This is a genomic window from Lachnospira intestinalis, assembly GCF_040095895.1.
GTDB classification, from domain to species: Bacteria; Bacillota; Clostridia; order Lachnospirales; family Lachnospiraceae; genus Lachnospira; species Lachnospira intestinalis.
In genome coordinates this window covers 1-227,399 of the sequence record NZ_JBBMFS010000005.1, presented here as the reverse complement: position 1 = coordinate 227,399, position 227,399 = coordinate 1, and the positions used below count along the sequence as shown (strand labels likewise).

Annotated in this window: 210 protein-coding genes, 4 tRNA genes, 4 pseudogenes, 1 CRISPR repeat array and 2 riboswitches; of the genes and pseudogenes, 22 read left to right on the top strand and 196 right to left on the bottom strand. The window is 42.0% G+C overall.

The features are described from left to right. Positions 1-333 precede the first annotated feature (333 nt). Positions 334-3,021 carry a calcium-translocating P-type ATPase, PMCA-type gene (locus WMO37_RS07990; RefSeq protein WP_349154757.1) on the bottom strand — a complete coding sequence of 896 codons (2,688 nt, stop codon included), beginning with the start codon at positions 3,019-3,021 and terminating at the stop codon, positions 334-336. Positions 3,022-3,343: 322 nt separating this feature from the next. Here WMO37_RS07990 and WMO37_RS07985 point away from each other — a divergent pair, with 322 nt between their 5' ends. Next, on the top strand, positions 3,344-5,020 hold the full coding sequence (locus WMO37_RS07985) for a bifunctional diguanylate cyclase/phosphodiesterase (RefSeq protein WP_022431709.1): 1,677 nt from the start codon (positions 3,344-3,346) through the stop codon (positions 5,018-5,020). A 63-nt stretch (positions 5,021-5,083) separates the two neighbouring features. After that, positions 5,084-6,232, top strand: coding sequence for a lactaldehyde reductase (gene fucO, locus WMO37_RS07980; protein ID WP_022431708.1), 1,149 nt, complete (start codon positions 5,084-5,086; stop codon positions 6,230-6,232). 93 nt (positions 6,233-6,325) lie between these two features. On the opposite strand, the gene WMO37_RS07975 is transcribed toward fucO, so the two are convergent. From WMO37_RS07975 to WMO37_RS07840, 28 genes and pseudogenes are all read right to left on the bottom strand, one after another. Next, positions 6,326-8,020, bottom strand: a complete 1,695-nt coding sequence (locus WMO37_RS07975) for a S8 family peptidase (protein WP_349154756.1) — start codon at positions 8,018-8,020, stop codon at positions 6,326-6,328. A 107-nt stretch (positions 8,021-8,127) separates the two neighbouring features. Further along, positions 8,128-8,532 (bottom strand): hypothetical protein, encoded by a 405-nt coding sequence (locus WMO37_RS07970; protein WP_349154755.1) that lies wholly within the window; start codon positions 8,530-8,532, stop codon positions 8,128-8,130. A gap of 108 nt (positions 8,533-8,640) precedes the next feature. Then, complete coding sequence (gene yfcE / locus WMO37_RS07965) at positions 8,641-9,180, bottom strand: phosphodiesterase (RefSeq protein WP_022431705.1); 540 nt, start codon at positions 9,178-9,180, stop codon at positions 8,641-8,643. Between the two features lie 169 nt (positions 9,181-9,349). Next, entirely contained in the window at positions 9,350-9,922 is a 573-nt protein-coding gene (locus WMO37_RS07960) for a folate family ECF transporter S component (protein WP_022431704.1), read from the bottom strand. A 72-nt stretch (positions 9,923-9,994) separates the two neighbouring features. Then, positions 9,995-10,093: riboswitch (THF riboswitch) on the bottom strand. A gap of 120 nt (positions 10,094-10,213) precedes the next feature. Further along, the gene (locus WMO37_RS07955) at positions 10,214-10,894 is read right to left on the bottom strand and encodes a hypothetical protein (RefSeq protein WP_022431703.1); all 681 of its coding nucleotides are present in this window, start codon (positions 10,892-10,894) and stop codon (positions 10,214-10,216) included. 3 nt (positions 10,895-10,897) lie between these two features. Then, positions 10,898-11,509 carry a hypothetical protein gene (locus tag WMO37_RS07950; protein ID WP_349154754.1) on the bottom strand — a complete coding sequence of 204 codons (612 nt, stop codon included), beginning with the start codon at positions 11,507-11,509 and terminating at the stop codon, positions 10,898-10,900. Positions 11,510-11,602: 93 nt separating this feature from the next. Next, positions 11,603-12,217 (bottom strand): epoxyqueuosine reductase QueH, encoded by a 615-nt coding sequence (locus WMO37_RS07945; protein WP_349154753.1) that lies wholly within the window; start codon positions 12,215-12,217, stop codon positions 11,603-11,605. Positions 12,218-12,245: 28 nt separating this feature from the next. Continuing rightward, positions 12,246-13,304, bottom strand: a complete 1,059-nt coding sequence (hisC, locus tag WMO37_RS07940; RefSeq protein WP_349154761.1) for a histidinol-phosphate transaminase — start codon at positions 13,302-13,304, stop codon at positions 12,246-12,248. 22 nt (positions 13,305-13,326) lie between these two features. Beyond that, positions 13,327-15,198 (bottom strand): DUF2079 domain-containing protein, encoded by a 1,872-nt coding sequence (locus tag WMO37_RS07935; protein WP_349154752.1) that lies wholly within the window; start codon positions 15,196-15,198, stop codon positions 13,327-13,329. Between the two features lie 34 nt (positions 15,199-15,232). After that, complete coding sequence (locus WMO37_RS07930; protein ID WP_349154751.1) at positions 15,233-16,423, bottom strand: ROK family protein; 1,191 nt, start codon at positions 16,421-16,423, stop codon at positions 15,233-15,235. Positions 16,424-16,512: 89 nt separating this feature from the next. Further along, positions 16,513-17,166 carry a fructose-6-phosphate aldolase gene (gene fsa / locus WMO37_RS07925; RefSeq protein WP_022431697.1) on the bottom strand — a complete coding sequence of 218 codons (654 nt, stop codon included), beginning with the start codon at positions 17,164-17,166 and terminating at the stop codon, positions 16,513-16,515. Positions 17,167-17,184: 18 nt separating this feature from the next. After that, positions 17,185-18,672 carry a xylulokinase gene (xylB, locus tag WMO37_RS07920; protein WP_349154750.1) on the bottom strand — a complete coding sequence of 496 codons (1,488 nt, stop codon included), beginning with the start codon at positions 18,670-18,672 and terminating at the stop codon, positions 17,185-17,187. Positions 18,673-18,759: 87 nt separating this feature from the next. Next, entirely contained in the window at positions 18,760-20,244 is a 1,485-nt protein-coding gene (locus WMO37_RS07915) for an L-fucose/L-arabinose isomerase family protein (protein WP_349154749.1), read from the bottom strand. 123 nt (positions 20,245-20,367) lie between these two features. Further along, the gene (locus WMO37_RS07910) at positions 20,368-20,988 is read right to left on the bottom strand and encodes a DUF4867 family protein (protein ID WP_022431694.1); all 621 of its coding nucleotides are present in this window, start codon (positions 20,986-20,988) and stop codon (positions 20,368-20,370) included. A gap of 177 nt (positions 20,989-21,165) precedes the next feature. Further along, positions 21,166-23,559: a phosphoketolase family protein gene (locus tag WMO37_RS07905; RefSeq protein WP_022431693.1), complete on the bottom strand. Its 2,394-nt coding sequence runs from the start codon at positions 23,557-23,559 to the stop codon at positions 21,166-21,168. 174 nt (positions 23,560-23,733) lie between these two features. Continuing rightward, positions 23,734-23,886, bottom strand: a pseudogene (locus WMO37_RS07900) (ATP-binding cassette domain-containing protein); the annotation flags it as partial. Then, positions 23,887-24,249 (bottom strand): GntR family transcriptional regulator, encoded by a 363-nt coding sequence (locus tag WMO37_RS07895; protein ID WP_227090793.1) that lies wholly within the window; start codon positions 24,247-24,249, stop codon positions 23,887-23,889. A gap of 179 nt (positions 24,250-24,428) precedes the next feature. Beyond that, on the bottom strand, positions 24,429-25,013 hold the full coding sequence (locus WMO37_RS07890; protein ID WP_022431690.1) for a phosphatase PAP2 family protein: 585 nt from the start codon (positions 25,011-25,013) through the stop codon (positions 24,429-24,431). Between the two features lie 18 nt (positions 25,014-25,031). Next, positions 25,032-25,559, bottom strand: a complete 528-nt coding sequence (locus WMO37_RS07885) for a nitroreductase family protein (protein WP_349154747.1) — start codon at positions 25,557-25,559, stop codon at positions 25,032-25,034. Continuing rightward, positions 25,552-27,033, bottom strand: a complete 1,482-nt coding sequence (locus WMO37_RS07880) for an alanine/glycine:cation symporter family protein (RefSeq protein ID WP_022431688.1) — start codon at positions 27,031-27,033, stop codon at positions 25,552-25,554. Before WMO37_RS07880 ends, WMO37_RS07885 begins: the two co-directional genes overlap by 8 nt. A 48-nt stretch (positions 27,034-27,081) precedes the next feature. Next, the gene (locus WMO37_RS07875) at positions 27,082-28,407 is read right to left on the bottom strand and encodes an MATE family efflux transporter (RefSeq protein ID WP_349154746.1); all 1,326 of its coding nucleotides are present in this window, start codon (positions 28,405-28,407) and stop codon (positions 27,082-27,084) included. 34 nt (positions 28,408-28,441) lie between these two features. Further along, positions 28,442-29,038, bottom strand: coding sequence for a ribonuclease H1 domain-containing protein (locus tag WMO37_RS07870; protein ID WP_227090787.1), 597 nt, complete (start codon positions 29,036-29,038; stop codon positions 28,442-28,444). A gap of 9 nt (positions 29,039-29,047) precedes the next feature. Continuing rightward, positions 29,048-30,343, bottom strand: coding sequence for a homoserine dehydrogenase (locus WMO37_RS07865; RefSeq protein WP_022431685.1), 1,296 nt, complete (start codon positions 30,341-30,343; stop codon positions 29,048-29,050). 828 nt (positions 30,344-31,171) lie between these two features. Then, positions 31,172-32,920 carry a PspC-like choline-binding domain-containing protein gene (locus WMO37_RS07860; RefSeq protein WP_349154745.1) on the bottom strand — a complete coding sequence of 583 codons (1,749 nt, stop codon included), beginning with the start codon at positions 32,918-32,920 and terminating at the stop codon, positions 31,172-31,174. A gap of 112 nt (positions 32,921-33,032) precedes the next feature. Further along, the gene (locus WMO37_RS07855) at positions 33,033-34,721 is read right to left on the bottom strand and encodes an ABC-ATPase domain-containing protein (protein WP_349154744.1); all 1,689 of its coding nucleotides are present in this window, start codon (positions 34,719-34,721) and stop codon (positions 33,033-33,035) included. 35 nt (positions 34,722-34,756) lie between these two features. Then, the gene (locus tag WMO37_RS07850; RefSeq protein ID WP_349154743.1) at positions 34,757-35,311 is read right to left on the bottom strand and encodes an HdeD family acid-resistance protein; all 555 of its coding nucleotides are present in this window, start codon (positions 35,309-35,311) and stop codon (positions 34,757-34,759) included. A 191-nt stretch (positions 35,312-35,502) separates the two neighbouring features. Beyond that, complete coding sequence (locus tag WMO37_RS07845; RefSeq protein WP_022431680.1) at positions 35,503-35,772, bottom strand: spore coat protein; 270 nt, start codon at positions 35,770-35,772, stop codon at positions 35,503-35,505. 30 nt (positions 35,773-35,802) lie between these two features. After that, complete coding sequence (locus WMO37_RS07840; RefSeq protein WP_022431679.1) at positions 35,803-35,988, bottom strand: ferritin family protein; 186 nt, start codon at positions 35,986-35,988, stop codon at positions 35,803-35,805. A gap of 182 nt (positions 35,989-36,170) precedes the next feature. Between WMO37_RS07840 and WMO37_RS07835 the strand changes: the two genes are divergently transcribed. Both WMO37_RS07835 and WMO37_RS07830 read left to right on the top strand, forming a co-directional pair. Beyond that, positions 36,171-37,604: a putative DNA modification/repair radical SAM protein gene (locus WMO37_RS07835; protein ID WP_349154742.1), complete on the top strand. Its 1,434-nt coding sequence runs from the start codon at positions 36,171-36,173 to the stop codon at positions 37,602-37,604. 36 nt (positions 37,605-37,640) lie between these two features. Further along, the gene (locus WMO37_RS07830) at positions 37,641-38,429 is read left to right on the top strand and encodes a TIGR03915 family putative DNA repair protein (protein WP_349154741.1); all 789 of its coding nucleotides are present in this window, start codon (positions 37,641-37,643) and stop codon (positions 38,427-38,429) included. 27 nt (positions 38,430-38,456) lie between these two features. On the opposite strand, the gene WMO37_RS07825 is transcribed toward WMO37_RS07830, so the two are convergent. The 28 genes from WMO37_RS07825 to WMO37_RS07690 form a co-directional block, all read right to left on the bottom strand. Continuing rightward, a complete protein-coding gene (locus WMO37_RS07825) occupies positions 38,457-39,227 on the bottom strand; it encodes an alpha/beta hydrolase-fold protein (RefSeq protein WP_349154740.1) in 771 nt (256 codons plus the stop codon). Positions 39,228-39,235: 8 nt separating this feature from the next. Beyond that, positions 39,236-40,675 (bottom strand): TrkH family potassium uptake protein, encoded by a 1,440-nt coding sequence (locus tag WMO37_RS07820; protein ID WP_349154739.1) that lies wholly within the window; start codon positions 40,673-40,675, stop codon positions 39,236-39,238. Positions 40,676-40,749: 74 nt separating this feature from the next. Then, complete coding sequence (trkA, locus tag WMO37_RS07815) at positions 40,750-42,108, bottom strand: Trk system potassium transporter TrkA (protein ID WP_349154738.1); 1,359 nt, start codon at positions 42,106-42,108, stop codon at positions 40,750-40,752. A 206-nt stretch (positions 42,109-42,314) separates the two neighbouring features. Beyond that, the gene (locus WMO37_RS07810) at positions 42,315-43,079 is read right to left on the bottom strand and encodes an NYN domain-containing protein (protein WP_227090770.1); all 765 of its coding nucleotides are present in this window, start codon (positions 43,077-43,079) and stop codon (positions 42,315-42,317) included. A 182-nt stretch (positions 43,080-43,261) separates the two neighbouring features. Continuing rightward, the gene (purD, locus tag WMO37_RS07805; RefSeq protein ID WP_227090768.1) at positions 43,262-44,536 is read right to left on the bottom strand and encodes a phosphoribosylamine--glycine ligase; all 1,275 of its coding nucleotides are present in this window, start codon (positions 44,534-44,536) and stop codon (positions 43,262-43,264) included. A gap of 20 nt (positions 44,537-44,556) precedes the next feature. Continuing rightward, positions 44,557-45,147: a phosphoribosylglycinamide formyltransferase gene (purN, locus tag WMO37_RS07800; protein ID WP_022431671.1), complete on the bottom strand. Its 591-nt coding sequence runs from the start codon at positions 45,145-45,147 to the stop codon at positions 44,557-44,559. Next, positions 45,141-46,166, bottom strand: coding sequence for a phosphoribosylformylglycinamidine cyclo-ligase (gene purM, locus WMO37_RS07795; RefSeq protein ID WP_022431670.1), 1,026 nt, complete (start codon positions 46,164-46,166; stop codon positions 45,141-45,143). The genes purN and purM overlap by 7 nt, the downstream gene beginning before the upstream one ends. 57 nt (positions 46,167-46,223) lie before the next feature. Next, on the bottom strand, positions 46,224-46,730 hold the full coding sequence (gene purE / locus WMO37_RS07790; protein ID WP_022431669.1) for a 5-(carboxyamino)imidazole ribonucleotide mutase: 507 nt from the start codon (positions 46,728-46,730) through the stop codon (positions 46,224-46,226). Between the two features lie 111 nt (positions 46,731-46,841). Then, a complete protein-coding gene (locus WMO37_RS07785) occupies positions 46,842-48,902 on the bottom strand; it encodes an aminopeptidase (protein WP_349154737.1) in 2,061 nt (686 codons plus the stop codon). A 161-nt stretch (positions 48,903-49,063) separates the two neighbouring features. After that, entirely contained in the window at positions 49,064-49,381 is a 318-nt protein-coding gene (locus tag WMO37_RS07780) for a DUF6142 family protein (protein WP_349154736.1), read from the bottom strand. Beyond that, the gene (locus WMO37_RS07775; protein WP_331464654.1) at positions 49,378-49,845 is read right to left on the bottom strand and encodes a VanZ family protein; all 468 of its coding nucleotides are present in this window, start codon (positions 49,843-49,845) and stop codon (positions 49,378-49,380) included. The genes WMO37_RS07780 and WMO37_RS07775 overlap by 4 nt, the downstream gene beginning before the upstream one ends. A gap of 26 nt (positions 49,846-49,871) precedes the next feature. Beyond that, positions 49,872-50,024 (bottom strand): hypothetical protein, encoded by a 153-nt coding sequence (locus WMO37_RS07770; RefSeq protein WP_022431665.1) that lies wholly within the window; start codon positions 50,022-50,024, stop codon positions 49,872-49,874. 129 nt (positions 50,025-50,153) lie between these two features. Continuing rightward, positions 50,154-50,834 (bottom strand): orotate phosphoribosyltransferase, encoded by a 681-nt coding sequence (gene pyrE, locus WMO37_RS07765; protein WP_227090764.1) that lies wholly within the window; start codon positions 50,832-50,834, stop codon positions 50,154-50,156. 269 nt (positions 50,835-51,103) lie between these two features. Next, positions 51,104-52,903: a methyl-accepting chemotaxis protein gene (locus tag WMO37_RS07760; RefSeq protein WP_022431663.1), complete on the bottom strand. Its 1,800-nt coding sequence runs from the start codon at positions 52,901-52,903 to the stop codon at positions 51,104-51,106. A gap of 183 nt (positions 52,904-53,086) precedes the next feature. Then, positions 53,087-54,196, bottom strand: coding sequence for an MGDG synthase family glycosyltransferase (locus WMO37_RS07755; protein ID WP_349154735.1), 1,110 nt, complete (start codon positions 54,194-54,196; stop codon positions 53,087-53,089). Between the two features lie 5 nt (positions 54,197-54,201). Then, positions 54,202-54,828, bottom strand: a complete 627-nt coding sequence (locus WMO37_RS07750) for a glycerol-3-phosphate acyltransferase (RefSeq protein WP_227090758.1) — start codon at positions 54,826-54,828, stop codon at positions 54,202-54,204. Positions 54,829-54,990: 162 nt separating this feature from the next. Next, positions 54,991-56,487: an FMN-binding protein gene (locus WMO37_RS07745; RefSeq protein ID WP_349154734.1), complete on the bottom strand. Its 1,497-nt coding sequence runs from the start codon at positions 56,485-56,487 to the stop codon at positions 54,991-54,993. A 134-nt stretch (positions 56,488-56,621) separates the two neighbouring features. Further along, on the bottom strand, positions 56,622-57,713 hold the full coding sequence (locus WMO37_RS07740; protein ID WP_349154733.1) for an FAD:protein FMN transferase: 1,092 nt from the start codon (positions 57,711-57,713) through the stop codon (positions 56,622-56,624). A gap of 325 nt (positions 57,714-58,038) precedes the next feature. Next, positions 58,039-59,010, bottom strand: coding sequence for a hypothetical protein (locus tag WMO37_RS07735; protein ID WP_349154732.1), 972 nt, complete (start codon positions 59,008-59,010; stop codon positions 58,039-58,041). Positions 59,011-59,238: 228 nt separating this feature from the next. After that, a complete protein-coding gene (locus tag WMO37_RS07730; protein WP_227090754.1) occupies positions 59,239-60,264 on the bottom strand; it encodes an NAD(P)H-dependent amine dehydrogenase family protein in 1,026 nt (341 codons plus the stop codon). Between the two features lie 186 nt (positions 60,265-60,450). Beyond that, the gene (locus tag WMO37_RS07725) at positions 60,451-61,311 is read right to left on the bottom strand and encodes a MerR family transcriptional regulator (protein ID WP_227090751.1); all 861 of its coding nucleotides are present in this window, start codon (positions 61,309-61,311) and stop codon (positions 60,451-60,453) included. A gap of 213 nt (positions 61,312-61,524) precedes the next feature. After that, entirely contained in the window at positions 61,525-62,643 is a 1,119-nt protein-coding gene (locus tag WMO37_RS07720; protein WP_349154731.1) for a 5-methyltetrahydropteroyltriglutamate--homocysteine S-methyltransferase, read from the bottom strand. A 171-nt stretch (positions 62,644-62,814) separates the two neighbouring features. After that, the gene (locus tag WMO37_RS07715) at positions 62,815-64,914 is read right to left on the bottom strand and encodes an ATP-dependent helicase (protein WP_349154730.1); all 2,100 of its coding nucleotides are present in this window, start codon (positions 64,912-64,914) and stop codon (positions 62,815-62,817) included. Between the two features lie 44 nt (positions 64,915-64,958). Then, on the bottom strand, positions 64,959-65,861 hold the full coding sequence (locus WMO37_RS07710) for a dihydroorotate dehydrogenase (protein ID WP_022431652.1): 903 nt from the start codon (positions 65,859-65,861) through the stop codon (positions 64,959-64,961). Further along, positions 65,861-66,628 carry a dihydroorotate dehydrogenase electron transfer subunit gene (locus WMO37_RS07705; RefSeq protein ID WP_022431651.1) on the bottom strand — a complete coding sequence of 256 codons (768 nt, stop codon included), beginning with the start codon at positions 66,626-66,628 and terminating at the stop codon, positions 65,861-65,863. The genes WMO37_RS07710 and WMO37_RS07705 overlap by 1 nt, the downstream gene beginning before the upstream one ends. Positions 66,629-66,647: 19 nt before the next feature. Continuing rightward, positions 66,648-67,571, bottom strand: coding sequence for an orotidine-5'-phosphate decarboxylase (gene pyrF / locus WMO37_RS07700; protein WP_227090746.1), 924 nt, complete (start codon positions 67,569-67,571; stop codon positions 66,648-66,650). Positions 67,572-67,608: 37 nt separating this feature from the next. Further along, the gene (locus WMO37_RS07695) at positions 67,609-68,931 is read right to left on the bottom strand and encodes a dihydroorotase (protein WP_022431649.1); all 1,323 of its coding nucleotides are present in this window, start codon (positions 68,929-68,931) and stop codon (positions 67,609-67,611) included. A gap of 76 nt (positions 68,932-69,007) precedes the next feature. After that, entirely contained in the window at positions 69,008-71,170 is a 2,163-nt protein-coding gene (locus WMO37_RS07690; RefSeq protein ID WP_227090742.1) for a sensor domain-containing phosphodiesterase, read from the bottom strand. Between the two features lie 173 nt (positions 71,171-71,343). On the opposite strand from WMO37_RS07690, the gene WMO37_RS07685 reads away from it, so the two are divergent. Beyond that, positions 71,344-71,865 carry a hypothetical protein gene (locus WMO37_RS07685; RefSeq protein ID WP_022431647.1) on the top strand — a complete coding sequence of 174 codons (522 nt, stop codon included), beginning with the start codon at positions 71,344-71,346 and terminating at the stop codon, positions 71,863-71,865. A gap of 131 nt (positions 71,866-71,996) precedes the next feature. Here WMO37_RS07685 and kduD read toward each other — a convergent pair whose 3' ends face one another. The 50 genes from kduD to WMO37_RS07435 all read right to left on the bottom strand — a co-directional run bounded on the left by kduD (position 71,997) and on the right by WMO37_RS07435 (position 111,280). Then, positions 71,997-72,758, bottom strand: coding sequence for a 2-dehydro-3-deoxy-D-gluconate 5-dehydrogenase KduD (gene kduD, locus WMO37_RS07680; protein ID WP_022431646.1), 762 nt, complete (start codon positions 72,756-72,758; stop codon positions 71,997-71,999). A gap of 11 nt (positions 72,759-72,769) precedes the next feature. After that, complete coding sequence (locus WMO37_RS07675; protein ID WP_022431645.1) at positions 72,770-73,786, bottom strand: glycosyltransferase family 2 protein; 1,017 nt, start codon at positions 73,784-73,786, stop codon at positions 72,770-72,772. A 136-nt stretch (positions 73,787-73,922) separates the two neighbouring features. Further along, a complete protein-coding gene (gene argS / locus WMO37_RS07670) occupies positions 73,923-75,689 on the bottom strand; it encodes an arginine--tRNA ligase (RefSeq protein WP_349154729.1) in 1,767 nt (588 codons plus the stop codon). 85 nt (positions 75,690-75,774) lie between these two features. Continuing rightward, positions 75,775-76,515: a tRNA pseudouridine(38-40) synthase TruA gene (gene truA / locus WMO37_RS07665; protein WP_349154728.1), complete on the bottom strand. Its 741-nt coding sequence runs from the start codon at positions 76,513-76,515 to the stop codon at positions 75,775-75,777. A gap of 31 nt (positions 76,516-76,546) precedes the next feature. Beyond that, the gene (locus WMO37_RS07660; RefSeq protein WP_022431642.1) at positions 76,547-76,909 is read right to left on the bottom strand and encodes a response regulator; all 363 of its coding nucleotides are present in this window, start codon (positions 76,907-76,909) and stop codon (positions 76,547-76,549) included. A gap of 42 nt (positions 76,910-76,951) precedes the next feature. Beyond that, the gene (locus tag WMO37_RS07655) at positions 76,952-77,551 is read right to left on the bottom strand and encodes a chemotaxis protein CheX (RefSeq protein ID WP_022431641.1); all 600 of its coding nucleotides are present in this window, start codon (positions 77,549-77,551) and stop codon (positions 76,952-76,954) included. A gap of 269 nt (positions 77,552-77,820) precedes the next feature. After that, positions 77,821-79,281: an IMP dehydrogenase gene (guaB, locus tag WMO37_RS07650; protein WP_022431640.1), complete on the bottom strand. Its 1,461-nt coding sequence runs from the start codon at positions 79,279-79,281 to the stop codon at positions 77,821-77,823. 109 nt (positions 79,282-79,390) lie between these two features. Next, positions 79,391-79,900 (bottom strand): DUF6106 family protein, encoded by a 510-nt coding sequence (locus WMO37_RS07645; protein ID WP_022431639.1) that lies wholly within the window; start codon positions 79,898-79,900, stop codon positions 79,391-79,393. A 183-nt stretch (positions 79,901-80,083) separates the two neighbouring features. Then, the gene (groL, locus tag WMO37_RS07640) at positions 80,084-81,709 is read right to left on the bottom strand and encodes a chaperonin GroEL (RefSeq protein WP_022431638.1); all 1,626 of its coding nucleotides are present in this window, start codon (positions 81,707-81,709) and stop codon (positions 80,084-80,086) included. A gap of 59 nt (positions 81,710-81,768) precedes the next feature. Further along, on the bottom strand, positions 81,769-82,053 hold the full coding sequence (gene groES, locus WMO37_RS07635) for a co-chaperone GroES (protein WP_022431637.1): 285 nt from the start codon (positions 82,051-82,053) through the stop codon (positions 81,769-81,771). Between the two features lie 188 nt (positions 82,054-82,241). After that, a complete protein-coding gene (locus WMO37_RS07630; RefSeq protein ID WP_349154727.1) occupies positions 82,242-83,144 on the bottom strand; it encodes a DNA-3-methyladenine glycosylase family protein in 903 nt (300 codons plus the stop codon). Positions 83,145-83,159: 15 nt separating this feature from the next. Next, on the bottom strand, positions 83,160-83,867 hold the full coding sequence (locus tag WMO37_RS07625) for a DUF6062 family protein (RefSeq protein WP_022431635.1): 708 nt from the start codon (positions 83,865-83,867) through the stop codon (positions 83,160-83,162). 110 nt (positions 83,868-83,977) lie between these two features. Then, entirely contained in the window at positions 83,978-84,445 is a 468-nt protein-coding gene (locus WMO37_RS07620) for a manganese catalase family protein (RefSeq protein ID WP_349154760.1), read from the bottom strand. A 41-nt stretch (positions 84,446-84,486) separates the two neighbouring features. After that, positions 84,487-85,422 (bottom strand): N-acetylmuramoyl-L-alanine amidase, encoded by a 936-nt coding sequence (locus tag WMO37_RS07615; protein WP_349154726.1) that lies wholly within the window; start codon positions 85,420-85,422, stop codon positions 84,487-84,489. 1 nt (position 85,423) lies between these two features. Further along, positions 85,424-85,870: a phage holin family protein gene (locus tag WMO37_RS07610; protein WP_349154725.1), complete on the bottom strand. Its 447-nt coding sequence runs from the start codon at positions 85,868-85,870 to the stop codon at positions 85,424-85,426. Positions 85,871-85,973: 103 nt separating this feature from the next. Further along, entirely contained in the window at positions 85,974-89,882 is a 3,909-nt protein-coding gene (locus WMO37_RS07605; RefSeq protein ID WP_349154724.1) for a phage tail spike protein, read from the bottom strand. 21 nt (positions 89,883-89,903) lie between these two features. Beyond that, a complete protein-coding gene (locus WMO37_RS07600) occupies positions 89,904-90,350 on the bottom strand; it encodes a hypothetical protein (RefSeq protein ID WP_349154723.1) in 447 nt (148 codons plus the stop codon). Positions 90,351-90,353: 3 nt separating this feature from the next. Then, positions 90,354-90,632 (bottom strand): hypothetical protein, encoded by a 279-nt coding sequence (locus WMO37_RS07595; RefSeq protein ID WP_349154722.1) that lies wholly within the window; start codon positions 90,630-90,632, stop codon positions 90,354-90,356. Between the two features lie 17 nt (positions 90,633-90,649). Further along, the gene (locus tag WMO37_RS07590; RefSeq protein ID WP_349154721.1) at positions 90,650-91,351 is read right to left on the bottom strand and encodes a phage distal tail protein; all 702 of its coding nucleotides are present in this window, start codon (positions 91,349-91,351) and stop codon (positions 90,650-90,652) included. Next, positions 91,348-94,071 (bottom strand): phage tail tape measure protein, encoded by a 2,724-nt coding sequence (locus WMO37_RS07585; protein WP_349154720.1) that lies wholly within the window; start codon positions 94,069-94,071, stop codon positions 91,348-91,350. The genes WMO37_RS07590 and WMO37_RS07585 overlap by 4 nt, the downstream gene beginning before the upstream one ends. A 44-nt stretch (positions 94,072-94,115) precedes the next feature. Next, positions 94,116-94,280 (bottom strand): hypothetical protein, encoded by a 165-nt coding sequence (locus WMO37_RS07580; protein WP_349154719.1) that lies wholly within the window; start codon positions 94,278-94,280, stop codon positions 94,116-94,118. Then, positions 94,277-94,648, bottom strand: coding sequence for a hypothetical protein (locus tag WMO37_RS07575; protein WP_349154718.1), 372 nt, complete (start codon positions 94,646-94,648; stop codon positions 94,277-94,279). The genes WMO37_RS07580 and WMO37_RS07575 overlap by 4 nt, the downstream gene beginning before the upstream one ends. A 1-nt stretch (position 94,649) precedes the next feature. Beyond that, positions 94,650-95,219 (bottom strand): major tail protein, encoded by a 570-nt coding sequence (locus WMO37_RS07570; protein ID WP_349154717.1) that lies wholly within the window; start codon positions 95,217-95,219, stop codon positions 94,650-94,652. A 2-nt stretch (positions 95,220-95,221) separates the two neighbouring features. Next, entirely contained in the window at positions 95,222-95,539 is a 318-nt protein-coding gene (locus WMO37_RS07565) for a hypothetical protein (RefSeq protein ID WP_349154716.1), read from the bottom strand. After that, complete coding sequence (locus WMO37_RS07560) at positions 95,529-95,924, bottom strand: HK97 gp10 family phage protein (protein WP_349154715.1); 396 nt, start codon at positions 95,922-95,924, stop codon at positions 95,529-95,531. The genes WMO37_RS07565 and WMO37_RS07560 overlap by 11 nt, the downstream gene beginning before the upstream one ends. Positions 95,925-95,952: 28 nt before the next feature. Next, positions 95,953-96,111 carry a hypothetical protein gene (locus WMO37_RS07555; RefSeq protein WP_349154714.1) on the bottom strand — a complete coding sequence of 53 codons (159 nt, stop codon included), beginning with the start codon at positions 96,109-96,111 and terminating at the stop codon, positions 95,953-95,955. Then, on the bottom strand, positions 96,098-96,454 hold the full coding sequence (locus WMO37_RS07550) for a hypothetical protein (protein WP_349154713.1): 357 nt from the start codon (positions 96,452-96,454) through the stop codon (positions 96,098-96,100). The genes WMO37_RS07555 and WMO37_RS07550 overlap by 14 nt, the downstream gene beginning before the upstream one ends. Continuing rightward, a complete protein-coding gene (locus tag WMO37_RS07545) occupies positions 96,417-96,746 on the bottom strand; it encodes a hypothetical protein (protein WP_349154712.1) in 330 nt (109 codons plus the stop codon). The genes WMO37_RS07550 and WMO37_RS07545 overlap by 38 nt, the downstream gene beginning before the upstream one ends. 2 nt (positions 96,747-96,748) lie before the next feature. Then, entirely contained in the window at positions 96,749-97,951 is a 1,203-nt protein-coding gene (locus WMO37_RS07540; protein WP_349154711.1) for a phage major capsid protein, read from the bottom strand. Between the two features lie 2 nt (positions 97,952-97,953). Next, a complete protein-coding gene (locus tag WMO37_RS07535; RefSeq protein ID WP_349154710.1) occupies positions 97,954-98,748 on the bottom strand; it encodes a head maturation protease, ClpP-related in 795 nt (264 codons plus the stop codon). Further along, positions 98,717-99,928, bottom strand: coding sequence for a phage portal protein (locus tag WMO37_RS07530; RefSeq protein ID WP_349154709.1), 1,212 nt, complete (start codon positions 99,926-99,928; stop codon positions 98,717-98,719). Before WMO37_RS07530 ends, WMO37_RS07535 begins: the two co-directional genes overlap by 32 nt. A gap of 16 nt (positions 99,929-99,944) precedes the next feature. Next, complete coding sequence (locus WMO37_RS07525) at positions 99,945-101,600, bottom strand: terminase TerL endonuclease subunit (RefSeq protein WP_349154708.1); 1,656 nt, start codon at positions 101,598-101,600, stop codon at positions 99,945-99,947. After that, the gene (locus WMO37_RS07520) at positions 101,584-101,907 is read right to left on the bottom strand and encodes a P27 family phage terminase small subunit (protein ID WP_349154707.1); all 324 of its coding nucleotides are present in this window, start codon (positions 101,905-101,907) and stop codon (positions 101,584-101,586) included. The genes WMO37_RS07525 and WMO37_RS07520 overlap by 17 nt, the downstream gene beginning before the upstream one ends. Before the next feature lie 213 nt (positions 101,908-102,120). Beyond that, positions 102,121-102,462 carry an HNH endonuclease gene (locus WMO37_RS07515; RefSeq protein ID WP_349154706.1) on the bottom strand — a complete coding sequence of 114 codons (342 nt, stop codon included), beginning with the start codon at positions 102,460-102,462 and terminating at the stop codon, positions 102,121-102,123. Between the two features lie 192 nt (positions 102,463-102,654). Beyond that, complete coding sequence (locus tag WMO37_RS07510; RefSeq protein WP_349154705.1) at positions 102,655-103,092, bottom strand: hypothetical protein; 438 nt, start codon at positions 103,090-103,092, stop codon at positions 102,655-102,657. Between the two features lie 176 nt (positions 103,093-103,268). Next, positions 103,269-103,928, bottom strand: coding sequence for a tyrosine-type recombinase/integrase (locus tag WMO37_RS07505; RefSeq protein ID WP_349154704.1), 660 nt, complete (start codon positions 103,926-103,928; stop codon positions 103,269-103,271). A gap of 61 nt (positions 103,929-103,989) precedes the next feature. After that, positions 103,990-104,148, bottom strand: a complete 159-nt coding sequence (locus WMO37_RS07500) for a hypothetical protein (RefSeq protein ID WP_349154703.1) — start codon at positions 104,146-104,148, stop codon at positions 103,990-103,992. 26 nt (positions 104,149-104,174) lie between these two features. After that, positions 104,175-104,684, bottom strand: coding sequence for a hypothetical protein (locus WMO37_RS07495; RefSeq protein WP_349154702.1), 510 nt, complete (start codon positions 104,682-104,684; stop codon positions 104,175-104,177). Positions 104,685-105,001: 317 nt separating this feature from the next. Beyond that, a complete protein-coding gene (locus tag WMO37_RS07490) occupies positions 105,002-105,514 on the bottom strand; it encodes a hypothetical protein (protein WP_349154701.1) in 513 nt (170 codons plus the stop codon). A gap of 49 nt (positions 105,515-105,563) precedes the next feature. Further along, positions 105,564-106,577 (bottom strand): hypothetical protein, encoded by a 1,014-nt coding sequence (locus WMO37_RS07485; RefSeq protein ID WP_349154700.1) that lies wholly within the window; start codon positions 106,575-106,577, stop codon positions 105,564-105,566. Positions 106,578-106,616: 39 nt separating this feature from the next. Further along, entirely contained in the window at positions 106,617-107,663 is a 1,047-nt protein-coding gene (locus tag WMO37_RS07480; RefSeq protein ID WP_349154699.1) for an FtsZ/tubulin family protein, read from the bottom strand. Then, complete coding sequence (locus WMO37_RS07475) at positions 107,660-107,908, bottom strand: hypothetical protein (protein WP_349154698.1); 249 nt, start codon at positions 107,906-107,908, stop codon at positions 107,660-107,662. The genes WMO37_RS07480 and WMO37_RS07475 overlap by 4 nt, the downstream gene beginning before the upstream one ends. Before the next feature lie 99 nt (positions 107,909-108,007). Continuing rightward, positions 108,008-108,205: a hypothetical protein gene (locus WMO37_RS07470; RefSeq protein ID WP_349154697.1), complete on the bottom strand. Its 198-nt coding sequence runs from the start codon at positions 108,203-108,205 to the stop codon at positions 108,008-108,010. Then, a complete protein-coding gene (locus tag WMO37_RS07465) occupies positions 108,198-108,428 on the bottom strand; it encodes a hypothetical protein (protein WP_349154696.1) in 231 nt (76 codons plus the stop codon). The genes WMO37_RS07470 and WMO37_RS07465 overlap by 8 nt, the downstream gene beginning before the upstream one ends. Before the next feature lie 56 nt (positions 108,429-108,484). Further along, positions 108,485-109,213: a hypothetical protein gene (locus WMO37_RS07460; RefSeq protein ID WP_349154695.1), complete on the bottom strand. Its 729-nt coding sequence runs from the start codon at positions 109,211-109,213 to the stop codon at positions 108,485-108,487. A gap of 9 nt (positions 109,214-109,222) precedes the next feature. Beyond that, entirely contained in the window at positions 109,223-109,573 is a 351-nt protein-coding gene (locus tag WMO37_RS07455) for a hypothetical protein (RefSeq protein ID WP_349154694.1), read from the bottom strand. A gap of 269 nt (positions 109,574-109,842) precedes the next feature. Then, positions 109,843-110,004, bottom strand: coding sequence for a hypothetical protein (locus WMO37_RS07450; RefSeq protein WP_349154693.1), 162 nt, complete (start codon positions 110,002-110,004; stop codon positions 109,843-109,845). Between the two features lie 383 nt (positions 110,005-110,387). Further along, complete coding sequence (locus tag WMO37_RS07445; protein ID WP_349154692.1) at positions 110,388-110,753, bottom strand: DUF7768 domain-containing protein; 366 nt, start codon at positions 110,751-110,753, stop codon at positions 110,388-110,390. 138 nt (positions 110,754-110,891) lie between these two features. Continuing rightward, positions 110,892-111,095, bottom strand: a complete 204-nt coding sequence (locus WMO37_RS07440; RefSeq protein ID WP_349154691.1) for a hypothetical protein — start codon at positions 111,093-111,095, stop codon at positions 110,892-110,894. 32 nt (positions 111,096-111,127) lie between these two features. Continuing rightward, complete coding sequence (locus tag WMO37_RS07435) at positions 111,128-111,280, bottom strand: hypothetical protein (RefSeq protein ID WP_349154690.1); 153 nt, start codon at positions 111,278-111,280, stop codon at positions 111,128-111,130. 338 nt (positions 111,281-111,618) lie between these two features. On the opposite strand from WMO37_RS07435, the gene WMO37_RS07430 reads away from it, so the two are divergent. Beyond that, positions 111,619-112,095 (top strand): helix-turn-helix domain-containing protein, encoded by a 477-nt coding sequence (locus WMO37_RS07430; RefSeq protein WP_349154689.1) that lies wholly within the window; start codon positions 111,619-111,621, stop codon positions 112,093-112,095. A gap of 197 nt (positions 112,096-112,292) precedes the next feature. Then, positions 112,293-112,904, top strand: a complete 612-nt coding sequence (locus WMO37_RS07425; RefSeq protein WP_349154688.1) for a YqaE/Pmp3 family membrane protein — start codon at positions 112,293-112,295, stop codon at positions 112,902-112,904. 293 nt (positions 112,905-113,197) lie between these two features. Here WMO37_RS07425 and WMO37_RS07420 read toward each other — a convergent pair whose 3' ends face one another. The 3 genes from WMO37_RS07420 to WMO37_RS07410 all read right to left on the bottom strand — a co-directional run bounded on the left by WMO37_RS07420 (position 113,198) and on the right by WMO37_RS07410 (position 114,998). Then, positions 113,198-113,677: a hypothetical protein gene (locus tag WMO37_RS07420; protein ID WP_349154687.1), complete on the bottom strand. Its 480-nt coding sequence runs from the start codon at positions 113,675-113,677 to the stop codon at positions 113,198-113,200. Positions 113,678-113,780: 103 nt separating this feature from the next. Next, entirely contained in the window at positions 113,781-114,134 is a 354-nt protein-coding gene (locus tag WMO37_RS07415; protein ID WP_349154686.1) for an STAS-like domain-containing protein, read from the bottom strand. Beyond that, positions 114,135-114,998 carry an ATP-binding protein gene (locus WMO37_RS07410; protein WP_349154685.1) on the bottom strand — a complete coding sequence of 288 codons (864 nt, stop codon included), beginning with the start codon at positions 114,996-114,998 and terminating at the stop codon, positions 114,135-114,137. Positions 114,999-115,738: 740 nt separating this feature from the next. Here WMO37_RS07410 and WMO37_RS07405 point away from each other — a divergent pair. After that, the gene (locus WMO37_RS07405; protein WP_349154684.1) at positions 115,739-116,584 is read left to right on the top strand and encodes a DUF4236 domain-containing protein; all 846 of its coding nucleotides are present in this window, start codon (positions 115,739-115,741) and stop codon (positions 116,582-116,584) included. A gap of 481 nt (positions 116,585-117,065) precedes the next feature. Further along, entirely contained in the window at positions 117,066-118,622 is a 1,557-nt protein-coding gene (locus tag WMO37_RS07400; protein WP_349154683.1) for a recombinase family protein, read from the top strand. Positions 118,623-118,676: 54 nt separating this feature from the next. On the opposite strand, the pseudogene WMO37_RS07395 reads toward WMO37_RS07400, so the two are convergent. The 7 genes and pseudogenes from WMO37_RS07395 to WMO37_RS07365 form a co-directional block, all read right to left on the bottom strand. After that, positions 118,677-118,871, bottom strand: a pseudogene (locus WMO37_RS07395) (manganese catalase family protein); the annotation flags it as partial. A 3-nt stretch (positions 118,872-118,874) separates the two neighbouring features. Then, the gene (locus tag WMO37_RS07390) at positions 118,875-119,399 is read right to left on the bottom strand and encodes a spore coat protein CotJB (protein ID WP_227090728.1); all 525 of its coding nucleotides are present in this window, start codon (positions 119,397-119,399) and stop codon (positions 118,875-118,877) included. Positions 119,400-119,489: 90 nt separating this feature from the next. After that, the gene (locus WMO37_RS07385) at positions 119,490-119,648 is read right to left on the bottom strand and encodes a spore coat associated protein CotJA (protein WP_227090726.1); all 159 of its coding nucleotides are present in this window, start codon (positions 119,646-119,648) and stop codon (positions 119,490-119,492) included. 298 nt (positions 119,649-119,946) lie between these two features. Next, positions 119,947-120,819, bottom strand: a complete 873-nt coding sequence (locus WMO37_RS07380) for a methionyl aminopeptidase (RefSeq protein WP_022431631.1) — start codon at positions 120,817-120,819, stop codon at positions 119,947-119,949. Positions 120,820-120,869: 50 nt separating this feature from the next. After that, on the bottom strand, positions 120,870-122,516 hold the full coding sequence (locus WMO37_RS07375; protein ID WP_022431630.1) for a putative manganese-dependent inorganic diphosphatase: 1,647 nt from the start codon (positions 122,514-122,516) through the stop codon (positions 120,870-120,872). 133 nt (positions 122,517-122,649) lie between these two features. Further along, positions 122,650-124,059, bottom strand: coding sequence for a methyl-accepting chemotaxis protein (locus WMO37_RS07370; protein ID WP_349154682.1), 1,410 nt, complete (start codon positions 124,057-124,059; stop codon positions 122,650-122,652). A 93-nt stretch (positions 124,060-124,152) separates the two neighbouring features. Next, on the bottom strand, positions 124,153-124,929 hold the full coding sequence (locus WMO37_RS07365) for a PHP-associated domain-containing protein (protein ID WP_349154681.1): 777 nt from the start codon (positions 124,927-124,929) through the stop codon (positions 124,153-124,155). 200 nt (positions 124,930-125,129) lie between these two features. Between WMO37_RS07365 and WMO37_RS07360 the strand changes: the two genes are divergently transcribed. Next, positions 125,130-126,149, top strand: coding sequence for an ABC transporter substrate-binding protein (locus tag WMO37_RS07360; RefSeq protein ID WP_436970271.1), 1,020 nt, complete (start codon positions 125,130-125,132; stop codon positions 126,147-126,149). Positions 126,150-126,185: 36 nt separating this feature from the next. Here the strand turns inward: WMO37_RS07360 and WMO37_RS07355 are convergent, their stop codons facing one another. From WMO37_RS07355 to feoB, 8 genes are all read right to left on the bottom strand, one after another. Continuing rightward, the gene (locus tag WMO37_RS07355) at positions 126,186-128,540 is read right to left on the bottom strand and encodes an HAD-IC family P-type ATPase (protein WP_022431626.1); all 2,355 of its coding nucleotides are present in this window, start codon (positions 128,538-128,540) and stop codon (positions 126,186-126,188) included. Continuing rightward, positions 128,533-129,354: a YhfC family glutamic-type intramembrane protease gene (locus tag WMO37_RS07350; RefSeq protein WP_022431625.1), complete on the bottom strand. Its 822-nt coding sequence runs from the start codon at positions 129,352-129,354 to the stop codon at positions 128,533-128,535. Before WMO37_RS07350 ends, WMO37_RS07355 begins: the two co-directional genes overlap by 8 nt. Before the next feature lie 227 nt (positions 129,355-129,581). Continuing rightward, complete coding sequence (locus WMO37_RS07345) at positions 129,582-129,779, bottom strand: cold-shock protein (RefSeq protein WP_022431624.1); 198 nt, start codon at positions 129,777-129,779, stop codon at positions 129,582-129,584. An 83-nt stretch (positions 129,780-129,862) separates the two neighbouring features. After that, entirely contained in the window at positions 129,863-131,842 is a 1,980-nt protein-coding gene (locus tag WMO37_RS07340) for an LTA synthase family protein (RefSeq protein ID WP_349154680.1), read from the bottom strand. A gap of 31 nt (positions 131,843-131,873) precedes the next feature. After that, positions 131,874-132,632 carry a DUF2225 domain-containing protein gene (locus tag WMO37_RS07335; protein WP_022431622.1) on the bottom strand — a complete coding sequence of 253 codons (759 nt, stop codon included), beginning with the start codon at positions 132,630-132,632 and terminating at the stop codon, positions 131,874-131,876. 182 nt (positions 132,633-132,814) lie between these two features. Beyond that, entirely contained in the window at positions 132,815-134,482 is a 1,668-nt protein-coding gene (locus WMO37_RS07330; protein ID WP_227090717.1) for a glutamine--tRNA ligase/YqeY domain fusion protein, read from the bottom strand. 73 nt (positions 134,483-134,555) lie between these two features. Beyond that, entirely contained in the window at positions 134,556-134,726 is a 171-nt protein-coding gene (locus WMO37_RS07325) for a FeoB-associated Cys-rich membrane protein (RefSeq protein ID WP_022431620.1), read from the bottom strand. A gap of 24 nt (positions 134,727-134,750) precedes the next feature. Next, a complete protein-coding gene (gene feoB / locus WMO37_RS07320; protein WP_227090715.1) occupies positions 134,751-137,111 on the bottom strand; it encodes a ferrous iron transport protein B in 2,361 nt (786 codons plus the stop codon). 372 nt (positions 137,112-137,483) lie between these two features. On the opposite strand from feoB, the gene WMO37_RS07315 reads away from it, so the two are divergent. Next, positions 137,484-138,854 (top strand): Na+/H+ antiporter NhaC family protein, encoded by a 1,371-nt coding sequence (locus WMO37_RS07315; protein ID WP_436970274.1) that lies wholly within the window; start codon positions 137,484-137,486, stop codon positions 138,852-138,854. Positions 138,855-138,917: 63 nt separating this feature from the next. Here WMO37_RS07315 and WMO37_RS07310 read toward each other — a convergent pair whose 3' ends face one another. From WMO37_RS07310 to WMO37_RS07300, 3 genes are all read right to left on the bottom strand, one after another. Next, the gene (locus WMO37_RS07310) at positions 138,918-140,021 is read right to left on the bottom strand and encodes a DUF2974 domain-containing protein (protein WP_227090711.1); all 1,104 of its coding nucleotides are present in this window, start codon (positions 140,019-140,021) and stop codon (positions 138,918-138,920) included. Between the two features lie 2 nt (positions 140,022-140,023). Beyond that, entirely contained in the window at positions 140,024-140,650 is a 627-nt protein-coding gene (locus tag WMO37_RS07305; RefSeq protein WP_022431616.1) for a response regulator, read from the bottom strand. A gap of 64 nt (positions 140,651-140,714) precedes the next feature. After that, complete coding sequence (locus tag WMO37_RS07300) at positions 140,715-141,851, bottom strand: sensor histidine kinase (protein WP_022431615.1); 1,137 nt, start codon at positions 141,849-141,851, stop codon at positions 140,715-140,717. A 195-nt stretch (positions 141,852-142,046) separates the two neighbouring features. On the opposite strand from WMO37_RS07300, the gene WMO37_RS07295 reads away from it, so the two are divergent. Genes WMO37_RS07295 through WMO37_RS07285 form a run of 3 tightly spaced genes read left to right on the top strand, consistent with a single transcriptional unit; the run spans position 142,047 to position 145,286 of the window. Further along, positions 142,047-142,988, top strand: a complete 942-nt coding sequence (locus WMO37_RS07295; protein ID WP_227090708.1) for an ABC transporter ATP-binding protein — start codon at positions 142,047-142,049, stop codon at positions 142,986-142,988. A 23-nt stretch (positions 142,989-143,011) separates the two neighbouring features. Continuing rightward, positions 143,012-144,148 (top strand): ABC transporter permease, encoded by a 1,137-nt coding sequence (locus WMO37_RS07290; protein WP_022431614.1) that lies wholly within the window; start codon positions 143,012-143,014, stop codon positions 144,146-144,148. After that, complete coding sequence (locus WMO37_RS07285; protein WP_349154678.1) at positions 144,135-145,286, top strand: ABC transporter permease; 1,152 nt, start codon at positions 144,135-144,137, stop codon at positions 145,284-145,286. Before WMO37_RS07290 ends, WMO37_RS07285 begins: the two co-directional genes overlap by 14 nt. Before the next feature lie 66 nt (positions 145,287-145,352). Here WMO37_RS07285 and WMO37_RS07280 read toward each other — a convergent pair whose 3' ends face one another. The 3 genes from WMO37_RS07280 to WMO37_RS07270 all read right to left on the bottom strand — a co-directional run bounded on the left by WMO37_RS07280 (position 145,353) and on the right by WMO37_RS07270 (position 147,288). Continuing rightward, the gene (locus tag WMO37_RS07280) at positions 145,353-146,225 is read right to left on the bottom strand and encodes a DUF4097 family beta strand repeat-containing protein (RefSeq protein ID WP_227090704.1); all 873 of its coding nucleotides are present in this window, start codon (positions 146,223-146,225) and stop codon (positions 145,353-145,355) included. A 104-nt stretch (positions 146,226-146,329) separates the two neighbouring features. Continuing rightward, positions 146,330-146,974, bottom strand: coding sequence for a DUF1700 domain-containing protein (locus WMO37_RS07275; protein WP_349154677.1), 645 nt, complete (start codon positions 146,972-146,974; stop codon positions 146,330-146,332). Beyond that, the gene (locus WMO37_RS07270) at positions 146,971-147,288 is read right to left on the bottom strand and encodes a PadR family transcriptional regulator (RefSeq protein ID WP_022431610.1); all 318 of its coding nucleotides are present in this window, start codon (positions 147,286-147,288) and stop codon (positions 146,971-146,973) included. The genes WMO37_RS07275 and WMO37_RS07270 overlap by 4 nt, the downstream gene beginning before the upstream one ends. 423 nt (positions 147,289-147,711) lie before the next feature. Between WMO37_RS07270 and WMO37_RS07265 the strand changes: the two genes are divergently transcribed. Then, positions 147,712-147,782, top strand: a tRNA-Gly gene (locus tag WMO37_RS07265). Between the two features lie 18 nt (positions 147,783-147,800). Here the strand turns inward: WMO37_RS07265 and WMO37_RS07260 are convergent. The 10 genes from WMO37_RS07260 to WMO37_RS07215 form a co-directional block, all read right to left on the bottom strand. Then, positions 147,801-149,336 (bottom strand): extracellular solute-binding protein, encoded by a 1,536-nt coding sequence (locus WMO37_RS07260; protein WP_349154676.1) that lies wholly within the window; start codon positions 149,334-149,336, stop codon positions 147,801-147,803. After that, positions 149,329-150,138 carry an ABC transporter permease gene (locus tag WMO37_RS07255; protein WP_022431608.1) on the bottom strand — a complete coding sequence of 270 codons (810 nt, stop codon included), beginning with the start codon at positions 150,136-150,138 and terminating at the stop codon, positions 149,329-149,331. Before WMO37_RS07255 ends, WMO37_RS07260 begins: the two co-directional genes overlap by 8 nt. A gap of 157 nt (positions 150,139-150,295) precedes the next feature. Continuing rightward, positions 150,296-151,084, bottom strand: a complete 789-nt coding sequence (locus WMO37_RS07250) for an ABC transporter permease (RefSeq protein WP_022431607.1) — start codon at positions 151,082-151,084, stop codon at positions 150,296-150,298. A gap of 19 nt (positions 151,085-151,103) precedes the next feature. Further along, entirely contained in the window at positions 151,104-152,546 is a 1,443-nt protein-coding gene (locus WMO37_RS07245) for a polyamine ABC transporter ATP-binding protein (protein WP_227090696.1), read from the bottom strand. Between the two features lie 213 nt (positions 152,547-152,759). After that, positions 152,760-152,831 (bottom strand) — tRNA-Gly (locus WMO37_RS07240). 471 nt (positions 152,832-153,302) lie between these two features. Further along, positions 153,303-153,374: transfer RNA gene (locus WMO37_RS07235), tRNA-Gly, on the bottom strand. A gap of 110 nt (positions 153,375-153,484) precedes the next feature. Continuing rightward, a complete protein-coding gene (locus tag WMO37_RS07230) occupies positions 153,485-154,738 on the bottom strand; it encodes a metallophosphoesterase family protein (protein ID WP_349154675.1) in 1,254 nt (417 codons plus the stop codon). A 304-nt stretch (positions 154,739-155,042) separates the two neighbouring features. Next, positions 155,043-155,114, bottom strand: a tRNA-Gly gene (locus tag WMO37_RS07225). Between the two features lie 250 nt (positions 155,115-155,364). After that, entirely contained in the window at positions 155,365-157,146 is a 1,782-nt protein-coding gene (pepF, locus tag WMO37_RS07220; protein WP_349154674.1) for an oligoendopeptidase F, read from the bottom strand. Between the two features lie 25 nt (positions 157,147-157,171). Further along, positions 157,172-158,053 carry a DegV family protein gene (locus WMO37_RS07215; RefSeq protein ID WP_022431149.1) on the bottom strand — a complete coding sequence of 294 codons (882 nt, stop codon included), beginning with the start codon at positions 158,051-158,053 and terminating at the stop codon, positions 157,172-157,174. Between the two features lie 113 nt (positions 158,054-158,166). Here WMO37_RS07215 and WMO37_RS07210 point away from each other — a divergent pair, with 113 nt between their 5' ends. Next, complete coding sequence (locus tag WMO37_RS07210; RefSeq protein ID WP_349154673.1) at positions 158,167-159,027, top strand: GNAT family N-acetyltransferase; 861 nt, start codon at positions 158,167-158,169, stop codon at positions 159,025-159,027. On the opposite strand, the gene dapB is transcribed toward WMO37_RS07210, so the two are convergent. The 3 genes from dapB to WMO37_RS07195 form a co-directional block, all read right to left on the bottom strand. Next, positions 159,008-159,772, bottom strand: coding sequence for a 4-hydroxy-tetrahydrodipicolinate reductase (gene dapB, locus WMO37_RS07205; RefSeq protein ID WP_022431151.1), 765 nt, complete (start codon positions 159,770-159,772; stop codon positions 159,008-159,010). The two genes, WMO37_RS07210 and dapB, sit on opposite strands and share 20 nt — an antisense overlap. A 13-nt stretch (positions 159,773-159,785) precedes the next feature. Further along, a complete protein-coding gene (dapA, locus tag WMO37_RS07200) occupies positions 159,786-160,676 on the bottom strand; it encodes a 4-hydroxy-tetrahydrodipicolinate synthase (protein WP_022431152.1) in 891 nt (296 codons plus the stop codon). A gap of 96 nt (positions 160,677-160,772) precedes the next feature. Further along, a riboswitch (Lysine riboswitch) is annotated at positions 160,773-160,944 on the bottom strand. Positions 160,945-161,042: 98 nt separating this feature from the next. After that, positions 161,043-161,690, bottom strand: coding sequence for a single-stranded DNA-binding protein (locus WMO37_RS07195; RefSeq protein WP_022431153.1), 648 nt, complete (start codon positions 161,688-161,690; stop codon positions 161,043-161,045). 350 nt (positions 161,691-162,040) lie between these two features. Here WMO37_RS07195 and typA point away from each other — a divergent pair, with 350 nt between their 5' ends. Both typA and WMO37_RS07185 read left to right on the top strand, forming a co-directional pair. Further along, positions 162,041-163,870 carry a translational GTPase TypA gene (typA, locus tag WMO37_RS07190; protein ID WP_022431154.1) on the top strand — a complete coding sequence of 610 codons (1,830 nt, stop codon included), beginning with the start codon at positions 162,041-162,043 and terminating at the stop codon, positions 163,868-163,870. A 41-nt stretch (positions 163,871-163,911) separates the two neighbouring features. Continuing rightward, the gene (locus WMO37_RS07185; protein ID WP_022431155.1) at positions 163,912-164,235 is read left to right on the top strand and encodes a helix-turn-helix domain-containing protein; all 324 of its coding nucleotides are present in this window, start codon (positions 163,912-163,914) and stop codon (positions 164,233-164,235) included. 122 nt (positions 164,236-164,357) lie between these two features. On the opposite strand, the gene WMO37_RS07180 is transcribed toward WMO37_RS07185, so the two are convergent. The 8 genes from WMO37_RS07180 to WMO37_RS07145 form a co-directional block, all read right to left on the bottom strand. After that, entirely contained in the window at positions 164,358-166,148 is a 1,791-nt protein-coding gene (locus WMO37_RS07180) for an ABC transporter ATP-binding protein (RefSeq protein ID WP_022431156.1), read from the bottom strand. Positions 166,149-166,156: 8 nt separating this feature from the next. Next, on the bottom strand, positions 166,157-167,713 hold the full coding sequence (locus WMO37_RS07175) for a glycoside hydrolase family 28 protein (RefSeq protein ID WP_349154672.1): 1,557 nt from the start codon (positions 167,711-167,713) through the stop codon (positions 166,157-166,159). After that, complete coding sequence (locus tag WMO37_RS07170) at positions 167,704-168,657, bottom strand: glycoside hydrolase family 88 protein (RefSeq protein ID WP_227090678.1); 954 nt, start codon at positions 168,655-168,657, stop codon at positions 167,704-167,706. Before WMO37_RS07170 ends, WMO37_RS07175 begins: the two co-directional genes overlap by 10 nt. A gap of 13 nt (positions 168,658-168,670) precedes the next feature. Then, positions 168,671-170,629: a family 43 glycosylhydrolase gene (locus tag WMO37_RS07165; protein WP_227090676.1), complete on the bottom strand. Its 1,959-nt coding sequence runs from the start codon at positions 170,627-170,629 to the stop codon at positions 168,671-168,673. A 202-nt stretch (positions 170,630-170,831) separates the two neighbouring features. Then, positions 170,832-171,698: a carbohydrate ABC transporter permease gene (locus WMO37_RS07160; protein ID WP_022431160.1), complete on the bottom strand. Its 867-nt coding sequence runs from the start codon at positions 171,696-171,698 to the stop codon at positions 170,832-170,834. A 12-nt stretch (positions 171,699-171,710) separates the two neighbouring features. After that, positions 171,711-173,186: an ABC transporter permease subunit gene (locus WMO37_RS07155; RefSeq protein WP_349154671.1), complete on the bottom strand. Its 1,476-nt coding sequence runs from the start codon at positions 173,184-173,186 to the stop codon at positions 171,711-171,713. Between the two features lie 151 nt (positions 173,187-173,337). Continuing rightward, the gene (locus tag WMO37_RS07150) at positions 173,338-174,930 is read right to left on the bottom strand and encodes an ABC transporter substrate-binding protein (protein WP_349154670.1); all 1,593 of its coding nucleotides are present in this window, start codon (positions 174,928-174,930) and stop codon (positions 173,338-173,340) included. Positions 174,931-175,313: 383 nt separating this feature from the next. Continuing rightward, the gene (locus WMO37_RS07145) at positions 175,314-175,958 is read right to left on the bottom strand and encodes a YigZ family protein (protein ID WP_227090672.1); all 645 of its coding nucleotides are present in this window, start codon (positions 175,956-175,958) and stop codon (positions 175,314-175,316) included. 168 nt (positions 175,959-176,126) lie between these two features. On the opposite strand from WMO37_RS07145, the gene WMO37_RS07140 reads away from it, so the two are divergent. Further along, positions 176,127-178,895 (top strand): transglycosylase domain-containing protein, encoded by a 2,769-nt coding sequence (locus WMO37_RS07140; RefSeq protein ID WP_349154669.1) that lies wholly within the window; start codon positions 176,127-176,129, stop codon positions 178,893-178,895. A gap of 373 nt (positions 178,896-179,268) precedes the next feature. Here WMO37_RS07140 and WMO37_RS07135 read toward each other — a convergent pair whose 3' ends face one another. The 13 genes from WMO37_RS07135 to gdhA form a co-directional block, all read right to left on the bottom strand. Continuing rightward, positions 179,269-179,628, bottom strand: a complete 360-nt coding sequence (locus WMO37_RS07135) for a SpoVA/SpoVAEb family sporulation membrane protein (RefSeq protein ID WP_349154758.1) — start codon at positions 179,626-179,628, stop codon at positions 179,269-179,271. Continuing rightward, entirely contained in the window at positions 179,628-180,644 is a 1,017-nt protein-coding gene (gene spoVAD, locus WMO37_RS07130; RefSeq protein ID WP_349154668.1) for a stage V sporulation protein AD, read from the bottom strand. The genes WMO37_RS07135 and spoVAD overlap by 1 nt, the downstream gene beginning before the upstream one ends. A 31-nt stretch (positions 180,645-180,675) precedes the next feature. Then, the gene (locus tag WMO37_RS07125) at positions 180,676-181,227 is read right to left on the bottom strand and encodes a SpoVA/SpoVAEb family sporulation membrane protein (RefSeq protein ID WP_349154667.1); all 552 of its coding nucleotides are present in this window, start codon (positions 181,225-181,227) and stop codon (positions 180,676-180,678) included. 91 nt (positions 181,228-181,318) lie between these two features. Continuing rightward, complete coding sequence (locus WMO37_RS07120) at positions 181,319-181,750, bottom strand: stage V sporulation protein AB (RefSeq protein WP_227090669.1); 432 nt, start codon at positions 181,748-181,750, stop codon at positions 181,319-181,321. Further along, positions 181,750-182,367: a stage V sporulation protein AA gene (locus tag WMO37_RS07115; RefSeq protein ID WP_349154666.1), complete on the bottom strand. Its 618-nt coding sequence runs from the start codon at positions 182,365-182,367 to the stop codon at positions 181,750-181,752. Before WMO37_RS07115 ends, WMO37_RS07120 begins: the two co-directional genes overlap by 1 nt. Positions 182,368-182,434: 67 nt before the next feature. Further along, complete coding sequence (locus tag WMO37_RS07110) at positions 182,435-183,151, bottom strand: SigF/SigG family RNA polymerase sporulation sigma factor (protein WP_022431170.1); 717 nt, start codon at positions 183,149-183,151, stop codon at positions 182,435-182,437. Positions 183,152-183,169: 18 nt separating this feature from the next. Beyond that, positions 183,170-183,601 carry an anti-sigma F factor gene (spoIIAB, locus tag WMO37_RS07105; RefSeq protein ID WP_227090827.1) on the bottom strand — a complete coding sequence of 144 codons (432 nt, stop codon included), beginning with the start codon at positions 183,599-183,601 and terminating at the stop codon, positions 183,170-183,172. A 14-nt stretch (positions 183,602-183,615) separates the two neighbouring features. Next, on the bottom strand, positions 183,616-184,005 hold the full coding sequence (locus tag WMO37_RS07100; RefSeq protein ID WP_022431172.1) for an STAS domain-containing protein: 390 nt from the start codon (positions 184,003-184,005) through the stop codon (positions 183,616-183,618). Positions 184,006-184,195: 190 nt separating this feature from the next. Continuing rightward, positions 184,196-185,611: a tetratricopeptide repeat protein gene (locus WMO37_RS07095; RefSeq protein WP_349154665.1), complete on the bottom strand. Its 1,416-nt coding sequence runs from the start codon at positions 185,609-185,611 to the stop codon at positions 184,196-184,198. Between the two features lie 24 nt (positions 185,612-185,635). Then, positions 185,636-185,812, bottom strand: a complete 177-nt coding sequence (locus WMO37_RS07090) for a hypothetical protein (protein WP_022431174.1) — start codon at positions 185,810-185,812, stop codon at positions 185,636-185,638. After that, positions 185,802-187,118 (bottom strand): bifunctional folylpolyglutamate synthase/dihydrofolate synthase, encoded by a 1,317-nt coding sequence (locus tag WMO37_RS07085; protein ID WP_349154664.1) that lies wholly within the window; start codon positions 187,116-187,118, stop codon positions 185,802-185,804. Before WMO37_RS07085 ends, WMO37_RS07090 begins: the two co-directional genes overlap by 11 nt. Positions 187,119-187,133: 15 nt before the next feature. Beyond that, a complete protein-coding gene (locus tag WMO37_RS07080) occupies positions 187,134-188,681 on the bottom strand; it encodes a hypothetical protein (protein WP_349154663.1) in 1,548 nt (515 codons plus the stop codon). Positions 188,682-188,854: 173 nt separating this feature from the next. Beyond that, positions 188,855-190,201: an NADP-specific glutamate dehydrogenase gene (gene gdhA, locus WMO37_RS07075; RefSeq protein ID WP_227090662.1), complete on the bottom strand. Its 1,347-nt coding sequence runs from the start codon at positions 190,199-190,201 to the stop codon at positions 188,855-188,857. Between the two features lie 581 nt (positions 190,202-190,782). On the opposite strand from gdhA, the gene WMO37_RS07070 reads away from it, so the two are divergent. Continuing rightward, positions 190,783-192,342, top strand: a complete 1,560-nt coding sequence (locus WMO37_RS07070; protein WP_227090660.1) for an LCP family protein — start codon at positions 190,783-190,785, stop codon at positions 192,340-192,342. A gap of 99 nt (positions 192,343-192,441) precedes the next feature. On the opposite strand, the gene WMO37_RS07065 is transcribed toward WMO37_RS07070, so the two are convergent. The 16 genes from WMO37_RS07065 to WMO37_RS06990 form a co-directional block, all read right to left on the bottom strand. Then, on the bottom strand, positions 192,442-192,708 hold the full coding sequence (locus WMO37_RS07065; protein ID WP_349154662.1) for a hypothetical protein: 267 nt from the start codon (positions 192,706-192,708) through the stop codon (positions 192,442-192,444). Between the two features lie 127 nt (positions 192,709-192,835). Then, positions 192,836-193,639: a Cof-type HAD-IIB family hydrolase gene (locus WMO37_RS07060; protein ID WP_349154661.1), complete on the bottom strand. Its 804-nt coding sequence runs from the start codon at positions 193,637-193,639 to the stop codon at positions 192,836-192,838. Between the two features lie 146 nt (positions 193,640-193,785). Then, a complete protein-coding gene (locus WMO37_RS07055) occupies positions 193,786-195,540 on the bottom strand; it encodes a S8 family peptidase (RefSeq protein WP_349154660.1) in 1,755 nt (584 codons plus the stop codon). A 103-nt stretch (positions 195,541-195,643) separates the two neighbouring features. After that, a complete protein-coding gene (gene clpX, locus WMO37_RS07050; RefSeq protein WP_349154659.1) occupies positions 195,644-197,044 on the bottom strand; it encodes an ATP-dependent Clp protease ATP-binding subunit ClpX in 1,401 nt (466 codons plus the stop codon). A gap of 244 nt (positions 197,045-197,288) precedes the next feature. Further along, positions 197,289-198,785 carry a S1C family serine protease gene (locus WMO37_RS07045; RefSeq protein ID WP_349154658.1) on the bottom strand — a complete coding sequence of 499 codons (1,497 nt, stop codon included), beginning with the start codon at positions 198,783-198,785 and terminating at the stop codon, positions 197,289-197,291. 209 nt (positions 198,786-198,994) lie between these two features. Next, positions 198,995-200,722 carry a phospho-sugar mutase gene (locus WMO37_RS07040; RefSeq protein ID WP_349154657.1) on the bottom strand — a complete coding sequence of 576 codons (1,728 nt, stop codon included), beginning with the start codon at positions 200,720-200,722 and terminating at the stop codon, positions 198,995-198,997. A gap of 73 nt (positions 200,723-200,795) precedes the next feature. Continuing rightward, on the bottom strand, positions 200,796-201,062 hold the full coding sequence (locus WMO37_RS07035; protein ID WP_022431288.1) for an HPr family phosphocarrier protein: 267 nt from the start codon (positions 201,060-201,062) through the stop codon (positions 200,796-200,798). A 36-nt stretch (positions 201,063-201,098) separates the two neighbouring features. Continuing rightward, positions 201,099-202,421, bottom strand: a complete 1,323-nt coding sequence (locus WMO37_RS07030) for a CdaR family protein (protein WP_022431289.1) — start codon at positions 202,419-202,421, stop codon at positions 201,099-201,101. After that, positions 202,402-203,280, bottom strand: a complete 879-nt coding sequence (gene cdaA, locus WMO37_RS07025; RefSeq protein ID WP_022431290.1) for a diadenylate cyclase CdaA — start codon at positions 203,278-203,280, stop codon at positions 202,402-202,404. Before cdaA ends, WMO37_RS07030 begins: the two co-directional genes overlap by 20 nt. Before the next feature lie 58 nt (positions 203,281-203,338). Further along, complete coding sequence (locus tag WMO37_RS07020; protein ID WP_022431291.1) at positions 203,339-204,328, bottom strand: hypothetical protein; 990 nt, start codon at positions 204,326-204,328, stop codon at positions 203,339-203,341. Positions 204,329-204,343: 15 nt separating this feature from the next. Beyond that, entirely contained in the window at positions 204,344-204,745 is a 402-nt protein-coding gene (locus tag WMO37_RS07015) for a hypothetical protein (RefSeq protein WP_022431292.1), read from the bottom strand. 51 nt (positions 204,746-204,796) lie between these two features. After that, positions 204,797-205,984 (bottom strand): Ig-like domain-containing protein, encoded by a 1,188-nt coding sequence (locus WMO37_RS07010; protein WP_349154656.1) that lies wholly within the window; start codon positions 205,982-205,984, stop codon positions 204,797-204,799. A gap of 185 nt (positions 205,985-206,169) precedes the next feature. Beyond that, entirely contained in the window at positions 206,170-207,570 is a 1,401-nt protein-coding gene (locus tag WMO37_RS07005) for a hypothetical protein (RefSeq protein ID WP_349154655.1), read from the bottom strand. Positions 207,571-207,620: 50 nt separating this feature from the next. Then, positions 207,621-208,007, bottom strand: coding sequence for a GntR family transcriptional regulator (locus WMO37_RS07000; protein ID WP_349154654.1), 387 nt, complete (start codon positions 208,005-208,007; stop codon positions 207,621-207,623). Positions 208,008-208,305: 298 nt separating this feature from the next. Next, positions 208,306-209,337 (bottom strand): FUSC family protein, encoded by a 1,032-nt coding sequence (locus WMO37_RS06995; protein WP_349154653.1) that lies wholly within the window; start codon positions 209,335-209,337, stop codon positions 208,306-208,308. A 110-nt stretch (positions 209,338-209,447) separates the two neighbouring features. Further along, positions 209,448-209,912, bottom strand: coding sequence for an NUDIX hydrolase (locus WMO37_RS06990; protein ID WP_349154652.1), 465 nt, complete (start codon positions 209,910-209,912; stop codon positions 209,448-209,450). A gap of 100 nt (positions 209,913-210,012) precedes the next feature. On the opposite strand from WMO37_RS06990, the gene WMO37_RS06985 reads away from it, so the two are divergent. Next, the gene (locus tag WMO37_RS06985; protein ID WP_349154651.1) at positions 210,013-210,948 is read left to right on the top strand and encodes a DMT family transporter; all 936 of its coding nucleotides are present in this window, start codon (positions 210,013-210,015) and stop codon (positions 210,946-210,948) included. Between the two features lie 37 nt (positions 210,949-210,985). Here WMO37_RS06985 and WMO37_RS06980 read toward each other — a convergent pair whose 3' ends face one another. The 5 genes from WMO37_RS06980 to WMO37_RS06960 form a co-directional block, all read right to left on the bottom strand. After that, on the bottom strand, positions 210,986-211,537 hold the full coding sequence (locus WMO37_RS06980) for a hypothetical protein (protein ID WP_349154650.1): 552 nt from the start codon (positions 211,535-211,537) through the stop codon (positions 210,986-210,988). Further along, positions 211,525-212,226, bottom strand: coding sequence for an ATP-binding cassette domain-containing protein (locus WMO37_RS06975; RefSeq protein WP_349154649.1), 702 nt, complete (start codon positions 212,224-212,226; stop codon positions 211,525-211,527). The genes WMO37_RS06980 and WMO37_RS06975 overlap by 13 nt, the downstream gene beginning before the upstream one ends. Positions 212,227-212,325: 99 nt before the next feature. Next, positions 212,326-212,697 carry a GntR family transcriptional regulator gene (locus WMO37_RS06970; protein ID WP_349154648.1) on the bottom strand — a complete coding sequence of 124 codons (372 nt, stop codon included), beginning with the start codon at positions 212,695-212,697 and terminating at the stop codon, positions 212,326-212,328. 152 nt (positions 212,698-212,849) lie between these two features. Beyond that, positions 212,850-213,548, bottom strand: a complete 699-nt coding sequence (locus WMO37_RS06965; protein ID WP_349154647.1) for a hypothetical protein — start codon at positions 213,546-213,548, stop codon at positions 212,850-212,852. After that, positions 213,529-214,407, bottom strand: coding sequence for an ABC transporter ATP-binding protein (locus WMO37_RS06960; RefSeq protein ID WP_349154646.1), 879 nt, complete (start codon positions 214,405-214,407; stop codon positions 213,529-213,531). The genes WMO37_RS06965 and WMO37_RS06960 overlap by 20 nt, the downstream gene beginning before the upstream one ends. Positions 214,408-214,605: 198 nt before the next feature. Here WMO37_RS06960 and WMO37_RS06955 point away from each other — a divergent pair, with 198 nt between their 5' ends. Continuing rightward, entirely contained in the window at positions 214,606-216,090 is a 1,485-nt protein-coding gene (locus WMO37_RS06955) for an AAA family ATPase (RefSeq protein WP_349154645.1), read from the top strand. Positions 216,091-216,250: 160 nt separating this feature from the next. Here the strand turns inward: WMO37_RS06955 and WMO37_RS06950 are convergent, their stop codons facing one another. The 10 genes and pseudogenes from WMO37_RS06950 to WMO37_RS06905 all read right to left on the bottom strand — a co-directional run. Continuing rightward, positions 216,251-217,213 (bottom strand): ion transporter, encoded by a 963-nt coding sequence (locus WMO37_RS06950; protein ID WP_349154644.1) that lies wholly within the window; start codon positions 217,211-217,213, stop codon positions 216,251-216,253. Then, complete coding sequence (locus WMO37_RS06945) at positions 217,206-218,489, bottom strand: galactokinase (RefSeq protein ID WP_349154643.1); 1,284 nt, start codon at positions 218,487-218,489, stop codon at positions 217,206-217,208. Before WMO37_RS06945 ends, WMO37_RS06950 begins: the two co-directional genes overlap by 8 nt. Before the next feature lie 69 nt (positions 218,490-218,558). Then, complete coding sequence (locus WMO37_RS06940; protein WP_349154642.1) at positions 218,559-219,581, bottom strand: transglutaminase domain-containing protein; 1,023 nt, start codon at positions 219,579-219,581, stop codon at positions 218,559-218,561. Positions 219,582-219,805: 224 nt separating this feature from the next. Further along, positions 219,806-220,564, bottom strand: coding sequence for an SDR family NAD(P)-dependent oxidoreductase (locus WMO37_RS06935; protein WP_227090623.1), 759 nt, complete (start codon positions 220,562-220,564; stop codon positions 219,806-219,808). A gap of 152 nt (positions 220,565-220,716) precedes the next feature. Continuing rightward, positions 220,717-221,259, bottom strand: a complete 543-nt coding sequence (locus WMO37_RS06930; RefSeq protein WP_227090825.1) for a prolyl-tRNA synthetase associated domain-containing protein — start codon at positions 221,257-221,259, stop codon at positions 220,717-220,719. 138 nt (positions 221,260-221,397) lie between these two features. Continuing rightward, a pseudogene (locus WMO37_RS06925) lies at positions 221,398-221,808 on the bottom strand (YolD-like family protein); the annotation flags it as partial. An 85-nt stretch (positions 221,809-221,893) separates the two neighbouring features. Continuing rightward, positions 221,894-223,420: a Y-family DNA polymerase gene (locus tag WMO37_RS06920; RefSeq protein WP_227090621.1), complete on the bottom strand. Its 1,527-nt coding sequence runs from the start codon at positions 223,418-223,420 to the stop codon at positions 221,894-221,896. Positions 223,421-223,490: 70 nt separating this feature from the next. After that, the gene (locus WMO37_RS06915) at positions 223,491-224,012 is read right to left on the bottom strand and encodes a flavodoxin (protein ID WP_022431130.1); all 522 of its coding nucleotides are present in this window, start codon (positions 224,010-224,012) and stop codon (positions 223,491-223,493) included. A 300-nt stretch (positions 224,013-224,312) separates the two neighbouring features. After that, a CRISPR array of direct repeats spans positions 224,313-225,249; the repeat unit is 30 nt; unit sequence GTTTCAATACATCCTATGTTAATGTTTATC. A gap of 504 nt (positions 225,250-225,753) precedes the next feature. Then, positions 225,754-226,302 (bottom strand): annotated as a pseudogene (locus WMO37_RS06910) (helix-turn-helix domain-containing protein); the annotation flags it as partial. Between the two features lie 482 nt (positions 226,303-226,784). Next, a partial coding sequence (locus WMO37_RS06905) for an LPXTG cell wall anchor domain-containing protein (protein ID WP_349154641.1) occupies positions 226,785-227,399 on the bottom strand: 615 nt, incomplete at its 5' end.

Below are 227,399 nucleotides of genomic sequence, written 5' to 3'. Positions count from 1 at the left end.
TACTTCCTGTCAGTTCGTAAATTGAAAATTTCAAAGAATTTTCAGGGTTGTTTTACTGTTCAGTTATCAATGTTCATTTATCAATACCGGCTTAAAAGTCGTTGTTGATTTGTTTTATTTCGTTACCGCTGTGGGCTGTTTTTGTTGCCCTCGCTCGCGGCGACTTGATTATAATAGCACCCGGTCTGGTATTTGTCAACACCATTTTTCAACTTTTTTTGATTTTTTTCTTTTTTTATTTCCTCTTATTGTAAAAAAAACGGCGGGAAGCCGCATAAACAGTGTGTTTTCACTATTTTTATTTTCCGGACTTTCCGCCATTTTTTCTTAATTTTATCTGTTCTTTGTATTCTGAATACATTTCCGGAGCAAATCTACCGGTATCATGGTCATTGCAAGCAGAACAACCACAATCCAGCCTTTCATGCTAAACGGTACACAGCTAAACATACTGCCAATCCAGTCAAATACCACAAATGGTACTCTTTTTGCATTGACGATGCATGCCTGAACCGCAATAATGATAAAGAAAACCTTTAAGAAATCCGGATTTTCCTTTAATCGTTTAAATATTCCAAAACCGTCATCACGGACATTAAATCCATTAAATAACGCACTAAGTATAAACAATACAAAATATCCTGTTAAATGCTGCTGCTGTGCCAACACATTATACTGTCCGTCTACTGCAAATAACTGCTTAAAAAACGGCAGTTTTAAATATAAGAAACTGATAACAACCAGCCACACTCCCATTACTCCGATTTGTATCATCATCTGTGGGCTGACAATACTTTCATCGCGGCGGCGCGGTTTTTCCTTTAAATATTTTTCAAGCGCCGGTTCATTTCCGAGCATCATCGCCCCCAGTCCGTCCATAACAAGGTTGACAAACAAAAGATGTGTCACCTTTAACGGCTCTTCTACTCCAAAAAATGGAGCAACGGCACTGATAATCACCGCCGCCATATTAATCACAAGCTGAAAACGGCAGAACTTTAAAATATTGTGATAAATTGTTCTTCCATACCAGATGGCATCCTTAATAGATTTGAAATTGTCATCTAATATTACAATTTTTCCGGCTTCTTTGGCAGCTTCTGTACCACTTCCCATGGCAAAGCCGACATCTGCCCGCTTTAACGCCGGAGAGTCATTGACACCGTCCCCCGTCATGCCGACAACAAGATTCATTTCCTGACACAGCCGCACCATTCTGGATTTATCTGTTGGCAGTGCACGGGCAATTACGCGGATATGCGGTATCATACGCTTCACTTCTTCGTCAGACATTTTATTTAACTGGGCAGATGAAATTGCCTTATCTTCCGGATTTTGTAAAAGTCCCGCATCTTTTGCAATGGCGACTGCCGTTTCCAGTCTGTCGCCTGTAATCATGACAACCTGTATACCGGCTTCCTGTACTTCCCGGATAGCCTCTTTTGCCTCACTTCTTACATCATCGCGGATTCCCACCAGGCCAATCAGAACAACATCATCCTGAATTTCATTTTCTTTGAGTTCACGCCCGGAATACCCAAATGCCAGTACACGCATTGCTTTTGCTGCCAATTCATCGATTTTTGCATTTAATGCGGCATGATCTAACGGACAAACCGTGCCTTCTGCATCCAGATACTTTTCTGCCTTTGCAAGCAGACGCTCCGGTGCACCCTTATAAAAAGTCTTGCCGAAGCTTTCCACTCTTGCCTGGCTGAATTTATTTTTGGAATTAAAGCCCTGAAATGCCGTTACCTGACAATCCTTATCTTCCTGAAATGCGCGGAATGTATTTTCACCGATAAATTTCATCAGCGCCTGATCGGTCGCATTACCGCCGATAACCTGATGACGGCTGTCAAACATTGCCTGTGTATTTTTGCCGATTGCAAGGTCTACGTAGCCTTTTACCTTACTGTGACGGCTCAATTCATCTATTGGAATGGTTTTTCCGTCCGCCGTGAAAAATTCCACGACTTCAAGACTTCCCTTTGTAATTGTCCCTGTCTTATCACTAAACAGAATATTTAAAGACCCTGCTGTTTCAATCCCTTCAGCTTTTCTTACCAATACATTATGGTCTAACATTTTACTGGTATTCTGCATCAGTACCAGTGAAATCATCAATGGCAGACCTTCCGGCACGGCACATACAATAATAACAACTGCCAGCGAAACGGCTTCTACAATTTTTGTAAACACCGCTTCAAATCCCATTGCAAAAAATGCAGACGCCCCGCCTGCAAGAATTATAAAATGTACCAGATAAAGCACTGCAATGACAACTGCGCCAATATAACCGAAGCGCGAAATCTGATTTGCCAGCTTTCCAAGCTTGACCTTTAACGGAGAATCCGGTTCATCCTCCTGCATTTCCTCTGCCATTTTCCCCATCATTGTCTTTAAGCCGACTTTGCGGACATCCAACACTCCTTCGCCATCAAATACGACCGCACCGCGAAACAGTGAATGTTCATCGACAAATGTATCGCCTGTAATGTCCTCCGGAAATGCAGTGCTGCCATCTGCTGCCTCTTTTTTACATTCCTCCGCTTCTCCGTTTAATGCAGAATTATCTACACGCAGACTGCCGGACAGCAACACCCCGTCTGCAGGAATCTTATCCCCGGACTGCAAAAGAATCTTGTCACCCACAACCACGTCTTCGACATCAAATACTGTAATGACACCATTTCTGTAGACCTTACACTGATCCTTTTTTGTACTGCCTTTTAATTCCCTGTACTTTGTATCACTTGCCACACTGGTCTTTGCCGAAACAAATGCTACAATTAATACTGCCACAATCGTTCCCGCAGGCTCATAAATATCTGCATATCCAAGTACCCACATAACAATCATCAATCCTGCGATAATCAGCAGAATCCGAATCATCGGGTCGCCAAAAGTCTCTTTAAACGCTTCCCAAAATGTCGTTGGTTGTGAATCCGGTATTGCATTTGACCCATACTGCTGTCTGGAATGTTCAACTTCCCGATCTGTCAGTCCACTGAATTTCATAAATAATGTTCCTCCTGATTTTGTATGCCTGTTAATAACTTCTTATTTATAGTAAGATACTAGATTTCGTTTTAAACTTCAACCCATTATTCCATTTTTTATTTGTTTTAATGTATTTTTAATTTTTTAAATTCACACACTTTTTACTTATGTGTGCTTTATGTAAAAGTGATGTAAATTTCTATTTATTCAACATTTTTCAGTCTATTTTAACAAAAAGTCCCTTTTTCTCATTGCATTGTCTAACAATATGGCATATAATCATCTTTAGTAAAGACATTTATAAAACTATACTAGCTTAGCTATAGGGAGGCCGCTTATTATGGAACATTCATCGCCTGATATGACTGTTGAACAAATTTGTACAGTCATTGATTTATTAAACCCCTGCATTGATGATCATTTATATGTATATGATTTTACAAATGACTATTATTATATTTCCCCTCACGCAGCGGAACGTTTTCCGATTCCGGGAACTGCTTTTCACAATGTCATTGAAAATCACCGGCATTTTGTCTATGCCCCTGACCTTGCGGCATTACAGACCGATTTGAATGATTTGATTGCAGGCAGAAAAGATTTTCACAATATGCAGTACCGCTGGATTGATAAAAAAGGGCAGCCTGTATGGATTAACTGCCGTGGATATATTGTACATGAAAAGAATGTTCCGCACTATATGATTGGCTGTATTAATGAAATCGGAGGCAGACAAAAAGCCGATGATGTCAGCGGTCTTTTAGGCGAATCCAGTCTCCGCTCTTATCTGGAGGATTATTATGCAGCCTTTCCATCCGGATATCTGCTGCGGCTCGGTCTTGATGATTTTAAGGAAATTAATGAAAAATTCGGTACAGAATACGGCGATATGGTCTTAAAAAAGACCGCACAGTGTATTTCTTCCTGTATCAAACCCGGTCAGATGCTCTACCGGATTGTCGCAGATGAATTTGTCATTGTGGATTTTATGGGTGGCACTGTCGATGAAGCCTGCGCTTTGTATGTACGGATCCGCCAGCAGCTCCAGCAGTTTGTGGAAGATAACCACTATGAAGTTGTATTTACAATTTCCGGCGGCATTTTAAATTGTGCAGATGTCTGGGAAAAGTCTTATTCCAATATTATGAAGATTTCAGAATTTGCCTTAAATGAAGCAAAACGCAACGGCAAAAACCGTTACAAAATTTTCACTTCAAAGGATTATGAAAATTTTCTGCGTAAAAAACAGATTACAAAAATTCTGCGCCAGTCTATTTTAAATCACTTTGAAGGTTTTGAAGCTTACTTTCAGCCACTGTTTCACGCTGAAGACAACACTTTGTACGGTGCTGAAACCTTAATGCGTTTCCACTGTGCAGAACTTGGCATGATTTCCCCTGCCGAATTTATTCCGATTCTGGAAGAAACCGGGCTGATTATTCCGGCAGGACGATGGATTATGCGTCAGGCACTTGCCTGCGGTAAAAAAATCCAGCGGGTAATTCCAAATTTTCAGATCAGCATTAATGTTTCTTATATTCAAATTATGAAAAGTGACATTATCAGTGAAATTGCTGCTGCCATTGAAGAATTTGAAGTCAACCCGGCTAATGTCGTAATTGAATTAACAGAAAGCGGACTGCTGGAATCCGACCCGCGCTTTACAAGCCTGTGGGGTTCTTTAAAATCCGAAGGCATCCGTCTTGCATTAGATGATTTTGGTACCGGTTATTCTAATTTTCACTATCTGTATGAATTAAAACCGGACATTATTAAAATTGACCGTTCCTTTACTGCAAAGGCACTGTCAAATGAATATGATTACAACCTCTTGTCTTTAATGAGCGACATGGTACATCATCTGGATTTGAAACTTTGTGTAGAGGGCATTGAAACAGAAGAAGAACGTATCCGCCTCCAACAGGTCGGTCCCGACTACAGTCAGGGCTTCTTCTTCGGACGTCCTTGTCCTTACAAACAGTTTCACGATGACTTTGTTGCAAAATGCAGTGCCTGAAACTGCATTTCTTAAAAGCAAAAGGATGTTATATAAGTTTTAACAGAAAGAGAGGACTTTATTATGGCAAACAGATTTATTCTCAACGAAACTTCTTATCATGGTGCAGGTGCAATCAAAAGCATTGCAGATGAAGCAAAAGGACGTTCTTTTAAAAAAGCTTTTGTATGCTCTGACCCGGATTTGGTAAAATTCGGTGTTACAAAAAAGGTATTGGACGTATTAGACGGCGCCGGACTTCCTTATGAATTGTACTCTAACATTAAACCGAATCCAACGATTGAAAATGTACAGACCGGTGTAGAAGCATTCAAAGCTTCCGGCGCTGATTATATCGTAGCAATCGGCGGCGGTTCTTCTATGGATACAGCTAAAGCCATCGGTATTATCATTAAAAACCCTGAATTTGCTGATGTACGCAGCTTAGAGGGCGTTGCTGATACAAAAAATAAGGCTGTTCCTATTTTTGCAGTTCCTACGACTGCCGGTACTGCTGCCGAAGTTACGATTAACTATGTTATTACTGATGCAGAAAAGAACCGTAAAATGGTGTGCGTAGACCCACATGACATTCCGGTTGTTGCCTTTATTGATCCGGATATGATGTCTTCTATGCCAAAGGGCTTAACTGCCGCAACCGGTATGGATGCCCTCACACATGCCATTGAAGGTTATATTACTGCCGGTGCATGGGAATTATCCGATATGTTCCACTTAAAGGCTATCGAAATCATTTCCCGCTCTCTGCGCGGTGCCGTTGATAACACACCGGAAGGCAGGGAAGGCATGGCACTCGGTCAGTATGTCGCAGGCATGGGCTTCTCAAACGTCGGTCTTGGTATTGTACATTCCATGGCACACCCACTCGGTGCATTATATGATACACCGCACGGTATCGCAAATGCAATTATTCTTCCGACTGTTATGGAATATAACGCAGAAGCAACCGGTGATAAGTATAAATATATCGCACAGGCTATGGGTGTAGAAGGAACTGAATCCATGACTCAGGAAGAATACCGCAAAGCTGCTGTTGATGCTGTTAAGAAGCTCGCAAAGGATGTTGGTATCCCTGAAAACTTAAAAGATATTGTAAAGAAAGAGGATATTCCTTTCCTTGCACAGTCTGCTTATGATGATGCATGCCGTCCGGGCAACCCAAAGGAAACCAGTGTTGCTGATATTACAGAACTGTATGAATCCTTAATTTAAAAGCACATATTAAAAAAGTGGCGCACTACAGCTTCTTACTGTGGTACGCCACTTTTTTAGTTCCCGGATATTATATCTTGATTATTATGTCTTTTATGCCTGGGGAAGACTGTTTTTCAGACACAGTCTTCCCCAGCCTGTCTGTGTATCAGGCACTGCTGCTCCCGCCAGCGGTTCTGCCCCTTTAATCAGATATGCCTTTAATTTTTCACCATAAAGAAATGCATCATTGCCACGCACAATGCCCCATTCCATTAAAAGTGCCGCACTGCCTGTTACAAAAGGTGTGGCATAGGACGTTCCACTCACACGTGCCATGCCGGATACCGACGGTACAAGCACATTAACACCGGGTGCTGCAAGCTCCGGCTTTACCATCAGGCTTCCACCGATTTCCACGATATAACCCCGCCCCGAAAACGGAGCCGCACTGCCCGTTCCCGCATCATACGCCCCCACTGTCACTGCTTTTGCCGCCGCAGACGGAATGGTAAATGTCGATGCACTGTCAGGGCTTGTAAATCCCGTCCCAAAGTTTAGCGCGCCCTGTGCCGGCAGCCACATATCATATCGTCCGTTCCGGATAGAACGCGGAATCAGCCTGAGTTTCCACAATCCGGATTGTATATATACTGTCTGTGGAATCATATCAATATAAATTTCCTGACGAATCCTAAACGGCGAAGGTTCTCCAAAATATGTAAGCAGTTCCATATCTTTATAACGGATCCGGCTGACACGGCTGTTCTCCTGAATCCGCCCCAGATTTCTGCCGGACGGCGCAATGATTTCCACGGCAATATCGTCCCAGTAATCTTTCCATATCTGGATACTAAGTCCCGTTTCATAACTGCTGACAGCAAGCTCAACCGTTTCTTCCATATCTTCTGTCAGCGTTCCGCCTGTATGGACTGCTCCCAGCCCCTCATTGCCGCTCCCGATGCAGATAGAACATTTCCAGCTGTCTGCAATATCATTAATAAAATTTTCTAACAGAGAACTACCGGTATGGTCCCCGTAATTGTTGCCAAAACTGATGTTGACCGCAAGCGGTTTCCCGTAATCTATCGCTTTCCTGACTACATAATCCAGTGCTTCCATTAACTGTGTCGTACGTGGAAATCCGTTCTTAGCCGCAAGTCCCAGTTTTACTACCAGAATGTCCGCCTGAGCTGCCACACCGCTGCTGCCGCAGGCAATCGCAGCAACCTGTGTACCGTGTCCTAATACATCCGCTCCGGGAATACCTGCTGTATCTTTTGTTTCATTTTGCAAAGCTTCATCAATCTGGCTTCTGTCATACTCGGTTCCGGTTGTCTGGTCCCATATATTTAAAATGCGTGTACTGCCGTCCGCATTGCGGAATTCCATGCTTTCTGCGCGGATACCGGTATCAATCACGGCAACAATCGTTCCTTTTCCGAAAAGTCCAAACGGATTATTCATCCCCTGCTGTACTGCATTGATACAGGATGCAGCTTTGCCTGCCTGTAATTCAAAATACAGCTGTTTGGGTTTTTCGACATACTCTATGACCGTTTCCTGCGAAACTGCATCTACCAGCGTTTCCGGCACAATAAGCACTGCATATTGGTTTAACAGTTCCCGTATCCGAATCTGCGGATAGCGTATTCTCAGCCCGTCTAAGCTGCCCGTATAGCGCACAATCAGCTCCCATGTATTTTGCTCCGGGTCATATCCGATGCCGAGTTCTTCTGACTTTTCCCGTTCCTCCTTCGTCGCCTGCAGGCTGATATTTAACAGGTTTTCAAGTTTCTGGTCTGCCATTTTGCTCCTAAAAAAGCTGCTATGCACCTATGCACAGCAGCTTTCTTGCTTTTCTTTTATTATATGCTTTTTGTCACAGACTGTTCTGGCAATTTTATTGTTTCAATCTATGATTTTCTTGTAAATTCAATCCGGCATTTCGGACACTTAATCAGAATTTTGCCTTTGCCGCGCGGCACTCTGATTTTCTGGGAACAGCTTGGGCATTTAAAAATGCGGTGGGTCTTGCTGTCCTTTATACGCATCTTCCACTGATTGAACCGTTTTAACACATCGTATTTCACCTTTAAATACGCCTGATTTTCACTGTAACGTTTTGAAATATTTCTTGAAAATGCACGGTAGTAGGAATATACAATTCCTCCCACAGCCAGGATATACAGCAGCATACTATGTGTAAATAAAGTAAGAATCAATAAAGCAAAGCTGATATAATTTACCATCTTAGACAGCTGGTCCATGCCGTAACGGCCAATCATAAACCGTGCCATCCGTTCTTTCCATCTTTCCATTGCAGTACACGCGCCGGTAAACAGCGCCCTTTCTTTATCATTTCACTATATCTACTGTATCATACTTATCCACAAAATCAATTAATAAAGTATAAATTATTGTGTAGATTATCTTTCAGTCATATAAACATTTCCGTCAAGGTCTTTCCAGTAAAATTGATCTTCTAAAATAACATAGCTGTGTGCGCTTCCTTCTTTTGGAATAGACACAGAACCCGGATTAATATAGGTGTAATCACCGCGCTTTTCGCACTTTGGAATGTGTGTATGACCGCATACCAGATAATCTCCTTCTTTTAACGCCGGAATATTTTTCTCGTCCAGCTTGTGTCCGTGTGCCAGTACCAGTGTTTTTCCATTCACATCGACAAATGCCTGTTCACATAATACATTAAAATCGAGTACCATCTGATCAACTTCCGTATCACAGTTACCACGGACACAAAGGATTTCATTGCGCAGCGGATTAAGCATTGCAATCACTTCCTTTGGTGCATATTCCTTTGGCAGGTCATTTCTCGGACCATGATATAAAATATCTCCTAAAAGAATCAGGCGTTCTGCTTTTTCTTCCTTATAACGCTCAAGCAGCTGTCTGCAATAATATGCTGAGCCGTGAATATCCGATGCAATCATAATTTTTTTCATAATAATCCTCATTTCTGAGCGACTTTGTCGTGAAGTTGCGATGAGAAATTCGCGCAGGCGATTTCTCATCTGCAATCATGGCTATTTGTTTTCGCTCAGAAACAAATAGCCGTGTGAAAAATAAGCGCATCAGCGTTATTTTTCACACTAATCTCTTTTCCGCTTTTGACTATTCTATTTTTTCTTTAATAACCCTTACAAAATACAGGACATAGTAGGTGAGGATAATATTTACCGGCAGCTGAATGATATTTTTCATAAAGCGTGTCGTCAGATAAAATGCAAATCCTTTTCCGTACATCACATGAACCCAGTATGTTCCCAAAAGGACATTGACAAGCAGTGTGTCAATTACCAGCACCAGTACGACACGGATAAAAAAGGCAATGTCAAATACTTTCCCTTTTCTTGGGAACTTCTTGTATAAAAATGCGCCATAAATCAGTCCCGCAAGTGCTGCATTGATTGTCCAGCCCCAGAAATACGGTCCTGTCGGTTTAATGACAAACTGCACAATGTCACCCACACCGCCGCAGATAAAGCCCACAACCGGTCCGAACATTGCACCCGTTACGACATTTGCCAGAAACGAAACGGAAATACGCAGGGACGGTGTCACCTGAAACGATACAAAGTACGCTAAAACCGTATGCAGTGCAATCAGCAGTGCGGCTGTTACCAGTGACCTGACGTTTTTGAATTCCTGTGAAGAATCCTTGAAGTTTTGTAAAAATGTTGTCATAAAAAATACCTCCTTTGCAGTAGCCTTCGCTCTACATAAAGAGGTACACGATATATATATGTATATTTATGTAGCAGCGGGATGCGGATTGTGCACCGCAAGATCTTTCTTTTCGTCCGGATGACAACTCCCTGTTCATCCGGCACTTAACGCGCACAGTCCTACTCTGCTTCTTATGTTTTATTTTTATTGCTCTCGCAATAACACGTATTATATACACATATTTTACTGTTGTAAAGCCCTAAATTCATTTTTTTACAGAATACCACGGCAAAGCTGCCATCATGCCGACTATAACTTTGCAACCCGCTGTACTGCCGGAAGCCGGTAACGCGTGGCAAAACTGATAAACTGTCCCAGTGAATTTTCCATTTTATACATATCCAGAATCTTCTTCATAAACGCAACCGTGCGCTTTTTATACTTCATATTCTCAATGACGTAGACTGCCGCCGCATCCTGATAACCGGTTGCAAACTGTCTGGCATACCGTGCAAATTTGTGTTTGTTTAAGCCTTCGATTTCATCAAAATGTTCTAAAATCTCCAGTGCTTCCACCACTCTTGTATTCTCATAGTTTAATACAATCGTTGTTCTTTTCACATGAATATTGCCGATATTTGCCGTCTGCTTTGTCATTTTATTGGAATAGAGTTCGACAACATCACTTTTTTCTTCCGTGATTCCATACTTGTGATACAAATGATACCCGATGTACATTCCATTGTCGTTATTCTCTCCGAAGTAGTAATTTAACACGGCTTCCTGTGCTTCCTTTGGCGAGCCGGCTTTGACATACATGCCCTTTGCGGCACGCAGTAAAATCCCGTCTGTCACCAGCCGCTCCATTGCCTTAAAGAATGCCGCCTGCGACATCTTATAAAACTGCTTCTCATACAGTCCGTTGAGGTTTAAAACTGTCCCCGGCTCTATCGTATCTAAATATGCAATGATTTTATCCCTGTACTTCATCGGTTATTCAACTTCTTCAATATCCAGCTTGTCGTCTGCTTCGCCATCTTCTGATGGCTGTAACGCTTCTTTCTCTGCTGCAGCTTCCTGTTTGTCTTCATCTACAAAAATATCTTCATCAGTATCTTCAAAATCATCGTCATCATCCATATAGAAGTTCACAGGAATAATCTCGATACTGCTGCCAACCGCCTTACCGATGACATATACCGTATGGATTCCTTCCTCGTCGACGTTATCCACAAGATTTTTCACACTGCTGACGCTCTTTTCAATATCACATGCCACATTCACACCTTCCGGCAGAATAATTGTGAGTGTACTTGCCGTACTGTTAAAGTTAATATAAACGTCTTTTTCAAAAACTGCCAGACCTAAATCAAGCACTGCCTTTGCACCGACGGTCTTAATTTCACAGCCTGAAAATTCTTCATCTTCTACTTCTACAACTTTCTTTTCAAAAATAGCATTGTACTTTTTAACTTCTGCATCTACGCTTTCATTTTCCTCTTTTGTAAAAGCTTCCTTTACGGTCTTGTACTTATCGTAAGCAACTTTTCCGGCAACTGCTGCCGCACCGATTCCCACTAATGTCTTTGCAAATTTTTTTGCCATAATCATACCTCATTTCTGCCGTTTTCCGGCGGTTTTCCATGATGAATATCCGGTTTTTCTACTCTTTAGTATATAACATTTTCCGGTGAAAAATCAACGGGAATACGCACATCCGCAATAATTCTGACGGTACAGACCATACTCTTTTGACAGCTCAATGGAGCGCTTATAGCCCTCTTTCTTTTTAAAGTCCGACAGCAGATACGGCACGCCGTATTCTTCTCCGAGCCGCAGTCCGATTTCATTGAGTTTCACACTGTTTTTTAACGGACTGATAGTAAGCGTGGTTGTAAAATAGTCATATCCTTTTTCTGCCGCCAGCTGCGCCGTCTTTTTTAGGCGCAGCTCATAGCACAAAAAGCACCGCTCGCCGCCCTCCTTACACTGTTCGTATCCTTTCACCGTATCAAAAAAGACCCTTGGCTCATAATCACCTTCGACAAAATCAACCGGATACTTTGCCGGAAATTCTTTGATAAAACGCTGCTGTTCGAGAACACGCTTGCGATATTCTTCTTCCGCAGAGATATTCGGATTGTAATAAAACACCGTAATCTGAAAATATCGTGAAAGATATTCAATCACATAACTGCTGCACGGTGCACAACAGCTGTGCAGTAAAAGATGTTTTACGTCCTGTTGCTGTAATTCCTGTAACTTTTTTTCCAGTTCTTTCTGAAAATTTCTGTTTTCAAATGGGACTGCCATTTCTTACTCCGTTCTTTTCCCCTCTGCCCTATGCATTTACGATTTCTTTTAATGCGGCATACAGTGCCTGCATCTGCGCATCGGTTCCGATGGAAATTCTTAAATAATTGTCAATCCGCGGCTTGTTAAAATAGCGCACATAAATATTTCTTTTCTTTAATTCTTCAAAAATCGTCTTTGCCGGTACGCGCTGATGTGTCGCAAAAATAAAGTTTGCCGTAGAATCGGGGAAAGTAAAACCAAGTGCCATAAGCTGCTTTTTCGCTTCTTCTCTTGTATTTTTAATTTTTTCCACACATTCTTTAAAATAAGCATCATCTTCCACTGCCGCCACGCCGTATGCCAATGTCGGTGCATTCATTGTATAAGAATTAAATGAAAACTTCACATTGTTTAATGCCTTGATTAAATCCTTATTACCAAATGCATAGCCGATTCGCATACCTGCCATGGAGCGGGATTTTGAAAATGTCTGTACAACCAGCAGGTTGTCGTATTTATGAACCAGTTCTCTTGCAGACCTGCCGTCAAAATCAATATACGCTTCATCCACAATGACAACTACATCCTGATTGTGACGGATAATTTCTTCGACTTTTTCCAAATCCATATGCAGGGCTGTCGGTGCATTCGGATTCGGGAAAATCACACCGCCGTTTTCCTTAAAATAATCCTCCGGCACAATCTCAAACTTGTCGTTTAACGCCGGTGTTTCATACGGAATCCGGTATAAATCCGCCCATACACTGTAAAATGAATACGAAATATCCGGGAATAATACCGGCTTTTCGGAGTTAAAAAAGGTCAGGAAGCACATGGCAAGCACATCATCCGAACCGACACCGGTAAACACCTCATTATCATCCATGCCGTAATACTGTGCAATTGAATGAACCAGTGCAGAACACTCCGGGTCCGGGTATAATCTTAACTTATCCATATCAAATGCTTTTGCTGCCTCATATGCCTTTGGTGCAGGCGGATACGGATTCTCATTCGTATTTAACTTAATGACATTATCCACCTTTGGCTGTTCGCCCGGTACATATGGTTCTACTCTCCTAATGTTCTTTTCCCATGCTCTCATCACTGATACTTTCCTCCAATGCTCATTTTTCATCATTATACTGCAAATCCCTAAACACTGCAATCTGAAATGCCTTATAATAAATGGTTTCATAACGGTCGTTATTTAAATAATCATCCACATTAAAATCCGTACTGCCTGTGCGCAGATCCAGCGCAATGTACTCTGTGGTTTTATCAGTGTAATACAATTCATAAAGAATATCCCTGTCGGAAAGTGCCGGACACAAAAAGGTGGTTGCCGTCACGCCGGCATCTTTTGGAATCAGGGACAGTGCTTCGTTAAAATTGGCATAAACTTCCTGATTATATGCCGAATTGTAGCGCTCTATAACCGAGCTTCTCTGATATACCGTTGCCCCGAAAAACAGCAGACATGCCGCTGCAAGCATCGGAACGGCACGCACGCGCAGCTCCCGTCTTAATTCCGAAAGATTGACTACTGCCAGATAAAACAGCAGTGTACCCGAACCGAATGCATACTGAAAATAAATGCTGTGAAAATACGTGTAATCCGACATTAAATTAAACAAAATGTAGGGTACTGTTAAAATATAGCGGGACCATTTTTTTGACACCAGCGGTAAAAACAGCAGTGCGCCCATTGTCTGCATGATAAATTCAAGCTTTTCCTGTGTAAGTACCTGTGTCACCAGATACGCTGGGTCTGCAAGCACGGTGCGGATCATGCCAGACATACTGCCGCTGTCCCCGTACACCATATTGTCAAAACGGTATGTCATGACACCGTCCCCGATGACCGACAAAAGCACCGTTGTAAAAATAAAATACAGCAGACTTGCCGCAAGCATGATACTGTGGCGCTTCCAGCCTGTCTTTTTCTTGACAAACAGCATGTAAACAAGAATACACACCGCATACACCGCCGCATCTTCTTTTACCCCCAGCAGTAAGATTAGACTGATGATACTGCCCTTTAAATTTTCCTTTTCCAGAAAATACAAAAACAACAATATAAACAGCGGCAGGAACAGATTCTCATGGATATCGTAAAAACAACCGCCGCTCATTACCGGATAGAGGCAGTATGCACTCACTGTCAATGCGGATTCCATGCGGGTTAAGCCGTGATTTTTACAAATGCCGAGCAAGGGCACAATCCCAAGTGCAATCACCACTGCCTGCATGACCTGTAATGTCACTGCCTTTGAATACAGTGCATAAAACGGCAGAAGCAGATAAAAATCCGGCGAGATATGCACACACAGATGCGATAACAGGTGGTCACGCTCACTGGTTGTATTCATCGTAAATGTTGTCTTCATATAGTGAAACATCTGTGAGAACAGCCCGCAGTCAAAATTCGGTGCTTCATAGGCAAGCACCCGCAATGCTGTACAGCCACCCGTAAACAACACAAAAAGGACACCGGATACAATACAAATGATGTGCAGACCCCTTCTGCCGGACAGTTCGCCTTTTTTCTGCGTATTGACTTGCGATGTTCCCGCCTGAGTCGCCGTTCCGGCTGTATTATCCATATCGATATCTGTACAGGCTTCCGACTCAAACGCATAAGAAAACGTAAATGTCAGCAACAGCACCATCCCGGTACAAAACCAGACATCCGGTGTCTGAATAACTGCGGTGAATGCATACAGCACCGTTACCAGTACCAGCAGCATTTTTTCTGTCCGGATATTTTTTATTTTTTCAAACAAGATATACAATACAGCAAACAAAACGGCAATCGTCAGTATATGTAAAGCAACCGGCACTTCACCTACATACGATAAAGTACTCATCTTCTTTTTTGCCGTCACCGCAATCCATACTGCCTCTATAAGACAGACAAAACACCACGCCATAATAAATCTTATGACGCAGTGTTTTAAATTAAAATTCTTTCTGAAATTCTTCATGGTATTCATCATTTTTTACACCGTGGCATATCTGCCCCGCTACTCCTTAGATATTACTGATAAACTCTCCAAGAAACATCAGTGCCGCCCCGGTATCTGCCTGTTCTGCCGTACACTGTGCAAAACTGAAATACGAACCGTCCGTATCAAATGAATACTTTTCAACCAGCATTCTGCGGATTTTATCCTGATACGGTACCAGATATTTTGCAACCGGACCGCCGACAACAACATTTCCATCACACATAATATACAGGTTGTTAATGCCTGTTGTCAAATCATCTAAATATTCCTCGAACACCTTGATAAAACGGGGATTTTCCTGCTGTAACTGGCTGAAAAATTCATCCAGCGTACAATCCTGCTCCGTCGAAAGCCGTCTTGCTGACACATACGCTTCAAAACAGCCTTCTTTTCCACAAAAACACTTTCTGCCATGTGGATGAATCGTCATATGTCCAAACTCGCCATAACGGTTATGCACACCGGTCTGTAATTTTTCTTTATCGATATATGCCCCGCCGACACCTGTATTTAACATGACGTACAGCTTTGCATCAGACTGACCCGATGCCGCAGAACGGTTAAAATCCTCCACATTATTCATAGTCAGATTCTCAAATTTTCTGTCAAACCAGAATTCCGCATACGCATTTGCCCTTGTAATATTGGTTGCACGGCAGGTATAAGGAATTGCTTTGGTAAGCTCCGCTATCGGATAATTGCGGATTCCCATGGTCGGGGAGAACACCAGTGTCTTATTGTCATTATCAAAAATACCGGGAATTGTGATTCCCACACCCAAAACATCTTCGTCTGCGACATTGTTGCGGGAAATCACATCTTTTACAAGCTGCGCAATACTCTCACTGTAAACGGCATCTTCCGTAAAAGAAATGCTCTTTTTTTCCGAAAAGACAATCTCCCCTTTTAAATCGACAAGGGACACTTTAATGCCGGCATCTGAAAGATTGACACTGACCGCACACTTTGACATCCCGTTTACCGTAATTGCCTGTGCCTTTCTACCGCCTGTTGATTCAAAATTCCCCACAAAGTCAATCAGATTTTTCTCTAATAAAAGCTTTAAATTCTGATTAACCGTAGGCAGGGATAACTGTAAAATATCCGCTATCTCCTGTCTTGAAATCTTATCCGCATAATGAATCAGCCGGAATATTCGGTTTTTATTGAAACGTTTTACGTCCGTTGTTGTGATTTTTTCCGTTGTAATCATACTTCCTCCATGCCGCAGACGGCGTTTATCTGTATCTTCTAATCTCCATTCCGCAGGCATTTTAATGCCTAAGGAATCGCGAACTGAATTTATTCACCAAAAACTGCTTTATAATCATTCTGGAATTTTACAATGCCCGCATCGGTCAGCGGATGGTGAATCATCTGTTCAATAACCTTGTACGGTACGGTCGCAATGTCCGCACCTGCGAGTGCACAGTCTGTAATATGGATTGGATTTCTGACACTTGCACAGATGATTTCTGTCTGAATGTCATAATTGCTGAAAATGTCTACAATCGTCTGAATTAAGTCAATCCCCGGCTGTGAAATATCGTCTAATCTGCCAAGAAACGGCGATACGTAAGCCGCACCCGCTCTTGCTGCAAGCAGTGCCTGATTGGCTGAAAAGATTAAAGTGACATTGACCTTGATGCCTTCGCCTGATAATACTTTGGTTGCCTTTAAGCCCTCTGCCGTCATCGGAATTTTAACAACCATATTCGGATGGATTGCGGCAATCTCCCTGCCCTCTGCAATCATGCCTTCGGCATCGGTTGTCGTGGCTTTGACTTCCCCGCTGATTGGTCCGTCTACGATAGATGCAATCTCCTGAATGACTTCTTTAAAATCCCGTCCTTCTTTTGCAATCAGTGACGGATTCGTCGTCACCCCGCAAATCACCCCTAAATCATTCGCCTTTTTAATATCCTCTACATTCGCTGTATCAATAAAAAACTTCATACTCTCCTCGATTCTAAACTAAAATGAACTCTGTGCTATACTATCAAACACCGGTTTTAATGCCGGGTATATCTGCTGAAACTGACGATACTTTTCTTCGTAGCGTGCCGCAATTTCTGCATCGGGTTCAATCGTATCCACAACGTGGACAATCTGTCCTGCCGCCGCTTCTACCGTTTCATAAGCACCCGTGCCGACTGCCGCAAGCATTGCCGCACCAAGGGACGGTCCTTCTTCTTTATCCAGTACACATACCCTTATATTTAAAATATTGGCAATCATCTTGCGCCACAGCGGACTTTTTGCACCGCCGCCGCAGATTTTGGTTTCGGTAATCTTCATACCTAAGCTTTTTGCCACTTCAAAGGAATCCCGGATTGCAAATGCAACCCCCTCTAAAACAGCCTGTGTCATATCGGTTCTTGTCGTGTCCATCGTCATGCCTGTAAACGTTGCCCGTGCCAGCGGATTGTTGTGCGGAGAACGTTCACCCATCAGATATGGCAGATAAAAAACATGATTGCTGCCAAGCATCTCATCGGTAATGCCTTCCTGCTCCTTTGCATAGTCACCTGTACCTATTATATCATCAAGCCACCATTTATTACAAGAGGCAGCACTCAACATACATCCCATTAAATGATAATGACCGTCTGCATGGGCAAATGCATGAAGGGCATTATTTGCATCAACACCAAATGTCATGCTTGAAATAAAAATTGTACCGCTTGTACCCAGTGAAATGTTACAGCTTCCGTCACCGACCGTTCCCGTGCCGACTGCTGCCGCCGCATTGTCCCCGGCTCCCGCAATGACTGCCGTATCTGTTGTAAGCCCCAGTTTTTCTGCTGCTTCCTCTGTCAGATGTCCGATACATTCATAGCTTTCAAAAACTCTTGCCATACAGTCTTTTGAAATACCGCATATTTCTAACATTTCCTCAGACCAGCAGCGGTTTTTGACATCAAATAAAAGCATCCCGGATGCATCCGATACATCGGTTGCGTGTACACCGGAAAAACGGTATGCCAGATAATCCTTTGGCAGCATGATTTTACGGATTTTTTGGAAATTTTCCGGTTCATTTTCCCGTACCCACAAAATCTTCGGTGCCGTAAATCCCGCAAATGCGATGTTTGCCGTGTACTCTGTCAGCTTTCCTTTGCCGATTGTATTGTTTAAATATTCACATTCTTTTGTCGTTCTGCCGTCATTCCAAAGGATTGCCGGGCGAATCACCTTATCATTTTCATCTAAAATTACCAGTCCGTGCATCTGTCCGCCAAAACTGATACCTGCCACTTCTTCTTTCTTTATGCCCACTGTCAGTTCACGGATTCCCGCAACCGACTGTTCATACCAGTCATACGGATTCTGTTCTGACCAGCCGGGCTTTGGAAACGAAATCGGATATTCTTTTGAAACCGTTTTTACAACCGTCCCCTGTTTATCCATAAGCAGAAGCTTTACAGAAGAAGTCCCTAAGTCCACACCAATATAATACATATTTTTCTCCATTCCACAGGCATTTTTATCTGCGCCGGTTCATGCGCCTGCGGTATAAACCGGCCGTATATTTTTATCTATGGTATCTTAGCCAAACGGATTTTCCGTCTTATAAAGCATGCCCTTTGGCTGGTTAAATCCGATATCCTCGATACCAATATACTTAAATACTTCAAAAATGGCTTTTCCGAAATGTCCGAATGCAACCGCACCGTGATGCGGGAAGTTCTTTTCGATTAATACGTGTCTGTAGAATCTGCCCATTTCAGGAATTGCAAAAATACCGATTGCACCAAAAGACCTTGTTGCTACCGGAAGGACTTCGCCCTGTGCGATGTAAGCACGGATACCGCCTTCTGCCGTTCCCTGTAATCTGTAGAATGTAATGTCACCCGGAACAATATCCCCTTCTAATGTACCGTTTGTTACTTCTTCCGGCAGGGAGCGTGCCATAATCATCTGATTGCGCATTTCATGGAAGGACAGCTTGCATGCCGCCGTATTGCCGCAGTGGAAGCCCATAAACGTATCCTTTTGTGTATAGTCAAACTTTCCTTTGATATCTTCGTTATAAATGTCTGCCGGTACGGAATTGTTAATATCTAACAGTGTTACAACGTCTTTGCTTACCGTGTAGCCGATAAATTCGCTTAATGCACCGTAAATATCGACTTCACACGAAACCGGGATTCCCATGGCAGTCAGCCTTGAATTGACATAACACGGTACAAAACCAAACTGTGTCTGGAATGCCGGCCAGCATTTTCCTGCAATTGCCACAAATTCCCTGGAGCCTTTATGTGCTTCTACCCAGTCAAGCAGTGTCAGTTCATACTGTGCAAGCTTGTTTAATATTTCCGGCTTTTTGTTGCCTGTGCCGAGTTCTTCTTCCATGCTCTTTACAACTGCCGGGATTCTCTCATCGCCTGCGTGCTTGTGAAAGCTTTCAAATAAATCCAGTTCTGAATTTTCTTCGATTTCAACACCTAAGTTGTAGAGCTGCTGAATCGGTGCGTTGCAGGCGAGGAAATTCGTCGGACGCGGACCGAAAGTAATAATCTTTAAGTGATTGAGTCCATATACTGCACGTGCCACCGGCAAAAATTCATGAATCATGTCTGCACATTCTTCTGCGGTTCCGACCGGATATTCCGGTATGTAAGCGCCGACATTACGCAGTTTTAAGTTGTAGCTTGCATTTAACATACCGCAGTATGCATCACCTCTGCCCTGTACAAGTCCGCCGTCTGCGGAGGTTTCCTCGGCCGCCGCAACAAACATTTTCGGTCCGTCAAAATACTTTGCAAGCATGGTTTCTGAAATTTCCGGTCCGAAGTTGCCAAGGTATACGCAGAGCGCATTACAGCCTGCCTTTTTAATATCTTCTAATGCCTGCTGCATATGGATTTCACTCTCAACAATACAGATTGGACATTCGTAAATGTCGTCTTTTCCATACTTTTGTGTATATGCATTTACTAAATTTTCCCTTCTGTTTACGGAAAGAGATTCCGGGAAACAATCTCTGCTGACTGCGACGATTCCGACCTTCATTTCTGGCATATTATTCATTTTGTCCTCCATTCTGCCGACACTGCGGCACCCTTATATTTTCTGATTTTCCTGATGTTTTTTATTTTTAACATTTGTTTTTTGTATTTACTTTTTAAACCGGCTGTTTTGCCGTCTGTGCTGTTACAGATTTCCGATGGAAATGTTCTCACCTTTCAGCCCGTTAAATGCGCCTGCTATCTTTGCTTCTTCATGCGCCAGCAGCCATTTGTTGGACGCAGCTAAAAGCTTATCTTCTTTTAATAAATGCGGCTGTTCTATCGGATAATTTGTTCCTTTCGGAAGCACTACCACACAGCGGAAACCCTTCTTATCTACACCGCACGGTGCATAATGCAGGGTTGTCGCATAAACTTCTATCACCGTTCCCGCCGGTACGAAAAAGGCTTTAACCTTTGCGGTGTCATACGTGTCATCTGACTCTATATCCTGCTGTTTTCCAAGCAGTAAAATCATATCAGTCACAGCGATATTGATTTCTGAGCTTCTGTGATACTCTAAACCGTTCAACTTTTCGTTGTGTCCGTTACAGTATCCAATCTGTACCGGCAGTCCGCCGTATACGCTTCTCCTTAAAACTTCACACACCTCAAGCGCTTCAAGGGATGCATCAGATGGTTCGTAAATGACATCGTCCGGCAACGGTGTCTTTTGCATTTTCTGTAAAAGCTGCGCTACGTCCAGCCCCTCAATAACCTTTCCGTACTCCTTAAATTCCTTTTCTTTCACACTGATAATTTCCATCGTTTCTCCATTTCAGATAAATATTTCTGTCAAATACAACATTGACATAGGTTGTTAAACTTTAGAGCTTTTAGAAAAGTGTTTTTTAAAAGCTTTTATTATTTTAACACCTATGTCAATGTTTTTCAATCATTTTCTATTGTTTTTTTATGAATAAAGTATGAATTTTTATTCATTTTAATCGTTGTTTTCCGGTGTATGCCACTTCCAGTCGCGTACCTCCGGTAAATCCATGCCGTATTCGCTGATGTACTGCTTATGTGCTACAAGTGTGTCACGCATTTTCTGAAGCAGGTACGCGCCCTTGTTTCCAAGCTGCGGCAGCGCATTGACAGCGGCTTCTACCAGATGGAAACGGTCGATTTCATTCTGGACACGCATATCAAACGGTGTTGTAATCGTTCCTTCTTCCTGATAGCCGAATACGTGCAGATTTCTGTTGTGTCTGTAGTATGTCAGTTCATGAATCAGTGTCGGATAGCCGTGGAATGCAAAGATAATCGGCTTATCCTTTGTAAACAGTGCATCGTAGTCCGTATCGGACAATCCATGCGGATGCTGTGTATTGGACTGCAATTTAAACAAATCGACAACATTGATGAAACGAATCTTTAATTCCGGCAGATTGTCGCGCAGAATGGTGACTGCCGCAAGGGCTTCCATGGTCGGTGTTTCACCGCAGCCGACTAAAACTACGTCCGGTTCCTGTCCCTGGTCATTGCTTGCCCACTCCCAGATACCGACACCCTGTGTACAGTGCTTTACAGCCTGTTCCATGGTCAGCCACTGTGGTCTTGGGTGCTTTGAAGTTACCAGTACATTGACATAATCACGGCTTCTGATACAGTGGTCAAAGCAAGATAACAGGCAGTTTGTATCCGGTGGCAGATACATTCTGACAACGTCTGCTTTCTTATTGGCAATGTGGTCTAAGAAGCCCGGGTCCTGATGTGTAAATCCGTTGTGGTCCTGCTGCCATACATTAGAAGACAAAATGAGGTTTAATGAGGCAATAGACTGGCGCCACGGAAGCTGTGAACATACCTTTAACCATTTTGCATGCTGTGCCGCCATGGAATCCACGATTCGGATAAATGCTTCGTAGCTTGCAAAGAAACCGTGACGTCCTGTTAAAAGATAACCTTCCAGCCAGCCCTCGCACATATGCTCTGACAGCATAGAGTCCATAACACGTCCGTCTTTTGCAAGGAATTCATCATTGTCCTTTAATGCATTGTTCCAATCCCTATTGGTTGCTTCAAAAATTTTACCCAGTCTGTTAGACATCGTTTCGTCCGGTCCAAAGATACGGAAGTTTCTGGTCTTTTCATTGAGCTTAAAAATATCTCTGATAAATCCGCCCAGCTCAATCATATCCTGACCTTCTTTAGCACCCGGTGACGGAACATCTACTGCATACTCCCTGAAATCAGGCAGGCGTAAATCCCGTAACAGTTTACCGCCGTTTGCATGCGGATTGGCACTGATTCTTGAATCCCCTTCCGGTGCAAGTGCCTTTAATTCTGGAATCAATCTTCCTTCTTTATCAAACAGTTCTTCCGGCTTGTAGCTTCTTAACCATTCGTCTAACATCTGTAAATGTTCCGGTCTATCCATCATAATCGGAACCTGATGCGCACGGAATGTTCCTTCGATTTCCTTTCCGTCTACAACCTTCGGTCCTGTCCAGCCCTTTGGTGTACGAAGTACAATCATCGGCCAGAACGGTCTTTCAGTCTTGCCGTTTTCCCTTGCCTCCTTCTGAATCTGATGGATTTCTTCAATAACCGTATCCACGGTTTCTGCCATTTTGCGGTGCATAGTCATCGGGTCATCGCCTTCTACAAAATAAGGCTTCCAGCCGCAGCCGTGGAAAAAGCTTTCAATCTCATCATGTGAAATTCGTGAGAAAATTGTCGGGTTGCTGATTTTATATCCATTTAAGTGAAGAATCGGAAGCACTGCACCATCTGTTACCGGATTTAAAAACTTATTGGAATGCCATGCTGTTGCAAGCGGACCTGTTTCTGCTTCACCGTCACCGACAATACAGGTTGTAATCAGATCCGGATTATCAAATACAGAACCAAAAGCGTGTGCAATGGAGTAACCCAGCTCACCGCCTTCATTAATAGAACCCGGTGTTTCCGGTGCTACATGGCTTGAAATACCGCCCGGAAATGAGAACTGCTTACACAGCTTTTTTAATCCATCCATATCTTCGCTGACATTCGGATAAACCTCACTGTATGTACCCTCTAAGTAAGAGTTGGATACAAAGAAGTTGCCGCCGTGTCCCGGACCTGAAATCAATACCATATCCAGGTCGTACTTTTTAATCGCACGGTTCATGTGGCAGTATACAAAATTCTGTCCCGGAACGGTTCCCCAGTGTCCGACAATCTTTTTCTTGATATGCTCCGGCTTTAACGGTTCGCGAAGCAGTGGATTATCCAGCAGATACAGCTGGGCTGCTGATAAATAGTTTGCCGCTCTCCAGTACGCATTCATTTTTTCAAGGTAAGCATCTGTCAAAGGCTGTTTTTCAACGCATGTCGTTTCTGTGTTCATGTAAATCTTCCTTTCTTCCTGTTGATTTCATTTCAACGTTTTGTAAAATGTTTTTACAAAAGCCATTTACATAATATCACACAACCGCCCAATGTCAATATCTTCTTTTATGAAACTTTTCCGATAAATTTTAGAATTGTGTCACCTGCTGCCTGCACCCGATACGGGATTCTAGGCGGACATCAGGGATAACAGTGTCGTCTTTCCCGCACCATTTCTTCCTATCAGTCCGTATATCTTACCCGGTTCAAGCTCCAGATTCACATTTTTTAAAACTGTCTTTTCTTTATAGCTTTTTCCTGCATTTTTACAAATCAGATTCTCCATTTACTTTCCCTCCATAATCATCTGCACCAGTTCCTGTTTCGTGATGCCAAGGCTCTGCGCCTCAGCAAGCATGGACGCAATATAGTCCTGATAAAATGCATCTTTTCGTTTTTTTTGAATCACTTCCTTTGCTCCCTTCGCCACAAACATACCAATCCCTCTTTTCTTGTATACAATCCCTGCTTCAACCAGAATGTTAATTCCTTTTGCGGCAGTTGCCGGATTAATGGCATACAGCTTCGCCAGTTCATTCGTACTCGGCACCCGTTCTTCTTCGCAGAGTATATCCCGTAAAATGTCGTTTTCAATCATTTCACTAATCTGGATATATATTGACTTTTCCTGTGTTAAAATCTCATTCATTCTGCTCCTCATTCCTTATGCTATTTAACCGCACACCGGCGGATATAAAAATTTGCTCCTACTTACATCAATCGCATGAATGTTATTTTATCTTGCGCAGTTACATAGTTAATTAGTTAAGTAACTAACCTATGAACTAAAAATAGCACTTGAGGTCTTTACCGTCAAGTGCTATTTCTTTATTTTTTCCACAATGTTTTATACGATGCGCCTTCCACCAGCACTTTCCGCAGTCTGCCCGGCTTTTCAAGCACCTTTTTCATAAGCAGATAAGCTGCCCCGCCGTATGCCGAACCGAATACGACACTTGCCAGTACATCGGTCGGATAATGAACCGTCAGATACAGTCTTGAAAATGAAATGAGTGCCGCAAGCACCAGTGCGCCGATGCCTTCTTTTTTATTCCACAGGCGGATTGCCACCGCCGCCGCAAAGGAGGCAGAGGTGTGTCCTGACGGAAATGACCAGTCGTAAATCCTGTCAAAGACCCGGTAGAGATTTTCAAAGGTCGGGTCTGCATGAAACGGACGCACCCGCTGGTACAGATTTTTCATGATGCCGTTACAGATGACCAGCGAAATGAGCAGTGCCGCAACCACGGTCGCACCGGTTTTCCGGTAGCGCTTCGGCAGCACAAACAGCATTGCCGCCGCAATCACCAGCCAGATCAATCCGCCGTTTCCAAGACAGGTAATCTGATACATCAGAAAATCCAGCACCGGATTATGCAGTTCTTCAAACCAGTGCAAAATTTTTAATTCCATACGCACCTTTCCGCAGCTTTAATCTGCAAATACAATAACATTTTCATTCTTTTCCTTGCAGACAGGCTCCTGTGCCGCGTAACCTAAGTCTACAATGCCCCACACGATATGGTTATCCGGCACACCGAACTGCTTTAATTCGGCACGTACCTGCGGCTCGTCACAGATTTCCTTTAACTGGTTAATCCAGCAGGAACCAATGCCAAGCTCCTGTGCCATCAGAAACATATTCTCCATTGCACAGGCACAGTCTGCAAGTCCGTTTGTATTGTCTTTTTCATTGGATGCCAGAATAATGACATTCGGATCGTAAAAATTGTAACTTTCCGGGCGGTTTAACGTTTCCCTTACCACCTTTGCCAGTTCCTGTATGTTTTCTTTTTTACGGATTACCGTAAACTGCCATGACTGTCGGCTCATGCCGCTCGGTGCATAAATTGCCGCCTTTAAAATAGTATCTAAGTCTTCTTTGCTGACCGGTCTGTCTGTATATGCCCGGCAGCTTCTTCTTGTTAAAATATTATCTAATACCACATTGTTACTCATTTGACACTACCTCGCTTTCCTGTGCGTTCTCCATGCCCTTTGCCTTCTTTTTGGCTCCGGCACGTTCACCCTGCGCAACCTGTTCCATATATTTCCTGGTTTCCGCAACTACCACACCGCTTAATGCCACAATGGCAATCAGATTCGGAATCGCCATTAAGCCGTTGAAAATATCTGCAATTTTCCAGACCGCAGATACCGTCATAAACGGTCCGATAAATACACATACAATATACAGCCATCTGTAGCCTTTTACAACCTTTTGTCTGCCGCCGACTAAATATTCCAGACATTTTTCACTGTAATAATCCCAACCGAGAATCGTTGTAAATGCAAAGAATACCAAACACATCATGAGGACAAATGCCGATACCTTAGCCGGAACCGGAAGTCCCTGCTGAAATGCCGCCGTTGTAACCGCAACACCCTGTAAGCCGATGTTCCATGTACCTGTAATTGTAATGGCAAGACCTGTCATCGTACAGATAATAATGGTATCAATAACCGTTCCCGTCATGGAAATTAAGCCCTGCTGTGCCGGTGAATCACTATTGGCTGCTGCCGCCGCAATCGGCGCACTACCAAGTCCGGCTTCATTTGAAAAGATACCGCGGGCAACACCCATCTGCATTGCCATAAGCATACCGCCGATTGTTCCGCCCGTTACCGCACGCAGACCGAAGGCACTCTGCACAATTTCAACCAGTGCGCCCGGAATTGCCGTAAAATTAAAAATAAGAATCAAAACAACCGCAACCACATAACAGCCTGCCATAAACGGCACAATTACCTGTGCTACGGAAGAAATACGCTGGATTCCGCCGATAATAACAAGTGCCACACAGACGGTCAGTAAAATACCCGTAATAACAACAGTCCATGAATACGTTCTTCCAAATAAATCAACGGTCCATTCGTTATTGGCATCAAAAAATCCGTTGACTGCACTGGTAATGCCATTAATCTGTGTAAAGGTTCCGATACCTAAAAGACCGACACCTACACCGAAAAACGCAAAAATCTTTGCCAGCCACTTCCACTTGTGTCCCATGCCGTTTTCAATATAATAGAACGGTCCGCCTAAGATATGACCGTCTTCATTGACAACGCGGTATTTCACCGCAAGAAGACATTCTGAATATTTGGTAACTGTTCCGACAATCGCCGCAATCCACATCCAGAACAGCGCGCCCGGACCGCCTGCTACCATAGCCGTTGCAACACCGACGATATTTCCCGTACCGATGGTTGCCGAAAGTGCCGTACACAATGCCGCAAAGCTGGATACTTCTCCGTCTTCGCCGCTTCTCTCATTTGAAAACAGTTCTTTGACCGCCAACGGAAATTTCGTTACCTGAAGTCCTTTTAAACGGAATGTCATAAAAAGTCCGACTGCAAGAATCGCTATAATAAGCGGCAGTCCCCAGATAAAATCATCAATCGTTGTCAATGCGGTATTAATGGTATCTAACATGAATTTTCCCTTATCCTTTCCTGATTAAAACTTTCTTTCGCAATATCATCAAATACGTATTTTGTTCTTATGAAACATATACACCGAAACAAACAGACACACAAACTCTGCCACCGGAATTGCCATCCACACGCCGTTTATTCCAAACAGATATGCCAGTCCGACAATCGCTATCACCTCAACAATCAGTGTACGAAGAATCGACACCACCGCAGAATCCCGTCCGTTGCCGAGTGCCGTAAGATATCCCGATGCAAAAATGTTAATGCCGTTTACTAAAAAACAAACCGCAAACAGCCTGAAACCGGACAGCGACATTTCATATAACGCTGTATTATTTCCGACAAAAATGCGCATTGTCCATCCAGCTGCTAATTGGGATATTGCAAATATTACAACGCCTGCTGCCAGAAGAATCCGGATACACATTGCAAACAGCTTTTTTAAATCCGCATAATTGCCCGCGCCGTAATTATAGCTGAAAATCGGTGCAACACCATTTGTAAAGCCCATATACGCGGACGAAAACAGAAAGTGTGCATATAGAAGCACCGTAATCGCCGCAACACCATTTGCACCCGCAAGGCGCATCAGAATGATATTAAAAATAAATGTCGTCACCGCACTTGCGATATTCGTCACCATTTCCGATACCCCGTTGCTCATCGCCTTTAACAAAAAGGACGTATCCCACCGGAACTTCTCAAAATACAGTTTGAGATTCTTCCGGCTGTATACAATCACCGGTACAGCCGCACCGATACCATAACTGATAACCGTTGCAAATGCCGCACCCATCAGTCCGAAGCCCGCACATTTTACAAACAGGTAATCCAGACAGATATTGCTGAATCCGCAGGTCAGCGACAAAATCAGTCCGTACTTCGGCTTATCATTCGTCGTCCAGAACGGCATGAATAACATCTGTAACATGGAAAACGGCGCGCCAAGTGCCATGATTGTGCCATACTGCACACAGTACGTAACCAGCGGTTCTCCTTTTGCGCCAAGCGCCAGTGAAATCGGACGCATTGTCAGTGCAAAAAGAATTCCCAGCACCACACCCGAAACCACTGTAAAAAATGCAAGCTGTGTAAACCGCTGTCTGGCAAGACTGCCCTTTCCTTCACCGAGCAGCCTTGCCACAATGGCATTGCCGCCCATGGAAAGCATGACACCGATTCCGTTTAACAGATACACCACCGGATACACGATATTGGTCGCCGAAAGCTGTTCACTTCCTGCAAACTGGCTGATAAAAATACCGTCCGTCATGACATAAATCGAAGTGACAATCATCATGGCAACTGCCGGAAAAACAAACTGTAACAGCCGTGCCGTATTAAATTTCGTTGCAATTGTTAATCTACCCATTTTACCTCCACCAAATTTTCATGCGGCTTTTACTCTAAACAATCCCGACTGCCTGTTTTGCAAGCCGGTCTGCCTCTTCGTTTCCGGCAACCCCGGAATGTCCTTTTACTTTGATAAAATGCAGCGTAATCTGATTTTTTACAGACTGCACATAATCGTAGTAGGCAATTGTTCCCTTTTTATTGCGCTTCCACAGTCCCTTTGCCCACATTTCGATTCCCATATAATCATAATAAATGGACAATTCTTCCAGTCCGAGTTCAACGGCTTTTTCAATCGCCGCCATACTGCCAAGCACCTCGCCTGCCACATTTCTCATGGAAGCCATGTCCGCATCTTTGCCGGACCCCTGCAGTACTTCTTTAACGCCGTCATGGACAAGAAATCCACCATAACCGTATACATGTGTCTTCTGGTTAAATGAACCATCGACAAACGCATAAACTTCCGGTTCTTTTCCAGCCTGCGCTGTTTCTGCATCTTCTTTAATATACGCCTCTGCCTCCTGCAGGGTTGTAAAACTTTTATATTGTGCACCGGAAAATCCCGTCACCATTGCTTTGCACGTATTCCAGTCCTTATAAATGCCGGGTTTAATTCCCTTTCTTACTGCATAATATTTTACTGCCATTTTTCCACCTTAATAAACTCTGATTACACCTGAAATTTCTTTTACAACAGACATTCCGCTAAAAATGGTCATTGCATCATTGAAGTTATTTTCCTGTACTTCATCGGTAATAATCACCAGTTCCGCGATACCGCCCTTACGGCTCTTTTGTACAACCTGCGCAATGCTGACACCGTTGTTGCCGAGGACACTTGCGATATTGGCAAGAACGCCCGGCTTGTCCTGTGCATGAATCCGCAGGAAGAATTTGCTCTTTGTTTCACCAATCTGCTTGACCGGAAGCTGCTTGTAACAGCTGCAGCCCACTCTGCCGCAGCAATTATAGACAAGATTTCTCATCACATCCACAACATCACCCATCACTGCACTGGCTGTCGGCATCTGTCCTGCGCCCCTGCCCATAAACATTGCATCATCCATCGCATCGGCATGTACAAACACCGCGTTAAATGCGTCTTTTACGCCTGCAAGCGGATGATTTTCATCAATCAGCATCGGATGTACCTTGACTTCAATGCCCTCCGGTGTGTTTCTTGCCAGTCCGAGCAGCTTAATCACATAGCCGAATTCTTTGGCATAACGGATATCATCAGCTGAAATCTTTGTAATACCTTCTGTATATACCTGTGGAAATGTCACACGCGAATTAAACGCAATCGATGCCATAATCGCCATCTTTCGTCCCGCATCATATCCTTCCACATCGGCTGTCGGGTCTGCTTCCGCATAACCAAGCTCTGTTGCCTGTGCCAATGCTTCTGCATAATCCATGCCTTTTTCGGACATTTTTGTTAAAATGTAGTTGGTCGTTCCGTTTACAATACCCATGACTTCGCTGATACGGTTGCCCGCCATACTCTGCTTTAACGGACGGATAATCGGAATCGCACCGGCAACTGCCGCTTCAAATTCAAGGTCCGCACCGGCTTTTTCTGCTGCAGCCATCACTTCCTGTCCGTGTTCTGCCAACAGATCCTTATTTGCCGTTACAATCTGCTTTCCGGCTTCCAGTGCTTCAATAATATAGGTCTTTGCCGGTTCAATACCACCCATGACTTCAATCACAATGTCAATTTCCGGGTCTTCTATAATTTCTTTCCAGTTATCGGTTAAAACTGCATCCTCAATGCCCTCTCTTTTCTTTGACGCATTTCTTACAAGCACTTTTTTTACGACTAAATCCGCACCTGTCTTTTGTACAAATTCACTTTTCATTTCCTGACACAACTTATAGACGCCGGTACCGACTGTACCCGCGCCTAAAATTGCCGCATATATTGTTTTTTTATGATTTTCGCTCTGCATTTCTTCCTCCCATCTACCGAAAAAACGGTAATTGGTATCTATTATAGCAAATAAAATGCTAAATGACAATTACTTTAACGTGCTAAACAGAAAAAGCAAGGCGTGTTCACCCTGCTTTCCCTGTATAATATGTGTCGTTACTAAAAACCATTCTGCCAAAAGTATGGCCACTGGAATCCATCTGCTGTTCCCGATTTTGACCAGATACAATCCCAGCTGCTCATTTCCCATATGTTGTTTTCATTTTTGGTAAAATATAATATAAGCCCCTGCTCTTTTTCCGGTGTTACATAATATACCTTTGACAGTTTTTTTGAATAAGACAATACCTTACATGATTCCTGTTCACTATTCTCATCAAAAAAACCTGTATCTATATAACGATTATAAAATTCCTTTCCATGCAATACCGTCAGCAATTCATTATGAATAAACGGTACTGCCCAGATAAGAATTATTATTAGTACAATTATACCCAGAATTTTTTGTGTTTGTTTCGATGTTTTTTTCGTTTAGATTCCCCTCCTCATTTTATTTATATACTATATGATTAAGATTTTGTTTATCCAAATCACTCTTTCAACACTCTTAATCATAACACCAATATATTTTAAATCATTTCCTAGCATTTTGCCAGTATTTCGTATAAATATATGTACTTTAATTCAAATTTCATATTATTATAAAATCACCTATCGAATAATAATCGCAGAATTCTTTTGCAATCTTTGAAATAAAATGCAGAATTACAATCACTTTAACGTGCTAAAGAATAAAGTGCAAAAAGACAGGGAGCAATTCGTTCTCCCTGTCTTTCCTGTGTGTACCCTAGACCTCTACATGTCCGTTTACAACATTCCATGTTCCATATTCATTATCTGCTGTTCCGTTATACGTTAAATCCAGTGCGCCATTGGTCATATACCACCAGCCATACTCATTCACTGCAAGTCCGGTGTAATTCCTGTCTAACGCGCCATTGGTCATATACCACCAGCCGTAATCATTCACCGCCATTCCCGTATAGTTCCAGTCTAATGCACCGTTGGTCATGTACCACCAGCCGTAGTCATTCACTGCCATTCCCGTATAATTCCAGTCTAATGCACCGTTGGTCATATACCACCAGCCGTAATCATTCACCGCCATTCCCGTATAGTTCCAGTCTAATGCGCCGTTGGTCATGTACCACCAGCCGTAATCATTCACCGCCATTCCCGTATAATTAAAATCGATTGCTCCGTTGCTTACATACCACCAGCCATAGTCATTAGCTGCCATTCCGGTATAACTAAAATCGATTGTCCCGTTACTTACATACCACCAGCCGTACTCATTGGCTGCAAGTCCCGTATAATCAAAATCAATTGTCCCGTTACTTACATACCACCAGCCATACTCATTGGCTGCAAGTCCTGTATATCCATAATCTGGATTATCATTGCGGTAATACACCCAGTTATCACCATCATATATCAATCCATTGAGGCTTCCCAACGCATTCCCATTACTATCCACACCGTAAAAAGTTACATTTCCATCGCTATCGGATGTATACCACACTACGGTATCATTGATATATACCGGTTCACAATCTGAAAGCATTCCATTCATGGTATATACCGGGCTGATCTGACTGCCGTCCGCATCAATATATGTATAATCTATTGCTCCGACTGACCGTTTTTGATAGGACCACATCACAAGATATTTATTATCATTTATCTTTACCAGATACGGAGTTGTTGCTGATAAATCACCTTCCAGATTCGTCAGCCAATTCACAAATGTATGTCCGTCTCTTTTTGACTTTCCGACAATGCATACGTTACGATAATCATGCCTGCTGCGGTCATCACTTGTATCTTCCTGATTAATGGAATTGGCTGCAACAAGATATGCACTGTCTGTGACCTCAAATCCACCTACGGATGCACCTGTAGCATTATCTCCAATTTCTCCCGTAAATTCAAAAAGGTCTGTCGATTTACAAGGATTTTTCCAATAATTCATATTGGAAATAAACTGACCATTTGTAAAATCTGTCTGGTATTCTGTCAGTACAATGCTTCTCGGATAGGCATCTCCATGATCCACTGCAACAAGATGGTTTCCTTCCGTTTTAATAAACTGGTTAAATGAGTGGCTCACATACCCGTATTTCGAATTCATAACATCCGTATAAGAATCTGTAATCACCAGCTTGTTTTCATCAAACTGAATGGTTACATTGGCCTGATGACGAAGTCCGTCTGACGACAAATACATCTGATGACTGGTTCTTACAAAAAGATAGCCGTCCGCTTCTGTCATCCTTACACATCCTGCCCGAAACGGAAGAAATGTGTTACAATCATACAATCCGGCTGAACCGATTCTGTTCCAGTTCTTGTCATACTTTGTAATTCTGTAACATTCCACCGTATCTGATTCTTCCTCATTTTTCTGTCCTGTTACAATATAGTAAGCATCACTGCCGCTGTAGAAACCGCCATATATAGGAAGTTCCGGGGCAAGCTGTCTGACACCGCTGCCATGGCAAATACGCCTTTTGCAAATTTTTTCAACTTCATACACTATCCTCTTTTCCGGGCTGCTTTTACAAGCCCTGCTGACCCTATTATAGAATAGTCCGGAACAAAAAACAATATTGAAGTTCTGCTTTAAATGCATAAAAGATAAAATGCACTTATCCTCTGTACCGGTTCACTACCGCCATAAATTCCTGCTTCCTTGGCAGCGCCAGTCCTGCCGGGACATACGAAAGCCCACAGATCGATTCAATTCCGTCACGATGAATTTTTTCATAAAGTTCATCTGTTATCTGTAAAAGTGTCTTTTTACCGTCAAACAGGTGTTTCTGTGCATAAGCAAGCATATACCCCAGTGCATTTAACTGTTCTGAATCTACCAGCTGCTCAATATAACGGACATCAATATTTTCCTTATTAATACAGATGGTATCCAGTCCTGTTGTTTTGATTTTTACCCTGTCGTCTGCTCTTTTTGAAGCCTTCGGACAGCGCTTATGACTGCTCTTTTTATATGCCGGATTTTCGGACTGTGCCAGCGGAAATTCCTTTGCCTGTGTTTTTGCATATTCCGTAATATCCACCGGTTCGTAGCGGTTCATCTGAATAATCAGGTCCGCTTTATGAAAATACGAGCCGCAACTTCCCGCTACAAGTATGGTGGAAATGCCTTCTTTTTCATAAAGTTCCCGCACCCTGTCTATAAACGGAATAATCGGCTCCTGACTGCCATGTACAACCCGCTGCATCAGCACATCACGAATCATAAAATTTGTTGCACTGGTATCCTCATCAATCAGCAGCAGCTTTGTCTGTGCTTCCACAGCTTCGGTTACACCTGCTGCCTGTGACGTACTGCCGCTGGCATCCTGCGTAACAAAATGCACCGTGTCTTTTCCGTTTGGCAGATTGCGGATAAACATGGAAATATCCACGTCGTGAATGCTTCTGCCATCTTCCGCCCGTACCTTTACCGCGGTATCATCCGTCACCGTATATTCCCTGCCGTCCCCTGCAATATGATTGTACACACCGGCTTCCAGTGCCCTTAACAGCGTTGACTTACCGTGATACCCGCCGCCGACAATCAATGTCACGCCTTTTGGAATGCCCATGCCGGTTATCACGCCCGCATGCGGCAGGTGCATTTCAACACGCAGGGATTTAGGCGACTGAAAAGGAAACGCATCCCGCATGGGACGGTCAGATACCCCGGACTGTCTTGGAAGCACTGCACCGTCTGCTACAAATGCCGCCAGATTTTTTTCTTTTAACTGTCTGCGCAGACTTGCCGTATCTTCTGCAAGGTGGACTGCTTTTTGTAATTCTTTTGCCGGAACTGCTGAAAAATACAGTGTTTTTTTTACACACTCCGGCAGATATCCGAATAAAATCTTTTCCAGTGCTTTTGCATCAATTGTCCTTCCATGTGCCGGAAAACCAATTTCCAGCCGCACTGTCACACTGCCTGTATGATTATCCATCTGACACGCTGAGCGGGATAAAATTTCCTGTCCGCAGCGGCTTACAGATAATAAACCGCTTTTCCCCGAACCTTTTGCCTGAAAAGAATAGTTTTGAACTTCCCCTGCAAACAGGCGCAGCACAAAATCCTGCACTGCTGTACGCTTATCCTCTGTATCATAATATTCTTTTGGGAAACCGGCTTTCTGTCCCGACACTTCTATATGTACCTTTGACGGTGCTGCAAACGGATCTCCCTGCACATGGTCAATAGAGAGCATATATGCACCAAAGTCATACATTCCCTGCAATTCTTTATATGCCGGATACCCCCTGTGGTCTATTCTTGCCAGCATATTTTTTAAAACTTCCTGCGATTTCAAAATTTACTCCATTCTGACCTTTCTAAGCGTCTTATCTACTTATTAAATTCTTTTGCAATTTTTGAAATGTATAAAATAGAAGCTAAATCCCATGCTCCTTCAAATACAAAGACCACACCGATAAACAGCATAACCGCCGCTACCGTTGCAAACGGATTAAACAGGACAACAATTCCCAAAATAATCATAACTGCCGCACAGACTGCCTCAATCCACCAGCCACCGGCATCCAGCTTTCTAAAATCCAATGCATACTGCAATTTTAAAATACCGTCCACAATAATGATAATTGCAAAAACAGTGGTTAAGAATACTTCAATAATGCCCGGACGAATCAGAATATACAATCCAAAGCCTGCCAGTGCAACGCCCTGAACCAGTCCGAATGAACCAAGAATCTCATTATTTCTAAAATACGCAACCAGACGAACCACACCCCAGATACAAAGAACCGCACCCACACCGCGGCAGATGATATTACCCGAAGTATTCGGGAACAGAATCATAAAAATTCCCGCCAGCATCAGCACAATGGACAATCCTATCATTTCATTTCTAATTCCTTTAATTTTCTTTACCAAGCCTTCCATAAGTCATGCTCCTTCCTTAGGTTTCGCTGTCCTGGACTTTTGTCCCTGACATCTTTTTATCATTATAGCATAAATGCCATCCTTTGTTTGTTAAATTTTTCATAAACTTCAGGACAAAACCTCTGATAAGGAAGAAGCATCACCGCCTGCTGCAAGTTTACCGGAAACGGTGCTTATGGAAATCCCTCTGCTTACAGGGATTTATAGGTGCATGAAAACTTCTGCTTTGCTTCATCGACCTTTTTATCCTCTGCCTCCGGTGTCGGATAAAGTCCTCTTGTATGCATGGCATTAAAAACTTCTTCCTGAATCTTGTGTTCCTCAGACAGACAGTTTAAAATTGCCTCGCGCACAGTATCATGCACACATTCATTTGCATACGTGTTGTAATTATTGGTTGCCGTCTTTTCGGCTGTTAATGCATCCTGTAACACTTCCTTATCCGTATAAAGCTGTTCCATAACAAACCTCCGTTTTTCTTTTATTTTGTTTTAGCCAAGCTGCTTGTAAAGGGAATCAAAATGTTTCTGGTGTCTTTCTGAAATCTGTTCAAATTTATCCTTAATTTCCTCGTCTTCTGCATGGTTTGCAAGCATCTTAAACTTTTTGATGAGTAATTCTTCTTCACCTAAAAGGTCATTTAATGCCAGTAATTCTTTTTCTGAAATTGAATTCATCCCGGTTCTCCTTTTTTGATTGATTTGCAGCGCAAAATACATCTGCACCATAAGAGTATAACCATTCTTTGTTTTTTCACTCCCGAACATATTTTCACCTTTTCAGAATTTACCACTTTACGAACATTTGTTTGTGTGTTATAATAAATCAAACAAATGTTCTAATTAAAAAGGGGAATGTTATGATTATTCAACAAGATATGGATTTGATGAAAAAGCTGACGATTCTTTCTGATGCTGCGAAGTACGATGCCGCCTGTACCTCCAGCGGTGTCGATAAAAAAAATAACGGTGCGGGACTTGGCAATGCGAAAGCTTGCGGCATCTGCCACAGTTTCTCAGCCGATGGCAGATGTATTTCCCTATTAAAGATTCTTTTTACCAACGAATGTATTTACAACTGCCGCTACTGTGTGAACCGCTCCTCCAATGACGTCCTGCGTGCCACATTTACACCGGAAGAAGTCTACCGCCTTACAATTGAATTTTACCGCCGCAATTATATTGAAGGACTGTTTTTAAGTTCCGGCATTATCGTAAGCCCCGATGAAACGATGAAACGGCTTACCGAAACCGTGATGCTGCTGCGCACGAAATATCACTTTGGCGGCTATATCCACCTTAAAGGGATTCCCGGTGCTTCTCAAAGCCTGATTGAAACCGCCGGGTGGTATGCCGACCGCATGAGTGTGAATCTGGAACTTCCGACTGCTGATGGTTTAAAGACCCTTGCGCCGCATAAGAGCCGTAAAAATATTCTGACCCCGATGCGGCAGTTACAGCGTGGTATTCATGCCAGCCAGCTCGCACTGGGAATACAGGAGCCTTCCCATGGTTTACTTTCAGAAAATGCCCCTGTTCAGACCGGCTTATCCCACGGCACAGGTGTCCTGTCTGCTTCGGGATACCAGCCACCGCAGCGTTCTTTACAAAGACAGCAGCCCCGCTTTGTGCCTGCCGGGCAAAGCACGCAGATGATTATCGGTGCCACAAAAGAAACGGACTATCATATTGTGACCGTTGCAGAAGCCCTCTATCACAACTATGATTTAAAACGTGTGTTTTATTCGGCTTTTGTCAATGTCAATCACGATGAAGCCCTGCCGGCGCAGCCTGACGGAAAAGGTGTACCGCTCTTACGCGAACACCGCCTGTACCAGGCAGACTGGCTGATGCGATTTTATGGTTTTCATTCCGGTGAACTGCTATCTGAGGAAAAGCCGAATTTTAATGTTTTATTAGACCCCAAATGTGACTGGGCAATCCGGCACTTAGAGCAGTTCCCGGTTGAAATCAACCGTGCAGACTACTACACACTGCTAAGAGTTCCGGGTATCGGTGTCCGCTCTGCCCAGCGCATTGTAAAAGCCCGCCGCAGTGCCAGACTGGATTTTAAGGATATTAAAAAGATGGGTGTTGTATTAAAGCGGGCGCTTTATTTTATCACCTGCTCCGGCAGAACACTCTACCCAATCCGAATGAATGAAGATTTTATTACCAATAGAATTATCGGTGTTGAAGCCTTAAACCGGTATCAGATTGAACACCATGACAGCTACCGGCAATTGTCGCTCTTTGATGATTTTCACATGGATACACCATCATCTGACAAATAGAATGTTATCAATAAACAATGAAAGGAAGACCGCCTGATGTATACATCCAGACCCAAAGCACCACTATGCCCCGTTACCGTTTATCTTTGCGAAGATACCATTGACGGTATTTTTACTGCCATTTACCGTGCATGGGCAGACGGCACCAGCCATACTGATGTACGTGTGCGCACCAACGATACAATGTCCTTATTTGAAACCTATATCTTTAGTGAAAGCGATGGAACCCTTGCCCGGAAAGTCCAGCGTTCTATCATCCAAAAGTTATCTATTGATATTTATGAAACCTGTTATCAGGCGATGCTTTCCGATGATAATAAAAAAGCTTCCACGCTGTATCGCTTTTTACAAAAAGCCTTCCGCTGCGGCAGTGACATTTTAAACCGTCTTAACGACCCCGACGTTTTCCGGATTTTTGAACTGTCACGCACCGTCGGGCATGAAGCACACAAGTATCTTGGTTTTGTGCGTTTTGAAGAACGCAATGAAAATCTGCTGACAGCACGCATTCAGCCCAAATCAAATGTCCTGCCGGTGCTTGCCGCACATTTTGCCGACCGGCTGCAGCCTGAAAACTGGATTATTTTAGATACCATCCGCCGTTTTGCTGCAATCCACCCGGCTGGAAAACCTTATTTCTTACAATGGGGTGTGACAGAAGAAATGCTTTTATCCGTTCCGGTTTCAGACCATGAAAAAGACTGGGAGCAGCTCTGGTCCTGCTTTTTTAACACCATTGCGATTCAAGAACGTAGAAACACCGACCTGCAGCGCAGTCTTATGCCGTTACACTACCGCACTTATATGCCGGAAATCACAAAATAAGACAAATGGTAATATTTAATTCTGATTTTAGTGCAGGCGCAGACTGCGCTTTCCCGGCAGCTGCTTTTTATCAGACAGCAGCCATATCAGCCCATGTGCCAGTCTGCGCTCCACCTTGCACATATGTCCACCGGGTTCATGGACAAAAGTAGTCTGCGCCACTTTCTGAAATGCTTCATATGTCCATCTGGTATCTTCTTCGATATGGCACATTGATGGATCTGTTGTATTCTTTTCCTTGCCGCCAAGACTGAAATACACACTATCTTTTATCCGCATTTCCTTTTCCTGCAATTTCTTTTCAATCTGTTCCCGGCAGTAGTCCTGAAATCCCGGATACCACAGTGAACTAGAACAGCTGATACAGCCCGCAAATCCCAGTTCAAAGTAATAATACAGTGCTGCAAGCCCACCGAGCGAATACCCCAGTGTATACACCTCTCCCGACAGTGGAAAGCTTTCTTTTAAATACGGCAGTAACCGGTATTGTATAAAATCAAGATACTGCGGTGCATTCCCGGCAAATTCACGCCCCTGCAATGCCGTGGCATACCACGGTGAATAATCCGCATCCCATTCTATCGGACCATATAGTGCCAGCACAAACGGTCTGACTTTGCCCGCTTCTATCTGCGGCATAACTGCTTCTTTTAAGCTGTCATGCAGCTTTTGTGTATATTCTCCCACAAACGCAAAAACAAGCGGGAATTTCTCCCCGCCTGCCTCTGCCATGGAATGTTGCTGCTCCGTGCAAAACACCTCTGCCCTGCACATCTTTTCTTCCAATAAAAAAATCATACTACTCCTTATTTTTTCCACGTTCCCGGCGCAAGCAGTATCAGCATTGGGAATATTTCAAGCCGTCCTGCCAGCATATCAAAAATCAGCACGATTTTTGAAAACATGGAAAATCCTGCAAAATTCCCAGTCGGTCCAACGACATTTAAGCCCGGTCCGATATTGTTAAAGGTCGCCGCAACCGCTGTAAAATTCGTCGTCAGATCAAACTTATCAAAACTGATTAACAACACGGAAAGCATATAAATAAAAATATATGCAATCAGATAAATATTAGCTGAACGGATTGTATCATGATCCACTGCTTTGCCATCACATTGAATTACTTTCACGCTGCGCGGATGAATCAGCGTAGATAATTCTTTTCTCAATGTTTTAAAATAAATAATATATCTCGATACTTTCATACCGCCGCCCGTACTTCCCGCACAGGCACCAATAAACATCAATACAACTAGTATCGACCTTGAAAAATTCGGCCATAAATTGAAATCCACTGTTGCAAAACCGGTTGTTGTCATCACGGACGCAACCTGAAAAGCTGAATGATGCAGGTAATAAAACGGGCTTCCCCCCTGTACAATCGTAAGGTTGGCTGCAATCATCAGCGTTGCGGCTGCAAAAATAATCAGATACCAGCGTACTTCTTCCATTGCAAAAGCTTCTCTTACTTCTTTCACCAGCAGAAAGAAATAAAAATTAAAGTTAATGCCAAAAAGCACCATAAAAATCGTTACGACATTTTGCAGATACGGACTAAAACTGCCCATACTGTCATTGTAAACACCAAAGCCACCGGTACCTGCCGTACCGAATGCCGTACAGATGGAATCAAATAAAGACATTCCGCCTGCCAGCAGTAACAGCATTTCAATCACTGTCATTGTCAGATAAATCCCATAAAGTGTCATTGCACTCTTTTGCAGCTTTGGCAGCAATTTGCCAAACTTCGGTCCCGGACTTTCCGCACTCATCAAATAGACTTCTGAGCTGCCTCCAAGAGGCAGAATTGCCAGAATAAATACCAGTACACCCATACCGCCAATCCAGTGTGAAAAACTCCGCCAAAACAGCATACACTTTGGCAGGCTCTCTACCTCCGGCAGAATACTCGCACCGGTTGTTGTAAAACCGGATACAATTTCAAACATTGCATCAACAGGATTGGGAATCACACCACTTAATACAAATGGCAGTGCGCCGATTACACTTAATACAATCCAGCTTAATGAAACAGACACAAAGCCTTCTTTTGCAAAAAAGGAACGGTTTCCGCTTTTCTTATGGGTCATAAGCGTTCCCACCACCAGACAGGCTGCCCCGCATACCGCAAAATATATGCCGCTGGACTCTCCGTAAATTAATGCTATTATTACCGGAATCAACAGAAATGCCCCCTCAAAACGGATGACATGTCCTAAAATTGTTCTAATAATTGAATAATTCATCTTTCTTCACCATTCTGCTGCAAATGCAGCAAATTTCAGATTCAAACTAATCTTCATTTCAAATCACGTTGCTGTTATTTTAAAATGTCTGACAGACGCTTTAAACCAAGATGGGTCGTTACCACAATCACGGAATCTCCCTCCAGCAGGCAGTCCTGTCCGCTCGGTGTAATAATCTTTCCACCACGGTTAATACAGCAAAGCAGCAGGTTCTTTTTTAACTTTAAGTCCTGAAGCTGCACGCCGGTCAGTCCCGGTGTGTCACAAACAACAAACTCCAGTGCTTCCACACGGTTATCCATCAGTCTGTACAGTGTTTCTATGCTATTATTACTCTTTGAATTTTCCATTGCGCGCACATACTGTAAAATAAATTCTGTCGTAATAAACTTTGGTGAAACGACACTGCCAACATTTAATTCTTCACTGACTTCTTCAACACGGATTCTATTGATTTTAACAATATTTTTAGCATTGGCAACCTTTTTTGCATGCAAAGATAAAAAGAGATTTTCCTCATCAAATCCGGTCAGTGCAACAAAGGCATCTGTTGCCGCAAGATCTTCTTCCTCTAAGAGCTTATTGTCCGTTGCATCTCCATGAATAATCATCGTCTTTGGCAACAGACCGCTTAAAAGTTCACAGCGCTTACGGTTCATTTCAATGATTTTCACCCTTTTATTTGCCTTATTCAAAATCTTTGCAAGATAATAAGACATTGTACCGCCGCCGGCAATCATTACATTTTTAATATTTCTTGTGTGGATTCCAACCTCTTTGCACATCTTATCAACCTCAGCAAGGGGCATAATTACGGAAATATTATCGCCCTTCTTTAAGACAACATCTCCGCTTGGAATGATAATTTCATGATTTCTTTCAATCACACAGATTAAAAAACTTCCTTTAAATGCGCCGCCCACATCAGCAACCTTCATATCTGCAAGCACAGAGCCTTCCGGAATCAGAAAACGAATCATATTCACCCGGTTGTTTGCAAAAGAATCCACTTCCATCGCAGACGGAATCTGAATCAGTCTTGCAATTTCAACTGCCGTTGCCCATTCCGGATTAATTGTCAGCGACAATCCCATTTCCTGCTTAATAAACTGAATATCTTCATTATATTCCGGGTTACGCACTCTTGCCACGGTATGACAGTTTGATGCTTTTTTTGCAATCAGACAGCTGAGCAGATTAATCTCATCACTGTCTGTCACAGCAATAAATAAATCCGCATGCTCAATTCCTGCCTCTTTTAATGTGGAATATACGGTACAGTTTCCTTCAATAACCTGTACATCAATCATTCCCATTACCTTTTTTAATAATTCCGGTGCCGTATCAATAAATGTTACCTCATGTCTTTCTCTGACAAGCTGTTCTCCCAGGGTTGTGCCTACTTTTCCACAACCGGCAATTATAATATTCATTTTAATCCGATACCCTTTCCCTTAACCTCTTCAATATTAGCGCTATGAGTGGCATGCCACTTTTTGTTATATAAAAAATAGCTGTATGCTATGTATTATAACAGATTTCTTAAATAACTCAACAGATTTCTTATTTATAAACTGCAAAAAGTACCCGAAAACACTTCCGGATACTTCTTACTTTATGGTATTTTATTTTTGTTTCCTTACTCTGCTTCTGTCCACAGTCCGTCTGCATTCAGACGATCCCAGTCTACTTCCAGTACGGTTACCATATGCCCCCTGTAACCCATCTGTTCTTTTTCCAGGATATATTTTTGTTTCAAAAGATTATCTAATGCAAGTTTAACCTTCTCATATGGAACATGATTATATTCCGAAACACTCTTTACTGTTTTTCCGTATGTGACCGTCGTTTTCGGTTTATTCCGCAATCTGTTTAAGCTTGTCAGAATTAATTCGTTATAATGATTCTTTTCCTGTGACTGTCTTGGCATCTCCACATAACTGGTTGCCTCTGATTTCAACCTGTTGCTGAATCCGTATTTCACACCATAAATAACTACCTTTTTTTCCAACTCTTTCAAATACTGTACAACTTTTGTAAAATGTGCATCCCCTGTAAATAAAACATAAACTTCTTCGTTTTCTTTATCTGCAACGCTTCTATATATAGCATCCAGCATGATCACATCTGTAAAATCCTTATCTACGCCGTCTTTTTCACTCGCTGTATGAATTACATTTTTAGTCAGGCTTTTCAGACGTTCTAAATCCATGCCGATATTATACTTTGAAAAATCTCCAAATATATACAATCTGCTGATTTCATATTCATCTTCCAGTTCTTTTAACCATTCTTCAATATTGGGTTTCATCTGAAAATTGTTGCGATAGCCATAATACCAATGCTCATAATCTACAAAAATTGCTGCCTTCGGCTTTCCGCCTTTTTTCTTAAACCAAAACACTTCTTCACCCCCTTTAATTTGCTCCCATAAAATACCATACGTATTAATCATACTAAATTTGTATGTAAAAATCAAATAAATTTGCACAAGGCATTTTCACCCCATGCAAATTTATTTTTCATATAAGCCTCATTTCTGAACAGCTTTGCTGCAAAACGATTTCTCATCTGCCCTCAGGGCTATTAAACTTCATCAATCGCCTTGCCGATATCATGACGCATATACTTATTGTCGAAGTTGACCCATTCTGTTGCTTCATAAGCATTGGCACGGGCTTCCTTTAACGTCTTTCCGGTTGCCGTAACACCTAATACACGTCCGCCGTTTGTAACAATTTTTCCGTTTTCGTCAAATTTTGAACCGGCATGGAACAGATAATATCCGTCCTTGTCCTTAAAATTTTCCATTCCCGTAATTTCAAAGCCCTTTTCGTATGCCAGCGGATAACCGTCAGATGCCAGTACAACGCAGACACATGCATTGTCTTCAAACTGTAAGTCAATCTGATCAAGTGTGCCGTCAATGCAGGCTTCAAATACATCAATAATATCATTCTTCATTCTCGGAAGAACAACCTGTGCTTCCGGATCACCGAATCTTGCATTATACTCTAATACTTTCGGTCCTTCCGGTGTCAGCATCAATCCGAAGAAAATAACACCTTTAAACGGTCTTCCCTCCGCTTTCATTGCATCTACCGTTGCCTGATAAACATACTTCTTACAGAACGCATCCACTTCATCTGTATAGAACGGACTTGGTGAAAAATTACCCATACCACCTGTATTTAAGCCCTGATCGCCGTCTTTTGCACGCTTGTGATCCTGCGCAGAAGACATAATCTTAATCGTGTTACCGTCTACAAACGAAAGTACTGACACTTCACGGCCTGTCATAAATTCTTCTACGACAATGGTATTGCCTGCCGAACCAAACTTCTTATCTAACATCAGTTCGTTGACACCAGCCATTGCATCTTCCTTTGTTTCACAAATTAAAACGCCTTTACCGAGTGCCAATCCGTCTGCTTTTAACACAATCGGATACTTTGATGTTTCAAGATATTTTTTGGCTTCTTCCGGTGATGTAAATGTTTCATAAGCCGCTGTCGGAATATGATACTTCTTCATCAAATCCTTTGAAAATGCCTTAGAACCTTCCAGAATCGCTGCATTCTTTCTCGGTCCGAACACTCTTAAACCTTCTGCTTCAAATACATCAACAATACCGCCGACTAACGGATCGTCCATACCGACAACCGTCAGGTCAATCTGATTGTCCTTTGCAAAGGCTGCCAGCTTATCAAATTCCATTGCTTTGATGTTGACACATTCGGCAACTTCTGCAATTCCTGCATTTCCCGGCGCACAGTAAATCTTTGACACCTTACTGCTCTTTGAAATCTTCCAGCAGATTGCATGCTCTCTGCCGCCGCCTCCTACTACAAGTACTTTCATCTTTTACCTCTCCAATATTCTTATTTCTGATTTGCTATCATATTAATGGCAGCAGGAAGCAGTTTCCACTCTGCCTGTTCCATTACACGTTTCTGAAGGATTTCCGGTGTATCGCCTTCTTCTACCATAACAGGCTTCTGCGCGATAATTTCTCCGGTATCCATTCCCTCATCTACATAATGAACGGTTGCACCTGTTACCTTTACACCTTTTTCAAGCACCGCTTCATGCACGTGCAGGCCATAGTAGCCCACACCGCAGAAAGATGGAATCAGAGAAGGATGGATATTAATAATCCGGTGGCTATACTGGTGTACCATTTCTTCCGGAATCTTAACAAGATACCCGGCCAGAACGATTAAATCCACCTTCAGCTCATTGATCTTTTCAAGCAGCGCCTTATGAAAATCTGCTCTGTCTGCATAGTCCTTCGGAGAAATGCAGAGTGCTTCAATCCCGTTTTCCTTTGCTCTTGTCAGCGCATATGCATTGGCATTGTTGCTGATAACTGCTACAAGCTCTGTATTGGTAATTGTACCGTCTTTTACGGCATCAATAATTGCCTGGAGATTTGTTCCGCCTCCGGAAACCAGAACTGCAACTCTTAGCATACAGTTACTCCCTTCTCACCGGCTTCTACACGACCGATTACGTAACCTGTTTCACCTGCTTTTGCAACAGCGGCTAACACCTTGTCTGCATCTGCCGGATCAACAGCAAGTACCATACCGATACCCATGTTAAAGGTATTGTACATCATCTTTTCTTCGATTTCACCGTCATTCTGAAGCATCTTAAAGATTGCAGGTACTTCATAGCTGTTCTTTTCGATGACTGCATGTACACCGTCATGTAACATTCTAGGAACATTTTCATAAAAACCACCGCCTGTAATATGACTGCAGCCCTTAATCTTTACACCGGCATTTTTAATTTCTTTTAATGTCTTTACATAAATCTTTGTCGGAGCAAGTAATGCTTCACCTAAAGTTTTTCCTAATGCATCATAATATGTATTTAATGCTTCTTCTGTAATCTTAAATACACTTCTTACCAGAGAAAATCCATTGCTGTGTACACCGCTTGATGCAATACCGATTAAAGTATCCCCGGCTTTGATGTCTTTTCCTGTAATTAAATCTTTTTCATCTACAACACCGACTGCAAAACCTGCAAGGTCATATTCGTCTACCGGATAAAATCCCGGCATTTCTGCGGTCTCACCACCGATTAATGCACATTCGGACTGAAGACAGCCGTCTGCAACCCCTTTTACAATCTGTGCAATCTTTTCCGGTTCATTCTTACCGCACGCAATATAATCTAAGAAGAATAACGGTTCACCGCCTGCACATGCAATATCATTAACACACATTGCCACGCAGTCAATGCCGACTGTATCATGCTTATCCATTGTGAAAGCAAGCTTTAACTTTGTACCGACACCGTCTGTACCGGATACAAGTGTTGGCTTTTCCATATCCTTAAACTTATCCATTGAAAATGCACCTGAGAATCCTCCCAGACCGCCAAGCACCTCCGGACGCATGGTCTTTGCCACATGCTCCTTCATTAATTCAACTGATTTGTAACCGGCTTCAATATCCACACCTGCTTTTTTGTAATCCATTTTTTTCTCCATTCTGCTGCCTTGCAGCTTAATTTTTCTGTAGCGTTCAATCTATAATTATTTTGTATAATTCTTATAACCGACTTCCTGAAGGTGCGCATCTTTTTTCTGTACGCTTTCCTTTAAGCCCGCAGAATAATCCTTTAACTTTGAAAGAAGTTCTGCATCGGATGTTGCAAGAATCTTCGCTGCAAGAAGTCCTGCGTTGGCACCGCCGTTAATGGCTACGGTTGCAACCGGAATACCGCTTGGCATCTGTACAATCGAATAAAGAGAATCCCTGCCGCCTAAAGAAGTGGTGTGCATTGGAATACCAATGACCGGCATCGGAAAAATTGCCGCACACATACCCGGTAAATGTGCTGCCATTCCTGCACCTGCAATAATAACCTTAAATCCCTTTTCTTCTGCTGTCTTTGCATATTCAAAGAATACATCCGGTTCTCTGTGTGCCGAAATGATCGTCATCTCATAAGAGATTCCCAGCTGTTCAAGAATATCTGCTGCCTTTGCCATAACTGGCATATCAGAATCGCTTCCCATCACAATTCCTACTTTTGCCATAACTTGATTCCTCCATTCTGCCGGTTCATACCTGCATTTTGATTTTATTTGTAGTATTATTTAATTGTACTTTGTTTTATATTTTCCGTCAATATCTTAATCCAAAAACTGTTATTTTAAAAACGGTTTGTTTAATTCTTCACAGCCTGCAAGTACAAATCTGCCGTTTTCAATAATGACGGTTTCGCTGCCATCTTCCGATACTGCCGAAATACTACCGATTTCATCATACGGAATCGTAATGTCCGTATGGCAGTTAAAATATGCTTTTTCCGGCTCGGTCTTTCGCAGTATGGAAATTTCATTATCCCGTGAAATAATTTCCTTACCGTTCGGATTGTATACAATATTGTCCTCCGCTCTGGAATAACATGTATCACCGATTGCAAAATGCGGTCCCATTTTTTCCACAATAAGAATCGGCAGCTTGTATACAATGTCGTATTGATTTGCCATCACATACGCTGTTGTATTCGTTCCGATTGCAAATTCACCGATTGGCAGGGTGTCATGGTTCAATAACACATTTTCTTTAAAATACTGTCTGCCTTTTTTCGCATCTTCAAAATTATCACAGGAATAATCCGTGACCATACCATCTTTAAAAGACACCTTTAAATTAATAAATTTCAAATCATTCAGATAAACACTGCTGACATTTAAAATGCCTTCTGTTCCTTTTAAAACGGGAGAGGTAAAGACTTCTCCCAACGGAATGTTGACATCGGCAAGACAGTTTTCAAAAACCGTTTCCTTCTGCGGATTGGTGATTTTCTGCAGAAACACACGCATATCCGTCTGATTATTACCACATCCTTTGACATGCACGTATTCTGCGCTATCCAGAGCATCAATAATGGTCTGCTGGATTTCCTTATACTGATTGTAGTCGAGGGTATTAATCCGCACGATTTCATGAAAGATTTTTTCATATTCGTCCGCATTTTCACTGATTTCCGGCAGCGGGTATGCAATAATTGTAAAGCTTCTTTCCTCGCCTTTAATATATTTGTTGACAACTGCCGAAGACTCGCTGTCATATTTTACAGAAAGCTTCTGCTGTTTTTCATCTAAATGCAGGGCTTCTTTTTTATCTTCCGGCTCAAACGGATTTTCGCCGAACACTTCCATGACCGCAGGACCGCCAAAAACTGCCGCTGCTTCCTTATGCTGTTCATATGCAAAGCGGAGTGCCCCAAGCTTTCGCTCTGTAAACTGCGCGTCCAGGTAGAGTGCATTGTCAAAACGATGGTCGTAGTCCATCTGCTTGTTCGGGCTGGTTGCGTAATAACCGATTTTGTGGTGCATGCGCTTATTGATAGAATGCTGTGCCGCACGATATATCGTCGTCTTTAAGCCCATCTGTTCAAACTGACGGATTTCCTCTCTTACCAGCCGTTCAAATCCGATGCAGTAACGGATATTAACCAGTTTCTTTTTGCTGATATCTTTATTGCCCAGTTCAAATCCGATGCGGTATCCTTCCGTAAAGGTCGATGCCATTTGTTCAATCTCTGTCTGGGAAAGCGTATTTAAAAATGCTGCGGTACGAAGTTCATTTTCCGTAATATACTCACCATACCGGTATAAATATCTCAAATCCGTCAAATCGCTGTCCATAATAATGCGCACCGCAAAATCCAGCGACGGGTCTAACTGCTCCCGCACCCTGTACTCGATAAAATCATCGCTGTAATCACTCATATACCAGTAAATGGAATCCTTTAACTGTGCCGCAATATTTTCACCGTCCTTGCAAATGCAGTAACATTCAACAAAAAGTTCTAACAATACCGTAAAATCAGCTTTACGCTGTTCTGCTGCAAACACGATACACCCGCGCAGTTCTGTATACAAAAACGATAAAATCCTGCCTATGTCTTCTCCAAGCCGTGCACAGGCATAAGACGGATTGGCAAAGCTGTTATCATATTGTTTCCCGATAATGTCTTCATACAAAACCGTATTCCAGTGCTGCAATTCTTCCAATGGCAGTTTATCATATCCACCGGCTTTTCTTTTCTCATTCCATTTATCCACAAGTAAAAGAAATTCTGCCGTGTACGTAAAATATGCTGCCAGTCCGGCATCTTCTATCTCTGAATTTTCTTTAATTTCCGCAATACGATCAATTGCCAGACCGTATCGTTCCTTCAGATTATCTTCAAACATTTACAAATCCTCACTATTCACACTATACCTCATTTCTGAACGACTGGTCGCAAAGATGCGATGAGAAATTCGCGTAGGCGATTTCTCATCTGCAATCATGGCTATTTGTTTTCGCTCAGAAACAAATAGCCGTGTGAAAAATATGCTATCAAGCATATTTTTCACACTATACCCATCATCAGCACTGCTATCATAAATATTGCAAAAATACCACACATCAGGGAACCTGCTCTTGAAAATGTATAAAACTTATCTTCTTCTTTAAAGCTTAACAGTCCGATAACCAACCCAATAACAGAAAGCATGAAACTGAGCAGTCCAAGGCTTCCTACCTCGAGTCCGGCATTTCCTTTTGCCTGGAATGCAATATAAATGCCATAGCCAAACGACACCAGTGCCGCCAATCCCATGACTGTTGATATCATGCCCCCCAAGGTCTGGCTTTTATCCGAAAATTTATATTTATTAAAAAGTTTCATGATTTTTTCCTTTTCCTATGAAACTGACACATTTTTTTGTAACACAAAAACGTGAGATAGCCCAATACACCACCGAGTGTATTGAGCATTAAATCATCTACATCAAAACTTCCCACTTTAGATACAAGCTGAATCAGTTCGATTGCAAGACTTAACCCGAATGTATACAGCATACACCCAAAAAACTTAATCCGATGATCTGCAATCAGCGGCAGGCAGAACCCGAATGGCATAAATGCTACCACATTTCCCGCAATATTGGCAAGCACCGCCGTCAGACCAAGCTGCCAGAAGTGATTAACAAACCGCTTGATTTCTTTAAATGGTACAAGATTATACCGGTACGTGCGTGATACATCCGTCCTTCCGAGAATTTCCGCAAAGAACATAAAATATACCAGTGCAGCAATATACGCAATAAAAATCAGCCATTTCAATGTCTTTTTCATTTTTCTATTTTTCACACAATGCCCATACCTTCCTGATACGCTTAAAATAATGTGTCGGATTTATGTGCCAGAAGTCTTGCACCATTTACAATCAGCAAAACTCCTGTTGTAACACCACATACGACTGAAATAATGCCAAAAACAATATTCCCGGCGCCAATTGACTTGATTTTTTTATATAACTTTTCGTCCATACTACTCCTCATTTATTCAATTCTTCGATAAAATCAGTATTGTGACACCTGCGGCACAATACTGTTGTATGAACAAGCTTTCGTTTATGGCTTGTTCATACTTCTCCTACTTATTCCGCTACTAATTCCTTATGCTTCCTTCGCACCGTATTCTTCGTAATACTTGTCAATGGCAGCCTTAATTTCATCATCAATAACCACCTTGCCGTTGCAAGGCTTGTTGTATAAATGTTCTACAACGTCTGACATGCTGACAATTGCATTTGCCGGAAAGCCGTACTTTTCCTGAATTTCAACAAGGGCACTCTTTTCGCCTTTGCCACGTTCCATTCTGTTTAAAGACACCATTAAGCCTTTGATTGTCACATCGCCCTGTGCCTGAATAATCGGAAATGTTTCTTCGATGGATTTACCGGAAGTTGTTACGTCTTCAATAATAACTACTTTATCTCCGTCTTTAATCGGGCTGCCCAGTAAGATACCTGCATCGCCGTGGTCTTTTGCTTCTTTTCTGTTAGAGCAGTAACGGATTTCTTTACCGTAAAGTCTGTGATATGCCATGGTTGTTGCCACGCTTAACGGAATACCCTTGTAAGCCGGTCCGAACAGCACATCAAAATCATCACCGTAGTTATCGTGAATTGCCTTCGCGTAATACTCACCCAGCTTTTCAAGCTGTGCACCCGTTACATAAAGTCCTGCATTCATAAAAAACGGGGACTTTCTGCCGCTCTTTAAAGTAAATTCACCAAACCGCAACACATTGCAGTCTACCATAAATTCTATAAATTCCTGTTTGTACTGTTCCATAATCTATAAAGCCTCCTGTTTGTAATACTTTTAACAATTTTTAATATCTTTTTAATGTTGGCGACAAAAGGTCACTCACCCACCTATAAGCAGACTTATGTGGTTTTAGACCTTCTGACCCTGACATTTCTTTTTATTCTAGCATAAATTTCCCGGTGTTTCAATATATGGTTGTTTTTGGAAGAAAAAGGGCAATTTGCAATACAAACTGCCCAATCAATATATGCAGCCGAAAAGAAAGCCTGTTTCTACACCCGGCCGGCATACTCTTATACGATAAATTTTTCAACCTGTGACTTTAATACATCTGCCGATGCATGTGCCTTAGAAGCTTTTTCTTTAATATCTGACGATTTTTCAACCACAACAGTTGTCTTTTGTGCAATATCCGTTGTACCGGAAGCTCCCTCCGATGCCGCCTTACTTACGTCACCAATACCATTCATTACCCCACTGATGGAAGCAAGCAATTCTTCTGAAGAGGCCGAAAAATCCGTAACCAGTTCGTCAACCTTTTGCGCATCATCATTATACGAATCTGCCATTTGTGAAAAGTCATCCAGATTCTGTACAACATCTGTTCCGACAAATTCAAGCAGTCTTGCAGAATCCCCTGCAAGATTATCAACCGCACCCACAACACTTTGTGTTACTTCCTGAATATTAGAAACCGTTTCCTTGGACTGTTCAGCAAGTACACGAATCTGCTCGGCAACAACCGCAAAGCCTTTTCCGGCTTCTCCTGCCCTTGCCGCCTCAATGGATGCATTAAGAGCCAAAAGATTCGTCTGTGCCGTAACCCCCATAATAGATTCTGCCAGTATGCCAATCTGGTCTACGATTTTAATATCTTCCAGTGCCTTTGTCAGATGGTCACTAATGTCTTCATGAATTTCATGTGTATGTTCATATTTTTTCTGCGTTGTATCCTTAATCACAACTGCACGGTCACGGATGCTGTCTGCTTCAAGCGCACCATCCTGTGAACGTGTTGCAATGCTTTTCGCTGCCGTTTCAATTTCATGTGACATTGCATCAATCTGCTGTGAGGATGCCGCTGTTTCTTCCATGGCTGCTGCCAGTTCCTGTGTTGTGGCTGACACCTCTTCAATTTCATGGTCAAGGGACCAGACATTTTCATCAATCTCCTCAACCATACCGCTGATATTCGATGCTTGGTCTTTTACCTCACCAATCAGTGTACCTACTTCACAACGCATATTTTCAAGAAATACCGAAAGCTGCCCGAAATCGTCTTTTCTCTTTAAAAGCGCCGGGGCAGTCGGCTGTGAAAAATCTCCCCGCCCCATTGTCTTTATAGAAACTACCGCTTTCTTTAACGGCACGGTAATACTGCGTGTAATGACAATCAGCAGGATAATCAGTAAAACTTCAACTGCAATGACCAGACCAATAAAAATTCCTTCCCTGCTGAGCACATAAGCCGCATATTCTGACCGTATACCATCTATTTTTTCATCAATATAATCCGTATAATTTCCTGTTCCGATAACCCATTCAAATGGTGCAAATGCTTTGCTGTAAGAACGTTTAGGCTGATTATCGGTTTCACCCTCCTTCGGATAAACATAGTCTGTAAATCCTCCATCAGCCTGCTTTCCTACACGGATAATCTCTTTTACCATTTGGTAACCGTTGCCATCCTTTGTTTCCAGACGATTCGTTCCTTCTGTCTGACTGCCAAGCAGCACAACATTGGTTCCATCATACTGATCAACCCAGAAATAGCCGCCATCCCCATATCGGAGCTGACGTATCTCATCTGCTGCCAGTTTTTTTGCCTCTTCTCTGGTATACACCCCTGCTTCATACTGTGTGTAAATGTTCTGGCACAATGAAATCACATTGTCAACCTGATTCTGAATCATCTCATCATAAGATGCACGCTTATCTGACTCTATCGTTTCCAGTGCCTTTGTCTGCATCGCCTTCATAGATTCTGTCGAAAAAACAACACATGCCGTCATTGCCAAAAATGCGGCCAGCATTACAATAATCAGCTTTGTTCTTACCTTTACATTATTCATACTCTTTACCTCTTTCCCCATAATAATCCTGCTGTCATTGTTTCCCGTTCGTCCTTACTCACATGCATTTTCAATGTACAGACCACACACCGGAATCCAACGTACAAAAATGCATTTGTCCTTCCCAGGTTTCTGTCTCCCATCACGTACAATCTATATTTATTATGTCACTTTTTACACACTTCGTCAATTATTTATCATTATTTATTTTTTCCCTTCTTCCACCAACTGTCCAAGCTGCGCTGCTGCTGTTCCCGGCACATATTTTTCCTGACACTGAATCATTTTTTTGCGGTTTTCCTGTTTTTGTAATGACAGAACTGCCGCGGTCAGCTCCTCTTTGGGATTGGTGACTGCCAGTGCCATGCCTGTCTTTTTAAAAAACTGCATATTCTTTGTTTCACAGCCCGGAATCGGACAGATGTGAATCAGTGGAATCCGTGCAGCGGCGGCTTCCGTGCTTGAAAGCCCACCCGGCTTTGTAATAAAGATACTGCCTGCCTTTAAATACAGCGGCATCTTATCAGTATATCCGACCAGTTCAATTTTGTCCGCATACCGCTTCTGCAGCCGGCTGTACAGCTGCTGATTGTTTCCACAGACCATAATCAGCTTACATTTATGCAGGGAACGCACACGGTAAAGAATTTCCACAACTTCCTCCAACGCACCAGCCCCCATGCTGCCGCCCGCAATTAATAAATACTCTTTTGCAGAATCCAGCCCCAGCTGTCTTTTGGCTTCTTCCGGTGAAATGCGCTCTACACCCGTGTCCGCCGTCGGTATCCCAAGCGGATATAACTTTTCTTTTGGAATTCCGTATTTCCTGAATTCCGGTATCAGCTTTTCTGACGGAATCACAACATCATCGCAGTCGGTTTCTTCCGTAAACGGAATACATGCATAATCGGTAGCCACAAAAATACTTGGCGGCACTTCCATCCCCATTTTTTTCATATTTGTGATAATCTCCGCCGGATATAAATGCGGTGTAATGATGACATCTGCCGGATGTCGTAAAAGATACTCCTGTAAAATATATGCCATTTTACGGTTAATATAATAAACCGGTGACGGAAACGGCAGACGGCGGTATAATTCTCCCAGCCGGTATACGAATCCGAAAAGCGTGCTGTTTTTCTGTACCAGACCGATATACACTTTATCAATCACACCTGCCAGTCTGTTACTTTTTAGCTGGTAAGGATTTATCATTACCACCTGATGTCCCTGTTTTTGGAGCTGTTTTTGGACTGCTGCCCCTGCGGCATTATGTCCACCGCCTGTTCCGCAGGATAAAATTAAAACATTCATCGGTATCACCTCTTTATCCACAATAACTGAAATGTCATTTTTTCACGTTCTTCCTGGCTCATATGCATTTTAAGCAGTATCAGCAGCGATATCAATCCTACACCGATATGCACGGCTTTGGGCAGATTAGTCTCTGAAAATACAATGATGAGCCAGTTTACAATGTATACCGCTACGGTTCGGTAAAAGTTCGGTGAAATCTGTATTACCAGTGAAAAGAATAAAAAACACACCGCAAGAGAAAGTACCGGATACCACATCGGTATCAGTCCGAGCAGACTGCCAAAACTGACTGCAATTCCCTTTCCACCTTTAAAATGATGCCAGACAGGGAAAATGTGTCCCGCTACCGGTGCTGCCAGCACCAGTGCCAGTCCGTTGCTTTCTGCTAAATTCATCTGTGTCATGTGAACATAGGCATAAACCGGGACAAAGCCCTTTGCCATATCAAAAATCAATGTGCAGATTCCGCACCAGAACCCGCCGTATAAAAATGCGTTTGCCGTTCCCGGATTGGCATCCCTGCTCTGCTCAATTGCATTTTTTCTACCAAAAATTCTGCAAAATACTTCCGCATATAATACACTGCCGGATAAATATCCAATCAATGCATATATTACTGCATATGGCATCTTTTTCCCTCCTGATTACGCTCTGATATTTGTATTTTCATTATGGCACTTCCCGCCTTTTTCGTCAATTCTTTGTCAGACTAACAGCTTTAGAAAAGCAGGGTCTGTCCACTTGGACATTCCCTGCTTTTGTTGGTGCCTGATATTTATTTAAAAATATTTTTAATTTTTTGCAGACTGATACGCACTCGTATATGCCGCCTTTATGGCATTGCTGGACTTTGTCGCACCCGATACACCATCCACACCACTGACACCACCGTTTGCAAGAATCGCTCCCGGAACTTTGGCATTTGCCTGTGAGAAAAACATTTCATCTGCGCCGCCTGCCGTTGCGGATGCGGATACGCCTGTAACGGCATCACCTGAAATTGTCACAACAACCGTAACCGTGTATCCGTATGTATCGCATACGGCAGTTCCCGTATAATCGCCGTCCGCCTTAAATGTTCTCGGTGCTTCTGTCGGTTTTGGTGCTGCTTCTGTTCTTTCTTCCGCCGTCTGACCCGCACTGCCGCTGTCCGAACCCGAACTTCCGCCCGCACTGCTGTTTGTATCATTTCCGCTGTCTGATGTCGCGCCTGAACTTCCGGAGTTCTGACTGTCAGCGTCCTGTTTTCCCTGTCCGTTTTCCTCACCGGCTGTATTTTCAACTGCCGCCGCTGCCGCATTTTCACCGTCCTGCGCGTTCTCGTTCTCCTGTACTTCCTGTGATTCACCTGCACTATCACCGGATTCGCCCGAAATCTGCTGTTCCTGTGTCACACCGTCCGCATTTGAAGCTGTTGCCGTTGTGCCTGCTTCTCCGTTCTTTTTTACACCTTTTTCTGTCTGTGTCTGACTCAGTGTTTTATCTGCCGCCGTTTCCTGTGCAGACACTTTATTTCCGTTCCGCATAAAACACATTGAAAATGCCACAGTACACACAAGCACTGCACACACAGATACTGCCACACTGACTTTCTTTATAAAAATGCTGTCGGCATCCGGATTTTTTGTAAGCACCCATTTACGGATACGCATCGCCGCATATCCTGCAAATACGATACTGTATACAAGCACATTTACGGCATACATGTGTAGTCCCATGCGCGCATACGGAATATTAATCAGCATAATATGTACATATAAAAGTCCATAAAATACATAGGCGCTCCGCTGAATCTGCTTCCACTTTTTCGGATTCATCTTTTTGCGGACTGCCGGAAATGAAATCACCGTTAATCCAATCATCAATACAATCAGTATCAGACTGATCACCGCTGCACACCGCTGGGCTGCCGGTAATGCCGCCGGTGCCGAAAATAACATTTTAAAATATGTCATGCCGTAGGTCAGGTTGTGCGAAAGCACCAGAATTGCCGCCATAATGGACAATTCCCCGCGAATCCGCATGAGCGGTCCGATAAGCTTTGAACCTCTCGGCAATGCACCTGTTATCATGACAATGATAAAAAATGCCGTTCCTATCGTTCCCTTTGCAAAAATGCCCACAATATTCTGCCGTACAAACTGCGGCATTGCCACCGTGCGCAGGCTGAATATAACAATCGTTACAACTGCCGCACCGATGTAAAAAATATTGGGATACTGCTTTAGCTTGTCTTTTAAAAAGTATACAAATAAGGAAGCTATCACAAGCGCAATAATCAGTAACATAATTCCTCCTTTTTGAGTTTGTTCTTTATGATTTAAGTTAGAAAGATATACTACCGTTAGTTTCTTCTAACTCTGTTCTATCATAAATATAGAATCCTTTTCTGTCAAGGTCTGTTACTGACAATAATTATCAACTACTTTTTCAGGACATTTACGGTGTAATCCGAAGTGAAATTTTGTGCAATTCCCTCAGAAATATAAATCTGATTGTCTTTTGTAAGTAAAATGACATCAAAATCCAAATCCGTATTTTCATAAAAGCTTTCTGCCTTTTGAAGTCCCATTACAAAAAATGAGGTAGACAGCGCATCTGCCTTTGTTCCGTCTGCGCACACAATCGTAACAGACGTCAAATCGCTGTCTGACGGATACCCGGTCTTTGGGTCGATAATGTGGTGGTAAGTCACTCCGTTTTCTTCAAAATAACGCTCATATCCGCCGGATGTAATGACTGCTTGATCGCTGGTTTCCAGAATGCCAAGATACTGATTGCCTCCCTGCGGACTCTGAATGGCTACGCGCCATGCCGTACCGTCCGTTTTCGTGCCGAGTGTCTGCACATTGCCGCCGAGATTGACCATGCCGTGTTCAATGCCATATTCCTTAAAAATCTGCATGACACGGCTGGACGTATACCCCTTTGCAATACCGCCAAAATCAATCTGCGCATTATTTTTTAAGACCAGTTCGTGGGCCTTTAACGATGCATTTTCATAGGATACTCTTTTTAACGTTTCCTGTAATTCGTCCGCCTGCGGCACTTTGTAATTTTTCGTGGTAAATCCCCACAGCTCCATGACCGGATAGATTGTAATATCAAATGCACCGTCCGTCTTTCTTGAAATTTCAAGGGACTGCTCCACTAAATATGCTGTTTCGTCAGACACTGTAGCGCTTCCCTGCATATTGGCAGTTGTGACGTCACTGTCCGTATTTCCTACCGAAAACATCGCATCCAGTCTTTGAATCTCATGAATTGCTGCCGTCACGGCATCCTCTGCCTTTGCTCCGTATGCCGTCAATGACATGTAGGTATCCATTGCAAAAATATCGGATGAATATTTGTCATTTTCTGAAACACTTTCGCTCTGCACGCTGTCTGCTTTTTTGCCGCATGCCGTCATGCCTGCCGCCAGTATCACGCACATTGCGGCGACGGCTGTCCGTTTTAATATAATCGCTGCTTTTTTTCTTTTTGTATTTCTTTCATTTACGATTCTTCTCATAATAATCCTCACTTCTAAGCAACTTGTTGCGAAGCGGCGATGAGAAATTCGCACAGGCGATTTCTCATCTGCCATCATAACTATTTGTTTTTGCTCAGAAACAAATAGCTGTGTGAAAAATCAGCACATCAGTGTGATATTTCACACTAGTTTCTGTCCATTCTGGCCGTAGTTAGTCACGTAAAACTATATGCCACATAATTGGAATTGTCAAGCTGCTACATCGTGTCCAAAATCCACAAAAAAATACCGCATAAAGAGAATCGTTTTTGCTCTCTTTATGCGGCAGTTTTTCATTTATAATACGTTTACTTTCTCAGACTTCTTATGCCATTACCGGTGCTTTCTTTTGAATCACCGCTTCAACAGCATCTACACTGATTTCTGCAACATCGGCAATCTGTTCTAATGTATAACCTTTTTTATACATATTCAGAATGAACTTTTCACTCGTTTTCTCTGTTGCCCTTTTTGTTGCCCGTTCTTCAGCTCTTTCTTCGATTCCTGCACTCAGATTACACATAACTCTCACGTCCTCTCTTATTTCATTACTGACCGGGATATTATATTCATGTTCAATTATATCCAGTTTTTCCTGCTCTTTCAACCCGCTTGAAAGAAGTGTACCGATTAAACGGTGCAATTCGTACTTTTCATCATGCTCCGGTAATTCATCTGTAATACCAATCAGCACGATGTTGAGTAAATCCATATTTCCTTTCCAATCGTACGGCTCTAACATTTCATCTTTGATAAGGTGGATATGGCTCATGCTGTTTGAAGCCATGTTCATACAAATCCAGATACTGAATACCTGTTTTATATCGTCATAATTCGTATTGACAAAATCCCTCTCTTTCTGCGATGAAACAAGTCTGCTCACATAAAAGGCCGCTCGGTTTAATATCTGATATCCTGCCGGTTCGTCTTTTTGTGCTTCGATATTTACAATAATCTGTGAAAGACCGTTTTTCATGCGGACATAAAAGATAATATCAAATCTGACTAACCCTTCATTAATCTCGGTATTTTCTGTATTCAGCCCTATGATTCTCTGACCGGTCACATCTGTTTTTTCTGCATTAGTCAGACCCGGTTCAACGGGTACAATCCCAATCTTTGGCTCACCCTCAATGTACATTACTGCATCTTCCGGCTTCATTTCCTTAAACTCATCCACCGTCTTAACCAAAATGTGTGCCAAAATATTTTTTTGTGCCAGTATTCTTTTGACACGGGTATCATACTGCACCTTATCTCCCGCCGCACTGACTGCATTTGTTATTTCTGTATTCAAGGCATTCCCCTCCTTTTGTAACATTGTAAATCTGCAAAAGCCCCCTTTGCCTTAATACTATTATAAGCGGATATTTCTGTGGAATCAACTGGAATTTCTATTAAATATTTTGTTAATATCGCAAAAAAATACCGCATAAAGAGAATCTGTTCAGCTCTCTTTATGCGGGGATTTTATTTACAAACCATGTCTGCACAGTATTCTGTTATTCCAGTTTTAATATTTAAACTACAGATAGTATTCCATTGGATATGTCGGATAAGCGATTTCCTCCAGCTGATCCATCGTAACTAACCCTGCCGGAGCGCGCAGCACTGCCGGAATCCGGTTGACAATCGTTGCACAGGTATGCTCAACCGTTGCCGGTTTTACAACATGGAATTCCGTATCCGGTTCACCTGTAATCTTCCAGTCGCACATATCACCATCGTCCGGACCATAAACCTTGCCGATACACTGTGTTTCAATAACCGGTCCCTGGAATGTTTCGGTAGTTACAACTGCCGCCATACCGATACAGTTGCCTTTCGGTATCGTTGCATTCATGGTTGATGAGAACAAATCACTGTCATGGAAATACGGTACACATTTCTGTGTCTGGCTCTTAATCGTCCAGCCCATTTTTGATGCAAGTGCCTCATTGGAATTCCATACATAAGAAGGTTCAATCTCCTCCGGGTGTGCAATCTGTTTTTCAAATTCTTCCGATGTTAAGCCTACGCCGTGAGCTTTTGCAAGTGCCAGTCCGTAATCTTCTACGTTATAGCTGACTGCGCCTTCAATTTTTTCAATCTTGTGACAGCCGCCTGCTACCATGCCGACCATATTCACCCAGAAAATATCTTCCATGCCGCTTCCTACAAAAGTACAACCGTTTTTCTTGGCGGTAACATCTAAGATATTGGCACGAACCGGGTCTGTTGTCCAGCAGTACGTTGCTTCTTCACAGGTTGTAATCACACTGATTCCACGTGTCAGACATTTCATATAATGTGGAAAGCAGTCACTTACCAGACTAAACAGCGTTACAACGGCAATATCCGCATCCGTGTTGTCAAGCACTTCTTCCGCATTGTCGCTGATTAATACGCCGGTCTTTACACCCAGTCCCGCATAATCGCCGATATCCATGCCGACAATAGATGGATTACAGTCGATTGCACCGACAATCTGACAGCCGGTTTCATACAGATACCGCATTGTGTACTTGCTCATCTTGCCACAGCCATACTGAATTACTTTAATCTTCTCCATAACATCCTCCAATTCTACACCGCTTCCTTTTAAAATCTGTGTCCTGCGGTGCAAGGACAGTTTCAGACGAATCCTCATTCACGCTTTCGCTTTTCACTATTCAGCATATATTACGCGAACTGATTGTTAATTATTTAACTTTCCGTTGTATTCAGTATAATGTCTAATCTTAGATGAGCGTCAAGCCTATTTTTCCATTTTTACCGGCACCTGAAGCCGCAGATACATCGAGCGCTTGCGGCTGTCAAAGACGTTCATTTCCATAATTTCTTCGCAAATATAATCACCGCAGATTTGATAGCCGTGTTCGCGGCAGTACGCCAAAAGCTTTTTCGCACAGTCGCGTTCCTCATCAAAATCTTCCGTATAAATACATGCATACATGCCATTCTCGATTGTCTGCACACAGTCTTTCATCGGAAAATCGTCATCTACAAAGATAAAGATTTCTTCCGAATAAAAGGTCAGTTTTTCAAACAGCTCCCGCCGCATAATCGTCCCTGCATTGCAGTAATAAACCTGCGGAATATGAAATTCCATCAGCTTATTTTTTAACTGCTTTAAAATCAATTCGTACATATCAATGTTATAATCGTAAAAATTGGTATCCACACACATCGAGTAAATCGTCCTGTCCGGTATGTATTCCAGTGTAATCGTGCCGCTTTTCGGCGATTTCTTATACCGTTCAATGCTTGCAACCGTCCTGTCAATCGCCTGCATTTTAAATTTTAATTCCTGCATCTGGACAACCGTCTGTTCCTTTTTCTGCCGTAAAATCTGCTCAATCAGATTAATATCCTGTTTATCGAACAATTCTTTAATTTCTTTTAATTCCATGCCCAGTTCTTTCATGTACTGAATCATATCAAACCGGGCATTCTGCTTGATGTCATAATACCGGTAATGTGTTTCCTCGTCTGTGTAATACGGTGTCAGCAGTCCCATTGAATCATACAGCCGCAGTGTCGGTACAGTTGTGCGGTTGATTTTTGCCATTTCACCGATGCTGATATATCTGTCTTTTTTCTCCATATAATTTTTCATTCCTATTTTGCAGACATTTTAATGCCAAAAAATAAACCCTAATGTAACATTAGAGTTTATTTTATCATAAATATTCTTATTTTTCCAATCCGGGACTGCTTTTTATAGTTTTACATTAACCCCGACCATCCTCGTAAATTACACGGGCATATATAAAAATACCCTGTATGTCTGTCTGACATATTCTTTTACATTCTAATATGAATCTGTTATTTATCCCCACACCTTTTCTGCGATTTCCTTTACCAGTGCCAGCTTTGCCCACTGTTCTTCTTCTGTGAGCTTGTTACCGATTTCACAGGAAGCGAATCCGCACTGCGGACTTAAATACAGTCTGTCTAACGGCACATATTTTGCTGCCTCGTGGATTCTGTCAATTACTGCCTGCGCATCTTCCAGCTTCGGGGACTTTGTTGTAACCAGTCCGAGTACAACTTTCTTATCGCCCTCTACATATTTTAACGGTTCAAATCCGCCGGAACGCTCATCATCAAATTCCAGATAATATGCATTGACATTTTCCTTTGCAAATAATGTTGCCGCTACGCTGTCATAAGCACCGCTGCTTGCATAGGTAGAATGGAAATTGCCGCGGCATACGTGTGTATTGACAATTAAATCTTCCGGCTTTCCTTCAAGCGCGCTGTTATTAATCTCTAAAAGCTGTTCCTTAATCTTTTCAAGTCCCTTTGGTGTTACGCCGAATAATTTACAAGCCGCCGGGTCTACCACCATGCCCCATGAGCAGTCGTCCAACTGAAGATTTCTACAGCCTGCTGCATAAACCTCTTTGATAAATTCACGGTATCCTTCGGCAATATCCTTTGCCACTTCTTCCTGCGTATCGTAAAATTTCTTGGTATTGCTCCATGCAAAAGGCATAATCATCTGTTCCAGAAACTGTGCCGGTGCCGGAATGGTCAGCTTTGCAACCGTATTTTCATCTTCCAGTGCCTTTACAAATTTAAAATGTTCTACAAACGGATGATTTTTCTTATAAGAAATCTTTCCTGTCACATATGTATCATCAATCATTGCAGCTTCACCGTGGAACGGAAGTCCTGTTTCGGTTTTGCTGTGTCCGACTCCGTCAAATGCCCACATAAAATCCAGATGCCATGTTGCACGGCGGAATTCTCCGTCTGTAATAACGTGGTAACCTGCTTCTTTCTGCTTTGCAACCAATTCTGTAATTGCCTTATCTTCTGTTTTTTTCAGTTCTTCTGCGTTAATCGTTCCTGCTTCGTAATCCGCTCTTGCCTTCTTTAAATACTCCGGTCTTAAAAAGCTTCCTACAAAATCATATCGGAAAGGTGTATATAACTGGCTCACTTTATGTTTCCTCCTGCTTCCTTTGTTTTGTCGTATTATAACGGACATTTTCCTATCTGTATAATATGAATTCATTAAGGTTGTCCATAGTTTAAAACTATATCTGTAAGCTAAAAAAATGTAAGCCGCACTGACAGCCTACACTTTTTATCACCACTCCTGATAACGAGCTTACACTTTTTTTAACTCTGCACGGAACATAATCTTTCTCGTTCCGGTTAATTTTTCAAAATCAATTTCATACGACTGGGTGGACAGATTGATGTCTACAATCGTTCCGACACCGAAAATTTTATGCTCTACTTTATCGCCCACATCAAAGGTCTTCTTCGGCAGCATCTGCGGTGTGGTCTGACCGTTTTGGACGACATTTCCCACACATTCCAGCAGGTTGTAGTCAATATCCTGTATAAATGCCGACGGACGCACCGGAAAGCCTTCCGACTTTGCCGCATAACTGCTCAGATACAGCCGTGTCTTTGCCCGTGTCACCGCCACGTAAAACAGCCGCCGTTCTTCTTCCAGCTCATCTTCATTGCGCAGGCGCCTGCTTGGAAACTGCCCGTCTACCAGTCCGCAGATAAATACAATGTCAAATTCCAGTCCCTTTGCCGTGTGAATCGTCATGACTTTCACAACATTTTTTTCATCGTCATCATCCTGAGCCGTAAACAATGCAAAATGTGCCAGCAGTTCTTCCAGCGAAAGCTTATCCTGATTTTCCGCTTCCATTGCGGCAATGGCTGTTATCAGTTCCGTCACATTATCCAGCCTTCGCTGTTCCACGTCCTGCTCCAGTTCCTCGCGGTATCCGAAATCCAGTACCCGGTTGACAAGCTCTTTGCATGAATACTTATCATATTCTTTGTGTAATTCCGATATATTTTTATAATAAGTATCAATAACCTCTTTTTTGACAATGCCCTGTTCAATCTGTTCGCCGAGCGCCTGAAACAGCCCAATTTCGTGTTCTGCGGCATATTTTTTCAAATCTTCTATGGATTTCTTGCCGAAACCCTTGCGCGGTCTTTTTATCGTCCATAAGAAATCCAAATCATTCGGTGCATAAACCATGCGCAGATAGGCAAGCACCGTGCGGATTTCCTCCGAATCATAAAATCTTGCGCCGTTTAAAATCTTATACGGAATTTTCTTTGCAAGAAAGGCTTCCTCCAACGCTCTTGTCTGTGAAGCCGCACGCACAAGCACCGTGTTGTCTGCATATTTTTTCCCGGTTGAAACCGCCGCTTCTATCTGTTCTGCAATCCACACCGCCTCGTCTTTTTCATACGGCAGGCAGTTATACACCGGCTTTGCGCCATGCGGATTTTTTGTATACATCTGCTTTTCCAGACGGTTCTGGTTCTTTTCAATTAAAGAATTTGCCGTCGCTACAATCTCCGGCGTACTGCGGAAGTTGCGGCTTAACGAATAATCCACGACATTTTCATACCGCTCATTAAAATGCACCATATATTCCACATCAGACCCGCGCCAGCCGTAAATACACTGGTCATCATCGCCCACAACTGTCAGGTTGTGATATTTTCCGCTTAATAAATAAAGTAAATATTCCTGATTTTTATTTACATCCTGATATTCATCACAAAGCAGATACTGACAGCGGCTCTGCCATTTTTTGAGTGCCTCTTTATACTGCGTGAGAATGTAGATTGCAAACTGTATGATATCTTCAAAATCCAGTACATAATTATCGCGCTGTTTTTTCAGATAAGAATAGTACACCTGATAAAACGGGTCCTCCGTGTGACCGATTTTCTTTTGCAGGGTCTCCCTGCCGGTATCTAACATCAGCGGAATATAGGCTCTGTCCTGCTTTTCCTCACAGATTTTGTCCGCATATTCCTTTGCCGTAAAATCTTTTAACGAAAATCCCAGTTCATCGGCGACTTCACGAATCAAATCCACCTGCGCTTTCTTATCCAGAATCACAAAAGTCTTCGGATAAGAAAGGCGGTAGATTTCTTCTTTTAGAATTAAATTACAATATCCATGAAAGGTTCCCGCATAACACGTTGCAAAGTCCCCTATCATTTTTTTCAGACGGTACTTCATTTCATTCGCCGCCTTATTGGTAAATGTCATGGCAACGATGGACGACGGCTCGACATACAGCTCCAATATCAGATAGACGATTCGTTTCGTCAGTGCAAATGTCTTTCCCGAACCCGGTACCGCACGCACGCGGATATTGCCTTCTGTTGCTTCTATAATCTGCTGTTGTTCCTTTGTTGCCTGTCTTTGTGACATTTTCTACCTCCTGCGCCGCTTCCACTCCGCAGCGTCAGCGGTTATTATTTTACACATCCAATCAGTTCATGAATGTCTTCAATGTTATTTTTCTTCATATAAGCGGCGATGCCGTCTACAATCTCAACGGTTGCTGTCGGATTATGGAAATTTGCCGTGCCGACAGCTACCGCACTCGCGCCTGCCATGATAAATTCAAGGGCATCTTCTGCGGTTGCGATACCACCCATACCTATGATTGGCAGACGGACTGCATTGGCTACCTGATAAACCATGCGTACTGCGACCGGTTTTACTGCCGGACCGGACATACCGCCTGTTTTATTGGCAACTGCAAATGTTCTCCTGTTAATATCAATCTTCATGCCCGTAATCGTATTAATCAGTGAAACCGCATCGGCGCCGCCCGCTTCTACTGCCTTTGCCATTTCCGTAATATCGGTTACATTCGGGCTTAACTTCATAATAACCGGGTGCTTTGCGACCTTTTTCACTGCCGCCGTAATCCGTTCTGCCGAAGCCGGATTCTGACCGAAAGCGATACCGCCTTCCTTGACATTTGGGCAGGAAATATTGATTTCAAGCATGTCCACCGGCTGTTCGCTTAACTTTTCCACCGCATCGACATAATCTTCCTCTGTTTTTCCACAGACATTGACAATAATCTTTGTATCATACTGCTTTAAAAACGGAATATCTCTTGAAATAAACGTATCCAGTCCCGGATTTTGCAGACCGATTGCATTAATCATGCCGCCGTAGGTTTCTGCAATACGCGGTGTCGGATTACCCGGCCACGGTACATTGGCAACGCCCTTTGTCGTTACGGCACCGAGCTTATTCAAATCAACGTATTCTGCATATTCCATACCGGAACCAAACGTGCCGGAAGCGGTTGTAACAGGATTCTTCCATTCAACTCCTGCAATATTTACGGATAAATTCATTACAGTTCTACCTCCTCTGCGTTAAATACCGGTCCTTCTTTGCAGACTCTTTTGTTATGTACCTTCGAATGGTCGTCTACCTGTGTGGACTTGCATACACAGGCAAGGCACGCACCGATTCCGCATGCCATTTTTTCTTCTAAGGACAGGTAACATTCCAGTCCGTTTTCTTTTGCATACTGCTTAATAGCACGAAGCATCGGTGTCGGACCGCATGCAAATAAAATGTCACCTTCAATGCCGCATGCCTTTACGGCATCCAATACATTGCCCTTTGTTCCGGCACTGCCGTCTTCTGTTGCCAGATACACTTTACCGTATGCTTCAAATTCATCATTTAAAAACAATTCATCACGATACCCTAAAACAATGCTCTTTTCACAATCTAACTGCTTTGCCAGCTCCAACATCGGCGGAATCCCGATACCGCCGCCAAACAAGATCGCTTTGCGTTCCTTTGATACCTTTGAAATGTCATAGCCGTTGCCAAGCGGTCCCTGTACTTCAAGGGTCTGTCCTGCGTGCATTGTTGCAAATTCCTGTGTGCCTTTTCCGATTGCCCGGTATACAATGCGCAGGGTATCACCCTCAATGCCGCAGATACTGATTGGGCGCGGAAGAAGCCGCGAACCGTCGTTAGAATAGACGGACACGAACTGTCCCGGCTTTGCTTCCTTTGCAATATTTTTTGTTGAAAAACACATTTCATAAATGTCCGTTGCGATTTCATCTGCACGTACAATCGTTACTTTTTCTCTATATGCCATTTCTGCTCCTCATTTCCGCCTACTTGTGTAATGCACCGTTAATGTCGGCAATCATATCGAGTGCCGCCTGTCTGGAAGCTTCTGCGAAATGCTCCTCACCGAATTTTGCGTACTGTTCCTTTGTATAAGCCGCAATAATGCCTCTTGAGCTGTTGACAATCGCACCTAAACCGTCTTCGTTAAAGAAATGTACCAAATCCTCTGCCTTACCGCCCTGTGCACCGTAACCCGGTACTAAAATATAAGCCTTTGGCATAATCTTACGCAGGGTCTTGCCCATTTCCGGATACGTTGCACCGACAACGGCTCCGACATAACTGTAGTCATCACCCATACATTCACTGCCCCACTCGGCAACCTTTTCACCTACCAGCTCATAGAGCGGTCTGCCGTCAATTAAACGGTCCTGAAATTCGCCACTGGACGGATTGGAAGTCTTAACAAGAATAAAGATACCCTTCTTTTCCTCCTTGCAGACCTTTACAAATGGATTGATGCCATCTGAACCCAGATACGGATTCACCGTTGCAAAATCTTCGTTAAATGCGGAAAGCTTCTTGCTTCCAACCTGCACCTTTCCCAAGTGTGCAACGGCATACGCTTCTGATGTCGAACCGATGTCCCCACGCTTTACGTCACCGATAACGACCATGTCCTTTGACTTACAGTAGTCTACGGTCTTTTGGAATACCTTCATGCCTTCAATGCCGAACTGCTCATACATTGCAACCTGTGGCTTGACTGCCGGTACAATATCATAAATGTTATCTACAATCGCCTTGTTAAACTGCCAGATTGCTTCTGCCGCACCTTCTAATGTTTCACCGTATTCCGCAAATGCGGCTTTCTTTAAATGTTCCGGTATAAACTTCATCATCGGGTCTAATCCGACTACAACCGGTGCGTTCTGCTTTTTAATTTTGTCTACTAACTTGTTAATCATTTTTGTCTTCCTCTTTCTGCCGGTACAGGCGTATTTATTATATGAGTTTTGGAACGTCTTTGTCTACTATAATTTCACAGCCCGGCCTGTATGAATATACAACCTTGCCGTCTGACATTGTATATCTGACTCTGCCCTTAACTGTCTTTCCGTTAAACGGTGTATTTTTTCCCATGGATGCAAACAGGGTGCTGTCAATCACATATTCTTCATTTGGGTCGATAATCGTAATATCTGCCGCACGTCCCGGAAGCAGTGTTCCTTTGTCGCTGTTGATAATCTGCGCAGGCTTATAGCTCATGCGTTCTGCCATCTGAAGCGGTGTTAAAACACCCTTGTCCACCAGCTCCGTAATCGTCAGGCTCACAGAAGTTTCAAGTCCCGTAATGCCAAATGGTGCTTCAGCAAACGGACGCTCTTTTTCTGTTCTGTGGTGCGGTGCATGGTCTGTTGAAATCACATCCATAACCCCTTCCTTTAAGCCTTCCTTTAACGCTTCGCGGTCTGCCTTAGCACGCAGTGGCGGATTCATTTTGTAGTTTGCATCATCACCTGTGATATCATCTTCCGTCAGTGTAAAATGGTGTGGCGTAACCTCTGCTGTTACATCTATTCCTTCTTCCTTTGCAAGCTTTGTCATCTTCACACTGTCCACGGTTGAGCAGTGGCACAGATGCAGTCTTGCGCCTGTGTTTTTTGCAAGCAGGATATCTCTTGCCACAATGACGTCTTCCACCGCATTCATAATGCCGTAAAGTCCGAGTTCTTTGGCTCTGTTGCCGGCATTCATCACACCTCTTGCAACTAAATTTTTATCTTCGCAGTGTGCAAATACAGGGATTCCAACTTCCGCAGCCAGACGCATTGCCTGTCTTGCCACTCTCGCATTCATAACAGACTTGCCGTCTTCGCTGACCGCAACCGCACCGTTTTTGTACAGATTTTCAAAATCTGTGATAAATTCTCCGTCCTGTCCCGCCGTAATTGCTGCAATCGGAAGAACATGGATATCTGTTACTTCCTTTGCCTTGTCAATCACATACTTCACCATTTCCACGCTGTCTACAACCGGCTTGGTATTCGGCATGACACAAACGGTTGTAAATCCGCCTCTTGCCGCTGCTCTGGCTCCGGTACGGATTGTTTCCTTATGTTCAAATCCCGGCTCCCGGAAATGTACATGCAGGTCAATCAGTCCCGGCATGACATAAAGACCTTCTGCCTCAATTACATTTTCCGCATCGGTACTGATATGTTCTGCAACCTCTTTAATAATACCGTCTTCCACAAGAATATCCCTGATGCCGTCTGTGCTGCTTGCTGGATCTAACACCCTGCCACCTCTGATAATTGTTCTCATCTCTACCTCATTTCTGCGGCATGCGCCGCCCTCGCATTTTAATTTCTTTTATTGTTCTTATATTTATGGTTCTTCCTTACTGCTCCGGCTTCCATGATGCTAAGTACTTTTGTTCAAAATCTTTTGCGGCTGCCGGTTTTCCAAAATAGAATCCCTGTATATAATGCACCCCCAGACCTCTGAGCAGCTCGTACTGTTCCTGATGTTCCACGCCTTCAACGACCAGCTTCGTGCCGATTGTTTTTGACAGTTCCACAATCAGCCGTACAAATGCCTGTGCATATTCATCTTCCAGAATATCATCGATAAATGTCTTATCCACTTTGATTAAATCCAGCGGAAGCTGCTTGATATAATTTAACGAAGAATATCCGGTTCCAAAATCGTCCAATGCAATCCGCGGACCTAATTTTTTAAGCCCCTTGATAATCTCAAGGACACGGTTCATATCGTTAATAGCAAAGGACTCCGTGATTTCCAGATTAATATTCTTTGGATTTACACCCGTCTTTAAAAGGATTTTTTCAATATTTTTTACCACATCTTTCTGGAGCAGCTGAACTACCGACAAATTGACATTGACATGAAAGTCGGGATAGCCGTGCTCGTTCCAGTATCTGCACTGATTGCAGGCTTCTTCTAACACATAGTCCCCGATGGAGGTAATCAGTCCAAGATATTCTGCAAGCGGTACAAAGTCGCTCGGTCCCATAAATCCGAGAGATTTGCTGTCCCAGCGCACCAGTGCTTCACAGGATGTGCATTTTTTTGTCACTGCATCTACTACCGGCTGGTAGTATACCAGAAACTCCTGAATCTCTGAGGCCACTGCCTGCCGCATATTATTTTCAATATCCAGCCGCTTGCTGACATTTTCACTCGATGTATTGTCGTAAATGCTGTACTGGTTCTTACCGGCTTTCTTTGCCTCATACATGGCAATGTCCGCCGTCTTTATAATATCGTCCACTTCCGTTCCGTCGTCCGGAAAAAAGGCAACACCCATACTCATCGTACAGAAGTATTCTGTTTCCATCAGATACCACGGTTTACGGAACATCGCAATAATATTTTTAACAATCTTTTCCCAGATATTAAAATACTGCGGCAGAATAATGATGACAAATTCATCACCGCCCATTCTGTAACAGTGTCCGCGGATTCCCGCAATTCCCTGCAGTCCTGCGGCGACCTGCTGTAACAGTACATCGCCGTACTGATGTCCCAGTCCGTCATTGATATGTTTAAAATCGTCCAAATCCATAAACAGCACGGCACCTTTTTCTTTGTCCCGCACCGCTTTACGGACAATGTGGCGCAGATCATTTTCACATTTCATACGGTTATACAAACCGGTCAGGAAATCGTTATGTGCCTGATACTCGATTTTCTGCTGGTTCTTTTTCTTCTGTGTTACATCAACCGCCGTGCAGACTACTGCCGGATTGCCGTTTAACCACCTCAAATCCGAAAAGCGGACCTCGTACCACAGCCCGGACTGGGCATCACAGTATTCCTGGATGCTTTTTGTATTTTCACCTGTAAAATAAAATGTCACACAGGTCTGAATGACCCGTTTAATATCATTGCAGTTTTTCACAATATCATTTTCAAACAGCACTTCTTTCGTCTGTCTGTCATACACCATAATACCCGAATCAATACTTCCAAGAATTCCCTTTAATACCTCATAGGAATAGGATAAGGAATCTTTGCTGATACGTTCCTGCATAATGCTTTGAATTACATTTGCTACATCCGATACAAAACGAAGCTGTTCTGCATCCAGTTCTACATCGTTTGTACTGTCCGATACACACAGATACATCCGGACTTTATCTTCCGCTTTTACCGGAGCCGTCACGCTCGTTTTGATATTTGCATCCGCAAGTGCCATACGCACCGGCTCCTGTGCCGTGTCTGCCCTGTAATAGCACAGTTTCTCACCATAAAGCGGACTATCTGCCGCCGCTTTTACCTGCCGTTCTACAGTTCCCTGCGGCGCAGTCTGTGCCGCTGCCGCCTGCACTTCTGCAGCTTGTATCAGATGGTGTCTGCCGCCATAGGAAAGTACCGGATACAGACAGGTTCTTTCTTCATCATACTGCATAACAGTGACATCCGGCATTTTCAGATACTTTGATACATTTTCCAAAATGACATAAATGACATCTTTAAAAGGTCCTTCATTTTCCAGCATACGAACAATGTTAGACATGACCTGACTTTTCACCTTCATTTTACCTCATACCCCAAAACTTGTGTTTTGTACTATTATACCTTATTTGCACAGGTTTGGAAACCTTCAGTTAGAATTTTATTTATTTTTCATTGTATTCATTTTGCCGGCATGGTATTATTTGATATAGACTTAAAGAACAAAGTGTCCTGCACTTTGGAACGGAGAACATTATGGATTATATTAAATACGAAACCACACTCAAGGCAAGTGGCAGAGAATATTCTAAGATTGTATTCTGGAACCGTTTTATCAGAAATCCCATTGAGCTGATTTTAACATGGCTTCCCGCCGCGATTACAATTGTCTGCATTGCACTCGGCTGCTTTTCTTCTTATCTTGCCGTCATTTATGCAGCATGCTGGTGCTATCCCATTTATATTTTTGGTTTCCAGTTTAAAAGCAGCGTGAATTATCACTTAAAGAACAGAGATGCTTCCGAATCCGCACCATGTACAATTACACTGATGGAAAGCGGCATCCTTGCTGAAATCCCGGAATTTGAACTGACCTATAATTATAGCTGGGACGATTTTACAACCATTTATGATAAGTTTGGTTATTATATGTTTTTTGAAAAAGGGAAAATGACCGTCATGCTGCGTCAGGCAGATATGCCTGAACAGGAACGTCATGCCGCCGCAGATTTTATTAAAAAGAATGTCAATCAAAATATCTGCCGCGTATTATTTTAATGATATCAGGGTCACAAAGTCTTTTAATTTAAAAATAAAACCGCAGGAACATTTTGTATCTGCACCTGTCTTATGACTTGTGCTTACCGGAAGTTCCTGCGGTTTTTATTTACGTTGCTTTTTTACATCGTTTATCGTGCGAGCCAGCCACCGTCTACCGCTACAGTGTAGCCATTTACATAATCCGATGCTTTGGAAGCCAGCCATACAACTGCGCCCTGCATATCTTCCGGTGTTCCCCAGCGGCCTGCCGGAATTCTTGAAAGAATCTCATCACTTCTGTCATCATCACTGCGAAGCTGTGCGGTATTGTTCGTTGCCATATAACCCGGCGCAATCGCATTGACATTAATGTTGTATTTTGCCCATTCATTGGCAAGCGCCTTTGTCAGCCCCATAATGGCACTCTTGCTTGCCGTATAGGAAGGCACGCGGATTCCGCCCTGATAGGAAAGCATGGAAGCCACATTGATAATCTTGCCGCCGTCCTGCTGCTTGATATACTGCTTTGCAAATGCCTGGCTTAAGAAAAAGACGACCTTTTCATTAATATCAATGACCGTATCCCAGTCTGCTTCTGTCACATCGACAGCATCACAGCGCTTAATAATTCCTGCATTATTTACCAGAATATCTACTCTGCCGTATGCGTCCAATGCACCGGAAAGTACGGTATCTACTGCTGCGGTTGTTGACAAATCTGCCAATACCTCTGTAAAGCTTCCGCCAAATGCTTCAATCTTTTCTTTCGTTTCCGCACAGGAACGTCTTCCGACACCGACAACCTTTGCACCTGCCTCGGCAAGTGCGACTGCCATTCCCTGTCCCAGTCCGGTATTGGCACCGGTCACAACTGCAACTTTTCCATCCAGTTTAAACAAATCAAGAATCATTCACATTCCTCCTAGTTAAATCCAATCCACTTATTCATTACTTTGTAACCTGTCTTTGAAATCCATCTGCCGGATTTTCCCGGAAGATTGACTGAAAAACCAAGCATACTATAACGAAGCATTTTATAAACTTCCTTATCCTTTGCCTTGACGTAATTCCACAATTCCTGCTTTTTGGCAAGGTTTTCAGGCGTGCCTGAAAGAATCAGAAAGATCGATGATACTTCCATCATAATACGCAGATAATTGCGCATATACATACGGCATTTCTGATTGCTGATTTTCTGCTCTGTATAAAAATCTACCATTCTGCGTGTAACGCGCAGCTGCTGGTCAATTCTTGAAATCATGACCGTCTCATTGACAGACTGGTCATCCCTGCCGATAAAATAGCGGTAAAAATTCGTATTGATATAATACATTTTCTTAACATACGGCAGCGGTTCAAATACAAAAATGTTATCCACATAAAATGTATGTTTTGGCAGCTGCAATCCACATTTTTTCAGCAATTCCGTCTTATAAATAACCGTATGCATTAAAATGTACTGGTCCATCTTAAAATGGCCGATATCATTCCATGTAAAAAGAGTTTCTTCCGGAAATACATTGTCATAATGGATGACTTTCTTACGCTTTGCACCCACTTTTTCATAGACGTAATTTGCAATGACCATATCCGGTTCTTCTGCCTCGTCAAATTTTTTGAGCGTTGCCAGTACTCTGCGGTAACTTTTTAAATCCACCCAGTCATCACTGTCAACTACTTTAAAATATTTACCCGTTGCATGTGCCAGTCCTGTATTAACTGCCTGTCCATGTCCACCGTTCTCCTGATGAACCGCCTTAACAATCGTCGGATATTTTGCTGCATATTCATCTGCAATTTTTGCTGTTTCATCTTTGGTAGAACCATCATCTACAATGATAACTTCTACGTCCTCACCGCCTGCCAGAACAGACTGAATACATTTTTCCATATATGCCGCCGAATTGTAGCATGGAATAGCAAATGATAATAATTTCATAACTTTATACGGATTCCCGTTTCCTCCTTCTATAAATCCTATCCCTCTAAGCTTCTGACCTGTACAGCATATCGTCCTTTTCTTATCTGCGGCCGCACAAAATCTTAGCTTTTTCTTTTGATATTCTTATATATTCCTACATTCTGTCCGGGCATTCAATTGCCAGCAGTTCTATACACTGCTCTAATACGGCTTTTGTCAGACAAATTAACGCAATATAGCCCTTCTGCTTTGCTTCGTCTGTTTCTGCAAGAATCTTGGTATCGTGATAGAATCCGTTAAATGCGTTAGATACTTCATAAATAAACTGGCACAGCTTATGCGGCGCTTTTTCTGTATAGACTGCCGCCATAATTTCCGAAAACTTTGCCAGAGAAAGCATCAATGCCTTTTCCGTTGCGGAGTCCGCCGGATTAATGCTGAGATTTCCCAGTGTCTTTCCGCTATCGGTATATTTGTTTAAAATAGATTTAATTCTTACAATTGTATATAAAATATATGGACCTGTATTTCCTTCAAATGATGCAAAACGTTCAATATCAAATACATAGTCTTTGGATGCCTGATTGGATAAATCCCCGTACTTTAAGGCTGCAAGTCCAACAATCTTTGCCGTTGCTCTTGCTTCTTCTTCATCCATTGTACGGTTTTCCATCATCTTTTTATAGACTGCTTCATTGATATCAGCAATCAGATGTTCCAGACGCATCACGCCGCCTGAACGTGTCTTAAACGGCTTTCCGTCTTTTCCGTTCATTGTTCCGAAACCTAAAAATGTCATTTCTGCCTGCGGATTTACGATGCCTGCTTTCTTTGCCACACGGAATACCTGTGTAAAATGCAGTTCCTGTCTTTTATCAGCCAGATAAATATAAGCATCCGGCTGATACAGCTTTTCTCTTTCCACCAGCGTTGCCAAATCGGAAGTTGCATACAGTGCGGCACCGTCTGATTTTCTGACAATACATGGCGGCAGTTCTTTGGTATCGCCTTCTTCCTGAATATCCACAACCATAGCACCCTGACTTTCGTAAGCCAGTCCCTTGTCAATCATCTCCTGTACCATAGACGGAATATACGGCTGTGCATCGCTTTCCCCTTTCCACAAATCAAAGGACACATTCAGATTATCATAGTTTTTCTTTAAATCCGCTTTGGAAACTGCCATAATATGTTTCCAGATTGCCGTACATGCCTTATCCCCGCTCTGCAGCTTTAAGGTTGCATTATGCGCTCTTTCCATAAATGCTGCATCTTCTTTGGATTTTGCACTGGCTGCCGGATAGATTTCCTCCAGCTCGGAAATGGTAAACGGTGCTTCTGCCGGATATTCACCTGTAAACTGCTCGTCAAAATACGGAAGTTCCGGCTTTCTGTCGCGCAGTTCTTCAATAATTAATCCCATCTGAAGACCCCAGTCGCCAAGATGTACATCACCGATTACTTTATTGCCCGCAAAACGCTGGATTCTCTTTACACTCTCACCGATTACCGCAGAGCGCAGATGTCCTACGTGAAGCGGTTTTGCCGCATTGGCTCCGCCGTAATCCACGATGACCGTCTTTGGCTTTTCAGGATTTTCATAACCAAACTGCTTTGCCTGTGTCATTTCATTGACATAGTCTGCAACTGCCTGTCCGCTTAAAATAATATTGATAAATCCCGGTTTAACGCTTTCGATACGGTCAAACAGCGGATTTTTGTCCAATTTTGCAACAACTTCATCTGCAATCATAAAAGGTGCTTTTTTGTATTCCTTTGCCGCTGCCATCGCACCGTTGCACTGATATTCGCACAAATCCGGGCGGTTTGATAAAGAAACTTTTGCATACTTTCTATCATAACCACATTCGGCAAATGCATTCTGTAACTGTTCCGTAATCTTTTCAACAATTGTATTCATGACTCTCTCCAATTCTTTTTACTATATAAAAGGGCTGCTTCATTAAGAATCTATGTTCATTAACGAAACAGCACCTCATCATACACTAATATCGGACTTCTTCCAAAAACAGTCCATAACTTTCTGCCGGCAGTGACATCTGAACATCTTTTCCATCCAAAATGTCCCGTACATTTTCCGGCTTTTTTAGACCGGTTCCAACATCCAGCAGAATTCCTATCATCAGCCTTGCCATATTATGCAAAAAATCATTTGCCGTAATACGCAGCTGCGCAATACCGCTTTCATCACAGCTGATAGTAATATTCTTAATTTCCCGTTCGGTAGACTTGCTCTTTCTTGCTGTGGTGAAAGTCTTAAAGTCATGCTTTCCAAGAAAATAAGCGGCTGCTTTATTCATTGCTTCATAATCGAGCGGATGAAATGTGTGGTAACTATACTTTCTTTCAAACACACTGGCAATAGACTTCGTATCAATCCGATACAGATACGTTGTTTCCTTTGCAAGCAGCTGACTGTGAAAACGTTCATCAACTGCTTCCACTTTCAACACGGCAATGTCACGCGGCAGATATCTGTTCAGATAATTCCTTAATTCCATGCAGTTCTGTCTGGAATTCAGCTTGAAATTAGCCACCTGTCCATAAGCGTGAACACCCTTTTCTGTTCTGCACCCGCAGAACAGTTCTGCTTCCTCACCTGTCATCTTTTTTAAAATCTCTTTAATTTTAAATTCCACAGTATTTTCCGAAGCATCTTTGCCAAGACGCTGCCATCCGTCAAAACGTCCGCCGTCATACTGTATCAAAATTCTGTAATTATACATACTGCCTCATTCTGCCGCTTATACGGCTTTATTATTCTCCCATAACCTTTTCGAGTACAGATACGATTGCACTGCTCTCAAACGGCTTCTGGATAAAATCAGCCGCACCTCTCTTTAATGCTTCTACAATATTGGTCTTCTGTCCGGCTGCGGTAACCATTACAATCTTAGCTGCCGGATTAATCTTTAAAATCTCACTGACTGCATCAATCCCATCCAGCTTTGGCATGGTAATATCCATTGTAACAATATCCGGTTTAAATTCCTCATATTTTTTCATGCCATCTTCGCCGTCAACTGCTTCTGCTACAACTTCGTATCCCGCCTCTGTAAGCATATTTCTTAAAAAACGTCTTGATGTTCTTGAGTCATCTACTATTAATACTGTAACCATACTATTTCTCCATTCCTCCGCTTTTGCGGTTTTTTCATTTCTTTACAAATAGGTTTCCTGGCTGGCAAGCTCCACATTCTCATTGATTGCCATAATCAAGTCAAATTGACTGCCTTCGTAACCGATGGTTACGACATAAAATCCTTTTTCACTTGTAATATGCACATTATCATAAAATACCGGTGGATATAATACCACATCTATATCATCATCGCAAAGTCTTGTTGCAAATGCACCATTCGTACAATTAATCAGTTCGCAGACTGCATCGTATGCATCCATATCAAATTCCTGAAAATCTTCCATTGCAAAATCCGATGCAACTTTTAACAATACCTCATCGCTTCCGATAATTCCAAAGAAAATATCCATATCGCCATCCATCATCTGACTGCCGATAAAATCCCCTTCATACTCCTCTTTTATCGTAATCTTTTCCAGTGTCATTTCGTCACCAAGATAATGTTTCAGGCTTTTTAATACACACTTTAACTGTAAAATATACTCCTCCTGACGCATCTTTACAAATGTAGACACCATTGCATCAATATCCCCATCTTTTAATACCCGCAGTTCCCTGTCTGTCAGATTGTTGCCAACGTGGTTGCGGGCGATATACCCGCCAAACATCATATCCTTCATTGCTATACCTCTCTTAACCCATCCATCATTATACTGCTCGTACAATCCCCTATGAATATCAGCACAATTATTTATTACATTATACAACACATAAACTATATTAATCAAGCAGTTTCCCAATAAAATGATATCATACCATATTCGGGCAGCACTGGCATTCTCCGCTCTTTTTCTGTTACTGTGCCTGTAATAATATTTTCCTTGAACATAACAACAGCCGCCCGGTCAACACATTACCGGACGGCTGTCTTGTTATGATTATTTGTTTTTTACTTATCCTCTACACTGTAGTTTGGAGCTTCCTTTGTGATATGAATATCATGTGGATGACTCTCTCTTAATGCTGCAGATGACATCTTGATAAACTGTGCTGTTTCCTGTAATGTCGGAATATCCTGCGCGCCACAGTATCCCATACCGGAACGAAGACCACCCATTAACTGGAAGATGGTATCTTCTACAAGTCCCTTATATGCCACACGTCCTTCAACACCTTCCGGTACCAGCTTCTTAGCGCCGGTCTGGAAGTATCTGTCCTTACTGCCGTTTTCCATGGCAGCGATAGAACCCATGCCTCTGTATACTTTATATTTTCTTCCCTGGAATAATTCAAATGTTCCCGGGCTTTCGTCACAGCCTGCAAGCAGACTTCCGAGCATACATACGTTGCCGCCTGCTGCGATTGCTTTTACGATATCTCCGGAGTACTTGATACCACCATCGGCGATAACCGGAATACCGTACTTCTTCGCTTCTTCGTAAGCACTCATAACTGCTGTTACCTGTGGTACACCGATACCTGCAACAACTCGTGTTGTACAGATAGAACCCGGTCCGATACCAACCTTAACCGCATCTACGCCTGCTTCGCAAAGAGCCTTTGCAGCTGCACCTGTTGCAATGTTTCCGGCAATTACCTGAAGGTCCGGATATGCAGCCTTAATATTTTGTAATGTAGTGATAATGTTCTTTGAATGACCGTGTGCAGAATCGATTACGATACAGTCAACCTTTGCCTTTACAAGGGCTTCCACACGTTCCATAACGTTTGCCGTAATACCGACAGCGGCGCCGCAGAGCAGTCTTCCCTGTGCATCATGGGCAGATAACGGATATTTAATCTGCTTTTCGATATCCTTAATTGTAATCAGACCCTTTAACTTAAATTCGCTGTCTACAATCGGAAGTTTTTCTTTTCTTGCCTTGCCTAAAATCTTCTTTGCTTCGTCTAATGTAATGCCAACCGGTGCTGTAATCAGATTCTCGCTTGTCATACATTCCTTAATCGGTCTTTTATAATCTTCTTCAAACTTCAGATCTCTGTTGGTGATGATACCCACCAGCTTGCCATCATCATCTGTAATCGGCACACCTGAAATTCTGAATTTACCCATCAGATTATTTGCATCTTCGAGTGTATTGTCCGGATGCAGATAAAATGGGTCCGTAATAACGCCATTTTCCGAACGCTTTACCTTATCCACTTCTTCTGCCTGCTGTTCTACAGACATATTCTTATGAATAATACCAATACCGCCCTGTCTTGCCATGGCAATTGCCATTCTGTGCTCTGTAACAGTATCCATTCCCGCGCTCATCAATGGAATGTTTAACTTAATGTTCTTTGTCAACTGTGTTGACAGATTAATCATATTCGGCGTTACTTCTGAATACTGTGGAACTAATAACACGTCATCAAATGTAATGCCTTCGCCAATGATTGTACCCATTTCTACTGTATCCTCTCTTTCTTTCATTTTAATGTGTTTTGTGTATTATTTGACAATATAACAAAATACGCTGATAATGTCAAACACTTTTTTCTGTACATTCACTTTTTTATTCATCCATGCGGTCTGCGGCTTTCGGTACACCCGCCCGAAGTGCCTCAAGCATCTTTTCATCCGGTTCTAAGATGATGCGCACCATTTCATTGCTTGCATCCATTGTATATAAAACAACCGTCTTTTCGGGTGCTGTATTGGAAGTGTATTCTGCGGTCCGCAGTTTTTTGTGTTCCATTCCAAGCGCTGCCTGGCAGGTCGGTTTCGCAAGCATGGATGCTTTTGCAATATTGTATACCCCGCAGCGTTTTCTCATGGACTGTGACATAATTTTATCAATTGTGAGCTCACCGTCCACTAATGAATATTCATACTCTGCATTGTAATATTTAAACAATATTACCGTAAATACCACAAATATCGCTGTGAGCAGAATTCCCAGTGCATAAGTTGACGGAATCGTTGTGACTGCAAGAATACATGCAAGAATCATAACGGTCTTAAATACTGCCGCCTGCTTTGGGGCTTTCGTTTTTAAAATCTGTTCTGTTGTAATATTATACATAAATTCTCCATTCTGCCGGAGTTTAAACCAGCCTGTCTGTTACTATCATAATCCTTTTTGTACTAAAAAGCAATAAAAACCGGCAGATTTGACAAAATCTGTCTCCTCTGCCGGTTTCAATCTACTGCCCGTTTTACCGTCCAGCCAAAAAATATTTATTTTTATGCATTTTAACAGCAGGAATTACATCATTCCCATGCCGCCCGCACCGCCTGCCGGCATTGCCGGAACATCTTCTTTGATTGTTGCAACAACGGATTCTGTTGTAAGCAGTGTAGATGCAACACTTGTAGCATTCTGTAATGCACTTCTTGTAACCTTTGCAGGGTCTAAGATACCGGCATCAATCATGTTGACATATTCGCCGTTTAATGCATCGAAACCTGTTCCTACTTCAGATTCTCTTACCTTATTAATAATAACAGAACCTTCCAGACCTGCATTTGCTGAAATGTGGTATAACGGAGCTTCGAGTGCCTTTAAGATAATCTCTGCGCCTGTCTTTTCATCACCTATCAGTGTTTCTGTCAGTTTCTTCACTTCCTTAGAAGCATGAATATAAGCAGAACCACCGCCAGAAATAACGCCTTCTTCTACGGCTGCTCTTGTTGCATTTAAAGCATCTTCCATACGAAGCTTTGCTTCCTTCATTTCTGTTTCTGTTGCAGCACCGACTCTGATAACAGCTACGCCGCCTGCCAGCTTTGCAAGTCTTTCCTGTAACTTTTCTCTGTCGAAATCAGATGTTGTTTCGTCAATCTGTGCACGGATCTGTGCAACTCTTGCTTCGATTGCAGACTTTTCGCCTTCACCGTCAACAATAACAGTATTTTCCTTCTGAACCTTAACAGACTTTGCACGGCCGAGCATATCCATTGTAGCATCCTTTAATTCAAGTCCTAATTCTTCTGAAATAACCTGACCGCCTGTAAGGATTGCAATATCCTTTAACATTTCTTTTCTTCTGTCGCCGTAGCCCGGAGCCTTGACAGCAACAACATTGAATGTACCTCTTAACTTGTTGACGATTAATGTTGTAAGTGCTTCACCTTCAACATCTTCAGCGATAATTAACAGCTTTGCGCCGCTTTGTACAATCTGTTCTAAGAGCGGAAGGATTTCCTGAATGTTAGAAATCTTCTTGTCTGTGATTAAAATGTATGGATTATCAAGAACTGCTTCCATCTTATCCATATCTGTTGCCATATAAGCTGAAATATATCCTCTGTCAAACTGCATACCTTCTACAAGGTCAAGTTCTGTCTTCATGGTCTTAGATTCTTCGATTGTGATAACACCGTCGTTAGAAACCTTTTCCATTGCATCTGCTACCATCTGTCCGACTTCTGCATCACCTGCTGAAATAGAAGCAACCTTTGCAATCTGATCCTTGCCTGTTACCTTTTCGCTCATCTTTGCAATCGCTTCTACAGCACACTCCGTTGCCTTCTTCATGCCTCGTCTTAACACGATTGGATTAGCGCCTGCTGCAAGATTCTTCATACCTGCATTTACCATTGCCTGTGCAAGAACGGTTGCTGTTGTTGTACCATCACCTGCTACATCATTTGTCTTTGTAGCAACTTCCTTTACAAGCTGTGCGCCCATGTTTTCAAATTTGTCTTCCAGTTCGATGTCCTTTGCAATTGTAACACCGTCGTTTGTGATTAACGGAGCACCGTAAGACTTATCCAGAACAACATTTCTTCCTTTCGGTCCTAATGTTACACGTACTGTATTTGCTAACTTATTTACACCTTCTTCAAGAGCTTTTCTTGCATCAATGCCATATTTAATTTCCTTTGCCATGATATTTGACCTCCGATTTCTATTTTATACTGTATCAAAACTGCTTTTACCAGATTTTTCTATTCCATAATTGCAAGGATATCAGACTGTTTTACGATGATATATTCCTCGCCGTCTAATTCCACTTCTGTTCCTGAATATTTAGAATAAATAACTTTATCGCCTGTCTTAACCTGCATTGTTACTTCCTTGCCGTCTACAACTCCACCAGGACCAACTGCAATAACTTCTGCCTGCTGTGGTTTTTCCTTTGACTGACCCGGTAATACAATGCCTGATTTTGTCGTTTCTTCTGCCTTTAACGCTTTAATTACAACTCTGTCTCCCAATGGTACTAACTTCATATTATCCTCCATTCCGCCGCCGGTAAGGCTGCCTTTGCGCCGCCCCGAACTTGTATACGACAGCTGCTATTATTTTCCTTGTTAGCACTCATTTAATTTGAGTGCTAATTTCAATATCATTAAAATATCACTCTGCCTTTTGTTTGTCAACAGATAATTGGAAATATCTTTTGTTTTTAATAATTAGATTATACTTTTTTAATTTTTTGATTTTGCGCGCCGATACGCACTGTTTTTCCGTAAAAAAACAGATACTGCTGGGCATAGCCGCCGTAGCTTCCGAAACGTGTCTTTGCAAATGCCGCAATTTTTTCTTTGTCCGTTTCCTTTCCCGAAAAATAAAGCTGCTCCATAATCCGCTTAATCCACACATCCACCGGAAATGCATCGCGCTTATCCAGCCCGAACAGCATACAGCAGTTTGCAACCTTACTGCCGACCCCTTTTATCTTTGTCAGCATTTTCTCACATTCTGCGGTATCCGCCGCTTTTAATGCAGCCTCCGATATCTGTCCGTCTGCCGTTTTCTGCACCGCATCTACAATATACGGCGCTCGGAAGCCCGTTTTGCAGTCCCGCAGGTCTTCTTCCGTGACATTGCACATCTGGCTGACCGTTGGGAAGGCAAAGAATCGCATTCCGTTTATTTCACCCAGATCATCCCCGAAACGCTCCGAAAGCGTTTCCACAATCTTCTTAATATGCGGAATCTGCTTATTCTGCGATATAATAAAGGAAATTAAAGTTTCAAAAAATTCCTGCTGTAAAATATGTACGCCCTGCATGGTTTCCACTGCTTCCTTTAACGTATCGTCCGTCTGTAAAAGCGCCGCCTTTATCCTGCCGTAGTCCCTGCCAAAGTCAAAATAATCCCGCCATATCATTTCGTAATCCTGCATCGTCGTATCAAACAAAATTACGCTGTCTTTTTCCTGACGTATACGTAACAGTCTATGAAATGCACAGACTGCATATTCCTGTTCGGCGAGTTTTTTAAAATGAAAACACTGCCCACATTCTAGTGTCTGCGCAAGATCAAAATCCCTCACTTCTGTAAGTACAACATTTCCCTCATCATAAGAAATCTGCATTGCTTGTCCTTTCTGCTATAAAATTGAATTATCCTTTGTCATGGCGCGCGTCAGTGAATCCTTCGCATTTTTCCACGGCTCGTCTGCATATTTATGGTCAAATTTATTGATAAACCATGCCACATCATCACGCACACGCTTCATATTTTCCAGATACAGCCGGTCTGTATCCACACGGAAGTTTTCTGCCGTACTGCCCGAAAACTTCTGTGCACCGCGCTCGATTAACATGCCGTAATGCGCTGTACAAAAACCCTTGCTGTGCAGGTATTTCTCTTTAAATGCTACATCGGACTGATATAAATGCAGCACCGTATCCACATACCGCTCAAATGTATTTTGTATACGGTTACACACAAAGCAGGACTGTTCCAGTTCTTTAATATAATCACATGCTGACGGTGTTTCTGCCTTTTTAAACAGCGTCTTTGCCTTTACCGGCTGTTCATTTCTTTTTTCAATCTCGTTAATCACCTTGTCCATATGTGTCTTCATCACCAGTGCAAATCCCAGACGGTTTTCTACAGCATAAATCTTTTTCAAATGCTTCCGGCAGAATCCCATTTTGTCTGTTTCGGCACGGATATCGTCTTCCATGTAACTTGGTCCCATCGTATATTCTACCGCATTATTTTCCAGTTCCTGATACATTGCGCAGAGTGGACACTCGCAGTCTTTGTCAAATGCATCATTAACGGGAATCGTATATATCTTTTCTTTCATTTTTATACTCCTTTTTATGTATACTGCCTGCATAACAGACAGGGCCGCCGGCACTCTTTGCGGCAGCCCCTTCTAAACTCTTTGATTGTATCATACTGTATGCACAAATGCTATTTACATTTTTTATCAAATTCGGGATTAAAGGCATAGAAATTATTAAAGTCTAAGCGTTGCTGCACTAAAGAAAGTGCCTCACCGAAACGCTGGAAATGCACGATTTCACGCTGACGTAAAAACCGCAGCGGCTCTAATACATCTGCATCGTCCGTAAGCCGGATAAGGTTGTCATAGGTTGAGCGGGCTTTCTGCTCTGCTGCCAGATCTTCAACCAAATCTGTAATCGCATCGCCTTTGGACTGGAACTCGCACGCATTAAACGGAATTCCTCCTGCCGCCTGCGGCCAGATTCCGGTCGTATGGTCTACATAATACGCTTCAAACGGTGTCCCCTTAATCTGGTCAACGCTTAAGTTCCTCGTCAGCTGATGTACCATAACGCTGACCATCTCCAAGTGTGAGAGTTCATATAGACCACCTATATATCGGTTAATATCTTTTACATAATTCCTACCTATTATATAGCACAAATTACGCTTAAATAAAATCCCCTGAATGAGATTTATTCCCCTCTACGTGCTTTCGCTTCATCGGACATGTGAATATCTCTGTAAATGTCCCTGTATCTTCCGTAGCACATGTATGTTTCCATGCCGACTGCATCCGGTTCTCTGCCAAGCTCTGCAAGATAAACTTTACGGATATACTCCTTCTGCTGATACTGGGCATATTCATCTGACTGCTTGATGTTGTCGTCAACATATGCCGTCAGATTGTCATCCCACGCTGCATCGTCCGGAATCTGGTTTCTGTAATTCTCCAGTCCTCCGTCATCTGCCGGTCTTCCCAGCAGTTCAATAAATGTACAGTTAATATACCAGTTCTTTTCTTCGTTTGTCATGTGTTCTCCTTCCTCTGTGTTCTCGGCTTCATCGGTGTCTTCTGTATAGCCCACACCAAAACCTTCACACACGGCGCTTACAATCGTATTTCCAATAGCATCAAAATTTTCTTCATACAGATGCATATCGTCCGCATCATCAATGAAGCACAGCTCCAATAAGGCAGATGATACACCTAAGCTCTTTACCTTGTTAATGGCAAGAAAATTTTCTGACCGGACTCCGCGGTTTCTGAATCCCAAAGCTTCCATATTCCGTAAAATAATCTGCTCCGTATTGGTAGTTTCTTCTCTCGGTGTAACATAAATTTCCGTGCCGCCGATGTCATCATCACCACTCTCATTATTCCTGCCGGAATTAAAATGCACTTCGATTGCATAATTGCACCCGGAAAAATCCGCCTGAAGTCCCAAACCCCTGTTACAATCCTTAAATGCATTACGCTCATAAGGATATGTAACAACTTCAATGCCGCACGCTTCAAATTTCTCCGCAAGCATACGCACGACACGCACGGTTTCATTCGCTTCCTCGTATCCACAGCCAACGGCGCCGGAGTCCCCGGCGCCATGTCCTGAAATAAGTCCCATTCTCATATTATTTGTCCTCGCTTTCTTCTACTAATTCATCATCGTCCGGCAATTCATCTGTGTATCTGCCAAGGAATGTTTTGACCGTTTTCCACAATGCCTTTACCGGCAGTCCACACAACGCCATATTTTTCAAAATGCTTACCGTTTCGTAGGCAATGTATAACAGTCCGAAAAATTCTGTAAGCCCGATACTTTCTCCAAGATAGCCGCGTACCACCTCCGGCAGAAAACCGATCATGTTGAAGCCAACAATCCTGTCCACTAAAATTAATGCCATAATGGACACTACCATGCCAATCTTGCGAATTGCTCCGTTAATTCCGAAGCAACTATTAAATTCCTTATCCTTTACGGCTCTAATACAGCCAAAAAATGTATCTAATACGACTGCAATAATAACAAGCTGTATCACGGGATTATTGCCCGCATTTTTGTAGATTTCAATAATCATCTCAATTCTCCTTTTCCGTTGCACCGGTGCAACTTTAATTTATTTTAGGGTAAAAAAATAAGCGCTTATGCGCCTAACTGCTGTCATAATAATTTTTCATACTTCAACCTCCGTTGATTATCGCCGTAATGTAATCCCTAAGTCTTACCCAGCTGTCGTTATACCAATAGTAAAACTGTTCCCGGACATAGGCATTATTTTTGACAAGAATGTCATTACAGCCAATAGTTGCCCCCACATCAAGATTGCTCGCTGCATAAATACTTCCGCGACTGTGAAAATCATTTGCGTAGGTCGTTGCACATTGAAAGTCTGCACTTCCCTTACTTGTCAAATTCCCGGAACTGTCCACAATAAAATTGTTATTTACGTTTATGCTGCCACCAACAATCATTGCGTTATCACTCCAAAAATTATGACAATAAACATTGCCCTCATGTCCCACACAAAAAACAGTTCTGTCCGTTCCAGCTATAATATTTCCCGCATGAAATGCCCAACCGCTTGTAATATTCATTCCAACCAGTCCATTCGCAGCGTTAATTCCCGTGCTTGTGATTTGAAAGCCTCCAATCGTTCCGCCCGTAAATGCAACCGTTCCATCTAAATTAATCTTCGCATAGGTGCTGTCCAACTGAAATCGGTTGGAACTTAATTTAATTACATCTGCACTTGCATTTATCATGCTTACAATCTGGCTATTATCGTTTTTGCTGACCTTTAACTCCAGACTTGCTGTTGTGGCATAATTATTTAACGTACCATTCACTTCTGTCTTTATGCTGTCCGCGCTCTGTTTTATAGCAGAATTCATCTGTTCCGTCGTGCTGTAGTCTTCCGGAGCCGGGGTCCAGTCGGTGGGTTTATTCCCCTGTTCCAATTTCAGTCCGCAGACCCATATAGTCCCCGCTGCTTTTGGTTCAATTCCAAAGTGCATTGTTCCTGCTTTTGTTATTCTGCATGTTGCGGATACTCTTGTCCATGTATTTACTTCTGTTGGACATACCGTTTCAATTGATTCGGCGGAGCATGAAGCCCCTGACATAAAATAACCAATGCTGAAATTATCCAAATTATCTGTCTTTACATAAGCACTATATGTATACACTTCTCCTTCCTGTACATTTACGCTTTGCCACAAAGCCTGCCATAACTGTCCGCTTCTTTTTTTTACTGTAAATCCTTTATACGTTCCATCTGTTTCCCAATTTATTATATTAGGCCATTCCGTTGTAAAATCCTTTGTCCCGGTATACAGATTCCGTCCTCCAATCTCCAGATTATTAAAATCCGTTTTCGTTGTATAAGTGCTGCTGACCTCACTCTTGAATCCATTTAAATTTGCTTCCAACGACGTCAGATTGTTCTGCAATGTTGTCACCGTGCTTCCGTCCGCCTTCTGGGTAATCGCCGTTGTATTGGCATTAACCGTTGCCGTCAAACCTGAAAGTGTCTGATTTAACGATGTGTATCGATTGCTAAGCGTTGTTGTTGTACCTTCGAGTGCCGATATGGAACTGTCTATATCTTCCGGAGCCGGTGTCCAATCGGTGGGCTTGTTGCCTTTTTCTAATTTCAGTCCGCAGACCCATATATTTTTCGATTTGTCTGACTGTTCAAACCGAAATGCGGCTTCTCCTGATTTGGTAACAACAAATGTATGACTTATTCTCTGCCACTCTGATGATATTTCTATTGATTTATATTTTGTATCAAAACTCGCACCTTCGCTTGTTGCATATATATAACAAACTCCTCCGTTTGCTTTTGCATACCCACTGAATGTATATATTTCTCCTTGTTTTACCTCTACAACTTGATATAAACCGTTCCACCAAGTTGAATTTTTTTTCACTGTAAAACCATTGTATGTTCCATCATTTTTCCAAAGATGTAAGTTTTTCCAACCTGTTCCGTTATAATCCTTTGTGCCTGTATACAGATTCCTCCCACCAATCTCCAGCTCACTAACCGCCGTTGTAATATCCTGCTTCCACACCTTACTGCTTATCTGTCCCTGCACTTCTGTAAGCTGTGTTCCCTGCGTGCTTACTGTTTCTGTTACCGTCTGCACCTGGGCAAGTGCGGAAGCTGCGTTATTGTTTGCGGCCTCTGCAAGAGTGTACACGCCATCTGCTTTTGTAACTGCCGTCTGTACATCGGTTGTCATCTGCTTAAATGCAACATCTAACGTCTGGCTGTCTGCATCCACAAACACCCGCGCGCTGTTAATTGTCTCTTTACTACCGTTAATAACCGTAAAAAGGCTGGTAATATCCAGCTTATTTGCAGAAATGTTGGCATTGTCTGATACCATATCATTTCGGATAATCGGTCTTTTTATGCCGTCTTCCTGTACACCGTACAGCGGGTCAAACATTAAATTTCCATTCTTATCCCAAATGTAAATATTGTAATCACCGGCGGCATCTTTTCCAATCTGCACCCGCGCCGTCTGCGCATCATCGCAAATTTTTATCGTATTATCTGCAATGTCCAGATTCCCGGACTTACTTGCCACTTCTACTAAATTAGTATACAGCCTGCCGCTGGTAATCTTATCCGCAGCGATGTCCTGAATCATTGCCGACTTAATCTGTGCATCACCTATCAAGCCCACAACTGTATTACTGAATTCTGTTGTAAGACTTCCACCGGAAGCTGTTCCAAACATCAGTGTATTAATATTTGCCACGTCCGATGTCAGGCTATGAATCAGCGCACTGCTGGCAGTAAGAGCGTTTGTTTCCAGTATGTCAATGCGGCCGGTTGCCGCACTAAGATTTTGAATCGTGGCATACTTTAAATCCGCGTCCGTTGCCGTCAGTTTAGTTGTTTCCAACGTACCGATTTTCGCATTGGCCGCAGTAAGCGTATCCGATACATTCAAAATCTTCGTATTTACCTCAACAAATTTTGCACTGTTGGCAATGACTTCATCTAAGCGCTGTATCTTTGCGGCATCAATATTGTCGATTGCATCTCCGTCCACCGTTCCGTTATCCGTTGTTATGTTGTCTACCGTATCGCTTGTATCCTCATACTTCTGCGCATACTCCTCAAAACTTAACTTTACATTAGATATTTCACAGGTGTTTTTATCCGGATTATCTGGATATTCAGTCATTTTAACGATTCTTTGCTGTACACGGATTTTAGTATACTTGTCAATAATCAGCACCGTATCACCAAGGGAATACTGTAAAATGCTATATTTCCGGCTTACCTTTGCCAGATCAAGCACATCACAGGTATATGCAACAACCGGATGCGCAAGGTCATACAGCTTCTCTTTTGCATCTTCCATCAGGCTTTCAGGCACCGTGTAGCGCTCATCTTTCCAGTAATACGTCTTGACCTTCGGGCTGTATGTGTGGTCCTCAAGATACTTTATGCCGTTATTAACAGATTCTATGGTAAGTCCGTCTTTTCCAGCCGGAATAATCCGGGTATAAAAATCCGTTGTCTGCGCCTGCTGTCCGACAGATTTTAAATTTAATTGGCTGCTAAAATACACTCCTCTGTCGCTTCCGCGTTTTTCAGTAAATGTCACCACTTTATTTAAGCTGTCAATCATCGGTTCGACACGATACGTCTTTACTGCCTGCTTTAAAATCTCCCATGCGGAAGCATTGGTCTTTTTAATCGTCCGCTTTTTTGTCAGACCGCTCACGCACCGCCAGCCTGTGCCCGCAAATGCAAGGTTCATTGCCTGCACAATCGTCTGTTCCGTGGTTGTAAATGTATCAAAATGTGTGCCTTCCAGCTCCTCCACATTCAACTGCGCCGTAATTTCATAGTTGTTATCTTTCGCATTAATCTGTTTTATAACATATTCGTCGTCTTTAGTCTGGATATAGTTTTCCAGCGTCATTTCTTCTGGCATGGCACATACCGGAACAGAAAAATGGAGCGTGCGGTCATCATAGTCCAGTACACGCTCTATTCTCAAATCATTATAAGTTGTAACCGGCAGCATCATCTTCCGCCGTGCGTTTAACAATCGAAGCATTGCCGCCCTCGCTTTCTTTTTTTATTCAGAAATCATAAACAGCATATCCTGCACGTTGGTTCCGGTTAATCCATCATATGGCTCCTCATCGCAGCGTTCTAATTCTTCAAGCGTAATCTTATTCATTTCCAGTTCTTCCTCAATGCTGTTTAATTCGGCAACTTCCTTTAATGCCTTTTCCCTGTCATCATCACTGCCGTAGGTGTATTCCTGCTGTGTATTCACCACTTCACCGGCGGCATTTTTTGTTACCCGGTCTTTTAATACAGGGTGTCCGTCTGCATCTTTTACGCAATCCTTTTCAAGAATTTCTGTCCGCTGGGCGTTGTATGCCACATATTTCTCTGTCAGTGTCTTAATATTCACTGCAAGCGCATACTGCACCTTAATAGGAAGCTTCTTTGCCTTTACCGCCTGCAAACCCACAATCACGCTCTGTAACTCACCTAATTTTATCTTTGTCTTCATGTCTTATTCCTCCGCTGTTCCGTCAATTATTGAATCCACATAGTCGGCAAATTCCGTGTAATCTGCACGGCACTGTGTCTTATTCTCTTTGTAGAGCTTACTGTTTAATACCGTCTGTGTAATGCTCACGATAGAGCTGTCTGGCAGTTCGCCGTTGACCTTATCAAATCCAGTGCTAAATGTACACACCGTTGCGGTCGTTCCGTCATCCTGTTTAATTGTGCTGCTGCCTCTTACCATAAAGCTCTTTTTTTCTGTTGTTTCGCATGTTTTAGTCAACATTGTCATTTCCTCTCTTTCTATCTGTATCTTGGATAATAGCTTAAATTTGCAGTACATACACTGCTAAGCTTCAATGTCCAGCTTCCCGGTTCTGCCTGCGGGAACTCCCACAGGTCCGTCTTTCCTAAAATATTTTCACCGTTTTCGGTAATCGTGCAATTTTCACCGTCAATGACTATTTTAGAATCTTTCTGTACCTCTGAAATTGTAAATGCCTGCTCTGTCAGTCCTTCAATCGTCAAGCTGTTCAAAGCTATGTTCGATGACACGGTAAGCACCAATGGCGTCTTATCCGTTCCCGGTACCGTAAACGTCTGCTCTGTTCCTGCAAAATCTAAGCTCTGCCGTGTTCCAAGCTTGTTGTATCCGGTTAAGGTAAGCTCGTAATGATATAACCAGCGTTTTACCAGTTCCCTATTTTCAGATTTAAAATCAAAAGTGTATTGAAATTCCATATCATCTAATTTCACAATACCGGAATCAAACTCTGAAAGCATACTACTCATCAACTGTTCACATTCTTCTTTTGAATTGCCTTTGATTAACATATCAATGTATATTTCAAAATCCGTATAACGATTAGGTTTTATCTTAACAGGATCAATGCCTGTATCAAGCCAATCTGTATACGTTATAACATTACGTGGCTGAATCGTCTGACTCAGCCACGTAACATTCTTTTTATATTTTTCATGTAAATCAACACCATTTACTATCATCTGCTCACCGCCAGTCTTAACGCTGCCTGATTCATAAAATAATCAACATCATCACGATTTCTGAAATTGTAATTGCCATTAAAATTAATCTGCGTGTTGTCACCGCCTTTCGGATTATTTCCCGGCAAATCCGCTGAAATGTTCAGACTTTGTGCAAGTCCCATTGCCGCCTGTGCAATCTTGTACTCTTGCTGTTTTATCTGTTCTGCCATTCGTCCTACAAAGTCCGGCATCCATGTTTCATAATCCCTCAATGGGCCTTCATCCGGACGTGAAAAATGCAGAATATTCGTTATTTTATTCGCAATACTCTTTGCTGCATCTCCAACCGAATCAATCATAGATTTTATTCCCTTTGCCAGACCACTAACAAAATCTTTTCCCCACTCAAAACCAAGATTGATTAAATCTTCAAAAGTATTAGTCAAAAATGACACAAGATTTCCTATGATCCCACCAATGGCTTCAACAATTCCCCCAAGCATTTCTTTAATACCAGTCCATACACGTTCCCAGTCACCTGAAATAACTCCTAATACAACATCAATAATACCCTGAATAAAATCCATTGCGCCCGAGACGACTGATTTTATAACACCAAGTACCAGTTCAACTACATTCTGTATTACAATCAGCACAGCTTTAATTGAAGTTACAATATTTAATAAAAACAATTCTATAAAAGCTTTTATCCCTTCAATTGCTAATATTAAAATACCTTTTAAGAATTCAATATGCGGCGATACATACGGTTCAAGCCATTCCCAAAATTCCTGTATAACTGCAATCAATTCAGAGATTATCTGTTGAATAAACGTAAACATCCCTAAAAGCGTGTTATTTACAAAATTTCTGAAATCATCACATTTTGTATACAATCCAACTAATATTGCAATAACTGCCACTATTGCTGCCACAATCATTCCAACAGGTCCCAACATCAATGATATAGACTGCGCTATTCCTTTTGAAGCCGTTATAATTTTCATAAATATTCCCGGAAGCATTGAACATTTATTCATGAAAATCCCTATAAACGGCATTATCTTGGCTGCCACTGCCGATACTGTTGAAATCCCTGCTGATATTTTTCCTATGACAAGCAGCAACGGCCCTATTGCCGCAATTAATAATGCAATATCTACGATTAGTTTCTTTTGATGATCTGACATTCTATTGAGCTTATCAACCACACCCTGCACACTTCCCACAATATTACGTATTTGAGGCATAAGCAGTTCACCAATGCTGATAGCCAGTTCCTGGCATTGGCTTTTCAAAATTGTAAGCTGACCTTTTAAATTGTCATTCATAATATCAGCCATATTTTGTGCCGAATCCTTTGAATTATCAATGGCTGTTGTAAGCTTATCCAAATCGCCTTCCGTTGCATTTACAATTGCCAAAAGCCCCGACATGCCTTCCTTTCCTGCAAGCATCGCCGCAAGCCGGGCTTTTTCCGCTCCTTCTGCACCATATGCCGATTCAATAAGCTTCTTTTGTGCTTCCTCATATTCATCTGCTGTTGTTTCTCCATTTTCATAGGCCGTCTGCAACTGATTCATTGATTCCGTTAATTCTTCAGCAGATATCTCTGATTGTCCAAATCCATCCCGAAGATTTACCATTAAATCCCGCAGACTCAACATTTTTCCTTCTGAATCTGTAAGACTTACTCCCAATTCACTCATTGCTGCTTCAACTGCATCTGTTGGCTTTGCCATATTTGTCAATATTGCTCTCAATGCAGTACCCGCATTTGTAGCCTTAATTCCACAGTTCGCCATTAATCCTAAAGCAATCGAAGTATCTTCAGCAGAGTATCCTAACGCTCCACATACCGGCGCACAATATTTAAAAGATTCTCCCAGCAAAGATACATTGGTGTTGGAATTTGTTGCTGTTGCTGCAAGTGTATCCACAAATTTCTCTGTATCCTGTGCTGTAAGTCCAAACGCTGTCAGTGCATCTGTTACTATATCAGAAGTCGTTGCTAAATCTTCTCCAGAAGCTGCTGCAAGATTCATAATTCCGCTAATACCTGACATCATTTCTTCTGTCTTCCAGCCTGCCATTGCCATATAAGACATTGCCTCGCCCGCTTCTGTTGCAGAGAATTTTGTCTGTGCTCCCATTTCACGTGCTTTTTCTTTCAGGCTGTTCATATCTTCGCCGGTTGCGCCGGAAATGGCCTGTACATTACTCATTGCACTTTCAAAGTCCGCCGTTGTCTTTACTGCCGCTGTTGCAACGCCACCAATACCTGCAGATACAACCGACATGCCTTTTCCGATTTTCGTTGCAGTTTTTCCGATTTTACCTGTCACATCGGAAACTTTCTGTAAAGCCGCATTTGCACTGTTCGCTTCTTTTTGGAGTTTCTTTATTTCCTCTTTTGTCGCTTCAACCTCTCTTTGCAGGGCTCTGTATTGTTCCTGTGTGATTTTTCCATTTTGTCCTACCTCAGAAGCCGCCTGCCTTTGCGCATTTTGAAGCATTTGAAGCTTCTGCTTTGTTTCATCTATTGCTTTATTTAATAAAACCTGCTTCTGCTTTAACAGCTCTGTATTAGTCGGGTCCAGTTTCAGTAATCTTGTTACATCTTTTAATTCGTCCTGCGTTTTCTTAATATTGTCATTTGTACCTTTTAATGCGTTTTGCAGTCCGGTTGTATCCCCACCAATTTCAATAGTGATTCCTGCAATCCTGCTTTTTGCCATTTCCTCACCTCACAATAAAAACCGCCCCTGATGCGCGTATTACATCAGAAACGGTCAAAGTCTTCCTGCTGTGCCATTATTGGATAATCATAATCGTCATTGTTTTTTTCTGTATACATATCATATACAAGACCGATTGTTACTCTGTCACAATCGGAAAGATTCAAGCCCAATTCTAAACACCTAAGGATAAATAATGGTGTCGTCATCGTGCGAACTGTTGGTTGAATTTTTTTTTACTTTCTGCCACTGACATATTATTCAGTCTCCACAACTCAATAATATCAGGAAGTGCCTGATACAGTGATAAGACGTTAAACTGCTCCAGCCATTCTTCCGGCGTGTCCGGCTGTGCCGGGTCTGCATGCTTGGCCATTATATATGCTACATTTTCAAACAGCTCAAGATTTTCAATGTCGCCGCCGTCATCTTTTTTATTCTTATCACTGTTTTTTGTAAGCTGTATCATATCCTTAAAAATATCCCTGCCAAAATATGCTCTGTACAGCCGTGGAATTGTTGCCGAAGCACGAAATTTCACCTTTTTCCCGTCAATTAAAATATTTTTTACAATCATACTACTCTCCTGTCTTAACCGGAACATATACACTTTCATACCACTTCGTATATGTTTCATTTGCTGTTGCTCCTGTTGTTTTTGTCTTCACATTTCCATTTGCAAGCGGACTTGCCTTTAATGATAATTTATCGGTCTGTACCTCTTTTTTATCCTCATTTGTCTTTGAAGCTACGTCCGGACGCGATGCCTTGCAATTATACATTACATGCCTTGTTGCCTTTACATCTCCGTCAAACTCAAACAGCAGTGCAAATGCTTTCGGTTCAACATTACTGTTTTCTACAAGCACTTTATTATCATCTAATGTATTACATAAAACATCTGTTTCAAATGTCTGTGGAATCAATGCCATTTCAAAATCGCCTTCATATCCATTATTGGCCGTTGCCGTGTAATACACCATACCGTCCGCATAAAACTCAGATGTATCTCCCTTTGCCGAAAGCGACAGTGACACCGAACCCGGTATCGCAACCGGTGTTTCAAATGTAACCGTACCGTCTTCATCTACATTCATAACTGCGTAATGTGCATTTTTCAAATTAAATTTCACTTTATTTTCTGCCATTGCTAAACCTCCAACTGATATAGTTCTTCAAATATCTGCTCATCTTCAATATAGTATTCGTCCCTGTTATAAAACAGATTGTACTTATCAAACTGTTCCTCTAACTGCTGTTCCAGTCTTGGCGACTTTTCACCCACATACAATTCAACAAAAAGCCTCTGCTTCTTGTAATATGTCTTTCCGTCCGCAGCCATATTATCGCTTTTAGGCAGTGTAAAAATAATATAAGGAACTGTCGGCACTTCATTATCATCAAAACGCCAATATGCAACCGGAATACCTAATTCTTCAAGCATCTGTTTAATTTCGTTATACCCCACTGCTTATCCTCCTTATAGTTCTTTTCTGCAATTCATTTACCGCCCATTCTTCAGCCGGTTGTATATGCACAATCGGTTCAACTTTTCTTCCCGTTTTCCCCGAAGGTAATACCTCTTTATGCCCTTTTTCCAACAAATGTGTTAATTGATATTGTCCCTTCGAGTAAATCGTTCTTTTTTTACGGTTAAATGTTTCTTCTACTGTTCTGCTGGTCCAACTCTTTTTATATGTTCCTGGCGGGTATTTCTTACCGCTCCTGGTCTTTCTGTCACGATTACTATCTCTTACTGGTGCAGCACTTTTTATTTTTTTGACAGCTTCTTTTGCTACACTGTCAATGTCCTCTTTCATATTGCTTGTAACATCACCTGCATAATCCTGCATTATCTTTACAATTTCACCTGAAAGCTGGTCAATTTTTATCCGTCTTGACATTTACAGCACTCTTTTCATCTTCTTTTAAAATTCCCTTTTTTACCAGAATGTCCGCAACTTTCTTATCCTGAATTGTAATCTCATCACCTTCCGTTGCTCCATACTGCTTATGTATAAATGATTTAAGAACTTTCATTCAAACTCCTCCTGTCTTCATACTGCGGCGCCGCCTTTAAAAGTGTTATATACACTGTTGGCGGCACTGTATCCATTTTTTCCTGCAACTGTTTCACCGTATACTGCTCATCTTCAATTAATATTACAGATTTTGCATTTACAAACTTATTAACCGGCACACTGATTAACTTATCAATGTTACTTCCGGCAATTTTCGCCTGATAAAATCTTGTAACACCTATTGTCCGGATTCCAAAACGCAGCCTTGCAACTTCTTTCACAATAGCTTTGTTTTTGGCTTCACAAATAATCGCAATTCCGTCATTAAACTGTTCCACTCTCCTCTGCCTGCTGTTGAGCATACCGCTTTACCTCCTGTGCAATCTGCAATGCGTTAATATCCGCCTGATAATTTTTCATAAAATCATCAAGTGCACCTGCCCTCGCATATATCACATAATTTAAAAGTAAATCTTTCGCCTGACTGTCACCTGTTTCAGTGCTATAATCAAACTGCGTCCCACATAAATCATTGATTCTGTTCATTCCACGCAGAATACAGCCGGAAAGTTTTTCATCTCCGGCCGCATCTTCCCATGTTATGTCAATATCATTTTTTATTTCTGCAAGCAGCTCTTTACTAACCGCTGTCATTTTTACGCCTTCTGTTTTGTATTAACCGGATTGTCTTCCGTATTAGTAACCTGTACCTTTAAATCAAGCGCTTTCAGCTTTGAAATATCCAAATATACAAAAGCATTATTATCTTTTGGAATACCCATTGCATACATTTTGGTAAGATACACACGGTTATCTTCTAAAAACTGGTATTCATCGGAATACTCAATTTTGCCACTTGCGCCTGCGCCAATTCCCATAAAATATTTTTTAGGCAGTCCCAAAATTGCTTCGCCTTCCTCCATCGCTGACGACTGAATTGCTTTTGTAGGGTATGGAAATACATTATTTTTGTAATTCCCGGAAGAATCTCTTACTGTTGAAGCAGGAATTACCTTTGAAATATAATCAACCGGATTCACAATCAATACAACCTCCGGCACTGTCCGATATCCCCCGTTTGGCTTTTTTGCCAAAGGTGCAACTACAGCACAATATTCTGTTGCATCAAGTGTATTTAATTTTACTTTACTCTTATCTGTGTACACTCCGCTCGTCACTGACCCGTCTAAATCTTTGCACATACCGATTGGCTGATCTTTTCCTGTTCCTTTTAAAATTCCCTTTTCCAATCCGCCGGCAGAAGCTTCTGACAAGATGATTCTTACATAATTGTCTAACCATACAGGTCCTAACTGAAGCATGTCTTTTGCTACCGGTATAAATGCCGACAGCTTTGCAAGTGTCATATCCATTGTCTTAATCTGACCTGCAAGTTCCGTGGTAATTGCACTTGTAAGAGTAGACCATGTTGCCAAATCAATATTATCAGCATTAATAATCATCTTGATAGCACCCTGGCAATTAATAAAATCGACTTCATTCAAAAGTGGATGCGCTTCCTGCATATCATTGATAACTGTATCAATAATTGTCTGCGGAATTGCCTTTGCAATATCTGTAAGTGCCTGCTTAGGATTATCACTCTTTCCCGCTTCCGCCCACTTTTCGTAAAATTCTTTTTCTTCACTTGTAAGCTGTCTGATACCTCTCTGAGCTAAAATTGCCGTATCATTTGTCCCTCTAAGGTCTGCATATTCCTGTAAAATACAGTCCTGTACTCCTTCGGAAAACTGCTGTAAGTATTCTGCCATTTTATCAGAATCGTCTTCCTTTAATGCCTGTGAAAGCTTCTGCATTAAATCTTTGTTCTGCGCCTGCAATAAATCTTTGTTTAACATTTCTAATCCTCCTTTAACTGTACGCTTGTAAAAGCATTAAAAAAATCGCTCATCATTTTGAGCGATTTATTTTCGATATGTTCTTTTGGCTTTGTTTCTGTACTCTGTGGCTTTGCAAATTCCTTTACAAAATCCTGTAAAGTTTTCTGCTGCCGTAATTCCTGCTGTAACTGCCGGTATTTCTTTTCATAGCACTGATTTATCTGCGACTGGTCAACTGCCGCCTGTGAAATTTCATCACAGAAACCATATTCCATACACTGTTCCGGGGTCAGAATCGTTTCTGCCCTCATCATCTCAATCAGTTTTTCTTCCGAAAGATTACATCGTGCCAGGAAAATCTGTCTGTTCGTCTGCATAAGTACATCTAAATCATCAGCCTGCTTCCGCAGTTCTTCTGCATTTCCACGTGCAACTGTCCACATTTCATGAATCATAATGCTTGAACCAAGTCCCATGATAATTTTGTCACATGCCATTGCAATAACATAAGCCACAGAATATGCAAAACAGTCAATATAGCATGTCTTCTTGCAATTTTTCCGCTTTAGCAGGTTATAAATCGCAACACCCTCTTTTACATCTCCACCGTATGAATTAATATGGAGTTCCAAACTTCCTTCATCCGAAATTTCTGCCAGCATTTTGACAAAATAATTTGCCGAAGTTTCAGATTCTTCATACTCCAATGTATTCCAGTTAAACGGTCCCTGCGCTGTAACCTCGTCATAAATGTAAATCTGCGTAGGTTTCTCTGCTTGTTGCTCAAACCTGTACATCATTTTTGAATTGTGCACTTTCTTCACTTCCTTCCATTTTTTCATAATTCTTTGTGATGTAATGCCGTCTGCTCGCCTCCGTTCCGAGTTCGGTATCTCCGCACCGCTTCCGCAGCTCATCAATACTATACATGCCGGAGGAAATCAATTTGTCAATCTTCTCTGCTATAGAGAATAAATCTATATGCAAGATTGATGTTGTATCAATCTTAACACCTGTTCCCTGTAAAATCGCCTTTCCACTTCTTTTTCTGTTAATCTCACCTTCAAGCATACTGCATATCGGGTCAATACAGAATGTCAAAAAATTCTGTGTTATCCGTTCTACATCAGAAACGTCACCTTTTAAAAGCGCCACCGGCATATTTACGGAATTCGCAACTTTCATAACAATTTTGTCATCGATGTTGATGACATCATTCAATTCAGAAGTGGACTTTTTCGTTGATTCAGTTCCGCCCTTGCTTTCATAACTGTAACCGTTAAACAACGGCAGTACAGCATTTTTACTTTTGTAAAATTTTTTAAACCGGTTGTTCATCATATCTTCCATGACTTCATCAAAAGTTTTTCCAACCTGTTTTAATTCGCCTGACAGCTTTTGCGCATCAATACTCAGGATTCCTTTTTCTCCGCCGGACTTCTCAAATTTTTCAATCGCCGTATCCATTAACTGATTGTATCCGTCACATACGCTTTTTAGCAGCCGTCTTATCGAATTATTATTTAACTTAAAATACATCACCTGTGACATCGTTCTGCTTGTCCCCAGGGAAAATGAACCGCGTGAAATATTGTAAAATGTTCTTTCTTTGACAATTTCAGTCCCTTCCGAAAATCCGTCTGCAATTATTAATTGTCCGCCTACCTCTACAACAAGCACCCTGTCTTCATATAACAGCCTGTATACTAATTCATGCAAAAATTCACTTGAACTCTGATTCACATTGGGCTGGTAATTCCACAAATAGTATTCATCACCCATTTTTTCCTGTCCTTGAAAAAACGTCTTAAACTCACACTTACTAATTGCATTTGCAATCATATTAATCGCAACATTAATCATGAATTCCTCTGCAACCAGTGCCGCATACTTTTCTGAATCCACATAATTCTGTGAATCCATTTCAACTTTTTTGGCTACTATTTCTTCTATTTTTCCCGTCATTATATCGTGGAAAAAATTCTTAATTCCCAATGCTCTCACCACCCTTCTAATATGTCCATGCTCCCATACTGGAAGTCATAAACATTTCCTTACTCATTTTATTGTAAGTTATCAGTTCATCTCTCAAAATTTCTGCGGCAACAAATGCTTTAAATCCGTCTGTTTTTCGAGATTTAGGTTCTATCTTGCCATAAGTCATATTTCCCGCACTTGACGTAATTCTATTTGAATTATTACAGTACCAGCGCATAAGAGGGTTATTTCCCCAGCCTATCGCATGATTATTAAATAAGCTTGTAATCGTAGGAATAATCATCATTTCATCTGACGGACGCACTAACATAATATTTCCGTCTTTTCCTGCTGTGAAACCTATATCAACAAGTGCCTTAGATAACAATGTATATCTGTATTTATCAATTCCCAGCTTCATGATATTAAAATACTGTGCCTGCATATCCAGCCATGCCGCCGGAATATCCGGGCTGATTTCCGGTCCTTTGACAAATGTAAGCAGTCCTGCTTCTTCCCAATCCCGAAGCGGTGCTTTTATGCGTGATAAATCTTTACTTTCTTCACACACCCATGTATGCGTTATCCAATAATCAATATTATTTTGTATTACCAGTATGCCTGCCGCCACAAAATCTTCTGTACTGGCATAATCAACACCACCAACCGCATTTGTACCGCGCTCAAATTCAGGAATACTAATACCGGTGGCTTTAATATTCTCCCAATCTGTAACAACAGCTTCCTGCGTTCCCTGCGGGCAGTTGCACCTTTTTGTTGCAAATGATGAATGTCCTATAGGGTCTATTATGTAATCACTGTATTCCAAATCCATTTCATGTTGTAAATGCGGAAAATAAAAATACGAGGGATTTGCCATTGTCCAATTCCTTTTATCAAGTATCATCTTTTTATCAGGAATACGGCAGATAAACGGAATCGTTCCATTATCCGGCAATTCTCCCGCCAATATTTTCCGGCATTTGTCCAGTTCCGTATCAAGCGGACCGTCACGCACATTTCCGTCTGTTGTTATAATCGTCTGGCGCGGATGCGGAACCTTACCAAGTCCGGTAACTGCAACATCAACCAGTTTCATATTCTCATACGCATGATATTCGTCAAAATCAACTTTACCCGGCCTGAAACCGTCCTTTGTTTTAACACTTGATGTATTAAATGCAAATTCCGAACCTGTTTTTAAATTTTTAATTACTTCTTTTGTCCAATAGAAATATTTTTTCATCACAGTTTTATGTTCTTCAAGCACATTATAAACATCAAAAAAAGACATTTTTGCCTGTTTTTCACTCATTGCAAAAATGTCTATGTTATAATTTTTCACACCGTTCACCGGTGTCAGCAGACAAAAATCTTCAAATGACAGATATCCGTTCTTCCCGCTTCCGCGCCCCACATAAATATCCAGCTTAGGAAAACGCAGCTGCCCGTCAGGAAGATACACACAGTTATGCAACGCAAAACAAAATTTTTCCCACTCAAGCAGCTCAAATGGAAAATACTTTTGAAATGCCATATACCTGTCCAGTTGTTGTGAATCAACCGTCAAATCTTCTGCTTCAAAGATTCTTTCAATCATATTGCATAACTGCTTTTGTTCATCACAAATTTTGTATGGTTCTTTCCTGACAAGATTTATATAGTCTGTAATTCTACAATCCTGTATCATCTGCACCTCCAACATCTGCAATGTTATCATCTGCATTAATGCCCAATGTATCAAGAATTTTAAGCATTGTTGTTGTAACCCTTGTAACTTCTGCGATTGCCGGGTTTGTTTTATGAACTTCAAAGCCCTTTGTATTTATCTCTGTAAGCGTAACACCTTCATCGTCAATATCTTTTTGCAGCTTAACTTTTATGTCATACAATTTGCAGTAGTCTTCTACCAGTTTTTCAAGATGGTATTCGTTTGCACCTTTTCTTTCAAGCTGTTTTCTCAAAGATGCTTCAATTTTCTGCGCTTTGGTTGCCATACTACTCCCCCTTTCTCAAAAATAAAGTTTCAAAAAGTTAAAATTAAAACACAGTTTCCCGCTCCAAATGAGCATATAATATAAATAAGTCCAGACAATTACAATATCCGCAAAAAAACAAATTCATATCATGTGCAAGAATTTTCGGATTGTCGAGTTTCGCACCGGTCACCGCAGGTGCAAAAATTTTTTGAATTTTTTTACCCGGGGGGATTACCAGCGTTCTTCTGTAATCGGCGCATGATAATTATGCTTTCTATATCCATGCCGCTTTTCATGACAATTAAAACACAGGCTCACTAAATTTCTTTTTTCATTTCCTTCTACATCTATGTAATTAATTTCTAATGCAAGTTCTGGATGAGCTTTAACGTGATTCACATGATGTACCGTTGTTGCTCTTGTATATCTCCCCTGTTTTTTACAGTCCTGACACTCATACTTATCTGTAAGTAACACAGCAGTTCTTATCTTTATCCATTTTTTCCATGTATAAAATCTGTGCATGTCATTTTTTATGCACCATGCAACATACATAATATCATCTTGTGTCACGTTCTCACTCCTATCAACCATGCTCACCTGTCTTTGCTCACAGTCTTTGTCTTCCCCGCACACGACAAAAGGGAATGCCTTGTTTTAAGGCACTCCCTTCCCTTGGAATAAATCAAATGCAGTTTTGACAGATACTATATTAACACATATGAATGTCTATTTGTGTCTATTTTTGTCTACACTTTTATTTTTTTAAGGAATCTGCAAATGCTCCAGCGCATTTTTGTAATACTTGTGCAGTGCCGCTCTGCTGTATCCAATCTTGTCCGCTATATAATTCCAGTCCCGCAGGCGGTTTTTGCTATCCAGCTGTATATATCTTAACAACAGTATCTTCTTTTCAAGCTCATCGTCCAGTCTGTTTATATACTCCATAATCTCTGCCGCACGCATTGCTGCTGTATATCTGTAGCCAATATATTCCTGACTTCGCTTCTCAATGAACTCCTGCAACTGTGATAAATCCTTTTTATTGTTATGTGCTTTCGGCATTCCAGTAATCTTTGATGATGAAATTAACCGGCAATTGATAAGTGCCTCTGATTCAAGCTTATAATTTTCTTCCCTTAGTTTTGCTCTCCTGTACCCCTCTAAAAATTCAATTTTATCCTCATCTGTCGCGTTCTGCATTTATCCACAATCCTCCCTAAAAAATGATACATAACTGCTAAAAGTGTATAATTTTTTCTAATGCCGCTTTTAGCTGTGCAACCTCTGTATTTTCCTATGCTCCAATTATATCAACTATCTTTTTCTAACGCAAAAATGATACCGTAAGTGTAAATCCCGTTATTTTTGTGGATAACTTACCTTTTTCTGTTCATTCCCTTCGGTCCGATATACATTGCTTCCCGGTCATGCTCCGCGTCTTCTTTGCCCCAGCAAACATACCGCAAAGTAACATCCGGACTTGCATGATTGTACATTTTCATCAGCGTAAGAGTCTTGCCACCTTTCTTAATATATTGATAACCAAATGTCTTGCGTAACGAATGTAATCCAAATGTATACGGAATTCCGATTGCTTCCGCCGCCGCTGATACAATCTTATAGCCCATTTGACGATTAATCGGATAGATATAGGCTTTATCATCTACATATTTCTTTTGTCCCCGGAACAGGTAATCATATTTGCCAAGATTGTATTTATTGATATATTCAAGAATATCTTCGTGCAACTGCTTATTCATTCTGAAGTTTTGCATTTTCCCTGTTTTGTTCTCTTTTATAGACATATACCCTTTTTCCACGTCCACCACCCGCAGCTGCAACAAGTCCTCTGCCCTGAATGCCGTATTTAAGCCAATGTGTACCAGCATATAGTTCCGCTCCCACTGATACCTTTTACAGTCTGTTTTTGCATCTCTGATATGGTTTAAAAAATAGCCATACAGCGCATCCAGTTCCCGCTGGTCTTTAATGGGCTTTGTTTCGTGCTGTCCCGCAAAATATTTTATCCTTCTCATTTTCTCTGTCCTTTCCTGAATGCCGAAAAGCCCGCTACCGCTCTTACGGTAACGGACTCCATTACTTCTGTAACTTCTCCCACATGTCCACCAGTTCATCTATGACAATCGTCTGCACCGCCGCATTCATGCAGTCGTTGTCAGAATACCTGGTCTGTCTTATTGCTGTTATCTTATCTTCGAGTATCTGTGCCTGCGGCTGGTTGTCAATAATCTTCATGTTTGCATCTCCTTATGCACAAAATTTTAAATCCGATTTGCTTTGATATCTTTCAATTTTGCTTCTGCTTCAGATTCTGTAAGGAATACTGTTTTGCCAATATCAGTAAAGTATATTTCCGTAGATACATAAGGGCAGTCTTCTCTGTTGTAATAAATTTCTGCCATGTTGCTGTGATTCCACTCTTTATCCATATAATCCGACAAGAATATTGCTTCAACTGTACATGGTTCAATAAAGTTTTCGCTTATCAGATATACCCGATATCCTGCCTTGAAAGGTAACTTGATAAGTGTGCCCTGCTCCTCTAACTGCTGATATTCTTTAAACTTTTCAAGGTCCTTAACAACATCATTATACATTTCCAATAATTCATCTGTATCTTGAACCAATTTCTTCTCCTTGTTTTTGGCCTGTATAAGTCCATCAGCGATTGCTTCTTTGATAATCAATGTGTTGTACTTTTCAAGGCTAATTGTTATTGTCGTATCTTCAATTTCTCTTTCGTTGCCTAAAATATCTCTATACTTTGCCATAAATCTTCTCCTTTCTTGACCTTTTGACTTTTTTCTACATAAGATGTATCATATATTTGTAATTAAGCCATTTACTTCACTACTTACGATAATTTTATCTTGTTGCTCTGTCATGTGGACGCATAACCTAAAAAATAACTGTAATTTCAGATTTATCTTTTCGGGAGGTACTCTTATGACAATTACTTCTGTAGTAAATAGCATTTCAGCGGGTGCAGGCGAGTGCGGGTTTTTGCATCAGGAACCAATGAAATAGGAGCAAAGCGTATGTAGTAGTTGGGCGCCGAGGGGTTCGAGTCCCCTCAACCCACTTTCTATCATTTTCCCTCCAAAAGCAATCTGCGATTTCTCTTTTCTATCATTGATGACATACTCATAATTTTTATATCTTCCTCTGTTAATTCCGAATCATCATATGGTGTATTGTCCGGGAAAATTTTATTTGCCTGTATAAAGGCTCGTACTAATCTGTCCATTTCTTCATGCAAAGCATTTTTATAAAAATCAAATTCCAACTGTATTTCTATTTTTTCCGCCTTAGTACAATAAATTCCCACCTTTTGCTTTGTCCCGCGCCTATGATATGTTTTAAAATCTAAATCCTTTAAAACCTTATACATGCACTGCATCAAAAGCTTTTTTTCATATTTGCCGTTATAAGAAAACAATTCAAATTCTGCCTGCTCTCTCTCCAATTCATCAAGTGATACTATACCGTTTTCTTCAAGTAATTTCTTTAACTTTTGCTCTGCTGTACTTTTCTCACCTCCTACCCCACGTTCTGCCAGTGCCTTAATTTTTTTTATTTTTCTCAATACATTTTCATCCATATCTTTCACCTCAAAATGTCGTCAATTCCGTAGTAAATCACCAATGTTCCTACATCGCATTACTAAGCAACTGCCTTTCCATGCTGTCAATATCCATGTCACGCTGTTGAAAATTATTAAACTTAGTGCCTGCCGCCCGGCTCCGTGGCTGTTCCGGTGCCGGTGCATAGTTGCTGTCCAGGTAATCTATGTACCCGGAAGTAAAAAACGTGCTTCCGTTCTGCGGCTTGCGCCAGCTCTCCCTCTTCAAATCAGACAGATAGCGTGAGAGTGCCCTCTGCATCTGGTCTGCTCCTGTTTTTAACAGCTTAATTTTTGCAGAATCCGACACTTTCGCCTTTCCCCGCTTGCACGGATACTGTCCCCACAATTTTTCAAACAGTTGTGCAGCTTCCTGTTTCACTTTCTGCCGCTCCATTTTTTGTGAATACTGTAAGCCTGCATCATCAGCGCCGTTATTCTCCGGGGCTATCTGCTGTTGCTCATGTGGTTCATCATTGTCCTGAACCAAATTCCGACCGTTCAATTCATCTGCCACTGCCACACTTGGCGCATTTGCCGCACTTGAACAATTATTGTTAATAATATTACTGTCAATATCTACTGGAGATACAGTAACAGTATCAGTAACAGTAACAGTTGTATCACTACCGTATCCATACGGTATAGATACGGTATCTGTACCGCTGAATAAATCCAGTAAATAGCCTTTAAAATTATCGTTTTTAACACTGTTTATTTCTTTCAGTAAAGGTTTTCTGAACTTTTCGGATGCAGTCCAGTTATACTTGTGCCAGTTCAGCACAAGCAGTTCCTTTGTGTCCTGTGAATAGTATGCAACCTTATGTACTTCCGCAAAACGCTTTAAAAGCTTTTCAACCGTGTCACGACTGTAGCCTGTTTCATCTGCCATCTGCTTCACGCTTATTTCATACGCTCCGCAAAGGTTAGTATGCGGATTGGTAAGCAGATACAAGTAAAAAAACTTATCCTCCGGTGTAAAATCGTCCACCACCTTAATGTCTGTCCAAAATGCCATTTGTATATTCCTGTAAATTGCCATAATTCTCCTCCTGCACTGCTTATAATCCGCTTTTCTGCTCTATTTTCTTAAATATCTACTCATGATTTCCTGTCTGCTCTGCTGTTTTCCGGTCTTTGGCTGTACCGGTGCCGCAGGTGCTGACAGGAAGTTAATATCATTGTCCAGCCGGATTGTTCCGGCATTTAAATTATTCATGATCCGTTCCTTATTTTCGCTGACGTATTCGTGAATGACGTCCAGCCGTGTCTTCGGGTATGATAAACCGGAAAGCATCAAATGCGCCTTATCCTTGCCGGAATATGCCCGGAAAATGTCCACCGGAATACCGACCGTCTTCTGCAGGTCAATAAAATCCCTCACAGATTCATCAAATGCACCTGTAATATATTTAATACGCTTGTCCGGTTCCAGCGGCGCATAAATTGTCTTGTTTAAGCTGCTTAATATATCAGCTATTTTACTGTTGCTGTTGCCATACTGCATTACCACTGCCATGCCATGTGCCTTTAACGATTCCATGGCCTCTGCCGTGTCAATGTTTCCTCTGTCACTTCTGTATTTTTCGGGAATATCCACAAAACCGTTGAAAGAATTTACAAACTGTGGATTTAACTGCATTTTTTCGCCGTTATTGTTATCAATTACAAATACGGCAGCTGATGCTTCAATCTGCACCAGCTCTGAAAAGCACTCATACGCATTAATCTGCGCTTTTATGCTTTCTGTCTGTGCCGGTAATACCGTCACCGCACCAACAAAACGACTGCTTCCGTCCAGTAACAAATCCATTAACATCGGACCTGCGCCCGAACCCGTACCGCCACCGGCGGCAAATACAACAAAAAGGATTTCGCATTTTAAAATTTCATCAATCTGCTCTGCAATATTGTCAAAATCATCAATTACAAGCTGTTTAGCCTTGTTCCTGTCCTTGTTGCACCCTTCGCCGCCAGTGATATGGTACTTGTGTTTTGCGTTCTTTAACGTGTCCAGGTCTTCCTGTGATGTATTCAGATACAACACAGAATAGCCGGATTCTTCAAAAAGCTGGCCAATATTTCCGCCAGCCTGTCCAACTGCGATTATTCCAATTTTGTCTTTCATGATTCAAATTCTCCTATTTTTGTCAATCCTGCATCTGTTATGTAGTAAGTCGCCGCGCGCCCGTCTGGAAGCCCACAGCTTACATAACCGGAAATGACAAGCTTCTTAAAAATCTTATACAGCGTGTTTACGGATTTGACCGCCGTATCTCCTGATGCAATTTCCTTTAAGGTCATTGCCGTTGCCGGAGCTTTTGCACCCTTTTCACGCAGAATAAGCAAAGAAAACAATTCATTCCTGTTCATGTTCCCACCTTACTCGTATTATCTCGTTCTAACTATGATTATCTCTGATTTACTCGTATTCACTCGTACTATCTCGTATTTACTCGTACCAACTCTGATTTATTCTTGGGGTAAGTCGTGATAATTCTCTACCGGAATGCCATTCCAGCTGATTGGTCTGCCGCAGTTTCCGCAGCACTTCAAATTCCACACCCGCTGCACATAGTCGCCGCAGTGCGGGCATTTGCCTGTAATTACTCCGGTAGAATCAGAATAAACAGCATTTACAACGCTGTCTTCTGATTCCGGTTTATCCATTCATATCACCGTCCTTATCCATTGCACTGGAACTTAACATCTTCCAGCGCTCCTGCGCTTTTCTGGCACTGTCAATCTTGTGCATGACTGCGGCATCTTTCGTTATCCGGTTGCGCTGCATAAATGCCCGCAGATATGAAAGATTCACATTCAATGCCTGCGCCGTTTCAAGCATATTTTTACCCTGATTGATGTAAAGCTCTGTTACTTCCTCTACTGTCATATCATGCTCCTGCCATATAATCCGGCACAGCCCTACACTGTGCCGGATAAAAACTATTATGCTATCACCGTTACAAAATCAATGTCTTTAAGCTGTTCTTCAAGATACTGCTTTATACTCTGCATTGCAGCATTCTTCCATGCACCACCATCCGCTTCAAACAATGCGCAGAAAACACTTCTGTCATCTGACTTCATTCTAAAAATAAATTCACTTTCCGGCTGTTCAATTTCCATAAATGTTCTAAATGGTGCCAGCGCTATCGGACTTGGTACAATCGCTTCTTCCTTACCGGAAATCCCCTGTTTCACCGTGGCTTTCTGGGAAATGCCATCATCGCTATACTGCTGTACACTTCCGATTTCAACCGTTCCTGCAAACTTTAATAACAAATCCGTTGCTTCTGTCTGTACAAACATGGAACGTAATGCAATCAGAAAATCTTCTGCTTCCGTAAATGAATTGTATCTTATAGATGGCAATTCAGCTTCCGCAACCGCTAATGCTTCCCGCTTCCTGTCTTCATTTAACTTAGAATAAAACGAAACTTCAACCGGGCTTTTCACCTGTACAATCCACTGGTCGTACCTTAATGTATCTGCCTGCATCATTTTTATGTAATCCACTAAGCCCGTCAGTGTTTTCATGTGAATTGCTGAGGCTCTCACATCACACTCAATGCGGCTAAGCTGCTTATCTGTAAATCTTCCACCTGCATAATCAACCGTATGAGGTTCTGCAAGTCCCACTGCATATGCCAGTGCTTCTTTTAATCCGTTTTCCATAAATACCTCCTATGCTTTCTTTGCTTTTCTGTAATCAATTACCTGTCTTTCTTCCGGCTCGTCCTTCTGCTCCGGCTGTACCTGTTCCATATCCATAGACATCTGCCCCGGAATCTGCTTGCTCCATTCGTTTACAAACAGTTCATTGGTCTTTAAATCCCTGCCGAATCCAATCATTGTCTTGACCGGATTTACCGGTGCAAGCTTTGTCTGTACAGAGATTTCACAAGCTGCCATTTCGCGGTTCTCGTCCTGTTCAAAACTCATTTTGATTGTCACAGATCGCTTTGTCTTATAGGGTGTATTGACGTCTGTCATGTTTTGCACAACCTGTTCGATTGCCGCCTGTGCCTTTTCCAATCTTCGTCAAATCCATTACCTGCATAAAATTTCTCCTTCCCGTCGGCATATACGACTAATGCCGGCAATATTTTGTGATATACATTTCTTTAACGTGCCACGGGGCAATAACTTGTCCCGAACGGAAGCGCGGGATTTGAACCCGCATTTCAGACAAATGAATTAAAATATAAAAGTGGGTGCTGTGCCATTGCAAGGGGAGAGGAATGGCACATATCCTGTCTGTATTTTTCCTATTAAATCAGCTTCCGGTAGTGAGTAAAAACTACTCACTTTTCCTGTTCTTTTAACATCTTCCGTATTTCACTCTCTTTATAAATACGATAGATTCTTTCCATTACTGGTTTTGCATCCTCTGGGGTCTTATATCTTACGCAGCTATCATCTATGTAAATAGTTGTTTTTCCAATGTGGTGTTCTTCTACAATCATGATTAATCTCCTTTTTACGCTCCTTATTATTATGGTTATTCAAAAAGTTACCTGACTGTGCCTGTCACACAGCCTTTTATTATTTATATTCAACGTTGAAATCAGGGCGGCGGGAATCGAACCCGCATGGCTATCAGACGTGCGGTGCTGTGAGGGGATACAGCTTCCGGGGATTTTGGTTAGGGGATATGCCATTTCCCTGTTAAACGCCCTGTGAGCCGCACGGCAGTGGTAACACAACACTGCCGTGTGCTGTTGCGATTCTTTTATTTTGGCGGTGGTAGCTGTCTAAGGTATCTAATTTTTTTCACTGCCAAAGTGGGGAACTACCGCAACGAAACCCAAATCCGTTCACAGTTTCTGAGGGCTGTGAGCGGGTATTCCTAATCCCTATAAAACACCAGTATTCCTAATTTTTCAGCCTCTTTAATCTCGGCCGCCATGCCTTTACTAATGCCGAACTTCTGTCCGACATAAACCACATCGCATTTTTTTAATATCTCCAGCGAAGCTTCTAGTCCTCGTTTTCTTTCTTCCGATCTGGAATCATTAAGGTAGTTTGTTATGTATAGGTGCGGAGCAACCGCACTATGTCCGTGTAACAATACCGTCCTTGTCAGCTCTTTGGCATATTTTATATGTTTTTCAACTTCTTCCTTTGTCGCCCCACGATACGGCGAACATATGTAATACAACATGCTTTGTCCTTTCTTTAATGAATTATTACAATCAATGTAAGTAAAACACATACAAATCCCGCCCAGACAGCATATACAAACACGCTTTCGGGTTGTATTTTTTTCATGATAAAAACGCACCCAATCGCTATAATGTATACTAGTATCAGTAAAACAAATGCTGGCATTTCAAGTCATCACCTCACTTCATCACTGATTAATAATGTCATCAACGTACTTATCAAGCCTATCCATTTGATTTAATTCCTCAGAGAGTTTTTCCGGCTCTCTGAGGATTCTTTTTGCCATATTAAGTAACCTCTGTTCCGTCTTCTGCTCCAGTTCGCGCTGTTTCGCCTTAATTTCATCTAATTCGCAAATTAAAGCCTTATACTCTTTCTTTGACAGCCACATTTTTTATTCCTCCTTCACTAATCCGCCCCGGCTCATGCTGTCCGGGGCTGTGTCTGCGCTTTCTGCTGCTCTGACTGCACTCCCAGCATGTAACCGAGAATGAACTGCTTGTTTTCGTCTGTCAGCTTTGTGAACTGTATTGTAGTCTGTTCAATCAGCCGCTTTTTCGTTTCTTCTTGTGTCATATCTCTCACCTGCCTTTACATTTCTTTCAACTTTATCCAGTCTTCAACTTCTTTCAGTGTAAAACGAACTGGAGTGAGCTTAGCACCCCAATATTCGGATTCCTTCCCGCATGTACCGGAGTAAGTCCTCCGGACAACCAAAATTTCCAAATTCTGTTCTTATAATCATGGATTCTCACTCCTCTTTGAAGTTGTTTTCGTTATCTGTGATTACACTATAGCAATCTTTGATTACTTTGTCAACTCTTTTTTGTAATCTTTGATAACTTTTTGTTGACCAGTTATTTTTTGCGTGTTATATTAATGTTAAATTAATATGAAAAGAGGTGATTTCATAAATGACACAAGGTGAACGCGTAAAAGAACTTCGTAAGTCGCTAGGGCTTACGCTTGAAAAATTTGGTGACCGATTAGGCGTCACTAAAGTTGCTATTTCTAATATTGAAAAAGGGAATCGTAATCTGACCGAACAGATGACAAAAGCAATCTGCCGCGAATATAATGTGAACTATGATTATCTTGTTTACGGTGACGGTGAGATGTATGCCAGCGATGAAACGCAATATTTTGCAATGATTGACCGTATTTTAAAAAGTGAAAACCAATTTGCAAAGAATGTCTTTAAGACATTTGCGACCTTTGATGTAACTGACTGGGAAGCCCTGCAACGCATGATTGAAAAGTATCAGGCAGTTGCGGCTCAGAATAATGAAACTGCAGAACATAAGCATTGTATCTATGATGATGTTCCAGATGAGCCAGAGGGCGGATTTCCGGAAGACGATTTTGATGATATTTCAAAAAATGCAGGGTGATGATTCACTCTGCATTTTTATTTTGCTGTTTAATCATAAAAATACTATATTCAGTACCACATCTGTACTATCGCTCTTTTATATGCTATATTTGATTTGGGAATTGTTGATAATATGAGAGGGGTGGTTTTGTTTTGAATGTTTCTAAATTATATTTAATAAAATAGGCATAAATTTGAATAAAAGGAGAACTATATATGCAATCAAATGAAAAATCACAAACAAATCAACTAATGAAAATAGTAACAATCTTACTATTATTAATGATTCCTCCTGTAGGATATATTTTATTTTTTAAATATTTTCCTAATTCCAAAAAATGGATTCATGCTTTCTTATTACTTTATATTTTTATATGGATATGTGGCATTATTTCAGCAATAGTTAATCCCGATTCCACCTCTACTTCCAATAATACTACTATAGCTGAAACTACAGTTGAAGAAAATCAAACAACTTCTGTAAATGGTAAGGACATTTCTACTTTAGATATTACATACTATGACTATGTACGGAATGATGTTACAAATAAATGGAAACATGCTCTTATTGTTGAAAATATTAACATTCAGGATTATGCTCTTTCCTATTATCAAACATACTTTAAATCAAAAGATGAAATACACGGAATTATTAATTTTTTCAATAATACATCTACTAATCTGCGCGTTTCAGGTAATTCACTATTTTGTGAAATACATGATTACGTAAAAGGTGAAGAACATGATGCAAAATTAATGTTCTCAGGAACATTGTTAGCAAGTTATCAAATAAATATAAATACTGGAGAAATAGTCAAAATACAATAGTTTATCAAAAATACAGGGTGATTTGCCCTGCATTTTTGATTTATAGGATATTAAATTATAAAATAAAAAGCATAGTTGTTTAGGATGGGCGGTGTATCCATCATCTCAGGTACTCTTTTCAGAGTGCGTCGGAAACCATTTCCGACCTCAAAACAACTACGCTTATTATTATCTTATTAATAAATGAAATAGGTGGGGTGACATTCCCACATCTCCAACCAGGGTGACGGCTGCCCGTTCCGTCCTCAGATTTCATTTAAACAACCGCCCTCACCAAAGTAGGGTTATATAAATCACACCGTCAATTCTTCCAGTGATTTACGATTTGCAGTGTACAAATTAATTCCCGGATAGGTTACAAAATCATTGTCGTCTGATATTATATTTATGTCTGATGATTCTACATAATAATTCAATATCAAATAATCGAAAACATCACACCGATGTTTCGTGAATGTATCCACATAACTATCAAGTCTTTCTGACGAAAAATTGAAATCAACTATTGTACATATACTTTTTACATTTGAAATGGTCGTTTTCATGATCTGCTGTAAATTTGTTCGTTCTGATGCAATATGACGATACTCCTTTTTATCTATTCGAAGCTGTGGATTTAATCTTTTATATATTTCCCATTCGTTTTTCTCGACAATATTTAACAATTCAGAAACATTGTAAATTGTCGTAATCAACGGATTACCGTCAGCCACGAGCTTATCAACAAAATCATAATATACCTGCGAATGATGTTTATTATTTTTTTCACCCAAACCATACCTCGGATATGTATACCAATATAGGACATTAGTATCCAAGCAAAATCTTTTTCGATTGTTTATAGATGAAAAAGTATTTATATTATATAAATTCACATTATCCAAACTGCTCACCGTCCTTATTGGCATTATTTACAATATCATTAATCTGTTCTGAAAACTGCGGACTGTTGGATAATAAACGTGCGTTTTCAATAGATGTATCATAAGTATTTTGACCTGTACTATCCAAACCTATTTTTTTAATATTATTGATTTTTTCAAAACCGTAAATCAACGCCAAAGCTGAAAAACTATTATTAAAAAAAGGTGATGCAAACATTTCTATTCCGGTAAAATCTACTGCTAAATCAGCATCATCCAAATGTTCCAAAAGTTTTTCTTTTAAAATTAACCCCTTTGTCTTTGACGCCGCTTCTTTTGAAAAATCTGAAATCTTAATTATAGCCATTTATCTGTCCTCCCTTTTAGAAATATATATATGTTCATAATCAGCAACTATTTTTATACTAATTAATGTACCTATAATTGAATTTTGCAGTTTTTTTATGCTCTCTTTACCTTTTTTATTTTCATACAATATATCATTACTCATAATTTGAATAGAACCATTATTTAAATTTATAAAATCAATCAAATCCGATAATCCCAATCCTCTTGGTGCTCCACCATTTAATTGCTTAGTTGAATTACCTCTGACCAATGCCCACTTTAATGCGGTTTCTGAGGTAAACGTTTCATCAACCTTTGATTTAATCAGCTTTGGAATTCCCTTTCCTGTATCATATATTGAAAATACCAGTTCTTTTTTATTCGGCATCCAATGTCCACATGAAAAAACACCCATTTGCGCTTCCGAATGGTCTACTGAATTATTAAATATTTCAAATATATTTTTGAATAACTGCTGTTTACATTTACTTGTTAATGTAATTGGTGCCAATGATAATATTTTTTCAATGTAATCTATGATACAGTCATCATCCAATGAGATTTTTCTAAAAGGAATGGCATTGTCATTAATATATTTTTTCTCATCTTCTACTAAATAATTATACAGCCCTGACCTTTTAAAATACTGATTCACTTTGGAGCCTTTTTTACTCCGAAGCTTAATTGGTATATTTTGACTTTCACAAATCTTCATCAACGCACCAATAAATGCTGTAAATGCGGCATTGGTATATTCGCAGTCATAAAAATCCAATACAACTTCTTCGTACTGGTTTACTAATATATTGTTCTGTAATTCTGCTAAATATTCAAATGAATCTCCATCTAAATTCAAATATTTAGGTATTTCAAACGTTTTCATTATTTAATCCTATTCTGGTAAAATGTGGATAATTTACTGCATTTTTTGTGACAATTTAGAAACTTATTTTATTATAACATAACTTTCCTTTAATGCAACAAATCAAACACAAAACGATAAAAAACAGAGGCTCCCCTGCCTTTTGATCTATATAAAATAAAACATAGCAGTTTAGAGGTGACAACCAATGTTGCCACCTCCGTGAATTATATTCTTCGGATTCAATATCTTTTTATTTTATCACTGTAACCGTAGCGCCTGATGTTTTTTTATAATTTTCATTAAAAAACAGTCTTTCACTTTTTCTATAATATACAGCATATAAATCTGTGCGTTTAAATTTCTTCATTTTTTTATCTTTTCTGTTCATCCTGCATTCCTTTCTTAAATTTTATTTATATACCGGTATATATCTGCCTGCTTGTCAAGCCTGCGCGTCACGAATCTCATTATGTTTATACGAAGCAGACATGCATACTCTGCTTTCGCATGAAGAAATTGTTAAACAAAGGCGGGGTTCGTGTAAAGCACTATTTTTAAAAATTATTGTACTTTATTCAGTACAATTTTACTTTGTTTAAATATATCAAAAAATGTACTAAATTGTCTAAATTGCGCGTTTTTTACTATTTACTTATAAATACTCTGTACTCAGTACCTTTATTGCCTTACTGCAATTTAATATGCTATACTTGATTCGGGAATTGTTTAAAATATGATTAAAGAAAGAAGGCTTTAAGATGTCTTTAAGATTCAGAAAAAGTTTTAAAATTGCGCCGGGTGTAAAATTAAATTTAAACAAGAAAAGCACCAGCGTAACATTCGGAGGAAAAGGATTCCACCATACAATAAGTTCAAGTGGCCGCAAAACGACCTCTGTCGGTATACCCGGAACCGGGCTTTATTATCAGGATGTTTCAACATCTGGAAATTCCCACTCCTCCGGAAACTCCGGCACAACAAACAATCAAGAATACGACAATAATGACAATAACTATAATGGCGGCGACAAGAAACATCATCCCATACTGCTATGGTTTCTGCTGCTTTTTATTCCACCTGCGGGACTTATCTATTTGTGGACTAATAAGATCCAATACAGCCGCAGAAAAAGAACAATCTTATCTGCAATCTTTGGCTTCTATGCTATTTGCTGGATATGTGCATTTATCCCCGGTTCCGGGTCTGATAACAGCACTTCTACCACAGCACTTGTGCAGGAACAGACAACCACTGCTGTTCAACCTGAATTGCAAAGCACTGTTTCAACAACAACTGCAGCTATTGAAAATACGACTGCAATTATAGAATCCTCGGCTGAAACAGCCACTGAACCGGATATTATTGTTGCACAAGAAAACGAGAATGATGCAGAACCGGAGGTCGAACCCGAAACCGAAGCTGTTACCGAACCGGAAACGGAACCGGCTACCGAAAGGACAACGGCTGAGAAACTAGTTTGGATTACTGCTACCGGAAATCACTATCACAGCAAAAAGACTTGCGGAAATTCTAAGTCATCTCATCAGGTACCATTATCTGAAGCTGAAGCAAGGAATCTCACGCCATGCCAACATTGCTATTAATAATATTTTCACATATAAATTTAAAATTTGATTTAGAATATCATGAAAAATTCTCAACTGGAATATCACTTCCTGTTGTAATATTAATTTTAAGTGTTATGTGTAGCTTAACATTCAGCACTCTATCAATATTGTCATTTTTGGCTTCTATTATAATATTATTATGGTTCATAAAATATCTTGCCGACAGAAGTTCTAATATACTAAAAACAAGAACAGTCCTTATTTTATACATAAATACTATAATCAATATTGTTGAAAAATTACTTTAATAATAAAAGCTTTTGTTCTACCAATACAAGAGCTCGGACTTTGTCTATAGTCAAAAAGCAGGGGAATTCCCTGCTTTTTGATTTTATCTGATTATTTGTTACCGCGTTTCATGTTTTTCTTTTCTTCGACAAGTTTTTATTGACTTTTTTTATTCCGTTGCAGATAATCAAGTAGAAAGTGAGAAAGTTCTATTTAAGGAGGTTAAACTATGGATTTATATGCCCAATATTTAAGAAAATCCCGTGCTGATGTTGAAGCCGAACAGCATGGAGAGGGTGAAACCCTTGCACGGCACAAACATATGTTGGATGCACTTGCACAGAAAATGGGAATTGAAGTAACAAAAGTATACCGTGAAATTGTATCTGGAGAAACCATTGCGGCACGTCCTGTAATGCAACAATTACTCCAAGATGTAGAATCTGGTATGTATAAAGGTGTGCTTGTTGTAGAAGTAGAACGACTGGCGCGCGGTGATACGATTGACCAGGGAATTGTAAGTCAAACATTCAAGTATTCTGATACACAGATTATTACTCCTACAAAAATTTATAATCCAAACAATGAATTTGATGAAGAATACTTTGAATTTGGGTTATTTATGTCTCGCCGTGAGTATAAAACAATAAACCGCCGTATCCAGGCAGGACGTTTAGAATCTGCAAAAGAAGGTAAATTTCCAAGCTGGAATGCACCATTTGGATATAAAGTTGTAAAACTTGTAAACGAAAAAGGATACACCTTAGAACCTTTAGAACCAGAAGCTGATGCTGTTAAAAGAATTTTTGATATGTATGTAAATGAACATGCTGGTACTACTACAATCGCACATACACTAACAGAAATGGGATATAAACCTCGAAAAACAGACCATTTTACTACACACACTATTATTTCTATTCTTGATAATCCACTCTATGCAGGATACATGGTCTGGGGGCGTAGAAAAGAAACAACTATAATGAAAAACGGCATTGTTACCAAAACACGTCCACGACTGCGTCCTTGTGATGAATATGAAAAATATGAGGGTAGACATGAAGGGCTTGTATCTAAAGAACTTTGGCAAAAAGCACATGAAATGCGTATTGCTAAAACAAATACCTCCCCTAAAAGAGCTACACAACTTACCAACCCACTATGCGGTTTGATATATTGTTCTAAGTGTGGACAACGTATGCAACGCCGTCCTGCTGGTTCTCGGCAGCCAGCCGATGTTATAATGTGTCAAAATACCGCCTGCGATAACCGTGCCGCTTACATGCGTTTAATTGAAGAACGTATCATTGACTCTCTTAAAACATGGCTTAACGAATATGATGTATCTGAAAATGAAGAACAAAAAAAAACAGACAACATTGCTGTAATGAAAAAAAATATTAATAAATATGAGCAGGAACTTACAACTGTAACAAAACAGTTAAACAACGCTTATGATTTATTAGAACAGGGAGTTTATACTACAGATATATTCTTTCAACGTTCTGCCACGCTTAAAGATAGAATTGAAAGTTTAAACACTCAAATTGAATCTGTAAAAAAAGAAATATTAGAAGAAGAAAAGCGTCAGACCGCTAAAATTCAGTTTGTTCCAAAACTGAGGAAAATTATAGAATGCTACTGGTCCCTTGATACTCCTAAAAGTAAAAATGACATTTTAAAAGAAGTTATAGAAAGGGTCGTTTATACAAAAAATGTCAAAGGTCACGGGCATGAAGACGAATTTTCTATAATTGTCTATCCAGTTGTCCCAAAACATAAATAGCGTAAAAGCAGTAAATATCTGCCTTTACGCTTACCGATATATAAGTGGTCTATATTCCTCTGTCGCGATATCCGTCAAAAGCCCGGAAACTTCACGGTACGGCATGCTATACCGCTGGGACAGGTAACGCATGGAGGCGCTGGACTCCCCATCGGGGCCTCCGTATTGACTGATAATCATTGCCGCAAGTGCCGGATTGGGATTCTTAATATGAATCGGAAACTGTAATCTTTTTTCATAATTCCACATCGTTTAACCCTCCATTTCCCACGGCATTGGTGTTGCAACCCAGTTCCAGTAGTTTTCATTTGTTACATGATAAAAACTTAAAGGACCTACATTTTCATTGTAAAGCCGCACTGCTTCTGCGTACTGATGCTTCATATCGGCATAAAATGCCAGTGCTTCACCGTCATCGGGATGGGTATCCAGATACAGCGCCGTTTCCACCATAACAAATCCCAGCTCATACACATCTGCGATATAACGGCTTTTGTTACACTGCTGATTCTGTACAGACTGCAGTCTTCTTTCTGACATTCTGTTTTCCGGCACCAGACGCATATTCTCCTGGCATCCCTGCATTGGCAGACGATGCTCCATTCTGTTTGGCATTCTCATTTCTCTTCCCATTCTGTCAGTACACGGACAGTTTTCTCCTGCCCTTCTACCGGCAGGATTTTTACTGCCTGCCTGCTCCGGCCGGATTCCCTGACAGCCGCAGGAATCCCCTCTACCTGGCATATATGGATTTCTCATATCCTTCACGTTTGCCATGCTCCTCTCTTTATACGCGGCATACTGTTTCACAGAGTCCGCAATGCCGCTGTTTGCCTGCACTCTGCATTTTAACCGGCTTTCTGCCCGTTAACGGCTTCTGTCGCATCTGCAGCCGACAAACGGCTTATTTAATATTGGAAACAATGTTCCGTATTTTAATGCTCTGCATGGTTCATACACCTCGCCCCAGTGCTGCCATGGCACATATGTCATGCCCACAACCTGCGGCGGATTTTTTTTATTCATACAATCCATACTTACTCCATATAATTTATTTAATACTATTATATGATTTCACACAAAAAGAGTTCTTCCCCTCTTTTGCCCCGCCACACTAAAAGACTGCCAGTCTTTCCTCGTCTACTTGCCTGATCTACATACATGGGTTACGGTTGCCTTTTGGACTTTGCTGTCCTAAGTCAGCTCATCCACCATGTACGCCTTGTATCAGATTTCTGTCCGTGATACTTAGAAACGTGCGCCGCCAGGCGCACCCATCAAAAAAAGCCCCGGCATTATCCGGAGCTTTTTTATCCATTTTTTATTACCACGACATCACTTCATATCCGTCATTGGTTACAAGTACCATAATTTCCCACTGTGCTGACGGCTTTTCATCATCCGTATAGATTGTCCAGCCATTCTGTTCATCAATGTAAATCTCACTTGTTCCCATATTAATCATCGGTTCAATTGTAAATACCATGCCCGGTGCCATCACCATTCCAGTGCCTTTTTTTATCACATAGCTGACATATGGGGCTTCGTGGAATTCCAGTCCGATACCGTGACCACCGACCTGACGGACAACAGAATATCCGTTTTCCTTTGCATGGTCCTGAATCGCCTGTGCCACATCACCTAAATGTCCCCATGGTTTTACCTGCTGTAAGCCCAGCTCCACACACTCTTTTGCCACACGCACGAGCTTCTGGTTTTCTTCGGAAACATTTCCAATACAGAACATCCGGGATGAATCTGAAAAATATCCATTATAAATGGTTGAGCAGTCCACATTGACAATATCGCCGTCAATTAACTGTACATTATTGGAAGGAATTCCATGGCACACCTGTTCATTAATGGAAGTACATACGCTCTTTGGAAACCCTTCATAATTTAACGGTGCCGGAATACCCCCCATTGCCGTTGTCTTCTGATAAACCATCTGATCGATTTCTTCTGTCGTCATACCTGCACAAATGTGTTCTGCCACATAATCAAGTACTGCAATATTAATCTTGCTGCTTTCACGCATTCCCTGTAACTGTGCTTCATTTTTAATAATTTCCCGCGGTGGAACCTTATGAAATTTTCTTCTGTACATTTCAATTTTTTTATCAAAATCCATGTGGCATTCACCGTATAACTTTCCACTCTTGCACCAGCATGGCTGGTCCTTTGTCAGCTTTTTCAATTGTTTTCCTCTTTTCTTTTTATTTTTCTTTTCTGCTTTTCTAAAATCCGTTACTGCTGTAATGCCTCCACAATTGCCGGGAAAAACTGCTTCTTTCTGGATACGACACCCTGCAGCTTTACACAAGCATCCTTTACTTCTACGCCAAACGCCTGATAAATCACAGCATTGGCATTGTTACCCGCACAAAGTACCTCAGAGGATTCCGATACAATATCAGTGAGCAGAAAATAAACAATTCCCGCACTGTTATCCTGTACAACGCCCTGTATAAATTCTGCCAGACGCGGTTTTACTTTTTCTAACTCCTCCGCACTCATAGAATTAATCTGTCCGACACCAATTGCAACATTGTTAACGGAAAACTTTTTATAATCCTGATAAAAAATTTCTTTTGCAGATTTACCGGATAAATTGCTTCCGGCACGGAACATTTCCCGCCCATATGTTTCAATATCCAGCTCTGCCTTTTTTGCCAGCTGCATGCACGCTGCCACGTCATCCGACGTACACGTCGGTGATTTAAAAATCAATGTATCGGAAATGATTGCCGAACACAGCAGCGCCGCTGTATTTTTATCAATTTCCGCCTGATTTTCCTGATACATATGATAAATAATCGTTGCCGTACTGCCAAGCGGCTGGTTTCTAAAAAATACCGGTGATACCGTCTGAATTGCCCCCAGCCGGTGATGGTCAATAATTTCAAGAATTTCCGCTGTTTCAACGCCATTGACTGCCTGACCCCTTTCGTTGTGGTCAACAAGAATCAATTTTTTCTTTCCTGCTCCCAGTAAATTTCTTCTGGAAATCATCCCCACATAATTGCCCTGTGTATCCTCGACCGGAAAATCCCGGTGGCGAAGCTTTGCCATAACCGTCTGGATATCTTCAATAAAGTCTTCTGTTTGAAATTTGACAATTCCTTCTTTTTCTTTCATCAGAAAACGTATCGGCATACTCTGGTTAATCAGTCTTGCTACCGTATATGTATCAAATTTAGTTGTAATTAACAGACAGTTGTGTTCCTTTGCCACTTTTGTGATGGTCTTTGACACCTGTGCGCCTTCACAGATAATCAGGCATCCTGCCTCCATTTCAATTGCGCACAGCTGTGCCTCATAGCGGTTTCCCAAAATAACAATATCCCCTGTCCCGATATAATTTTCCATCATATCCGGGTTAGCCGCCGCAATCACAACTTTTCCTTCTTTAAAAATACCGTCTGCTTCCCCTGCAACAACCGTTCCTTCCAATGTATCCACAATATTCTGATACCGTGTCTGGGCTGTTGCAAGAATGGTGCTGTCATAAACCTGAAAATACGATTTTGCTATATCTCCAATCGTAATCAGTCCTTCCAGCACATTTTCTTTTGTTACCGGAAGTGTCACGACATTCTGCTCTTTCATCAGGGTCCACGCCGTTTTTACTGAAATCTCTTTAGAAACACCCGGTGTTTTTCGAATCTGGATATCCCGCACCTGCGGTCTGACATCCTTCATATATTCCGGCGGCTGTACACCCAGTTTATCCATGACATACTGCGTTTCTTCATTTAAATGTCCTGCACGTTTTGCCACATAATGCTGTCCTGTTATTTTTTCTTTTAGTCTTGCATAACAAATTGCTGAGCATACAGAATCTGTATCCGGATTTTTATGTCCAATCACATAAACTGTTTCCTTTCCTTCCATATCCACCTCTCCACTTAAAAAACTGTTATAGCTGTACCGTTTCTACCTAACATACATACTATAACAGTTCTTTATGGTTTTCAACCGTTTTGCCTTTATTTTGTCTGTTTAATCTGTCTGTAAGCACGCTGCACTAATTTGTGAAAACAACAATATTGGTCTTATCTGTTTCTCCCAGACGTGCCAGCAGCTTTTTAAGATTCTCAACCGCTTTCTTATAAACATAATATGCATCATATGTCTGCTGGAAATAATCCATGGCTCCCTGAATATCCTCACGGTCTTTTGCCTCCCATGAAAGTGTCGCATATTTATGGATATTATTATGCGTTTCAATAACTTCTTTAAATTCTGCACTGCCTGTAATCTGTGGATTCGTCTGTGCAGCAAGCCATTTACCGATTTTACAGGTCTTCGGATTATTCAGCTGTTCTTTTCTTAACCGCTCAAAATCAACGGCATTGTTATAAACTCTCCACATCAGGATAAAGTGGTCATTAATAAATACATCCAGCCAGTCCTGCTGTGTAATCTCAGCAAATCCACGTACCATATCACTTCTTGTTGTATCAATGTAACGCCCGATTTTATAGACATGCGTTCCCATTTCCGTACAGTCATCAGAAAGTTCTTTATAACTCTTGGAAATGCTTTCAATCTGCCTTGTAAAGTCTTTTGTTACGTCTGTCTGTGTATCAATATCCTCAAAAGCATTGTCAACACGATCCTTAATCTGATTCATCTGCTGATTCATCTGTCGGATTGATTCCAATGACTGTTCTACCTTTTCATTGCCCTCTGCAAGCTTGGAGGTTGTTTCATTCATGGAAAGTGCCAGTTCCCCGATATCCGTACGCAGTTCTGCTACATATTTAACAATGTCTTCTGCAGATTCTGCGGTATTGCCGGATAACTGTCTTACCTGATCAGCAACGACTGCAAAGCCCTTTCCTGCTTCTCCTGCTCTTGCAGCTTCAATAGATGCATTTAACGCCAGCAGATTACTCTGGCTTGCAACCTTCTTTACCACATCGACAATTTCACCGATTTTATCAATCTTGCCCTGAAATTCCTGTACCTGTTCATTGATTGCCTGAATCTTTTCAGAAGACTCATTGACAACCTGTATGCTGTTGTTCATATTTTCCGTACTACTGTCAGCGGTTGCAATGACATCATGTGTATTCTCACGGATATGTGACATTGCTTCCGAAATATTGTTAATAGATGTTTCCATGTCACGGCTTGCATTTTCCATATCCCGGATGGATTCTGTCTGGGACTGAACCTGATCTAATGTCTTTTTTACATAAGAGTTATCACCGATTGAACCCATTGCCTGATTCAGACGCATTACAAAATTGTTATTGGAACGCTTATATGCGTGCATCAGTTCATTAAACTTTTCTCCATATGCCGGATTCTGAAATGCGCTTGTATCAATATCTTCATAATTACCGCCAATCACACCATCCATTGCCTGCATAAGCAGCTGCAAGTCCTTTTCTTCTGAATAACCATTTGCTGTCTTTTTTCCAAACATATCTATTACCTCTCTGATTCGCTTTTATCTTAGTCGTATTTTATCACATAATAACAAAAAATAATACTTATTTTTGCTTATTTTTTGCATATATTACAAAATTTTTTTCCTAATCCAGCGCAATTTCTTCCAGTTCCACAATGCTCCCAGTTTATTGTAAACCCAGTACCCTGCATTTGCCGCCTTTTGCAGCAGAAAATTTGTCTCCTCTTCCATTTCTTTTAAAACACTGCCGCCCTGTGCCTGCACCCGTCCTTCTTTAATTGCCCGGATTAAATCATTGTTGTTTGCAATTTTTTGTGTGAATTCTGTATATGCTGCCCCGACTACGCGCATCTTATGTGCATCCGACCCTGCCACTTTCGGCTTATGCAGACAGCCTGCCAGATTATCAGCACAGGCATTTGCCCACGGTCTGATGCAGGCATTAAATGTTTCCACGAAATCAAATTTTTCCAGGAATTCATTGTGTTTTTTACCAAATCGCGTATTGGTAAATGCAAAAAATCCCGGCCCGTAAGGATGTGCAAGCCCTAAAATGCCCCCTCTTTCATGCACAATCTTTTCTAACTGCGCCAGTGTCATTCCACGGATTTCCATAAAAGCATCATTTATACAGTCCGGCAGTACCGCAATCACATGGCCGCCATCCCTTGTATCATACTCAATGCCCTTTAATACCGTAAACGGCTTTTCCAGATGCAGATTCTTTGCAATCTTTTCAAATTTGCGGTAGCCGTCATAGGAGTTGTGGTCTGTTACCAGCATTCCGTCAAAGCCCTCTTTTACCAGCTTCGTGATATATTCCTGAATCGGCACTTTTGCATCAATTGACCCCTCTTTTGTATGGCAATGCATATCCAGTTTCATTTTTATTCTCCATTCTGTATTTTTTAACATAAGTGTCAAAAACAAATTTTAACATTTATATTACCTATCATGATAAATCATTTGACAATTTCATAACCAGCTACACTATAACACAGCGCCACCTTTTTTTCCATATTTTTTCACTTTCCGGTCCCTTATTTCATATATTAAAATAACTCTGCTATCAAAGGATTTTGTTTATGAATTATCGGAACTGTCTTAAAATTTTATGCAGTATTTCTGTTGTCTGCCTGTGCTGTACATGTATGGGCTGCAGCAAAACAAAAAGCACCGGCAGCACATCCATCACTTTAAATGAAGTTGCGCACTCCGTTTTTTATGCACCACAGTACGCGGCAATTGAATTGGGATATTTTAAGGAAGAAGGCATTGACCTTACACTTGTGACCGGATTCGGCGCTGACAACGTTATGACTTCCCTGATTTCAGATGATGCACAGATTGGCCTTATGGGTTCTGAATCTTCTATCTATGTATACGCACAGGGTGCATCGGATTACGCCGTCAATTTTGCCCAGTTGACACAGCGCGCCGGCAACTTTCTGGTATCCAGAACGGCAGAAGATGATTTTTCATGGGAAAACCTGCGCGGAAAAACGATTCTTGGCGGCAGGGCAGGTGGTATGCCACAGATGCTTTTGGAATATATTTTAGAAAAGAACGGACTGACTAAAGAAGATGTCAATATTATTCAAAACGTAGATTTCGGCTCAACTGCCGCGGCATTTTCGTCCGGCATTGCCGATTATACCGTGGAATTTGAACCGTCCGCAACACTTCTGGAACAGGAAAGCGCCGGATTTGTCGTGGCTTCTTTGGGCGTGGAAAGCGGCTATGTGCCGTATACTGCCTATTGTGCCAAAAAGAGCTTCCTTTCTAAAAACTCTGATGTGATTGCTGCCTTTACCAGAGCCATTCAAAAAGGGCTTGACTACTGTAATTCCCACTCCGCCGAAGAAATTGCTGCGGTAATTGCACCACAGTTTCCGGAAAATACCCAAAACGATATCGCCGTCATTGTTGCACGATATCAGAATCAGGACACATGGAAAACCGATACGGTATTTTCCAAAGAAAGTTTCACACTGCTGACTGATATTTTACGAAACTGCGGCGAGTCAGACACGGATGTTCCTTATGAAGACCTTGTCACCACAACATATTCCAAACAGGCAACGGCCGAATCTGTTTCATATTAAGCCACATGTAAGATTTAACTCTGCTGCTTTTTCATTTCATGATTTAAAGTGCCGTCCGAGTCGTTCGCGGAATTTTTTGCTGTGCTTTGCATGCCTTTGAACCTGTAACAGCACCAGACGGCACATCACTGCAAAGACCGGAACTGCTGCTGCCATTAAAATCCCCGTAACCATTACCCATACCGGTGACAACGGATACAATGCGAACAGCGGCTTTAAAAACAGTACACTGAATACTGCCCCGGATGCCATCAGTATACAGATGCCTGTTCTGATTTTATCCAGCGGCATACAGATTCTTATAAGTGCTGCCATTCCGACAGCCAGCAATATCATGATACACATTGTAGAAAGCTGCTCATGTCCGATGCCGGCACAATTTCCTGCAACGTTAAGCACTGCCAGCAGTATAAAATCCGTCAGTGCCGCAGGCAGTGCCAAAAGCACGACATTGGTTAAAAAATGTCCTTCTATGCGGCTTTTATCCGGCTGCATTGCCAGTAAAAATGCCGGTGTACCGATGGTGAATGTTCCCAAAAAAGACAACTGTGTCGGATACAGCGGATATTTACTGACTGCCACAAATGTAAACAGTGTCATCAGCATAGAAAACAGATTTTTCACCAGAAACAGCGAAGCAGAACGCTGGATATTGTTGACCACGCGTCTGCCCTCTAATACCACGGACGGCATCCTTGCAAAATCAGAATCCAAAAGAACAATCTGTGCCGCATTGGATGCCGCTTCACTGCCGGATGCCATCGCAATACTGCAGTCCGCTTCTTTTAATGCCAGCACATCATTGACACCGTCCCCTGTCATGGCAACAACATTGCCTGCTTTTTTGAGTGCCAAAAGAAGTTTCTTTTTCTGTTCCGGCGATACTCTGCCAAATACCGTATACACCGGTGCAGCTTTTTCCAATTCTTCATCAGAAAGCTGTGAAACATCAATATATCTGTCTGCTTCTGCAATCCCTGCCTTTTTTGCAACTGCCGCCGCTGCTTTGGGATGATCGCCGGATATAACCTTAATACAGACGTCTTCTTTCTGAAAATATTCAAATGTTTCCCGCGCATCCCTTCGGATCGGATTACTCACTAAAATAAATGCAAGCGGTTCAAACAAATGCTGTTCTTCCCCATACCTGCCAAATACAAGTACACGCACACCTTTGTCGATTTTATCCAAAATTTGCACGTCATATTTTCCGTAACGCTCTGCCAGAAGCCGCTCCGGCGCACCAATCAGATATAGTCCTTCTTCAAAACGTACACCGGAATATTTGCGCTGTGAAGAAAACGGAATGACTTTTTGTGCCTTTCGTTCACTTTTTCCATCAAAATAGTCTTTTAATGCCTGCATCGTGATATTATCCGCATCCAGATTTGCTACAACATCTCCGATTAAGGCATGAAGCGAAGTTTCTTCTTCCTCTTTTGCCAGCGGAATAATTTCCTGGACAGACATTTTATTTTCCGTAATCGTTCCCGTCTTGTCCACACACAGGACATTGACCCGCGCCAACGTTTCAACACACGCCATTTCATGAACCAGCACTTTTTTTCTGCCAAGGCGCATGACACTGACAACCAGTGCAATGCTCGCTAAAAGATACAGTCCTTCCGGTATCATACCGACCAGTGATGCAATCATGGATACGACACTTTCCTGTATGGTCGAACCAATGACAAAATGCTGCTGCAAAAACAGCAGGATTCCAATCGGTATAATAACAATGCCAATAATACGCACCAGACGGTCTAAGGAACACATCATTTCCGTCTGTGTATTTTTACGCGATGCTTTTGCTTCTAACATCAGCTGTGCCGCAAAAGATGACAGTCCCACTTTTGTAAGTGTCGCATATCCTTTTCCTGAAACAACAAAACTGCCGGAATACAGTATATCGCCCGGATTTTTTACCACTTCATCCGCTTCACCTGTAATCAGTGCTTCATTGACACGCAGACTGCCTTTCTCAACAACTGCATCTGCACAAATCTGGTTTCCTGCCTGAAAAACGCAAAGGTCTCCAAGCACCAGCTGTTCTGAATCCACCTGCAGCATCTGCCCGCTGCGCACAACCTGCGTTTTAGGTTCATTCATCAGTGTCAGCCTGTCTAACACCCGTTTTGCCCGGATTTCCTGAACAATGCCAATCATTGTATTGCACACAATAATAGGCAAAAAGGTCATATTTACATATGACCTTACAAAAACTAACAATGCCGTAAACACTGCAAATATGAAGTTAAAATATGTAAAAATGTTACCGGCAATAATCTGTCCGACAGATTTGGACTGATTTTTCACCTGTACATTTCCATAACCGGCATACAGCCTTTTTTGTGCTTCTTCGCAGCTTAATCCACGGTTTTCATTAGTCATCTGAATATTCAATCTCCTTACCCGCAACGCGGAACGTATAATAAATAGTGACTGCAAAAATAACCAGCTTTACAGCAAAACTTACCGCTATGCTTGCAACGGATTCCTGATTATAAAGCTGGAATGAAATCATCGCAAAAAATGTCACTGCCGCTGTAACGCCGTACCACCATTTTGCCAGATTTCCTTTAATAACACCAAAAATCACATTCATTAATGCGATATTTAAAACCATATCGAGAATACAGTTGACACCCAGTAACAGCCATAAAACGGATGGTGTTGTAAACAGTGCCGAAACCGTTTCATAGGTTGTTGTCACCTCTTCCGCCGCCAGCTGTGCCAGCATATCCTGTGCCTGTCCTGCCTGGATTGCGGTACACCACGTAATGTAGGAAATCGCTGTCATACCGTATAAAAGGCTGTCGCCGATTGAAAGACCGATTCCCGCAAGATAGACATCGCCTTTACGCTCAAAACGTTCATTTAACATATAGCCGGTAACAACTCTTGCTGCTGTAAATCCGGCTGTCGCAAACAGCGCATATACAATATTATACGTTGCCGGGTTGTTATAAAAAGTATTGTCTATACTCGGTATCAGTGCCAGCGCCGATGTTGCCAGATTGGCAAAAATAAATACAAAAACGGCATAGGCAATCACACCTAAAATCCCCGGCATAACTCTTGCTTTCCATCTTTTCATAATGACAACTACAAGTACAATAATTGCCGAAAGCATAAGAATTCCACCCGCCGAGAGCATGGATGACGTTCCTGCCGGCAGGGTCTGTGTCAAATCAATTGTTTCCATAAAATCTCCATTCCGCCGTTTCCATCTGCCACGGCTTTTTATCTTTCTTAATCATATCATTTCTGTCTGTAAAAGCCAATAAAATATCTATTAAAGTTTGTTCTGTACAGACGAAAAGAGCAGCCACATAGCTGCGGCTGCTCCTCTCATAATCTTAATTGCATAACAATATATCTTTTTTAATAACGAAATGTATATTTAAAAAGGCACACTGTAAACCATTTGGATTATAATTTTGTTACATTAATAGCCTGAGGACCTTTAGCGCCTTCTGTTACGTCAAACTCTACTTCTGCGCCTTCGTCTAATGACTTGAATCCGCTCATGTTCAGACCTGAGTAATGTACGAACACATCCTTGCCTTCTTCATCGCTGATAAAGCCATAGCCCTTTTGGTTATTAAACCACTTTACTGTACCTTTCATTTCAAGTACCTCCAAAAAAATATATGGTGCCAAACACCTTCTTTATCTTAGCATTTGCGGCAATTGTTGTCAATGAAATCTCACTATTTGTTTTCGGACTCCCCAACCTGTAAATACACACGGCTAAGCTCAATTTTATCATCGCCCTGCTGAACTACCGACACGATATTTCCGGCTGTAACCTGTGCTTTTTCCACCCGCAGCAGATGGCTGTTGATAATCTCTGTCGGATAGGCTTTGTCATTAATATAGACCACACTGTAATCATTAAAATTACTGCCTTCCACGCATACATAATCCTTGTAATTATATGCATTGGTGATTGTAATATCATTTTGTCCCATAATCAGATTGGTTGCCTGAAATGGATTTTCCCCGCCATATAAATCACAGTTTCCATATAAAATGTCGTATTCAAGAATCTTTAAATCTTTTAAATAGTCCGGCGTGTCCTTACGTTTCTGATGAAACTTTGTCAGATAACCTTCCGACATGCCAAGCATCTGCTGTACATGCGCTGCCAACTGATAACTTTCCAGATTTTCTTTTTCGGACGACAGTGAAAAATTGCTCCAGACAACGTACTGTGTCTGATAAATGTCGCCATTTTCAAGTACTTCGTCCGTAAATGAAAATCCCGGCAGGTGGTCGCCGTACATGACAAGCACTGTCTCTTCATCCCTGCTTTCAAGCATCGCCGTCAACTCCCGCAGGAAATTATCCATTTCATGAATCTGGTTGACATAGTAGGTAAATGCCTTTTCCTTTGCCGTATCAAAAAATCCCGTTACCGTAATTTCCGGCACAAAGCCCTCCGGATACTCTGCCGGATAATCGCCGTGTCCCTGTACGGAAATTGTATAAATGTAATCCGAACCATCTGTGGAATCCAGTATTTTTCCGATTTCCCCCGTCAGAATCTTATCCTTTGCCCAGCCCATCGGTGTCATTTCGATATTGTCCATATATTCAATTGATGTAAAATCTTCATATCCCAGATGAGAGAAGACCTTATATCTGTCATAAAACGTTCCGTCATTGTCATGCAGTGCATGGGTGGCATACCCTTTTTCTTTTAAGTCATATGCCATGGATTCACAGACCTTGGACTGTAAAACCGTCTTGTACGGATATTCACCCGGTCCAAAATCATCCATATTCATGCCGGTCTGCACTTCAAATTCCGTATTGGCTGTTCCCGCACCAAAGCACGGCACAGATAAGTAGCCTGACGGATACTCTGCCACAAGCTGTTCAAAATACGGAAGCGGATTTTCCGAAAAACTGATGCCTTTTACCAGATTCGGATCAAAAAAAGACTCCAGCTGCAAAAAAATGATATTCGGTGATTTTTCCGAATTTTCGACTTCTATTTCTTCAATATCCTCTTTCAGACTATTAACATACTCCGGTGTATATTCATCCGATTTGCTGATTCCTCTGTCCACAACACTGCACGTGAAACAGTAAGCAAATCCATATTGTTTATAGGCATTGGCAAGATTGCCGAAATAACTGCTGATTGTTCCGGTAAGAAGCAGAAAGTGGGTAACTCCCATACAGCATAACAACAGTAATCCAATTTTTACTGTTGTACGGATATAGTGTATTTTTTCCTGCTGTTTCGGACCTTTTATCCACAGCCATACCAGTCCCGCAATCCCTGCGGCAACTGCCAGTACAATCAGAATCATCTGAAAAACATTCAGATAGACCGGAATGACTTTTATGGCATCTTCAATTAGATAAATATCCATTGCCGTAAATGGTGTTTTTCTGGAACAAAGCACCACAAAATTCGTCACTGCCAACAATATCCATACCACACTCACCGTGCAGTATACAAACACTTTTCTGTGAAACAGCAGTACAATTGACATTGTCACCAGAATAATCAGTGTATTATATAAAAACAGAACCGGATTGGTAAAAATCATTACCAATCCGATTAAACTTCTCCTGTTGAAACACTCAACCAGCATATTCAGCAATGCCGAATATACGGCGGCATGTACAATCTCATATTGCCAGCATTTTTGTAAAACTGCCTTTATTCGATTCATATTCCTCACCTGTTATCTGCATTTCATTTTTTTACTCATTTGTCGTTTCATGACGTGACTCACGGATAACTTCCATCAGTTCACGTGCCTTGTCTTTTGCTTTTGAAGATGCATTTCTTGAACCCATCACCATATAGGCAAACTTCTGTGCTGTATCGTCATCATTGCATTTATGCGCCAGCTGTGCAAGCAGGGAGTTGATTGTCACCTCGTCCATATTGCAGATTGGCGGATACTCTTTTAAAAGTGCCTCGGTAAAGCCTTTGTATGCTTTTTCGATATACTCCGCTTCCAGCTTGTTATACTTTGCAATCTGCCCCAGATTGGCTGTATCATCCTGCTGTAATTCTTCTGCTGCTCCTCTGTAAAGCCATGCAAGCTTTAAGCATAAATAAGCCTGTTCACTTCCTCTGGCCGGTTTTGTCATTGCGGTCAGCAATGCCATCTTATACCGTTTAATCGCAATATCATACGTATAATAGTCTGCTGAATCCTCCATTGCCGTATATTTGCTTCCAATCATTTCCTTTAACAGCGCTCTCTGCTTCGGCGTAACGTTGTTAAATTCACGCAGTGTTGATGCATATCCGCACTTCGGGCACAGACATACATCATATTTGATTGTATCAATTCCGGAATACAGCGGTCTTAAATCTGCCTCAGTTCCTAAAAATCTGGCCTTCCCTGTTTTTACCTGCTTTGTCTTAAAATCCGCATCACAGACCGGGCAATTCATGGATTTATCAAATACATAGGTGCTTTCATCTTTTTTATTGCTGCTGTTTTCCATACTAATCCTCATTTCTGAGCGACTTTGTTGCGAAGATGCGATGAGAATTTCGCGCAGGCGATTTCTCATCTGCAATCAGGGAGATTTGTTTTCGCTCAGAAACAAATCTCCGTGTGAACAAGCTTAGACTTATGGCTTGTTCACACTTCTCCATTTCTACAGACACTTATTGACGTCTTTTATTATTTGGCAGGCATTTTGAACGAACTCTTTAAAGATACAATCCGGTTAAATACCGGTTTCCCGGCTTCTGAATCTTTAGAATCCGCTGTAAAATATCCGTTACGTACAAACTGGAATTTATCTTCCGGCTGTGCCTTTAAAAGTTCCGGTTCTACATAGCAGTTCTTTAAAACGGTAAGTGAATGTGGGTTTACATTGATAGAACCGTCTTCTTCATTGTATACGCCCTTTTCTTCATCTACGATATTCTCATAGAGTCTGACCTCTACCGGACTGCCTTCTGTTGCAGATACCCAGTGAATTGTTCCTTTCACTTTTCTTCCAGTGAAGTTACCGCCGCGTGTTTCCTCATCATAGGTTGCATGAATCACGGTAACGTTACCGTTCTCATCCTTTTCACAGCCTGTACAGGTTACAAAATATGCGTTCATCAAGCGCACTTCGTTACCCGGAAACATTCTGAAATACTTCTTTGGCGGTTCTTCCATAAAATCTTCTCTTTCGATATATAATTCTTTTGTAAACGGTACTTTTCTTGTTCCAAGTTCAGGATTTTCCTGATTGTTTGGAACTTCCATGTACTCAACCTGTCCTTCCGGATAGTTATCAATCACCAGTTTTACAGGATTTAAGACTGCCATCATTCTCTTTGCTTTCAGCTTTAAATCCTCACGGATACAATACTCTAACATCGGATATTCAACCGCACCCTGACTCTTTGTAACACCCACAAGGTCTACAAACATCTTTATGGCTTCCGGTGTAAATCCACGTCTGCGCAGTGCCGCAATAGACACCAGACGCGGGTCATCCCATCCGTCTACAATCTTATCTTCTACAAGCTTTTTAATATAACGCTTTCCTGTTACTACGTTATTTAAATAAAGCTTTGCAAATTCAATCTGTCTTGGCGGATTCTCGTATTCAAGTTCCCTTACAACCCAGTCATACAGCGGTCTGTGATCCTCAAATTCCAGTGTACAGATAGAGTGGGATACGCCCTCAATCGCATCTTCAATCGGATGTGCAAAATCATACATCGGATAAATGCACCACTTATCTCCTGTTCTATGATGTGAGATATGTGCTACTCTGTAAATAATCGGGTCACGCATGTTGATATTCGGTGATGCCATATCAATCTTTGCACGCAGTACCTTTTCTCCATCCTTGTACACACCGTTTTTCATGTTCTCAAATAATTCGAGATTTTCTTCTACGGAACGGTTACGGTACGGGCTTTCCTTACCCGGTTCCGTAAGCGTTCCTCTGTATTCACGAATCTGTTCCGGTGTCAGATCACACACATAAGCCTTTCCTTTTTTAATCAGCCTGACTGCCGCTTCGTACATCTGATCAAAATAGCCTGATGCAAATAACACATCTCCGTGCCACTTTGCACCGAGCCATTCAACATCACGCTTAATAGAATCCACAAATTCTTCCTTTTCCTTTGTCGGATTCGTATCATCAAAACGCATATTAAACTGTCCGTTATATTCTTTGGCAAGTCCGTAATTTAGTAAAATGGATTTTGCATGTCCAATGTGGAGATATCCATTCGGTTCCGGCGGAAATCGTGTAACTACCTTCTTACAATGTCCTTCCTTAATATCCTGATCTATGATCTGTTCAATAAAATTCTTTGAAACAGCTTCGTTTTCCATTCCTCTTATCCTCCTGATTACTGCCGCATTGCAGCACCTTTTCGTTTCATTATAACGTACTTTTTAAAATGTTTCAATGGCTTTTATCGTTATCTGTGTGTGTCATACAGCCGCTCATACAGCCTGCACAGTTTCCGTCACAGCCTGTATGATTTTCCTTTTTATCTTTATTGACCATTCTGGTACTGACAACATACAGCCACACTGCAATCACCAGTATAATGGCTCCGCCTATAATTCTCATCCTAATCTCCATTTCTGTTTTCTGTTAAAATCCTATAAGCATCCCTATCATTCTGACCGCAAATGCTACAATCCATGCAATCACACACTGCATGATTACGACTAAAAATGCTGAACGCGCTGTTCCCATTTCTCTTTTTACGGATGCAATCGCCGCAACACACGGTGTATATAACAGAGTAAATACTAAAAATACCAGTGCCGAAAATGGTGTAAATAAGGTATTTAATGCACTCATATCTCCACCGAATAAAACTGTAAGCGTACTGACCACACTCTCCTTTGCGGTAAATCCCGTAATCAGTGCGGTAGAAATTCTCCAATCGCCAAATCCCAGCGGCACAAAAACCGGTGCCGCAAATCCACCGATTAATGCCAGCAGACTGTCTTTGGAATCCACGACAACATTCAGCCGTACATCAAACGTCTGTAAAAACCAGATGACAATTGATGCCATGAAAATAATCGTAAATGCCTTTGTAATAAAGTCCTTTGCTTTATCCCAGATTAACATTCCCACACTTTTTAAACTCGGCAGACGGTAGTTTGGCAGTTCCATAACAAACGGAACCGGTTCACCCTGAAATGCCGTATTCTTTAGCAGCAGTGAAAATAAAACACCCACGATAATCCCCGTGAAATACAGTCCCACCATCACTAATGCACGGTATTTAGGAAAAAACGCATATGTAAACAGTGCATAAATCGGCAGTTTTGCCGAACAGCTCATAAACGGTGTTAAAAGAATCGTCATTTTTCTGTCGCGCTCCGATGAAAGTGTTCTGGTTGCCATAATCGCCGGTACAGAACAGCCAAAGCCGATAATCATCGGTACAAAGCTTCTGCCGGACAATCCGATTTTACGCAGCAGTTTATCCATTACAAATGCAATTCGTGCCATGTATCCGCTGTCCTCCAAAATTGATAAAAAGAAGAACAGCACTACAATAATCGGCAAAAACGACAAAACGCTGCCGACACCGGCAAAAATACCGTCAATAATCAGGGAATGGACAACCGGATTTAACCCATACGCCGTTAATGCACGGTCAGCAAAATCCGTTACAATATCAATTCCAACACTCAGCCAGTCCGAAAGACCTGCACCGATAACTCCGAAGGTCAGCCAGAATATCAGCCCCATAATTGCCGCAAAAGCCGGCAGTGCCGTATATTTTCCGGTCAGTATCTTATCCGCCTTTACACTTCTTGCGTGTGCCTTGCTTTCTGTTGGCTTAACAACTGTCTGCGTACACACTTTTTCGATAAATTTAAAACGCATATCGGCAAGGGCTGCTTCCCGGTCTTTTGCACATTCTTCTTCCATTTCATGAATCATGTGTTCCAGTGTTTCTTCTTCATTCCGGTCCAGTCCAAGCTGCTGTAAAATCAGTTTATCCCCTTCTACCAGCTTTGTTGCCGCAAAACGCGCCGGAATCTCTGCTTTTTTTGCATGGTCTTCAATTAAATGTACTACCGCATGGATACAGCGGTGAATCGCTGCCTGTCCGTTTTCACCGTTGGCATCGCAAAAGTCAAGCCGTCCCGGACATTCATCATAACGCGCTACATGAATGGCATGTTCTATGAGTTCTCCAATTCCTTCATTTTTTGCCGCTGAAATCGGAATAACCGGTATTCCCAATGCTTCTTCCAGACGGTTGACCTGAATCGTACCGCCATTTTCACGCACTTCATCCATCATATTCAGCGCAAGCACCATCGGAATGTCCATCTCAATCAACTGCATCGTCAGATACAGATTCCTTTCAATATTGGTTGCATCGACAATGTTGATAATGCCGCGCGGTTTATTCTGAATCAGAAAATCCCTTGTCACAATTTCTTCATTAGTATACGGTGAAAGAGAGTAAATTCCCGGCAAATCCGTCACGGTTGCTTCCGGATGATTTTTGATTTGACCGTCTTTTCTGTCTACCGTAACTCCGGGAAAATTCCCAACATGCTGATTGGCGCCTGTCAGCTGGTTAAACAGCGTTGTCTTTCCACAGTTCTGATTGCCAATCAGTCCGAATGTCAGCGGTTCTCCTTCCCGCAGTTCATTTCCCTTTTTTCGCACATGATAAATTCCCATTTCACCAACCTGCGGATGTGGAATGTCTTTTAAATGTGCCTGACGGCTCCGCACAGTATCGGTATCATGGATTCCGCTGATTTCTATTTGTGCCGCATCTGCAAGACGCAGTGTCAGTTCATAGCTTCTGAGTCTTAACTCTATTGGATCACCCATCGGTGCTTTTTTCATCATTGTCACTTCCGTACCCGGTGTCAGCCCCATGTCCAGAAAGTGCCTGCGCAGTGCGCCTTTTCCGCCTACGCTTTCAATGACCGCGTCTTTTCCAACCTCTAATTTATCCAGTGTCATACTATCCTCTATTCCGCAGGCATTCTAATTCCGGAGGAACCGCGGACTGAACCTATTCAGTTCTGCGATAAAAGCAGCTTCGTGACGCCTGCGGCACAAAGCGCTGTATGAACAGGCTTTCGTTTATGGCTTGTTCATACTATCCTCTATTCCTCTTTTTGTCTATCATTTTCACAAATCTTTAATTGAAAATATTTCTCATTAAGTATATTATTGTACTTTTTTCCTGTCAACGAAAAGAATGGAAAAAATAATGTGTTGACACCTCTCTTTTCTTCTTATACTATAAGTACGTTGCTCATCAAATAACAAATTGATGCATAATTTTAAAATTTCTGTCCCACAGGGGGATTGCAAATATTAGCAGCAGATATCAAAACTATTAAAATAATATTAAAAGAAGCGAGGATTCACATGAACAATACAACTGCAAATATGCCCTTAAAGGATTCCCTTAAACCTTCACCGCTGGCACTTCTGCCAATTGGTGTTTTTTTAGTGATTTATGCCGGTTCCGGTATTATATTTCACGACTTTTACAATATGCCTGCAATTATTGCTTTTTTAGCTGCTCTGCTGACGGCATTTTTACAGACACGCACACTTTCATTTTCTGAAAAAATCACGGTCATTGCCAAAGGGCTTGCCGATGAAAATATTATTACCATGTGTCTAATTTTCCTGACGGCAGGCGCATTTTCCGGAGCCGTATCCGCCGCGGGCGGCGTTGAACACACGGTAAATTTAGGATTAAAACTGCTTCCTGCCAGCTGGTCTGCCGCCGGACTGTTTATTATCGGCTGTTTTCTTTCCATATCCATGGGAACAAGTGTCGGAACGATTTCCGCACTGGCACCGATTGCGGTCGGTATCAGTGAAAAGACTTCGATTTCCCTTGCCATGTGCATCGGAGCGGTCATCAGCGGTGCGATGTTCGGGGATAATCTTTCGATGATTTCCGACACCACAATTGCCGCAACCCGCACGCAGGGCTGTTCCATGAAAGATAAATTCCGCACAAACTTTTTTATTGTACTGCCTGCCGCTATCCTGACTTTTGTATTACTGCTGATTCTGCCTTCCCATTCGGAGGTCGTTTCCGTTTACGCAAAGGATGCCAATCTGCTTTTGATTGCACCATATCTTTTTGTACTGGTAAGCGCCTTGTGCGGCATGAATGTATTCGCCGTACTGATTTTAGGCACGGTCTTTTCTCTTGCTGCCGGAATTTTCACCGGAAATCTTTCCGGCATGGAGATTTTTACATGTATGGGCGATGGCATTACCGCCATGTATGATATTACAGTAATTTCAATTATTGTCAGCTGTATCGGTTCACTGATTAAATATAACGGCGGTATTGACTGGCTTTTAACTGCCATCCGTCAGAGAATCCGCTCACCAAAGGGTGCACGTTTCGGTATCAGCGTTTTAACTGCCGGTATTGATACGGCGACTGCCAACAATACGATTTCGATTATTCTTGCCGGTCCGATTGCAAAGGAAATCAGTACCGAATATGATATTTCGCCGTGTGAAACAGCTTCTTTATTAGATATCAGCGCTTCCGTAACACAAGGGCTTTTACCTTACGGCGCACAGGTGCTTTATGCTTCCGCAGCCACAGCTTCTGCTGTTATGCCGCTGAGCGGTGTGGATATTATCGCGTATAACTACTATCCGATGTTTATGGCGTTCTGCCTTTTGGGGTGGATTTTTCTGCGGCGTACCCATAACAAATAGAGGCATATAAAAGGAACGCCTCAACGTGTTACTTGACTTCGGCTTATCCTTTTATCTGTCCTATTATCTGTTTTTACTCTTTCTTGCCCTCTTGATTTCGGTTGAGAGGGCTTTTAGTATTTTTAACAATAATCCTTTTGTTCCCGCATCCAGTGTACCGAACATTTTGATGGTGGCGTTGGCACTGCGAAGGATATCGGCGTTTATGTCTGAAAGAGTCTTTGCACCGCTTGCGGTAATAAGTTCAAAAAGTGTATCCACAAATTTTTCCCGTTCCTTTGCAGACAGACCCTCCAGCCATGATGTTATGGCTTCATGAAAATTCTTACTGTTCGCGCTGAGAGACGGACATGTCACAAAGCATTTGCCCTCTACCTGCCACGACATGGCATCATGCTGCATGATTCCTGTCTGACTGCTGCACACCACCAGATATTCTTCTTCCTGCCACAGTAACATACCGACAAGGGAATGCTGCGGTACAATCGTCTGAATCTGCGGCAGCATTTTCCGGTACGCTTCACTTTCAATCATCTCTTTTGTAAATCCCGGTCCATCATTGTTATAGACTTTCACCACCTTGCGCTGAATGGACGGCTTTGCAAAGACGGCGGCATAAATCGCAAGATTGCCGCCCTTTGAATGACCGCCAAGACGAAGCTTTCCGCGTTTCCAGCGCATAACGGTATTGACATACTCTACAGCTTCAAGCTGGGACGGCACCGGCATCATGACACCCATGTTAAAATCTTCTTTCCAGCCGATAATCGTATCATCTGTCCCGCGAAATGCAATGTAGTACGTATCATCGGGAAGTTCCGCACAGAATGCTGCAAACTGCTTCTCCTCATGGTCATCTGTCACATCTGCATAATCGGAAAGCACAATATCCCCGAAACGCCTGCTTTCCGCTGCAATCCGCATAAAAAACGGTGCTTCCCTGATAAACGATGTGACTTTTTGTAATTCTTCCTCATCATTTAAGTCAAAAAAATCATGTGCCGCCTGCCGCAGGGTAATTTTTTCTTTACTGCCTGCCGCCGGTATGATATTTTTAAAATCCACATAAGCAATCTGCGACAACACCAGATTATCCACCTCATTAAATGCAGACTGCTCAAACGTCAAATCCCCGCGCCATTTGATATAGTCTTCAATGCCACCCATTTTTACCGACCTCCGTTCTGATAATAAAACACTGCCAGCTGGGTTCTGTCCCGCAAATTCAGCTTTTCCAGTACGGTGCTGATATAATTACGGATTGTTCCCTCTGACAAAAAAGTCTTTTCTGCAATCTCCTTATTGCTGAGCCCCTGTGCAACGAGCTGTATCATTTCGTATTCTTTCTGTGTGATTCCCTGTGCCGCATAATCATAAGCGGCTGTTCCGCCAAGCAGTCCCGGCAGCTTATCGACAATTTTTCCGCCAAAGACAATCTGTCCGGACGCTGCTGCACGGATTGCCGGAACCAGTCCTTCGTAATCCTGTTTGAGCAGGTATCCCTTTACACCGATTTCGAGTGCTTCAATAATATATTCGTCATCTGAAAATGTCGTCAGGAAAAGAATTTTGGCATCCGGATATGCCGCAAGCACATTTCTTGCCGCTTCCAGTCCGGTCATATACTGCATACGGATATCCAGCAGTAAAATATCAGGACTGTATTTTTTATATAGTGACACAGCTTCCCGTCCGTCTTCTCCGACTGCCGCCACTTCAATATCCGTTCCGTTTTCCAGAATCATTTTCAAAGACATGCTTACCAGTTTATCATCGTCAATTATTACTACTTTCATACTTCTCCTTATTTTCCGGGCAATTTTGCCGCAAAACGGCAGTGAAAAAATCCCGGACAGTTTCTCATCTTCCGGCAGGAATATCTGCTTTTGGAATGTGGATAAAAATGCGGTATCCGTTTTCTGTGCGGATATCTATCGTTCCGCCAAACGTTTCCACCCGCTGGCGCATATTGGTAATCCCGATTCCCGTACCGTCCCCCGGATGCACACATTTACCGTTATCCTGAATTAAAATCTGATAAAAGGCGGGATGCTCCCGCAGTAAAAGCTTCACCCTGTCAGCATCGCTGTGCCGGGTTACATTGGACAATGCCTCTTTTACAATCGAGATAATGCAATATTTTAATTCCTTCGGCAGGTCCTGTGACATATCATATTCGTAACTGACCGTATACCCCTCTGCTTTTTCCGTCATCTCACGGACGGTCTGCTCTAAATCCACCGATTCATCATGCAAATCATGAACACTGTTACGGATATTGTTCATCGCACAGTCTAAGGTTTCTTTAATACTTAAAAGCAACGGTTTCGTCTGCTCATCACGGCTGACTGCAATGACCGCTCCCGTCTGGATAAGCGCCCTTGAAAGCAGATGTCCTACATTGTCATGAATTTCCCTTGCAATACGGTTGCGCTCCTTTAAGGTTGCACTGTAAACCTGTGCGTCCTGCTTTTCAATTAAATAGCGGTTTTTCAGTTTTAACATTCTGTTATATTCCCTGTCATCATCCTGTATGCGGATGAACTCCTTTTGCAGTTCTCTATCCTGCCATGTCATCTGCCGCAGATATACCGCCAGCATGTCAAAAACAATCCATAGTATCTGCCACTGTATCCTGTCTGTACCCGACAGGATATAGCGCGATGCCGCAACGCCAAAAAACGCCCACAAAAAAACTGTAATGCCTGCTACTGCCGTCCTTTTTATCTCTTTTTTCTCCCATGCCTCCAGCACCTGTTCCCAGACGGCATACAGTACAACCGGAAAGCCATATGATGTCTCTTTTATCACTAAAAACGACAACAGATAGACCGTCACCGCAAATGTCCTTCCCGCCATGCTTTGCAGATATATAACGGCACACACCTCAATAAATAACAACAGCAGACTCACCACTACATGATTGGTAATCCCGCAGGCTGATTCGAGTACGGCACACAGCACGTACAGTACCAGCATATCTGTAATCTTTCTCACATTTTCCTCATTTCCATACGGCAGTCCCGCTAAAATCTGCCGTCCTTCTGATTATTTATATTTTTATTGTACCGCAAGATATGACAAATGTCACTTCCGATTCTGATATTCTTCACTACCGCATTCTGCCCTCACACGCTACAATGTTTATAACAGCTTACAATATGAACACCAACATTATCAGGAGGATTTTTTATGGCAGAAACCATTGTAAAAATTGAAAATCTGGTCAAACGTTATCATGAACTGGTTGCCGTGGACCATTTTAACTTAACCGTATCCAAAGGAGAAATTTTAGGGCTTTTAGGGCCGAACGGTTCCGGAAAGACAACGACCATGAACTGTCTGCTGTCCCTGCTGGCATACGATAAAGGTTCAATCGAGGTCTTTGGAAAACCTATGAAGCCCGACAGCTATGATTTAAAGCGCAATATCGGCGTTGTCTTTCAGAATGTCGCCGTTTTTGACACACTGACCGTACAGGAAAATATTGATTATTTCTGTGGTCTATACATTAAAGATAAGAAGCTTCGCCGCCAATATGTTGCAGAGGCGGTTGAATTTGCGGGACTTTCGGATTTTGTAAAATTTTATCCCAAAAAACTCTCCGGCGGACTGCTCCGCCGTTTAAACATCGCCTGCGGCATTGCGCACAAGCCGAAGCTGATTCTGCTGGACGAACCGACCGTTGCCGTAGACCCACAGAGCCGTAATAAAATCTTACAGGGCATTTTAAAATTAAACGAAGAAGGCGCAACCATTATTTACACATCCCATTATATGGAAGAGGTGGAACAAATCTGTTCGCGCATTGTGATTATGGATAAGGGACGCAACCTTGCAAACGGTACTGCCACCGAATTAAAACAGCTCATTAAAAAAAGCGAAACTTTAACCGTAGAAATTTTAGAGCTGACCGATACACAGCTTGAGGCTGTCCGCAGGCTTAACCATGTCTATGACGTTTCTTATGAAAATAACAGACTGACCGTACAGTGCAGTGGCGGCAGCCACAACCTGATTCATCTTCTGTCTTACTTACAGGAGGAAAACATTGCCTTTGGGCGTGTTTATTCGGAACTTCCGACTTTAAATGATGTTTTCCTTGAAATTACCGGAAGCGAATTAAGAGATTAACTTACATTGAGAGGAGGTTTATAATGTTTTTACGATTGTTTTTATACAGGCTGAAAAGTATATTTCTTCAAAAGGACCTGACCTTTTGGACATTGGCTTTTCCACTTATCTTAGGCACATTCTTTTACCTGGGCTTTGGCAGGCTTCTAAACGGCACGGAGCTGGAATTAAACACAATTCCTGCCGCTGTCGTGACGGTTCATGAAAATACTGCCTTTGAAACGGTCTTAAAAGAAGTTGAAAAATCAGACGGAAAAGCCTTATTTGATTTGACCTTTACCGATGAAGACACTGCCATCGCAATGTTAAAGGAAAATAAAGCCACCGGCATTTTTTATGTTGATGCCACACCGCACCTGACCGTTGCAGAAAACGGCATGGAACAGACCCTGATGCAGTCTTTTTTATCCCAATACTGCACCCAGAGCAGTGTATTTGAAAAAATTGCCGCAGAACACCCGGAAAAGCTGGCCGATTCCATTGATTTTTTATCCAAACGCCACTCCTACGGCAGTGAAATTTCTCTGGCAGATGCTTCCTACGACCCGTATATGCAGTATTTTTATGCTTTGATTGCGATGTGCTGTCTGATGAGTGTATCTTCCGGTGTAGAATGTATCGGCACTGCCCTTGCCAACTTATCGAGCCTTGGCATGCGCCGTGAATGTGCACCGACACGCAAGTCCGTCATGATTTTAAGTGACCTCGCTGCCGCTTTTGTGCTTCAGTCCGTCGGTGTTTTTTTACTGTTTTTCTATCTGACTGTGATTTTAAAGCTGGATTTCGGAAACCGCTTAGGACTTTCCTTTGCCACAGCACTTATGGGTACGCTTTTTTCCCTTGCCGCCGGTGTTTTTATCGGAATCGCCTTTAAATGCAGTATGCACATTAAAATGGGCATTGCCCTTGTATTTATGATGGTCAACTCATTTTTTGCCGGACTTATGGCGGCAACCATGAAAGATTGGATAGAACATATCTGCCCGCTGTTTAACCGCATAAATCCGGCGGCACTGATTTCGGACAGTCTGTACGCATTAAATATGTATCCTTCCCTGACCCGCTTTGCGCGCAATATGGGCATACTGGCTGTCATGACACTGGTGCTGTGCTTTATTTCCGGTCTGATATTAAGGAGGTCTGATTATGCAAGTCTTTAAAGCTTTTTATAAATCACTGCGCAGACAGATTACTTCGGTACTGCTGTATGTTATTGCTTTTGCCGCTATCAGTGTGATTATGGCAAATACCATGTCTGAAAATACCGACACTCTTTTTACCGCAAAAAGGCTGACGGTTGCCGTGTTCGACCATGACAATACAGATGAAAGCCGCGTGCTGTATAATTACCTTGACCGAACACAGAAACTCACTTCCATAAAAGACGACAACGAAGCAATTGCTGATGAATTATTTTTCAGAAATGTGGATTATGTGCTGATTATCCCTGACGGCTTTTCTGAAAATCCGGACTCACTTAAAAATGTGAAACAACAAAACAGCAGTTCTGCTTACTTTTTGGATAACAGCATTGACACTTTCTTAAATGTATTTTTTAATTTCAGAAATACCGGATATTCCTGCGATGAAGCCGAGCGGCTTACTTACGACTGTATCGGTTCTGTAGAGGAAGCAACACTGCTTTCCGATACCCGGCAGGACGATGTGCAGATTACCGTTCAAAATATTGAACGCTATTTTCACTATCTTCCGTACATTTTTATTGTTACTGTCATTACAAGCCTTGGCGGACTGCTGCTGATTTTCCGTGAAAAAAATGTCAACTACCGGATACGGTGCAGTGCCGTATCCGCCGTCCACTACAATACGGCGCTTGCCCTTGCCTGCCTGACATACAGCATTTTATTATGGCTTGTTTTTATGGTGCTGGCTTTGGCGGTCTGTGGAAAAGGGCTGCTGTCGGTACGGGGACTGATGCTGGTTATCAACAGTTTTGTATTCCTGCTGGTTTCTGTCGGCATTACCTACCTTATCAGCTTTTTGGCTTACAATCCGAACATTTTAAATATGTGGTCTAATGTTATCGGGCTGTGCATGTCATTTTTATGCGGTGTTTTTATTCCAATGGAATTCTTAGGAAAAAATGTCATAAAGGCGGCACACTTTCTTCCTGCCTACTGGTATATCCGCACCGATGAGCTTTGTACACAGTATACAGGAACTTCCGGTGAGTTAAAGACCTATGCCATGTATCTGGGAATCCAGCTTTTGTTTGCCTTTGCGGCATTTAGTGCAGCACTGGTCATTTCCCGTTATAAAAAAGATTCTGTATTATAAATCACAAAAAGGCAGATAAGAAACCACTTTTACGGATTTCTTATCTGCCTTTTTTATTTGCATTTTTTAATTTGCAAATTCCAGCCGTACCGAGCCGTTATTGCTGACTGCATACAGGTTCGTATCTGCCTGTGTATTTTGTGCGGTATAAGGATTTAACACTTTATTGTCATTGACATAGACACTGCCGTTGTCGGTGTGCGCTTCCACGCGGTACGCACTTTCCGGCTTTGGCGCCGTTACCTGTATTTTACCGTTATTGGTTTTACAGGTCACCGTTCCCTCCCATGCTCCGGCAAGCTCTACATTGCCGTTATTGCTTGAAAAAAGGCTCTCACCCTTAAATTCTGCATTTACCGTTATTTTACCGTTACTGCAATGCACCTGCGCATTTTTCTCGCAAATCATCTGCATCAGTTCAATTTTGCCATTGTCCGACTGTACATTAAGATTCTGTGTCGTAAACAGGGCATCGGCTGTCACTTTTCCGTTTGACGTATCAATTTTTACCGTATCAAGGGCTGCTTTTTCCGGCACATAGACCGTCACTACATTTTCCCGGTTTTCAAACAACGCGGCAAAACCGAAGTCTAAAATCCAAAATCCTCCGCTTGTTTTTTCCTCTATGCGGATTTTCCCATTGTCAACCGTAACCTGTGGTGTGCTGTGTGTATCCTCATAGGTCACGCTGTAACCGAAGGTATCATCCTGTGACGGCTTTATTTCAACTTTGGCATCATCCGCTTCAATCTCGATGTCTTTGATTTGTGAAATGCCATAGCGCTCATCAGAATAAGCACTGCCTTCCAGTTCAATACCGCGTCTTGAAATAAAAACACCGCTCTTTGCACCCGCAAAAACGCCCGATACAAAACAAATCAATCCCGCGCCGATACACACGGCGGCTGTTATTCCTGTAATCTTTATCCATTTTTTCATCTTCTTCTCCATTCCGCAGGCATTTTAATGCACAAGGAACCGCGAACTGAATTTATTCAGTTCTGCGATAAATTCAGAATCGTGACGCCTGCGGCACAATTCTGTTATGCGAAAATCTTTGGTTTATGGATTTTCGCATTTCTCCATTCTTTATTAGAAATCCACATCACAAACTTTTTAATTCCTATAACGCATCCATATGTCAGCAGCGCCGCAAGCAGTCCCAGTCCTACGCTCACCAGTCCCGCACCAATCAGCATAACCGCTGTCGGTATATGTAAAAACACAGTAACAAGTGCTGTTCCCACGGTAAATAATCCGGCAGCTACCATGACCGCCGCCGCAAATCCCAATGACAGCACCACTGCCGCAACGGTAATCACCACCGCAAACAGCACACAGACTGCCGCCAGTAAAAGACTTGCCCAGATTGGGGATGTAATCACCGCCAATGTAATGCCTGCCGCCGTATGCTTTTTCTTTGCGGCTGTCTGTCCGTTATCACTTCCAAAGCCCGGATTCTGTCCGGAACCTGCTGCGCCTGCAAATCCATTTTCCGCGGCAGCATCTGCCGCCGCCCTTTTTGCAAGCTGTTCGGGTGCGCCCAGCTCCTGCATTACTTTTTCCGCATTTTCTACACCGGCATCATCAAAATATTCCCGGTAATATTCCATGATATTTTCTGCTTCCTGCGGCGGAATACCATGCAGGTTATTCTGTAAAATATCTAAATATTCTTCTCTCGTCATTGCTTTTCCTCTCCTGTCAATATTCTGTCAATATTGGATTTGTATGCAATCCACTCTTTCCTGTACATTGCAAGCTGCTCTCTGCCCTTGTCCGTAATCTGATAATACCGTCTGTTTCTTCCTGCAAACGGCTGGTCATAGGTGACAAGATATGCTTCCTTTTGCAGTCTGCGCAGTACCGGATATAACGTGGATTCTGAAATATCCACAACCTCCTTGACATTCTGCGTCAGGATGTATCCATACATATCTTCCCGCTCCAGAACAGACAGAACACAGGCATCCAGCAGTGCTGAACCAATCTGAAAAATCATTTCTGTCTCCGTTTCTTTTTATTATTTTGTTGCATGATATTATATGTCATATAATATCTTTTTATTTATATTATTACACTACACGTTATCTGTCAAGTCTTTTTCCAGTAACCTCCTATTGCTCAAATGTTACAAAATTGTTACAATTCATTTGTAATCAGCTGATACAAATAAACGAAAAACAAGGAGGCAATAATTTTATGTGTTTTAACTTTAATAGCTGTTCCGAGTTATTTAGCGTAATTTGCAAGTTTTTTTACTTCGGTTGCTAATATCCGCCGTAGGCGAAGTTTCATAAAGTAAAAATCCGGCAGACGCCGGTTGAAAGGTCTGATATTTCAGCCTGCCAACCGGTTTTCTGCCGGATTTTTTAATTGAATTTCAACTTGAATTTTAAAGTCAATGTGCTATAATGATTTCCATGCAGATATGGTTCATCGGTAGAACGCCGGCTTCCCAAGCCGGAAAGGCGGGTTCGATTCCCGTTATCTGCTTTTTTCATGCAATCATTTTTATTTTATGTATACTTTCTTTTTAAAATGCTTTCTTACCGCAAGTACAATCAATCCCGCAATGACAAGTCCTGTTACAATCCATGCCCATACCGGTACATTTTCAATATTATAACAACGCACATTAATCCACATCTGATTGATACGCGCATTTTCCTCTGTGTCAAAATAACTCATGACCGCACTACGCTCTATCATCTCCTCGGTTGGATACTGCGCGGATAACTGGCGGTGTGTCTGTTCTGCCGGAACCGTCAGCATATACTTTTTATCTTCCGTATCACCGGAAAAGAAATAACCGAGCGGATAGGTCACGGTATCTTCCCCTCCGTCTTCTGCGCCGTAATTCCATTTAATATAGTCATAGACCACCGGACTGTCCCCGCCGGAAATCACGGACGTATATCCGATATAATCCATATTGCGGACTGCATTTTCAGGCTTTGAAAGAAAATTGATAAACCCTTCTGCCGCCTGCTTTTTCTCTGCGCTGTCTTTAATGCCGTTCTTTAACATGCACCAGCCGTCAAAATACAGATTCGTGCTTTCTCTTGGCACTGCAAAATCCAGATAAAAATCATCTTTTTCTGCCTGATCCATCGTATACACGGCATCGCCCGACCACTGGTAGCCCGCTACCACTTTTCCGGTAATCATATCGGCTTTTGCGCTGTCCGTTTCAAAAGAGTAGGCATTGTCTTTAACTGCCTGCAAATACTCCTGAATCTGCTCAATCGTTTCTTCAGATGTATCATTCATTTCTGCCGACAGACGTTCTTTATAATCTGCGGCATTTAAAAAGGAAGACGACAACAGCTTATCCGACTTTATCGCACCGACCGCCGCAAACATTGAATCCCTGACATTATCCTTAATCGTAATCTGCCGTTTAAACTTGTCATTTGAAATAATTTTCCACGTAGAAGCTTCCTCTTCTGTGACTTCCTCCGGATTGTATACAATCCCTGTAATGCCCCACATATACCCGGCGGCGTAACGGCTCCATGCCTCCCCGTTAATCGTATTTTCATCAAAGGTACTGCGGATAAACGGTGAAACGCCGCGTGTGTAATAATTTTCTGTTACATTTTTATCAAAGAACTGCTCTGAAAACGGTTCCAGCCAGCCCTCAGCCATCAGCTTCATAATCATGTATTCCGACGGACATATCAAATCATACTCATCGCCGAGTGTCAGCATATTATATAATTCTTCATTTGTTCCGACGGTGCTATATTCGACCACAACTTTTTTACCGTAAATCTGATAATACCAGTCTTCAAAATCCTTTACAATAGAATTTTCACCCTTAATTTCACCGCTGTCCAATTCTATCGCTTCGTCCCAGTCCCCGGTATCAATATATTCTTCCCAGTTACACACACGCAGGATGATAGTATCCGAATCCGATGCCATTGCCGCCTGCTCACTGTTTTTTAAAGAAAAAATATCAACTGCCCCCACTGCTGTTGCGATGCCTGCCAGCAGTACAATGGAAATTATGACGGACAACAGCCGCTTATACCGTTTACTCATCAATTTCAGTCTCCTCTCCTGCTGCCTTCTTTGCCGGTGCCAGATTTAATACAAGTTCAACCACAACAACGACCAAAAAGATAATCGTAGACAGCGCCCACAGTGCCGTCTTAATCTCTGTCTGTGAACCCTTTGTCGCATTTACTACATAAGTACTAATCGTATCAAAGGTTGCCGGTTTCGTATAGGTTGCAACAAAATAATCATCCAGTGAAAGTGTGATTGCCATGACAAACCCTGATAAAATTCCCGATGCAATTTCCGGAATAATCACTTTGACCAGCGCATAAAACGGTGTTGCCCCCAAATCGAGCGCCGCTTCGTAAATGCTTGGGTCCATCTGCTTTAACTTCGGCACTACCGCCAGATAAACAAACGGCGCACTCAAAACCACATGTCCCAGTACCAATGGAATATATGTATCCTTGCTCACACCGAACACAACCACGAGCAGAATACACATTGAAAATCCGGTTACAACATCTGCATTGACAACCGGCACCTGATTGAGCGCACTCATTGCCGTTTTCACTCTTTTTTTAGAATAAAATGCACCAATTGCACCCGATGTACCAAGAATCGTTGCAATCAAACCACTGCCCACCGCTAAAATCACTGAGCCTAAAATCATGTTTAACAGCTCCGGTGTTGTAAAAAGTGTCACATAATTATGCACGGAAAAAGACCGGAACGGTCCGATATTGGCAGCATCCGTAAAGCTGTAGACTGCCAAAATCAGAATCGGTGCATACATAAATAATAAAACCAGACCAATCCATCCGTATCTGAATCCTTTTTTCATTATAATAATCTCCATTCCGCAGGCATTTTAATGCCGGAGGAATCGCGAGCCAAATCTTATTTGGCTCTGCGATAAAAAGCGACTTTGTGACGCCTGCGGCACAAAGTGCTAACATCAAGCTATGCTTGACGTGAAGAATCTTAGATTTAAGGATTCTTCACACTAATCCCCTGCCTGTATTTTCCGTATCATTTCCCTCGGATACGACCGCCACGATACCGATAATAAATAACAGTATCAGGGCAATCATTGAGCCGTTGTGCCAGTCGTATGCGCTGAAATAGCTGCCAATCAGACTGCCCATGATGTACGTGCTGTTATAGAGCATATCCAGCACAACATAGTTCGTCATCGCCGGTAAAAACACCATGGAAACCCCGCTGACAATTCCAGGAATTGACAGCGGAAAAATAACCTTTATAAATGTCTGAAATGAATCTGCACCCAGATCGCCCGCCGCTTCTATCAGCGAAGAGTCCAGTCTTGAAAGCGTTGTATACAGCGGCAGAATCATAAACGGCAGAAAATCATACGTCATTCCGATAACCGTATTTAAAAACGGGTGAAATGCCAAATTTCCTTCTATTAAAGAAAGGATTTCTTTTAATGCCGTAATACGCAGTGTAAAGTTAATCCACATCGGCAGCACAAAAAGCATCAGAATAACACCCTTTCTTTTTAATGCACTGCCCGCTAAAATATACGCCACCGGATAGGCAATCACCAGACAGACCAGTGTCACCGTTACCGCCAGTACAATACTGTAACATAACGTCCCCATTGTATTGGGGTCGACAAAGAAATTTTTCAAATTATTTAATGTAAACTGTCCTGAGCCGTTGGTAAAGGCATAATAAAACAGCACAATCAAAGGCGCAGCCACAAAAAATGCAAGGAACACGCCATACGGAATCCCCATCTGTCTGCGCGAAAACACGTTTTTCATATTCTACTCCATTCCGTTTCTACTTCTTCAACTGAAATTTCATCTTGTCTTCCGGCATGACTAAGCTGACCTTATCGTTCATATTCCACAGATATTCGTCATCTACAATAAGGTCATATCCGTATTCGGTACGCACAACGTAGCTGTAGTGATCGCCCTTGTAAATCAGGTTGATAATCTCTCCCGATACAAGACCGGCTTCTGCCTCATCGCTCATCTCAATGTCGTCCGGCTGAATGGATACCTGTACTTTTAACTTGGAAATATCCACCGTTTCTCCGTTTTCATCAATCAGCGCATTGTCCTTCATCTTCGACTTCGGTACAACTTTTGTCAAATCACAGCGGATAACCTTTCCGTTAAAATCTAATGTATAGTCGCTGTTTATTGTTGTTACAAAGCTGGTTGTATGGTCCTCGGCAAGCATGACATGAATACCGTCCGGCTCTAAACAGATACCGACTTCATCACCGACCGCATAACACTTTGTGGTACGGATAATAATTTCGTACTTTCCGGATTCCACCGCCACTTCATAATGCATCCCCTTAAAAATAACCGAAGTTACAACACCTGCAACCGTTCCGTCCTGCGGCGCCGTAATAATAACGTCTTCCGGTCTGACAACGACATCAACCAGTGTTCCTTCCGGCACATCATCCATTCCGGTAAATTCCCCGCCGCAGAAACGCACCTTCATATGTCCTGTCATAATACCTTTGAAAATGTTACTCTCTCCGATAAAATCGGCTACAAACGCATTTTTCGGTTCATTGTAAATGTCCTCCGGCGTACCAATCTGCTGGATTTTTCCCTCCGAAAGCACCACAATTTTATCCGACATCGTAAGCGCTTCTTCCTGGTCGTGCGTTACATAGATAAATGTAATGCCAAGCTGGTCGTGCATATTTTTTAATTCAAGCTGCATTTCCTTACGCATTTTTAAATCCAGTGCGCCTAACGGTTCATCTAACATCAGAATTTCCGGCTCGTTGACAAGCGCTCTCGCAATCGCAATACGCTGCTGCTGTCCGCCGGAAAGTGTTGCAATCTTTCTGTCTTCAAAGCCTTCCAAATCCACCATTGCCAGAACGTGCTTGACTTTTTTGCGGATTTCTTCTTTCGGTAACTTTTTGAGTTTTAATCCAAATGCAATATTTTCATAGATATTCATATGCGGAAACAGGGCATACCGCTGAAATACCGTGTTAATCGGTCTTTTGTTTGCAGGTAGATGTGCAATGTCCCTGCCATCTAATAAAATTTCTCCGCTTGATGGCAGTTCAAATCCGGCTATCATTCTGAGTGTCGTTGTTTTTCCGCACCCTGACGGTCCTAAAAATGTTACAAATTCTCCCCGCTTTACTTCAAGATTAAAATCATCCACTGCCTTAAAACCATTATCACTGTAAACCTTGGTAATATGTTTTAGTTCAATGATATTTTCTGCTTTTTCTGCCATTCTTCTTTTCCCTTTCGCCTCTTTATGTCAATTCAATTACCGCTGAAATTTGCCTATCTTTTTAATAACAAAAAAAGTGCCACAAATCAAGCATTTTTGATGATTTATGGCACAAAATATTAAAGATAACCGGATTCCCGAAATTTCCATACAAAAAGCCGGTACACAAATCGTTGATACGACTTAAATACCGGCTTCCCTGAAAATAAAAAGAGCGCGAGACGGGGATCGAACCCGCGACCCCCTCCTTGGCAAGGAGGTGCTCCACCACTGAGCCACTCGCGCATAAAATATTCAACTGACAAGATTGAATTATATAGGAATCTCCTTTAAATGTCAAGCATTATTTTTGACTTTTTGTTGATTTTTTTCAATAAAATTTTATTATGAAAATTTTGGTAGCAATTTATTTACTTTCCATTCATAATCTGTTCAAAAGTTTATCGCATTTTCGACACATTTATCTATTATTATAAATACTGTGATGAGGCAGTAAGCTTTTTTACAATTTTCATAAACCAAAACCAACCAAAAACCAAATGAGAGCAGATGTAAATATTTCGCGCATTTACATCTGCTCTTATTTTTGTTTTATAAGTGAAACTGAACCGGACACTCTTGGTCTTTTCTGTATCCTTCCCACTTCCAGGGCGGATTAGGGGCTTTCATCCATTAGTGACATGTGCCGTCAGGCACAACGACAACAACCGATGCCAAAGCTTTTCAGCTTTAACACCGGTTTTATCTTTTCTATAGAGCGCGAGACGGGGATCGAACCCGCGACCCCCTCCTTGGCAAGGAGGTGCTCCACCACTGAGCCACTCGCGCATATTTCCCTGCATCTGGTTGTCTTACGACTGCCGCAATGCAAGGAATAATATACACCATTTTTAATGTATTGTCAATAACTTTTTTTGATTTTTCTGTCAATTTTTCTGTCACTCAAATCTTAGCGGTGTAATATTATACCCGCTTTTCGAATCCACACTGATAAGAGTTGCACCCCGTTGTTCTTTCTGGTTCTCAATGCCCGGATAAGCAATGTAATCAATTGATTTACCGTAAACCAGTTCAATGCCCTCATAATAGATTCCAAAGTCATTCACATGGTCATGTCCGCAAAACATCGCCACCGTACTTTTTAATTCCAATGCCCTTGAAAAGATGCCGCTGTGCATCTGCGACACATCTATTGCCTCACGCTTTGTACCAAAGACCGGTGTACCGGTATCCCATGCCGTCTGATATTCCTGAAGCGGAATATGGAAAAACATCAGCGTTTTTGCATCTGCTCCATACCGTCCCTGCAACAGTCCAATCTGCTTTGCATACCACTCCACCTGGTCATCACGAATATAATCATACCCCAGACTGCCACCGTTTTCATCAAAAATGCGATCGCCGGAATCCAGCATGACCAGTCCCATAACAAGATTTCCTTTTTTATTGCACAATTTAAAAATGCCATTGGTGTAGCCGGAAAGCGTTTCATTTTTCGGATAAATGCAAAGTGTGCTGCTCTGCGCCAGCATGGCTGCGATTGTAGATGATGAAAACTGGTCAAAAAATGTATGATCATGATTTCCAAATGTCCATGTCCATGGAATCCCTATCGTATCCATCAGTTTACTGACAACATTTAATGCACGCATGCCGTCATTGGCATCGTATCCGTCCACACCAAAAATGACATCTCCCGTCAGCACGATAAAATCCGGTGTTGTGCGCTGTATCATTGTATACACGGTATCAATCGCCTGTATATCCTTTTTATAAGAACCTTCCGTTCCCGTAATATGAATATCCGTCAGCTGCAGAATGTTAAAATTGCGCGAATCGTCATTGCTGTTCATCTGATAACAGCCGTCTTTGCCCATCTTCATCTGAAGCCCGCGGTTTGGCACTTTCTCCAGTGTATCCAAAAAATGATACACATTGATATAATCACCGGTTGCATACTGCGTTTCATCGCTGTATTTCTGCGTAACAGCCGAAAGTGTCTGTTTTTCCTGCGTATCAGATTTATCGGTTTCTGCCGCAAACCACGCACCGGTATTTAACAATTTACCGGACGGTGTCGTAAAAACATACCAGCCTGCTGTCAGTGCCAGTGCAAGCAGTGATAAAAGTATCAGATTTTTATGCCGCTTTCCGGCTTTCTTTTTGTTTTTCTTAATCTGTTCCCGCTTCAACTACCCTTTCACCTCTTTTTTATTATTCACTGCTATTTATTTTATTCGAAACGCCTTAAAATTAAACTCTTATAAATCTTTAAATTTCTTAAGACTTTGTCTGCAATTGTTTATTGTAGCATACTGTGGAATAATTTTCAAAAAGGTGTCGTAACTTTTTATTTAACATTTTAAACCGGTCCGATAAACCGCCCTATCTGCAAAAGTACTTTCTAATGAATATGTATAAATATTTGGTTCATGAAAATCGGGAAATCGGGTTGATGGAAGCCGACAAACTACCGGCTTCCCTAAAAATAAAAAGAGCGCGAGACGGGGATCGAACCCGCGACCCCCTCCTTGGCAAGGAGGTGCTCCACCACTGAGCCACTCGCGCATAATAAAATATTAAATTCGCTGTTGCTTATAAGAATCGCACCAACGAAGATTAGTATATCGGATTTTATCGTCTGTGTCAATCTTTTTTTACAAATTTCTTGTAATTTTTCTGCGACATCCGTTATAAGTTCCCCCGCCAATCATAAAATCAACCGTTACCTTTATCATCAAAAATCAGCAAAAAACAGACCGCCGTGCAAATCCTGTGAAAAAATTACACCTTTCACACGGCAGTCCTTTTCTTTTAACTAATCCCACTCCTCTAACAGTTCCCCAAAGACATCGAGCGCTTCCTGAATTACCTGCGGACTTTCCATATCAATGCCGCACAGCTTTAAAAGGTCAATCGGGTGCATACTGCATCCGCCCGATAAGAACTGCTTGTATCCTTTCAGTGTCTTTTCATCGCCCTTAAAAATCTTGGAAGCAATCGCAATCGCCGCCGAATAGCCGGTTGCATACTGATAAACATAAAACGGTGTGTAAAAATGCGGGATTCTGGACCACTCCAGCGCAATCTCGTCATCAATCACCATATCTTCACCAAAATATTCTTCATTGAGCTTCCTATAGACGTCGCATAATGCCTGTGCGCTCAGCACCTCGCCGTCTTCTGCCATTTTGTGCGTTATCATTTCAAATTCAGCAAACATCGTCTGACGGAACAGCGTTCCCTTAAACTGTTCAAAATAGTGGTTCATCAGATATTTCTTTTCCGATAAATCCGTGCAGTTTTTCAGAAGATACTGCATTAACAGGGCTTCATTGCACGTAGAAGCGACCTCTGCCACAAAAATGCGGTAGCCCGCATACGGATACGGCTGGTTTGCATTGGAATAATAGGTATGCATGGCATGACCCATTTCATGCACCAGCGTAAATACGTCATTTAACGTATCCGTGTAGTTTAAGAACACATAAGGGTGTACGCCATATGTGCCCCATGAAAATGCACCGGTGCGTTTGCCTGTATTTTCATAGACATCAACCCAGCCGCTTTCAAAGCCTTCCTTCACCTTGGATAAATATTCCTCACCCAGCGGTGCTAGCGCCTTTAAGGCAATGTCTTTTGCTTCTTCATACGGTATCTTCATCGTAATATCCGATACCATTGGTGCATAAATATCATAAAAATGCAGTTCGTCCACGCCTAATACCTGCTTGCGCAGTGACACATAGGCATGCATTTTATCCAGATTTTTATGAACCGTTTCAATGAGGTTGTGATAAACCTTTTCCGGAATAAATGAACCGCTTAAATACATTTGCAGCGTGGAGTCATACTTTCTTGCCTTTGCATAAAAGCACGCCTGCTTGACATTGGCATAGTATGTTGCTGCAAGTGTATTTTTATAATTTCCATACTGGCGGTAAAGTGCCTTAAATGCATTTTCACGGACACTACGGTCGTTGCTTTCCATAAAGACACTGTATCTGCCGTTGGTTAATTCAACTTCATTACCGTCCTCATCCAAAATCGTGCCAAACTTCACATCGGCATTGTTAAACTTTGAAAAAATCTCATTCGGTGAAGCCGTCACCTGCCCTGCCATTGCAAGCAGGCGTTCCTCTTTTTCGGAAAGGGCATGTTCTTTTTTCTCAAGTATATCCTCCAGTGCATGACGGTAAAGTGCGATTGTATCCGAGTTCAGATATTCCTGCATCTTCTTTTGATCAATTGCTAAAATTTCCGGTGTTAAAAATGCATATTTTTCAGACAGCTTCGTGACAGCCGCCTGCGCCCTGCCGGACATTTCCTGATACACAGCATTGGCAGTATCCTCGTAATATTTCATAAATGCATACACGTATACATGCTCCACAAGCAGATCCGCTTCATCGGATTCCTTTAATGCCTGATACAGTATCAGGGCGGACTCTGCCAGTCTGCCCTGATAAGCACATTTTTCTTTTGCCCTGCGGATACATTCGTTGTAATCGGCTTCCCATGCTTCGTCTGTCGCATAAATATCTTCGATTCTCCATTTATCCTGCTGTGCGATTTCACTTCTTTGCTTTGCCTTCTGCATATGCCTCTCCTGCCCTATCTTTTCATTACTTCGTGTCATCTTCCGGAATATAACAGGTCATCGCAATTGCCAGCGCACCCTGTCCGATATGACATGCCACGCTTAATGAAAGCGGATCCATGTGGAAATCAAACTGCGGATACGTTTCCTGTATCAGCTTTGCCCATTCTTCTGCTTCTTCGCGGTTGCCGGCATAAGCAGCTTCCATATGCACGCGGCCTTTTTCGGCACATTCCTTAAAACGTCCTTCCAAATCGTCCGCCATTGCCTTTAACATAATCTTCTTTGCTGAGTTCTTGCCTCTTGTCTTAGAAAATGCGTCCAGCTTCTCACCCTGAATCTGCAATACAGGCTTTAAATTTAATACCGTTCCGATTGCCGCTGCCGCCGGTGTGATTCGTCCGCCCTTCTTTAAATATTTTAAAGTTTCCAGTGTAATGTAAATGCTTGACTGCATCTTTTCACGCTCCAGCACTTCCTTAATCTGTGCCGCAGAATAGCCCTTGGATACCAGTAACTTTGCATCTAACACAGACTGGCGCATGGTTACGGAAATGCGCTGGTTGTTGACAACCTGAACCTTACCGTCATAATCGTCAGAAAGCATAGCCGCCGTCTGGCATGTGCCGCTTAATCCGCTGGACATCGGTATGAAAACAATCTCATCATATTCTTTTAAAAGCTTGTCCCATTCGTCCTGTAACTCGCCTACGGACGGCTGTGAAGTCGAAATATCCGCATCATTTTTTAACTTTTCGTAAAATTCTTCCTGTGTCAGATTAATCCCTTCAAAATACTGCTGTCCGTCAATAAAAAACGGCATCGGAATCACGTATACCCCCAGTTCCTTTGCCTGCTCCTGTGTAATACCGCTGTTACTGTCTGTTAATACTGCTATTTTACCCATCTATATGCCTCATTTCTACTTTATCGCAAAAATCTTTTCCTTTATTGTACCTTATCTTTGAATTTGCTACAATATATTTTATAAAATTTTTATGTTAGATTGGAAGAATAACGATGAATCATACTGTTTTTCAGATTGACCCGGCTGACAGCCGTTTTACAGATACATTTGCACGTTTTTTTACAGACTGCGGGGAATATGAACTTTTTTCGGACTGTGACACGCCGTATTTTGCCGTATTTTCAGATATAGACCGCACGCATTGTACCGGACTGCTGACTTTTCTTATCAGTGAAAATGAATCCTTTACAGAAGCGGAGGTGGCAGCTTTCGTACTGCCGGACTATCGCAGACAGGGCATTTTTACCGCCCTTTGCGGGACGGCATACCACAAAATCAAAGCACAGTACCCGGATTGTATGCTTACCGGGATTTTCCCGGATTTTTTAAAAAAATGTGCTTTATACGGCGGCACTGCCTACACCGAATATCTAATGATGCTGACGGCGGAAAATGCCTCCATGGCTGCTCCGGCTTTATGTACTGCAAATGGGGACATTCTGCCGGATTCTGCTGCCTGTTCAAACATACACTCCACGATAACCAGCTCACCTGCAAAAGATTTCAATTCCTGCAATGATAACTTTTTGTATGAAACCTGCTTTTCCGATGATGAACAGGATTTTCTGCTATACCGGGGAGAGGAAGACGAACCGTGTGCCGTATGTTCCCTTGATTATGAAAACGGATTTACGAATCTGTACGGGGTCTATGTCGATGAAGACTGCCGGGGGCAGGGAATTGGCACACTGCTTCTTAAACACCTGATACCGGCTTATTTTAAAAATCACAATCTGCCGCTGATATTAAATGTCCGCAGCACCAATACGGCTGCTATGCAGCTTTACCGGCACTGCGGATTTGAAATTACAAGCTCTGTTGAATTTTCTTATTTTACTGCTTTGCCGCAATAACATCTCTCATGTCATAGTAGCCTGCCGGTTTTCCGGCAAGGAACTTGGCAGCTTCGATAGAGCCCTTTGCAAAGACAGACTTTGAATAAGCGGTATGCTTAAATTCAATGACCTCGTCCTCTCCTGCAAAGATGACTTCATGTTCTCCGACAATCGTACCGCCACGGACAGCGCTGATTCCGATTTCCTTCGGATTTCTTTGTGCGCGCTCGCCGCTTCTGTCAAACTTATAGAAATAATCTGAACCTAACACTTCTTTGATAGAATCTGCCAGTGCCAGCGCTGTTCCACTCGGTGCATCCAGCTTCTTATTGTGGTGCTTTTCAACCAGTTCCACATCAAAGCCCGCATCACAGAATACTCTTGCAGCATCCTGGAGCAGCTTGAATAATGTATTGATACCCAAGGACATATTGGCTGACTTTAATACAGCAACCTTTTCAGACGCTTCTCGGATTTTTGTAAGCTGTGCTTCGCTTAAACCTGTTGTGCAGACAATCACTGGAAGCTTGCTTGCTGTGCAGTAATCAATCAATGCATCCTCTGCCTTGGCTGATGAAAAATCAATGACTACGTCTGCATCAACGTCACATTTTTCAATAGATGAAAAAACCGGATAACTGTTGTGTCCGTCATCAAACGGATCCACTCCTGCTACGATTTCCACATCGGTATCTTCTTCTGCCAGCTTTGTAATGACCTGTCCCATGTGTCCGTTACAGCCGTGCATAATTACTCTTGTCATGTCCTGTTTCTCCTTATTTCTCTAAGATTCCGTACTGAATCATAGCATTTCTTAAACGTTCAAGGTTTGCATCTTCCATTTCACAAAGTGGCATACGCAGCGGTCCCATATCCCAGCCCTGAAGATTTAAGGCATGTTTTACCGGTACAGGATTGACTTCACAGAATAATGCGTCTACCAGTTCGAGTGCATTAAACTGTAACTGTCTTGCTTCTTCAATCTTGCCTTCCGCAAACTTTGCGCAGATGTCATGTGTCTGCTGTGGTGCAACATTTGACAATACGGAAATAACACCCTTTGCGCCGATAGACATTAACGGTACAATCAGTCCGTCTTCTCCTGAATACATATCCAGACGGCCTTCTGCAAGTGCCATGGTCTTGCTCTCCTGTGCCATATTGCCTGTAGCGGCTTTAATGGCTACGATATTATCAACATCCTTTGCCAGTGTTGCAGCTGTTTCAGGCTGGATATTGCAACCTGTACGTCCCGGCACATTGTACATGATAATCGGTAAATCTACAGACTTTGCTACGGTTGTATAATGCTTGATTAAACCTTTCTGTGTTGCCTTGTTGTAGTACGGTGTTACAACCAGACAGGCATCCACGCCTGCTTTCTGCGCTTCCTGTGAAAGATATACGGCTGTTTCCGTACAGTTAGAACCTGTTCCTGCAATGACAGGCACTCTTTTCTTTACATGGTCTGCCGCAAAACGAATGGTTTCGATATGTTCTTCATGCGTTAATGTAGAAGCTTCTCCTGTTGTTCCGCAAATTACAATGGCATCGGTAGAATTTTCAATCTGATAATCGATAAATTCTCCCAGTTTCTCATAGTTGACTTCTCCATTTGCTTTCATTGGTGTAATAATCGCTACACCAGCTCCGGTAAATACTGACATAACTCCTTCTTTCCGCTGATACCAGCCTCTCTTATTTTACAAAGGCAAAGCCGGCTCATGTCTGAAATGAACCGGCCCTAAAGAATTCAATATAGTTCTTTAAGTAGCCCTCCATCTAAAGATGACAGTCGCAAGACTCTTAATCTTACGCCCAGCAGAAGACCTCCAGTAATCTTCCACTTCGGCGTCATCCCCTTTCTTTTGGTTTCACCTGTGTCTGGCACATCTTACCAACGTACTGATGAATAACGCGACCTCTACTTCACTGACTGCCGCATTTTCTACGGCTCTGTTCGGTTTACAGGCTGCCCTGTAATTATATTGAATATATCACTTACTTATTATGATGTCAACTTCTATTCTGTTTCAGGCTTCTTCTTCCTCAACCACATCAATTTTGCTGACGGAAACTTCATATGCCACACGCTTTTCAACCTGCTCCTCGCTGATTTTCTTCGTGTATTCACGGCTCTGGACCCTGCCCCATATCTGAAGGTGTCCACCGACTTCGATTGTAGAGGCATATCTCGCATTTCTGCCCCATGCAATGCACGGTATGTAATCGGACTTTCCATACGGACGGTTAACGGCGACAAGGATATCTGCTATTTCTCTACCAAGCGGTGTCTTTCTGTAGACCGGCGGCTTGCACACATAGCCATCAAGGAATATCTGATTGGTTCTTGCCTGTTCTTCCGGAATTTCTTCTTCTTCAATAAACTGCATTTCCCTTACAAAAATGGATAAAATAAGTTTATTTTTAACTCCTTCATGTCTGTTATAGGAACGGAACTGTCCGGATACCTCAATCTTCCTTCCCCTGTAATCCTTTGTCACATCGACAAGCCTTTCAGATATCATTAATGGGATGATATCTACCATATCGCTTAATCTGTTAACCGATACATTTACCAGATAAAAGCCCTCGCCAAACACTTCATGGCTGAATTCAAATTCTGAAACGACTTCTCCGATAATACTCACCCTGTTGTTTTCAATCACCTTATCAAGCATCTTAGTATTTCTCCCTTCTTAATACCGGTCATTTTCTTAAAACCGGTTTTGTGCTTTATTTTGTGTTCTTAATATGTATATGTATCGATATGGGGATATATTACAAAAAAAATGTGTTTTTTTTACGTACAAACCATAAAATTTTCTTATATTTACAAAACATCTCATAAAATTTTAAAAAAATACAAATTCCGACAACCCGCATAAAAACAGGGGTTGCGCTCGTGTTTCCCTTATGATACAATCAATTTTATAAGTTTACTCTTGTATTTTTCTAATATTGTGATAGAATATAAAAGTTGCTAATCATAGTCGGATATAGTTTATATACATTCAGAAAGGAAAAAACAATGATTACAAAACGCGAAGATATTCGTAATATCGCTATTATTGCGCACGTTGACCACGGTAAAACAACACTGGTTGACGAACTTTTAAAGCAGAGCGGTACTTTCCGTGAAAATCAGGAAGTCGCAGAGCGTGTAATGGATTCTAATGATATTGAAAGAGAACGTGGTATCACGATTCTTTCAAAAAATACTGCCATTACTTATAAAGATACAAAAATCAACATTATCGATACTCCGGGTCATGCCGATTTCGGTGGTGAGGTAGAGCGTGTCTTAAAAATGGTAAACGGTGTTGTTCTTGTTGTCGATGCATTTGAAGGTGTTATGCCGCAGACCAAGTTCGTACTCCAGAAGGCTCTGGAATTAAACCTGTCTGTTATCGTATGTATCAACAAGATTGACCGTCCGGAAGCCCGTCCGAATGAAGTTATTGATGAGATTCTGGAACTGTTTATCGATCTGGATGCCAACGAAGACCAGCTTGACTGTCCGTTTATTTTTGCTTCTGCAAAATCAGGATATGCCATTGCTGACTTAAATGACGAAAGAAAAGATATGCAGCCTTTATTTGACTGTATTGTTAATAATATTCCGGCACCGGAGGGTGACCCGGATGCCGATACACAGATGCTCATTTCCACAATCGACTACAACGAATTTGTCGGCCGTATCGGTGTCGGTAAGATTGAAAACGGTAAGTTAAAGGTCAATCAGGAAGTAACAATTGTAAACCATCACGACCCTTCTGTACGCAAGAGAGTCCGCATTACAAAGCTTTATACTTTCAGCGGTCTGAATAAGGTTGACGTACCGGAAGCATCTTTTGGTGATATTGTTGCCGTATCCGGTATTGCAGATATTCACATTGGTGATACACTCTGCTCTGTTGAAAACCCGGTAGCCATTCCGTTCCAGAAGATTTCAGAGCCGACACTTTCCATGGATTTCATGGTAAATGACAGCCCGCTTGCCGGAAAGGAAGGTAAGTTTGTCACATCAAGACATATCCGTGACAGACTGTTCCGTGAATTAAATACAGACGTCAGCTTACGTGTGGAAGAAAATCCGGGTTCTGAAAACTCTTTCAAGGTTTCAGGCCGTGGCGAATTACATCTTTCCGTATTAATTGAAAACATGCGTCGTGAAGGCTATGAATTTGCTGTCAGCAAGGCTGAGGTTTTATACCATACAGATGAGCGCGGCAAAAAGTTAGAGCCAATCGAACTTGCTTATGTTGATGTTCCTGAAGAATTTTCAGGTTCAGTTATCCAGAAGTTAAGCCAGAGAAAAGGTGAACTTCTCGGAATGACACCAATTAACGGCGGTTATACCCGTCTTCAGTTCTCGATTCCGTCCCGTGGTCTGATTGGCTACCGTGGCGAATTTATGACAGATACCAAAGGTAACGGTATTATTAACACTTCTTTTGAAGGTTATGAAGAATACAAAGGTGACATCTCTTATCGTAAGACCGGTTCTTTAATCGCTTACGAAGACGGTGAAGCTGTAACTTACGGTCTTTTCAATGCACAGGACCGCGGTACACTCTTTATCGGACCTGGTGAAAAGGTTTATGCCGGTATGATTATCGGTGAAAATCCACGTACGGAAGATATTGAGGTCAATGTCTGCAAGACAAAGCACCTGACCAATACCCGTTCTTCCAGCGCCGATGAAGCATTAAGACTTGTTCCGCCTAAAATTTTAAGTCTGGAACAGGCTTTGGATTACATCGATACAGACGAACTGTTAGAGGTAACACCAACCCATTTAAGAATCCGTAAAAAGATTCTGGACTCTACATTAAGATACAGAGCCAACAAAAAGTAAAACAAATTATCACAAAAACACAGAATTTGGAGGTATGTGACATGGACAGCGATTTAGGAGCAAAGGTAAAGAAGTTAAGAATTGCACACGGACTGACACAGGAGGACGTTGCAAAAGCCCTCGATGTAACACCTGGTTACATCAGTAACGTAGAAAACGGACGTAATCTGATGACACTCAGAATGCTCTCTTACTATGCAGAGCTTACCGGAGTTTCTCTGGATTATCTTGCAGGAAGTGTTGATAAGAACTATCAGAATACTGCTCTGGATAACGAAATCATGCAGCTCGTTCAGAAGATGGACGCTGATTCTAAGGAAAAGCTGATTGCTACGCTGCGTATCTGGAATACAAACGAAAAGTAATAGATTTTCTTTAAAGCTTAAAAAAAGATTTAAAAACAAAAAGGGATAGGAATGCAAAAGCTGCTTCCTATCCCTTCTTTGGAATTTACAAAAAATATTCTTATCTGCTTTTGTGCCTGTATTTAACTCTGTATCGACTTCATCTGATAGAACTCGCCCTTTAATGCCATCAGTTCTTCAAATGTGCCGTATTCTACGCAGTGTCCGTCTGCGATGACCGCGATTTTATCGGCATCGCGGATTGTTGAAAGGCGGTGTGCCACAATAAAAGTCGTCCGTCCCTTCGTCAGGTTATTCAATGCTTCCTGTATCAGTTTTTCGGAGATACTGTCAAGCGCCGAGGTTGCCTCATCTAAGACGATTACCTGTGGGTTGCGGATTAATGCCCTTGCAATGGAAATACGCTGTCTTTGACCGCCTGAGAGCTTTCCGCCATGCTCTCCGACCATGGTATCAAGTCCCTTTGGCAGGGATTCGATTAAATCGGTCAGATTGGCAGCTTTTACAACCTCCTGTAACTGTTCCTCGCTGACATTTTCAATGCCGTATGTAATATTGTCACGGATTGTTCCCGAAAACAGTATCGAGGTCTGCGGGACAACTGCCAGATGCTTTCTGTAGCTTCTTAAATCAATCCGGCTGATGTCCTCACCGTCAACCAGCACTTTTCCGTCCGTAGCAAAATTAAATCCAATGACAAGATTTAAAATTGTCGATTTTCCTGCGCCGGACTCTCCGACCAGTGCAATCGTTTCACCCTGATGAACGGTAAGATTTAAGTCATTTAATACATTTTTATCTGTATTATTATAATGGAACTTTACGTTTTCAAAACAAAAATCGCCATGCACACCGGCAAGCTTTTTCTTGCCCTCGTTGTGTTCCACATCTTCTTCTAACAGCACTTCACCAATGGAATTGACAGATTCAATACCCTTTGCAATCGTTGGAATCAGCGACATCAGTGAAGATACCTGACTGACAATGGTGCTGAAATAGCTCTGGTACAACGTAATATCACCCGGCTGGATTGCCGCCCGCAGAGCCAGCACACCGGTAAAGGCAAGGCAGACTACCTGAAAGACCTGGAAAATCGCCCAACCCACCGAACCAAACAGCGACTGGATAATATCCAGCTTGTAGCCTTTTTCTGCCACGGCAAAGAGCTGTCCGCTCATTTTGTGGACTTCTTCTTCCTCCAGCGCATGTGCCCTTGTCACCGGAATCAGTTCCACCATTTCCATGACTTTTGCCGAGGTTTCTTCCATTTCCTTACGAAATTCTGTATTGCGCCTGCGCATGACATTTCTGAAAAAGACCATGGTAAGCGCCGCAATCGGTGTCGTCAGCAGGAAAAAGACAAACACCACCATACTTTTTGAAATCGTTACTGCCAGTGCAATGATGATGTTTAACGCAATATTTAAAATGCTTAAAAACATCTGCGTTGAAAGCGTTTCCACAGCTTCCACGTCACGCATGATTTTCGACTGCAGCCGCCCCGACTGCGTTTCTTTATGATACGAAATCGACAACTGCTGCAATTTGCGCACCAGTGCCTTTCTAAGTCCCGTTTCCGCATATCTTGTTGCCAGCGATTTGTATCTTGTATACATATAATTGGTCGGAATGTTGAGTGCAATCAGTACAACCATGATAATCGCTTCAATAAAAATATGCTGGTATGCGTCCGGTGCGCCGCTCGTAATATCGTTGATGATATTTGCCGTAATAATCGGCAGCACCCACACCGGACAGTGCTTGATAAAGAAAAACACAACCGCCATAAAGAACTTGTTGTAATTTCCCTTATAAAGTCCTAAAAGAATCCACATCGGATGTCCTTTGTATTTTCTGTAACATTCAATAAACCAGTTTTCTACGTCAATTCCTTTTGGTGCATGAAGATTCATAATCTATTTTACTCCTGTATCAGTTCGTCTACATTGCCTGCAACAATCGGTTCACCCTCACAGCCTGTAACCTTTACATTCTTTAAAATAAGCTGTTTTACGTTATTGACAACCAACCCCTGCTTTGAAGCCTCATCACAGCCAAGCATCATTGCCGCTACGCCGGATTTTGCATTTTCCGCATAAGAGAAGCTGATATTCTCAAAGGTAAGCTTTTCAATTTTGCTTTCCGGCAGACCGTAAATGTACGTACCCGCAACGTGGCAGTTGGTTGCCTTAATATCTTTAAACGTCAGACGCTTAATAGACGGTGTTCTTCTGTCCACCGGCAGCGGTTTTTTCGTACCGACATATTCGGTCTTGCCGTCAGGATCACAGAAATAAAAGCTGTTGACAACAAATGGTGTCATCACGTTATCCATGTCAATATTTTCAAAGGAAATATCATCCAGAACGGATAACTGTCCTCTGCCTCGTCTGGTCTTTACACGCAGACCACGGTCCGTATTCATGAAAATGCAGTCTGTAATATGAACGTCTTTAACACCTGCCGCAATTTCACTTCCAACTGTGACCGCACCGTGTCCGTCCCTCATACAGCACTGTCTGACAATCATATTGGAAGTTGGCACCTGATATTTTTCTGCCATATAAATTTTACCGGACTTAATTGCAATGCAGTCATCACCGACAGAAATATACGTACCAAGCACCAGTACGTCTGTACAGCTTTCCGGGTCTAAGCCGTCTGTATTGTGTGAATTTGCCGGGTTTTTAATCTTTACATCAATAAATTTCAAATGTTCACTGAAGTACGGATGAATCGTCCATGACGGAGAATTCTGAACCGTAATGCCGTGCATCATCACATTTTTGCAGTGATTGATAAAGAACAGTCTTGGGCGCCATGCCGTATCCCTGACCTTGCAGTTCTTCCACCAGTTCTCAAAATTGGTACAGCCGTCAATTGTTCCTTCACCGGTAATGACAACATTTTCTACATTGATACCGCATACGATTGCAGAAAACATATCGAGCGGGTTGCCTTCCCATGAACCTAAATTGTATTGTGCCGTTTCGTCATAGGACTCAATTTCACCCGGCAGAACCGGGAATTTTTCTCTGTCGGTAAAGGCGGAAAGCACCGCACCCTTTGCGAGTTCCAGTGTCAGATTATCCTTTAAAAAGATACTTGAAATCTTATAAACACCTTCCGGCACTAACACGCGGGAATCCTTCGGGCATGCCATAATCGCACACTGGATGGCATTGGTATCATCGTGTACTCCGTCGCCGTATGCGCCGAATTCCCTTACATTTAACGTTACAAATTCATACTTTGTCTGAACGTCTACCGCCGCAATTTCCTGTCCGTCATACACGGCAGAAACCTTGTATAACGTATCCGGTTTTAAACCGTAAAGTGTTGTAATAACCTTTTCACTGTCCATATATTTACTGCCGTCTACGTAGATTTCATACGGCTTTTGTGTATAAAATTTTCCTGATTCCGTCAGTTCTACCACTGCACTTCTGCTTGTTGCTGTAACAAATTTTAACTCCATAATGCGCCTCCCTTAGTTCTTCCGTAGTCCTGATATTCTCTGTTGCGCAGGCTTTCCGCGTAAGCCGTTACCAGTACGGCTGTATATGCTGTATCCGCGCCAAATACATCATCTTCCTGTGCTTTTGCTTCTGCCGCTTCCAATATATCCAATGCTGCTTTTTCGTATTTTTCAGTAATAAGCGCCTTCATGCGGCAGCCCTTTAATACGGCATACGCATAAAACAGTCCTGCCTCCCGCGCTTCTTTTGCAAATGTATCAAGGCTCTTTGTATTCATTGCAGCGACTACCTGCTTTAAAATCTGTCTTAATCTGTCAAAAATCTCATATAACGGCTGTTCCATAACCTCCATGGTATCTACTGCCGCTGCTGCGTACGCTGCCATTTCAAGGTCTGCCGCAGCGTTTCCCAATTCATTTTCCACAGACGGATATGCCTTCTCCTGTAAAATGTTAAACTGCGCAATGATATCATTGTACTGTTCTTTTCCGCCAAATTTTGTTTCATAATTCATATAAAACGGCTGTGTCAGATATGCATCTGAAAGCTTTGTGGAAAATGTGCCTGCGCAGGTTTCTGTTGCATCAAATCGTGCACCGGAAGTCATCACCTTTTCCTGCTTTAAAATGGCTTTTTCTGTCTTTTCAGCTGCTGTGTCCTGCGGATTGTATACAGTATCCATTGCACGTACTGCAAATAACGCATTGCCAAATAAATTATCGGAAAGGCTGCCCTCTGCCTTTGCATACGTTCCGTCTTCCGCTACAAGGTTATCTACTGCCTTTTTTGCAAATGTGTGATAATCCGCATCACCTGTTGCCTGATACAGCTTTTCCAGCCCCAGAATAAGCTGCCCCTGCTGTTTTGCTGCCAGCTTTTCAATATCCACCGACAAAAGCCAGCTTTTCAACTTACCTTCCAATATAATATTTCTTTCTTTCAAAGTTCATTCCTCCTTATTTTTCCGGCTGGTAGTCAAACCAGTCAAAATCAACATACAGGGTGTCATCCCCGTGTCTTCCGTATTCGTCTACATATCGGCTGCCAAAATCACCTGCATAAGCGTACATGCCTATCATTGCCCCTGTAAAACGCTTGCCCTTCTTTAAGCCTTCATCACACAGGTAATAGACATTTTCAAGCACTGCCACCTTTATGTACTCTTTACCATCATAACTCATATAGCAGGTACGTTTCAAATCATTCGTTTCAATTTTTAAATAAACGTCCTGACGTCTGAAATCCAGTTCAATGCTGCCGCTTTCTTTCACCTGTTCTCCAATGACTTCTACTGCTTTCACAATCAGACGCGGCTGCGGCTCCTGTGTCGCAAATACACCAAATTTTACAAAAGTATTCTCATCATAATAGCAGGTCATGCCCGCATCCTGTCCCGGATACAACTGTGGCATTTTCATCTTGCAGACTGCCGTAAATTTAAAATGCTGCTGTCTGCGAAGCAGGATATTTCTTGCTCCCATGGAATCCAAATCCGCGCAGCTTCCCTTTATCTTTACATGAGAATCCTGCAACAGCACGCCGTCCGGTTCCGGCACTCTCGGAAACATCCAGTCTGTGCTTAAATATTCACCATCAAAATCATCAAAATAGGAAGACTCCCACACTGTTTCCGGCAAATCCGGCTTTATCTGCATGGCACTCGGACCGTCTAAATTATTGACAACAGGCCAGCCGTCTGCAGTCCATGTAATCTTATCCAATGCCGTTTCCCTGCCTAAAATGCTGTAACCGTCACCGATTTTTCTGCCGCACAGATACACCATATACCATTCACCGTTCTGTGTCTGCACCGGCTTTCCATGTCCACAGCGCTGGATAATAGCCTTTTCATCTGTCTGGCGCATAATCGGATTATATGGACACGGCTCATACCGCCCCATCAGCTCGCGGCTTCTTGACACGGTAATACGGTGTCCAGGTCCTGTTCCGCCCTCTGCTTCAAACAGATAGTAATATCCATCCTTTTTTAATAAATGTGGTCCCTCCGGCGCTCTTTTCTGATCGCCATAATACAGTAACGATGCTTTTGATATCTGTGCCGTGGCATCTTCATTTAATTCAAAAATACGCGCACCTCTGTTTAAAAGCATATAGCGCCGTCCGTCATCATCATTAAAAATAGAAGGATCAATACCGTCTTCATCTATCACCGCCGGTTTACTGTACGGTCCTTCCGGTCTGTCCGAGCTTACAACAATCTGCTTTCGATAAACCGTTCCGTCATCATTTAAGCGATACGTTGCCGTAATATAAAATCTTCCTTTATAGTAGGAAATATCCGGCGCCCAGTATCCTCTGCCACCCTCTAAATGCTGCAAACCTGCCCATTCCGGATTGGTAATGGCGTAACCGATAATTTTCCAGTGAATCAAATCCTTTGACGTTGAAACCGGAATACACGGATAATAGATAAAGGATGAATTCACCATATAATAATCTTCACCCACTCTGACAATCGACGGATCCGGATACATTCCGGTACGAATCGGATTGTGATACATTTTTTCAAGCGGTGCGCCAGTCTCCTCCTGAAAATACTCCTCTAAATCAAAAAATTTGTTCTCATGCGCGATTTCATACGGTGTCAAAAGATTGATGTCTCCGGATAACGGTGACAATCCAACCCGTTCCACAAGATACTTACAGGTCGCAACATTACCGGACATCGCTGCATAGTGCAGCATATTTTTCTGATTTTTATCCGTAATATTCATACTGGCTCTGGAGTATTCAACAATGTAACGTACCAGATTCAGATTGCCTGTTTTGGCTGCCAGCAGTGCCATTAACACACCATCTTCATCTACTTCGTCAATCAGCGGCGGATTTTCTTCCAAAATACGCTTCACTTCATCTATTTTTTCCAAATATATGGCATCTTTTAGCGTAATCATTTTCCCTCCTGTTCTGCCTTTTAAAAAGCATCTTTTTAAATCTTTCTCTAGTATACATGACCTTTTTGTTTTTTTCTACATATTAAAGCAGAATATTGTAAAAACCTACAGAAAAAGTGTTCAGTCGGAATACCTATGACTGAATACACATAAAAAGGCTGCCGCATATGCGACAGCCTGTAAATTCTGTTGAATTTTTAAATTATTCCTTAACGGCACCAACATTAACACCCTGTACGAAGTACTTCTGACAGAATGGGTAGATGATTGCGAAAGGAAGGATAGCCACGATAACGGCTGCATTGGCAATCGTATTCGGGTCGATACCACCTTCATCAGGGATATCGTTATCCATAACCATGTTACGCAGCTTCATCTGGAAGTTGAATAACTCGTTCTTGTTGATATAAATCTTGAAGTTTGTATAATCGTTCCAGAACTGTACGGCATACATCAAACCGATAGAAGCCAAAGCCGCCTTTGAAAGCGGAAGTACAATCTTAAAGAATGTACCCATTGGAGAACAACCATCAATTTCAGCTGCTTCAAACAGTGATTCAGGAACACCTTCAAAGAAGTTTCTCATTAATACAAGGTTATATACATTGATAGACAATGGCAGGATTACTGACCAAAGTGTGTTCAGTAAGTGTAAGTCCTTCATAACGAGGTACTTAGGAATCATACCACCATCGAAAATCATTGTGAATAATAACATATATGCGAAGAAGTTTCTTCCCGGCATTTCCCACTGAATTAATACATAAGCGCCTAATGTTGCTAATAACAGACCGATAAATGTACCAGCAATCGTTACAACTACTGAAATTAAGAACGGTCTATAAAGTGCAACTCTGGAAAGGATTGAACTATAACCACCGAGTGTAAATGTCTGTGGCAGGAAATTCATACCATAACCGGCTTTTGCATCGAATGAATCGACGATAACCTTCCAAATAGGGACCATGATAATTAATGAAATTACCAAAAACAAAATTACGTTTACGATAGGGAAGATTTTGACTTTTTTCTTCTTTTTTCTTGCAACTACTACTTGTTCTTTACTCATTATCTATCCCTCCTATACAATACCGCGACCACGTACTTTTTTACTTGCATAGTTACATCCAAGTACGAGGATCATACCTACAAATGACTTGAATAAACCAACCGCTGTTGTATAACCATAATCGGAGTTACCACTACCGAATGTCTTACGGTATACATATGTCTGAAGTACGTTAGAAACGTTAACGACTGCATCGTTCATTGTTACGAATACTGATTCGAAAAGGTTCATAACCTTAGCAAGGTTCAGAATGAATACAGTAATAATAGTATTTGCTAAAGCAGGAAGTGTAATATAAATTAATCTATTCCAACGGTTTGCACCATCAATCTGGGCAGCTTCATAAAGGTCTGGGCTGATACCTGATAATGTAGCAAGGAAAAGGATTGTTCCCCAACCTGTATCCTTCCAAACGTTGATGAAGAAGAATGTGCCTCTCCAGTATCTTACATCACCAAGGAAGAAGATTGGATTATCAATCACGCCCATTCCCATTAACATCTGGTTAATCATACCTGAACTGTTAACTGAAAGAATTAAACGGAAGATAGAAGCAACTACTACCCATGACATAAAGTGAGGTAAGTATACAATTGTCTGTACTGTCTTCTTAAATGCAAGGTTTGTAATTTCATTCAGTAATAATGAAATAATAACGGCTGCACCAGTGTTAAGAATTAACTTAACGATAGAAAGCAGTAATGTGTTACGGAATGCATCCCAGAAGAATACATCGTTTGTGAACATCGTATTGAAGTGAAGAAGACCTACATAATACGGTGAACGGATAATATATTTTGTAAAGGCATATCTACAACCTAACATTGGCCAGTAGTTAAACAGTAAAATCATGATTAATACCGGCAAAAACATTACATAGAACCATCTGTGGTAGTAGATCTTTGACCATACTTTCCTGTTGATTGAGTTTGTCATGTACTTAGAGTCAACGTTGATATCTTTCTTGAAGTACTTCATGATATCAATAAAGCATCCTGCAATACCAAGAATGAGACCAATGATAACTACATATACACCGCAACCTACTGAATATGAAGAACCTTCATATCCGTTTGATAATAAATCTGTCAATGAATGAAGATTATAGAGCTTTCTGCTCTCGTAACCTCTGAAGTTCATTCCTACGAATGAAACAATAAAAATTATACCTGAAATAGCTGTAGGTATAATTGAAAACATATCTTTCTTTACTGCTAAAAGTACCAGAGATACTACAATAGCCAGCATGTAAAGGTACCACATAGCTGGTACATCAATGTTCATAAAACTGTAGGCATCAGAAATCAACTCAACATCTGTATTCTGAACAAAAGGCAATAGCCCGCCTATTAACGCAATAACTAAACCGGCGACAGCAATTACTTTAAGGTTGTCTGACTTCTGCTTTCCAACGAGTTCTCCGCACTTCGGACAAACCTTTGCTTTTTTAGGTAATTCTGTTCCACAAGACTTACATTGCATCTTCATACCTTCTTTCCTAATATTTTTTGTAAAATTCCAAGCCTACTCTCGATATAAATAAGCTAAAAATTAGAATCCATTCCGGGTGGGTTCCCCCACCCGAAAGTGGATTCTTATAAAGTGGCTATACAGCCGTGTTTACATAATCAGTTACTGATTACTTGTTTAAAGACTTAAGTACTGTATCAGCTAATGAACCAACTGTTGTCTTGTAGTAGTTCATACCTTCATCAACTGTCATGTAACCTAAAGCTACCTGAGAGATAACGTAGTTTCTAGCTGTGTTGATATCAGTGATGTTCTCAGAAAGAGCAGTTGTCATTGGAAGTGGAACTGCTACAGTTGAGTTTTCAGCGAAGAAATCACCGTTAGCCTTAGCTGTTTCTGTCATAGCACTAGCACCTGGATCTTCCTTACCATCCTGGAACTTAGCAAGAGCAAGGATTGGATCGATGTGGTTCTTAGACATTAACTTATCCGGTGATTCCGGCTGTGGAAGGAAGTGGAACTGACCTTCTTCATAAGTCTTAGTCTTCTTGCCTTCGTCATCCTTAGCAAGTGTTACAGTTTCTGCCTTTGTATCCCAGTGGGTTCCCTTTGCGCCGTACTCCCAAAGTGTCTGAACGTCGCCGCCATCTAACATTGTATCGATGAAGTACTTAAAGATACCTTCCGGGTTCTTAGCTGCTGTAGTAATACACCAGCATGGTGCGATTCTTTCTACATATGTACCAAGTTCTGTGATTGGCTTAATAGCAATCAGTTCATTATCAAGACCCTTAGTAGCAAGCTGAGTCTTTAATGTATTAGCCCATGTACCAGCCCAGTATGTGAATACGCCTGATTCAGAGCCTGCATCTGTTGAATAGAACTTATCACGTGCATTAGATGTAGAGTTGTTTACAGATTCCTTATCAATAATACCATCATTAACAGCTGTCTGGATTCTCTGAAGAGCCTCTTTCATCTTGTCTTCTGAGAAACCATCAACGTACTGTCCTGATGAATTCTTGTAGAATGTGTAGTTAGCCTGCTGATAGAATTCTGGCAGGTAGTTTGTGTAAGGTGCTTCATTGCTGATGAAGCCCGGAGCAGAAATTACATAATGACCCTTATTAGCAGCCATCTGCTTTAAGTAGCCATAGTATGTGTTGAAATCAAGTGTCTTGCCTTCAACATCTGCTGTGCTGATACCAGCTGCATCTAACCAAGCCTTCTTGATATAAGTACAGCAGCCATTACCACGGTATGGAGAGAATCCATACATAGCCTTTGTTCCATCTTCACCATTAACCATAAGAGCTGAAAGAACGTTATCAGCTGTGCTGATTAATCTTCCTGATTTCTTTGTTTCTGATGAATTCCAAGCATCTGTCATATTCCAAAGGAAACCATTTGAAGCATATAATGCATAGTAGTCAGATGAAAGTAATATAACGTCTGGCATTGTATCATCTGAGTTAAATGCATTAGCAACTGCATCATAGTAACCGCTGTGGTCCGGACGAGTCCACTGGAAGTCAAGACCTGTTGCAGTCTTTAACTGTTCGTAGAATGCCGCAGCACCATTTGTTTCTGTAACTACCGTACTATCGCACATAATTGTGAACTTATCCGGTTTTGTTACTTCCTTGCTTGAGCTTGATCCGCCTGCTGCATTGCTGTCATTTGAGCTGCCGCAAGCTACGAGTCCCATTACTGAAGTAAGTGTTAAACCTACAGCAGTAAGCTTTTTGATTGTTTTCTTCATAAACCTATAAACCCTCCTTGTTTGGTTTCGCGGGGGAACCACCCCCAGCCAACATTCATTGACATAGGTATAATAGCATTTTTGTGTGATTTTAACAAGACTATTTTGAACAATTCTTGTACTTTTTTTGAATTTTTTGTGAAACCCCAGTATTTATGCGGCTTTCCAGTTTTATTTTTTTTTACATTTTTTTCAGTTTTCTTATATTTTTATTCTTATTAAATAAATTCTCTGCGCAAAATATACCATGCATTATGTAAATTATGCACTATCCGTACCATATTTTTTGTTTATTTTTACATCACATTTACAATACAAATTGAATTTTTCGGTTTTCAAAACTTCTTTTTGTGATATATTACTATCTTTTCCCATTATTTTGCTCAGGAAAGCAGAATCACCTCTCCGCTTTCACTTTTGCCAAATTTCTGTTGTTGAATTTTTACAACAGAAATTTTCCCTGAAAACGCATCGGTTATTTTCTGTACAAACTGTCCATAATTTTCTGCCTGTACAATCATTTCCATATAAACATTTTCAGTATATTCGGTTTTTAATATATCTATGTGCATTTCCAAACAAATATACTGGATTTTCCCAATGCTGTTATAATCCGCATCAATCTGTGCCAGAACCCCGTCCGATACCGAAAGCACGGTGCTGTGTTCCAGTCCTTCCTTGGAAGCTGCCTGATAAGCACGGATTAATCCGCCTGTTCCAAGCAGCGTACCACCGAAATATCTTGTCACAATAATCAGGCAATTATAGATGCCGCTTTTCATAATAATGTCAAGAATCGGTTTTCCTGCTGTCCCCTGCGGCTCTCCATCGTCACTAAACCGCTGAAAGCCCGCATCCTCTCCCAATACATAGGCATAACAATTATGCCTTGCATCCCAGTATTTCTTTTTTACTTCATTAATATATGATACTGCCTGTTCTTCCGATTGTACCGGATATACGTGTGCAATAAAACGGGATTTTTTTTCTTCAATCTCCCCTTCGCCTTCCTTATATATAATCTTCATATTTTCTCCATTCTGTATGCCTTACATTTTTAATGACCGCCGGAAGTATAATTTCCCCTATGGATTGTTCCGCAGCAAACATTTATTATATAGTACGAATTTCATTTCAATTTGTCAAAGTATTTTCGTTATGATATAATAGTAAGAACTTATCAAGGAGGACAATCTATGAATTATGGCAGACAAGGCATAAAACAAAAGAAAAAACTGCTAAATTCCGCCGCTACAAGACTTCGAACAAAACTTGGCGTTTTCGCCATCAAATTTATACTGATATTAGCAATTGCCGTTGTGGTTTCAGGCTCATGTCTGGTACTGGGTTCTGTACAGGGTATTATTTCGAGCGCCCCTGACGTTTCGACAATTGACGTATCACCTGACGGATTTGCCACAAAAATCTACGATAACGAAAGCAATGAAATCCAGACGCTCTCTACCACCGGCTCCAACCGTATTTCCGTGGAGCTGGACGTTGTGCCTCTTGAATTGCAGCATGCTTTTGTTGCAATTGAAGATGAACGTTTTTACGAACATAACGGCATTGACATCCGTGGCATTATCCGTGCCGGTTATAACACTATTACCGGTGGTGGTCTTTCACAGGGTGCAAGTACCCTGACACAGCAGCTTTTAAAAAACAATGTCTTTAATGCATATAACGAAACAGACATTGAAAAGATTAAGCGTAAGGTGCAGGAACAGTATCTTGCAATTAAGCTTGAAACGTATATGAGCAAGGACGATATCCTTGAAAATTACTTAAATACAATTAACCTTGGAAACGGCTATTATGGTGTACAGGCAGCTGCCAACGGTTATTTCGGAAAAGACGTTTCCGAACTGACTTTAAGCGAATGTGCCGTGATTGCTTCCATTACACAGAATCCAACCAAGTTAAACCCGTTAAAGTATCCGGAAGACAATCAGGAACGACAGCAGAAGGTTTTGCGCAATATGCTCAAGCACGGTTACATTACACAGGAAGAGTATGATGAAGCCCTTGCAGATGATGTATATGCGCGTGTAGAGGGTCTTGACATTGCAACCGGCTCCTCTTCCACATATTCTTATTTCGTTGATACACTCATTGAACAGCTGATTGACGACTTGATGACACAGAAGGGTTATACGGAAACACAGGCAACCAACCTCATTTACAAAGGCGGTCTGCAGGTTTATTCCACACAGGATACTTCCATGCAGGAAATTGCCGATGAAGCGATTAACAACCCTTCATTTTATCCGAGTTCAACAGAATTTTCGATTAACTATGCATTAAGTGTAAAAAACGCTGACGGAAAAATTATCAATTACTCCCATTCGACCATGCAGACATGGTATCAGAATGTACAGGGCAATTATAATTTCAGTCTGACACAGACTAACGAAGATACCGCACAGCAGTATGTGGATACCTACCGCGAAGCCATGACGGCAAATGGTGAAACGGTTGTTGCAGAATCGCTGCATTATGTAATCCAGCCGCAGCTTTCATTTTCTTTAATGGATCAGCATACCGGCTATGTAAAAGTACTGGTCGGCGGACGCGGAGAAAAATCAGGCAACCGTACTTTAAACCGTGCAACTGATTCGCCACGCCAGCCGGGTTCTTCCATTAAACCACTGGCAGCTTACGGTCCGGCGCTTGATACCGGTGCGATTACACTTGCCAGTGCTATTGATGACTCTCCGTACTATTATTCAAGCGGACAGCTTGTTAAAAACTTTACTGCCGGAGAATACCGCGGACTGATGACCGTGCGTGAAGCGATTTACCGCTCGCAGAATGTACCGGCTGTCAAGGTGCTGACGTTAATCACACCGCAGGTCGGCTTTAATTATCTGGAAAAATTCGGTATCAGCACGCTGGTATCTCCACAAAAGGCAATTAACGGCAGCCACGATATTGTTCAGCCGCTCGCCCTCGGTGGTATGACACTGGGTGTTACCAATATTGATATGACCGCAGCTTACGCTGCCATTGCAAATCACGGTACGTACACCAAACCGGTATATTATACCGCTGTATACGACTACAAGGGGAATCTGCTGCTTGACAATTCCTCCAGTGAAACACATACCGTATTAAAGGAACAGACGGCATGGCTGCTGACCAGTGCACTGGAATCCGTTATCACACAGGGTACCGGTACATCTGCAGCTCTTTCCAACCAGCCGGTTGCCGGTAAAACAGGTACGACCAATAATGAAACCGATAAATGGTTCTGTGGTTTTACACCGTATTATACGGCTTCTATCTGGCTGGGCTATGATGATAACTCTAAAGTTTTGTCCAAGTCTATCAGCCATACAAAGATTTGGCAGACGATTATGTCACAGATTCACGAGGGACTTTCTACCGGTGAATTTACACAGCCGTCCGGCATTGTGACTGCCCAAGTATGCTCACAGTCCGGTAAACTCGCTGTTGCAGGATTATGTGATGAAGACCCGCGCGGCAGCCAGGTTATTACAGAATATTTTTCGGCGGATAATGTGCCGACAGAAGAATGTGACACCCATGTTAAAGTAACAATTTGTAATGATTCGGGCGATGTCGCTTCCGCAGGATGTACAAACACCTCTACACGTGTTTATATTAAAAAATCATCCTCCGGTACTGCTTCTGATGAAGAATCTTCTTATAGTGCATATGATTCTTCTTACGCAATTACAGATGAGAAGCTTTCCAGACTTTGCAGCCTGCACAACGGCTCCAATGCTTCCGCTGTAAAACCCGGAAGCCAGACAACCGAAGCTTCACAGGCGGTAACCACTCCGTCCAACACGGCAGGAACAACCGCCGCAAATAACAACGGAACAAACGGAAATACTTCCAACACAACCGGCACAAGCGCCGCACACAACAACAACCAAAGCAGCTCCGCTGCCCAGAATCCAACTACTGCCAGCCAGAATTGGAACACCGCGGAATAACAAATTAAAATAATGCAGGATATCTGCAAACTAAAGAAAAAGACTTCTGATAAACACCGTTTAACCCGGTACTGTCAGAAGCCTTTTTCTTTTTATTTCATGCGAAGTTAAGTGATAACGTTGAGCCGCAATCATACATTCATATCTCCGTAACTTTCCGTCCGCCATCACTCCAAGCATGAAATATGATTGCAGCGAAGTTAAGTGATAACGTTGAGCCGCAATCATACGTTCATATCTCCGTAACTTCCCGTCCTCCATCACTCCAAGCATGGAATATGATTGCAGCGAAGTTAAGTGATAACGTTGAGCCGCAATCATATTTCATGCGCCCGTTAAGCGATAACGTTGAGTCGCAATCATATTTCATGCGTCACTTCTTCTTCATCTTCGGTTCAAACAGCACGGATGCCAGATATCCGAAGATAAGCGCGGCGGATACGCCGACGGCACAGGCTTTAAAACCGCCCTGGAACAACCCTAAAAAACCATTGGCATCGACTGCTTCTCTGACACCTTTCCACAATACATTTCCAAAACCTAACAGCGGCACAGTCGCACCTGCTCCTGCAAATTCCGCAAACGGCTCATATAAACCGACTGCCCCCAGAAACGTTCCCAGCGTTACAAGCAGTACCATAATCCGTCCGGGCATCAGCCTGGTTTTTTCCATTAATATCTGTGTCAATGCACAGATGATTCCACCGATTACAAATGCTTTTATAAATACCATCATTCTCTGTTCCCCTTTCTTTCCAGAATTACCGCATGCGCAATACCGGGAACACTTTTTCCTTCATTGTAGCTGACGGTGGATAAAAGCGCCCCCGTCGGTACAAACAGCACCCTGTTCCAGCTGTGATTTTTCATTTTTTTCATAATATATGAACACATTGTAACTGCAGAACAGCCGCAGCCGCTTCCACCCGCTTTCGTATCCTGGCTTTCCGCATCGAAAATTTCCAGTCCGCAGTCAGTATATCTGCCCGTCAGGTCATATCCCTTTTCCTTTAACAAATCCATAAGAATAGTTTTACCGACTGCCCCCAGATCTCCCGTAATAATGCAGTCATAATACGTGACATCCTTTTGCAGGTCTTCTAAATTGACTGCAATAACATCTGCTGCTGCAGGCGCCATACACGCTCCCATATTCATTGAATCTTTTACACCAAAATCAATCACTTTTCCGGTCGTAATGCCGCGGATACAGACCTCGCCTTTTTCCGTACCGATAACGGCTGCCCCGCAGCCTGTAACTGTCCATGTCGAAGCCGGTGGCCGCTGGTTGCCGTATTCCAGCGGATAACGGAACTGTTTTTCGGCACTTGCAAAATGACTGGAAGCCAGTGCAATGACATGACCGGCGTAACCTGCATGAACCGTCATTGCCGCAAGTGACAGCGCTTCACCAAAAGTAGAACAGGCCCCGTATAATCCGAACATCGGAATTTCATACTGCATCAGCCCGAATGATGTGGCTATCAACTGCCCCAGCAGATCTCCTGCAAAAATATAACGCAAATCTTCTTTTTTGCCATCCCATTTTTCAAGCAGTTTATCCACAGCCAGCTGCTGTAAGGTACTTTCTGCTTCTTCCCAGTTTTCCATGCCTGCCATCGCATCTTCCACAACCACATCAAAAAGTTTTCCAAGCGGTCCTTCCGATTCCTTCTGTCCTGCAACGCATGCCGTTTCTTCTATATATACATTTTCTTCGAATAAAATACTTTGTTTTCCCACAATCATTGCATCAACTTCTCCCTTCATTTTTACACGGTTACACAGCACGCAGGCTGACAACAATCAGGTAAATCACGCCCAGTATCCAAGAACTTAAAATACCGTACAAAATCACAGGACCACTGATAGTAAAAATTTTGCAGCCGATACCGAATACCTGTCCTTCTTTTTTATATTCAATCGCAGGCGCTACCACGCTGTTTGCAAAGCCGGTAATCGGCACTAAGCTTCCCGCACCGCCCCATGTCGTAATCAGCGGATATATATTTAATCCCGTCAGCACAACGCTGGCAAAAACAAGACTGATTGTCGTATACGCAGCAGCTTCGTCCTTTCCCATGCCGCTGTTTAAAAACAGCACCGTCAGAATCTGTCCAACTGTACAGATACAACCGCCTGTGATAAATGCTTTGACACAGTTTAACAGGCAGTTTGCCTTTGGTGTCACCTGCTCTACATACTGGTTATACTGCTCATTTCGCTGTTGTTCCCTGCTTTCTTCTCTTTTAACCGGACCGCCGCCCGTCCCCGGCTCTGCACCCGCACTTACAATCTCAATTTTATTTTTATCGTCTTTTTCTTTTCCCATTACACTGCCTCCTTATACATCTACGCTGCATGCCCTGATATACTTATGATGCCCGCTGCATTTTCTTTCATTTTGTATTCTGTATACTGTATTATGGATATAATTTCAGATAATACAATAGATGTCCTGCTGCTTTTCCCAGACCGATTGCAAGCACGACAATGCCAAGTCCTGCACCAATCCGCACACGCCTTACAAAGATTGGCAGTGCCTTAATATTTTCTGCCAGACTGACGGCAAACAATCCGATAAACATCCCGGAAAGCAGACCGTATAAAACAGCACCCGGCATACCGGCCGGCAGCGGCAGGTCAAAGATGAACCATACATTTCCAAGGGATGCGCCCCAGATGATGACTTCTTCAAAATACGGAATGTACGCTTTGGTATTGGTGACATCGACAATGCGGTTTATCATGCCGACACTGGTAATTACCGCAAAATATCCCGCCGCCGTAAAACCGCCTGCTGCCAGTCCGATGGCAATCTGTACTGCCAGCTTTAAAAGTTCCATCCCATCCATTATTTTTCCTTTCCTTCCGTGCTGCTGCGGTCAATCATACAGTTGTCAATATCCGTTTCATATTTGTCCATTTCCACCTGAATCGGTGTCGGATCGCCCGTAAAATGTTTTCCCGCAAAATGATTGTAGAAAACGACAATGCCCAGCAGCAGACCCACCGCGTAAGCAATTTCGATGACCTTATATTCCTGAAAATTACCCATTCCCATCATCTCGTATACCTTTTCAAAGATTTCATTGGTACTGACATCATTGTTGTATGCCATGATGGCATAGGCACTTCCGACAAACGTAAAAACGGAAACAAATGCTACCATCAGCCCCTGCCATACCCGGCTCTTCTTTTTCTGACGGATATAATCCACAATAAAGTCGCTTTCCCCAATGCTTACAAGCTGTAAATCCGGGTAAATCTTTTCGATTTTTTCCATTACGGTTATTACAGAAAAAGAAACTCTCCTTTTTGGAACATCCGGCAGCGTAATCAGCTTTATCGTTTTTACACGTGCTGTTATGCCGGCGTTCTTACAAAGGAGAGCTGCCACATCGCCGATAGTGATTTCCCGTTTATCGACCTGAATATTTCTGTTAATCTGGATATATAATGTTTCACTCATCGCTTTCCTGTCCCTTTCTGCTGTTTACAAGGGAAGTATCTGCAATGACCTCTGTTTTTATGCGCTTTTACGCAAGTTTTTTCTTCATGGATGCTAAAATTTTCTTTTCCATTCTGGAAACCTGTACCTGTGAGATTCCAAGCTTTGCCGCTATATCGGTCTGCGTGCGTTCTTCAAAATAGCGCATCCGGATCAGTGTACGCTCTTTTTCAGGCAGTTCTTCCATAATCTGTGCAATCACCATGCGGTTGACACTTTCTTCATTATAATTGCGTTTTTCTTCGATTTTATCAATCAGGCAGACTTCGCTTCCATCCCCCTGATAGACTGTCCTGTAAATGGATTCCACATCTGCCGCCGCTTCAAAAGACATGACAACTTCTTCCGGGGGAATTCCCGTCTGCTGTGCAATCTGTTCCACGGTTGGCTCGCACAGGTGTTCTTTTCTGTATTCCTCAATCATTCTCGCCATTTTCACTGAATTTTCCTTCAGTGTCCGGCTGACCTTTATCATGCCGTCGTCCCGCAGAAACCGTTTAATTTCCCCGGTAATCATCGGTACGGCGTAGGTTGAAAATTTAACGTCAAATGCTGTATCAAACTTATCCACAGCTTTAATCAGCCCGATACTCCCAATCTGGAACAAATCTTCCTGCTCATACCCCCTTCCGGCAAAACGCCGCACGATGCTTCCAATCAGTCCCATATTTTCCAATACGAGTGTTTCCCTTGCTTTCTCATCTCCTCTGTGCGCTCTTTCAATCAGTTCCTTAGTATGATTCATATAATCACACCCTATCTGCTAATTTTCTACACCTATTCTTTTTTTCATAATCACCGTTGTTCCGCTGTTTTTACCGGAATACACTTTTAACTCATCCATAAAAGCTTCCATAAAGGAAAATCCCATACCGGAACGTTCCTGCTCCGGTTTGGTTGTATAAAGCGGCTCCATTGCCTGCTCTACATTTTCAATGCCGATTCCGTCGTCGTGGACTTCAATCCGTACTTCCTGTCCTACTAGGCTTACCTTTAACGTGATTTTTCCTTCTATGCCCTCATATCCGTGTACGATACTGTTTGTAACAGCCTCTGAAACCGCTGTTTTAATATCCGCAATTTCCTCCACCGTCGGGTCTAGGCGTGTGCAAAATGCCGCTGCTGTTACTCTTGCAAAACTCTCATTTTCAGATTTTGCATCAAATATCACTTCCATCGCATTATCTGCTTTCATTTCCATGTCCTCTCCTATTTTTCTATATTTTTTGCCGCCTGCGAAACGTCCTTACAGGTATGTACCAGCTTATGCAGTCCGGATATTAAAATAATCCGCTGGATACTGTCATTTGCCCCCGCAATGCTGATACTGCCGTTTTCCTGCAGTTTCTTATACCGCCCCATAATCAGCCCGATTCCCGAACTGTCCATAAAACTGATTTTTGAAAAATCAAAAATGAGATGGCGCACCCCACGTTCCTCAATAATCGTATCTATCACATCCCGCATTTCATCTGCCAGATGATGGTCAAGTTCCGCATTCATACTGATTACCAGCCTGTCCCCTGTAACCATATAAATGTAATCCGTATGCTTATTTTCCTGCATTTCTTCATTTGCCGCACTTTTTGCTGCTTCCATGCCAATCCTCCCTTTCTTTTTGCAACACTTTCCGCTTTTTGTGCCTGTCCGGCTGTTCCTGCCTGAAATGTCGTCTGCCATCACATTTTTTCCTACTGTGGCTTTTCATTTTAGACAGCTTTCATTTCAGACAGCAAAAAACCTGCCAGCGGTTTTTACCGTCTGACAGGTTTATCTTTTTTACGTATCTTTATGAATGCGATGTTACATATGCATTGGCTTCTGAGTAGTACGAGCTTGAGCGGAATCCATCCACAATGTACTGATAGTACTTCTTGGCATCTTCCGTCTGGTTTAATGCCACATAACTCTTTGCCGCATAATAAGCTGCTTCTGCCTTCGTGCTGTCACACTTATACGCATTTACAAATGCAGTGGCGGCTGTTGTGTAATCCGCTTTATTGTAAGCTGTTGTACCCTGTGTATAAAATTCATTTGCCGCAGGCTTCATCGCCGCTTCTGCAATGGTATTATACAGTTTCTTGGCATCATCTGTCGGCAGTGAGCTGACATCAATATCCATGAGTTCCTTGGCTGCGGTTGCAGTATCATTTGCAATATATGAATTAGCTGCACTTATAACGGCAGTTAACAGCTTATTGCTTCCGCCTTCTCCGCTTAATCCCGAAAGCTGTTCTTCGAGTGCCTCTTTTTCCGACTTTATATCCTCTAACTGCTTCGTGAGGGAATTGATTTCCACATTGCCGGATGAGAGCTGTTCGCTGTAATCCTGAAGGCTCTTATTATAATCCTCCGTAATACCCTTGTAACGGGACGGCATTACTAAAAACCAGATGAGTGCAGCACCGATTACAACACCGACAAGGATATTCACAATCGTAATAGCACCGTTGCCCGGCTCTTTATACGATGACCGCGGCAGAATCACATCATTTCCACTGAGCGGCTGGCTTTCTATCACCTTTGTTTCACGCTTTTCACGCTTCTGCGGTAAAAATTCATTGGAACGCGCACCCTGCTTTTTCTTTAACTGCTGTGCTTCTTCGATTTCCTTTAAATACAGCTGCGCAAGCGTGTTGTTGCGGTCAATTTTTAAAACAGACATCAGCAGCTTTCTGGCTCTTGCATATTCGCCGTCTTTGATATAAATCAGCGCTAAAAGCTGGTGTGCCTTTATCAGATGCGGATTCTGGCCAACAATTTTTTTAAGCTGTATGGTTGCCATGTCCAGATTGCCTTCTTTGGCATAGTTTAATGCCTGGTTATATTTCTTTATCGTTGTTGTTACCGCATCAAACCTGCCCTGATTCGACTGAATCTGTGCAATATAAGACCCTGCCGGATTGTTGTCCGGCTGTAAATTCTTACTGATAACCCACTGGCTGAGTGCCTCAACCACTTCACCCATTTCACAGTAAACAAGTCCTAACAGGTTCCTTGCCTCTATGTTGTTTTTGTGAATCATCACACTTGTTTTTAAGCTTTCTGCCGCACCTGTCAAATCCCTGACCTTTGCCTTTGCAAGACCAAGATTATAATAGGCGTTGGAAGCTTTTGCCGCTCTTTTATAGACTGAAACGTCCGCCTTGCACTGCGGACATCTGTCAGATGCCGTCAGTGTGGCACCGCATTTATAACATCTCATCTTTTCCTCCAAATCCAGTACGTCTTACTTTGAAATATCTTCCATAATCTTTGCAATCAGGTCTGTGATGTCCGGCACATCATTATTATAAATCGCTTCTTCCGCATCATCAACTTCCAGACTCGGCTGAAACTTCTTAATTTCTTCATCAAAATCTATCATAATCTTATACCAAACCTTTCCTTTTTCCTTATCTGCCATTTTGCAGCTTCTGTTTAATTTCACCTGCCAGATATAAAGACCCTGTACAAAATAATACGCTGTCAGGAATCTCCTCTTGCAGTTTCTTCCCATATAAATATCCGTCAAAGGATTCGTCAAACTCTGTCAGGGGGGCTGATGTATACTTTGCAAACAGTTCTTCGATACTCTCACCTGCAAGATGCCTTTTTGTCTGCATCTGTACAATAATATAATGGGTAAATACCCCGGATGCCGTAAGCATCCCAATCATCTGCTCAAAATTCTTATCTTTTACAACTGAAAATAAAAGAACTGCCGGTCTTTTCCCGCAAATAGAACGCGCCGACCGGATAAATGCTTCAATGCCTTCCGGATTGTGTGCACCGTCAATATAAATATCCGGCTCAATTTCTTCCATTCTGCCTTCCCAGCAGGTTTCAAAAACGGCCTGCCTTACTTTCCCCTCATCAAGCTGTAAAATGCCTGCCTTCTGCAAAAGTGCCGCACCGGTTAAAGCGAGGCTGCAATTTTCCGCCTGATAAACAGCTCCTGTTGCCAGAGAAAAACAATCATTCTTATAATAACCATTATGCAGTGAAAAATCAATACACTTTCCTGTGTTTTTCGTAATTTGATAGTCTGCCGGTGTTACACCTTCCAATACCGGAACACCTGCATTTTCTGCGGTCTGCTCCATCACGTGAATGACTTCCGGTTCTTTTGCCGAATAAACTGCAGAAACACCTTGCTTTAAAATGCCCGCCTTTTCTTTTGCTATCTGTGAAAGAGTATCCCCAAGCACCGCAGTATGCTCTAAACTGATGGTTGTAATCACGGACAGCACCGGATTTTGTACTGCATTGGTGGCATCGAGCCGCCCGCCAAGTCCAGTTTCCAGAATGACAAAATCGGCCTGTTTCTGCACAAATAACAGCAGTGCCATGCCAAACAGCCAGTCAAAATATGCCAGCGTGATATTTTTCTTCTGCAGACGTTTTGCTGCACTGTGTACCCTGTCAAATGCCTGTACAAAATCACTTTTGGAAACCATTTCATTATCAATGCGGATACGCTCCCTGACATCAACTAAATGCGGGGATGTAAACAGTCCTGTCCTAAAGCCGTGCTGTATCAGAATCCTGTTTAAATAGGCACACACTGAACCTTTTCCGTTGCTGCCTGCAACATGAATGATTTTTAATGTTTTTTCCGGATGTCCCAATTCTTCAAGCAGTGCGCCTGCCCGCACAACACCGCTTTCTCCTGCATATTGTGGAATCGTATCCAGAAACGCTTCTATGTCACAATATCTGTTTTCCGCCATTTTTCACTGTCCTCTTTATCCTATCTGCATAATGTGTGTTTTCTCATAAACGATACGGATAACCTTTTCGCCCGGCGTCACCGTATAGGTCACGCTTTCCGTATGGTCTTCTTCCTGTTTTGTTTCATAGGCAAAACTTCCCGTATTCCGGCTTTCATGCAGTTCTTTTAACATTTCTTCTATAATTAAAACCTCATCCCTTGTGAAATGAATCACAACCGACTCAAACAAATCCTCCTCAAATGAAAACCGGAAGAAAAAAGCTTTCCACACTTTTTCAATTTCCCGCGCCCGTTCACGGACTTCTTCTTCCGTTTTGCGCTTTACCACTTCCAGGTTAAGCATCGCCGTATTCTTTTCGGATTCTGCCCTGCCGCGCTTTTCTTCCTCTTCGCGGTATTTTGCTCCGGCCTTTGACAGCTGTGCCTGTGCCCGGTCTAACCGGCGTTTCGTTTCATTGACTTCGCTGTAATAGTCTTTTGTTTCATTTTCCGGTCTTGTCCTGTTCATATATTCATCTTTACGGCTTTCAAGCCCCATAAATTTCATCTGTAATTCATCATAATCCCGCTGCATCAGTTCCAGCCGCTGTTTTGCATCGGCTGCTTTTTCTTCCTGTTTTGTGACTGCCTGTTCACACTTTGCATACTGCTGCTCCGATTCAATTCTTCCTGCCAGCGCCGCACGGAATTCCTGTTCCTGTATCATAAATTCCTGACGTCTGACCGGGTCCAGATATGCCGGAAGGACATTTTCTGCTATGGTAAATGTCAAATGACTTGTATTTTTTATTTTCCATATCATCTGTGCAAACAGTACACGTGAAATCCGTTTGAACGCCCGCATCGCCGAAAAGACGGCAGATACGTTGGATAATACCTCATCAAAACAGCCGTAGCCTAAAAATGTCACCGTATACGAAAGGTACTTTGTGGAACGTTCCAGTCTTAAAATACGTCCGATGCACCGTCCGCTGAATTCCTTTGGCATAAGCGCAGACTGCAGCTGGCGCTTGGTATCCAATGATACGGCATTCATGGCATCCTGAATTTTCTGGTCGGTATGGATTACTTCTTCTTTGCCCTGCTTTTGCAGTCTTGTATGTATCACGGACAGCAGTGCATTATTATAAGCTGTACTGACAGCTTCGATTTTACCCGACGGTGTCTTATATTTATGGATTCCGTAGACTTTCGCTGCTTCATTGATGATTAAAAAGGAGAGCCGTTCTTCATCCGGCTCTTCGGATTCTTCCGGCACCAGCTCCCTGCATTTTTCGGTCAGAATTTTTTTGAGTTCGTATTCTAACTGCACCCGGTCATTTGCCTTTAAACGGTCATATTCTTTTCGTACCATGTCACACACGCGCGTTACCTGAAAATCAAACGGCGTTCTTTTGCTGAAGCTTTCCGCAAATGCGTTGGCAATGTCTGCCAGCCCGCCAAGCACCTTACCCGACGTTTCTTTCGCGGCATTCAGCAGGGTGACATTGCGAAACAGTGCGATCTGCATACGGATTTCGTCATCCGTCATCTTTCTGACACCTTCAAATAAGTTCATCATCTGCAACAGCCTCCTCTTCTTTTATTTTAGGTATTATACCACGGATTCATTACCCCTGCCATAGCCATAGCTCATGGAATTATAAAAAGACACATTCTTACAACCGCTATCATACCGAATCCGGAGTGTAAAAATGTGTCTTTTTTTGTCTGTGTGATGAAATTTATTTTAAATTAGCAAACACCCTGAGCGAGCATAGCGTTTACAACCTTTTCAAAACCTGCAATATTTGCACCGGCTACATAGTTGCCTTCCATGCCGTATCTCTTAGCAGCATCATCAATATTGTGATAGATATTAACCATGATGTTCTTGAGCTTAGCGTCAACTTCTTCAAATGTCCAGCTGAGTCTTTCGCTGTTCTGGCTCATTTCAAGAGCAGATGTTGCAACACCACCGGCATTAGAAGCCTTACCACAGATAAACCATACACCGTTGTTCTGGAAATACTGTGTAGCTTCAAGAGTTGTAGGCATGTTAGCACCTTCACAAACAGCCTTTACACCGTTTGCAACTAACTGCTTAGCGTCATCAAGGTCAAGTTCGTTCTGTGTAGCACATGGAAGTGCAACGTCACACTTCACTGACCATACGCCGTGTTCGCCGTTCTTCTTTTCATGGTATTCAGCAGACTTTCTTGCAGCTGCATACTCTGTTAATCTTGCTCTCTTAACTTCCTTAACTTCCTTGAGAAGTTCTACATCGATTCCTTCCGGATCATAAATCCAGCCTGTTGAATCTGAGCATGTAACAACCTTAGCACCGAGCTGCTGTGCTTTCTGGATTGCGTAGATTGCAACGTTACCGGCACCTGAAACAGCAACTGTCTTGCCTTCTAATGAATCGCCATGGCACTTCATTAATTCTTCTGTGATGTATAATAAACCATAACCTGTAGCTTCTGTTCTTGCTAAAGAACCGCCGTATGTAAGGCCCTTACCTGTAAGAACGCCTTCAAACATCCCTCTGATTCTCTTGTACTGTCCGAACATATAACCGATTTCTCTTGCGCCTGTACCGATATCACCGGCAGGAACATCGACATCAGCACCGATGTACTTGCAGAGTTCTGTCATAAAGCTCTGGCAGAATGCCATAATTTCTCTGTCTGACTTACCCTTTGGATCGAAGTCAGAACCACCTTTACCACCGCCGATAGGAAGGCTTGTGAGTGAGTTCTTGAAAATCTGTTCAAAACCTAAGAACTTGATAATACCTAAGTTTACAGATGGGTGTAAACGAAGACCACCCTTGTAAGGTCCGATTGCATTGTTAAACTGTACACGGAAACCTCTGTTTACCTGTACCTGTCCGTTATCATCTACCCATGGTACACGGAACATTAACACTCTGTCTGGCTCTGTAATTCTCTCTAAGATTGCGTTCTTTCTGTAAAGGTCTTCATTTGCCTCTACTACCGGTCTTAAAGATTCCATAACTTCTGTTACTGCCTGTAAGAACTCAGGCTGATCTGCGTTTTTCTTAGAAACTAATTCTAAGACTTCATCAACATATCCCATAACCTTAAAAACTCCTTTTCTTTTACGCCTTTGGCGGAATCTATGCTTATTATATAAAAACAGTTTTCCCATTGCAAGTTTTTTAGCTATTTTTGCCAATAAAACAATGCTATTTTGAATAATGTAAATCCAGTTGTCCGCTCTGCTGCTTTAGCGTAGTAATAAAACTTAATTTTTTTAAGTGCTTTTGCATTAATTGTCTTTTAATTAACCATTTTCACACTTTTTCTGTTATTAAATAAGTTTCAATCCTGTTTTTATTAATTTAATAAATCGTTTTTTCATTTTTTCTTATGCTTTCTTTCATATAAAGTAGCTCTTGTTATTTTCCCAGGAAATATGTATAATGAAGTTTATGTACTTTTTGTACATTGTATAAGGAAATCGTGCAAACAATAATGCCCGTGCAATTATTGTCCGCTCAGGAATGGAGATTATTGTGAAAAAATATGCTTGATAGCATATTTTTCACACAGCACTTTGTGCCGCAGGCGCCACAAAGTCGCTTTTTATCGCAGAGCCAAATAAGATTTGGCTCGCGATTCCTCCGGCATTAAATTGCCTGCGGAATGGAGATTATTATGTCAAATATTATTAAACGTACAAAGGGCGATTTGAAGTATCTTTTCAAAGACAGCGACAAGCTCTCGCCCAAAGCACTCAAGCGCAAACAGCGCGGCAAACGTGTTGCGGCAGGACTGGTTCTTGTACTGATCCAGCTGATTCTTACGATTCTTTTTTTATTCAGAATCATTACATTTTCAATCCTTCCGGTACAGTATCTGCTGATTGTCAATGCAATCCTGATTCTTTTGCTGCTGTATGATTTTTGCTCACAGTTTACGAAGGCACATATTCTCGGTAAAATTTTAGCCGTGATTATGTCGTGTGTCATGCTGTTTGGATTTATCTTTATGACACAGCTTGCACAGACCTTTAATCTGATGTCCGGTTCAACAAAGACCGACATTGTGGATATTATCGTACTGGCAGATGACAAGGCCGACTCCGTGCAGGATGCCCTGTCTTATTCTTTCGGATATAACAGCGGCATTAACAGTGAGGCTGCCACAAAAGCCATTTCAGAAATTGAATCTAAAAATAATACGACATTAAATACGAAAGATTACACCGACTGGTCAGAAATGGTCAATGCCTTATATGCCAATAAGAATATTCAGGCTGTTGTCATGAGTGATTCACTCCGTTCAACTTTAACGGAGGAATTTGAAACATTTGAAGATAAAACAAAGGTTATCGGAACGATTACGATTACTACCCAGGTCAAGCTTTCCGCTTCTGATAAAAAGGTCAATGAAGAACCGTTTGTCATTTATCTGTCCGGAAATGACGGATACGGTCCGGTTTCTTCCAACGGCCGCAGCGATGTCAATATTCTTGCCTGCATCAATCCTAAAACCCGTCAGGTACTGCTTGTTTCGACACCGCGTGATTACTATATCACAATTGAAAATGCTTCTGGAAAGTCTGGTCTTGATAAACTGACACACGCAGGAAATGCCGGTGTCGATTACTCTATTAAGGCATTGGAAAATCTCTACGGTGTTACCGTGGATTACTATGTAAAGATTAACTTTACCGGCTGTGTAAAAGTGGTTGATGCACTTGGCGGCATTACCATCAATTCAAGCGTGGACTTTACAAACGGTCAGGATGCAGCTCCTGAAAGCTATCATTTTACAGTCGGCGAAAACCAGTGTGACGGTGAAAAAACTCTTGCTTTCGTAAGAGAAAGACACGTTTTCGGCGATGGCGATTTCCAGCGTGGACGAAACCAGGCTGCTGCCATCACAGCAATTATCGACAAGGCGACTTCACCTTCAATTCTTGCCAATTACAGTGCAGTGTTAAGTTCTGTTTCTAATATGATTTTAACAAATATGCCGCCTGCAACGATGACGTCATTAATTAAAGGACAGATTGCCAACACAACTTCATGGAATGTCCAGTCTTACAGCGTAGAGGGAACGCCGGCATCCCGCGATTGTACCGTATATAACCTTTCAAAGAAGTCTGTTGACCTGCCGGATTACGATACCGTAAATACAGCAGTCGAACTGATTCAGAAAATCAACAACGGCGAAGTATTCGATGTTTCCGAATACGTTTCTTCTAATTAATCAGATCTCTGTAAAAAAACTGCCGGTGCAGGATATGTATATAAAATACATTGCCTGCCCGGCAGTTTTTTTGTCTGACCAGCTACCTCCGTGTGCTGTTCAGCCTTTCAGATCCATTGTCGGAAATACCATTGAAAAGTACGCTTCTCTTGCTTTGTTGTTGTAGCCGTTCATTCTGCCGTTTAACACGTCAGGATTCACATTGACAGGTCTCTCATCGGCGCGTCTTACGCGTGCTTTCTGTCTGCTCTGTTCTAATGCAAGTATCTGTTCAAAACTTTCGCTGCTGCTGTTTTTCTGTTCAGCGGCAACTCTGGCTGTATTTCCAACTTTTGAAACACTTTCGACTTTGTTAATGAGTTCCACCCTGTTTACGATAAATGTTTCTGCTGTAATCTCCTCCTTGAAATTATGCTGTACTTTCTTTTGTTTTATAGTTCTTTTATACTATATTGGCACATCTTGTGTCCTATTTATAGTATCGGCACATTTTCTAAAAATACTTAGCAATAATTTCGGCAACACCGTCTTCATCATTAGACGGTGCTATGATATCCGCTTTTTCTTTTACCGGCGGATACGCATTTTCCATGGCAGCGCCAAGACCGGCATATTCAATCATGGAAATGTCGTTCATGCCGTCACCGCAGGCAATCAGTTCTTCCCTTTGCAGTCCCAGCTTTTCAAGCAGCGCTGCAAGGGAACGGTCTTTTGCCACATTTTTCGGTACAATCTCTAAAAAATAATCGGCAGAACAGAATGCATCAATGACATCTCCGTGCCGCTTCTGCAGTTCCTGCTGAATCGGTATCAGCTTTTCATGCTCCCCTGCAATTAAAAATTTGGCAACCGGATAATTTACATACTGTTCCAGATTTTCCACACGGCGGACGGACGCATCATTACATTTTGCCTCCCGCAGCACATATTCATCTGTATCACTTTCCGAAATTACCTCATCCTTGTCATATGAAAGAGCATACACACCGTGTTCTTTTGCCAGTGTACAGACATCGTGTATACATTCCGGCGGAAAATTCCGGCTGTAAACGACTTCTTTGGTCTTACAGTTGATAATATTGCCGCCATTGTATGCCAGAATATAACCGCCGACACGGGAAAGTTCCAGCGCTTCTGCCACCGGCTCTATGCCAAACAGTGGTCTTCCAGATGCCAGAATAATATGCACGCCGCGCTCCGCCGCCTCCATAACCGCTTTTTTATTTTTGGTTGAAAGTTTTTTCTCACTATTAATTAATGTACCGTCCAAATCAAGGGCAAGTGCTTTATATTTCATTTTCTCTCCGTTCCATAAACTGCTTATTTCCTGCAGTTGCATTATCCTTTCTATATTTTTATTGCAATAATTCCAATTTTTAGTGTCACTATGCATTTATTTACTTTATCATTCCCTGCTTCTTTTTTCAATCGGAAGTTCGTGTTTTAACCGGTCCGCAGTTTATAAAATGCTTCAATGACATCCATTTTCCCATACCCGTAAATATTGTTCGGATACACCGTATTGTTTTCGCGCTTTGCCCCCCGGATTAACACCGATTTAACCTCGTTTGTTCCCATATAGGGCAGATTGCCGTCCGTAACACCCCATGTCAGAAGAAGGGCAGCAGCACCTGCCGCGTGGGCTGCTGCAACGCTTGTTCCTGTCCGTGTCGTATATCCCCCGCCTGCCCGGACACCATAGACGTCTACTCCAGGCGCGACAAAGTCCGGTTTTACCAGACCTGTCGCTGTATAACCGCGTCCGGATGCTGCATAAGATGCATCCGTAATATGATTATATGCCCCGACACTGATTACGCGCTCTGCCGCACCGGGTTCTGTAAGTGTTGTGGAAGGATTGGAATTCAAAAAATACGTATCCCCTGATAAAAACTGCTTTAATGGCAGCCATGCATTATACCGTCCCACAATATTAGTCAGGCTGTATACATGAATTTTCCAGATTCCCTGTGCCGGATTTATAAAACGCATAAAAATAACTTCATAACCTGATGCAGATTCCACTACTCTGTAATTCACTGCAACCTGTGAACGTTCCAGTAAAAAATTGTAGACCCCTCCTGTATCAATTCTTGCCGGGATCCGTGAAATCCGCTCTCCAGAAGGAGAGGTAATTGCCACCGATAAGATATCAAGACTTTCTGCCCATATTTCCATCACAAATCCGCGTTCATCTGCACCGACGGTAATTTCTATTTCGGAGGGTTCTGTATCTGATACCGCCAGACCGGATGTGTGTGTTCTGTTATTAGCTTCATTTCCTGTACAGGTTACAACTACTGTATTGACCTGCCTTGCCAATGTATTTAATAAATCTGCAAACGGCAGCGCACCGGTTCTTGAACCGGAAGCCGTTCCCAGTCCGACACAGATAACCAGCGGCTTTTTTTCTCTGATGGCATACTGCTGTAAAAAGCGCACCCCCATCATCATATCCGTTTCCGAATAGGCTTCTACCTGCTCCGGCAGCAGATAAAAGTCCCGCAGATATTTTTTGGCAGGTTTTAGCTTTACCATCAGAATCTCCGCCTCCGGCGCTGCTCCTATGTAATCTGCGGTTTCCGATGCGGCTGCAACCCCTGCAAGAAATGTTCCATGTCCGTTTTCATCTCTTGACGGCACAATATCATAGGGATTTTGTCCTTCACGCTCTGCCGCGAGTGCCGCATTAATGTCCTCCCGTGTATACACCGTGCCGTACTGTACCATGCCTTGTACCTGTTCTCTGTCATACTGCTCTGTCCCTGCTGCTTCTCCTGTATCTTCTTCATAATTTACAGATTGTATCGTCTGGTCCCAGACTGCCGCAATCCTGGTTCTGCCGCCTGACGCTTTAAAATCTTCTCTTAAATAGTCGATTCCGGTATCTAAAAAGCCAATCAGCACACCCTGCCCACGCACATTTAACAGGGGCTGATTCAGTGTTGCCGTAATTCCCGATGCATCAAAGCTGGTCGTGTCCATCAGTCCGTACAGTTTCGGCACGCTATAATATCCCTGTTGTATATTAATATTCCGGCTGCCCGGATAATTTGTATACAAAATACACCACGTATCATTAATACAAGAAATACAGACACCGTCCTGTCTTTGGATTTGTTCAAAATAAAGGGAATTATATTCAATAATATAATCCCCCGTTTCTTCCGATACAATGAGCGAACTGCAATCCGGCACTTTTTTTGCTCCCGCTTTTTTGTATAGTATATTCAGTTGTGCCTTTACTTATGTATCCGTTTTATATCTGATTTATCCTATGGATTTACTTTATCAGCCTGCTTTATCCGTTCTGCTGTGTCAGTGCCGGTATTTCCATGCCGCGCATCTGAATTACCGGCGCACCCGTCTTTTTAATGTAATCGCCTGTGATAACGACTGTTCCGATATTGTTGTCCTTTGGAATTTCATACATAATATCCAGCATATAATCTTCCAGAATGGACCGCAATGCACGCGCTCCGGTCTTTTTCTCCATTGCTTTTTGGGCAATTGCTTCCAGTGCATCATCCGCAAATTCAAGCTTTACTTCATCAAGTTCCAGAAGCTTTTCATACTGCTTTAAAATCGCATTGCGTGGTTCTTTCATAATCTTAACCAGCATATCTTTTGTCAGGTTTTCCAGCGAAAAGATAATGGGCAGTCTGCCTAAAAATTCCGGTATCATGCCAAAATTGCGCAGGTCTTCTAAAGTTACCTGTTGCAGCAGGTTCGGGTCTTCATCATATTTATCCTTTAAATCTGCTGCAAATCCGATAGACGACTGCTGGTTTAAACGCTCTTTGATAATCTCATCCAGTTCCGGAAACGCGCCGCCACAGATAAATAAAATATTTTTCGTGCTGACTGTGACCTGCGGTACCATCGCATTTTTACTGGTTGCACCGACCGGCACCTCCACATCGCTTCCTTCTAACAGCTTTAACATGCCCTGCTGTACGGATTCTCCGCTGACATCACGGCTTCGAGTTTCCTTCTTTTTAGCAATCTTATCAATTTCATCAATAAAGATAATGCCGTGTTCTGCACGTTCTACATCATTATCCGCCGCCGCTAAAAGCTTGGATACCACACTTTCAATGTCATCACCGATATAGCCCGCTTCCGTAAGGGACGTTGCATCTGCAATTGCAAGCGGCACCTGCAGCAGGCGTGCCAGGGTCTTTACAAGATAGGTCTTTCCGCTTCCGGTCGGTCCAATCATTAACATATTGGACTTTTCAATCTCTACATCTGCCTGATCTCCTGCAGCTACCCTTTTATAGTGATTGTAAACAGCAACCGACATGACTTTCTTTGCATAGTCCTGTCCGACCACATATTCATCGAGCATATGCTTAATTTCGTGCGGCGCCGGAATGTTGCGTAAATCCAGTTTTTCTTCCGGTTTCTTTACCTTTTTCTTTTTCTTTATTTTCTGATTTTCCGGTATATCAATATCCTGATAGTTCATATTGCCAAACATTCCCATATTCGGCATCCCGCTCATTTTCATCATATCATCATAATTCATACCGCTGTTATTGATGGTATCAAATGTCTTTTGCAGGCAGTCCTGGCACACATAGACATTTCCCGGCATTGCAATCATTTTACCCGCCTTGCTTTCCGGTCTTCTGCATATATAACAAATCTTTTCGTATTCCTCTTCCTGATTGTTGATTGTATCGTTATTTTCACTCATTTTTTCACCATTCTGCCGCAAAATACGGCACCTTCTTTTACTGTAATTTTGTATACACGTTTAGTATACAGATTTGTCTTTGTTTTTACAATAAAATCTCTATAAAAAAATACCCGGTATGATGCAGATGGACAACATCTGTCCCTGCATTTTACCGGATATTTTACTTTATTGATTTACAAATTTATGTTTGTGCTTTATGTGCTTTGCCGGTTCCTTTTAAAGAATTATGCCGGAATGCTTATCAGCTCTTTTTGCCGAGAGTTACTTCAACACTCTTTAATACATACTCACTGCCTTCCTGATGATAGTACTGAACCGTTACCTTTTCACCGGCTGCGTAGTATTCCATAATAGACTTGAGGCTGGACATAGAGTTTACGGACTGGTCGTCAAAGCTTACAATAATATCATAAGCGCCCAGACCTGCCTGTGCAGCTGCTGAATTATTTTCAACGCTTCTGATTAAAACCCCCTGCGGATAACCATATGAAGAAGACATTGCACTTGTAATATCCACACCACTGATTCCCAGGTAAGCGGTTTCTGAACTTGAAACCTTGCTTCTTGTTTCACGGCTCATCAGGCTGTCAATGATATCCATGACATTCGATACCGGAATAGAATATGCCATACCTTCTACACCATCACTGGAAGTCTTTGCAAAGTTAATTGCGATAACCTTACCTTCTGCATTGAGTAATGCACCACCGCTGTTACCGGAATTAATCGCTGCATTTGTCATTAAAAGGCCTGAAAATGTTACATTATTAACAGTAATAGAACGGTTTGTCGCGCTGATAATACCATTTGTCACAGACTGGCCTTCACCCAATGCATTACCGATAGCAACAACCTCCTGTCCGATGGCTACATCATCACTGTCTGCCAGTTCTGCGATTGCAATACTGTTGATGGTTGAATCCTTAATATCTGAAAGATTGATTGCCACTACCGCAATATCCTTATCAGACTTTGAACCCTTTACGGTTGCACTGACAGATTCACCGTCCACAAAGACACATTTTAAATCATTTACATCACTAACTACGTGTGCATTCGTTACAACAAGCAGTTCTTTATCATTCTTACCGACAATAATACCGGTTCCGCTTGTCTGTGCTTCATAGGACTGGCTGCCGAACAATCCATAGAAAGATGAAGAACTTCCTGAAGACACGGTTGTCGTACCGTTTAATGCCACCATTGCCGGAAGGGCTGCATTTGCAACGGACTGTGCATCCATACCCGTTGAAGCTGATGAAGTACTCTGTGCCGTTGTTGCGGTTACATTGGAAGTCACGGTTGCAATGTTGTTATAGTCGCTTGATGATTTTACCGGAAGAATCGTACTTCCCGTGTAATATACACCATACATTACTGCGCCGGCAATTACACCGAACACGGCTGCCGAACCTGCCAGTTTTGCAAGCCTTTCTCCAAAACCGTCTTTGTTTCTATCCTTCTTTTTCTTCTGCCTTCCATTCTGCTGATTCATACTGCCCTGTCCTGCGCCTGCCTGCTGATAGGAAGCATCCTGCTGGAATGTACTACTCTGCTGATAATAGGAAGTGTTATTGTTTTCCTGTTCAAACGGAATATTTCCTGCGCTGTATCTGTATTCTGAACTTTCTGCCTGTGTTGTTTCCGTTGTATTTTCATCGTCGTAATGAATTCGTTCTCCTGTCTTTGGGTCAAATCTCGGTCTTGGGTTATACTGGTTATTTTCGTCGTTATACATATCGATTTCTCCTCTCTGTCGTGTCTTTTGTTCTTAGATAAAAAAGAACACATCTCGTCTATGCTTTGTAGTATAGTAACGAAATGTGTTCTAATTGTGTTTTCTCTGTTAAGAATTTCTGAACTCGCTCTGCGATAAAAAGATAATTGTGACGCCTGCAGCACAATTATCTATGTGAAGAATCTTAAATTTAAGGATTCTTCACATTACTACTGTCCCGCTACTTCCATAACAGCCTTTGTAAGTTCTTCAAGTTTTGCATCTGCATCCGCTAAGTTGCTGCCCTTAACGCCCATGTAGAACTTAATCTTTGGTTCTGTTCCGGACGGTCTTGCACAGCACCATGCATTGTCAGAAAGTGCATAATATAATACGTTGGATGACGGAAGTCCGGTAGACTTCTTTTCGCCGGTCTTTAAATCAACACATTCATCCTTCTTGTAATCTCTTGCTTCGAGTACGTCCCATGAACCGAACTTCTTCGGTGTTTCGTTGCGGAGCTTATCCATCAGTTCTGCAATCTTTTCAGCCCCTTCTGCACCCTTCATGGTAATTGCCTTCTGACCTTCTTTGTAGTATCCGTATTTTTCAAAAATCTGAATCATCTGATCCCACAGAGTCATGTTCTTTGTCTTGTAGTATGCTGCTGCTTCACATAATGCCATAACGGCAACAACTGCATCCTTATCTCTTGCATGTGTACCGACAAGGCAGCCATAGCTTTCTTCAAAACCAAATTCATATTCATATGTACCCTGCTGTTCAAAGAACTTAATCTGCTCACCGATATACTTAAAGCCTGTTAATACCTCAATCAGCTTTACATTATATTCTGCTGCAATGGCATCTGCCATATTGGTAGATACGATAGTCTTTACAAATGCGCCGTTATCGTGTAACAGATTCTTTTCCTTACGCTGTGAAAGCAGATATTCTGCAATCAGCATACCGGACATATTTCCTGTAAATGCCTTGTATTCGCCTGTCTTGGTGTCTTTTGAATATACACCGAGTCTGTCGGCATCCGGATCTGTTGCCAGAATGATATCTGCATCTTTTTCCTTTGCCAGCTTTAATGCCAGTGTGAATGCCTTTGGGTCTTCCGGGTTTGGATATTCAAGTGTTGTGAAATCCGGGTCCGGTTTTTCCTGTTCTTTTACAATATAAACATGCTTAAAGCCCAGTTCTTTTAAAATTCTTCTGACCGGAACGTTACCTGTTCCGTGGAACGGTGTGTATACAATCTTGATATCATCCGCTACCTGCTTGATAATATCACCGTTGATGCTCATTTTCTTTAAAGCCTTGATATAAGCTTCATCCATATCATAGCCGATAACATTGTAAAGACCGCAGGCTTCTGCCTCGTCTTTTTCCATGGTCTTTACCGTATTGTAATCTGTAACAGCCTTTACTTCTGTAATAATCTGTGTATCCTTTGGTGCTGTAATCTGTGCGCCGTCTTCCCAATATACTTTGTAACCGTTGTATTCCGGTGGATTATGGCTGGCTGTAATGACAATACCTGCGATGCAGTGCAACTGTCTTACGGCAAATGATAATTCCGGTGTCGGTCTTAATGACGGGAAGATATATGCCTTGATTCCGTTCGCATTCAGGCATAATGCTGCCTCGTCTGCAAATTCAGGGGACATTCTTCTTGAATCATATGCAATCGCAACGCCTCTGTCTGCTGCATTTTCCTTCTTAATAAAGTTTGCAAGTCCCTGTGTTGCCTTTCTGACAGTATAAATATTCATGCGGTTTGTACCGTTGCCGATAACACCTCTTAAACCACCTGTACCAAACTCTAAATCTTTATAAAAGCGGTCTTCAATTTCTTTTTCATTACCCTCAATTGATTTTAATTCAGCTCTTGTTGCCTCATCAAAATATTCATTGGCACACCACGCCTTGTAAGACTCCATGTAACCCATAACTTTAATCCTCCATATTTCTTCTTTTTACTGATTGAATTTATAAAAATTATAATACAATCCCTTTTTGAAATCAATCTTTTAATGATTCTTTAAATGCAGCAGCAACATTTTCTAACGCTTCCTGCTCATCCGGACCGTCTGCAATCAGCTCTATTTCATCACCGCATTTAATTCCTGCTGCTAAAATTGAAATGACACTCTTTGCATTGGCCGTCTTTCCTTCTCCATAAGCAAATGTAATATGGGAATCGTATTTGACAGCAGCATCGCACATTGCCCCCGCTGGTCTTAAATGTATTCCCAATGCACTTCCTACGACTATTTTTTCACTAACCATCTTTTCTCTCCCATCCGCTGTTTTCAGCTTTTTATTCTACCGGTTCTGGCCGGTTGTTTCAGAGGTACCGGCTGTTGTTGTTTCCTGTGTCTGCTGTGTTGTTGTTTCCGGCTGTGTCTGTGCTGCCTGCGCCTGTATCTTTACGGCTGCCTTATAGGTATCGTCCAGACTGCAGCCGCCCGGCAGCTGAAACTGTATCGATAATGTATATGTTCCTTCTTTTAAGCCTGTCAGATTCACCGTAGCTTTGATATCCGATGCCTGTGCTGCTGCCAGTGCTTCATCTGAACCTGTCAGTATTACATGAATGGTATCCTGATCGGTAATTGCCGCTTCCAGACCTGATGATAAACCGGAAAATGTAATATCAGATGTCTTCACCGTAAATTCCCTGCTGTGTACATCGGAAATCTTTACCGTAATGGAAACAACCGAATCCGATACCACACTCACATCAGACGGCACAAAATCTTCCATCCACAGACGAAATGTCTTATCACTGCTCAACCCTGTCACCTTTAACTGGTCGGAAGGTATCGTAATCTGTGTAATCTGGTCTAAAACCTTTGTCTCTCCCGAAATCGTAATCTGGTCTGCGGAACTTTGTACCTTATGAACGCTATAACCGTCCGCCGGTTCACCCGAAACAGAATATTTTAACGGTACGGTTTTAGACTTTTTGACACTTGCCGTATATTCCACTTCACTCTTTGACAGTTCAAGCTGCGGATCATCAATTACATTGCCGTCCGCATCGTATAAAACAATCGGTACAACACTCTGGATATTATCCTGTGCATTGCTGATGTCGCAGATGGCTTTAACCTGCGCAATCTTTGCAATGGTGGTTGATGAACCGGTAATCTTGATGGTCGATGGCGATACGGACTGTTTCGTGACTACATAGCCTTCCGCTTCCGTACCGTTGACTTCCATGCCAACATCAAACTGCTGTGTTACCCTGTTTTCAATATCCAACTTAACCGCTGTTGTCTTTGGCGTTACTTCGACATTGGTCAGCGTTTTGCCGTCTTTGACAACCTTTACATCAATATCGGCATAATCGGCAAATGCCGTAATCCTGCTTAAATCTGCCGTAGCTACAATATCTGCCGCTTTAATATCCGTGATAACACTTTTAGGTCCGCTTACATAAACCGAAATTTTACTGCCATCTGTAATCTCATACGTATAGCCCTTATCCGTAAGACTTTCTGTATTAATCAGCTGCACCGGAACGGTACTGATTGTCACCCCCATGGTCGGGTCGTAAATATTGACAATAATCGTCCACAATACAATTGCGCATAAAGCTGACAGGATTTTCAGGCTGAAATTTCTAAATATCTTTTCTTTCATTTTTCAACCTTCCTCTCCAAATCTTAAACGACTTGACATCTACTGTTTTCTTGCGCAGATACTCCAGCTTATTTCTTAAAGAATCCCTGTCAATGTCGCGGATAATTGAACCGCCCACCGCCACGGATACTGCACCGGTTTCTTCTGATACAATAATTGTAAAGCTGTCGGTGCCTTCACTGATGCCGACACCCGCACGGTGTCTGGTTCCCAGTTCCTTACTTAAGTTTGAATTATCTGACAGCGGAAGATAACACGTTGCCGCTACTACTCTGTTGCCCCGCACAATTACCGCGCCGTCATGCAACGGTGTATTATGCTCAAATATATTAATGAGCAGTTGGCTTGTTACAACACCGTCTACCTCGATACCGGTGCGGACATATTCCTCCAGAACCATATCCTGCTCGATAACGATTAATGCACCGGTCCGCACCGCTCCCATTTCATAAGCGGCACGGACAATCTCATCGGCTGTTTTGCTGCTGAAGCGTTCACCCTTTTCCCTGCCTTCACCAAAGTTAAACAGTCCGACAACCAGTTTTTTGCGTCCGAGCTGCTCTAACGCACGCCGCAACTCCGGCTGGAAGATAATCACCAGCGCAATAATGCCAACACTGATGGTTTTTCCCGCAATCCAGAGAATTGTCTTTAAATTCAGTATATATGCAAACAGCGCAAATAATACTACAATGATAATTCCCTTGAGCAGCGCCCATGCTTTTGTATTTTTAATCCACACCAGAATGTTATACAGTACCACTGCAATAATGATAATCTCAATGACATCTGTCCACCCAATCCGTGGAATATATAATTTTGATAAATAATCGCTGAAAAAATTATTCCATGCTGTCACATACTCACCTCATTTCTGTTCCTTCCGGTCTTTACTCATTTTACCGCTTATAGCTTTTTTAAATATTTTCGTCATCCTGTTCTGATGAAGTCATATCACTGATGTCATGCGCCTTTTTCGTCTTTCTCGCATTAATCTGCTTGACCTTGACTTCGGCATTGACAATATTAATTTTCGGAACAGCTTTTACGTAATAATAGTACTCATCATCTTCATACTGTACGTATTCCGTTCTGGAATAATCCACACTGAAAAACAAAATCTGGCACAGATACCCTACAACCCCGCCAAGCACGGTTCCCACAATCATCAGAATCAGATTGATTTTGGCACCTGTCACTAAAATTCCTGCAAGCAGTACGATAAACTGTACCACAATCCCTGCCGCAATGGCATAGGTCCACGCATTATCAATCTTTAGCCGTCTGACTGCATATACTGCCGTAATCGTAACAACCATTGCAATTACAAACAGAATCATTTCTTTATTATTAAACAGGCTTTCTACAATATACGAAATCTGCTGCATACTGTCATTGACTGACTTTGTCGTCAGTGCCGTTTCATATTCACTGGCTGTCTTAATAATGTAAAAAATAATCACACCAAATGCCGCCGGAATCATGGCGAATGCGTTAAAGCACAGCCCCGCCGCAATTGGAAGCAGGTACGGCATTTTTATCCAGCAAAGCAGTACCGTAATCACTAAAAGATACCCCTGCTTCGGTGTAAAACGGTAATACAGCAGATACATTAAAAGCACGATTCCCAGTACAATCAATGCAAATTCCGCAGAAATCGCATATAAATGAACCAGCATAAATACCGATAAGAAAAATATCATAAATCCATTTGGAAGAAAGGCACACAATACTGCCATTGCCACGGCTATCAGCGGATTTTTCAGCTTTGACATATATCCGATGCTTGCATTGAGCATCAGAAAAGAAACCAATGCCATCACAAACCGTACTGCCGGAACCAGATACGTATCGTATTTATTATAGAATTTCTTAAATCCTTCCTTTAATTCCAGTAAAAAAACCATGTGAGTCCTCCAATACTATTTTTTCTTTCTCTGGCTGTCGTAAAAACGTTCCAGCTTGTTCAGTCTTGAAAAATACTTTTTCAGACCTTTCCGCGAATGATTATACTGATAGGCATAAACCATTGCCGCAATGATGGTATATACAATTAACATCAGGATATAATATATTCCCAGTCTTTTTCCCACTGCCGCATAATCGAGCGAATTAATGTCGGCAACCAGTTTTTCAAGGTTGCATAACACATACAGTATCACCATGATTATATATGCAAATGTTGTTGCAATTAATGTACGGAGTACGCCAAACGCTACATAATCCCCCTTAAAATAGCGGGAATTTTTAATCATCTGCCTGCCTTCGTTTTTTTCATAAATTGCCATTTTCGTCATCATTTTAATCTTATTTTCATTCAGCAATTAATTCACCTCACTGCAAGTCATATTAGTGTAAGCATATCATATTTTTGTCTAATTGTATATTACTATTTGCGAGTGACCGCCATTCGGGGCTACAACAATTCGTACCCGTCTGCCTTCTGCCGTAAAAGTTCTGTCTGTGTTGGCAGAAAGATAATTGCTCCACACCTGTCCGTACTCGTCCGGAAGCAGTCTGGCAAGCACCGTCTGAATCCTGCTGTCGAATGTGCCGCTTCTCTGCTTGATATAGATAATGGTTACATTCGGCTGTGTGATGATTTCTCCATAATATGTATCATTTTCTTCGCATACATAAACATTGGAATAACGCTGTGTAAATCCGATTCCTGAAAGTCCGTCTGAAATGCTGCCGCTGTTGTCACCATTGCCGGTGTTACTGCCGCTATTACTGTTGTTTGAGGAATTCCCGCCGTTTGTGGATGAATCGTCGTTATTGCCGGAATTACTGCCGGAAGAACCGCCCGTCGTGCCGGATCCACCGTTTGAAGAACCACCGGAGCTTCCCGAACCGCTGTCCGTACTGCCTGAATCATCTCCGCCATCCGAATCCGAATCACCGGAACCACCGTCATAGGAACCGCTTCCCGAACTGCCTGAGCCTGTCCATGAACCGCCTGCCTGCCCGCCGCCTGTACCTGTACTGCCGCTGTCAGAGCCGCTTCCTGCGGATGTTCCACCGGATGACGTACTGCCCGATGCACTGCCGCTTCCGGATGCATTATTTTTTGCAAGGGTTGTACCGGTGTAAACCGGAAGGTTATTTTTTGAACCCTGTGCCACATTTTCAATTCCTTCAATGACAACTGAATCGGAAACGGTTCCGACAGTTGCTGTTACAACGGTTGTTCCCACTGCCTTCACTGTGAGAATTCCGTCTTTATCAATCTCTGCCACAGACGAATCCGAACTGCTCCAGATGAGTGCCTGGTCCGTATTTTCGGGAACAACCAGTGCTGTCATCTTTAACTGCGTGCCTACCGGAACGGCACAGTCTTCAAATTCAATCTCTACTTCTGTTTCTGTATTGCTCATCTGCTGTGCCTGCGCCGAATCATCTTTTAACTTAATCCGGTCTACACTGACACTCGCCGCATTGCTTTCCTTTTCCTTTTTTTGCTGTATAGAACCGGAAACGATGGAAGCAACTGTCAGGATAATGACCACGCCTCCGACTACACCCGGAATGACCCAGTTCTTTATTTTATTTTTCTTTGCCATTTCTTACCTTTCCCGTTTTGTTTTTTACTTTAGTATACCACAATCCTGTGTGAATGAAAAATAAATATCGTGTAAAAATTGCAGAATCTTTCGACACAAACCTACAATTTCTGTGCAAAACATAAAAACATATGGAAATCTTACAAAAATTGAAATTTATTTGATTATTTGGATAATAGTGTGTTCTACTCACACAGCTGCTCATACCACTGCTTTGTCATACTGCTGTCTTTTGCATTAAAAAACATTGTCTGTGTGTCCGTCTGAACCAGAATGTACGGCGCATTTCCTTTATATATAAAAAGCATACATTTTCCGTAAGTATTCCCTTTAAAATGCCCTACCGCATAGGTTTCTGTTGCGCCGCCGTTGGTTTTCGTAAAATTATCGCGCGGCATTGTATCCAGCAGCTCTGCTCTCTGAATGGATTCTTTATCAAATGTGATTTTATAACCTCCGCCCTCAACCGTAAGCCTGTTATTTTCCATGATAAAATCCACTTTGACATGAATCAGCGGAAGCATTGCCGCAACCGTAAATACGATAGTTCCTGCAACAACAAATGTTATAATGCCCGTCCATATTTTTGCCCCTGCCGTTGCATAATTAAAGGAATAATTTCCCGACTGCATACGGTCCGCCACAAGCATATGTCTGTCATTGGGATTGTAGTAAAATCCTGTTTTCCAGTATTCGTCATCATCGACATATACCGGCGTGTTATCTGCATTTAAAATGGCATTTTTCTTTTTATACATCTGAAAAAGCAGTACCAAAAACACCACTCCTGACAGACTTTCAAGTGCAACATAACTGTAAAATATAACTGCGTTCAGACTGTTAAAAATAAGTGCCTGTACGGCAATCATCACCCATGCCGCCGCATTACAGCTGCTCATGGCAAGGAGTGCTTCCCCGGTATATTTTTTTATCAGGTAATTGACCTGCTGGTTTTTCTGCGTATCCTGACTGTAAACCGTATGCTGTCTGCGGTTGATAAAAACATGCGCTATCCACGCCGTTACCGATACCGCCACGGCACAGATACAGAATATCCCCATTTCTTCCCAAAAAACCGGACGTTTTCCACACAGAAACGGCAGTACGCACAGGATTTCTATTAAAATAACGACTGCGTGATACCTGTACGGCACTGCGCTTTTTTCTGTCATTGTCAGTACCGCCGTGTCGATGTAGACCTTCTTTTTCTGCCCTTCTACAAGCCAGCCCTGCGCCACCTTGTAATCATACAATTTCCGGTGCATTGCGGCATTGAAGTAAATCGCCGCTCCTATGTATGCAAAAATCCACACAATCCAGATGATAACATAAAGTGCCATATTAAAAAAACACAGTATGCTGAGTGCCATGATTAAAATCAGATTAATGATATGAAACCGCTTCATTTTTCTTCTGGCATTCGTGACCTGTTCTGTCACCCCCGGTTCTTCTGCGTGTTCCGGTGGAATATGCACCCCCAGAACCATTCCGCTATTATACCGGTACTGGCTCATCAATCCATACCACATCGCACCGATTGTAATTAAATTTGCCGACGCAAATGTTATAAACATAAAAATCCCCATACTTCCTCCTATCTACAGATGCCACAAAGCACTATACGAAAATCTTTGATTTAATATTGTCTGCACACTTTCATTTTAGAATAGATACCGTCGCACAGCTTTAAAAACTCTGCCTTTTCCATTCCCGTAATGCTGGCTTCCGCTGACAAAAGCTCTAATTCTGCTTCCAGCTTTTCCCGAAACTGCAAATCCATATCAACGACATCTGCCACTACCGCGCCGTGCCGTCTGTCAATCTTGATATAGCCTTCCGCCTTTAATATCTGATAAGCTTTATTCACGGTCATTGTATTAACGCCCGCTTCTGCTGCCAGCTGGCGGACTGTCGGCAGTTTTTCCTGCGCTTTTAATTCTCCTTTTCCGATTCCTTTCACTATCTGATTGCGAAGCTGCACATATATCGGCACTTCACTTTCCATATCCAATTCTATAACCATCTTCCGGTTTCACTCCTTTCCGATGCGTTTTGTATTATTTGTATTATACATTATAATACAGATAATACTTTTGTCAACAAAATTTGGACTGATTTGCAGCTGTCTGTGCAAAAAAGAATGTGCAAAGCACATTCTCGCGCCGAGCGCGGTCGTTTGCGACAAACTACATCTTTGCGCGAGTGCGCATCATCGGCACGTAGTGCCTTTTTTGTAATAGGGAATTCTATCGGATTTTCCTATTACAAAAAAAGACTGCCGTGCGAATGGCATCGCACGGCAGTCTCGTCTGTTGTCCTTATTAAGCTTTTATACATCTGCTGTAAATTTTCTCAAAAAACATTCCGTACAATGCACCGAACGCATTATGAAAAACCCGGTAAAATACAGCCCCCGGAAGTCCTAAGAAGCTGACTGCAATAGCCATCGCTCCAAGTGAATTAAACACCGCCTGCCAGCCGTAGGTGGCTGACAGTCCCACACCGATTCCACCAAATATCCCGATATATGAATGAAGGGACTTCGGAACAAAACAGTAAATTAATATAAATACCAGTCCGCCGATGATATTGCCGGGGATTCTTCCCCCTACACGTCCCTTGATTTCTTCCGGGAACGGCAGTGTTACTGACATCACTGCAATGCCTGCCCACATACGGCGCGGCAGATGAAGGATTCCCGCAAGAAGCAGTGCTGTTGCAATCGCAAGTGCAAGGCGCAGCTGCCACTGTGTTCTTGACGACTGAAAATCCACTTCTTTAAATAAGTCTTTAAACGTTCTTTTAAAGGTCCGCTTTCTGTGATTGCGGTAATAAACCGCCATTGTCAGAGCCGCGCCTGCCGCAATCGCCACAAGACGGTATAAATAAGCTTCACCGGTCACATCATATCCGTATAACAAAAGATAGCCGAGTACCAGTGTCGCATGATTAAACATTAAAACATTATGACAGCTAAGAATCATAATCGCCATAATGCAGACAATATGTATCATACACTCCGCCACAAGTCCGCAGGCGTTGGCAAGCCGCGGTCCTGCTGCCAGAATGGCAAAAATCACTGCAAATGCCCACATGGCATCCTTATTTTTAATTCCTAAATCCGCATACCTAAACGACAATACGCACAAAAGCATAACAACACCTACGATATTGTTATCTTCTCCGAAAACTGCGCCGAATGCCATTACAAATGCGGTGCAGAACGCCACGGTCAATAGGATTTTAAACAGATATACGGCAATATGCCGATACTTTTCTTTTTTACTCTTTGATGCTTTAATCAGTGCCTTTGAACCTGCCTGATTTAATTGTAATTCCTGATAAAATGTCATAAATTCTCCCTTATCCGATTTTTTTATCCGGCATTTACTGCCTGATTTCAAATATCGAGGAAAAATTATAGCACCCGCTCTTTTTCTGTGTCAAATTATCATTTTATAAACTAATTATAAAAACGAAGCTGCTTTTCTACAAGTTTTTCGCCCTCATAGATCAGTTTTAAGGTAAAGAACCGCTGTTCGCCTTCTAAGAGCAGCTTTAAAAAGACGGCATCGCCCTCCCATGTCGGCAGCTTTAAAATCTCTGTTTTATCAATCCACGCAAGCTCGCCCTCGTCACACGGACAGATTTCACCTTCAAAGCCGTCTGCCGTAAACAGACACATCTGCTCCGGTTCACACGCATCACTAACGAAGGTTATCAGCCCGCGGAAACGAAAGCGTGTCAGTGTCAGCCCTGTTTCTTCTTTTACCTCTCTTAACAGGCAGTCTTCCGGACTTTCTGCGCCTTCCCCATGACCGCCGACACCAATCCACTTATCCTTATTGATGTCTTTTTTCTTCTTGGTGCGATGCAGCATCAGATACTGTCCGTCTTTTTCAATATAACACAGCGTTGTCATTTTCATGTTTTTTAATTCTCCTTTATATGGAATTTTTTCCCACGAATCCGTACTTTTATGCTACAATATCCTGTGCAAAAAGTGAAGTTATATTTAGGAGAAACTCATGAATACACAAAAAAATTTTCTTAGTAACCCTGTAGTCGTGCTGTTTGGCGCATTAATCTGCTGTGCCTTATGGGGCAGTGCATTTCCCTGTATTAAAATCGGCTACAATATGATGCACATTGCATCTTCCGACACGGCAAGCCAGATTTTATATGCGGGCTGCCGCTTTACGCTTGCCGGAATCCTCGCTGTCTTTCTTGGCAGTCTGACACAACGGCAGTTTCTGCTTCCGACAAAAGCCTCTCTGCCGCATATTCTGGAACTGAGCCTGTTACAGACCATTTTGCAGTATCTGTTTTTTTATATCGGACTGGCACACACAACGGGTGTTAAGGCTTCGATTATTGAAGCCGTCAGCACGTTTGTCGCCATTTTCGTTGCCGGATTTTTATTTCATCAGGAAAAGGTTACGGCACGGAAAATGCTTGGCTGTCTTGTCGGTTTTGCCGGCGTGGTACTTGTCAACGTCGCCGGAAACGGGATGGACCTGCATTTTACCGTAAACGGGGACGGTGCAATTCTTTTGTCAACCGTTGCATACGCTTTTTCATCGGTATTTATGAAACGTTTTTCCGTTCAGGACAATCCTGTAATGTTAAGCGGTTATCAGTTTATTTTAGGCGGCATTGTCATGGCTGTGTGCGGCTTCTTTATGGGTGGACACCTTTCCGGTTTTACCCTGCCTGCGTTTGCCATGCTTTTTTACCTTGCCGTTATTTCCGCTGTTGCGTACTCTTTATGGGGGCTGCTGTTAAAATACAATCCGATTTCCAAGGTTGCGGTATTTGGCTTTATGAATCCGGTTATCGGTGTGCTTTTATCCGCTGTCCTGCTTGGCGAAAAAGATTCTTTGGGCTTTAGCAGTATTGCCGCACTGGTTCTTGTATGTATCGGCATTTATATTGTCAATAAAGCGCCGAAGGAATCCGCATAACTTGTAAATAACCGTGCGGGACGGCACTTTATTTTTATCACCGGTCAGCCTTTTTAAATCTGACCGGTGTCTGCCCTTTCCATAATTCAACCGCAATTTCCACGGCACAGATTCCTGCCGGAAGAACGTATAATACCGCAAGCGGAATCAATATATTTTCTATTGAAAAAGTATGTAATGCCACAATCGCAAAAAATGTCTGTCCGGCTGCCGCAATCACCGCGATTCTGCCACAGATTTTTAATGTCTTTTTCGCTTTAAAAATCGCTGTCTGTACTGACGAAACCGGTAAATTCTGCAGTATTTCACCGAGATTTCTGTTTCTTTTACTGTCTTTATACGATGTAAACATCTGGCTGTAAAAACTAAAACCCAGCAAATATATCATTGTATAAATCCCATACGTCTTTATGCTTTCATGAATGGACACCCACTCTGCCTGATAAGGAAACAGCCAGCCGATAATGCCACAAAAAAACATCATATATGCCGCAAATTTGCACCCGAAATAATCAGGATACCATGTTTTTTCTTTCGCAAAAAATTTTTCCAAACACTGCTGTTGTCTGTCGTCTGTTATTCGATACATAACGCCTCCTGTTCCCGGTCATCCTGCCGTAAAATCCCGTCAATGCTCTCTGTCCACCCGCTAAACTGTCCATTTTCCATAAATGCACTGTAATCCGTATTTCTTTCAAGCTCCGAAGTGATGTGGCTTGTCAGCAGTACGCCGCAGCTTTCGTCCTCCACCAGCCTGCGCATACAATCAAAAAACTGAAGCCGGAATACTGCGTCCATTCCTGCCGTTGCCTCATCAATCAGATATAAAACCGGCTGATGGGCAATGGCAAATGCCAGCTGACATTTTAACTTTTCACCTCTTGACATTGCTCCATACTGCTTTGAAACCGGCACGTCAAATGCCTGCATCTGCTTGCAAAACCGTTCTATCTGGAAATCATCATAAAAAACGCCCAACGCTTCTGCATTTTGCATTGCCGTACATTTTTCAAAAAATACGTTGTCCTCGGATACATATCCGATTTTCCGGCATGCCGCCGCATAATTTTCCTTTACCGGGATTCCATCCACGTAAATTGCACCTTTATACCGGGACTGCTCATGCAGAATTGTCTTGATAAGCGTTGACTTTCCGGCGCCGTTTCTGCCCGTTAATCCGTAAATGTAACCGGACTTCATCGTAAAATCCACATTTTGAATCGGGAATTTCCTGCCCCTTCCCGTCACCTGTTCAAACCGCAATATTTCTTTTTCCAAACTCTTTTCCTCCTCTTTTTTGTATTCGCCACAATCTAATAAACCGCAGATACCTGATGCCGCCTGCCCCCACTGCACAGACATTTTCTAATCTGTAATCTACTGTTCGTATAATGCCCGCACCATTTCCACAAAATCTTCTTTTGTAAGTCCTGCCTGTTTTGCTTCCTCTATCACTTCATTTAAGCGTTTTTCCAACAGCACCAGCTGTTTTTCCTTTAAGTAATCCGCATTATATTCACAGACATAAAAGCCCTTTCCTGCCACCGAGCGCACCAGCCCCTCTTTTTCCAGCTCCTCATACGCTCTTTTGGTTGTAATGACACTGACACCCAGATCCGCCGCCAGTGCGCGGATGGACGGCAGTGCCTCTCCTGCTTTTAATTCTCCTGTCACCACAGCATTTTTAAGCTGATTGACTATCTGCTCGTAAATAGCCAGTGTTCCCTGCGGAAGTATTGTTATTTTCATACGCGCCTCATTTCTACTACAATATATTTATGATATCAGGGTCAAAAGGTCTAAACCCACATGAGCTTGCTCATAGTTGGGGGCTTTTGTCCCCAACATCTTTTTATGGTTCATCCCCCTAAACAGCTCTGCCGCTGACATCTATACCGGTTTTATAAAACACGGCTGACATCTATATTGGTTCTATAAAATACTGCTGACCGGATATGGCTTTTTACCCGTCCGGCATACCATATAAAAAGCGGTAACTGTACCAGTCCTATAAACCCGGCAATCAGCACAGCATAAACAATCTGTATATTTTCTTTATCCAAAGCATTCTCAAAATATACGGCATTTAATATCAGCACCACAGGAATCATGATATTTTTATAAATCAGCTCCTTTGTCCTCTCGTCCGTCTTTTCCTGCTCTGACGGAATAAAAATGCTGATGATAAAACCATTCCATAAAATAAGCAGATACCAGTACAGTGCGCCCCGCGCCATAAATGCTGCCAGAACCGTGCCTGCTATGCAGACCGTCATATGAAGCCCCACCCGGAAAAGATATTTGTCCATAACCAGCTTTTGCCGCTCCTGACTGCCCAGCGGACACAGATACATCTGCTTTGACAGTGCTATCGGATGCAGTGTATAGGAAATAAAGCTAAAGACCGTCGGAAAAATAACCGCTGCCGCCAGTATTATTTTCCCCGTGACAGATGTCGTGTCAGTCCCTGCCGCATTTCCAAAAACCAGACTCCAGCTCCAGTAAATGACAAAATAAAGCAGCGGAAGCTCTGCTCCATACATATTTTTTATATACTGCACATCAAATTCCTGCCAGTATTCAGTGAATAACTTTTTCATAATTTCTCCTTTCCGCCGTCTTTGCCTTACTCAAAAAATACATAAATTCTTCCACGGTCGGCGCTGTCGCTGTCAGCTCCGCGTCATAATGCTGATAACCGTGATGTCTGACAAGCGCCTTTGCCCCGTATTTTTTCTGTTCCATGGCAATGATATCTTCCCGGTCAAGCAGCTTGATTTTATAAGCTTCTCCCGACACAATACGGTACTGTTCCCGGAAATCTTCCATCTGTCCTGCGAAAATGCTTCTGCCGTCTTCCAGATAAATCAAGTAATCTGCAAGGCGGTCGATATCTTCCATTAAATGCGTTGCCAGTACAACACTTTTCTGTCCGTCTGCGATAAACTCCTGTAACAATTTCAAAAAATCTTTGCGGAATTCCACATCAAAGTTGGCTGTCGGCTCATCTAAAATCAGCAGCTTCGGATTACACGATAAGACAAACGCAAACTGGTATTTTAGTTTTTCCCCTTTGGAAAGCTTTCCGAATTTTCTGTTCTTTTCCAGTCCGAATTGCTTTAAATATGATATAAGCTGTTCTTTCTGATACCCGGAATAATATGTCCCGAAATAGTCCCCGTTTTTTTCAAGGTTGAGATGTTTCATCATCAAATCTTCATTTAAAACAACGCCTAAGCTGTCGTGAATCTGCTTTTCCTGTGTATCGTACCTGCTGTCAAATATCATCACCGCTCCGCTGTCAGGCTGATACAGCCCCGAAAGCAGATGTAACAGTGTTGTTTTTCCTGCACCGTTTCTGCCCGCAATTCCGCAGATATAGCCCGCAGGCAGACTAAAGCTGATGTCTTTGAGTTCAAATATGCCAAGCTTTTTTGATACCTTATCCAGTTGAATCATCTTCCCCACTCCCTCCATTTTTGCGCCATCTGTATATACACATATATACAGTATATATACACATTTGTCAATATGTAATTTTATTTTGTGTGGGATTTCGGCTCTTTTAAATTTGAACAAGGTATGCTATGATGTTTTGAGTGCATATTTAAACATTTATACATCTTACTATAAAATAAAATGAACAGGAGAAATACTATGCTTGTATATGATTCAACCAGTACATCCAATACGACTTCCGCCTTTGAATGTACTTATACAACTTTTCAGTCCAATCACTCCACAGCCACACCGGAGCATCCGATTCTGGTTTTAGATAATTCTTCTCACCCATGGGAACAGGATTCTGCCGGTATTTTTGCAAATCCATATAAAAAGACCGCCTTTGAATTCCAGCTTGATGACGGAGTGGAACTCAGCAATATTTTACAGATTGACTCCCGTTTTACAAACCTGATTAAGTGGCTTGGCGAAAACCGCATTAAGGTCAAGCTGACCGGTGAAAACCGCAGTGACGGCTATGCCGTATATAAAATCCGCGAAGTGGCTTTCAGCAACAGTCAGAAGCTTTCTTCCGAAGACGGATTTTTACAGTTTATGATTGAGCGTCTGCTGGAAAGTGATGCGATTGCCGAGGAAACCTCCGATGAAGATTTAGATGAATCCGCAGATGATATGAAGCTGACAAGCATCACAAGCATTTCCGACTTTTTAAACTGTGCCGGTAAGACGCTTCCTGAAAATATCCGTCTGTGGGCACGCCGCAACTTAGTCGTTGCACGCTCCAACGAGGTTACACCGGAAGAAAAACGTCACGCACAGCGTGCTTTATCCATTATGTTAAATATTAAATGGAAAAGCAATTATTTTGAATCCATTGACCCTGTAGAAGCCCGCCGGATTCTTGATGAAGAATTATTTGGCATGGAACGTGTAAAACAGCGGATTATCGAAACCGTGATCCAGATTAACCGTACACACACCCTGCCGGCATACGGCATTTTGCTGGTCGGACCTGCCGGAACCGGTAAATCCCAGATTGCCTATCTGGTTGCCAAGATTTTAAAACTGCCGTGGACAACACTCGATATGAGTTCCATTAACGATGCCGAACAGCTGACCGGAAGTTCACGAATTTACTCCAATGCAAAGCCAGGTATTATTATGGAAGCTTTCAATATGGCAGGTGAAAATAATCTTGTCTTTATCATTAACGAGCTGGACAAGGCAACAGCCGGAAACGGCAACGGCAATCCTGCCGATGTGTTACTGACACTGCTGGATAACTTAGGATTTACGGATAACTATATGGAATGTCTGATTCCGACTTCCGGCGTTTATCCGATTGCCACAGCGAATGACAAGGAAAAAATCAGTGCGCCACTGTTATCCCGTTTTGCCGTTATTGATATTCCGGATTACACAAGGGAAGAAAAGAAGACAATTTTTGTGAAATATTCTCTCCCGAAGGTTTTAAAACGTATCGGTCTGCATGAAAATGAATGTGTTGTTTTGGATGACGGACTGGATGCTGTCCTTGATATTTTTAAAGATACTACCGGTATCCGTGATTTAGAGCAGGCTGCCGAACACCTCGCCGCCCACGCGCTCTACATGATTGAAGCCGAGCATCAGACACAGGTTGTCTATAATGCGAAAATGGTACAGGAGCTGTTCCACTAATCCTCATTTCCCATCTGCCATCATAGCTATTTGTTTTGCTCAGAAACAATATAGCTAACAGCAAGTGAAGCTTGCTGTATGAACGAATAACTTCCCCGTGATAAAGGGGACAGCGAAGTTAAGTAACACGTTGAGCTGCCCCCTTTATCACGGGGGTATTCTATTCTTTCTCCCCTTCAGCGCGGATTATGATGATATCGCCCTGTTTTAACAACGTATCTTTTTGCGGGAGGATTGATAAGTCTTCTCTTAAAATCAAGAAAATGGTCAGCTGCTCCTGTTCTTCCACTTCTTCAATTGATTTCCCTGCATAGCGTTTGTCTACAAATATTTCAGCAATCTGCTTGATGTCCGCGTTTTTGAGATTGGACAGACTGCTTTTGCGCTGATACTGTTCTACAAAACCTGCACTGATAATACCGGTTGGAATTGCAACTGCACCGACTCCCAGATACGCGATACAGATTGCCATCACACGCCCCAGTGTCGTTACCGGATAAATGTCGCCGTAACCGACTGTTAAAAGTGTTGACATACTCCACCAGACTCCGCTGAACGCATTGCGAAAAACGTCCGGCTGTGTGTCATGCTCAACACTATACATACACAGACTGCTGGCAAGCATAAGTATCAGTACAATAAATACCGAAGAAATAATCTGGTTGCGTTTTTCATAAAGAACCGTTGTGATGACATTAAACGAGTCATATTTTGCATTTAACCGGAACAGGTGGAAAATTCTTGCCACCCGTAACATTCTGAATATTACAAATCCCGATAAGAAAAATACAGGTACAATGGTCAGTAAATCAATCACTCCATCAAATGAAATCAAAAAACGAAGTTTTGCCTGTTTTCTGCCGATATTGGGATATAAGTACTCTGCCGTCCAGATTCGCAGGACATATTCCACACAGAAAATGCCCAGTGTCACATATTCTATCGCTTTTAATCCCATTGTTATCCGTGACAATTCATCAAACGTCTGTGCAAATGTCACCAGAATATTTAAAACAATCGTAATTGTTATAAATATATCAAATGCCCTGCTGATGCGGTTACTTTTATCACCAATCTGAATAATGTTAAATATCTTTTTCTTTAACGAACAATCTTTATCCAATGACTCTGATTCCTCCATATCTGCGTATTTTTAAAACATGACACGAATCCGCTCCAAATACGGCTTCCATTGCATTTTTATAATCCAAAACCGCAGCTTCTTTTACAAATGCCTGTATCGTTCCCGCAAAACCGCCGCCATGCACACGGCATACGCCCTTATCCGCAAGCGCCCGTTCACTCACTGCCAGCGCAATGGCAACCGGCTCACTGACCGTATCACGACTGACATATACATTTTGCAGATATTTATAAGACGAATCGCCCGACTCTTTTACCAGTTTTAAAAAACGGTTCCAGTCACCGGCGCGAAGGGCATTAACTTCCTTTACAACCCGTTCATCTTCTGCAAAAAAATGTATGGCGCGCAGTACTGCACGGTCGCCTGATTCTTTGCACAAAACCGGAAGTGCCGCATAAAAATCTTTTTCTTCAACCTCACGCAGTACATTTTTTCCAAAATGTGCTGCAATCTGCTTCATTTCTACGGGAATCTGTGCATATTCGTGTGTCAGTCCTGCATGCGACCCTTTCGTATCCACAATACACAGTGTCAATCCTGCTTTTTCAAAATCCGCATCAATTTTTTCTACCTGCGGTTTTTCTTCATTTTCAAAATCAATATAAACCATGCCGCCGATGGCACATGCCATCTGGTCCATCAGTCCGCTTGGCTTGCCAAAATACACATTTTCCGCATATCTGCCGGTCTGTGCAATGGTTACTGCCGGAATTTCCGCATGATTGTACAGTCCCGATACAACCGTGCCAATCAGTGTTTCAAATGCTGCCGATGAAGACAGCCCCGAACCGGAAAGCACATCACTTGTAATATATGCGCAAAATCCACCCATTTTATATCCCTGCTGTTTCAAGCCTGCAAGCACGCCGCGGATCAATCCTTTAGTTGTTCCCTCCTCGCGCGTTTTCTTATCCAGTTCGTCCAGCCGAATTTCACACAACTTGTATCCTTCTGACTGTATCCGCACCAACGGCTCATCCACCCTGCCTGCAACTGCAATGGCATCCAGACTTACAGATGCCGCAAGCACTCTGCCATGCTGGTGGTCTGTATGATTGCCACCCACTTCACTTCTGCCCGGTGCACTATAGATTTCAACCGGCATTTCGCCAAAAATTTCACAATAAGATGCCACTGCTTTTACATAACGTTTTTTCTGCTGCTGTATCTTTTGGTTATCCATATAAAGCTTTTTTAATGCTTCGTCCCATTTTCCTGACAGAATTTCTGCTGTCAGTTTTTTACCTGTCCTCATACCCTTCTCCATTTCTGCTGTTTTTTTCATGCTTTTATTTTAATTCTGCATACGGTCATTCTGTATTTCCTATAATTCGCTTTCATTGGCTTCTTCCATCTCAATCTCTTCTTCACCGGCACCTTCCTGAAAACGCACCCGTAGTACCGCCTGCGCCCGGTTGACCGATACAAAGGACTGTTTTCCCTTTGCCTTGGCTTCTTCTGAGAAAATGGAAAGCAGTTCCTGCAGCACTTCTTTGGTGAGATACCCTCCCCGCCAGTGAAATAGCAGAATTTTCCCCTTTTTCACTGCCTGACGCGTCCGGTTTCTGACTTCATCCGTTGTTGTCCACGACAGCTTCTTTTCCTTATAATAAAAATGGTCGCCGTCCGGGCAGGCAGGGACCTTCCAGATGACCGGTTCATGGTCCCTTGCAATCTGCTTGTCCGACAGATTCACATAATCATACCGGACTGTATCGTCTTTGGAGAGCGTATTGTCAAACGTTGCATCCAGATGATAATACTGCCCACCGATTTTAATAACATTCCACGCATGACGGTACTTGATTCCCTTTTCGTGATTGGCCTCCGACAGCGCAATAATACACCAGATTCCAAGCTCATCACAAAGGATTTTAACGGCTTTTGCCATGCCCTCACAGACGGCAACACCATTTCCCAATGCCCCGATAATCTCGTGGGAATACTCTTTTTTTAATTTGTCATACCGCACATTTTGTACGATAAAATCATGGATAAACATCTCTTTCCCCTTTTCATCCAGTCCCTGCGCCTGTCTTGCAAGCTTTTTGACACGCGCCTGCATTGCCTGACGGTGTTCCCTGATTTTGTCTTTTTGAAATAAATACTCCGGGATAAATTCAACTGCCGTAGAATCCGGATAATACCGGTACGAAAAACGCACGGAATAAAAAATTTCCGGGCAGTCCATACGCACCATAAAATAAATGTCAGATAATTCCTTTTTATCAAGCATTGGCACTGCAAAAGAGTCCTGCTGGTTTAACAGCCCTTCTTTCATGGCATAATACGCTTTCTGCTGTTCTTTATTTAATTGTTCATAATAGTAATTGGATGCTTTACTCATTGTTTACTCTGCTGATTTCCTTTTCCATATTTTTAAATGTCTGAATTTATTATAATATAAGCAAAGTGTTTACACCACACAAGACTGAAAATTTCACATCAAAAAACCGGCAGTCCAAAGCCCGATTTTCTTATCAGCTTTTCACTGCCGGTATTTTTATGTATTTTACTAATATATTTTATTCACATATTCGTACCGATATACTTTGATTTAACGTTTTCCGCTTACAGCATTGCGCCGAAATCTGTTACGATAATCTGACCTGTAATGGCTCTGGCTTCATCACTTGCAAAGAATAAAACTACATTTGCAACATCTTCTGCCGTACAAGACTGTGCCTTAATATCGCTGTGTGTCATCATTGCACCAATCATATCCGGGTCTAATGCCTTCGGATCTGTTCCCATGGTCATCGGTGTAATAATGTTGCCCGGACAAATGGCATTACAACGGATTCCGTCTTTCTGGAAACGCAGTGCCGTATGCTTTGTCAGACCGATAACTGCCGCCTTAGACGCTACATAAGCCGCACCGCCGCAGCCTTTTTCACCGGCTACCGATGCCACATTGACAATCGCGCCGCCCGTCGTCATTCTCTTAGATGCCGCTCTCATGCAGCGCATTGTGCCTTTTTCATTGGTTTCAATAATTCTGTCCATATCTTCATCTAAGAACTTATCAATTGGCTTTAATCCCTGCTCCAGAATACCGGCATTGTTGACAAGAATATCTATCTTTCCGTACTTGTCCATAACCTTCTGCATCAACATTTCAGGGTCCTCCGGCTTGGAAATATCTGTTGAAACGGCATATACTTCACCACCTGCCGCAGTAATCTCATCTGCCACTTCTTTTAATGCTGCTTCCCTGCGTGCCGTAATCACAACGGTTGCTCCTTCTGCCGCAAACAGCTTCGCCGTTGCCGCACCTACACCTGAATTACCGCCTGTAATCACCGCAATTTTTCCTTTTAAACGATTCATTGAAAGTTCCTCCTTATTTTTTTGATTTTTACTGTATTTTGTGCATTTTGTATCATTTTTCTTGAAAGCACGTACAATATTTATTACAATTATACATCATATGAACAAAAATGTAAACAATAAAGTTTATTTTCAATGAATTGTATGATTATTTATTCTGACAAGACAACCGTGATATAGTCGTGTGATACTTCTTTTAAAAAGGTATTAAAGATGTCTGATGTCTTTAAACGCAGACTGGACGTATTCACACATGGGTGACACCCCACATATTCTGCATTCAGCACATCTTCATCGACCAGAAGCTGTACCTGATGCTCTTTGTCATTCATCAGTCCGAGGACACTCACCGAACCCGGCAGAATATCTAAATATTCTTCCATTTTTTCAGCCGGTGCAAAGGAAAGCCTTGCACTGTGAATCTGTGATGAAATCTCTTTTGTTTTAAATTTTTTATCACCGCGGATCATCAGCAGATAAAATTTCGTTTTCTGTGTGTTGCATAAAAATAAATTTTTACAGATAACCGCCGGTGCAAGAAATTTATCAATTTCTTCGCAGGCTTCCATCGTTTCTGCCGCCTCATGGTCAACCCGCTCATAGGCAATACCTAATCTGTCCAATAATTCATATACCCGTTTTTCTTTATCCTGCCGCCCGGTCATATCCGCCGGTCTGCCCTGATATAACTGCATTTTCATTTTTCCTTTCCTGTTCCGGTGCTATATCGTTTTGTACTCCGGCTTAAAATCCATATTGATTTCTGCAATTTCACGCTTGCCATTGATGTAATCCGCATACATATCCCACAAATCAATCTCACAGTCCTGCAAGCCGCAAATCCTGCTGATTTGTTCTATCGGTATGACGGTATTATCCGTCATTACCAGCGTGCGGTTATATTTATCAATTTTTCTGACCGTTCCGGCGCAGTCTACATACGCGCCACCGGATTTTTTGGAATCCGGCACAAAATACGTGACGGTTATTTCCTGTTCTGCTCCTATATTTTCTGCAATTATTTTTAACTGTCCGTTTATCTTTTCAATGACATCTTCACTTAAAATTTGCTTATCGTCCGTCAGTCGCGCCGTTTCTTTTATCGCCGCTTCATGCCCGGTGAGTGCCGCAAATGGCGAAAACTGTGCTGCACGGTCATGCAGGGACATCCTCGGATGATTTTTGGAGGTCGGATGTGGCAGATTAAGGATGTCGTCGTATTGATGTTGATTCTGATAATCCATTCTGATCACTGCTTTCTTTTTATTTTAAGGACAACAACCTGACATCTGACGTATAATCCGCTCTGAATTAACAGGATTCTATGCTTTACGCTTTATGCCCGCCTATCTGTTCGTTTCTGTCTTTCGCCGTTGCACCTTCCTCAAGATTCATGCCTTTTAATATGGCATTTTTTCCAAACTTCTTTTTGATGTCAATCATTGCTTTCTGCATCCGTTTTTCACGCTCTAAATCTGCATTTTCCGCTGCCTGCTGTTCCTGTTGCACACTATAATCCGTAAAAAGGTCTAGCTGTTCATATTTCGGTGTCTGTTCTGCACGGCTTTCCTCGACCAGATGATTGGCGGTCACGGTGATTCTTTTAATCAGAAGCTTCGGATGGACAATTTTATCATATAACTGCATGACTGCATCGGTTATCAAATGTGTGGACGACGTCTGCCTTTTTAAATTGGCAGTCCCATGTGCGTGTTTCGGCACTTTCCGCCCGTAACGGTCAACAGTAATCTCTCCGTAATACTGCCGCCTTCTGTCCGCATCGGTAAGGTTTTCTATATCATAACCGATTGTCAGCACAATCTGGTCTGTTACTAGTCCCTTTTCCACCAGATCCAGCACCATCAAATCTACCATTTCCTTGACCACCAGCTTCGCCTTATCAAATTCATAGGCGCAGTGCAGTACCTGTCCCGAACTGACGCTGTTGGTTTCCGGCTTATAGGCTTTTATATCCTGCATGGTACAAGGCTCGTGTCCCCATGCATGGTCAATCAGCAGTTCTGCATTGATTCCAAACAGCTTATAGAGCAGTTCTTCATTGTAAAATTCATTTGTTTTGCCTATGGAACATCTTGCAATATCGCCCATTGTATACAATCCATTTTCTGCAAGCTTCTTTGCATAGCCGCCCCCGACCCGCCAGAAATCTGTAAGCGGTCTGTGATTCCATAAAAGCTTCCGGTAAGACATTTCATCCAGTCTGGCAATCCGCACTCCATCCTTATTAGGTTCAATATGCTTTGCCACAATATCCATTGCAATTTTGCTAAGATACAGATTGGTTCCGATTCCTGCGGTTGCCGTAATTCCGGTTGTCTGCAGAACATCACGAATCATTTTCATCGCCAGTTCTTCCGGTGTCAGATTATAGGCTGCAAGATAATTCGTGACGTCCATAAATACTTCATCAATAGAATAGATGTGAATATCCTCCGGCGCAATGTATTTTAAATAGATATTATAAATTTTTGTACTGTACTCCATATAAAGTGCCATGCGAGGCGATGCTACAATGTAATCGATCTCAAGCGCCGGATTTTCACAAAGCTCCTCACTGTCATCCGAAGCCCCTGTAAATGTATGATTCGGTGCTTTCCACTTACGGTCGCTGTTGGCTTCCTTGACTTTCTGAATCACCTCAAAAAGCCGCGGCCGTCCCGGAATTCCGTATTTTTTTAATGCCGGTGATACTGCAAGACATATCGTCTTTTGTGTGCGGCTCTGATCCGCCACAACCAGATTGGTTGTCAGCGGGTCACGGTTACGCTCCTTACATTCTACCGAAGCATAGAACGACTTGAGGTCAATTGCAATATAGATTTTGTCACATTTCATCGGCTCTAAGCTCCTTTATATTCTCTCCTGTCAGTATTTCCTTATATATATCATACCATACTTAAAGATTTTACACATTCAGGCTTTCTTTTGCCCATTTTGTGACTGCCTGCTCTGATTTGCTGGCATCTGCCCCATGAACGGCAAGGCCTGTTTTTATTACAGCACCCTTGCAGATTCGGTTTATATCCTGCATGGAACGTCCCAATCCACTGCCTTCGTGTGTCATCAGCGGCATTACATTTTTGCCCTGGAAATTCAGGGACTCTATCAACGAAAATACTGCCATTGGATATGTTCCACACCAGCACGGACCACAAATGAAAATATTGTCATACCCGCTGATGTCTTTAAGATATGCTTTAAGCTCCGGACGTGTATTGTTTTCATACTCCGTCTTTGCCTCTGCTGTACATGCATGATAATCTGACGAATAACCATTGACGGTTTCAACCTCAAATAAATCTCCGCCAACTGCCTTTTGAATAAATTCTGCACAAATTTCCGTGTTTCCTTTCGTAAGGCTCTCTATTCTGCCATTTACATAGTTTTGACCTTTACGTGAATAATAGATAATTAAATTTTTACTCAAAATTATCAACTCCTTTTTCTTGATAATTTCATTATAGTATTTCTAAAATGATATATCAATTCCTTCTACCCGGATTATTGATAAGTTGTGCTAATCGTTATGTACTATTCCCCCCTTACCTCTCTGGTGCATACCACCATATCTTTCATTTTTTCAGTATCGCTCTCATCTGAATCAATGCTATGCGCTCCAATTTATCTCAATGATGTCTTATTTACAGTTTTCATATGGATATTTCAATGTATTTCATGTTAATATTTATCTTTCAGGCACGGCTCTAAAATCCGCTCCGTTGTTACTGTTTCAATACATCCTATGTTAATGTTTATCGTACATCTCTTAGAAAAAGATTGCGAACAGGACAAGTTTCAATACATCCTATGTTAATGTTTATCGTAGGTTGGGTGGAGTCATCAATAAACGGTTCTGCGTTTCAATACATCCTATGTTAATGTTTATCTGTGCTGTATCCATATTTCCGGCATTAGCAAACTTGTTTCAATACATCCTATGTTAATGTTTATCTTGTGCTGTTCTGTCCCTGTTGTCGTAGGCTTCTTGTTTCAATACATCCTATGTTAATGTTTATCGCAGAACGCAAAAAAAGCAAGCTAGCCCTGCTGCGGTTTCAATACATCCTATGTTAATGTTTATCGCGGACTGCAAAGGAAACCCATGTATCGAAGTTGGGTTTCAATACATCCTATGTTAATGTTTATCCATGGCATTAGCCGGTTGGGACACTGAAAGTATGCTGTTTCAATACATCCTATGTTAATGTTTATCCGGAAGTGCTGCCGCCCAGCATATCCGCGAACTAGTTTCAATACATCCTATGTTAATGTTTATCTCATTGCTGGATAATATAGCGTTTTCATCGCGCTGGTTTCAATACATCCTATGTTAATGTTTATCAAATAGCCCAAAGCAGGACGGCGGGGGTGAAGAGTTTCAATACATCCTATGTTAATGTTTATCCGCTTCACACCTTCACCAAATTCTTCCTTGCTAAGTTTCAATACATCCTATGTTAATGTTTATCCTGCCTGTTCCTTCATAAACTTGCAGATTTTGCGGTTTCAATACATCCTATGTTAATGTTTATCCAGGGCAGACTTCAAGAAAGTTTGCCCTTTATTTTGGTTTCAATACATCCTATGTTAATGTTTATCCTGAAGTTTCTTTTGGAAATGCCTGTATAATTCCAGTTTCAATACATCCTATGTTAATGTTTATCCAACGTATTTCCGCCATTTCTAAGAATAACTATACCAACTTTTCCAGTATTTATCAACTCTTCTCGATTTTTTACCAGCCGATAACCCATTTTATTGTTTTTAAATAAAAATGACACACAAATCCCATATACTGCGGTTTTGCTTTATCCTTCAATATTTTCCAGCTGGTATTTTTTCTAAGTATCCGTATCAATTTTCTAATAATTTCCCCACATTTCTTCAGTCAACAGTGTTTTATCATAAAGACTTTTCACTCAATCTTTCTTCATAATCAAATTACTTTTTGAACTTATATTTCCCCTTTCCGCGACCGGATACCAGTTCAATAATATCTGCCTGCATCAGATTGGAAAGAAATTTTGAATCACCTGAACCTTTCAGCTCAAGAAATTGCATAACTGCACTTCTTCCAAATGCTTCATCAAAACCAAACTTCTCAAAAAGCCTATAGAGTTGAAAAAGCTAAAATCTGTCGAAATCTTTGTAGCAGTAAAATGACTGCTTTATTTTGTAAGGACCTTCTTGCAGTACTTATATGCACCACAATTAGGACATACTAATTTACGCTTTGTTATTGTGTGTGGTCCCATAATATAAGACTTCATATCCGGGACAAATCTATTCTTACAATCAGGACATTCATATGCTCCTGCATCTCTGTCAAGAATACACGCAATTACAATTCCGCCACATATTACAACCAAACCTATAATTATAAGCAGAATCCTCATCCAGTTCTCCATCGCAAGCATTCCTGACAACAGAAACAATGGAACTGCAGCAATAATTGTAAGACCTGCTGCCATTGCTAATAATATAATTTTCTTCTTACTCTCCTGAGCTTCTCTAACTAAATTCACCATATTTTCCTCCGCCTTCTTTAGATAATCTTCTTCTGATACTCTTTCGCCAGACAATAATTCGTTCACCGTTATCTCTAATTCATTACATAATGGCAACAACAGTGATACTTCCGGAAAACCATTTCCGTTCTCCCATTTCGACACCGCCTGTCTTGTCACATTACATGCCTCAGCAATGTCATCCTGTGTAAGCTGATTTTTTTTCTGTAAAACTTAATATTGTCACCTATCAAAATAAATACCTCCAATTCAATTTATACCCAAAATTATACCTACAGGTGGCTGAAAGTAAAGAAAACATTGGTTGCAAATGCACAACTTTGGGAGGGTTGCTATTCAATCTTGCTTTTTATGTCTATAAAGCATATATCTTTTCTGTCCCAAGATGCTCAAATGGTCTAAACAGTTCTCTTAAGGAATCTGACTTCGACCAATCAATCTTAGAAACAAATGTTCCAAATGAGCGCATTGCATTTTTAGGATTTACCTGATTGAGAAGAAATTTCCATTTCCATTCCCATACACGCCTTCTGCTTTGATTCCGTCTGTGTCTTTTCTTTCACCTCTTCCGCAGCGTACACTCCCTGTTGTGTTTTCTTTGAAAAAAAGACGGACATACATGCCCGCCTTCTCCATGGTTATTTTCTCGTTTCATTTTTTAACTATCGTTTCTATGAATTCAAATTTTCTCTGCGTTTCTTTACGGTAATAATCAATCCCGTTCCGGAAAGAATTAATAGTATAAACAGCCATACACTCGGTGTGTTGTCCCCGGTTTTAGGTGCAGTCACATCCTTCTTATCAGTTCCACTCGATGGCTTGTCATCAGAGGAATCGCTATTGTTATTGTCATTCTGGTTGTTATTACTGTTATCAGAGGTATTTGCTTTGATGGTAAATGTGGTGCTTGCAGAACCATCCGTCCAAAGGATTTCAACTGTATTGGTTCCTGCCGAAAGTGTATTCAGGTAGGAAGCTTTCAGTGTGATAATGGTAGAGCCTTCCTTTGCAGTGTAGTTGCTCCTGTCTATCAAATTTCCGTCCACCTTAACTCCGGTAAACTTGGAGAAGTCTCCGTTACCCCGGATGGTGATATTACCATCACTGTCATGCGTCCAACTACTGTTTGCTCCATCAATAATCTGATAGGTGTTATTCGGTGTGTCAGGATTATCGGAACCGCCCGCATCCTGTACGGTCAATGTTGCGGAATTACTCTCTACGTTTCCTGCGCTGTTTGAAACAACACACTTATACTTAAATCCGTTGCAGCTTATATTGACTGT

What these genes read in the sequence shown, in the direction of transcription:
- WMO37_RS07895 (WP_227090793.1), bottom strand. Translation starts at nt 24,249, where the DNA reads ATGAATGAGATTTTAACACAGGAAAAGTCAATATATATCCAGATTAGT.
- WMO37_RS06940 (WP_349154642.1), bottom strand. Translation starts at nt 219,581, where the DNA reads ATGAGTAAAGCATCCAATTACTATTATGAACAATTAAATAAAGAACAG.
- WMO37_RS07545 (WP_349154712.1), bottom strand. Translation starts at nt 96,746, where the DNA reads ATGACAGCGGTTAGTAAAGAGCTGCTTGCAGAAATAAAAAATGATATT.
- WMO37_RS07340 (WP_349154680.1), bottom strand. Translation starts at nt 131,842, where the DNA reads ATGAATCGAATAAAGGCAGTTTTACAAAAATGCTGGCAATATGAGATT.
- WMO37_RS07400 (WP_349154683.1), top strand. Translation starts at nt 117,066, where the DNA reads ATGGATTTATATGCCCAATATTTAAGAAAATCCCGTGCTGATGTTGAA.
- WMO37_RS07615 (WP_349154726.1), bottom strand. Translation starts at nt 85,422, where the DNA reads ATGAGAATGGGACTTATTTCAGGACATGGCGCCGGGGACTCCGGCGCC.
- WMO37_RS07480 (WP_349154699.1), bottom strand. Translation starts at nt 107,663, where the DNA reads ATGAAAGACAAAATTGGAATAATCGCAGTTGGACAGGCTGGCGGAAAT.
- WMO37_RS07655 (WP_022431641.1), bottom strand. Translation starts at nt 77,551, where the DNA reads ATGAAGGATATGATGTTTGGCGGGTATATCGCCCGCAACCACGTTGGC.
- WMO37_RS07325 (WP_022431620.1), bottom strand. Translation starts at nt 134,726, where the DNA reads ATGAGAATTATAGGCGGAGCCATTATACTGGTGATTGCAGTGTGGCTG.
- trkA (WP_349154738.1), bottom strand. Translation starts at nt 42,108, where the DNA reads ATGAATATTATAATTGCCGGTTGTGGAAAAGTAGGCACAACCCTGGGA.
- xylB (WP_349154750.1), bottom strand. Translation starts at nt 18,672, where the DNA reads ATGTATTATATTGGTGTGGACTTAGGGACTTCTTCTGTAAAGCTTCTG.
- WMO37_RS07070 (WP_227090660.1), top strand. Translation starts at nt 190,783, where the DNA reads ATGTCAAATATTATTAAACGTACAAAGGGCGATTTGAAGTATCTTTTC.
- WMO37_RS07140 (WP_349154669.1), top strand. Translation starts at nt 176,127, where the DNA reads ATGAATTATGGCAGACAAGGCATAAAACAAAAGAAAAAACTGCTAAAT.
- WMO37_RS07660 (WP_022431642.1), bottom strand. Translation starts at nt 76,909, where the DNA reads ATGGTTACAGTATTAATAGTAGATGACTCAAGAACATCAAGACGTTTT.
- WMO37_RS07285 (WP_349154678.1), top strand. Translation starts at nt 144,135, where the DNA reads ATGCAAGTCTTTAAAGCTTTTTATAAATCACTGCGCAGACAGATTACT.
- WMO37_RS06990 (WP_349154652.1), bottom strand. Translation starts at nt 209,912, where the DNA reads ATGAAAATGACAACGCTGTGTTATATTGAAAAAGACGGACAGTATCTG.
- WMO37_RS07180 (WP_022431156.1), bottom strand. Translation starts at nt 166,148, where the DNA reads ATGAATCTTCATGCACCAAAAGGAATTGACGTAGAAAACTGGTTTATT.
- WMO37_RS07245 (WP_227090696.1), bottom strand. Translation starts at nt 152,546, where the DNA reads ATGGCAGAAAAAGCAGAAAATATCATTGAACTAAAACATATTACCAAG.
- WMO37_RS07365 (WP_349154681.1), bottom strand. Translation starts at nt 124,929, where the DNA reads ATGAAACTGGATATGCATTGCCATACAAAAGAGGGGTCAATTGATGCA.
- WMO37_RS07405 (WP_349154684.1), top strand. Translation starts at nt 115,739, where the DNA reads ATGTCTTTAAGATTCAGAAAAAGTTTTAAAATTGCGCCGGGTGTAAAA.
- WMO37_RS07760 (WP_022431663.1), bottom strand. Translation starts at nt 52,903, where the DNA reads ATGGGGAAAGAGGTAAAGAGTATGAATAATGTAAAGGTAAGAACAAAG.
- WMO37_RS07870 (WP_227090787.1), bottom strand. Translation starts at nt 29,038, where the DNA reads ATGGCAGTAAAATATTATGCAGTAAGAAAGGGAATTAAACCCGGCATT.
- pepF (WP_349154674.1), bottom strand. Translation starts at nt 157,146, where the DNA reads ATGCAGAAGGCAAAGCAAAGAAGTGAAATCGCACAGCAGGATAAATGG.
- WMO37_RS06920 (WP_227090621.1), bottom strand. Translation starts at nt 223,420, where the DNA reads ATGAAATGTGACAAAATCTATATTGCAATTGACCTCAAGTCGTTCTAT.
- WMO37_RS07490 (WP_349154701.1), bottom strand. Translation starts at nt 105,514, where the DNA reads ATGGATGAAAATGTATTGAGAAAAATAAAAAAAATTAAGGCACTGGCA.
- WMO37_RS07450 (WP_349154693.1), bottom strand. Translation starts at nt 110,004, where the DNA reads ATGATTGTAGAAGAACACCACATTGGAAAAACAACTATTTACATAGAT.
- WMO37_RS07550 (WP_349154713.1), bottom strand. Translation starts at nt 96,454, where the DNA reads ATGCTCAACAGCAGGCAGAGGAGAGTGGAACAGTTTAATGACGGAATT.
- WMO37_RS07040 (WP_349154657.1), bottom strand. Translation starts at nt 200,722, where the DNA reads ATGGGTTACATGGAGTCTTACAAGGCGTGGTGTGCCAATGAATATTTT.
- WMO37_RS07185 (WP_022431155.1), top strand. Translation starts at nt 163,912, where the DNA reads ATGGACAGCGATTTAGGAGCAAAGGTAAAGAAGTTAAGAATTGCACAC.
- WMO37_RS07750 (WP_227090758.1), bottom strand. Translation starts at nt 54,828, where the DNA reads ATGCCATATGCAGTAATATATGCATTGATTGGATATTTATCCGGCAGT.
- WMO37_RS07945 (WP_349154753.1), bottom strand. Translation starts at nt 12,217, where the DNA reads ATGGCAGTCCCATTTGAAAACAGAAATTTTCAGAAAGAACTGGAAAAA.
- WMO37_RS07010 (WP_349154656.1), bottom strand. Translation starts at nt 205,984, where the DNA reads ATGGCAAAGAAAAATAAAATAAAGAACTGGGTCATTCCGGGTGTAGTC.
- WMO37_RS07090 (WP_022431174.1), bottom strand. Translation starts at nt 185,812, where the DNA reads ATGGCAGATAAGGAAAAAGGAAAGGTTTGGTATAAGATTATGATAGAT.
- WMO37_RS07755 (WP_349154735.1), bottom strand. Translation starts at nt 54,196, where the DNA reads ATGAATGTTTTAATTTTATCCTGCGGAACAGGCGGTGGACATAATGCC.
- WMO37_RS07100 (WP_022431172.1), bottom strand. Translation starts at nt 184,005, where the DNA reads ATGGAAGCAGCAAAAAGTGCGGCAAATGAAGAAATGCAGGAAAATAAG.
- WMO37_RS07690 (WP_227090742.1), bottom strand. Translation starts at nt 71,170, where the DNA reads ATGAAGGTGAAAAGTCAGGTCATGTCTAACATTGTTCGTATGCTGGAA.
- WMO37_RS07440 (WP_349154691.1), bottom strand. Translation starts at nt 111,095, where the DNA reads ATGTGGCTGTCAAAGAAAGAGTATAAGGCTTTAATTTGCGAATTAGAT.
- purD (WP_227090768.1), bottom strand. Translation starts at nt 44,536, where the DNA reads ATGAAAGTACTTGTAGTAGGAGGCGGCGGCAGAGAGCATGCAATCTGC.
- WMO37_RS07605 (WP_349154724.1), bottom strand. Translation starts at nt 89,882, where the DNA reads ATGCTTCGATTGTTAAACGCACGGCGGAAGATGATGCTGCCGGTTACA.
- WMO37_RS07600 (WP_349154723.1), bottom strand. Translation starts at nt 90,350, where the DNA reads ATGAAGACAAAGATAAAATTAGGTGAGTTACAGAGCGTGATTGTGGGT.
- WMO37_RS07950 (WP_349154754.1), bottom strand. Translation starts at nt 11,509, where the DNA reads ATGGCAAAAAAATTTGCAAAGACATTAGTGGGAATCGGTGCGGCAGCA.
- WMO37_RS07740 (WP_349154733.1), bottom strand. Translation starts at nt 57,713, where the DNA reads ATGAGAAGAATCGTAAATGAAAGAAATACAAAAAGAAAAAAAGCAGCG.
- WMO37_RS07830 (WP_349154741.1), top strand. Translation starts at nt 37,641, where the DNA reads ATGTATACATCCAGACCCAAAGCACCACTATGCCCCGTTACCGTTTAT.
- WMO37_RS06935 (WP_227090623.1), bottom strand. Translation starts at nt 220,564, where the DNA reads ATGAATCGTTTAAAAGGAAAAATTGCGGTGATTACAGGCGGTAATTCA.
- WMO37_RS07710 (WP_022431652.1), bottom strand. Translation starts at nt 65,861, where the DNA reads ATGAATTTATCCGTAAATATTGCAGGAGTTGAATGGAAGAATCCTGTT.
- WMO37_RS07555 (WP_349154714.1), bottom strand. Translation starts at nt 96,111, where the DNA reads ATGAAAGTTCTTAAATCATTTATACATAAGCAGTATGGAGCAACGGAA.
- WMO37_RS07580 (WP_349154719.1), bottom strand. Translation starts at nt 94,280, where the DNA reads ATGACGACACCATTATTTATCCTTAGGTGTTTAGAATTGGGCTTGAAT.
- dapA (WP_022431152.1), bottom strand. Translation starts at nt 160,676, where the DNA reads ATGTCAGTATTTACCGGAGCTGGTGTAGCGATTATTACACCAATGAAA.
- WMO37_RS07305 (WP_022431616.1), bottom strand. Translation starts at nt 140,650, where the DNA reads ATGAAAGTAGTAATAATTGACGATGATAAACTGGTAAGCATGTCTTTG.
- WMO37_RS07020 (WP_022431291.1), bottom strand. Translation starts at nt 204,328, where the DNA reads ATGGTTTTTTTACTGGAATTAAAGGAAGGATTTAAGAAATTCTATAAT.
- WMO37_RS07095 (WP_349154665.1), bottom strand. Translation starts at nt 185,611, where the DNA reads ATGAGATGTTATAAATGCGGTGCCACACTGACGGCATCTGACAGATGT.
- WMO37_RS07425 (WP_349154688.1), top strand. Translation starts at nt 112,293, where the DNA reads ATGCAATCAAATGAAAAATCACAAACAAATCAACTAATGAAAATAGTA.
- WMO37_RS07970 (WP_349154755.1), bottom strand. Translation starts at nt 8,532, where the DNA reads ATGGAAAGATGGAAAGAACGGATGGCACGGTTTATGATTGGCCGTTAC.
- pyrE (WP_227090764.1), bottom strand. Translation starts at nt 50,834, where the DNA reads ATGGAACAGTACAAACAGGAATTTATAGAATTTATGGTAGACTGCAAT.
- WMO37_RS07165 (WP_227090676.1), bottom strand. Translation starts at nt 170,629, where the DNA reads ATGATTACGCTAAAAGATGCCATATATTTGGAAAAAATAGATGAAGTG.
- groL (WP_022431638.1), bottom strand. Translation starts at nt 81,709, where the DNA reads ATGGCAAAGGAAATTAAATATGGCATTGATGCAAGAAAAGCTCTTGAA.
- WMO37_RS07005 (WP_349154655.1), bottom strand. Translation starts at nt 207,570, where the DNA reads ATGGGGATTTTTATGTTTATAACATTTGCGTCGGCAAATTTAATTACA.
- WMO37_RS07960 (WP_022431704.1), bottom strand. Translation starts at nt 9,922, where the DNA reads ATGACAACATTTTTACAAAACTTCAAGGATTCTTCACAGGAATTCAAA.
- WMO37_RS07595 (WP_349154722.1), bottom strand. Translation starts at nt 90,632, where the DNA reads ATGTTGACTAAAACATGCGAAACAACAGAAAAAAAGAGCTTTATGGTA.
- WMO37_RS07150 (WP_349154670.1), bottom strand. Translation starts at nt 174,930, where the DNA reads ATGAAGAAAACAATCAAAAAGCTTACTGCTGTAGGTTTAACACTTACT.
- fsa (WP_022431697.1), bottom strand. Translation starts at nt 17,166, where the DNA reads ATGAAGTTTTTTATTGATACAGCGAATGTAGAGGATATTAAAAAGGCG.
- WMO37_RS07685 (WP_022431647.1), top strand. Translation starts at nt 71,344, where the DNA reads ATGGATTATATTAAATACGAAACCACACTCAAGGCAAGTGGCAGAGAA.
- WMO37_RS07785 (WP_349154737.1), bottom strand. Translation starts at nt 48,902, where the DNA reads ATGTTTGAAGATAATCTGAAGGAACGATACGGTCTGGCAATTGATCGT.
- WMO37_RS07975 (WP_349154756.1), bottom strand. Translation starts at nt 8,020, where the DNA reads ATGGCAGACCAGAAACTTGAAAACCTGTTAAATATCAGCCTGCAGGCG.
- WMO37_RS07955 (WP_022431703.1), bottom strand. Translation starts at nt 10,894, where the DNA reads ATGAAGTACAGGGATAAAATCATTGCATATTTAGATACGATAGAGCCG.
- pyrF (WP_227090746.1), bottom strand. Translation starts at nt 67,571, where the DNA reads ATGATTAACAAGTTAGTAGACAAAATTAAAAAGCAGAACGCACCGGTT.
- WMO37_RS06985 (WP_349154651.1), top strand. Translation starts at nt 210,013, where the DNA reads ATGAATACACAAAAAAATTTTCTTAGTAACCCTGTAGTCGTGCTGTTT.
- WMO37_RS07745 (WP_349154734.1), bottom strand. Translation starts at nt 56,487, where the DNA reads ATGTTACTGATTATTGCGCTTGTGATAGCTTCCTTATTTGTATACTTT.
- WMO37_RS07215 (WP_022431149.1), bottom strand. Translation starts at nt 158,053, where the DNA reads ATGGGTAAAATAGCAGTATTAACAGACAGTAACAGCGGTATTACACAG.
- WMO37_RS07935 (WP_349154752.1), bottom strand. Translation starts at nt 15,198, where the DNA reads ATGATGAATACCATGAAGAATTTCAGAAAGAATTTTAATTTAAAACAC.
- WMO37_RS07510 (WP_349154705.1), bottom strand. Translation starts at nt 103,092, where the DNA reads ATGCAGAACGCGACAGATGAGGATAAAATTGAATTTTTAGAGGGGTAC.
- WMO37_RS07080 (WP_349154663.1), bottom strand. Translation starts at nt 188,681, where the DNA reads ATGATGAACTTATTTGAAGGTGTCAGAAAGATGACGGATGACGAAATC.
- WMO37_RS07630 (WP_349154727.1), bottom strand. Translation starts at nt 83,144, where the DNA reads ATGCAGATTTCTTATGATGAGGGAAATGTTGTACTTACAGAAGTGAGG.
- purE (WP_022431669.1), bottom strand. Translation starts at nt 46,730, where the DNA reads ATGGCAAAAGTAGGAATTGTGATGGGAAGCGATTCTGATATGCCAGTT.
- WMO37_RS07560 (WP_349154715.1), bottom strand. Translation starts at nt 95,924, where the DNA reads ATGCAGGATTATGCAGGTGATGTTACAAGCAATATGAAAGAGGACATT.
- WMO37_RS07120 (WP_227090669.1), bottom strand. Translation starts at nt 181,750, where the DNA reads ATGGATGGGATGGAACTTTTAAAGCTGGCAGTACAGATTGCCATCGGA.
- WMO37_RS07000 (WP_349154654.1), bottom strand. Translation starts at nt 208,007, where the DNA reads ATGGTTATAGAATTGGATATGGAAAGTGAAGTGCCGATATATGTGCAG.
- WMO37_RS07780 (WP_349154736.1), bottom strand. Translation starts at nt 49,381, where the DNA reads ATGAAACTTTTTAATAAATATAAATTTTCGGATAAAAGCCAGACCTTG.
- WMO37_RS07485 (WP_349154700.1), bottom strand. Translation starts at nt 106,577, where the DNA reads ATGGCAATTTACAGGAATATACAAATGGCATTTTGGACAGACATTAAG.
- WMO37_RS07330 (WP_227090717.1), bottom strand. Translation starts at nt 134,482, where the DNA reads ATGGAAAACGAAGCTGTTTCAAAGAATTTTATTGAACAGATCATAGAT.
- WMO37_RS07370 (WP_349154682.1), bottom strand. Translation starts at nt 124,059, where the DNA reads ATGTTTGGAAAAAAGACAGCAAATGGTTATTCAGAAGAAAAGGACTTG.
- WMO37_RS07890 (WP_022431690.1), bottom strand. Translation starts at nt 25,013, where the DNA reads ATGGAATTAAAAATTTTGCACTGGTTTGAAGAACTGCATAATCCGGTG.
- WMO37_RS07885 (WP_349154747.1), bottom strand. Translation starts at nt 25,559, where the DNA reads ATGAGTAACAATGTGGTATTAGATAATATTTTAACAAGAAGAAGCTGC.
- WMO37_RS07085 (WP_349154664.1), bottom strand. Translation starts at nt 187,118, where the DNA reads ATGGCGGAAAACAGATATTGTGACATAGAAGCGTTTCTGGATACGATT.
- WMO37_RS06955 (WP_349154645.1), top strand. Translation starts at nt 214,606, where the DNA reads ATGCTTGTATATGATTCAACCAGTACATCCAATACGACTTCCGCCTTT.
- WMO37_RS07445 (WP_349154692.1), bottom strand. Translation starts at nt 110,753, where the DNA reads ATGTGTTTTACTTACATTGATTGTAATAATTCATTAAAGAAAGGACAA.
- WMO37_RS07045 (WP_349154658.1), bottom strand. Translation starts at nt 198,785, where the DNA reads ATGTATAACGACGAAAATAACCAGTATAACCCAAGACCGAGATTTGAC.
- WMO37_RS07585 (WP_349154720.1), bottom strand. Translation starts at nt 94,071, where the DNA reads ATGGCAAAAAGCAGGATTGCAGGAATCACTATTGAAATTGGTGGGGAT.
- WMO37_RS07470 (WP_349154697.1), bottom strand. Translation starts at nt 108,205, where the DNA reads ATGGATAAACCGGAATCAGAAGACAGCGTTGTAAATGCTGTTTATTCT.
- WMO37_RS07770 (WP_022431665.1), bottom strand. Translation starts at nt 50,024, where the DNA reads ATGGACGAAAAGTTATATAAAAAAATCAAGTCAATTGGCGCCGGGAAT.
- WMO37_RS07840 (WP_022431679.1), bottom strand. Translation starts at nt 35,988, where the DNA reads ATGAATTCAATTTCAGAAAAAGAATTACTGGCATTAAATGACCTTTTA.
- WMO37_RS07475 (WP_349154698.1), bottom strand. Translation starts at nt 107,908, where the DNA reads ATGAACAGGAATGAATTGTTTTCTTTGCTTATTCTGCGTGAAAAGGGT.
- WMO37_RS07280 (WP_227090704.1), bottom strand. Translation starts at nt 146,225, where the DNA reads ATGAAAAAATGGATAAAGATTACAGGAATAACAGCCGCCGTGTGTATC.
- yfcE (WP_022431705.1), bottom strand. Translation starts at nt 9,180, where the DNA reads ATGAAAAAAATTATGATTGCATCGGATATTCACGGCTCAGCATATTAT.
- WMO37_RS07570 (WP_349154717.1), bottom strand. Translation starts at nt 95,219, where the DNA reads ATGGCAGAAAATAAAGTGAAATTTAATTTGAAAAATGCACATTACGCA.
- WMO37_RS07250 (WP_022431607.1), bottom strand. Translation starts at nt 151,084, where the DNA reads ATGAAAAACGTGTTTTCGCGCAGACAGATGGGGATTCCGTATGGCGTG.
- feoB (WP_227090715.1), bottom strand. Translation starts at nt 137,111, where the DNA reads ATGACACTGGATAAATTAGAGGTTGGAAAAGACGCGGTCATTGAAAGC.
- WMO37_RS07590 (WP_349154721.1), bottom strand. Translation starts at nt 91,351, where the DNA reads ATGATAGTAAATGGTGTTGATTTACATGAAAAATATAAAAAGAATGTT.
- WMO37_RS07525 (WP_349154708.1), bottom strand. Translation starts at nt 101,600, where the DNA reads ATGATACAGGATTGTAGAATTACAGACTATATAAATCTTGTCAGGAAA.
- WMO37_RS07985 (WP_022431709.1), top strand. Translation starts at nt 3,344, where the DNA reads ATGGAACATTCATCGCCTGATATGACTGTTGAACAAATTTGTACAGTC.
- purM (WP_022431670.1), bottom strand. Translation starts at nt 46,166, where the DNA reads ATGGATTACAAAAAAGCAGGTGTGGATATTGAAGCCGGTTACAAATCA.
- guaB (WP_022431640.1), bottom strand. Translation starts at nt 79,281, where the DNA reads ATGGGTACAATCATTGGCGAAGGCATTACATTTGATGACGTGTTATTA.
- gdhA (WP_227090662.1), bottom strand. Translation starts at nt 190,201, where the DNA reads ATGGGATATGTTGATGAAGTCTTAGAATTAGTTTCTAAGAAAAACGCA.
- WMO37_RS07835 (WP_349154742.1), top strand. Translation starts at nt 36,171, where the DNA reads ATGATTATTCAACAAGATATGGATTTGATGAAAAAGCTGACGATTCTT.
- WMO37_RS07110 (WP_022431170.1), bottom strand. Translation starts at nt 183,151, where the DNA reads ATGAATCATACTAAGGAACTGATTGAAAGAGCGCACAGAGGAGATGAG.
- WMO37_RS07730 (WP_227090754.1), bottom strand. Translation starts at nt 60,264, where the DNA reads ATGGAGAAGATTAAAGTAATTCAGTATGGCTGTGGCAAGATGAGCAAG.
- WMO37_RS07905 (WP_022431693.1), bottom strand. Translation starts at nt 23,559, where the DNA reads ATGAACACAGAAACGACATGCGTTGAAAAACAGCCTTTGACAGATGCT.
- WMO37_RS07255 (WP_022431608.1), bottom strand. Translation starts at nt 150,138, where the DNA reads ATGAAAAAAGGATTCAGATACGGATGGATTGGTCTGGTTTTATTATTT.
- WMO37_RS06970 (WP_349154648.1), bottom strand. Translation starts at nt 212,697, where the DNA reads ATGAAAATAACAATACTTCCGCAGGGAACACTGGCTATTTACGAGCAG.
- WMO37_RS07875 (WP_349154746.1), bottom strand. Translation starts at nt 28,407, where the DNA reads ATGGGTAGATTAACAATTGCAACGAAATTTAATACGGCACGGCTGTTA.
- WMO37_RS07845 (WP_022431680.1), bottom strand. Translation starts at nt 35,772, where the DNA reads ATGGAACAGCTTTATACGGATAAGGAAGTGTTACAGGATGCATTAACA.
- WMO37_RS07390 (WP_227090728.1), bottom strand. Translation starts at nt 119,399, where the DNA reads ATGGCAAACGTGAAGGATATGAGAAATCCATATATGCCAGGTAGAGGG.
- WMO37_RS07125 (WP_349154667.1), bottom strand. Translation starts at nt 181,227, where the DNA reads ATGGGAAAAGAAAAAGACGATAAAAATAAAATTGAGATTGTAAGTGCG.
- WMO37_RS07825 (WP_349154740.1), bottom strand. Translation starts at nt 39,227, where the DNA reads ATGATTTTTTTATTGGAAGAAAAGATGTGCAGGGCAGAGGTGTTTTGC.
- WMO37_RS07725 (WP_227090751.1), bottom strand. Translation starts at nt 61,311, where the DNA reads ATGAAAAATTATATGGAGAAAAAAGACAGATATATCAGCATCGGTGAA.
- WMO37_RS07505 (WP_349154704.1), bottom strand. Translation starts at nt 103,928, where the DNA reads ATGAGAAGGATAAAATATTTTGCGGGACAGCACGAAACAAAGCCCATT.
- WMO37_RS07195 (WP_022431153.1), bottom strand. Translation starts at nt 161,690, where the DNA reads ATGCTTGATAAGGTGATTGAAAACAACAGGGTGAGTATTATCGGAGAA.
- WMO37_RS07675 (WP_022431645.1), bottom strand. Translation starts at nt 73,786, where the DNA reads ATGAAATTATTATCATTTGCTATTCCATGCTACAATTCGGCGGCATAT.
- WMO37_RS07495 (WP_349154702.1), bottom strand. Translation starts at nt 104,684, where the DNA reads ATGGCAAAGTATAGAGATATTTTAGGCAACGAAAGAGAAATTGAAGAT.
- WMO37_RS07160 (WP_022431160.1), bottom strand. Translation starts at nt 171,698, where the DNA reads ATGAGTAAAGAACAAGTAGTAGTTGCAAGAAAAAAGAAGAAAAAAGTC.
- WMO37_RS07540 (WP_349154711.1), bottom strand. Translation starts at nt 97,951, where the DNA reads ATGTTAAACAAAGATTTATTGCAGGCGCAGAACAAAGATTTAATGCAG.
- WMO37_RS07385 (WP_227090726.1), bottom strand. Translation starts at nt 119,648, where the DNA reads ATGAATAAAAAAAATCCGCCGCAGGTTGTGGGCATGACATATGTGCCA.
- WMO37_RS06930 (WP_227090825.1), bottom strand. Translation starts at nt 221,259, where the DNA reads ATGCAGTTATATCAGGGCAGACCGGCGGATATGACCGGGCGGCAGGAT.
- WMO37_RS06960 (WP_349154646.1), bottom strand. Translation starts at nt 214,407, where the DNA reads ATGATTCAACTGGATAAGGTATCAAAAAAGCTTGGCATATTTGAACTC.
- WMO37_RS07415 (WP_349154686.1), bottom strand. Translation starts at nt 114,134, where the DNA reads ATGGCTATAATTAAGATTTCAGATTTTTCAAAAGAAGCGGCGTCAAAG.
- WMO37_RS07355 (WP_022431626.1), bottom strand. Translation starts at nt 128,540, where the DNA reads ATGACTAATGAAAACCGTGGATTAAGCTGCGAAGAAGCACAAAAAAGG.
- WMO37_RS07155 (WP_349154671.1), bottom strand. Translation starts at nt 173,186, where the DNA reads ATGAAGATGCAATGTAAGTCTTGTGGAACAGAATTACCTAAAAAAGCA.
- WMO37_RS07500 (WP_349154703.1), bottom strand. Translation starts at nt 104,148, where the DNA reads ATGAAGATTATTGACAACCAGCCGCAGGCACAGATACTCGAAGATAAG.
- WMO37_RS07175 (WP_349154672.1), bottom strand. Translation starts at nt 167,713, where the DNA reads ATGGAGTTAAAATTTGTTACAGCAACAAGCAGAAGTGCAGTGGTAGAA.
- WMO37_RS07260 (WP_349154676.1), bottom strand. Translation starts at nt 149,336, where the DNA reads ATGAGTAAACGGTATAAGCGGCTGTTGTCCGTCATAATTTCCATTGTA.
- WMO37_RS07930 (WP_349154751.1), bottom strand. Translation starts at nt 16,423, where the DNA reads ATGATTACAACGGAAAAAATCACAACAACGGACGTAAAACGTTTCAAT.
- WMO37_RS07295 (WP_227090708.1), top strand. Translation starts at nt 142,047, where the DNA reads ATGGCAGAAACCATTGTAAAAATTGAAAATCTGGTCAAACGTTATCAT.
- spoIIAB (WP_227090827.1), bottom strand. Translation starts at nt 183,601, where the DNA reads ATGAAAGCAGATAATGCGATGGAAGTGATATTTGATGCAAAATCTGAA.
- groES (WP_022431637.1), bottom strand. Translation starts at nt 82,053, where the DNA reads ATGAAGTTAGTACCATTGGGAGACAGAGTTGTAATTAAAGCGTTAAAG.
- WMO37_RS07115 (WP_349154666.1), bottom strand. Translation starts at nt 182,367, where the DNA reads ATGAGTGAAACATTATATATCCAGATTAACAGAAATATTCAGGTCGAT.
- WMO37_RS07625 (WP_022431635.1), bottom strand. Translation starts at nt 83,867, where the DNA reads ATGAAAGAAAAGATATATACGATTCCCGTTAATGATGCATTTGACAAA.
- clpX (WP_349154659.1), bottom strand. Translation starts at nt 197,044, where the DNA reads ATGAGTGAAAATAACGATACAATCAACAATCAGGAAGAGGAATACGAA.
- purN (WP_022431671.1), bottom strand. Translation starts at nt 45,147, where the DNA reads ATGCTAAGAGTTGCAGTTCTGGTTTCCGGAGGCGGAACAAATCTCCAG.
- WMO37_RS07275 (WP_349154677.1), bottom strand. Translation starts at nt 146,974, where the DNA reads ATGACGAGAGAAGAATATTTAGATATTTTACAGAATAACCTGCATGGT.
- typA (WP_022431154.1), top strand. Translation starts at nt 162,041, where the DNA reads ATGATTACAAAACGCGAAGATATTCGTAATATCGCTATTATTGCGCAC.
- WMO37_RS07350 (WP_022431625.1), bottom strand. Translation starts at nt 129,354, where the DNA reads ATGGAAACAATTGATTTGACACAGACCCTGCCGGCAGGAACGTCATCC.
- WMO37_RS07210 (WP_349154673.1), top strand. Translation starts at nt 158,167, where the DNA reads ATGAATCATACTGTTTTTCAGATTGACCCGGCTGACAGCCGTTTTACA.
- WMO37_RS07695 (WP_022431649.1), bottom strand. Translation starts at nt 68,931, where the DNA reads ATGAGAACAATTATCAGAGGTGGCAGGGTGTTAGATCCAGCAAGCAGC.
- WMO37_RS07310 (WP_227090711.1), bottom strand. Translation starts at nt 140,021, where the DNA reads ATGGGTGGCATTGAAGACTATATCAAATGGCGCGGGGATTTGACGTTT.
- WMO37_RS06995 (WP_349154653.1), bottom strand. Translation starts at nt 209,337, where the DNA reads ATGACATTTTATCAGGAATTACAATTAAATCAGGCAGGTTCAAAGGCA.
- WMO37_RS07290 (WP_022431614.1), top strand. Translation starts at nt 143,012, where the DNA reads ATGTTTTTACGATTGTTTTTATACAGGCTGAAAAGTATATTTCTTCAA.
- WMO37_RS07345 (WP_022431624.1), bottom strand. Translation starts at nt 129,779, where the DNA reads ATGAAAGGTACAGTAAAGTGGTTTAATAACCAAAAGGGCTATGGCTTT.
- WMO37_RS07715 (WP_349154730.1), bottom strand. Translation starts at nt 64,914, where the DNA reads ATGTCACAAAGACAGGCAACAAAGGAACAACAGCAGATTATAGAAGCA.
- WMO37_RS07865 (WP_022431685.1), bottom strand. Translation starts at nt 30,343, where the DNA reads ATGCAGAGCGAAAATCATAAAAAAACAATATATGCGGCAATTTTAGGC.
- WMO37_RS07520 (WP_349154707.1), bottom strand. Translation starts at nt 101,907, where the DNA reads ATGGCAACCAAAGCGCAGAAAATTGAAGCATCTTTGAGAAAACAGCTT.
- WMO37_RS07410 (WP_349154685.1), bottom strand. Translation starts at nt 114,998, where the DNA reads ATGAAAACGTTTGAAATACCTAAATATTTGAATTTAGATGGAGATTCA.
- WMO37_RS07335 (WP_022431622.1), bottom strand. Translation starts at nt 132,632, where the DNA reads ATGGAAAACAGCAGCAATAAAAAAGATGAAAGCACCTATGTATTTGAT.
- WMO37_RS07645 (WP_022431639.1), bottom strand. Translation starts at nt 79,900, where the DNA reads ATGTATAATATTACAACAGAACAGATTTTAAAAACGAAAGCCCCAAAG.
- WMO37_RS07850 (WP_349154743.1), bottom strand. Translation starts at nt 35,311, where the DNA reads ATGGAAGGCTTGGTAAAGAAAATTAAAGGAATTAGAAATGAAATGATA.
- WMO37_RS07375 (WP_022431630.1), bottom strand. Translation starts at nt 122,516, where the DNA reads ATGGAAGGAAAGGAAACAGTTTATGTGATTGGACATAAAAATCCGGAT.
- WMO37_RS07435 (WP_349154690.1), bottom strand. Translation starts at nt 111,280, where the DNA reads ATGACACAAGAAGAAACGAAAAAGCGGCTGATTGAACAGACTACAATA.
- dapB (WP_022431151.1), bottom strand. Translation starts at nt 159,772, where the DNA reads ATGACAAGAGTAATTATGCACGGCTGTAACGGACACATGGGACAGGTC.
- WMO37_RS07910 (WP_022431694.1), bottom strand. Translation starts at nt 20,988, where the DNA reads ATGGAAATTATCAGTGTGAAAGAAAAGGAATTTAAGGAGTACGGAAAG.
- WMO37_RS07575 (WP_349154718.1), bottom strand. Translation starts at nt 94,648, where the DNA reads ATGATTGTAAAAAATATTTTAATTGACGGGAAAAAGGTGAAATTTCGT.
- spoVAD (WP_349154668.1), bottom strand. Translation starts at nt 180,644, where the DNA reads ATGATTGTGGGAAAACAAAGTATTTTATTCGAAGAAAATGTATATATA.
- WMO37_RS07430 (WP_349154689.1), top strand. Translation starts at nt 111,619, where the DNA reads ATGACACAAGGTGAACGCGTAAAAGAACTTCGTAAGTCGCTAGGGCTT.
- WMO37_RS07135 (WP_349154758.1), bottom strand. Translation starts at nt 179,628, where the DNA reads ATGGTATTTATAAAAGCATTTGTAATCGGTGGAATCATCTGTGCATTG.
- WMO37_RS06945 (WP_349154643.1), bottom strand. Translation starts at nt 218,489, where the DNA reads ATGAGGACAGGTAAAAAACTGACAGCAGAAATTCTGTCAGGAAAATGG.
- WMO37_RS07915 (WP_349154749.1), bottom strand. Translation starts at nt 20,244, where the DNA reads ATGAATAATATGCCAGAAATGAAGGTCGGAATCGTCGCAGTCAGCAGA.
- WMO37_RS07990 (WP_349154757.1), bottom strand. Translation starts at nt 3,021, where the DNA reads ATGAAATTCAGTGGACTGACAGATCGGGAAGTTGAACATTCCAGACAG.
- truA (WP_349154728.1), bottom strand. Translation starts at nt 76,515, where the DNA reads ATGTATAATTACAGAATTTTGATACAGTATGACGGCGGACGTTTTGAC.
- WMO37_RS07360 (WP_436970271.1), top strand. Translation starts at nt 125,130, where the DNA reads ATGAATTATCGGAACTGTCTTAAAATTTTATGCAGTATTTCTGTTGTC.
- kduD (WP_022431646.1), bottom strand. Translation starts at nt 72,758, where the DNA reads ATGATTCTTGATTTGTTTAAACTGGATGGAAAAGTTGCAGTTGTGACC.
- WMO37_RS07145 (WP_227090672.1), bottom strand. Translation starts at nt 175,958, where the DNA reads ATGAAGATTATATATAAGGAAGGCGAAGGGGAGATTGAAGAAAAAAAA.
- fucO (WP_022431708.1), top strand. Translation starts at nt 5,084, where the DNA reads ATGGCAAACAGATTTATTCTCAACGAAACTTCTTATCATGGTGCAGGT.
- WMO37_RS07880 (WP_022431688.1), bottom strand. Translation starts at nt 27,033, where the DNA reads ATGTTAGATACCATTAATACCGCATTGACAACGATTGATGATTTTATC.
- WMO37_RS07270 (WP_022431610.1), bottom strand. Translation starts at nt 147,288, where the DNA reads ATGATTTTTCAGATTGGTTCAGCACTGCTGGATGCCTGTGTTCTGTCT.
- WMO37_RS07820 (WP_349154739.1), bottom strand. Translation starts at nt 40,675, where the DNA reads ATGAATTATTCAATTATTAGAACAATTTTAGGACATGTCATCCGTTTT.
- WMO37_RS07460 (WP_349154695.1), bottom strand. Translation starts at nt 109,213, where the DNA reads ATGGAAAACGGATTAAAAGAAGCACTGGCATATGCAGTGGGACTTGCA.
- WMO37_RS06980 (WP_349154650.1), bottom strand. Translation starts at nt 211,537, where the DNA reads ATGTATCGAATAACAGACGACAGACAACAGCAGTGTTTGGAAAAATTT.
- WMO37_RS07030 (WP_022431289.1), bottom strand. Translation starts at nt 202,421, where the DNA reads ATGAAAGAAAAGATATTTAGAAATTTCAGCCTGAAAATCCTGTCAGCT.
- WMO37_RS07035 (WP_022431288.1), bottom strand. Translation starts at nt 201,062, where the DNA reads ATGGTTAGTGAAAAAATAGTCGTAGGAAGTGCATTGGGAATACATTTA.
- WMO37_RS07465 (WP_349154696.1), bottom strand. Translation starts at nt 108,428, where the DNA reads ATGACAGTAGAGGAAGTAACAGAGCTTTACATCAATCAGGGTAAAAAT.
- hisC (WP_349154761.1), bottom strand. Translation starts at nt 13,304, where the DNA reads ATGAGAGCATGGGAAAAGAACATTAGGAGAGTAGAACCATATGTACCG.
- WMO37_RS07610 (WP_349154725.1), bottom strand. Translation starts at nt 85,870, where the DNA reads ATGATTATTGAAATCTACAAAAATGCGGGCAATAATCCCGTGATACAG.
- WMO37_RS06965 (WP_349154647.1), bottom strand. Translation starts at nt 213,548, where the DNA reads ATGAAAAAGTTATTCACTGAATACTGGCAGGAATTTGATGTGCAGTAT.
- WMO37_RS07705 (WP_022431651.1), bottom strand. Translation starts at nt 66,628, where the DNA reads ATGGCATATAGAGAAAAAGTAACGATTGTACGTGCAGATGAAATCGCA.
- WMO37_RS07060 (WP_349154661.1), bottom strand. Translation starts at nt 193,639, where the DNA reads ATGAAATATAAAGCACTTGCCCTTGATTTGGACGGTACATTAATTAAT.
- argS (WP_349154729.1), bottom strand. Translation starts at nt 75,689, where the DNA reads ATGAATACAATTGTTGAAAAGATTACGGAACAGTTACAGAATGCATTT.